This window comes from Acidiluteibacter sp. (assembly GCF_055129545.1).
In genome coordinates, this window is sequence record NZ_JBSRUB010000013.1 from 115,344 (window position 1) to 346,029 (window position 230,686).

Here is a 230,686-nt window from a genome sequence, read left to right on the forward strand (position 1 = left end):
AGTCCTAATCCCCAACCGCGTTTTTTGGTCGTAAAGCCTGGTTCAAAAATGGTCTTTTTCTTACTTTTTGCCATTCCTTTTCCATTATCCGTAATGTCTATGTAAACGTATTGAGTTTGATCAATCACCTGAATATCAATTTTTCCATCGCCTTCCATTGCATCTACTGCATTCTTGATGATGTTTTCCAACACCCATTCAAATAGCGGAATGTTTACACTTGCAATTACTTCATCGGCATCAGAAGTTTGATAGCTAAATTGCACCTTTTGAGAAATACGGGCTCTGAAATAATCCAATGAATGTTGGATCACTTTATTGATGTCTTCTTGTTGTAATGAAGGAACAGATCCAATTTTAGAAAAACGCTCAGTGATGGTTTCTAATCGCTGAACATCACTGCCCATTTCCTCAATTGTTTTTGCATCCACATTTTTCATTTTCAATACTTCCAGCCATGCTAGTAGTGATGAAAGTGGTGTTCCTAATTGGTGGGCAGTTTCTTTGGCCATACCCACCCAAACTTGATTTTGCTCTACATTTCTTGCCGTACTAAATAGGTAGTAGGCAATTAGTAAAAACAACGCGATGATTCCAAATTGAATAAAAGGATAGGTTTTTAATTGCTTCAACAAATGCGAATCGGCATAGTAGATGTAATTGATGTCACCATTTCCAATATCAATTACGATTGGACTATTCTGCAATTCCATTTCTAGAATTTGCTGGGCAATGTAGGCGGTGTCTTTTGATTTTGTGCTGTCGATGTTTCCAAAAGCGATGACCGCCGCATGCGAACTATCAGTGTAAATAACTGGTACTGAAGCTGAGTTAATTATAATGTCGTCGTTTAACGAATTGATTTGATTCTGCAATACTTTTCTCAGCTCAGAAAAGATAGTAGACTCTTTATAATAAAGATAGTTGAGTTCATTCTTGTAATACGCAATTTCGATGGGCGTATTTTGTTTTTGCAACTCACGCAGCTCAGCGTTCAGTAGGGCAGAATCCTTACTTATTGATTCTGGGAAATTTCGATGCGATACAATCTTGCCTGACTTGTCAGTAAGTATAATTGGAATGGTTGTATTGGAAAACAAGATTTGAGTGTAAAAACTCAAGTCGTCTTGAACGCCCGAGGTTACCACTCTTCTGTTTGCTTCTGCCCAAATCTCAACCCGCTTGCGTTCTTCTTCTGAAATAGTGTTGAAGAGAGTATTCGTGTAATTAACGAGTTCGGCTTTCTTTACGATGGCTTCCGCCCAAGCTTTCACCTTTAGTTTTTCTTCTGCTGCAATTTTGTTCACCAATACATTGGTGTACCAAAGTGACACTAATATAATTAGAGCTGCAACAATTGCTAGACCGAATTTCCACCGCTGCTTTTTTGAATATATGTTCAAACTTCCTCCGCTTTAAATCTATAATAATGACGAATGTTTCATCGCATTAGTTGCTGTTACTCTAAATCTGAACACTTATTCTTCAAATTCATTTTCGTTGGGTTGTGCAATTTTATCAATAAATTTTCCAATTCCCGTCTTTTTGGTTTTTTTCTTCTCCGTTTCTGTCTCTTTTACGTCTTTTTGTTGGGTTTGGTTTTCATCTTCGTCCCATTCCAACTCGAACGTTTGTTTTTTTGTTGAACGATCAGGAGTACTTTTCAAAGTAGTGTCTTTCTTAAATAAACCGAATTCTTCCTTTAACATAGATTTTACTACTTTCTTTTCGCTCTTAAGACCCTCTTTCCAATACGTTTTTAATGCATCTGTATCATAACTGATCTTTGGGTCGCTCAAGTTGCCCGTCATCTTAATAAACAGTCGCGTCTTGCCCAATCCATCGTCTTCGATTTGTCCAAACTCCGATTGTTTTTTTCGCGCTGCTTTGGCTTTGTTTCCCATTATGTCGTTGAGCAACAATTGAATTTTATAATTAATGTCGTTGTCGAATGAGTGACTTCCTTCTAATTTTAAATTCAATGCCGAGGAGTTAATGTCGAAAGAAGGGATAAAAATTCGTTCATCTTTGATGATGATTTGATTGCTTAAAGTAGAAAATTTGATGTGTTTCAATTCGCTTAAAGCGATGTAATCTGATAATGCTTCTAAAGATGCAAAATTGATCAGCTCTCCTTTTTCAATGTTCAAATCAGCTTGAACTTCTAGCGTTTTTTTGTCGAACACCAGTTGTGGGGTCCATTCTGAATAAAACTCAATGTCGCAATTGGCGATTCCTTTTAAGTTTTGTGCAGTAATGGTTTGCTGACCAAAGTTTCCAAAGTCATTAAAAAGATCGGTGATGGAAATGTGTTTCAGCTGCGCTTCTGAAGAAATAATGACTTTCCCTTTTGTGGTTGTATTCACTACCAAATATCCTGTGGCATCTCCCTGCATGGTCTTGAATGAAACCCCACTCGCTTTAAGGATTTTGTTTTGCAAACTCACAAATGCTTGAGCTGACGAAAAACTAAATTTGCTGAATGAGAGACTATCTATTTTGCAATCCAAATAGAAGCTAATTCGATCTGAAAAAGTAAGTTGATAAGCAGAATCTGATGGTGTGCTTTTATCGCTTAATAACAATTCATCTAGGAAAATTCGTTTTGATCGCAAGCTTGCATCCATCTTTAGTGGCTGATCTTCTGAAAATAAATAACCGATCAAGTTGTGCAGCGTACCATTGAAATTAAAATCACTGCGACTGATGTTTCCTTTTAAATTGTTGGCTTTTATGTCGTTATTTCGAATGATTAATCCGCCCGAAATGTTCTTGTATTCTTGTGGTTTGTCCTTTAATCTGAAATTAACAGCTTGTAAAGTTACCTCTCCTTTTGTTTGTGCTTGTTTCCAATCGGCTAGAGTGAATTCTTTTAGTTTTGCAATTCTTCCTTTGGTTTCAATATGAATGTCCAATTGTCCACTGACATCGGTGATGGAAGTAACATTCATAAAAGGAATCAGCTCCTCTAAGAAAAGGGTCAAATTCCCATTGAAAGCATAGCTTGGGTCATTGAAATCCGTTAAGGTAAGACCTCCGTTTATGCTTCCTTTTCCAAATTTTGCATTGATATTCTCTAGCGAAATTTTACTGGTTCGCAATGCGTTTTCGGTTCCGTTATCATAGCTCCCATTTAGTGAGATATTATTCAAAGCCACATCAGATTCTTGATGGATGAATGATCCTTTTTCAACCTGAAAATTGAAGTTAACAGATGGAGATTTAATACTTGTGATCTCTCCTTTTATCAACCCATCAAAAAGAACGTTCCCATCTATCTGGTAGGTTTCTAGTGTCGATTTTTGTGTTTCAGGAAGCAGTTGTATAATTGCCGGAATACTCACATTTTCACTAGCAATCGAGAGGTCGATGAACATTCCATCGTCTAAATTTTTTAAAAATCCATTGATGACAAATGGCAGTTTTGCAAAATTTAATGCTGCATTTTTAATCGTGTAAGTCGATGCTTCACTGTCGATTTTGAATACCGATTTTAACTCTACTGCTCTATTTTCAGCATAAATATTACCTCCTTGCTGGTAAGAATACAATTGAAAATTGGTCTCAAAATTTAAGTCGTACTTGGTGTTTGTAAATGCACCCTCTAACTCCAATTGATGAATGTAATTGGAAAATCGTATTTGTTTTGGTTCATTTTTATATGAAAACCCGACTTGTTCAAAATGAACCGATTCTAAGGATAAATTTAGATCTGTTTTATGGCTGTTTAGACTGTCTGATTCTTTCCAAAAAATATAGTTTTCTATCCCATATTGATCCACCGATAAATGAACAGCACCTTTCTCAAAACTTAACTTATTAACTGTATAATTTTTGTTGATGATGTTCCAGATATTAAATTCCATGAAAATGGAACCAAACTGAAATAGGGTATCTTTTTTAGTTGCATCGGATGTGCCAAAAGCCAACACATTTTTGAATTCCAAGGAGGCGGAGGGGAATTTTTTGATGAAACTAAATTCGATGCCTTCTACCTTAATCTCTGATTTAATGTAAGTATTGACTGTTTTTACAGCATATTGCTTCACATCTTCTTCAAAAAGATAAGCCATTCCGATAGCTAAGCCAATGAACAGAGCAATGGCCAAGAGAAGTCGGAGAACTACTTTTTTGAATTTTTGCATAGTTTCCTAACGGAAATCAGGTTTCGTTGTTGTTTTACTTTTCTGAGAAGGAAGTCGCATCAATAAACTCAATTCTTCTTGATCTAAGTGTTTCCAGTTTCCACGAGGCACATCCTTTTTGGTAAGTCCTGCAAAATAAACACAATCAATTTTGCTCACTTCATATCCCAAGCTCTCGAAAGCACGTTTAACGGCGCTGTTTTTACCAATATGAAGTTCTAAACCCACTTCTTTTTTGTCGGTGCCAACCAAGGTTACCTCCTTAAATTTAACTATTCCTTCCTCTAAATGAACGCCCGTTTCCATTAGTTTCAAGTGTTCCACTGTTACTTTTTTGTCTAGCCCAATGTGGAAAATTCGTTTTACAGAATGGTTTGGATGAGATAATTTTCGGGTCAAATCACTATCGTTGGTCAATAACAAAACACCTGTAGTCATTCGTTCCATTTTGCCTACTGGTGCCAATGGTTCTTTACACGCTTTCGCAATTAAATCCATCACCGTTTTTCTGCCTTTTGGATCAAAAGTAGCTGCTACAAAATCTTTTGGCTTGTTTAATAGAACGTAGCGTTTGGTGTCTTTTTTTAGTTTGGTTCCTTCAAAAGTTACTTCATCTCCTGGCATTACTTTCACACCCAATTGGGTCACTACTTTTCCATTAATGGTAACTGTTCCTGCCAAAATCAAATCATCTGCATCTCTTCTTGTGGCAACACCGGCATTCGATAAATACCGATTGATTCGGATTCCTTCAGCTTCTGTTCTTGGACGGTTAGGACTCGATTTTTTAAATCCGCCTTCTTTATTGTATTTGCCACTAGGAACAAACATTTTGTCGCTTTTCTTACCGTCAAATTTATCCGTTCTTTTATCGCCTTTTGGTGCAAAGGTTTTCTCTGGTTTTTTATTCTCAAATGCATCCTCAAATTCTGAATGTGCTGTTGGCTTTTTACCTTCAAACTTTCCTTTTGTGAATGGCTTTTTTTCTCCTCTTGGTGAAAATGGACGATCCGATTTTTTCGCATCTCCATATTTAGAACGAGTTGATTTTCCGCCACTTCGTTTGTTTTCAAATTTCCCTTTCCCTTCTTTTCTACCTTCGCCTCTATTTGACTTCTCTTTCATCTTAATTTCAAATTTGATACAAAGTTAATTATTAATTGATTGCTTTGTTTGATTTGATGAGTTTCGTCAATTCTTATTGGAATCAGCATGTTTGCTCTAAAAAATGCCTTATTTTTGACCCCACTATTAATTCTACTCTCCATTTGAAAAAGGTTTTCGGAACTTTCTTTCTTTTCCTATTTTTATACCAATGCGTTGGTTACATGCCTGTATATAAATTTTGGGAGTATCGAGTAAAGAAAGAAGTGAAACGTATGATCCGAGCTGGGATGGAAAATGAGGCGTTAGAATTAGTCAAGATGCCTAAAGCTTGGTTAGAAACTCCACCTGATCACATAGAGTGGGAGCACAGTAAAGAATTTATCTTGAATGGAACTTATTATGATGTTGTTCGATCAGAGGAAAAAGGAGACGACATTTATTTCTATTGTTACAAGGATACCAAAGAAACCGCTCTGTCGATTGGATTGGATAGGCATACGCGAGAATTTATTGCAGAGAATCCGACCAAAAAAGAAACCAAAGATAGTATTAGCTCCTTTTTTAGCAAGGAGTATTGGCATGCCATTGATCAAAAGTTATTATTACTGAATCAAACTGCCATTAATTGGGGTTTGATAAAGCTTAAGAAGCCATTATTTCACCTTTCCACCCTGACTCCACCTCCGGAGTTTTTATAGTTTTTCACGTAGAGTTGGATTTAATTCCAACCATTAATTAAGTTAAAACTATAAAAATAGATAATGAGAAAAGTTATTTTATGGAGTTGCATGATATTGACCTATCATGTCAGTTCTGCACAGGTATTGACACTAGTCGATGCTCAAAACAATGAACCATTAGAGGCAGCGGCTATTATTAGCGAAACTCCTAGTGCGTTTACAACGACCAATGTAAAAGGACAAGCTGAGATTGGAGCTTTTAAAGGTTCCAATGAAATTCAAATCAGAATGATAGGCTATGAAATTATTGTAAAATCTTACAATGAATTAAAGGAACTTTCATTTATTGTTCCGTTGAAAGTTTCAGCAATGAACTTGGATCAGGTAGTTATTTCGGCGAGTAGATCGAAACAAGTGACTGCCGCTGTGCCAGAGAAAATTACTGTGATTTCATCCAAAGAAGTGAGTTTGCAGAATCCACAAACTGCAGCTGATCTTTTGAATGTTTCTGGTGAAGTATACATTCAGAAAAGTCAGCAAGGGGGTGGAAGTCCTATGATTCGAGGATTTTCTACCAATCGATTGCTTTACACTGTTGATGGAGTTCGTATGAACAATGCCATCTTTAGAAGTGGGAACCTACAGAATGTCATTTCTCTAGACCCGTTTGCCATAGAGAAAACGGAGATTTTATTCGGGCCTGGTTCTAACATCTACGGAAGTGATGCCATTGGTGGGGTGATGAGTTTTCAGACTTTAACACCACAATTGTCATTGGATGATGAGCCACTAGTAAGCGGTGTTGCTGCCGGAAGATATTCTAGTGCCAACCAAGAAAATACTGGTCATTTTAATGTGAATGTTGGCTGGAAAAAGTGGTCGATCTTATCAAGTATCAGTGCTAATAAATATGGCGATTTAAAAATGGGAAGTAATGGCCCTGATGATTACCTCCGCCCATATTATGTGGAGCGCTTGTATGGAGTGGATTTGATTAAGGTCAATGAAGATCCGAAAGTTCAGAATCCATCTGGCTATAGCCAAATTAATATGATGCAAAAAATTCGTTTCAAACCGAATGAAAAATGGGATTTTCAGTATGGATTTCATTATTCTGAAACATCAGATTACAGCCGATATGATAGACATCAGAGAATTAAAGATGGATTGCCACAATATGGAGAATGGGCATATGGACCACAAAAGTGGATGATGAACAACTTGAACATTACACATCAAAATAAAACAGCTATATATGATGAGTTTACAATCCGATTGGCGCAACAATCATTTGAAGAAAGCAGAATTAGCAGAGGTTTTGGAAAACCAACTCGAGAAACAAGATTGGAGGAAGTAGAAGCCTACTCAATCAATATGGATTTTAATAAAAAGTTGGGCTCGAGAAACGATTTCTTTTACGGAATTGAGGGAGTTATTAATAAAGTCACTTCTACAGGGATTGATGAGGATATCTTAACAGGAGCTTCCGTTGAAGGAGCGCCGAGATATCCGAAGTCTGCTTGGGGAAGCTATGCCGCTTATGTAAACGATCAGTTTCAGTTGACAGAAAAAGTAATGTTGCAAGCAGGATTGCGATACAGCAATTATCAGATTCAAGCAGATTTTGATACGTCATTGTTTCCTTATCCAATTACATCTACATCTTTGAATAATGATGCTGTAACTGGTAGTTTTGGAGTTGTTGTGCGTCCTACAGATCATTTGGTGTTGACTGCAAATGCGGCAACTGGTTTTCGTTCTCCGAACATTGACGACATGGGAAAATTGTTTGACTCAGAGGCTGGTAGTGTTGTTGTTCCCAATCAAGATTTACAAGCAGAATATGCTTACAGTGTAGATGCTGGTTTTGCGGCAACTATTTTGGATTTTGTAAAGATTGATGCTACTGGATTTTATACCCTATTGGACAATGCGATGGTTCGTAGAGATTATACACTAAATGGAATGGATAGTGTTATCTATGAAGGTGAATTAAGTCAGGTTCAGGCGATACAGAATGCAGCGCAATCTACTGTTTATGGAGTGCAAGCAGGTATTCAATTTGATTTCGGAAGTGGGTTCGGGTTATCGTCTCGAATCAACTACCAAAAAGGCGAAGAGGAGTTAGACAATGGAGATAAAAGTCCATCAAGGCATGCGGCTCCACTTTTTGGAAATACCAAATTGACCTACCATTACAAAAACTTAGATCTTCAGTTTTATGCTGTATATAACGCAAATAGAAGTGCGAAAGATATGCCTGAAGAGGAGTTGGGCAAAACGGAGTTCTATGCATTGGATTGGAATGGAGATCCGTATTCACCTGCTTGGTATACTTTGAATTTTAAAACGATGTATCGAGTAAATGAGACTTTGCATTTAAGTGCAGGATTGGAGAACATAACCGATCAGCGTTACAGACCATATAGCTCAGGAATTTCTGCACCAGGCCGAAATTTCATTTTAGGAGTTAAGGCTAAATTCTAATTAATTCGATTTAAAATAGAAGCATTGAAAGCTCTGGTTCTCTTATTGAGAGTCAGAGTTTTCTTTTTCTAAAGCATTTGATTTTCGTTCGTTGAAGGACTCTTTCTTCTCCAAAGCATTGAATTCTTTCATCAATCCATGGATAGTATCTTCAGGAATTTGAAATACATCCAACAACATTAATCCATCCAATGCATCCGAAAATTTAGGGTCTACATTAAAGCAAAGTACTTTGGCATTTTGTTTTAGATACTTCTTGAAAAGCACCGGAATCTTCAAGTGTTGAGGTTCTATCTCTTCAATGAACTTGTCCAACTTTTGAAGGTCGTCAGCTGTAATTTCCATCACACTTTCTATCTCGGAAGGATCTATTTTAATCCGAAACTCATTGCGCGGTTTTACCCAACTAGCAAGCTCTTCATCGTAATAGTATTTCTTCAAAAATGAGATGATTAAGCTCTTTGAAAAGGTTGAAAATTCATTACTAATACTGACCGGACCAGTTAAATAGCGATACTCTTCATTCTGCAATAAGAAGAAGAAGATCCCTCTCCACAATAGAAACAAGGGCAAAGGTTTCTTTTGATATTCAGCAGTAATGAATGATCTTCCTAAATCAATCGATTGACGAAGAATGGGATTAAATTCATTGCTAAAACGAAATAACTCATTAAGATAAAATCCTTTTCGACCATAACGTGTCATGATGTCGGCACCTCTACCCAAGCGATATCCACCAACTATTTTCTTTGCTTCTCGATCCCAAATGATGAGGTGGTTGTAGTACAAATCAAACTCATCGGTATCTATTTCTTTGTTGGTTCCTTCACCGACTTCTCGATAAGTGATTTCTCGCAATCGTCCGATTTCTCTTAGCGCATTGGGGATGGAGTTTGCTGACGCACAATACACCGAAAAACCGCTTGAGTCAAATAAATGCTGGTTATCAGAAAGTCTGGATAGTTCCTTTTCGATCAATTCAGGTGCGACAGCTGGAATAATTTCCTCCTGTTTTTGATTGCGTTTTAAGCTGTAATTGAAAAATCGCTTCACCTGAATCGAGGAACCTAAACTATAGGTTTTTGTTCTTAAAAATCGTCCATATTGATTGATGTCCTCAAAGGTGGCTTGTTCTTTTACAGAAATCGGGTTGCCGATTCTAACTTCTATCGTTTTGTTCTTTTTGTTCAACAATTCAGAAGGGAGTTTTGCTGTTCTTATTTTTGGTGCTACTTTTCCTAAAAGGTGAAATAAATTAGAATTTGAGCCTTTAAAATAGACCGGAACTACTGGAATTTTCATGCCTTTAATAAGGCGAAGACTATTTGTTTCCCATGCTTTATCTTGAATTTTTCTGCTTTTGTAAGTCGACACTTCTCCTGCTGGAAAGATTCCAATGGGGTGGTTATTGTTTTTATGAGTAATCGCTTTTCGCACTCCGGATAAGTTGCTCATTTCGTCTTTTAAATCCTCGAATGGATTTACCTCAATGAAGCAATCTTTTAACGGATCAATTTTTTGCAATAAAAAATTGGCCAATAATTTATAGTCGTGGAATTTAGTCCTGAAAATTTTTAATAGAATAATACCATCAATTCCACCATAAGGGTGATTACTGATGGTAATAAAAGAAGAATCTAAAGGCAGTTTCTCCAACGCCTCTTCATTAAACTTTAAATCTATATTTAGAATTTCAAGGACTTTGTCAATGAACTCTATCGGTTGATCTGAGTATGCTTCTTGGTAAAGCTGGTTGAAAGAATCGTATTTTAAAATCCTCATTATCAATGAAGAAACGACGTCAGCAGTTAGGTTGGTTAAGTGAAGGAGCTTTGAAATACTTTCTTTTTCGATTAGGTCTTTTTTCATAAGAGCTTAGTTTGGGGAACAATGCGGCAGCCACTATTATTCCACTAAAATAACCAACTAAATTAAATTCTCCATCGCAATGTAGTGTTAAAAAAAGATGAAGCAATCGCTAAGTTTAATCAATCAAGTCTCTTTTGATGTCTAATTTTCTCAAAGGAGGCGATAAAATTGCTGTGGCTCCTACGATTCCTAAAGTCATCATTCCACCAAAAACGACTGCCGTAACTGTCCCCATTAATTTGGCCGTCACCCCACTTTCGAAAGCGCCCAATTCATTGGAAGATCCCACAAACATGGAGTTGACAGAAGCGACTCTACCCCGCATGGCATCAGGAGTTTTCAATTGTAGAATAGTTTGACGGATGACCACACTGACTCCATCAGTGACTCCACTAAAGAATAGTGCCACTAAAGAAATCCAAAATATATCAGAAAGTCCAAAAACGATGATGCAAATCCCAAAACCAAAAATTGCCCACAATAATTTTTTTCCTGCATTTTTATTGAGTGGAAAATAGGCCACCACCATCATGGTAAGGAAGGAACCCACAGCTGGAGCAGCTCTAAGAATTCCGAAACCAGTGGAGCCGACTTTTAAGATGTCTTGTGCAAATACAGGTAACAATGCAACAGCTCCGCCAAAAAGTACAGCAAACATATCAAGAGAAATAGTTCCAAGTATCAATTTATTAGTAAAGACAAAGTTCAACCCTTCTTTCAAACTTTTGACAATTGGTTCTCCTTTTTTGGTGTTGAGAATTGGTTTTCGTTCGATTTGAAAAAGTAAGATCAATGAAAAGAGTGCAAAGCCAGCAATAATGAGCATGCTCCAATGAACCCCAATCCAAACGATGAAAAGCCCACCTAATGCAGGTCCCATCATAGATCCCATTTGCCAAGCAGAACTGCTCCATGTGGCTGCATTTTCATAAAACTCGCGCGGAATTAATTGGGAGAATAAAGAGAAAATGGTCGGCCCAAAAAATGCTCGAGTAACTCCACCAAAAAAGACCAATGTATAGATAAGACCAATGTGCCATGAGTGGCTGAGGTTGTCTGTGATTACTGGCCAAGTCAATAAGAAAAGACCAAAACTGATGCATAAAAATGCGGTGATACAAACGGCGAATAAGTTTCTTTTTTCCAATTGATCCACATAATGGCCTGCAAAAAGTGACAATGAAACTGCTGGGATAACCTCCATCAATCCAATCAATCCAAGTGACAATGGATCTTTGGTTAAGCTATAAATTTCCCATTCAATGACAATGAACTGCATGGCCCAAGCAAACACTAGGGCAAAGCGCAGAATAACAAAGATTCGAAATTCTTTAAATTTTAAGGCAGCATAGGGGTTTACTTTTCCCATTTATTCGTTTTGTAAGGGTCAAAATTAGCGATTGTAACTTCTAAGTTGGATAAAAAAAGCAGAAACAAAATGGAGATTTGAATAATAATTCAATCATTTTTTTTGTAATATTGCACACCCAAAATTGAGTAATCAGTTTTGGCCCTCAATGTTCCAATGCGATTGGACATTACAACTATATAAAAGAGATTTATTCTCTTTACGGGCCCATAGCTCAGCTGGTTAGAGCACCTGACTCATAATCAGGTGGTCGATGGTTCGAGCCCATCTGGGCCCACAAAAAGACTCAATCGAAAGATTGGGTCTTTTTTTTGCCCTGATGGGCGAGAAGTTTATACTGAGCGAATAGCGCGATTTTCTTTCATAGTAGAATTTATTATAGCCGAAGTGAGCCCATCTGGGCCCACAGTTAAATCCTCTGCAAATATTTGCAGAGGATTTTTTTTGAAATACTTTAGGGCGAGAAGCGTTGCACTGATCGAGAAATGCGATTGTTTTTTGAAATAGAATGTATAATAGTCGAAGTGAGCCCATCTGGGCCCACTACTTTAACAGCTTACCTTACATCACATTAGGTTAGGCTGTTTTTTTGTGACTTTTTTAGAAATTGGCTCAAGTAGGGTTCTTAAGTCGGGTTTTTAAAAAGTAATTCACAAAAAAAGCTGTATCAAATATTTAATACAGTCTTTTTTTGATATAAATTAAACGAACATCTTCATATTTTCCCCCTTATTTAAAGTATATAAATAAATGAAAAAGATAATTTTATTAAGTTTTACAGTGTTATTTATAATGTTTAACAATACTCTTAATTGTCAAACATATATCAATTCAGATACGATAACATTGCATAAGATGATAGAGAAGGAAAATGCTGTTGGGTTTATTTCTTATTACAGAGGTGATACCTTAATTTCAAAAGAGTTTAATTATATTAAAAAAAGTTTTCCGTTTTTTAGGTTTAAGCTGTTAAAAGAAGGGATATATTACAGTTTTTATACAAATGGTAAAATAAAGGAAGTGGGCGCTTTTCATAAAGGAAAGCCAATGGGCTTTTGGAAATCCTATTTCGAGGATGGACGTATAGAAGAAGAATGTATGTACAACAGGAGAGGAAAACTAATAAAATGTAAAAATTATTTAGATTTGGAAAAATAATTAATAATTGGTCGACATCCAGCTCAATGTGTTTGCAACCATAAGTGTCCGAAAACTAAGAATCATTTAGATATTTCCCTACTAAAATAGGATTTCCACCTGAAAGTATAATTATTTCACTTAAAGGTGAATCATGAATTTCATTTGAGATTATAATTTTTACTATTTTGAAACCCTCCTGATTTTTCATTTTCTTATAAACTTGAATTAACATTGCCAAAATTAGAGTTATATAAACTGTCACCTTTATTCCATTTAAACTTCTATTCATTAGGTGTATAAAATTTAATCAGCTAGCACAGACTTGCAGTCCGTGAAAATAAGCCTAACAATACTGAGGACTGTAAGTCCGTAGAAAGAGTAATTTAAATATTCAATATCTTCGCTGCATGCAAAAAAAGTATCATTATTTCATTATTGGAGTTATATTAACTGTTAGCCAATCACTAATTGGTCAAGAGAATTTTAGCAATCAGAGCATATCAATTGAGCCTATTCAGTTTAGTTTAACGAGTCACAATAATATCTCCATTCAGGCAGTTTTTGGGAGCGAAGACACCATTAATTTGATGTTTCATTTAGCAGCCAATTCAGTATCACTTACTACAAAAGCCACAGAAAAAATGAAGAGTATTTATTGGGATACAGCAAGTGATGTTGGCAGTTGGGGCGGCAGGTCTACATCTCGATACAGTGAAAGTAATACGATCAAAATTGGCAACTTTCTTTGGGATAGTGTGTCTGTTTGGGAAGATGAAAATTCAGGTCCTACTACAGGAGGTAAATTTGGCCCTCATTTATTTGAGGGGTATGCCGTAGAAATTGATTTTGAAAAAAGTCTAATCAACTTACATGAATCATTGCCTAACGTAACTAATGAGTATTCAAAAATTCCTATGGTGAATGGAAGAAGTGGTTTCTTCATTCAAGGAACGAGCACAATAGATGATGTAGAATATCAAAATGAATTTTTAATTCATACTGGATATGGCGGAGGAATTTTGTTTGACGATAAATTCGCAGAAGAAAGTAAAATAGGAGAACGTATAGAAATTATAGATGTAAAAGAACTGAAGGATTCTTTTGGAAATGTGATAAAAGTTAATAAAGGATCTTTGCCAAAATTCTCGATTGGGAATTTAGAATTAACGGATGTTCCTGTTGGATTCTTTCAAGGAAAAATAGGCCAACAACAAATAAGCATAATAGGAGCTGACATATTGAAAAGGTTTAATATTATAATAGATTCTGATAGAGAATTCATCTACCTAAAACCTAATCAGCTTATAAATATGGCTTACACTCCATTTTAGAAAGTCAACTTTTTTAGAATACTTTTTTGGAGAATCATATCCTTATATCGAACTTTCACACTTAAGAAGAGAATTTATACAATACATGGAAAATATACTTTTTGATTTCATTTCAAAATACATTTCACTTTCAAAAGAAGAAGAGGCAACTTTAATTTCTCTTGATATTTTTCGCACAGTAAAAAAAGGAACGATTTTACTTGAACAAGGAAAGTACTCTGTGAATGGTTATTTTGTATTAAAAGGTTGTATTAGAAGTTATTATATAAAAGATGGTGAAGAGAAAACGACCAATTTCTATACAGAATTAGAAGGAGTTACGCCCTCATGTGTCATCAATAAGCAACCTTCTGAATATTCTATTTCGTGTACAGAAGATTCTATTCTCACCGTCTCGAACCCTGATATGGAAATGGAGATATTTGAAAAATTTCCAAAATTTGAAACACTTTGTAGAGTCCTTTCAGAAGAGTTATTATCTAAGCAACAAGTGAGTTTTGATGATTTTAAAACTTCGTCTCCGGAGCAACGGTACTTAAATTTAGTACAAAACAGACCTGACCTTATTCAAAGAGTGCCACAACACCAATTGGCAAGCTATATAGGCATGAAACCTCAATCTCTTAGTAGGCTGAAAGCAAGAATTCTTGAAAAAGAGAAAAGCTAGTTTGCACTTCTTAACTTAAGTGAACGTTTCTTGGCTACCTGCCTTTCTATTTTTGTATGCTAAACAACAAGTAGAAGGTATGCGAAGTAAAGTTTTAGCGATTGGATTAGTTTTATTACTAACTAGCAAATTACAATTGAATGCCCAATATATGAATCAGGATAGCACTTACAAAAAGTGTTTTTTAGGCAGTACATTCTTTGTATTAGGAAATTTATCAAAAACGAATAAGCCCGATTTTGTTCAATTTAATTTAGGCTATCGCATTACGAGTAAAGATGTGATATCTGTAGAATTGAAAACTTGGAAATATGCTTGGCCACTCGGCATTCCTTTTACTAGCAGCTCATTTGAAGCTTCTGAAACCGAATTTCCTGGATACATCAGAGAGGTTGGTTTTGCTCTTGCCTATCAACGATTTTGGTGGAAAGGGTTATACACAGGAGTTCATGTTATGAACGCTTGGCAAACATTTGTGGATGACAATGACAAGACAATAGGAAAGGGATTTCAACTGTTTAATACCTATCGTTTGGGATATCATGTAAAGCTATTTAAGGACCGATTTTTCATTGAGCCTTCGCTGGCTATTACGCATCGTCCATTACAAACTAAAATGCCTGCTTCTTTTAAAGAATTAGACGACAATTGGCCTAAATTCTTATATGGTGAACCCGGGCTTCACTTTGGATATAATTTTTGATATTTTTAGAAATGCTTTATAAATTTTAAATTGAACATATTTTCTATTCTATCAATAGGAATAAACTTCTTAGACTTTAACAATGCACAAAATAATTTTCACCTCTATATTATCTCTCTTATTTATAGCATGTCAAACTCCTTTAAAACAAGAAAAAGAGCAAACTATTGAACCGTTTGATCAACTTATCCAACTGATGGATCAATATGCAGTAAAAACGCTAGAAAATGGCAATGTGAAATCCTTGGCATTGGCGATTTACAAAGACGGAAAAGTGTACCACAACTACTATGGTGAAATTGAACCGGGAGCAAATAACAAACCTAACGATAGCACTGTTTATGAGTTGGCTTCCATCTCTAAAGTATTTACTGGTTCACTGATTTCACAAGCTGTATTAGAAGGGAAATTAACTTTATCGGATAAGATTCAGGATTATGTTGGCCAATCTTACACCAATTTAGCATTTGAAGGACAGTCTATTACCATAAAACATTTACTTACACATACGTTAGGATTTAAAGATAGAACGCCTAAAGGACTATCTGAAGTTCACAACAAAATCTCAGAAGGTTATTATGAGAATAATCCTTTTGAATATGATTTCTCTGATTTGTTGATAGAGCTAAAAACAATGAAATTAGATAAAAAGCCTGGGACATTTTTTGAGTATAATTCCATTGGGCCTGAACTATTGGCTTATGTATTAGAACTAGTTTACGAAAGACCCTATAAAGATTTATTGAAGGACTTCTTGAATGAGCGAGGAATGAATCATACCTCATTATTGGATTTTGAGAATCATAAAAATAATTTTGCATACGGTTATAACGAAACTGGAAAAAGGGTTCCTTTCCATAAAAACCCATTGATTGGCGGTGGTGGCGGCATGCTTTCTACTTTACCCGATTTAATCGAATTTATGAAGTTTCAGATCGAGAGCGACCATCCAATAATTAAGGAATCAACTAAGGAGTTATTTAGAAATGATGACGATGATGTGATGGGCTATTTGTGGCAAAACATGGGCGTTGGTGAAGAGGAAGGGTTTTACTATTCTAAAACCGGCACTTCCATGGGTACACAAAGTGGAATTTTAATTTGCCCTGATTCTAAATATGGATTAGTACTTATATCTAATACTACCTCTGATGATGCGATTGATGATTGGATGACTCTATTTTTTAGCAAGATGGAAGTAGATTTAATCAAATACCCAAGGCTAAATTTAGTGAGTATTCTAAAGCCCGACTTTATTGGAAATACAGCCAAAGGTATTCAACAATTCAATGAATTAAGAACAGATACAACAAGGTATTTCTATTCTGACAAAGAATTAAATAACCTCGGCTATGAATTGCTTTATGAAATGAAAGACGAAAAGAAAGCCATTCAAATATTCAAATTGGCAACAGAAATATATCCTGAAAATGCCAATTTATTTGATAGTCTGGGAGAAGCCTATTTTGAAGCTGATGATTACAAAAATGCGTTGATTAATTATAAAAAATCAATTGGTTTGGATTCCAATAATTCCAATGCAAGAAAATACATTTTAGAATTAGAACAATTTTTAATCAATGGTAATCTTTAATTTAAGACTTGCGGATTTATGGTGCAAGTCCGCTAGAACGAGTTGTGGTTTATTAGTTCAAACGAACGTTTCCAACAATTTGAAAAGTAAGGAGTGACAGAAGAAATAAATATGATTCTCCGTTAGCGCGGACTTGCAGTCCGTGAAATTATCGTGACAGTAGAGAGGACTTTAAGTCCGTTGAAACAGTTATTTTAATATTTATTATTTTGGCTGTATGTCAACCAAGTATAAAGTGTTTTTGTAATTTATGTCGCGAATTAAAGTTATATCACGGACTGCAAGTCCACGTGAACGAGTCTGGAAAATGAGAAAAGTTGAGGTGTTTATTGTGCTAATTGTCGCTTTATTAGGATTGGTATTTACTTTCAGTTTTGGTAACTTGATTGCAAGTGATCATACTGCCGGTGTTCTAGGAATCCCGTTTTTGATTTTTCTTTTAATATATTGCTCTATTCTTATTTTTTCAAATAATGGTTTAACAAGGTTATTAATGAGAGTTGTAATTTCACTTTATCTTATGACCTTAATCTCATACTCGCTTACTATTTTATATCTCAAATCAATAACTTCTGACACTTTTACATACCTCTATAGTTCCAAAGCCGGAGAGGCGAATTTAGCTGAAAGTTTATTGAATTCTTTCTGCGCAGCAGGTATAGTTATAACAGTATTCGTTGTGTTAATTGTTAAAAGAAAGGGAGCTAATCGCTAACTACCTCTTCCCATCAAAAAAATCGTTAACGCAGACATACAGTCCCTATTTAAGTCTTACAAATGACTCTTATCGAACTTAAAGCAACTTTATTTAAGAAACTGCCCGACTTTGGCAGTCTTTCTTCAACCATATTACGTAAATAAGTTCATGGCAAAATAGTACTTAATTTTTTGTCGATTCTTGGCAATAGTAGCTATTTACAATACTTTTACACCTCCTTTTTTAAACTACTAAAAGAATGTATCTTTAAATTTATGAAGCAGCTTCAGATTTGCCTTACACTTTTGTTTTTCGTTTGCAGATTTTCTGTAGGTTATGCTCAAGGCGATTCATTTATAGATATTACTCGAATCGAAATTTCTGAGCATTTGGCACCAAATGCACTAATTATTCCGGATGAGAAGCACGCCTATACCTTCGACCTTATCAAATCCAATGACAGCATTGTTAAAACTGGATATACTCCGATTAATAGCATCCCCTACCTAGACTTTACGCAGTCTAGTTTTTGGATGGTGTTAAATACAATGAACGGCTCTTCCAAAGAACAAAGCTATTACCTGGAACTTGCGCGTCCTCTGACCAACGTAGTTAATTTGTTTGTGCTTAATGAATCAGGTGAGGTTATAGAAACATTCGAGACAGGAGATGATTTTAAGTTTAGTTCGCGTCCATACAATGACCGACACTTTATTTTTCCCATCATATATCCCCCGAATAGTAAGAGAAAGCTTATTGTGCAGACTCAAAGTGATGGAGAAATATTGAAACTCCCGATGAAGTTTTGGCGCATAGATGCCTATACCCAGCATTCCATAAAAGAGAATTTTTTATTAGGGCTTTATTATGGGTTATTTATACTCGTACTTTTCCTATTTACTTTTTTCGGAATTGCTTTAAAAGAGAGCATCTACTTCTACTTTGTAAGTTATGTGTTTTTGCTGGGCCTTTTCCAGCTTTCATTAGACGGACTTGCATTCCAATACTTATGGCCAGAGTTGCCTTGGTTAGGTAATCATGCTATTTTGATGTTTGCCGCACTTTCATTATTGTCCATGTTATTATACGTAAAAAGGTATCTAGGAGAATTTAGTCATTATAAAAAATATGAGAAAGGTTATGCGGTATTCATTACTCTAACCTTTATTTCTTTTCTTTTAAGTTTGACTTCGGGAACGGTATATGCACTTCAATTTCCCATTTTAAATGGGCTTTCTTTTATTGTAGTAATCTACTTTCTATTTGGAATTTATTATAAATACAAAGAAGGCAACAAACTTGATTTGGCAGTTGTAATCGCATTCGTCTCTTTAAGCTTAGGAGCAATTGTGTTTATCACTACAAATGTTAATATAGTAGATAATGAGTTTTTAGCCACTAATGCCTTGAAAATTAGTTCTGCTATTGAGTTAACTTTTCTTTCTTTGGCCATGGCTGGACGGTACAAACAAACCCAAGAAGAAAAAGTGGCTGCTCAAAATGAAGCGTTTAAGGCGTTGGAGCAAGTGAATGAACTAAAGAATAAACAAACAGAAGAATTAGAGCAGCAAGTAAAAGAGCGAACACAAGAAATTCGCGAAAAGAATGATGTTCTTTCAACTCAGAATGAGGAGATTTTGCACAGTATAGTTTATGCTAAACGATTGCAAAATGCAACATTGCCATCTGAAAAGGTAATGATTCAGTTGTTTAAAGACAGTACAGTTTTGTATCGTCCAAAGGACATCGTGTCTGGCGATTTTTATTGGATGGAAGAAGTAGACGATTTGGTGTTTTTTGCTGTAGCTGATTGTACTGGGCATGGCGTTCCCGGTGCTATGTTGAGTGTGTTTGGGAACAATGCATTGAATCGATGCATCAACGAGTACAAATTAAAAGACCCCGGTAAAATATTGGATACGCTAACGGAGTTGGTAGAATTATCATTGACGAAAAACAATGCTGAGGTGAGTGATGGTATGGACATCTCATTATGTGTTTGGGATAAAGGGAAAAAGTTGAGTTATGCAGGTGCATACAATCCATTGTACATTATTCGAGATGGGGAATTGTTGGAAACCAAAGCGGATAAACAACCTATAGGCAAGTACGTTACAAGAAAGCTTTACACCACTCACGAATTTGAGTTATTAGATGGAGATTCGATTTATCTATTTTCAGATGGTTATGCTGATCAGTTTGGAGGACCAAAAGGCAAGAAGCTGAAATACAGTGTATTTAAAGAGTACCTGTTAGAATTAAATGAGCTGCCATCAGCGGAAATTGGAACAGAGTTGGGCCGACGGTTTGATATTTGGAAAGAAGGAGTGGAGCAGATCGATGATGTTTGTTTGATGAATGTTAAGTTTTAGCTCTAATTTTTTGGTTGAACTAATTTCCATTCAAAGAAGTCATTAACCATTCTTACTAATCTGCTTTTTTTATCGCTTTCTTTTTTTAAATTAGCACTTCCTTATCTATCAACTAATTCTAATACAATGAAAATCAAAAATTATTTTGCACTCTGCGCAGTGACATTAACATTGCTTTTCGCTACTTCTTGTGGCGATAATGCTGATAAAACCACAACAGAAAAGAAACAAGCCTACGAAACCATAGAAAATGATCCGACGAATACTCGTATCTATACATTGGAAAATGGACTAAAAGTTTATTTGTCTGTCAATGAGGAGGCTCCTCGAGTGCAAACTTCTATCGCTGTAAGAGCGGGAAGTAAAAACGATCCGGCAACTGCAACAGGTTTGGCGCATTATTTAGAACACATGTTGTTTAAAGGAACCGACATGTATGGAACTTCTAACTTCTCTCAAGAAGGACCATTATTGGATCAAATAGACAGTTTGTATGAAGTTTACAGAAACACCACTGATGAAGCTGCACGAACAGCTTTATATGCGCAAATTGACAGTGTATCTCAAGTAGCTTCTACGTTTGCTATCGCAAATGAGTACGATAAAATGGTTTCTGAAATGGGAGCTAAAGGAACAAATGCGTACACTTCTTTTGAACAAACTGTTTACATCAATGACATTCCTACGAATCAAATTGACAAATGGTTGACTTTAGAAGCAGAACGATTTAGAAGTCCACAGTTGCGATTATTTCACACTGAATTAGAAGCGGTTTACGAAGAGAAAAACAGAAGTTTAGACAGTGATTTTAGTAAAGCTTTTACGGCATTGTTTGACGGATTATATCCGAATCATCAGTATGGTCAACAAACCACCATTGGAACAATTGATCACTTGAAAAACCCATCTCTGACAGAAATTAAAAAGTATTTTAATACCTACTACGTGCCTAACAATATGGCGATTTGTATGTCTGGTGATTTTGATCCAGATGCTGTTTTTGAGCAAATCAAAGCGAAATTTGGCAGCATGGAATCTAAGGTAGTTCCAACGTTTGAGGTAATTAAGGAAGCTCCTATGACTTCCGTAGTAGTGAAAGAAGAAGTAGGGCCGGATGCAGAGTTTTTATACATGGGTTATAGATTTGATGGAGTTGGAAGTAAGGCTTCAGAATTGATTCAATTGTGTGATATGATTTTGGCCAACCGAACTGCTGGACTAATTGATCTAAACTTGAATCAGCAACAGAAAGTATTAAACGCTAGTTCTTTTACTTATATTTTGTCTGATTATTCTTCTCACATATTAAATGGTTCACCGAAACAAGGTCAATCGTTGGAAGAAGTAAAAGATTTGTTATTGTCACAAATGGATAGTTTAAAAGCAGGTGCATTTCCTGATTGGTTGCTAGAAGCTTGTGTGAATGATTTGAAGAAAAGTAGAATTCGTCAGTTGGATGAGAATAGAGGAAGAACGGGAATGATGGTGGATGCTTTTATTCAACAACGTGATTGGAAAGACCAAGTGAATGACATTGAAGTGTTGAAGAAGTATACCAAAGAAGATGTGGTGAATTTCGCTAAAGAAAACTACAACAACAATTATGTAGTGGTATACAAAAGAACTGGAAAAGATGAGTCAGCAAAAGAAGTGGTTAAACCAAAAATTACTCCTGTTCAGGTAAACAGAGATGATGCTTCTCCATTTTTGAAGGAAATTTCAGCGATGAAATTTGATGACATTCAACCAAGGTTTTTGGATTTTGATAAAGACATCAATCAAGCGAAGTTGGACAATGGAATTGAAGTGCGTTCAGTGAAGAATGCAAGTAATGATTTGTTTGACTTGTACTATGTGTTCGATATGGGCAAGAACAACAACATTAAGATTGATTTAGCATTGGATTATTTGCCATTCTTGGGAACGTCTAAGTATTCTCCATCAGAGATTCAGCAAGAGTTTTATAAAATTGGTTGCGACTTTCAAGCATTTGCTTCAGACGAGAAAGTGTATGTTTCATTGTCTGGTTTAACTGAGAATTTTGAAGCAGGTGTTCAATTGTTTGAGCATTTATTAGCTGATGCACAGCCTGAAGAAGCTCCTTTGAAAAATATGGTTGCTGACATTCTTAAAAATAGAGCTGATGATAAATTATCAAAAGGAACTATTTTATTTGGTGGACTATCTGCTTATGCGCAATACGGTTCAAATTCTCCATTTAAAAACATCTTATCTGAAAAGGAATTGAATGCATTAACCCCATCTGAATTGACTGATATTATTCACGGATTAAATAGCTTTCAGCATAGAGTATTGTATTACGGACCAATGACTCAAGACGAGTTAGTTGCTTCATTAAAGGCGAATCATAAAGCTCCAGCAACGTTAAAGCCGATTCCTGAAAGTAAAAACTTTGTGGAGCAAAACAATGAGAAAACAAATGTTTATGTGGTGGATTATGACATGAAGCAAGCGGAAATTATGATGCTTTCTAAGAAAGAATTATACAATCCGAAAACGGTTGCTGCAGCTGCCATTTACAATGAATATTTCGGTGGCGGAATGGGTTCTATTGTTTTTCAAGAAATGCGTGAATCTAAAGCATTGGCCTATTCTGTGTACTCTGTTTATCGCTCACCGAGTGACTCATCAAAAGCGCATTATGTGATGGCTTACATCGGAACACAAGCCGATAAATTGAAAGAAGCGATGGCAGGAATGACGGACTTATTGAACAATATGCCAGAGTCTGAAAAGAGTTTTGAATTGGCTAAAAAAGCTGCATTAGAAAAAATCAGAACAGAGCGAATTACTAAATTTTCTAAGTTGTGGAATTTCGAAACGGCACAGAAAAGAGGGTTGGATTATGACATTCGTAAGGATGTTTACGATGCCATTCCAAACATGACGATGGCTGATTTGAAGGCTTTCCATGAGCAATACATCAAGGATAGTAAATACAACATCATGGTGATTGGAAAGAAAAGCGGATTAAACATTAAGGAATTAGAAACGTATGGTCCAGTGACTTATTTGACGTTGGAGCAGGTTTTTGGATATTAATGAAATATGTAATGATCAATAGAAAAGCCGAGCATTTGCTCGGCTTTTTCTGTTTAATTACAAGGGCCATTAGTTCCATTAATTATGAGGTCGTATTCACTTTGAGTTAAATATTGTGGCGTATAAGTACCACCTTCTTTTACTAGTGCCTTCTCAAAGCTTCTCATGTGATTATTGGACCCACATTCTAAAAGTTGAAAAACATCAATTACGTTTTGGTTGATCGTTTGTGAAATACGTTCTCTTAAATCCACAATGTCTAAATCTTCAATTGTTGCTCCAATAGTCAGCGCGTTTATTTTGCTTTGAAAGCCATCCGATATGAATTGGTTATAAAACTGCTGAAGAGTGGTGTCCTGAAAAACCCCCATCTGCTCTATATGGTATGGAATGTCATAGCTCTTTAATAATCCTTCTACCGAGTTCATGTGATCTTGTTCGCTATATTTGATATTTGAAAATTGATTAATCGACCAAACGCTATCCAAATAGGAGTAGGTGTCTCTGGCTAGTTTTTCTTCTTCTAACATAAACAATAAAGCAGATTTGTCCTGATCATTTATCAATTCTCCCGTTATGGGATTATTCGGTGTAATTTCATTTGTATTTTCATCATCATCAGAACAACTAGTGATTGTTCCAACTCCTAGAATTAATACTGCGATCCATCCGAATTTTTTATAAGTTGACTTTTTCATTTTAATTGAGTTTTAAGTTATACTCTAAAATTAAGTGGTATACAAAGCGGCTACAGCTACTTTTGTTACAAACAGGCATAAGTGTGTTAAATACCTTATTGAATGGATCTAATAGGAGCTTCTAGCTGAGGCTCCTATTTTTATGAAAAAGTTTACCTTTATCAACTATGAGAATATTTTTAAGACTTTTCAGTTTAGTTTTATTGTTTATCAGTGTTGGCTGTAATGCTCAATCAAACCAAAAACTGATAATAAATCAGCAATCTGTAGACATAAAGCAATACCCCATTTATCATGATTTGGTGGCAAGTGATAGCCAATTTGAATACTTGAATGATTTGGAAATAAAAGAATTAACCTACTTAAGTGATGGATTGAAAGTGAAAGCCTTCGTAATTCAACCAAAGGATGGAGGAGCTTATCCTTGCATCATTTACAATCGTGGAGGAAATAGAGAGTTTGGAGCTTGGAATCCGAGTGGGGTTATTCGGTTTTTAGGTCCGATTGCCAATCAAGGGTTTGTAGTTATTGCTAGTCAGTATAGAGGCAATGGCGGTGGCGAAGGACAAGAAGAGTTTGGGGGGAAAGAGGTGAATGACGTCATTATTTTACCGAATGTTTTGGGTGAATTAGAAAAAGCAGACACCACACGCATAGGAATGTATGGTTGGAGTAGAGGTGGAATGATGACTTATTTGGCTTTAGCCAAAATGAACAATATAAAAGCCGCAGTTGTGGGTGGTGGGGTTACAGATCATTTTGATTTATTGAAGGATAGGCCATCAATGGAAGAAAGTGTTTACGCTGAATTAATTCCAAAATTCAACAAGCGAAAAGACGAAGAATTGACCAAGCGCTCAGTTGTTTTCTGGGCGGATCAATTGCCAAAAAATACTCCTTTATTATTGATGCATGGCGGATCAGATTGGAGAGTAAAGTCTTCCCAAAGTTTAAAACTAGCATTAAAACTAGATGAATTTAGAGTGCCTTATCGCCTTATTGTCTTCGAAGGGGATGATCACGGAATATCTAATCACCAAACGGAGGTCAACCAAGAAGCGATGAACTGGTTTAATCGATTTGTAATGAATGGAGAAATCCTACCTAAAACGGAATTTCACGGCAAATAATTTTAGCAATTTCCTTTAAATCGTTCAAAAGTGGCGAGGTCTAGCGCTTCTCTATGATCTGGATGCGAAATTGAAATCAACGCTTTTGCGCGTTGTTTTAAGTTCAAGCCAAATAAGTCAACCACACCATATTCGGTAGCGATATAATGAACGTGAGCACGTGTAGTGGTGACTCCTGCACCTTCTTTCAGGAATGGAACAATCTTACTCACTCCATTTTTTGTAATGGACGGTAACGCAATGATTGCTTTTCCGCCTTCAGAAAGAGAAGCACCACGAATAAAGTCCATTTGTCCACCAACTCCTGAGTATTGTTGTTGTCCAATGGTATCTGCGCAAATCTGACCAGTCAAATCAATTTCTATTGCCGAATTGATCGCTGTCACTTTTGGATTTAATCGGATTAAACCAGTGTTGTTGGTATAAGAAGCTTCTTTCATGTGAACTGAAGGATTGTCGTCCATAAAATCATACAATTCTTGCGTTCCCATGGCGAAACAACTGACAATTTTACCCGGTTTTATTTTTTTATACTTCCCATTGATTACTCCGGAATTTACCAACGGCAGAATTCCATCAGAAAACATTTCGGTGTGAATTCCTAAATCTTTGTGGTTGGTTAAGTTCGCTAATACTACATTTGGGATTCCACCGATTCCCATTTGTAAAGTAGCGCCATCTTCCACCAATGTAGCAACATGTTTTCCTATTTGTTCTTCTATTTCAGTTGGTATTTTGGGGATAGACTGATGTATAGGCGAATCGATTTCTACGGCATGGTTGATCTGACTGATGTGAATAATTCCGTCACCATGAGTCCGAGGTACGTTGTGGTTGATTTGTGCGATGACTGTTTTAGCAGATTCTATTGCAGCTAATGTAACGTCTATTGAGGTTCCTAGCGAGCAATATCCATGTTTGTCAGGCGGAGAAACTTGAATCAAAGCCACATCAATTGGCAACTTGTTTCTTTTAAACAATAAATGAACTTCACTCAAAAAAATCGGAATATAACCGCCATACCCTTCATTGATGCAGTTTCGAACATTTCCACCAACAAAAAAACTATTTGTAGTAAACGATTCTCTGTATGGACTTTGTGAGTAAAGAGCCTCGCCTTCAGTATGTAAATGCACGATTTCTACATTCGTTAACCGCTTGTAATCTTCACACATCGGTGCGATTAATGCATTTGGAGTCATCGCGGCCCCTTGAATAAAAACACGTTGGTTGGATTTTATATGTTGAATAGCTACTGTTGCTGAAATGATCATGTGCTGTATTTTTTTTTCAAAGGTAGGTATAGCAAACTCTAGTGCCAATGATATCTATCAGGTTCAATATTAAGCAGTAAATATTCTTGTAGAACTATAATATTTATTAACTTTATAGAAATGAGAAAATTATGTATTTTCTTGGTCTTTCTAAATTGTTTGGTTGCCAATGCACAGTTGGTATCAGGAAACATTATGTTCGTCGGCTATAATGCCGATGGAAGTGATGGATTTGCAATTGTCGCTTTAGTGGATATTCCTATCAACTCTACTATTTATTTTTCGGACAATGAATGGAATGGTTCTGATGTCGGTTCGGGGGGAGCATTTATTAATACCACTGAAGGAGAAATGACTTGGTCTTCTGGTGGTAGTATAATTACAGCTGGAACAGTGGTTATTTTTAATGAAACCGGAAGTGGTAGTAATCCCGGATATGGAAGTACGGTTGGATCCATTGCCGGAAATATAAATTTGAATGCTGATAATGAAGTGTTATATGCCTATTTGGGAAGTAATGATGTAACACCAACGATTTTTTTATCGGCCATTGCCAACTCTGGATTCAGTGCTGGAAACGGAACCCTTACAGGAACTGGTTTAATTAGTGGAACTTCTGCTATATCAATTACTGGTGATGCAGATGTGATGATTTACAATGGATCTACTGTATGTAATTCCACCCCTGCGGCTTGTGCTGCCCAAATTGCTAGTTCAATTGATTGGATTTTAGATGATGGCTCTGGTGATCAATCCAATGATGCCAATGCTCCTGATTTTCCGGCAGATTTGCCTCCAAGTTTTACCGGTGACGCCTTGCCAATTGAATTGTATTCATTCGAAGTGACAAAAACAATTGGTAAAAAAGTATTGATTAAATGGGTTACTTTATCAGAGATCAATAATGATTACTTTACAATAGAGCGATCTTCTGATATGTACACTTGGAAACCAATTGGAGAATTAAGCGGGGCAGGGAATTCATTGATTAAGAATAGTTATTACTATGAAGATGAGTTACCTATTTTTGGTGAATATTATTATCGATTAAAGCAAACAGATTTTGATGGGAATTTTTCATATTCAGCCACTAAGGTAATACAAGCTGATGATTCAGAAGCTAAGTTTGTTTATCCAAATCCAACCGAAGGATTGGTAAATATAACAAGCGAAGGAGAGGCAAGGTTCATGTCAATCTCAGGGGAAGATTTAACCAATAGGATTTCAATTTATAGGAATAGTACCGAAACAATACTTGATATCTCTTCTCTACCAAATGGGATATATTTTATTCGTGTTGGTAGTGATTTTCAGAAAATAGTAAAACATTGAATGAACTTACTCCATTTTCGATTCATTTAAATCCTCTACTAGCTTTTGTTTTTTATTGAATCTTGCTATTCGCTTCTTTTTATAAATCGGAATAAAAATCGCAATTGTGCCATAGATCATTCCCGAAATACCTGATTGCTCCCCACCGAAGATTGCAACCACGAGAATAGATACAACAGCTATAGTGATTACAAAAAGATAGCAACCCATGTATGTTTTCGTCTCATAAATCTCTAAACTATTCAATTGCAATTGCTCTTTCTTTTTGAGTGCATTTCGATAAAAAGCAAAAAATATAAGATAAATACAAGCGATTCCAATACCAAATCTAATCATCAAATCAGCCCATTGATCAGCATTCATATTTGACAGTGAGAGTTCATTCATTTTTAACATTAAAGCATCAGAACGATCTCCAATTGCCATCTTTAGTTTGAGGTAAACGATTGTTCCTAAAAATGAAAATAAATACTTTAATGGGTAAATGTAGAAAAGTAGTAAGAAGAGAAACAAGAAGTTTAGAGATTTCGTCAGCTTATCCGTTAAACCATATCTTAGGAAAAATTCATTGTGAGAATTCCACATTCCGAAGAGCATCATGGTACAGGCAATAAATCCAACAAACCCATACATGGACGCTTCTAGTTCTATATATGATTTGGGGACTTCGGAAGAGATCACTAATAGAGTAATGGAAAATGCAAAAACCGCATCAGTGAGGTTTTCGATTCTAGTATTTCCATCTCCACGGTATCGAAAGCCAGTTTCGGATTGTTCTTTTTGCGTGTTAAGAAGGTTTCGAAGCATAGATGATTGTGTTTGATTGCGGATGGAAGATAGTAAAAAATCCGTTTCAACAAGCGTTGAATTACCGTGTTCTTAAAAATTATACGGACAAGCTTTCCTTCTCAAATAAAGTAAAACCATATATTTAGAGCATGAAAAAAATAGGAATAATTCTATTGGTTTTTTTGGGTTCTATTTCGGCTTTTTGTCAAACGGGGAACAATAAAGAAGAGGAAGTCACACAAGTGTTCACTATTGTTGAAAAAATGCCGCTTTTTAATGGAGCCATTTCCCAAGAAGAAAGCTCTCAAAAAGTAAATGATTTTATTGCCGAATCTGTCAAATCTGCAAATCTAAATGTTTCAGGGACTGTTTACGTGAGTTATACCATTGATACTAGTGGGACTTTAACTAAAGTTCAAGTATTGAGAGGAATATCCAAAGAAGCCGATGAAGTAGCAATCTCAATTACAAACCGATTACAGAACTGGACGCCTGGCTCTCAGAGAGGTAGATTAGTGCCAGTTATATATACACAAGCAGTAAAATTTTAATCATGAAAAAAATAGGAATTGCTTTAATCATCTTAATCTCCTTTTTGCCAGTATTTAGTCAAAACAATCAGGTAGAGGGTCAGATTTATATGGTAGTGGAAAAGATGCCCCTGTATGACGGTGCAACTACAGATGAAGAAAGTAACAAGAAATTACAGCAGTTTATAGCAAAACGTGCTGCGGAATTAAACGTAGAAAGTAAGGGTCTTGTTTTTATTAGTTTTACTATTAATCCTGAAGGAAATTTAATAAATGCAAAAGTCCTAAGAGGAGTTTCTGAAAAGACCGATGAATCTGCTTTGGCTATAATTAATGATTTAAAACCATGGACAGCGGGGATCCAGAGAGGACGAAATGTTTTAGTCGAATACACAGTAAAGGTAGAATTCAAATAAATATAACACTATGAAAAAAATAATCATTCTCTTCTTTGCCATTACTAGCGGGTTTGCCGCTCTTGCGCAATGTTCGATTACCGCTAATAATATTTATGCCTTTACAGTTCAAGGGAAAAACTACGAAGTCATCAAACAGAAGCTCAACTGGACAGCCGCAGCCACTTGTGCAGTGACTCGAAATGGATCGTTAGCAGAACTGACCTCTCAAGTGGAGCAAGACAGTGTGTATTATTATGTGAATCAAGCAGGCATTACTGCTAGTCAAACAGTAGCGCCAGATGGTGGTGGAGCATCTTATTTGTGGTTGGGCGGAAATGATATGGCTTCAGAAGGCTCATGGATTTGGGACGGTGATAATGTTGGAAGTTCTATTCCCTTTTGGCAGGGTAAATCAAACGGAACTCCCGTAAATGGAGCATTCAATAATTGGGGAAATGAGCCTGATGACTTTAACAATAATCAAGATGGATTAGGATTGGCAATTACAAATTGGCCGCTTGGTGTTGCAGGGCAGTGGAATGATGTAAATACCGCCAATCAACTGTATTTTGTGATTGAATATCCAATTTCTACAGGGATAAATGAGGCAATAGATCAATCAATGATTGAATTGTATCCGAACCCAGTTAAAGATGACGTACGTATTTCTCAACCTGGCTCTAAAAGTTATGTAATTACTGATTTACAAGGAAAAATAATTCAATCAGGAACTGTGGAAAGCCAACAAATTTCAGTTGCTGCTTTAGCAAAAGGAGTGTATTTGATACAATTGTTTGCCGGGAGTCAGGAAATGATTCATCAACAAAAGCTGATTAAAGAATAGCTCAATTTTCATTAATTGCTTTTAGTGCTATTTAACTTACCTTTATTAACGACACTCGATAATTAAGTTTTTGGTCATTTTCTTTATTATGAAATCATCTTAATTAAGTTTTTTACAATTTTCTTAAATGAGAAGTCGTTATAATTAAGTTTTCATGTAAAATCTTAAATTAGAAATAGAGGAAGTAAAATATGAAATCGATAATAGGTGTATTAATTACGATAAGTCTTTTCTCTTGCAATTCTCACAAATCAGCTAAAGATGCTGATTTTGATATTTCTACCTTGATTACGGCAGAATTAAGGGAGAAATTTTAATTGAAATTTATGAGTATGAACAATTGGTGAAAGAAAATAAATCATACAGTGGTTTGCCGATTGTTAAAATAAATAGTAGAATGACGTTTAGATCGAAATTGGACTATATAATTTTTTCTTTTCGGTATAATAAATAAATTTAACTTGCATACATAAGAGATATAAGTGCAATTGCGCTTATACAATTGTTGTGCCTCATGCAAAAAACCACAAACATTTGACTGAACACATCAAAAGAGAATTAAAACGACTTGAAAGTGAAAAGGACATAAAAATCCTTTATGCCGTTGAGTCTGGAAGTCGGGCTTGGGGGTTTGCCTCTACTGACAGTGACTGGGATGTAAGATTTATTTACGTTCATAGACCTGAATGGTATTTGTCAATTGATGACAAGCGAGACAATATGGAAGTCATGCTGCCCAATGATTTAGACTTTGCAGGTTGGGAACTTCGGAAAACCTTAAAACTATTTCGAAAATCGAATCCACCACTACTTGAGTGGCTAAGGAGTCCATTGATTTACTTAGAGCAGTTTTCGACTGCTGACCAAATGAGAAAATTGACTGCAGAATACTTTAATCCAAGGTCTTGCACCCACCATTATTTACATATGGCGGAAGGGAGTTACCGTGACTATCTGCAAACTGACTTGGTGCGAGTAAAAAAATACTTTTATGTACTTCGACCAATTCTTGCATGTAAATGGATTGAATCAAATGGAACGATGGCACCTATGGAATTTCAAAAAATGGTTGACACTCAGATTAAAGACCAAGACTTAAGAAAAGAAATAAACAACCTACTAGACCGTAAAAAATCAGGTGAAGAACTCGACAAAGAACCTCGAATTCAAATGATTAATGATTTCGTTGAATCTCATATTGAACACTTCAATGAAGTTGTAAAAAACTACAGCCAGGATATTAAGCCCGAAACGGAAAAACTCGATAACGTATTCAGACAAACATTAACTGAAGTTTGGAAAACAGAAATAAAAAGCACGAAGGCACAATAAAACCTAAGAAAACATGGGGAGAAACGAACTGAAAGCTAGCATTGAACTTCGTAGTTTAGGTCGTCACGGGCGGACAGAAAAGTACTTCGAAATCTCCACGTTTCTTAGCTAAATCGTTGCAGTAAATTACCACACAAAAAAACGCCCTTCTGATCAAATCAAAAGGGCGTTTAATTATTTGAATGAGAGAATTACTTTCTCAACACATATTTCATATTTACTTTCTTATCTAAGAATGCTGCTAAATCTGCAATTGGCAATCGCTCTTGTTCCATCGTGTCTCTATCTCTTACCGTTACCGTATTGTCTTCCAATGTCTGGTGGTCAACAGTAATCGCAAAAGGAGTTCCGTTTGCATCGTGGATTCTATAACGCTTTCCGATCGCATTTTTCTCATCGTATTGGCAAGTCATGTCTAACTTCAACTCATCTAAGATTTCTCTTGCTTTTTCAGGCAATCCATCTTTTTTGGTCAATGGCAATACCGCCACTTTTGTTGGAGCCAAGAATGCTGGAATCTTCAATACAATTCGTGAATTTCCATCTTCTAATTGCTCTTCCTTATAAGAATCAGAAAGGATGCTTAAGAACAATCGATCCAAACCAATTGAAGTCTCAATTACATAAGGAACATAGCTTTCGTTCAATTCAGGATCAAAGTATTGCAATTTCTTTCCTGAGTGAATTTCATGCTGCTTCAAATCGAAATCAGTACGAGAGTGAATTCCTTCTAACTCTTTAAATCCAAATGGAAAGTTGTACTCAATATCAGTTGCTGCATTGGCATAATGCGCCATTTTTAAGTGGTCGTGAAAACGGTAGTTTTCTTGGGCGATACCAATGGCTTTGTGCCATTTAATACGCTCTTCTTTCCAGTAATCGAACCACTTCATTTCTTCCCCTGGACGAACGAAAAATTGCAATTCCATCTGTTCAAATTCACGCATTCTGAAAATAAACTGACGAGCAACGATTTCATTTCTAAAGGCCTTTCCAATTTGTGCAATCCCGAAAGGAATCTTCATCCTTCCTGTTTTTTGCACATTTAAGAAATTAACAAAGATCCCTTGAGCTGTTTCTGGACGCAAATAAATCTTGCTTGCACCATCTGCAGTTGAGCCCATTTCAGTCGAGAACATCAAGTTGAACTGACGTACATCCGTCCAATCTTTAGAACCACTTACCGGATCTGCAATTTCAAGGTCAATGATCAATTGCTTGACGTCTGCTAAATCCTCATTGTCCATGGCTGTTTTGAAGCGGTTTTCTACTTCGTCAATCTTAGCCTGATTGTCCAACACACGCTGATTGGTTGAGATAAACTCTTCTTTATTAAAGGCATCACCAAAACGTTTTTCAGCTTTAGTTACTTCTTTTTCAATTTTTTGACGGATTTTTTCTACCCAATCTTCAATTAAAACATCCGCGCGGTAACGCTTCTTTGAGGTTTTGTTATCAATCAATGGATCGTTGAACGCATCGGTATGACCAGACGCTTTCCAAGTGGTAGGGTGCATAAAAATGGCAGCATCAATGCCGACAATATTCTCATGCATCTGAACCATTGCTTTCCACCAATATTCGCGCAAATTCTTTTTTAACTCCACACCATTTTGACCGTAGTCGTATACTGCGCTAAGTCCATCGTATATTTCACTTGATTGAAACACATAGCCATACTCTTTCGCATGACCGATAATGTTTTTGAAAAGATCTTCATTCGTATTTGCCATGGCGCAAAAGTAATGGATTAATCAAAAATGCACTAATTTATAACTGGTTTTGCCATAATAAAAACCACTAAATTTGTCCCATGATAATGGTAGACGACATCCTGCTCTCCGAAGAGCTTTTTGAAAAGAAATTTGTGTGTGATTTAAACGCCTGTAAAGGTGCTTGCTGCGTAGAAGGCGATTCTGGAGCACCGGTAGAAACCGAAGAGGTAGATAAAATTTCGGAAGCTTATGAGCAGGTAAAACATTTGTTGCGTCCCGAAGGTATTGCTGCCATTGAAAAGGAAGGTCCATTTGTGGTGGACTATGATGGAGAATATGTAACTCCTTTGGTGGAAGGAAAAGAATGTGCATATACCATTTTTGATAAAGCCGGAACAGCAAAATGCGGTCTAGAAGAAGGATTTAATCAAGGATTAACGACCTGGAAAAAGCCAGAATCTTGTAGCTTATATCCGATTCGAGTAGGAAAGTTAAAGTATCATCAATCGTTGAATTACCACCAGTGGGACATTTGTAAGCCAGCTTGTGAGTGCGGTGGAAAGTTAGACGTTAAAGTATTTCGTTTCTTGAAAGGCCCGTTAACCACCAAATATGGTGCAGATTTTTACCAGCAATTAGAAGAGGTAGATAAATTATTGACCGACGAAAAAGACGGTAAGGTCGAATTCGAAAATGGAGATGAGATTTAATTCTAATAACCATAATTATTAATTGTTCACTTCGACTAACGCCTGTATTGAGGGCAATGAAATGCTCAGTGTAAAAATGGTTAATTAAAATTGCTCCTCAATTCCTATAATTGAAAATTGACTGATTGAATATTGTTCTATGTATCCAATTGACTTATTGAGAGATTCAATCATCGAAATATTAAGTAAAACGAAGTATTACGCCATTTTTCACATTGTTATATTGATTCATTTTTACATTGAATTATTGACTAATTGACTTTCTTCAAACTCCCTTGGAGTGATAATTTTCTAGAAAAAAAGAAAAGCAAACAATTAAAACCCCATCGGGGTGACATTTTGAATAATTTATGCTTCGATAGATAGTTAACCGCTAAGCCCACAAAGAATTTACAAAGTCCACAAAGGGAAGAGTGATTACCCAATTGACTTATTGATAAATTAACTTATTGTTAAATTGTTATATTGATTCATTGTTACTTTGACTTATTGATTTACCCAAGCACAATCAAATTACTTTGAAATAACCAACTTCTTAGTTAAGACTTTGGAGCCTGAAATAAACCTTAGTATGTACATACCATTTGCTAGGCTGTACATTGAAAATTCATTTATTCCAGGAGTGCAGTTTAGTGAAGAAACAAATTTACCCTTAGAGTCATAAAAATTTAATTCACCAAAATTTGTCACCTCTACTTTGAAGTTTCCATTACTAGGGTTCGGGTAAATTTTGAATAAATCAGATTCAAAATTTTGTAGCTCTCTTCTATAACAATCAGTGATGTCAATACAGTTATAGTACGTAAGTTGTAATGCAAAAACACCACTTCTGTTGTATGTAAAAAGCCGATTGGTCGCTCCTGTAATGGGAGCGTAATTATTATCACAATCTAACCATTGGTATGACGCAACAGTATCATTTGACAAGAGAGAATTAAAAAGTGTGGTATCAATACTAGGATCTGCTTTAGTTATCTGAGTGTTAATTATACTGTCACAACCCAAAATAGAGGATAAGGTGTCAGTGTAGGTTCCCGGATTGCTATAGAATTTACTTCCGATTATAATGCTATCTGCTAAGCATAAATGAACTGATTGACTCGTTTCAATTTTTGGGCTGATTGATATTTTTGTTAAAATAATACTATCGCAACCATTGGAAGCTTGCAGCGTATCTTGGTAAGCTCCACTGTTGGTGTAAACATTATCTCCTATAGCGATACCTTCACCAAAACACAGAACTATATTTTGGTTAACTATCTTTTGCTGATTCACTAAGAGAGTTGTATTGACTAAGCTGTCACAGCCTAAATGAGTGAGCAATGTGTCTGTATAATTTCCTGAAACTTTGTAAGTATTCAGACCAACAAGTATGCTATCTCCTTCACAAAATTCAATGGATTGGTTTGTTATTTTATTGGAATTGACGGTCAATTGTGTATATACGATGCTATCGCAACCGCTTTGAGTCTGCAACGTATCTTGGTAATTCCCAGTAGTTGTATAGAAATTTTGAGCCACTTGAATGCTATCACCTTGACAAATGGTAAAGGTATCCGAAGTAGTTTGAATAGGATCAACCTTAATTTCTATCACAAAAATACTATCACAACCATCAGTCAATGGAAATCTAAAATCGAAATAACCTTGTGTTTTGTAAGTCTGATTTTTTATTACAACACTATCTCCACCGCAAAATCGATGTTTTAATGTGTCAGTCTTTAAAGGCTTTACATGGAGTTGTGTGGTCACTAGACTGTCGCAACCGTCAAAAGCAACATAAGCATCAATGTAATTGCCCGTTTTTTTATAAACATTATTGCCAATGACTAAGCTGTCAGCTCCGCAAATAGTATCCTGTTTAACTGATTTTTTTATCGTGCAAGGGCTTAACTTGTGCAAGTAAGTGTTCGTTCCACCTATAGAAGCACGAATTTCTGTTCCATTTCCAGGATTGAAATCAACGGTATCGCTGAAAAACCCATTTGTATAGACATTACTAAATTTGTCAATAGCGAGTGAGTTAGATCTTCCACCGCCTTTTCCATTTATAAATTTCACCCAACTGCTATCTTGCTTAAGATCCAAACAGTATATAAATTTGCTGGTTTGATTGAATGTTGGTGTATTCATTGTAAGCGAAGAAATGCTATCAAAATTAAAGGTAGCTTTCCCAGTAAAGTCTCCAGTCGAATAGAGTTTATCACCTTTATTATTGATGGAAAACGAATTGAATCCTAAATCGTTAAGCTCTGTTATGAAGCTTGCTCGCTCCATAGTTCCATCAGGTTGTATTTTGCATAGTAAAGTGCCACTATTCTTATTACCTTCAACAGTTATTTTTGTAGAATTATAATATGGAATGCCGCTCATTCTACTTATAAAATAGAGGTTATCAAATTGGTCTAAATCAATTCCGATAAGCTGATCATAATCAGCGGAACCTATACTATTTACCCATAATAATTCTCCCGAGGTGTCTAATTTGCAAATAAAATTTGATATGTTATTAACTGAATAAATAGTTATTGCTCCTGTATCTGAATCGAAAGATAGTGAATCATAGAAAGTGCCAGCTAAATAAATATTACCCAAACTATCAACTTCCAAATGGTCCGTATCATAATTATTGACATAATGAAGCTGACCGAAATTCTTAACCCATTTGAGCATGCCATCATTTGTTAGTTTTACTAAATATGAGTTGTAGTACCCGGAATTAGCATTATGAATTGGAATAACTGAATTAACAAATAAAGTATTTGAGCTTGGATCAAAATCAACAGTATCTGTAAAAGTGCCTGTTATTATAACATCTTGATTGTTGTCAATTTCAATTGATAAGCCTCTATTTACCTCAAGCGAAGGAGGTGAAACGTTCTTTTGCTCAAAGGATTTCGCCCAAACAAAATCGCCATTCGCTGACAGTTTACAAACAAAGGTTTCTATAGTTGAAAGTACATTTATAGTGTCTCCTATAAAATACTGATTTATTGGGTCGGGATCAAAATCCACCTGACCACCAAAGTCTCCTGTTAAATAAATATTGTCAGATGAGTCTAAAGCCATTGAACGCACAATAGCGAAGTAATTACTATGTACTTCTTTTGCCCAAATTAAATTTTCTGATGAATCATGTTTTAAAATATATATCGAGCTTAGAGTTCTCTGTTGGGAACTATTTAAGAGAAGGGTTGTGTCTATTAAAAGGCTGTCCTTGAACTGTCCTGCTGAATACACATTTCCATATTTGTCAGTGAGAATCTGATTGCATTGGGTAGAAGCGTTGGGTAAAAATGTCTTGACCCAATCAAATTGTTGAGCTTTAGTTGAAAGTAAAATGAATAAAAGAACAAGCGTAAAAATAGATTTTTTCATAGACGAGCAGACAAACTGAATTAAGTAGGATGTCCGTCAAACGCAGAATAGATTGAATTAGTATTTTTTAACAATAGTTTTTAAGAAGTCGATAAATTACTCGCTGTCGAAAAGGAAGATAAGATTTAATTGTTATTAAAAATGTAATGTGCTTTTTGTAAGCTAATCACAAAGCTCACAAAGTCCACAAAGGGAAGAGTGATTACCCAATTGACAGATTAAATCATTGAAATATTAAATAATAGGAAGTATTACGCAATTGCTAAATTATAATATTCATTCATTGTCACATTGACTCATTGATAGATTGTTATATTGATTCATTGTTACATTAACAATTAGATTTCCACCCAATCTCCGTGCTGCTTAATTAAATCAATCAACGCATCTACAGCTTCTAATTCAGGTACATTTTTACGAACCACTTCTTTCTCTTTGTACAATGTAATTTTTCCTGGACCAGTTCCAACGTAACCATAATCAGCATCAGCCATTTCACCAGGACCATTTACGATACAACCCATAATTCCAATCTTGATTCCTTTTAAGTGATTGGTTTTCGTTCTTATTTTAGCAGTCGTTTCTTGTAAATCAAATAACGTTCTTCCGCATGAAGGGCAAGAAATGTATTCTGTTTTTGAGATTCGAGTTCTAGTTGCTTGTAAAATTCCGAAAGAAGTGGAATTGATGAACTGCTTAGACCCACAATTAATCGCGTCGATCCAAATTCCATCACCTAAGCCATCAATAAATAAAGCACCTATGTCTGTTGCAGAGTACAATTGAAATTTATCATCAGTTAGTGTGTTGTAACTTCTTTTAATGATTACCGGAGTGGAACATTCATTGTTCATCAATTCAATAAACATGCGGCGTTGCTCCGCCATTCCATGTTCATTCTCAGTTTCTATCACCAACACAGCCGTTGGATCATTCTCAATGGTTTCCATAAATAGCTCTGAAAGCTCTTCGATACGCGCTTTAATAAAGTTCAATTTTGGAGAATAAAAATCGGTATCCAAATATTCATCCACCTGAAATAGTGGATATAATCTAGGTTTCTCGGTTTGTTTTTGCCAGTTTTTAGCAGAAGTTACTAATCCCAATGTCCCGGGAATTTCAAAATCCACTGTGTTGTTTCCAATGAAGATATAGTCACAAGCTAAGTCAGAAATGTTGTATTTGTCTAATGAAACTGAATAATTGTATCCAAAAGGAAATAAACTTGCGGCGGTAATTTTTTCACGACCACTCAAATCGCCAAAAACGATAGGGTGGTGTTTTCCACCGATATTAATCACCTCGGTTGAATGTCTTCTATTGTATTCGTATGGATTGATTGGATTGTATGAAATTGCTGGAATTGCTTTATGATCGCCCCTTTTTTCATAGCGTTCAGCCAATGCTTTTGCTACAGGAATTTCAGCTTCTGGTTCTTCCGTTAAGGAAACACGAATGGTATCCCCAATTCCATCTTCTAATAATGTTCCGATTCCAACAGCCGATTTAATTCGACCATCCTCACCATCACCGGCCTCAGTCACTCCTAAATGCAATGGGTAATTCATCCCTTCTTCTGCCATTTTTATTAATAGCAATCGATAAGCCTGAACCATCACCAAGGTATTACTAGCCTTCATTGATAAAACAATGTTTTTAAAATCATGCTTTTCGCAAATTCTTAAAAACTCCAAAGCAGATTCCACCATGCCCATCGGAGTGTCGCCGTATCTACTTAAAATACGGTCAGATAGAGATCCATGGTTGGTTCCAATTCGCATCGCAATACCTTCTTCCCTGCAAATTTTTACCAAAGGAGTAAATCGTTCTTCGATACGCTCTAGTTCTTTTTGGTAGGTTTTATCGGTATATTCTATGTTTTCAAACTTCTTTTTGTCGGCATAGTTGCCAGGATTTACCCTTACTTTTTCGATTAATCGAGCTGCAATTTCTGCTGCATTTGGGGTAAAATGAATGTCAGCAATTAGCGGGGTATTGTATCCCTTCGCTTTTAACGCATCTTTAATTGCTTTTAGATTTTCTGCTTCTTTCTTGCTTGGTGCTGTAATTCTTACATATTCACAACCAGCTTCTATCATCCGGATTGATTGTTCCACTGTTTTTTCAGTATCCATCGTATCCGTTGTGGTCATCGATTGAATACGAATGGGATTATTTCCACCAAGTGGAATTTCTCCAATGGTAACTTCTCGGCTTTTAACACGATTAAACTGCGTTAAGCTCTTAACATAATGGTGATCAGATGGAAGAATATTACTCATATCAAACGAACTAAAAATAGCACTTCAAAAGTAACATTTTGGGTTGCTGATTTGTTGATTTTTCGAGTTAAATTATCAAAACTCGATTTTAGAAGGGAATTTATAGGTTATTCATCTACTAATTTATTTAATAGATATAGGTATATGTGTTATTGGTCGAATTTACGTGAGTAGAGACATCCTATAAACTAATAATTTACGTAGATTTAAGGTATTAAATAAAAATCCTAGTGCAAACAGACCAAGTGACCAACCAAAAACCAAACTCTTCAATCGCCTTCTATAAAGATGGATATTTGGAGTTGTATTATTTACCAAACTCTGAAGACGCTTTATTTGATATCTGTGATTTAAGCGGTTCGATTCTTAGATCTGGTTTTATTAAAACAACCTCCAAAATTGATGTTTCAGATATGCCAAAAGGCATTTACATCCTTTACATTATCGACGATGGTAAAGTAGTGAAAGAGAAAGTTCAATTTTAGGTTAAACTGCTGCAATACAGTCGATTAATTGTTTTTGGATGCTGCTTTTAACCTATGTTAATTTCGCTTTAGGTTTGTGGCTCACCAGATAAACTCCAACAAAAATCATCAGTGCACTTACCATTTTTAGCAAGTTTAATTCGTCTTGCCCAATAAATAATGCCACCATAGTAGCCACTACTGGCTGTGAATAAATGTAAATACTTACCACAGAAGCATTTACTGTTTTTAAAGCATATATATTGAATAGGTAAGCAAAGAAAGTCGTTGCAATTACCACAAAACCAAAGGCCAACCAAGTATTTGACGTAAAAGTATCCCACTCAATGGCATTGAATTGATTGAATCCAAAAGGAAAAACAAATAGAAAGCCAAAAAGAAATACCCACTTTATTACCGTGAGTGGTTCGTATTTTTTCATCAAAGGTTTCACCATCACTAAATAAATGGCATATGAGGTGGCATTAATAAAAATAAATAGATCTCCTATAGCAGTATCAGTGCTGATAGAAAGACTTTTATTGAGAAGAATTAGGCCAACTGCCCCAGATAATCCCAAGAAGATACCCCCTAGTTTAAGTCCGTTTATTCGTTCTTTTAGAATAATGGACGACATAATCAAAACCAGAACAGGGTTGCAGGTCATTATAATTGCTGCATTTATAGGGGTGGTGATATTTAATCCATAGAAAAAACTCAATTGATTTCCAGCCACGCCAAAAGCGCCACAAATGAATAAGCGCCAATAATCTTTTCGATCAATTTTTTCACTTTTTAGAAATGCAGAAAGTCCCCAGAAGAGCAATAACGCACCCAAAACTCTACAAAAAATAAAGCCAAATGGTTCTATAAATTGGGGCATTATTAGCTTTGCTATCGAATAGTTGACACCATAAATTAGGTTGGCACCTAGCAGCGCCAAGTGTGCTTTTACTGTTTTACTCGCCATTACCCATTGATGGCTGCATCAGCGGCTGCCACATTTTTAGCTGCATTTCCAATAAAAATTTGATTGTTAAAAAGGATAACCGGTCGTTTCAAGAACGTATATTCTTCTAAAATGTAATTTTTGTAATCTTCTTCAGTTAGGTTTTTGTCTTTTAAACCGAGGGCTTTATATTTTAAAGCTCGTCGACTAAATAAACTTTCATAGCTTCCACTCAAATTTTTCATTTCTACCAGCTGTTCGACAGTAATTTTGTTAGTTTTGATGTCGATCAATTCAAACGCATTGGAAAGCTTGAGCTGATTGATTATTTTAGTACATGTATTGCAAGACGGAAGATAGTAGACTTTTTTCATTTCGTAAAAGAGTTTTAGTTCCTTTGAGGATACAAAAGTAGAGTTCTAAATTGAAAAAAATCAAACCCAATGGCCGAAAGTCCAAAAGCACTTAAACTATTTTCTCCTGGCCGAATAGCAGTTGCCATTATTTTGGGCTTAAGTGTTGCGACTTATCAAGTGGTTAATAGTTTTGATATCAAGGCTTTTGAGGCTGTTCAATGGACCTGGTATTCCACTTTTTGGATTATTGTTGCGGTCATCATGATGGCCACTCGAGATTTGGCTTATATGTATCGCATTCGGGTATTGACCGATTACGAAATTAGCTGGCGAAATAGTTTTGATACGATTATGTTGTGGGAGTTTGCTTCTGCAATTACTCCTTCCGTTGTTGGTGGATCTGCAGTTGCGGTATACATTGTGAATAAAGAAGGAGTTAAAATTGGTCGATCTACCGCGGTGGTGATGACTTCGGCCATGCTCGATGAGTTGTTTTATATTCTGATGGTGCCCATAATTATTTTAGCGGTGGGTTATTCTAATTTGTTTCCAGTTGAAATGGAGAAAACTATATTCGGAGTGACTCTAGGGACAGCAGGGATTTTTATTGTCGGATACTTATTCATTGTGTTTTTAACTAGCGTAATTACGTACGCCATTTTTTTTCGACCGAGAGGGTTTAAGTGGATATTGTTGCAAATCTTTAAGTTGCCTTATTTACGAAAGTGGCGTTCCTCTGCTGCTGAGACTGGAGATGAAATAATAGTGACCTCAAAGGAATTGAAAGGGAAACCTCGAAGGTTTTGGATAAAATCATTTGGGGCAACATTGATTTCCTGGACCGCAAGATATTGGGTAGTAAACTTCATTATACTAGCATTTATTCCAGTCACTGATCATTTATTAATTTACGGACGACAATTGGTGATGTGGGTGATTATGCTAATTAGCCCAACTCCCGGTGGTGCCGGAATTGCAGAATTGGCCTTTTCTGGTTTCTTACGTGATTTTATTCCAATTGGGTTGATTGCAGCATTAGCCTTAGTCTGGCGGTTAATCAGTTATTATCCATACTTATTTATAGGGGCGATTATATTACCTAGATGGATTAAGAAAACACATTCTAAAGCCCCAATTATTAATGATAAAAAATCGATTTGAGGCTTTCAAATTTGATTAACTTCGAGGTTTTAATAATAGAAAAATCTAAAACAGACTTAATTTATGTCGAGTAGCGATATGAAGTTCGGTACAAAAGTGATCCATGCAGGATTGGAGCCTGATCCCACGACTGGAGCAGTGATGACGCCTATTTATCAAACCTCTACTTACCACCAAGCAGCTCCTGGAGAACATAAAGGGTATGAATATTCTCGAAGTGGAAATCCAACGCGTAGTGCCTTAGAGAAAAATTTAACAGCATTAGAAAATGGGAAACATGGGTTGTGTTTTGGAAGTGGAGTAGCCGCTATCGATGCAGTAATTAAATTGCTACGACCTGGCGATGAGGTCTTGTCTACCAGTGATTTGTATGGAGGTTCTTACCGAATTTTTACTAAAATATTCGCTCAATTCGGCATCAAATTTACTTTTGTGGGCATGAGTGATATGAGTGAGGTTGAAAAACTCGTAACTGATAAAACAAAGATACTTTGGGTGGAAACGCCTACCAATCCGATGATGAATATCATTGACATAAAAGCAGCAGCCAAAATTTCCAAGCAGTTTGATTTGATTCTTGTGGTAGACAATACATTTGCATCACCATATCTGCAAAATCCATTGGATATGGGAGCTGACATTGTCATGCATTCTGTAACTAAGTATATTGGTGGCCATTCTGACGTAGTAATGGGAGCGTTGGTGATGAATAATGATCAATTGTTTGATGACCTTTATTTTATTCAAAAAAGCTCAGGTGCCATTTGTGGTCCAATGGATAGTTTTTTGGTATTGAGAGGTATAAAAACGTTGCATTTGAGGATGCAACGGCATTGTGAGAATGGAGAAGCTGTTGCCAATTATTTAAAGAATCACGATAAGATAGATAAGGTATATTGGCCTGGATTTGAAGATCATCCTGGGCATGCGATAGCCAAAGCACAAATGCGTGGTTTTGGAGGAATGATTTCGTTCACTATAAAAGGAGATAAAAAAGAAGATGCCTTTTCGTTTTTGTCCAACTGTAAAGTCTTTACTTTGGCTGAATCATTAGGTGGAGTTGAATCATTGCTTTGTCATCCTGCCACCATGACGCATGCAGCTATTCCAAAAGTAGAGCGTGAAAAAACAGGAATTGTAGAATCATTAATTCGGATGAGTGTCGGTGTGGAAGATATCGATGACTTACTAAAAGACATAGAAAAATCGTTGAGTTTAATTTAATCAATACGGATGAAAAATAGTCGTTTTGCGGTTATTGGCTTGGGTCAATTTGGAAATGTAATTGCTAAAAAGCTCTCAGAAAGAGGAGCAGAAGTAATTGCGATAGATAATAGTGAAAGTAATATCGAAGATATTGCCGACGATGTGGCATTGGCCATTTGTATGGATGCTACCGATAAAAAGGCATTGATGGCTCAAAATATCCAAGATGTAGATGCAGTAATTATCTGTATTGGAGAGGATTTTGAAGCATTATTGTTATCTACGGTTTATTGCCAAGAGCTGAAAGTAAAGCGAATCATCTCTCGCGCAAACGATGCCCAACAGCGAAGAATTTTAGAAAAAATGGGAGTGGAAGAGATTCTCTCTCCTGAAGATGAAGTAGGGAAGGTTGTAGCCGAACGATTGATGAATCCATCAGTGGTTTCGGTATTGCAATTACCTGATGATTATGAAATTGCAGAGGTGAAGGCGCCGAAAGGGGTGTTGAACCGATCGCTTCAGGATATTGATTTAAGAGGAAAGTATAAATTGAATTTGGTGACGATTAAGCGTGAGTATGAAGTAAAATCGGAGGAAGGTGAGAATGTTTTTGATCAGCACATCATTGGAGTTCCTACCCCAGAGACCGTTATTTATGAAACAGATACCATTGTAGTATTTGGTACAACTAAAGATATAAGTCGATTTATAGACATTAATCAATAGAATGAAATACATATTTATAACTGGAAGCAGCAAGGGTTTGGGAAAGGCTCTTGCTGAACTTTTTTTAGCGCAATCCAATACCAAGGTGATTGGAATGGCACGAACCTGTTCCATTCAACACGAAAATTATACACATCATTTTTTAGACCTTTCCAATTCGCTAGAAGTGAATAATTTTTTATTCCAACAGTTGGATGATGTAGAGGAAATTATATTGATCAACAACGCTGGAATGCTGAATCCTATTAAAAAAGTGGGAACGTTTTCAGCAGTTGATGTGTCTACAAACATACAAGTGAACCTGAGTTCGCCGGTTATACTGTGCAATGAATTTATAAGGCAGTATCAACAATTGGAATGTAAACGAATGGTTTTAAACATTAGCAGTGGTGCTGGCAAAAGCCCAATTGATGGTTGGGCGGCCTATTGCACCACTAAAAGTGGTTTAGATATGTTTTCAGAAGTGATGCAAGCCGAACAAAATTTAATTTCGTACGTCTATAACAGAATAAAGGTTATAGCACTTTCACCTGGGATTGTGGACACAGAGATGCAAGCTGAAATAAGAAAAAGTAAGAAATCTGATTTTTCAAATATTGATCGATTTATTAACTACAAGAAAAGTGGTGAATTGCAATCTCCCCTGCAAACAGCAGAAAAAATAATTAGTAAATTGCACTCCTTTTTCATTGATGAAAAGGTTATTTGTTCATTAAGAGATTATTAATATGATAAAATATTTATTTACAGCCGCAATAGCAATTTTAGTAGTTAAAAGTACTAATGCTCAGGCTGTCTCTCCATGTTCTACGGACGAAATGAACGAAAAGTACATTTTAGAACATCCTGAAGAAGCGGCAGCAATTGAACAGGCCAAACAAGATTTGTTAAATCATGCAGCTAATTTTGAACAAAATGGAAAAGAAAAGGCTGGAACAGTTTATACCATTCCTATAGTTTTTCACGTATTGCATCAAGATGGGGCAGAAAATATCTCTGACGAACAGATATATGATTGCGTCCGCGGGATCAATGAGGATTTTAGAAAATTGAATAAAGATACTTCTTCTATTGTTCAAGCCTTTAAAGGAATAGCAGCCGATATGGAGATTCAAGTAGCTTTACCAACTTTAGATCCTAACGGCAACTGCACCAATGGAGTTGATAGAATTTTTACAAATGAAACAAATAGAGGAACAAATGCTTCAAAATTGAATCAATGGCCAAGAGATAAATATATGAACATATGGGTAGTGAGAGCAATTAGTAGTGGAGCAGCTGGATATGCTTATTATCCTGCGAGTACTGTTGGGAACCCCGGAATAGATGGTATTGTTGTTTTAAATAATTATGTCGGTAGTATAGGGACTAGTGTGCCAGGAAGGTCAAGAACGCTGACCCATGAAATAGGACATTATTTAAATTTACCTCACTTATGGGGGAGTACAAATGATCCTGCTTTACAAAGTAATTGCAGCTCTGATGATGGAATAGCAGACACTCCAAATACAATAGGGTGGCAAAGCTGTAGTTTAGGTGGAACTTCGTGTGGCTCATTAGACAATGTTCAAAATTACATGGAATATAGCTATTGCTCAAAAATGTTTACTGCAGGGCAAGGAACTCGCATGAGAGCTACAATGACAAGCTCTACTGCAGGTAGAAATAATCTATGGTCTGTTTCCAATTTAATAGCAACTGGGGTCGGTTTGCCGGAGCAGTTATGTGCTGCTGATTTTAATGTGAATCAGCAATTAATTTGTGAAGGGGATACTGTTATTTTTTCTGACCGTTCATACCATACGCCAACATCCTGGGACTGGAATTTTGCAGGTGGTCTTCCCGCAACTAGTACGGATAAAAATCCTCAAGTATCTTATGCGCAACCTGGAGAATATTCAGCTACGCTAACTTCCCAGAAAGGATCCATTTCTAAAACAGTTTCCAAAACCAATATCGTTCGAGTATTATCGACGAAAGCAGATACAATTTCAGAATCGTTTACTGAATCATTCGAGGACATTAACTTTTTGACCGATAAGTATATTTTTAATGATGGATTTAGTAATGGTAGATTTGAAGTTACTAGTAATTCGTCAATATCTGGTTCAAACAGTATGTATTTCAACAATAGAACTGACAACGTTCCAAATCAAGTAGTTTCATTTATTACACCCTCATTTGACTTGTCCGTTTTGAGTAGTCCGAAGATGATATTCTATTACGCTTATACCACATTAGATGGAAGTAGTAATGATGAATTTACCATTTACTCATCAACCGATTGTGGTAAAATATGGACTCCTCGAATCGGGTTAGCTGGAAATTTAATGTCGACAGCACCTGCCACTACCGGGAATTATGTACCTACTAATTCATCTGAATGGCTCAAATATTCAATTCCATTACCATCAATTAACTTTAGTGATAATGTTCGATTTAAGATTGAGTTCAAAGGTTCTGAAGGTAATAATTTCTACTTGGATGACTTTAACATTACTGGCACGAAGGTTGGGCTAAAATCCAATAGTGTGGCCGCTGAAAGCATTTCAATTTATCCTAATCCGACCTCATCTAGTCAAGTAACGATTAATTTAATCGCCAATCAAAACATAGATAAATTGGCGTTTGAAGTGTTTAGTATGGAAGGGGTTAAGGTCGCAGAATACCTAAATAGCAGTATTCCAACTGGACCTTTTCAAAGACAGCTTTCAACAGAAGGGTTGACTAGTGGAATGTATTTTATAAGAATCAAAATTGATAATAATTGGATCAATAGAAAGTTATTGATCAAATAATAAAAATGATAAAAATGAGAAGATTGATTAAAATAGTTGCGGTTGCTTTTCTTGCTTTTTCCTATCACTCGGTAAGTGCGCAAAAGTGTGGAACTGACCATTCGGTGTATGAGCAAATGATGCAAGATCCAAATGGAATGAAACAGTTACAAAAGATATATGAGCAAGCGCAGAGTTCCCCAAGTGGGAATAAGGCACCTAAAATAATTATTCCAGTAGTAGTGCATGTGATTCACAATAATGAAAAAGGGAATATTTCATTAGCGCAAATTCAAGATGGAATAGATAAAATTAATGTGGATTTTAACAAAATGAACGGCGATACGAGTTTAATTCGTCCAGTTTTCGCTTCATTGTCTGGAAGAGCTGATGTTGAGTTTAGATTGGCAAAAAAAGATCCGAGTGGGCAATGTACAGAAGGAGTAACAAGAGTAAATTCCATGTTGACTTATGACAAAAGAAACGAAGTGAAAGCGTTAGCTCAGTGGGATGAAAATAAGTATTTCAACGTATGGTTGGTAAACTCTATTCAATCAAGTGGAGGAACAGGTACAACACTTGGTTATGCACAATTTCCGTTCTCTACTTCAGGAGCATCTTTAAATACATATGGTATCGTTGTTAGACATGATGAATGGGGCGGTATAGGTACTGCACAAGGAGGGAATGGAAGAACTGTAACTCATGAAATGGGACACTGTTTTAATTTATTACACACCTTCCAAAGTGGATGCGGATCTATTTGTTCAACCTCTGGAGATCGAGTATGTGATACCCCACCAGCAGCAAATGAAACTTTTGGTTGTAACAAAACAAACAATACTTGTAGTAATGATGCATCAGGGTCATCAGCATTCTCTAGCAATGTGCCTGACCAATTGGAAAATTACATGAGTTATGACGATTGTCAATATATGTTTACAGTTGGGCAAGTAAATGTAATGCGCGCTACTTTATCTTCTTCAAGTTACCCATGGTTGCAAAACTTAGTTTCCGCTTCTAATTTGATAGCAACCGGAACGAATGATGGCTATGTAGTGCAGCCTTGTAAGCCAATTGCATATATGGAGAGTCCTAAGGTGTTGAAATACGCCTGTGTAGGAGATACCATTCAATTTACAGATAACTTTGTCTACAATGGCATTCCAACTACTTATAGTTGGTCATTTAATGGAGGTACTCCATCTACTTCTTCTGATGCACAACCTAAAATAGTATACAATACTGCTGGTACTTATGATATCACATTTGCAGTTTCTAATGCACAAGGTGCTTCATCACAGTTTGTGTCCGGGAAAGTATTTGTGTTAGATCCAAGTGCAACCAATTATGAGGGTTTAACTTATTCTGAAAATTTTGAATCTGTATTAAGGGTTTTACAAGATTATGCGATAGAAAATCCTACGGGAACTACTAGGTGGACTAGAGTAGGAAATGTGGGTTTTAACAGTTCGTCTTGTATGAAACTAGAGAATAATGCGAAGAATGGAACCACTTTTACTCAGGCTTATGGAGAAGTAGAAGCATTTACGACTCCAAGTATTGATATGTCAAATGTGAGAGCTCCTCAAATGGAATTTAAGATTGCTTACCAGAAACGTTCCACAGCCTCTGCAGATGATATTGAAATTCAAACGTCGTTTGATTGTGGACAAACTTGGCAAAACCGATGGACTTTCTTGACCAATGATATCTTAGGCTCAAATGGAGTTTCACAAGGAGATTTTACACCTAGCTCCAGTGCACAATGGACCACGGTAAATGTGTTCACTTTCCAAGGTGGATTGAACGGTCAGAGCGATGTTCGTTTTAGGATTCAATTTAATTCAAGAGATGGGAATAACGCTTACATCGATGATATTCGAATATATGGGCTTCCTGTTGGAATAGAAGAGCAAATGGCGAACCGTTTGCAATTAAATGTATTCCCAAATCCTGCAAAAGAGGCAACTACCTTGAAGTTTAATGTAGATCAAGCTTCTACCGCTACAATTTACTTGACAGATTTGACAGGAAAAAGAATGACGACTATAGCCAATAATACGAACTTAAACAGCGGTCAGCAACAATTTGAAATTAACACTTCAACTTTTAGCTCAGGAATCTATTTAATGACAATAGAAATCAACGGCGAACGTTTAGTAAAAAAGTTAATCGTACAATAAGGTTAACTAGTTAACTGTAGTAAAAAGGAAAAGGAGCTCAAAATTTGAGCTCCTTTTGTGTTGTATTAATTTTGACCTATAAACAAAATTGTGGCCTGCCGAAAAATAATAGGTAAGTAATTAAAAAGTAATTAGTATAAATAGTATACAATAGATTTACCAATACTGTTCTAGGTATTCTATTCTTAAATCTGTAGGGTTCACATCTAGTTAATACCATAGATTTATTCAGTTATTCGACCCTGAATGGATCGTACAGCTTTTGTTTGATATTTCTATATGTCGGCATTTACAACCGTCATTCTGAAAAGTTGATTGTTGCAATGCCTTTACTCCTGAAATCCACTCATCATCGTCACACAACCTAGGCCCATTAATTCATTTTGAGAAGCGTTTTTAGGAGCTTTTATTTGTACTGTTAATACTTGGCTTGTCTCTGCTTTAAAATCCCAAAAAGAAGTGTTTTCCTTTACTTTATCATTGAATAATTTATTTTTATTCTGATCGTAAATCACCATTTCTACCTCACCTAAAAAATCAGAAGAGCACAACAGCAATCGGTATTTTAATCCTTTAGAAAAGGAGATTTGTAATTCGGCCGATTCTCCAGGGGCAAGCTTAGCTGCGTTAATTTGTCCGTTTGAGATAAACGGATTTAATGAAGGCAAGCAATTCTTTTTTGTGAATGATTTGCATTGAGAAAATGCAAAAAGGGATGAAGAAAATAATAGTGCTAGAATAAATAACTTCTTCATAAACATACAGGTTAATGTTGAATAATGGTGTTTCGAATGGCTTTTATTTTTTCATTAATGTCAACAAAAGCTGCATCATCAATTTCTTCTTCTTGGCCTTCAGCTTGCCTCAATACCAACAACTCGCCTTCTTGCTCCATGGTTCCTGATTCAGGAGTGCTTGGTTGAATGGCTTTAAAGGCGGTTTCTAATTTTGCCAAGTGAATTGGAATTTGCAATTGATTGGTATAGGTTTGGCTATTGGCCAACTTTATCAAGCTCTTTAATGAGCCGTATTGGTCCCGTATAATTTCTTTTATTTCTTGATTGCTTTCAGAGCTGTTAATCATTGAAGTGCCCAAGTAAACACCTTCTATCCAGCCACCAATTACCACCAAAGAAGCATTTTCGCTTTGCTTGTTCTCTTTCAAATAATTGTCCATGTCTAAAAATGAAGCAGCAATAATTGAAATGATTGAATCTTTATTCTCGATGTTGGCCTCCAAGCGCATCACCATGTCTTCATTGAATCCAGTTCCTATCCCTAGATTTTCAGAAATATCTTTACAAACAGTCATGTAAACCATGGATTCTTGGGTGCGTTTGAAGATGCTGGAATAACTCAAATCGGCGCCATAAACTCCTAAAATAAGAGCCAGTTTTTCAGAATTAAGGTAATAGCCCTTTTCTTCGTGTGATAATAGGAATGAGCTTTCAAATTGAAGTCCTGCTTTTTTGAATAGAATACTTAACTCCATAGGGGAGGGAACAGCATAAAAAAGCTCCTTAATATTTACTTCTGCCTCTAATAAAATAGGATCATCTACCACCACTTTTTTTTCTTCATGCTTAGTTACACATGCCGCCAAGAGAAGTATAGATGCAAAAATTATCGAGAGCTTCTTCATTTTTTTAAGAATTAAAACAATTAAATATAGTAAATCTAACTGGAATTGCAATTTAATGTGCTTCTAACCAATTGACCGCATTGTTCATTTCTACGGTTAAAGGCACAATGAGTTTCACAGCGTTTTCCATTTCTTTTTTAACAATGGGTTTGATGGTTTCCAACTCTTCTTTTAAAACATCAAAAACCAATTCATCATGTACTTGTAATAACAGTTTCGATTTGAAGTTGTTTTTTGCAAATGCTTTGTGAATGTTGATCATTGCAATTTTAATGACATCTGCCGCCGAACCTTGAATGGGTGCATTAATGGCGTTTCTTTCAGCAAAACCTCTCACTACAGCGTTCTTCGCATTGATGTCGGGTAAGTACCTGCGGCGCTCCATGATCGTCTCTACATATCCTTTCTCTCGAGCAGTTTCTATGGCTTTGTCCATATAGGTTTTGATGCTCGGATATTTATTGAAATAACTTTCAATGATCTCAGCTGCTTCCGTTCTGGAGATATTTAGTCGTTGAGACAACCCAAAAGCCGAGATACCATAGATGATTCCAAAATTCACCATCTTGGCTTTACTTCTCATGTCGCGCGTTACGTCTTTAATGTCTACTTCAAATACTTTAGAGGCTGTTGCTGCGTGAATGTCATCCCCACTTTGGAAAGCGCTAATCATGCTTTCATCTTTACTCAATGCTGCAATGATTCGCAATTCTATCTGAGAGTAATCCGCTGCTAACAAAGTATAATCATCATTTCTTGGAATGAATGCTTTTCTAATTTCCCGTCCTTTTTCTGTTCGAATCGGAATGTTTTGCAAGTTGGGGTTAGTAGAACTCAATCGACCTGTTGCTGCCACGGTTTGCATGTAATTGGTATGCAATCGATGCGTGAGTGGATTTACCAATTCTGGTAATGCATCTACATAGGTCGATTTTAATTTTTTCAGTGATCGATATTCTAGAATAACGCCTACAATCTCGTGTTTGTCTGCTAATTTTGACAACGTTTCTTCCGAGGTAGAATACTGTCCTGTTTTGGTTTTCTTTGCCTTTTCAGTGATCGCCATTTTCTCGAATAATACTTCTCCCAATTGTTTCGGAGAATCTACGTTGAATTGTTCGCCGCTTAGGTCAAAAACCGATTGCTCTAATCTTGTTAAATCTTCAGCTAATTCAGCTGAGAAAATTTTTAGTGCTTCAATGTCTAGATTAATTCCTTCATTTTCCATATCTGCCAATACTTCCACCAATGGAATTTCGATGTCGTAGAACAGTTTTTTAAGGTTTAATTTATCGATTTGCGGTTCGAATAATTCCTTTAACTGCAAGGTAATGTCGGCATCTTCACAGGCATAATCAGAGATGGATGCTTGATTCATATCGCGCATACTTTTCTGGTTCTTTCCTTTTTTACCAATGATGGTTTCTATAGAAACCGGATCGTAATGCAAATACGTTTGCGCCAAGAAATCCATGCCGTGTTTCATGTCTGGTTGAATCAAATAATGCGCAATCATAGTATCAAAGAAAGCACCTTTGAATTCTACATCGTAGCGTTTTAAAATGGCCAAATCATATTTCAAGTTCTGAGCCACCAATAATTTTTTAGAATCTGAAAAGTAGGGTTTAAACACAGCCACTTCTTTTTTCGCAGTTTCATAATCGGCCGAGATTGGCACATAAAACCCTTCTCCTTTTTTGGTAGAAAAAGCAATTCCTACCAATTCTGCTTCTTGTGGATTTAGGCCAGTGGTTTCCGTATCGAAACAAATGGTGTTTGCAGCTAAAAGTACTTTATGCAAATCGTTTAGCCTTGTCTCATCATTCACAAAAGTGTACTCATGAGTGGTCGAATCAATGGTCGCGTATTCAGTTGGAGCATTTTGCTCAATTTCTTCTTGAGTAACACTGCCAAATAAATCCATTTGACCATCAATAGAGGTGCGTTGCACCACCACTTCTTCACCTAGTATTCGTTTGCCCAAAGTTCTAAACTCCAATTCAGCGAAAAGCTCTCCTAATTTTTCTTTGTTCATTGGGCCTCTGACCAACTTGCTTTCATCAAACTCAACAGGAGCATCAATGATGATGGTGGCCAATTTTTTTGAAAGTAACGCTTGCTCCACGCTGCCTTCTACTTTCTCTTTCATTTTGCCTTTTAGCTCATGAGTATGTGCGTGCAAATTCTCTATGCTTCCGTATTCTTTTAAAAACTTCTTTGCTGTTTTATCACCCACACCAGGAATTCCTGGGATATTGTCTACTGCATCACCACACATGCCTAAATAGTCGATGACTTGCATGGGATCAGTAATTTCAAACTTTTCACACACTTCCTTAATTCCCCAAACTTCTGCTTTGTTGCCCATTCTTGCAGGCTTATACATGAAAATATTATCAGAAACCAATTGACCAAAATCCTTATCAGGAGTCATCATATAAGTGGTGTATCCTTCTTTTTCGGCTTTTTTTGCCAAGGTTCCAATCACATCATCAGCTTCAAAACCGTCAGCAAATAAAATGGGGATATCAAAACCCTCGATCAGTTCTTTGATGTAAGGAATGGCCGAACGAATATCGTCAGGCATTGCTTCACGCTGCGCTTTATATTCTTTGTATTCAATGTGTCTCGAAGTTGGTTTGTCGGTATCGAAAACCACTGCAATGTGTGTTGGATTATTGTTTTGCAATACATCCCAAAGCGTATTGGTAAAACCCAAGATGGCTGAAGTGTTCTGACCTTTGGAATTGATGATTTGATTTTGGCTAAATGCAAAATATGCTCTGTAAATAAGTGCAAATGCATCAAGGAGATAGAGGGTCTTTTTTTCCGACATGTAAAGTGCTTTTTGAATTAACTTTTGAAAGGTTGAAGTTACATAAAAGCACTGCTTTTTAAAAACTAAAATGTGAGGAGAATTCAAAGATGATATTATTTGAATAACATCTTTTAATATTAGTTCTGAATAAAACCTAAAGATTACTTCTCCCCATAAACAGTAGCCAAAACAACTTGGCCAACTGCTTTCAAAGTGTTCTTATCGATCACATCCATATTGTCATCATGGGTGTGCCAATGTGGTGCAAAGGCGCGAGTATTCGCATCGTATTGGATAATGTCGATACTCGGAATTTTTGCCAACCGGTTCACATACAAATGGTCGTCTTCGCCTACATGTGTGGTTTGCATAAAAGGGAAATAGTTGCTGTAGCCCAATCGCGCGGCTACATTCCAAACCTTGTCTACGATTTGTGGGGCGTAATAGATGGAAATTGATTCTTGAGTAAAAACTGCATTCGGCGCACCCACCATGTCAAGTAAAATACCATATTTCGCAGTATAGCCTTTTACGTGAGGATTTCTAGCCCAATATTGACTCCCCAAGCACCAAGTAGCTTGTTTTGGATTCATGGTTCCTGAAGGCTGTCCATAATCTTCGGCATCAAAGAATACGATGTCAACACCAACTGCAGGATTTTTAATTTGAAATTGTCGAGCGATTTCTAATAAAATACCCACGCCGCTGCCGCCATCATTGGCGCCATCTATGGCTTTGTTTCTGTCTTTTTTGTCTTGGTCGGCAAATGGGCGCGTGTCCCAATGTGCCATTAATAGAACGCGGTTGGCTTTTTCAGGATGATAACTCCCAATGATGTTTTGAAAGTTCAGTTTAGTGCCGTCAAATGCTTCCACCACACCAGACTGAACAGTCAGAGTCGCGCCAAATTTGGTCAATTGAGTTTTTAAATACTCAGCAGTATTTCGATGTGCTTCTGTGTTTGGCACTCTAGGCCCAAAAGCCACTTGGTCGGCTACATATTGGTAAGCAGAGTCACCACTAAAATCTGGCAAGGCCAATTGTTCTATGGGAGCCTTCTTTTCAGGAGCTTTTTGTGCTGTTTTTTTGGTGTCGTTTTCACCGCAGGCAGTTAAAAAAGTAACTGCTGCAATTAGTGCTAGGTGCTTAGTTTTCATATTCCCAATGGGCTCCTTCTTTCCCGTCTTTTATCTGAATGTTCAATGCTTTTAAACGATCTCGTATTTGATCGGCCATTGCATAGTTTTTGTTTTCCTTGGCGCTTGCTCTGAATTCCAATACTAAATCCATCAATGCATTAGTCACAGCATTGTTTCCGCCATCGCCTTCAGCTGATGCTTCTTGTTTTAATCCTAAAATATCAAAAACGAACAAATGAACCACTTTTTTGAATTGCTCTAAATCCTCTTGGGTCAGTTGCTCTTTTCCTTCTTTTAATAAGTTGATCCATTTTGCAGCATCAAATAAATGCGCAATGGCAATCGGCGAATTAAAATCGTCGTCCATAGCGGCGTATAGTTTTTCTTCTAATTCTGCTACTTTTAAAGTAGAAGTGGTAGAAGAACTTAAGTCGTCCATTAGGGCAACCGCTTTCATCAAACGTCTCATTCCTTTTTCGGCAGCAGAAAGTGCTTCATTAGAAAAATCCAATGTGCTTCTGTAATGCGATTGCAAGATGAAAAATCGAATCGTCATCGGGCTGTATGCCTGAGTCAACTGAAAATTATTTCCAGTAAATAATTCATGGCAAAAGATTCCATTCCCTAAAGATTTTCCCATCTTTTGGCCATTGATGGTCACCATGTTGTTGTGCATCCAGTAGTTGGCAAACGGTTTGTCCTTATTTGCCTCTGCTTGTGCGATTTCACATTCGTGGTGAGGAAATGCATTTTCCAATCCACCACCGTGGATGTCAAAATTGTCTCCCAAATATTTTTGACTCATAACAGTACACTCAATGTGCCATCCCGGATAGCCCATTCCCCAAGGAGAATTCCACTGCATTAAATGCGTTTCATCGGCTTTTTTCCACAAGGCAAAGTCAAGTGGGGTGCGCTTTTCCGATTGTGCATTTAGCGTTCGGTTAGCAGCTCCATCCATCATTTCTTCTACTTTTCTGCCTGAAAGTTTTCCGTAGTCGTGGTCTTTATTATAGGTCGTTACATCAAAATAAACCGATCCATTCGCCTCATAGGCAAACCCTTTCTTGATCAATTCTTCAATGGCTTCGATTTGTTCTGGAATATGTCCGGATGGTCGTGGTGAAATGTTTGGACGCAATACATTCAGTGCATCCATGTCCCGAAAATAGTTGAACATGTATTTTTCAACTACTGCCATCGGGTCTACTTTTTCTAACCTCGATTGCTTGGCAATTTTATCGTCTCCTTCATCGGCATCATCAGTTAAATGACCCACATCGGTAATATTTTGCACGTATTTAACTTGCGGAAATTTATGTTTGAGGTAGCGATAAATTAAATCGAATGAAACGTACGATTTTGCATGTCCCAAGTGGGCATCACCATAAACGGTAGGGCCACAAACATACAAGCCTATGCTATTCGGGTTGATGGGTTTAAAAACCTCTTTTTCTCGACTTAAGGTGTTGTAAAGTTTGATTGGTGTAGACATGAGTGAAATCGATTGTTATTGTTTTATTCCCTACAAAAGTAGGAATGAAAAAACAATTATTTGCCTTCGATTACACCATCTCCGATATAGCGTCCACTTTTGAAGATCTTGATTTTTACAATCAAGCCATTTTGATCGTAATCGTACATCTTTCCATCCATAAAACGGTAGTCTTTGAATTCACCGTCTTTTGCTATCTGCATGTCTTTGTTGTACAATTTATAATAACCGTTTCCATTAAATCCACCTTGGTTGGGTTGTTCCTCTTTTGATGCTTTTACTGTAATATTTGGAGCGGCATCCAATTGTTTTTTCATCGGATCCACCATCGGTTTTTTAGGAGCAAATTCTTGATAATTTTCTCGATCGATTAAACCACCAGCAAAAACTTTAATTGATTTCAAATCTCCATTGTCATAATATTCTTTCAATTCCCCACTTTCTTGGCCGGCTGCCCAAGTTCCTTCTATTTGCAATTGGCCATTTTCATGAAAGTACTTTTGAGTGCCTTCTCTTTTACCACTAGCAGTAAAGTTGAAGTCTTGTGAAATATTACCGTTAGTATGGTATCGTTTGAAAGTACCGGTATTTTTGGTGCTCGCCCAAGTTCCTTCTTCCTCTAATTTTCCGTTTTCGTAGTATAATTTATAGGGGCCTTTCGGTCGACTTCCTACATAGGTGATTTCAGATTTTAATTTTCCATTATCGAAATAAGCTTTCCATAAACCCACTTTTCTACCATCGGCAAACTTTCCTTCCTCATCAATTTTACCAGATTTGTCTTTTACAATCCAGTAGCCTTGCTTTTTATTTGTCGCGTCAGTTTTGTTTATAGTATCACCATTTAGTAATTCAAATGTTTGTGAATTAGCAGAGTAATAAAAAAAACTTAAAGCAATTATCAGGAAGAATTTCTTCATAATGTAGACGGTAGTTGAACGTTGTATCTAAATGAGTTTTTAAATGTATAAAAAAACCATTTAAAGAAAAAATTAACTAGGTATAGAAAGTTGTTTTATCATGTCTTCTGACATTTTTTTCAGGTCATATTCCATTTTCCAGTCCCAATCTTTTTGTGCAAAAGAATCGTCAATACTTGATGGCCAACTTTCGGCTATTTTCTGACGGAAGTCTGGTTGGTAAGTAATCTCAAACTCAGGAATGATCTTTTTAATCTCAGCAGCAATTTCAGCAGGATTAAAACTAATTCCACCCAAATTATAGCTGCTTCTAATGGTCAATCGATCTCCGTCTGCTTCCATTAATTCAATGGTCGCTCGGATAGCATCTTCCATGTACATCATTGGCAAAGAGGCATCTTCTTGCAGGAAGCATTCGTATTTCCCAGACTTTAATGCTTGGTGATAAATGTCAACTGCATAATCAGTTGTTCCGCCACCAGGTAATGTTTTGTAGCCGATTAATCCTGGGTAACGAATACTTCTTACGTCTACTCCAAATTTTGCATGGTAATATTCACACCATCTTTCCCCAGCTAGTTTGCTGATTCCATATACTGTTGAAGGGTCTGTTGTGGTATGCTGAGGCGTGTTGTCTCTTGGTGTGTTTGGTCCGAAAACGGCAATAGAGCTTGGCCAAAAAATACGCTGGATATGACCGTCTTTTGCTAAATTCAACACATGAAACAAGCTATTCATGTTTAAATCCCAAGCAAATTCGATTTGTTTTTCAGCAGTAGCGGAAAGTAAAGCTGCTAAGTGATACACATCAGTAATTTTATACTGCTTCACAATTTCAAACATTCTATTCTTGTCTAATCCATTTAGTATTTCGAAAGGACCTTCTTTGTCTCCAAAATCTCTGATATCAGAAGAAACCACATTTTCGGCTCCGTGCTTTTGTCTTAAATTAAAAACCAGTTCTTGTCCTACTTGTCCACCTGCTCCAATGACTAATATTTTCTTACCTTCCATGCTGTGCTAATTTGGGGTCAAAAGTATTAAATTATCTAGTGTTTTTTAGGCGATTTGTATAATTCAGATAATTGACTGAGTGCAGCGTGCTTTTAAAAGCAGAATCTGCCATCGCGATTCAAATCGGATAACTGATTCAATTGATTTGCGGCTTTGTATATAGTTAAATAAGTTAACATCATTTAGTAGTAGTGGAGGAAGCAATCCCTTATCACTTGTTTGTTGAATTTAGTACCTTTGTGCGGTAAATTTTAGAGGATGCAGTTGTTTAATATCTATGACAAGAAGCTTTTAAAAGAAAAGCTAATGAACGAACCGTTTAACAGGATTACGATTTCGTTTTACCGCTATGTAATTATTGACCAACCGAATGAGTTGCGAGATGAGTTGTATGCAGAATGGGCGGCACTGGATGTGTTTGGACGAACGTATTTGGCCAATGAAGGAATTAATGCTCAGATGAGTGTTCCAGAACACCATTGGGAGGAATTTATGCTTCGTTTACAGGCTCGGAAATATTTTGAGAATATGCCGATAAAGCGTGCAGTGGAAGATGATGGAAAATCATTTTACAAACTAAAAGTCAAGGTTCGTACCAAGATTGTTGCCGACGGACTGGATGATGGAACATTCGATGTGACCAATGTAGGTCGTCATTTGACAGCAAAAGAATTCAATGAAGCACTGGCTGATCCGGATACTATCATAGTTGATATGCGAAACCATTACGAAAGTGAAATTGGTCATTTTGAGAATGCCATTTGCCCTGATGTAGATACTTTTAAAGAAGAATTGCCTGCGGTGGAAGGCATGCTGAAAGGAAAAGAAAATAAAAAGTTATTGCTGTATTGCACGGGAGGAATTCGTTGTGAAAAAGCTTCTGCTTATTTTAAGCACAAGGGGTTTACTGATGTGAATCAATTGCACGGAGGAATCATTGATTATGCAAGACAAATAGAAGCTGAAGGGTTAGAGAATAAATTCAAAGGAAAGAATTTTGTGTTTGACGAACGATTGGGAGAAACTATTTCAGGAGAAGTAATTTCTGAGTGTCACCAATGTGGCGCTCCTTGCGATTCACACACGAACTGTGCAAATGACGATTGTCATTTGTTGTTTATTCAGTGTGAAGCCTGCGCCGCTAAGATGGATGGCTGCTGTACCGATGAGTGTAAAACCATAGCTAACTTGCCAGTTGAAGAGCAGCGAGCTTTGCGAAAAGGGAAGCTAAAGACAGATGCACATTCGGTGTATAAAAGTCGTCTAAGGCCAAATTTAAAAAATATTAGAAATCTCAAAGTGTAGCATTTTTTTGCCTACATTTTAGCCATAAATAAAAATATATAATATGCCCTTTTATAGAAAACTAGGAAATATTCCACATAAAAGACATACTACTTTCAAGAAGGAAGATGGTAGTTTACATTATGAACAGCTATTTGGAACAGTAGGTTTCGATGGAATGTCAACGTTGATGTATCACAAGCATCGGCCGACAATGGTGAAAGAGTACCTAGGCTCAAAAGATGTATCGCCAAAGGTTGCTGTTGAGAAAAACTTTAAGTCAAGGCGATTTATTGGATTTAACGTGACGCCAATTGACGACTATTTAGAAAGCAGAGAGCCGATGATGGTCAACTCTGATTTAATTGTTGCTTTGGCTGCTCCAAAAAAGTCGATGAAGGAGTATTTTTACAAGAATACCGATGCGGATGAAGTTATTTTTATTCACAAAGGAAGTGGTAAGCTCCGTACCTTTTTAGGAAACATAGATTTTAAATACGGCGACTACTTGGTGATTCCAAGAGGGATGATTTACCAAATGGAATTCGACGATGAAAACAATCGCCATTTCGTAGTAGAGTCCTTTAGTCCAATATATACACCAAAGCGGTATAGAAACTGGTTTGGTCAATTACTAGAGCACTCTCCTTATTGCGAGCGTGATTTTAGAACACCACAAGATTTAGAAACCCACGATGAAATGGGTGACTTCACAATCAAAATAAAGAAAGAAGGGGTTATCCACGATTACTTATACGCTTCACATCCTTTCGATGTAGAAGGTTGGGATGGATTTAACTATCCTTATGCGTTCTCCATTCACGACTTTGAACCAATCACTGGTCGTATTCATCAGCCACCACCCGTGCATCAAACATTTGAGGCAGCTGGTTTTGTAATCTGCTCTTTCGTACCGAGAAAATATGACTATCACCCAGAAAGTATTCCCGCTCCATATAACCACAGTAATATTGATTCTGATGAAGTGTTGTATTACGTGGATGGAGACTTTATGAGTAGAAATGATATCGATCAAGGACAAATCACATTGCACCAAGCAGGAATCCCTCATGGACCGCACCCTGGTGCTTATGAGCGAAGTGTTGGTAAAACGGAGACGGAAGAATTGGCTGTAATGGTGGATACTTTTAAGCCACTGAAATTAACAGAAAACGCGATGAAGTTGGATGATGGGAAATATTATAAATCTTGGATTCATTAATTTTCAATAGTTGAATGAGTCAATTGGTGAATAAATCAATGGTTAAAGAGTGCGTTAATTCGTTCTTTATTAATAATTGAATAAATTGGAAAGCATGACTTTAAGTAAAGAAAATATACTTCAAACCAAAAGTTATGCTTTTGCGGTCAAAATTGTTAAGCTTACTCTAAAACTTCAGCATGAAGAGAAGGAGTTTATTTTAACAAAACAATTATTAAGATCAGGAACTTCGATTGGAGCAAATGTTGAGGAATCCATTGGAGGGAGGTCAGAAAAGGATTTGAATCATCGTTTGGTGATTTCGTATAAAGAGGCAAGAGAATCTCATTATTGGGTTAGGTTACTAAATGAAGCTAATTTGATTGATAGTGAAACAAAAGAAGAACTCATTGGTGATCTAGAAGAATTATTAAGAATTTTAGGAGCAAGTAAAAGAACATTAAAAAATAAATTAGATAAATAGAGTGGTGATAAATTGACTTATTGATTTATTCGCTTATTAATTGATTGAAGTATGAAAAAAGAAGTAAAATCAGTAGAATACGGCTTAGAAAAAATATTTGAAGGCGCTCAAGACTTCTTGCCATTAATGGGTACAGATTACGTTGAGTTTTATGTAGGAAATGCAAAACAAGCGGCACACTTTTACAAGACCGCATTTGGTTTTCAATCGTATGCATATAAAGGTTTAGAGACAGGAAGTAAAGACTCTGTTTCTTATGTGTTGAAGCAAGATAAAATTCGATTGGTGTTAACCTCTCCATTGAATTCGAAGAGTCCGATTAACGATCATATCGTGAAGCATGGTGATGGAGTAAAGGTGGTTGCCCTTTGGGTTGAAGATGCACGTAAATCATATGAAGAAACGACAAAGCGTGGTGCAAAATCTTTCCAAGAGCCGAAAGTTGCGAAAGATGAGCACGGAGAAATAGTAACTGCAGGGATTTATACCTATGGAGAAACTGTTCATATGTTTGTTGAGCGTAAAAATTATTCAGGAACTTTTATGCCTGGCTTTGAAAAGTGGGAATCAGATTACAATCCTGCACCAACAGGTTTAAAATACATTGACCACATGGTAGGAAATGTAGGTTGGAATGAGATGAACACTTGGGTAAAGTGGTATGAAGACGTAATGGGATTCGTTAACTTCTTATCTTTTGATGACAAGCAGATTCACACAGAATATTCTGCTTTGATGAGTAAGGTAATGAGTAACGGAAACGGTCGAATTAAGTTTCCAATTAACGAGCCTGCTGAAGGCAAAAAGCGTTCTCAAATCGAAGAATATTTAGACTTTTATGAAGGCCCAGGAGTGCAGCATGTAGCGATAGCAACTGATGATATTTTAACGACTGTAGCTGATTTAAGATCTAGAGGAATTGAATTCTTATCAACTCCACCAGATGAATATTACAAGTCTGTACCAGGAAGGTTACAAGAGTTTAGCCACGAATTGAAAGAAGATATCGAAAAGTTGAAAAGCTTAGGTATTATGATAGATGCCGATGAAGAAGGGTATTTATTGCAAATCTTTACGAAGCCAATTGAAGATCGACCAACTTTATTTTTTGAAATTATTCAGAGAATGGGAGCAAGAGGTTTTGGAGCAGGTAACTTTAAAGCATTGTTCGAATCTATCGAAAGAGAGCAAATGAAGAGAGGCACGTTGTAATAACGGTCAATAATTATATCAAAAGCCTTCTTAACGAAATGTTAGGAAGGCTTTTTTGTTTAATTTACTCTCAAAGTTTCAAATTTATCAAAATAATGTTGATGGTTAAATTGTGTTATTGATTGGCGGGCATTGGTAGAGAAAGTGTTGTAAGCTGAATTGTCCATCTCTTTAAATTCGATCATTCTGGTCTTAAATTCTTCAGGACTATTACATAGATAGCCATTAACCCCGTCAATAATTACGTTCTTATTCTCAGGTAGTTTGTTACATAAAACTGGCACTCCATTGTTGAGGTATTGTTTAGCTTTTATCCCTGATTTGGCAATTTGCACCGGCGTGTTTAATAAGGTAGCAATGCCAATGTCAAATGTTTTTATTTTATGTTGAAGCGCTTCTTCATCGTTCCAATCGATCTGTAAATTAACTTCAACATCGACGTGCTTGGAATTTTTAAAGTAAGCTCTGATTTCTTTTTCATCCTCTTTATTGGTCACTCCCATCAATATGAAATGACAGTTAAAGGGTAGGCTTTTGATGGCAGGGAAAACCAATTCATACAAGCTTTCTTTGTGTCCCCATCCAAATCCTCCGATCCAACCAATGGTAAAGGTCTTATTCCGTTGTTGTTTTATAATTTCAAGGTCTACAATGGGCGATGTTATGTGAAACGCGTTGGAATTAATGGATCGAAAATAATTTGTGATCTCATTGCTTCCCGCAGAAACAGAGTTGCAGTTTTTAGCAAAATAATGAATCGTTTCGGAGGGATATTCTAAATAGTCTGCGTCATCTAAATCATAAATAGTCAGGTTTCGTCTACAATTTACAAGAAGTTTTAGCAAGTTGGAATATATAAAGTTGGAATGTACTCTTTGTATGACAATTATGCTACCCTTTTTAGGAAATAATAAAGCAGAAAAATAGGCCGATAAAAACCGAATTAATCGAGAAGGCGAATAACCTGGAATAATAAAATGACTCTCAATTTTGAGGTGTTTTCTTGCATAATCGAGCGGATATTTCGCCCTGTATCTAACACTCGGTGAATCTAAGTTATAGTAGGCAAACCAATAGATGTGTTTTAGTTTTTCTTGGGTCATTTTAGTTTTTTGGAAAGTGGTTCAATTTTGATCGTGTTGTAATAATTTAAAAATTGAAATAGCAGTTTAGTTAATCGTTTTGTCAGCAACAAGATAATAGAAAATAAGTGACATTTAGTTGTTGTATTTAATTTTATTTCTAATTCCCTGTCCAAAGAAACTAGCATCAATTTATCGTTTACTTCCACTAAAATCGGAAGTTTGTCGTTAAGCTTTCGAAACAGTTAAAATTCTCCAATCAAAAGTTCCATTGAAAAAAACAATTGTCCTCTTTGTATTTTTATTTACCCTGTTTTTTCAGGTGGATGCTCAATTCAAAGAAACCTATTTCGACAAAGGAAAACGGGCGATGATGGGTGAGAATTTCACCGCAGCTATTGAGTTTTTCAATTACTCATTGAGCGACAGAAAGTATTTTCAAGCCTACTTTTTTCGTGGATATTCTAAATTTAAATTGGGTGATTTAGCAGGAGCCGAAGTTGACTTTACTTCTTGCCTTTCTGAAATTCCAAACCACAAAGACGCCTTGTTTTATCGAGCGGTGGTGCGCGATCAGATGTCCAATTTTGAAGGGGCTTTTAAAGATTACGAGCTTGCATTAAAATACGACTCCACCAATGCTAAAATATATTTAAACCGAGCCATCACTTTATTGTCATTGGAGCAGTTTGAAGCCACAATTGACGATTGTAACCAAGCTATCCGATTGAATAAATCGAATGTAAATAGTTATGTGATTCGTGCCATTGCTAAATCAGAGTTGAAGGATTACCAATCGGCTTTGGCTGATTTCAATTATGCCATTGGGAAGAAAATGGATAATAGTTTTGCGATGGTGTATCGTGCAGAATGCTATCGAAAGATGGGTAAAATTGATCTAGCTAGAGCTGATTTAGCAACCGTTCTAGAGCGTGATTCTACCAATGTGGACGGGATGTATCAGTTGGCGTTGCTAGAATTGGATCAATCCAACTTTAAGGTTGCATTACAACTACTGGATCAGGTTATTGCTGTTTCTCCATACAATTCATTAGCACTTTTCAATAGAGCCATTACCAAAACGAATTTAAAAGATTTTAAGGGCGCTTTGGCCGATTATGACGCCGTGATTACTGCCAACCCAATGCATGTGGGAAGTTATTTTAATCGAGGGTTAATCAAACAGCAGGTGGGAGATTTAAAAGGAGCATTGGCCGATTTTGATCGATTGATTGAAATTATGCCACGTTATACGGATGCTTATGGAGCTCGGGCGCAATTAAAACAACAACTTGGCGACAATAGAGGGGCTGAGAAGGATAAGCAAATGTTAGCGCAAGTGCGTATGAATAATGAAGCTGCAATTCGAGATGGATTGAGCAGCGAGGAAATGCAAGCTGCTATGGAGAGCAAAAACTTATCTTCTTATGGTTCAAATTTGGCCAACGATAGCGGTAAAGTGCAATATCAACATACCGAAATTCGATTGCGACCCTATTATTATTTAACTCCCGAACTATTTTCTGAAGTAGCCGAAGATTATTACCAATCCAAAGAACCTTCTATAAATAGTCACCTAATCGGGTTAATGTCGGCGGAAGGAAGTTGGGATGCGAAAAAATTGAATCATCAGATTGATTCATTGGACAAAATACAAGGAATAAAAGATGCGGCATTTTACTTGAAGCGCGCCATTTTGTTTACTCAAACTGAGCAGTACAACCAAGCGTTTCAAGATTTTGATTCATCAATTGCATTGCAATCCAAGAACGTTTTGGCCTATTTTGGAAGAGCCAATACTGCTCTAAAGTTGAGGGAGTTGCTCAATACCTTTCCGGATGCTCAGCAGTTTAAAAAGGTGGGTGATAAAATAACTACAGAACCAATCACGGAAGAGTATGATGGTTTTAGTTATGCTTCAATTATACAAGATTATCAGAAAGCTATTCAGTTCGACAATCAATTTACATATGCCTACTATAATTTAGCCTATGTGCAGAATAAGAGCGGTCAGTTTGAGGAATCATTAAGCGCATTGAATCGAGCTATTGAATTGAAGCCCGATTTTGCACAAGCCTACTTTAATCGAGGATTAACGCATTTATTCTTAAAGAAGACTGATCTAGGATGTCGTGATTTAGGGAAGTCTGGTGAATTGGGAATTAAAGAGGCCTATAATATTATGTTGAGGTATTGCAAAAAGTAGTTTTTTCGTTGAAAATATTTAAATTGCATCAAATCTTAAGCATATGAAACGCATTACGCCCATTATTCTAGTTGTTCTAATTTCTACCCTGTTATCTTCTTGTATTTGGACGAGTAACTGCATAGATGCAGAAGGCACGGCAATTGAAAAAACGATTGATTTACCAAATTTTAAAAAGATCAAATTGTCGAGTTCGGTAGAGGTATTTATATCTCAGGCGGCCACACAATCGGTGATGATAAAAGCGCCACAAGAAATAATAGATTTGCTAAATACAGAAATTGATGGCGAAGAATGGGAAATTAAATTTGACGAATGTTTCAACTCTAAAGTCATCATAAACATTGCGCTTCCACATTTAGAAGAACTGAAAGTGAATGGTTCTGGAAGCATTATCGGTCAGAATTCTTTTGTGGTAGAAGATTTAGAATTAGGCATTAATGGTTCAGGAGACATTAAGTTGGAAGTCAATGTAGAAGAATTAGAAATTGCCATCAAAGGCTCTGGCGATATTTCATTAGCAGGAATTGCGAAAGAAACAGACATTAGCATTATGGGTTCTGGCGATGTACAAGCATTGAAATTGGAAACCGAGGAATCAAACATTTCCATCAAAGGCTCTGGAGATGTAAAAGTGAATGTAACCCAACGCATCGACATTGGTATTTATGGTAGTGGAGATGTGCAATACAAAGGCAATCCTAAAAAGACAGAAATCAACATTAAGGGTAGCGGAGAAGTGAAGAAGTTGGATTAGTAAAATCATACAGAATAAATAGGCCTGAACCAAGCAATTGATTCAGGCTTTTTTTTGTTTTTTTGGATGTTTGTTTTATAAGAGGACTTTGTTTTTCTTCTAGTGCTACTTTTCTTCTTTAAAAATTGAGGTACCCCGTCTCCTCGCTTGTCATTAACAACAAAAATCGGTTGCTCGCAACAAAATTTTAGTGCGGCACTGCGAATCCACTACATTTGGATCGATTAATTCAGTTTAAAGCAGCATGAATAGCTGTCTGCTTTAGACCAACGGAATTAAAGAATTAACACTCAACCGAATAATTGTTTAATATGAAGCATATTCAAAAACTATTAAGTGGAATATTTTTCCTCGGAGCAACAAGTTTGTTTGCCCAATCACCATCATGGAGTGTAACTGCAAACTCCTTTCAATATGATATGACTGTTACTGCTGCACTAGATGTGAATTGTGTGGAACTGACAAATCCTTCGAATAAATTGGGGGCTTTTGTGGGCGGTGTATTAAGAGGAACAGCCACTACTTCAAATGTTATCAATGGAAAGTACCTGACTACGATGTCGGTTTATAGCAATACGGCGAGTGGAGAAAAAGTAAATTTCCGTTTTTACGATGTCGCTACTGATTCCATCTATAATAGTATTGACAGTGTAGTTTTTCAAGACAATGCCATTTATGGAACACTGAGTGCTCCTTTTACGGTTAAAACCAATAATGCGCCAACTGCCATTGCGTTAAGTAATGACAGTATGCAGGAGAACTTGCCAAGTGGACAAGTAATCGGAAGTTTTTCAACCACTGATTTGAATGCCGGCCAAACACATACTTACAGCCTAGTAAGTGGAACTGGAGCAACGAATAATGCTAGTTTTTCAATCTCAGGAAATCAACTGATTGCTAATTTTGTGGCTGATTTTGAAAATAAAACAAGTTATTCAACTCGTGTAAGAACAACAGATTCACAAGGATGTAATTTTGAGCGAGTAGTTTTAGTTTACGTGAAGAACACGAATGATGCACCTACCGCAATTGGTTTGAGCAATGCAATGATTAACGAAGGGAATGCAGTGAATGCAACAATCGGTAACCTAACAGCAGTTGATCAAGATGCCAATGAAGTCTTCACTTTTACTTTGGTAAATGGTGCTGGAGGAGACGATAATAGTAAGTTTAATACTTTTGGCAATACACTTAGAGCAAGTCAATCGTTCAATTTTGAAGTACAATCGTCTTTTAAAATTCGAATAAGAGTAACCGATAAAGCATTCAATACTTTTGAAGATAGCTTATCGATCACTGTAAATGATTTGAACGACGTTCCAACCGATTTACTAATCTCTAAGGACAGTATACTAGAAAATAGACCACAGAATTTCTTAGTAGGAACTTTTTCTACTATTGACGAGGATGCAGCCCAAACGCATTCCTATTCCTTTAATAATATCCCAGGAAACGATAACAGTAATTTTATTATTGTCGGCAATCAATTGAGAACAAATACAGTTTTCGATTATGAAGGCAGAAAAGAGTATTTTATTTATGTGCAAACCAATGATCTTAATGGCGGATTATTTTCTAAGTTATTTATTATAAGAGTGTTGGATGCAAATGATGCTCCTTCAGATATTTTAATTTCTAACGCAAGTGCCAATGAAAATTTTCCGATAGGTCTTTTTGTTGGGAAGTTTAGCTCATTAGATCAAGATACTTTTCAAATCCATACTTACAGCGCTGTAAGTGGAGTTGGTGATGCAGACAATGCGAATTTTATGGTGAGAAATGATTCGCTTTTTACTGCTATTGTTTTGGATAAGAACTTAAAGCCACAGCACAATATTCGAATAGCAACCAATGATCAAAATGGAGGAGTGTTTAGTAAAGCATTTACCATTTTCGTAAAGGATGTAAATAATATTCCAACAAGTCTTGCACTATCCAATACTATTATCCCCGAAAATACGCCAATCGGAGGACAAGTAGGAGCATTTAATACTGTGGATGCAGATCTAGGTGATGTGCATGCTTATAAGTTAGTTGCCGGATTAGGAAGTCAGGACAACAGTAGTTTTCAGATTGCTGGAGATAAATTACAAACGAAAGTAAAATTTAACTTTAATGTAAAAAATGTGTACCGAGTTCGAGTAGAAACCAATGATGGTTTTGGTGGAACTTATCAAGACACATTTAACATTAGCATTACCAATTCAAATGATGCTCCAACAGATATTCAATTGTCTCCTGCAAGCTTTAGAGAAATGGTGGCTCAAAATACTACTGTTGGAACCTTAACTTCCGTTGATCCCGATCAAGGAGATACGCACAGCTATAGTTTTGTTCAAGGAACCAATGACAATAGTTCATTTGTAATTTCTGGCGATCAAGTAAAAACGCAAGGTCAGTTTGACTTCGAAACAAAGAGTTTGTATATCATTGAGGTAAAAAGTACTGATTTACTTGGATTGAATTACAGCCGACAAATAACAATAAATATTTTGGACAGCAATGATGCTCCAACTGCTATTGTATTATCAGGCGATAGTGTTTCAGAATTACAGCCAAAAGGAACATTTGTTGCCGATATGACCACTGTTGATCCTGATGCCAATGATACATTTTCTTATACTTTAGTAGCAGGTCAAGGAGCTACTGATAACAGTTCATTTAGAGTGAATGGACAACTATTGGAAACGGATACCGTTTTCAATTTCAATGACCAACGCACTAGAAGTATTCGATTAAGAAGTACAGATGCCTTAGGTAAATCAACGGAGAAAAGCTTCACCATCAGAATAACAAATAAGAATGATAGCCCAACCAATATTCTTATTTCCGACACTACAATTCTTGAAAACAGTACAGTAGGAACTCGAATAGCAAGTTTGACTTCTGTGGATGAGGACAATGGGGAATCATTTACTTATAAGTTAGTGAATGGATTAGGAGATGTGGATAACAATAAGTTTAGCATTCTATCTGATGAATTATTTAGTGCGTCAACATTCGATTTTGAGACAAAGAATGAATTTCAAATACGAGTTAGAACAACAGATAGCCAGGGAGCCACTTTTGATAGAGCATTTAAAATCGCGGTTTTGAATCAAAATGAAGCACCTACTAGTTCTTCTCAAGAGTTTAGTATCCTAGAGAATTCTCCAATTGGAAGTTCAATTGGTACTGTTATCGTAGATGACATCGACGAGAACGATGTGTTGACTTACCAATTGATCAAAGGAGGCACATCTGTTTCGATTGATCCAATGACTGCAGAGTTAAAATCCCTAATTGGATTTGATTACGAAAGTAATCGCACTTTTAATGTGACTGTTGTTGCAACAGATGCAGGAGGACTAAAAGATACGACAGATGTATTGATTTATGTGAATGATGAAATAGAAGGAAGTCTTCCGGCAGCGGCCTATTTTTCACCTAACAATGATGGATACAACGATACGTGGCAGATCCAGAATGTGAACCTGTATTCAAACTATAAATTAGTGATTTTCTCCACTGCAGGAGGAATTGTGTTTGAACAAAGTGCAAATTACAACAATGATTGGGACGGTAACTTAGGTGGAAGTCAATTGCCAGAAGGAGTGTATTATTATTTCTTACAAGATAATAATGACAGTAAAGGCAGCTATAAAGGAACCATAACATTAAAAAGATAAGCAAATGAAGAAAGTAATATTAATCGCAGCATTAGCAATTTCAAGTATCAGTTATGGTCAAGAGCTTTCTTATGGCTATTACAATTATGTGTTGAATCGATTCAATTTAAATCCTGCCTTTGCGGGCAATAATGGAAACATTTCGGCCATGTTGAACACAAAAACACACATGGCTGGCTTCAATAATGCACCACGGAATACCATGTTTGGATTACATGCACCCATCAATCTTAATCAAGGGGTTGGCGCTCGGGTGGTATCGGATAGACGAGGTGCATTTCAAGTTGATAAATATGATGCAGTATATAGTTATCAGGTACAATTGGATGATCGATCTGATTTGAGATTTGGAGTGTCTGCTGGTGCAGTGAATCGAAAATTGAATCCATCTCGAATTGATAATTCAGAGTTTTTGAATCAGAATGACCCAACTTTAGTTGGCGATTATTACAATGAAACAAACTTTATTGCAGGAGTAGGGTTGGTGTATGATTTCGAGAATTTACAAGTGGGGTTAAGTGCTCCAAATTTGATAGATGGTAGCGATGAAATCAGTGATTATATCGTGGGTTCTATTTCTTATGATTACAAATTTAACAATGAAGATTTCGTTCTTCAACCAACCGTGATTTATCAAAATTTACCAGTAGTAGACAATCAATTTGACATTCTTTTGAAGGGAGAATACCAAGAGAAAGTGTGGGCGATGGCAGGCTATCGATCCAATAACAATTTGACATTTGGATTGGGCTTTGATTTGGGTCCTTTTGGAGTGGGTTATGCCTATGAAATGGCAAACTCTGAACTCTCAACTATCGCTGGAGGATCGCATGAAATAATGATACAAGTGGCCTTTAAATCGGCTAAGTTGAAGCAAAAAGATGCCTTGGTGAAAACATTAGATGAGTATGTTGCACGTTTTGATGCGATGATCAATGACAACTCCAATCAATACAATAGAGCTCAAGTAATTTCTGAAATCCAACAAATTAGAGTCGAGTTAAATAAGTTGGAGGCTAGTAATGACAAAAGCACTGCGAAAGTAGTTGATAAGCGATTGGAAAAAATTGAAAGTCAAATTGATCAATTGGAAAAGAAATACAGTAAATAATGACAGTGATCAAAAGGTTCTACAATATGAAAAAAGGAGTTGCTTTATTACTATTTCTCACGACATTTCAGTTTTTGTCTGCCCAGTCGGATACATCAAAAGTGTTAGAAAATAAGTCGAGAATTAATAACTTAAATCAGCGGTTAGATAATTTGGTAAAAGATGCTTCTGTCCTTTCCAGTAGCGATAGCATAGAAATAAAATTGGACCTTCTAATGAAACAAATGGCAGAAGTGAAACAAGAAGTTGCCACAATGAAATCAGCAATAAATACAATGGCTGAAGAGAATAAGGAAGCACGTGAAGAATATCAAAAAGGAAATGCTGATTACTTGGAAGAAGGGAAATATTACGTGGTTATTGGTTCCCGAAGAAATCAAGCATTAGCTGAAGCTTTGCTTAAAGAGTTGAGCGTATCTAATCAAGTAAAATTGATGAAAAACCAAAGAGATACTTGGTATCATATTATCTTATCAAATTCATTTAAACTTGAAGAAGCTGAGCAAAAGGTAAAAGATTTGAAGCAAGGAGCATTTACAGATTCGTGGTATACCACAAGTAAAAGGCTACAATAATTTAGTTTAACAATTGATTAATTGCTTAAAATGCCTGAGTCTATAAAATGGATTCGGGCATTTTTATTTCATCTACTTTTTACATTACATCCTTGAGGGTATCTTTATAACTTCTTGAAATGGGTAATTCTGTATTGTTGACATAGACTGAAGTAGAATTAAATTGCTCAATCTTGTTTTTATTAATAATAAAACTTCGATGTATTCTTATGAATTGATCACCAAGCTCTTGTTCAAAAAGTGATAAGCTGGCTCTTTCTATATAGGTAGAATTAGCGGTTACAATTTTTACATAAGATCCGCTTGCTTCAAGATAAAGTATACTTGACTGGTCGATTAGCTTTTTCCCGTAGCTTGTTTTAATTTGAATTGATTTCTGGTTGTTTGTTTTGAATATTTCTAATAATGCTACGATGTCGCTCTCTTTATAGGGCTTGGTGATGTATGCCAATGGCTTCGTTAGCGCAGCTTGTTTAACTGTAGGGATTTCATTATTAGCGGTTAAATAAATAAAGGGTTGTTTAATCTCGTTGAGGTGGATGCCGAGATCAATACCAGTTTTTTCGCCAGCCAACCGAATGTCTACGAAGTATAGATCAGGATTAAGCTGCGTGTTTTGGATGACTTCATCTACATTATCTAAAATTCCGATCACATTTACTTGGTGTTTTTCAAGGATTAGCCGCAGATGATCTGCAACAATAAAGTCATCTTCTACAATTATTACATTCATTTATTGAATTTTATGTTTAAGCTATAACCAATGGTGTTGTTTAGCGTTATGGAAGCTTTTAACTGCTTCAGTAGTAAGTTTACTAATGAGGGAGATTGGCCTTCCTTAAGCCCTGTCCCATTGTCTTGATAATTGAAATGGATCACGCTGTCAGTCGCTTTCCAAGTGGAGATTTTAATGATTTTACCTTTCTTGGTTTTAAATGCATGCTTCAATGAATTGATGATTAATTCTGTTACTAACAATCCAAGGTAAACTGATTTATCGACAGCCATCTCAAAATCATCTATTTCAAGTATCAACGTCACTTCTTCTTGAATCAAACCTGACTTAAAGTTACTTTCAATACTCTTTAAATAATCTTTAACAGAAATACTTTTTTTGCTTTCGTTTATGTATAGCTGTTGGTGCAAGGCTGCAATCGAATTTATTTTCTCTGAAATACCTTGTAGTTCTTGTTTAACAGCATCCGATTTGTATATTTCTCTTCCAATTAAGGAGATAATTAATTGTAGGTTGTTCTTTATTCGGTGATTAGATTCTCCCACCAAAAACTCATTTTCTTTGATCAGCTTAGCCAACTGCCTATTCTTCCTGGTAGTTTTGTAGGAAGAAATTACAATCAGAAGAATAATCACTAATAATAAAACCCCGATAAAGGTGTAGAACTTTTTTTCATTTTTCGCCCTCAATAAAGCTTCTTGATTTTGAGCCAATAGCTTATCTTTTGCTTCGACTTTATATAGCGTTGTCAACTCTTCTAATTTGTTTTTTGATTGAACTTCTCTGAGTTTTACATCAGTTTGGGCTTCTAAAAGCATGTATTTAAGTCCGTTCAGCGTGTCATTTAATCCAAAGTGCGAATTAGTAAGCAACCAATAAGCTTCCATCATTTGTCTGTAATATTTCAAACTATCCATATAGGAAAGGACCTTGTTGGCGTAATAAATAGATGAATCATATTCCTTATTATTAAGAAACATGTGAGATTTTATTTTCAGGAGAGAATAATAATCAAGGTCTTTTTTATAGGATAAAGTTCTCAAAGCACTATCCAAATAGATTTGAGCCTGAGCAGGTGAATTATAATTCGAAGTTGAATTGTATAACCCGCTTATTTCCATATAGGAGGTATACTGATGGTCCAAGAAATGATATTTCCTAGAAATTTGAAGTGATTTTTTTGAATAGACTAACGAAGTATCCAATTGTTTTGGGAATTTGCCATTTTTGGCATCATAAAGTTCATTGTATACTGCTGCTGTGCGATGATAAAAACGACACAAAAGCTCAGGATCTTTAGGGACATTGGTGTTCATTGCTCGAATAAGCGATTGTGCTGAGTAATAGTCTCTTATTTTACGGTAGAATTCAATTAATTGTATTTTCGTTTTATCGATCAAATACTTGACTTGAGTACTTTCAGCAAGATCTGCAGCCTCCTTCAATAGTTGGTATCCTTCTCCTGATTCATCCGCATTTGTTGTGCTCTTTCCCAATTCTATAAGGTACTCTATCCTTAATGAATCAGCAGCTGTCTTATATTGATCCTGAAATTCTAGTAAATAGGTTTTAGCAGCTTTGAAATTTCCACTTGAGTTTAACTTATTTAAACTGTCCGTATTGTAATAGTGGTTATTTCCTTCACCTTTTGAATTTACAGTGAAGAGAAGCAGAAGAGCTAAACAAGAGTATAGACGTAGTAGATTTTTGATTGGTGTTCTTTTAAGTTTATGATAACAAAGTAAGTAATACTTTTTTAGGTAATTCAGTTCTCAATTGGTTATTCACAACAAAAAACTGTTGCTCGCCCATCACCGCCTCTTTTCAATTCATTTTTTTTGTGCCATTTAAAACAAAAACTGGTTGCTCAGAACATTTATTGTGGAGTTGAAATTTCCTTCTCTACTTTTATTTAGAAATTGGGTTTTTTCTCTTTAATGATGGTGATTTGATTGATGGAAATGGATGAGTTGAGAGTTAAATTATTTCATCCACAACAAAAAAAGGTTACTCACATCAAAAGCGAAACTACAGAGTGAAAGTACCGTAATTCAATTTTTAGAAAACAGATAGAAGTATAATATTATAACCAGCCATTATGAGATTTAATTTTTACAAAGCTATTAAAGCCTTATTTACCCGAATTGCATACTCTAAAATTGCAGTGCTAGCCCTTTTAATTTTTTCAGCTGGAACTATTACAGCCTCTGTTTCAGGATATGGGAGTGGGGAAGTAAATGCAAGTGTTGATTATTCAACAGGTTATTTGAATGTGAACTGGAGGGATTTTAGAGGGGGGCAAACATGTGATGATTATATGAACACTGCAAGAGTTTACTACCGCTTAGGTCAATCAGGAACTTGGATTCAGATTTATGACCAAAATAGCGCAATTGGGACCGTTGCTCATACTTCGACCGCAGCTAATGAAAGAAGGACAACTATTTTTCGAACAATGCCTGCTAATTTCTTTGAACAAACAGTTCAGGTTAGATTCACAGGTAATTGGAAGGAAGAAGATGGGTTTTTCTGTGATGGTAATACCGATGGAAAAGACTTTACCTTTACGCTAAATAATACGATTAATGCACCGAGGAATGTTACTGCCTCTAGTAGTTCATACTGCGACAAGGTAAGGTTGACTTGGGATGACGGAACAAATGTAAATGGTTTGAGTTCTACTAGAGTGAGAATTTTAAGAAGCGGTGTCGCAACTTCTAACTATGTATACTCTAGCACTAATTTAGCTGATTATACAGAAGGGCCAACAGCTGTAGACTTGAACCTTAGTGTTCAAACTTATTTAGAATGGACGAATGACGGACAAACGAGACAAGCTTATGGTGGTACAGTAAATGTAACCGGTAAAAAATATGGCCCACCTGGAAAAGCTGAAGGACTGTATTTAGAGCAAGCTAACTGTAATGGACAAATCCAAGTCAATTGGAATTGGAGTAGTGCAACCAATCCAAGTAATTTTTTAATAGAACGATCAGCGGATTCAAATTTTACAAGCATTACTACTTTAACAGTATCCGGTTCTGATCGAAGTGTAAGAGATGCCAATACTTCAATAGGTCAAAAATATTACTACAGAGTTTATGCACAAGATAATTGTCCGAATAGTTCTACACTGAAAGCAAAATCAGAAGTTTCTACAAAGGAAACTGAGGTAGGTTTAGGGATTCCGCCAACAACTACGGTAAAAAATATTTCTGTAAACTCTGTCAATAAGTCTGTTACCTTGACTTGGAGGGATAATACTAATTTAGAAGATGGGTTTAAGGTAGTTCGACAGTCTGGAAGTGGACAAGTAGAATTTGATGTAGCCGCAAATGATACAAGCTTTACAGATAATACTGCTGATAATTGCACCAATTACACCTATCTGGTAAAAACCTACAATAGTTGTAAAAACACTGGAGTAATATCAAGTAATTCACTTTCTGCCTATATTCCTTCAGATATTTCTCAAACATTTAGCAATAATGGAAAATTAGAAGCCACCGACGGTGAATTCGGAGAACGAATAGACATAAAATGGTCTACACCAAATAAGCAAAATGATGACTGGAGTATACTTAGAATAAATCCAATTACGAACGACACTGTTCCTATTGCAAATTTGGATGGTAGAGTGAAATCATTTAACGACAATACGGCTGATGCAAATACCTTGTATAAGTATCTAATTTCAGGTGAATCAAATTGCGCCGGAAACGTAGTTTTCTCAGATACCACTAGTGATTTTGGATTTAGATTGGCTTTTGGGACAATCAATGGACAAATAACCTACTCAGGAGGATCAGCGGTGAAAGGAGTTAAAGTTACTGCTTTAGCAGCATCTGGAGCAAGCGGAAAATCTGGTGGTTTTAATGGGTCAAGTTCTTATGCTACCATTTCAAATTCAGCTAAATTATCTGATAGTTTATTGTCTGTATTAGCATTTATTCGTCCAAATACTACTTCTGGAATCCAAACCGTAATTAGCAAAGTTAGCTCAACAAAAGGGTATCAATTATATATTGAAAGCAACCAACTTAAATTAAAATTAGGAACTACAATTAAACAAGTTGCCATACCAAATTTTAGTGCAGGGAATTGGATTTCTGTTGGAGCCATTGTTTCAAGTGATACTGTTAAATTACTGTACAACGGAAAAATTTTAGGGGTATATCCTCATACCGAAAGGGCCAACATTAAAAACTCATCTTCAATTGAAATTGGAAGAAATGGAACCACAAACTACTTTAATGGCGAAATAGATGAAGTTAGATTGTATAACAAAGCATTAACTAATCAAGACTACCAAAGAAGCTACGATGTTTACATTAATCCATCTATGAATGGATTGGTGGGATATTGGAGATTTGATGAAGGTTTTGGAACTACCGCATATGACTATTCAAAAACGTTATTAACGACCAATAAAAATCATGCAACATTAACAAATGTAGCTTGGAGTAATTCTAAGCCAACCACTTCTCAGTTGACAGCCGGAGCCTATACCGATTCTCTAGGGAGTTATTTTATTCCATTTGTACCTTATTTGGGCACCGGTGACAATTATACTATTCAACCTGAATTTGGAACACATACTTTTACTCCTGCTACGACTACACTTTTAATAGGTAGTGGATCAGCAAACTATACTGGTCAAAATTTTACTGATAAATCTTCTTTTACTGTTTCAGGATCTGTGAAGTTCAAAAACACAAGTTGTTATGTAGAAGGTGCAAGGATAAAAATTGATGGAGAGGTAGTTATCCGAAATGGAGAAGTAGCTATGACCAACGATACAGGTAAATTTACGATTCAAGTTCCAATTGGCCCTCATGTGATTACAGTTGAACAAACAAGTCATGTATACTCAGCAGGACGTTTTCCGCCTATAGGGACAAGAGATTTTCAACAGAACGTTACAGGTATTGAATTTATAGACAGTACCTTAGTTAAGGTTGTAGGTAGGGTAGCAGGTGGAAGTATCCAAAAAGCATTGCCTCCCAATCTTGGTAAAGGGAAAAATAATATTGGTGTTGCTACAATTCCTTTTAAGTCAACGAAAGGTAATGGTTGCTTAACAACACAAGCTATCACTAACGATACTACAGGTGAGTACTCGATTAACTTACCACCAATGCGTTATGAGATTCCGAATTTTTCAATTACTAGTAATGCTTCAATACAGTTTAATGACAATACCTTGCTTGACATTACCAATGTGCCGCCTGTTGTGTATTCAACTGATTCTGTTTTTAGAGACTCTTTAGGAATTCGTCAATTAGTGAAAATCGATTCTGCAGCCTATCAAAGACAACGTGACTTTATACAAACAGTAAGTCCTTCTGTAGATGTAAGGTCAGCAGATAGACCTGTGAATAAGTTTGGATCCGATACAATTACCTACAGCAATGCTGGGGTAAAAATTCTGATACCTGCTGATTCTTTGGGGTTGAATTATCCAATTTTTGAGGAGAATAAAGAATATAATTGGAATATTTCCGCTTTTCAGGTTTATACCAATAAGGACAATGGGATGTCTGTATTAGATTCTGTCCCAATGTCTGAAGGTAATATCATTATCGTGAATAATTTGGCTAGTGAACCTCGCCAAGAATTTAGATTTAGAATCACTGATACAACTAAATTTACAGGAATTCAAAAATATACTTTTACAGGTGGTCAATCCAATACTGCAGCAAATCAAACAAATCCGCAATATTCATTCTCTAAAGTTTGTGAAATTACATTAGCTCCTCAGGAGGGTCTTGCAGTTTCCTGGAAGCCAAATGCAACAGACCCGAACAGTCAATTTTTTAGAGGAATTGTATTCGGAGGAAAAGCGCTTGGTAATTCGTTTGCTACGGCAGGACCTCAGGTGGTTACAATGGTATTAAGGGATCCTCCGGGTACTGGAAGTAGCGCAACTTGGGAAAAAGCTACGACTGTTACTAATTCTTATTCATTTGGAATACAGGCGGGTATGGCAAGCAAATTGAGTAGTGAGATAAAGCTAGGAACAGCATTTGATGTTGGATTAGGTTATACTACGCCAACAAAAATAGAGGCATCTGCAAAAAATAGTGTTTCTGTTGAAGCGAGTATTGGAGCAAATGGTGAATTAATCGAATCATCTACTAATTCGCTTGGAATTACTACCGGAACTACTGATGAGTTTGTTGGAAGAAATGCCGACTTGTTCTTCGGTAGATCAATGAACATGGATTTTGGATTGTCACAAGTGTTATCGCTTATAAATGCGAATCAATGCAATGGAAACTGTGCATCTACTATATATAGGTATAATGGAGTAGATTACAAAATAGGAACTTATGTAAGTATGTACGCTATTCCAAAGGGATATCAAACTGAGTTTGTTTTCACTCAATACGGAATTGAGAACTCTGTTATACCTAAGTTGGAAGCTTTGAGAAATCAATTTTTATTAAATAGTTCTAAATATACCTCAGTCGCAGCTACACATCCTAATTTTGGAAAGAGTAATGACGATATTACGTTACCAAATCCTACACCAGACCCTGATGCAAATTCATTGGAGGACTCGACTGGTGCTAGTTATACGTTCAAAGGTTATGTTAGAATTGATACTACTTATTTGAGTCCATTTACGGGTATTTCTAGAACAATGACTATGTATGAGGGAGTTGATAGTGTATGGTGGTACAATAAGCAAATTAAACTTTGGCAGGATGCATTAGCAGAGAATGAAAAAGCAAAAGTAACTGCCAATCAAAGTAATTTAGACCGAAATATCTCCTATCAAGGAGGAAGTTCAATCACTTATTCCAATACAACTACAAAATCACTAGGAGGGTCAATATCATTGGGATTCAACCTATCACAAGAAATGACATTAGCCGTTGGGGCCGAAATTGGTGGAACAGGTGCCAAGGTAGAACAAAGCACTAGTTTATCTATGAATACAAATGCAACTATCGGCACCAATGAAGAAACATCTACTACCTTTTCATATACCTTGGACGATCCTGATCCATTGGATGAGTTTAGTGTTGATGTTTTTAAGGCCAAAGATGGGTATGGGCCAATCTTTAAAACTCGTGGTGGACAAACTTCTTGTCCTTATCAAGGAGAAGTAAAAACGAAGTATTACCAGAAGGGAACAATTATAGACCAGGCAACCATACAATTTGAAAACCCTGGAATTGCTGCAAGTCCTACCATCCTTTATAATATTCCTGCAAATGGACAAGGAAATATTAACCTCTCATTGATAAACAATGGATTGGAAAATGTTATTTATTCATTAAAAGTCCTTGAAAATACAAACCCAAATGGGGCCATATTAAAAATTGATGGAATTGATCCAAATAGAGATTTTGCTGTACCTGCATCCACTTCTATTTCTAAAACTCTTGTGGTTGAAAAAGGACCTAATCACATTTCATATGAAAATATTGGATTGGTATTTCATTCTAGGTGTCAATATTCTTTTGGAACAGCCGCATATGACGATATAGCTGATACAGTATATTTTTCTGTCAATTTCTTACCATCTTGTACAGAATTAAATGTACAAAGTCCACAAAACCAGTTTGTAGCAAATAATTCATACACGAATGTTTTACCTGTAATTATCTCTGGTTATGATATTAACTATGGTGGATTGGAGAAAATTCAATTGCAATATAAAGCATCTAATCAGGCATCATGGGTACCTTTAGGTAGGGAATGGTTTAAGGATACCAATGATATTGATACGCGATATCCAAATCATGTTGATCCACAATTGATTCCTAGGGATCAATCTTACATTGACTATTCATTTGAGATGAAACAGTTAATAGATAGAAATTATGATTTACGAGCAATTTCTACCTGTAAAATTCCTCAAAATCCTGATTTTGATCAGCGATCAAGTGTAATTTCTGGTGTTTTTGATCGAGTAAATCCACATCCTTTTGGAAGTCCTACACCTGCTGATGGAGTGTTAGATCCGAATGATGATATCTCCATTCGATTTAACGAAGTAATTGAAGCCGGTTCTTTAACTCCAGATAATTTCCAAATTACAGGAGTTTTAAATGGTCAAGAATTACGTCACGATAAAGCAGTAGCTTTTGATGGAGCAACGGGCTTTATGCAAATAGCAAATGGATTCGATTTTGCTTCTGGAAGTTTTACCGTTGAATTTTGGGCAAGAAGAGATGTAGTTGGAGCCGATCAAACGATTATTTCACAAGGTGCTAGTAATAATAATATTTTTTCTATTGGCTTTAATGCCGCTAACCAAATAGAAGTGAAGTTAGGCAATCAGACCTCTACTTCCTCTTTCGCCATTTCTGATACGGCTTATTGGCATCATTATACAGTTACTTATGATAAGACTAATTTAGTTTTGGAAATTACTGAAAGAGATGCACAAACTTCTCAACTGAGCACCGATAATAATTTCTTTACCAATTATACTAGTGGTGGAAAAACCTTTGTAGGTAAGAGCTCAAGTACAAGCCCGAATTTCTTCAGTGGCTCTATACACCAACTAAGAATTTGGAATAAAGCATTGACATCTGGAGAAGTAAGTAGTAGAATAAGTCAAAACTTACACGGAAGAGAAGCCGGTTTAATCGGTTATTGGCCAATGGATGAAGGGAAAGGGGTGTTAGCTGAGGATAAAGCACGATTCCGCCATGCGGAGATGAAAGCCAATTGGGAAATTAATCCAAAAGGCACTTCTGCTCAATTTGATGGGAGCTCAAAATATGTAGTAGTTGATTCAGCTGGTACCTTGGCCATCACTCAAGAAATGGACCTTAGTATAGAGTTTTGGTTTAAAACATCTGGTGGTCGTTTACAAACCTTCCTTTCAAATGGAAGCGGACGATTTTTCTTAACGGATTCCAATAGAAATGGTTGGAATATTGAAATGAATGCTCAGAACGAAATTTGGGTGAAAAATGATTCATTTGCTTTTAAAGCAGTTCAAACTAATTTTGCTGACAATAAATGGCATCACTTTGCTTTGGTTGTAAATCGATTGGCGAATACTACCTCATATATTGATGGAACCCAGCAAAAAACAATTTCTAGTGCCGATTTTTGGGGATTTGGAGCAGCGAAACTTGCTTTAGGAGCGCGCTACAGTATCAATAGTAATCAAGAGACTTTTGATCAGCATTTCTTAGGTCATATGGATGAAGTTCGGATTTGGAATACAGCCTTGTTGAGGGAAAATATTGAGTTAAATCGCTACAACAGAATGAAAGGAGATGAGTTTGGATTGATGGCATACTATCCTTTTGAAAGTTATCGATTAGAGTCAGGCGTACCTAAATTAGACGTTTCTATGGCAAATCATTCGAGTATTTTATCGAACCCAAGTCGAATCAACTCAAGAGCTGTAAATGGTCCTGTTTATTCTATTGAAACTCCTGCAGTGGCGCTACAACGTCCAGTTGAAAAGATTAAATTTTCATGGAGTGTAAATGGAGATCAGGTTGTCATTACTCCAAACGAGCAAGCAGCAAACATTGAAAACGTAACACTCAATATTTCGGTAAAAGAAGTGAAGGATTTACATGGAAACGTGATGCAATCGCCGAAAACATGGATTGCTTTTGTCAATAAAAATCAAGTGCTGTGGCAAGATGCTGAGAAGAACTTGAGTAAGGAGTTGAACGATACGTTGACGTTTACTGCTAAGGTAGTGAACAGTGGAGGAGAAGTAAAGAACTTTACCATTTCAAACATACCTGCTTGGTTGACTGCAACCCCATCAAATGGAACAATTAATCCGTTAAGTACTAAAACAATCAAGTTTACCGTAAATCAAAGTGTGAATATTGGTGATTATACTGAGGATGTATTGTTGACGACTGATTTTGGATTTAATGAGAAATTGCTAGTGAAATTGAAAGTGTCTAAAACAGCTCCAAACTTTGCAGTAGACCCTTCATTATATCAACAAAGCATGTCTGTTATTGGTCAGATTAGAATCAACGGACAAGTTTCTACCAATCCTGATGATAAGTTGGTAGCGTTTATAAATGGTGAAGTTAGAGGTGTTGCTAATTTACAATATGTGCCGACCTATGATAAATATGTGGTGTTCTTAGATGTATATAGCAATGCTTCAGATAGCATTTATTTCCAAGTATGGAATGCCTCACAAGGACAAATTCATACGGATATAAATCCAGTATTGTATTTCAGCAATAATGATTTAGTGGGCTCTCCTGCTAGTCCGCAATACTTTGATGCCATTAATAATATTTCAAAACCAATCATTTTGAAAAGCGGTTGGAACTGGGTGTCTTTCCCATTAACTGATCATAAAATGAACAGTTTCCACAATTTCTTTGAGGAATTGAATTTGCAAAATGGCGACATGGTAAAAACCATTGGAAATAACGCCAATGCGCAATATGGTGGTTCTTCAATTGGATGGAGTGGGAATTTAGTCAACCAAGGTATTAAAAATGAGGTATCTTATTTAATTAAGATGTCGGTGAGAGATACTTTAAATTATAGAGGGTTAGCTATCGATCCAGACACCGTTCAAATTAATGTGGTGACAGGTTGGAATAGAATTGGATTTATTTCATTGAGAAATATGCAAATATCTACCGCCTTGGCTAATTTCAACGCTCAGGATGGCGACATCATTAAGAGTCAAGAACGGTTCTCTTATTTCGATTCAAACTTAGGTTGGATTGGTAGTTTACAAACGTTAGAACCAACCAAAGGATACTTATTGAAAAGTGCATCTAATACTAGCTTTGTATATCCACGTCAAGGATTATTGAGACTAAGAGATGAGTTGCCAGCACAAATGGAGTTGGAAACCATGTTAACAGATAACTACACCTTGAATTCCAATAACTACGAAGCAGGAGTGTCTGCAATAGTTAAAGTGGAGGTTTGTGAAGAGGTCGTTCAAAACGAGAATGTTATTTTAGCGGCATTCAATGGGGAAGAATTAAGAGGTTGGTCTGAGTCCGCTACGAAAGTCAACGAAGAGTTAGGATACCAATACTTCTTAACTGCCTACGGTGAAGGGAATGATCAATTTGAGTATACTTTGATTGATACCATTACGAATGAGAAAATTGCATTGTCTGGTTCGTTAGCGTTTGAGAAAAATGGATTAAAAGGAACCCCAATTAAACCTTTGGTTGTTCATCCAATCACTAAAGTGGATTGTGATGACTTTAAAGTGGAGGTCAACTCAATTGATGCAATGACTATGGTTTATCCTAACCCTTTCCGAAATAGCTTGAATATTACTGTTCCAATTGACTTAGGTGAAGCAGTAGAAGTGAGTCTAATTGATAGTTATGGTAGAGTGTTGCACCAAGAAATCGCAGCCCTAGGAAGCTTATTGAACTGGAGTAGAATTGCCGGAAGCAAGGAAGTTGCTCAAGGAGTATACTACATCCGATTTAGTTCGGATGAAGGCCAAAAAGTAGAGAAAGTAGTGAAGTATTAGAGTAGTTTTTAGTGTAATTGAAAACGCCCGAATCAAGGAATTGATTTGGGCGTTTTTGTTATTTTATATTCTATGTTTTATCCTTTAGCAACTGGCTTTACTGTATTCAAAAACAGCTCATCCAATTGCGCACCAGCAATCGTTGCAGGAGCATCAATCATCACGTCTCTACCACTATTGTTCTTTGGGAAGGCGATGTAATCACGAATGGATTCCGTGCCGCCAAATAGCGCGCAAAGACGATCAAAACCTAAAGCAATACCACCGTGAGGAGGCGCACCGTATTCAAAGGCATTCATCAAGAAACCAAATTGTGCTTTTGCTTCTTCTTCTGTGAAACCTAATAAGTCAAACATTTTCTTTTGTAAATCCCGGTCGTGGATTCTGATTGATCCTCCACCAATCTCAACACCATTAATCACCATGTCGTAAGCATTGGCTCTGATGTCTCCTGGTGCAGTGTTCATTTTGTCTAAGTCTGCTAATTTTGGAGAGGTAAACGGGTGGTGCATCGCATGGAAACGCTCGCTGTCTTCATCCCATTCCAACAATGGAAAGTCGATTACCCAAAGCGGAGCAAATGTATTGTTGTCTCTCAAGCCCAATTGTTTTCCCATTTCCAAACGCAATTCGCTTAGTGCTTTTCTAGATTTATTTACGTTTCCTGAGATCACCAATAATAAGTCGCCCGGCTTCGCATTCATTTTGTCTGCCCAAGCTTTCAATTTCTCTGCATCAAAGAATTTATCCACTGACGATTTAAATGATCCATCACCGTTTACCTTAACATATACCAATCCTGTAGCACCAACTTGCGGCTTCTTTACAAAGTCAGTTAATGCGTCCAATTGTTTTCTTGTATATTCTGCGCAACCATCAGCACAAATTCCTACTACTAATTCTGCATCATCAAAAACTTTGAACCCTTGGTTTTGTGCCACCTCATTTAGTTCAACGAAAGGCATCCCAAAGCGAATGTCTGGCTTGTCGTTTCCGTATAAACGCATCGCATCATCAAAAGTCATCCGAGGAAAGTCAGCCAACTCAACACCTTTTACCGTTTTAAATAGATGCTTCATCATTTCCTCAAAGGTGTTCAAGATATCTTCTTGCTCAATGAAAGTCATTTCGCAGTCAATCTGAGTAAACTCCGGCTGACGATCGGCTCTTAAATCCTCATCTCTAAAACACTTTACTATCTGGTAGTATCGGTCGTAACCAGCCACCATCAACAATTGCTTAAAGGTTTGCGGCGATTGTGGTAAAGCATAAAACTCATTCGGGTTCATTCTTGAAGGAACCACAAAGTCACGAGCACCTTCAGGAGTCGATTTAATCAAGTAAGGCGTTTCTACTTCTATAAAATCTTCATTGTTTAAGAAGTTTCTCACCTCTTTATTAATTTGATGTCTTAGCATCAATTTTGAAGCTACTGGTTTTCTTCTCAAATCCAAGTAGCGGTATTTCATTCTCAAATCTTCACCACCATCTGTTTCATCCTCAATAGTAAATGGAGGTGTTTTGGAAGCATTCAAAATAGTCATTGAAGTCACTTCAATTTCCACCTCACCGGTCTTCATGTTCTTGTTCTTGCTGCTTCTTTCAATTACTTTACCCGTAACAGAAATCACAAACTCACGACCTAATTTTCGTGCTTTTTCGCACAGTTCGGCATGCGTTTCCATGTTGTAAACCAATTGTGTAATTCCATATCGATCACGAAGATCAATAAAGGTCATACCACCTAAATCTCTTGATTTTTGAACCCATCCGCAAAGGGTTACTTCTTTATTTAAGTCTGAAATGGTTAATTCTCCACAGGTGTTTGATCGCAACATATTCTTCAATATAATTTAAGCGGCAAAATTAGTGAATCGGTATCTTTTAAGCTACATAAGATTGACTTTAATTAGTTTTGTCAAAAAGTAAGGAATCATGGAGTTGACGGTATTTTCAGATGAACGATTTATGAAGGAAGCTTTGAAAGAAGCGAAAAAAGCATTCGATGCAGATGAAGTGCCTGTAGGCGCTGTGGTGGTTCACCAAAATACAATTATCGCTAGAGCGCACAATTACACCGAACGATTGAACGATGTAACTGCCCATGCCGAAATGCAAGCATTTACAGCTGCAGCTGATTATTTAGGCGGAAAATATTTAGATGAGTGCACTTTGTATGTGACTTTGGAGCCTTGTGTCATGTGCGCTGGTGCCGCTTTTTGGACGCAAATTGGTAAAGTTGTTTTTGCCGCAGCGGACGAGCGGAGAGGGTATAGAGCTGCAGCAGAAAAATCCATTTTACATCCAAAAACAGAAGTCGTTTCAGGAATATTGGCAGAAGAGTGTGGGTCTTTGATTCGAAATTTCTTTAAAAGTAAAAGGTAATTTTCATTCAAGTATCTTAGTGGTCCTTTATCTATATTTCGACAAAGCCTGTGCTGAGAGTATCGAAGTGCTCAATATGACAAAGGATATAAAATACTAAAGTCAAAGTTTACTTATGGGATGCTATTCAAGCCCCATAGGGGTGAAATCTTATTAGAAGTTCAACAATCCAGTTACGAAACCCACGTAGTGGTGACATTTTAATTTCTAACAGCGAAGCGCGCGCCTTGCCTCTGGCAGGGTCTAAAATCTACTCCTTATATAAGGTAAAGAACAACTGTCTAAAAAAGCTGTTATAAAATCCTTTATTGGTAATTTTGTCCTTCCAATTAATACAATATAAACTCAAAAATATAGAACCATGTATCCAGAAGAAATGGTAGCCCCAATGAAAGCTGAATTAACTTCAGTTGGGTTCAAAGAATTATTAAATCCAGAAGATGTAGACAATGCAATCAATGCATCAGGTACTACATTGGTAATGATCAACTCTGTTTGTGGTTGTGCAGCAGCGAATGCGCGTCCAGCTGTGAGAATGGCAGCAGAGAATGCAAAAAAACCAGATCATTTAACAACAGTTTTTGCAGGAGTAGATGCAGCAGCAGTAGCGCAAGCAAGAAAGCACATGTTGCCTTACCCTCCATCTTCTCCATCTATCGCCTTATTTAAAGACGGAAAGTTGGTTCATTTTATCGAACGTCACCACATTGAAGGACGTCCTGCCGAAATGATTGCGGAGAATTTAAACATGGCATTCAACGAATATTGTTAGAAAGTATAACGTTTCTTTCGCAACACCAACAAGCATGGCAAGTTGGTGAATATTGGCAAAGTGTAATAATTCACAATTTATTTGTTAATAAAGTTTGTTGAAGAAAAAAAATAGTTCTAACTTCGCAGCCCCTTTTGGGATAAGTGCGCTTAATAAACAGTTAAAAGATAAATTAAGGTGAATACGTTAAGTTATAAAACAGTTTCAGCAAACAGTGCAACAGTAAACAAAGAATGGTTACTTGTTGACGCAGAGAATGAAACATTGGGAAGATTGGCATCAAAGGTTGCTAAATTAATAAGAGGAAAACACAAAGTAAATTTTACTCCACACGTTGATTGTGGTGATAACGTAATTGTTATCAACGCAGAGAAAATCAAGTTGACTGGAAATAAAATGGACGAAAAAGTGTACATCACTTATAGTTTGCACCCAGGTGGACAAAAAGTAAGATCTGTTAGAGATATGTTGGAGAAAAAGCCAATTGCAGTTGTTGAAAACGCTGTAAGAGGAATGCTTCCAAAAAACAGATTGGGTAAGGCATTGTTTGGTAACTTAACTGTTGTTGCAGGTACTGAGCATAATCATGCTGCTCAAAAGCCAAAAGAAATTAAATTGAACACAATTAAATAGTCCTATGGAAGTAGTAAATACACTAGGTAGAAGAAAAAAATCAATCGCTAGAGTTTATCTTTCGGCTGGTAAAGGTGAGATCATTGTAAACGGAAAAGATATGAAAACATACTTTCCTACAATTGGTCTACAGTACCGTTTGGCGCAAGCTTTTGCATTGACCGAAACAACTGGTCAGTACGATGTAAAAGTAAACGTACAAGGTGGTGGAATCACTGGACAAGCTGAAGCTATTCGTTTAGGAATCTCTAGAGCATTGGTTGAAATCAACGCCGAAAACAAGCCTGCATTAAAAGCAGAAGGTTTGATGACAAGAGACCCAAGAATGGTGGAAAGAAAGAAGCCAGGTCAGAAAAAAGCAAGAAAGAAATTCCAGTTCTCGAAACGTTAATATTCCGTTTCTTGTTGGAGTTTTCAACATATTCAATTCACCTTTAAGGAGGTGTTTAGTATCTAAATTGCAGAGACTGTTCCCAAAGGGCGCTACTCTGCAATTGCTTTAAATGAATGTAAACACTATAAAAAATTTAACAAATGTCTAAGACAGATTACAAAGAATTATTAGAGGCAGGTGTACATTTTGGTCACCTAAAAAGAAAGTGGCATCCAAAAATGGCTCCTTACATCTTCATGGAGAAGAATGGAATCCACATTATCGATTTGAACAAAACTGTTGTAAAGTTGGATGAAGCAACTGCAGCAATGAAGCAAATCGCTAAATCAGGAAAGAAAATCCTTTTCGTAGCAACAAAAAAACAAGCGAAAGATACCGTAGCAGAAGCAGTAAAAACAACTGGTATGCCTTACGTTACTGAAAGATGGCCTGGAGGTATGTTGACTAACTTTGCGACTATCCGTAAAGCGGTTCGTAAAATGTCAACTATTGACAACATGATGAAAGATGGTACTTTTGACGTTTTGTCAAAAAGAGAGCGTCTTCAAATTAGCCGTCAAAGAGCTAAATTGGAAAGAGATTTAGGTTCTATTTCTGATTTGAATAGATTGCCTTCTGCTTTGTTTATCGTAGATATCAAAAAAGAACACATCGCTGTAGCTGAAGCTAGAAAATTAAACATTCCAACTTTTGCTATCGTTGATACCAACTCTAACCCAGGTTTAGTTGATTTCCCAATTCCTGCAAACGATGATGCTTCTAAGTCAATTGGAAAAATCATGGAGTATGTAACAAAAGCTGTAAACGAAGGTTTAGCTGAGCGTACTGCAGACAAGGAAAAAACAAAGCCTAAGAAAGAGAAAGAAGCTGACAAAAAAGAAGCAACTTCTGAAGAAGCATAATTTACAACAATAATAACTTAAAAATACAATATAACCATGGCTACAATAACTGCTGCTGAGGTAAATCAATTAAGAAAGCAAACCGGAGCTGGAATGATGGACTGTAAAAAGGCATTAGTAGAAGCAAACGGAGATTTCGAGCAAGCAATCGACTTATTGAGAAAGAAAGGTCAAAAAATTGCTGCAAACAGAGGTGATAGAGATGCTAAAGAAGGTTTAGTATTGGCTAAAGCTACTGCTGACAACAAAAAAGGTGTAATGGTTGTAGTAAACTGTGAAACTGATTTCGTTGCTAAAAATGATGCATTTGTAGCATTTGCAAATAACATTTTAGATGCAGTAATCGAAAATGGTGTGACCACTATTGATGAGGCAAAGGCATTGACTTATCCTGGAACTACTTTAACTATCGCTGATAGAATCATCGAAGAAGTGGGTAAAATTGGTGAGAAAATTGAACTTTCTGCTGTTGAAATTTTGGAAAGCGAATTAGTAGTTGCTTACAATCACCCAGGAAATAGTTTAGCATCTATCGTTGCTGTTTCTAAATCAGGTGATGCTGAGGCTGAGGCTGCTAAAAACGTAGCAATGCAAGTAGCTGCAATGAACCCTATCGCTTTAAATGACGAAGGTGTAACTGCAGACATGATCGAAAGAGAACTAGAAATTGGTAGAGATCAAGCTCGTCAAGAAGGGAAACCTGAAGAGATGGTTGAGAAAATTGCTCAAGGTAAATTGGGTAAATTCTACAAAGAGAATACATTGATTAAACAACAATACATTAAAGACAATGCTTTAACTGTTGAGGCTTATTTGAAGACCGTTAACAAAGAGTTAGTAGCGACAGGATTTAAGCGTATTGCATTGGGTTAATCAATACTTCATTCAAAAAGAGAGAAATTTATTTCTCTCTTTTTTTTGCGCAAAACTCTGGCTTTACCTCAAAAGGGAGACTTTTAGTTAGATATTGCATCAAATTAAAAGGATTAAGAACCTTTCAAAGGTAGAGACAGTATTGTTAAATTTGTAAAAAAGTTTAAGATGGTTTATAAGAGAATTCTTCTAAAATTAAGTGGTGAATCCCTAATGGGTGAGAAACAATTTGGTATCGATCACGTCAAATTGGCCCAATACGCTAAAGAAATAAAAGAAATTGTCCGATCAGGTGTAGAAGTTGCAATTGTAATCGGTGGTGGAAATATTTTTAGAGGAATTCAGGCTGCAGAAGGCGGAATGGATCGTGTTCAAGGAGATTATATGGGAATGTTGGCCACTGTAATCAACAGTATGGCATTGCAATCGGCACTTGAAGAAGCAGATGTATATACTCGATTATTGACCGCAATAAAAATGGAGCAAATTGCTGAGCCATTTATCCGAAGAAGAGCAGTGCGTCACTTGGAAAAAGGACGAGTAGTTATTTTCGGAGCAGGAACTGGAAATCCATATTTTACAACTGATACGGCGGCAAGTTTAAGAGCCATCGAAATAGAAGCAGACGTTATTTTGAAAGGAACTCGAGTGGATGGAATTTATGATTCTGATCCTGAGAAAAATCCTGATGCAGTAAAATACGACAAAGTTTCGTTTAGCGAAGTCTATGAAAAAGGCTTGAACATCATGGATATGACTGCCTTTACATTGTGTAACGAAAACAAGTTGCCAATTATCGTGTTCGATATGGATACGCCCGGAAATTTGAAAAAGGTATTAGAAGGTCAAGAAAAAGTAGGTACTTTAGTAGAGTTTTAGAATCAATTAATCATGGAAGAAGAAATTGAATTAATATTAGAGAATGCAAAAGAGTTGATGCAAAAGTCATTGGCTCATTTAGAAGTTTCATTGCTGAAGATTAGAGCTGGTAAGGCCACTCCTTCAATGTTGGGCAGTGTAATGGTGGATTATTACGGATCAATGACACCGTTGACACAAGTGGCCAACGTGAGTACCTTGGATGCTCGTACTTTGAATATACAGCCTTGGGAAAAAGGAATGATTGAGCCGATAGAGCGCGCAATCATCAATTCTAACTTAGGCTTGAACCCTCAGAACAATGGAACCAACATTATGATCAATGTACCGGTTTTAACGGAGGAAAGAAGACGTGATTTAGTAAAACAAGCAAAAGCGGAAACGGAAGATGCTAAAGTGGGTGTTAGAAATGCTCGTCGTGAAGCAAATGACGAATTCAAACGTTTGGAGAAAGAAGGTTTAGCCGAAGATGCGGTAAAAGGATTGATTGATGAAGTTCAACAATTGACTGATGCCACTAGCAAACGAATTGATGATTTCTTAATTGCAAAAGAGAAAGACATTATGACTGTGTAAAAACTGTTATTTCGAATATTTGAGAGCCCTATTGCTGATGCAGTAGGGCTTTTTTTGTGGTAATAGGTAATTCTGTAATTCCAGATATTATATTGATTCAATATAGTAATTTTGAATAGTCGCATAATGTTCAAACTTTCCATTAAAGTAAATATTTCCTAATACAAATATGGATGGTTAAAGAAAAGACAATATTAAAATTAGAAAAAAGGCTTTTACTTGTCAAACAAAAGCTAGAATACTTGCAAACAAGAGAGATATCTCCAAGCTATCTGAACACTTTAAGGATCAGGGCTTTTGAGTTAAATAATGAAATCAACAGACTTTGTGCTATAAATCTTGAATTAACAAATAATAAATTTAAGGAGATTGCCCAAGATAGTTATGAATCTCTTAATGTTATTGATTTAAAGTTTAAGACCTATCAAGAGGGAATGTCATATTTTGGAAGCTATACGCAAGTACTACAAGGGAAACTAAATAAAAACGGTCATGTTTATTGTAGTTCAAAAACGACAAATAATTGGTTGCTTTACCCATTCGCTCAATATTCTTATCCTTCAGAATTTAAAGGAAAAATAGATTGTCTAGGAAATGTAAGGCTTAATGCTACAAAATTGGATTCGGCATGGGTAAATCGATTGCCATCGGAATTTGATGGAAGTATTTCAGATAATGGAGAAATTAAGTTAATTACTACTAAGACGGAAGGTGATTTTCTAACAAGGGGTAAATTATTAATCTCAAAAATTATTGGCCAATATACTTTCAACACACCTGAAAAGGCAGCTCGATTTTACAATAATAGATTGATTCTTGTTTCGAGTATTGAAGCATATAGAATGCAGATTGGTACAATAAAACCATCTTTATTGGAATCTATTATTAACAAGTATTTTTGAAGTGAATTTCACTTGAATTTTGAATAGCATCATTTGCCTTTGATTTATATATTATTAATACGGACTAATTTAATATATTTGTACGTATAAAATGATTCTAATGGATTCAAAATTGACATTAAAGTTAGATAAGCGTGTAATTGATAGAGCGAAAGAGTACGCTGCATCTCAGAAAAAAAGTCTTTCTCGTATGATAGAAGCCTACTTAAAGTCGCTAGTTGATAGGGATAATACAAATACAGAGAATGACATAGAAATTTCTCCATTTATAAAAAGTCTAAAAACTGGAGTTCAAATACCTGCGGATTTAGACTACAAAAAAGTATACAGAGACCATTTAATTGAAAAGCATAAATGATGGATAAGCTTTTTCTAGATACGAATGTTGTAATTGATTTATTAGGTGAACGAGAACTCTTCTACAATGCCGCCGCAAAAATCGCAACCCTTGCTGATAAAGGTGAGGTGCAAGTAATTATTTCTGCCTTAACATATATCACTGCTTTTTATATTCTTTCAAGGTATGAAAGCAATGAAGTAGTTTTAGAGAAATTGAGAAAATTTAAAGTGATTGCCGAAACTTCAGATCTCACTGATCAAATAATTGATAAAGGACTTATTTCTAAATTTACGGACTTTGAGGATGCTTTGCAGTATTTCTCCGCTCTAAAATCAGAATGCAATCTAATAATAACCAGAAATGGAAAGGATTTTAAGAATTCTGATTTGCCTATACTAACACCAAATGAGTATTTAACTAGTATAACTTTTAAAAGTTAGAAATTGCTATTAGTCTATTAAATTGTATGCGCTACCAAATTCAAATTGATAAAGTTGAAATTTATTTAATTTCAGATGAAAGAGAAAAGGACTAATAATATATCTGCATCAGGAGTAGGTTTTTTATGGGCTATACCCGGGTTGATAGCTTTCTTTATTCCTGATATATCAATTATAGCGATGCTTGCTTTTCTGCCTATAGCTTTTCCTACTGAACTTTTATTGACATCAGCAATATCAAATTATGGAGTTGTTTCATTCTTTGCAGGATTAACTCTATTTCTTTTAGCTTGTATTGCCTCTTTTCTCTATTACCGCCGGACTAAAAAGTCAATTCAAATGAAAGGAAGAGGAAGTTTAGCCGAAACTTGGATCTACTTTTTTTCCCTAACTATTACTATTCATCCATTGGTTTTTTATATTTGGTCCGACAGTAAACAAGCTGGAGATGGACAATTTATTTTTGGAGTTTTTGAAACTTTCCCAATTAGTAGTTTTTTAATCTTATTAATAGGGGTCGGAATGGATTTTATTTTCAGCTCAATAAAATTAGACCCAAAGTTTTTAAAATAGGTAACCTATATTAAATCCTCTTTTTAATTCCTCCTCCAAAAATTACTCTTAGAATTTAGGAAATTCAATTGAAGAGTAACGTACTCATTTTGTACCAAATATCGCATTCTCTATCTAAAATGATTCATTCAAATGGGTTAGAAAAGCACCTAAAATCATTCTGCTTTTTGTGATATTTTAATGGAGTGAATTGCATTTCTACTCGTGTTGAATTGATATTATGACTATACTTACAGTAGGATTACAATCAATCTACTATGAAAAAATTACAATTTATTAGTGCTGTCCTTTTTTTAGTTTTGTTGAGTCAATTTGGTGTGGCTCAGAATACAAAACTGCAAGATAACGACGAATTAAAAACAATGTATGAGCATGATCAGGCCGATCGAAGAACGGATGACATTGACTGGAACATTGTGGCAGAAAAAGACAGAGATCGAGAAACTAAAGTAGAACAAATGGTTACTAATGGGCAATTAAAAACGTCAATGGATTATTACCATGCAGCTATGATTTATCAGCACGGCAACGATACGATTGCTTCTGGGAAAGCGGTAAAGATGATGCGAAAAGCAATGGAGTTGGATAGCACCAGAAGTAAATGGTTGTTAGCAGCGGCAATTGATAGAGATTTGATGCGCAAGAAACAACCACAGATTTATGGTACGCAATACACCAAAAATGGCAAGGATGCTCCATGGACCATGTATAAAATGGATACCACAAAAGTTACCGATAAAGAACGAGTAGAATACAATGTGGAAACATTGGCTCAGCAAAGAGAGAAAGTAAAGCAAATGAATAAGAAAAAGCTGACTGAGTTACTAGAAGAAGAGAAAAGCATGGATGAGATTTTGGAATTCTTAAACAATGAAGAGTTATCAGAATCAGAATATGATTTATCAGAAAGTGGCATTAATAAGTTCGGTTATCACCTTTTAAATAAAGGAAGAGCTGAAGATGCCATTTTGATTTTTAAAACCAATGTGAAGTTATATCCAACAGGTTATAATGCTTACGACAGTCTTGGAGAAGCCTTTATGAAAATGGAAAAACACGAAGAAGGGTTGGATGCATATCGGAAGTCTCTTGAGCTAAATCCTGAAAATAAAAATGCAGAAATTATTTTAATGAAATTCGGTCAAAAAAAATAGTAGCATTAGCTGAATAGCGTTTAAATGAAATCCCCATTCATCCTCCTTTTCCTTCCTCCAACAGAAATCACCAACCGGGTTCTAAAAATTCAATCGGAGATCAATGTAGTCTACCCAGCGGTAAAAACAGCTTCATTGCCTCCGCACATTACGATTCTGCCAAGTTTCAAAACCGATGAAAAAGGAATTCAAACATTTACCGCAGAACTAGAAAGCTATTTGAAAGAGCGAAAGTCAGCCTCCATCGAAATCAAGACCAATGATTTAATTGCATTGCCCAATACCAACCTGAGTATCGACATTGCAAAAAACGAAGCTTTGGAGGAATTAAGAAGAGGTTTGAAATTGTGGTTGATTGGCTTAAAAATAACGCCTCAGAAGCGAGAAAAGTACTTTTATGCGCCTCACATTACCATTCGCAATAAATTCACGAGAAAGGCCCATTTTAAAGCATTGTCTGCTCAATATGCAAAAGAGAAATTTCAAGCGAAAATACCATTGGAGGAATTGGTTTTATTTGAACGAACAGAATCCGGTTGGGAAGAACGAAGTCGGTTCAGCCTGATCTAAATCCAGATTTCTACTTAATTTGAATGCTTTTTTAAGATCTATAAACTAGTCTAGTTTCTAAATTCTAACAGCGCAGCGGTCTAGTCTCGTCTTTAAGCCCACACTTTAGTACCTTCTGAACAATTTTTACAGATGTCAATGTTCTTTCGGCCATTTAACAGTTGCGCCCTGAAATTTTGATAGGCGTCCCCTTGCCAAATGTTATTAAAGCTCATGTCTTTCAATTCTCCTAAACGGTGAGTGGCATCTTTGTCAAAACAGCACGGCACTACTTTTCCATCCCAAGTGATCACGCAAGAGCTCCACATTTTCCAACATTGATCCTCCAAACTGTTTTTAATGCTATATTTTCCGTCTGCTTCTTTTTGGTAGCGGGAATATTTCTGCTGCTCTGGGATTAAGTCATTTCCGTTTTCGTATTCGTAGACTTGAGCGGTTTTCAGTTTTACCGAATCTACGCCCAATTCTTTACCAAGTTTTTTAACTTCTTCGATTTGATGCTCGTTTGGCTTCACCACCAAAAACTGAAATAGCACATTTGGAGTGGATGATTTTAATTTCTTTTTCCACTTGATGATGTTTTTTGTTCCTTCGATTACCTTGCTCAAATCTCCATTTTTACGGTAACTTTCATACACTTCTTGTGTCGTACCATCAATGGAAATAATCATTCGATCTAAACCAGATTCTACTGTTTTACGAGCATTCTCGTCAGTCAAGAAATGGGCATTGGTAGAAGTCGCTGTGTATATTTTTCGGTCGGAGGCATACTTTACCATTTCCAAAAAAGAAGGATTGATGTAGGGTTCGCCTTGAAAATAGAAGGTCAAATAAACCAAGTCTTTTTCCAATTGATCGATAATACTTTCGTAAAATTTCGGTTTTAAATTTCCTGTTGGTCGAGTAAAAAATTTCAAACCACTCGGGCATTCTGGGCAACCTAAATTACAAGCTGTCGTCGGTTCTATGGAAATACTAATGGGTAGTCCTCTTTGTAGTGGTTGGCTCTTCCATTTACTCCAAAAAAAGCTCCCCCAAACCTTGGTGATGTTCACTACTTTTCTAGCACTGAGCTTAGATAAAAGGTTGAGGGCGTCTTTGGTATCAATTAACATGCAGCGAAGTTACACATTCAAAATATCACTATCTTTCATTTATGAACACTAGACACCTTTCTTTTCTACTACTGTTTTTATTATCAGTAATCTACTCTTACAGTCAAGCCATTCGAATCTCTGGGCAAGTGTTGGATGAACAGTCCAAACGACCTTTGGCATTCGTAACTGTTGGCATTGAGGGCACCAATAATGGATTCATAACCGATATTGAAGGTCGATTTAACTCAACGATTGATGAACGTTATTCCACTTTAACTTTTAGCTATATAGGTTATAAACGAAGAGCAGTGGAGGTGAAGGAAATCAAAGCAAACCCAATAGTATTGCTGCAGCAACAAGCCATTGAAGTGTCTGAAGTTCGAATCATCCCTGGGATAAATCCTGCTGATGTGATCATGAATCGAGTGATTGAAAACCGAAAAATAAACAATCCTGAAGAAGCAACAGAGTTCTCATATGATTCATACAATAAGTTAGTTTTTACGGTAAACCCGGACAGTGTTTCTAAAAAAATCGAGCTTCAAAAAGATTCTGTCAATAAAGATTCTTCCTTATTGGATGTTGCCGACTATATTTCTAAACAGCACATTCTTATGATGGAGTCGGTGAGCCACCGTGATTATATTTCTCCAACAAAAGACAAAGAGGTGATTTTGGCTAGTCGAGTGAGTGGGTTGAAATCGCCAGAATTTTCATTGATAGGAACGCAGTTGCAGTCGTTTTCTTTTTACAAAGATTATGTAGAGTTAATGGATTATCGATTATTGAGTCCAATTTCTAAAGGTGCTACAAGTCAGTACTTATTTATTTTAGAAGACAGTATTGTTGACAATGGTGAAAAGTATTACACCATTAGTTTTCAACCGAAAAAGGGAAAGAATTTTGAAGCTTTAAAAGGGCAGTTGTCTATTCATAAAGGCGACTATGCCATCAAAAGTGTTTCAGCTAGTCCTGCAGTTGAAGGTGGAGGAATTGAAATGAAGATTCAACAACTGTATGAAAAGGTCGATGGTCAGTGGTTTCCAATCCAGTTGAACAGTAATTTAACCTTCAATACGTTGATTGTCGATCAATTTCCGCTATATGGCATTGGACGATCGTATTTAAAAAACATAAAATTGACTTCTTTACGACCTAAAAATAAGTTCGATAATGTGGTGTTAGAGATGGATCGAAAGATTAAAAGCAATACCGATAGTTTATTGAATGCATTTCGTATTGACACTCTGGATGCTCGAGATGCGAGGACGTATCAGCAAATGGATTCGATTGGTGAAGCAGAAAAATTTGATGAGAAACTACGTATCCTAAAGATTGTAACGACTGGGAATATTCCCGTTGGACCGATAAATTTTGACCTGAACAGGTTGGGAGCTTACAATAACTATGAAGGTTTGCGCCTAGGATTGGGGGTTCATACCAATGACAAGATTTCCAACAAGCTATCACTCGGTGGATATTTCGCTTATGGTTTTAAAGACAAAAACTGGAAGTATGGCGGGGACTTAAGTTATAAGCCATTTCAGGAAGAAGACATTCGATTGAAACTAAGTTATTCAAACGATGTGTTGGAAAGAGGAGGTACCCAATTTACCTTATTAAAAAAACCGACAACAACTTCAGAAAGTTACAGATACTTATACATCTACCAAATGGATCTAGTAGAAAAGGTTCGATTTGAGAGTAGTTTTAGTGTGTTGAAAAGTTGGCAGTTCAATGTATTTGGTCAGCACAATTGGATTCAATCTGGTGACGATTACCGCTATTTAAGATCCGTTTCGGATGAAGTAAGTCTCCGGTACAATCAGTTTCAACAATCAGAAGTTGGTCTGGAAGCTCGTTTTGCCTATGGTGAAAAATTTGTGGAGTTGTTTGGAATGAAAATTTCTTCAGGAACTAAGTATCCTATCGTTCACTTTAAATACACAAAAGGCCTTGAAGTTGATCAGTCTCAATTTGATTACAACAAATACGAAGGTAGAATTGAGAAACTATTTGTCATTAGAAATGGGGGAGAATTAAACGTTCGACTATTGGGCGGTTACATCGATGCCAGTGCGCCTTTGATGTTCAACTTTACACCAACTGGGGTGAATCAAGGGGCTAGAATTTCGGTTGCCAATACTTTTGAAACGGTTCGTCCAAATGAATTTTTTCACAATCGATTTGCCAGCATATTCATTCGTCACAATTTCAAAAAACTATTGTATAACGGCGAGAAGTTTCATCCAGAATTTGTGTTGCACACTGCTTTTGGAATAGGAGATATGAATCGAACTGCTACTCACCAAAATATCGCTTTTAATACCATGGATAAAGGATATTTCGAATCTGGTTTAATTGCAAATGATTTATTGAGAATGGAGTTTCTAACCTTTGGGGCAGGAGCCTTTTATCGTTACGGATATTACGCTGAGCCAGATGAATTGAACAATTTCTTGTTTAAACTCGCTATGCGTATCGCTTTTTAAGCTTGGAATACCTGAGTCATTGGATTTGGTTTCAATAATGGTCAGTCATTTTGAATTACACCCATAAAAAAAGTCCTCATCTTTGGTCATTCGACTTGGATGAGGACTTTTTAGTTTAGTTAATTCCTGCTTATCTATCTTGAGGTCTTAAACCTGCATTAAAATAAGGAGCAATTTTATTTTCAATCTCTTTCTGGTACTCAGGACTCTGAGGGTATTGCTGACTAATCATTTGATTTAATCGTTGCAATATTCCTAATGCCTGCTGATTATCGCTGCTAAATGAACGTTGAAGCTCTGGGCTTAATGATCTATAATAAGCTGCATCCTTAGAGAATATCTCCACTAATCTGTCTGTGATTGCATTTGCTTTCTCAAACTCGCCTAATTTATAGTAGTTCTCTACCAAGAACATCACAAAGATGTCATAAGGAACTGTTTTGTCAGGCATAACTTCAAATGCTTTATCCATTGCTTTCAAAGCATCTGCATTATTTCCTTCTTCGATCAATTTACTTGATAACCTATTGAATAGAATACGCAAACTCATTGTCATTCTTCTATTGGTTTCATCCATATAGATGTCGCTGGTTCCCATTCCACCCCATTGGAATTTATTCATTACGTTGTCATACAAAATGTCTGTTTCAACAAATCCAGGGTTTCCATCTGTATTTTCTGCTTTAATTGGAACCAATCGGTAAGCCATTCCTTCCTGACGGAAATAATTTTCTAAACCAATATAGCTATCAGGTCCGGTTGTGCTCGCAAAATAAATAGGACGATCCCATTCAAAAGTGGCCAATAAATCAAGAACAGCTAAATCGTTTTTCAACACATAGTTTCCTTTGATGTTCCACTCAATGTAATCAACTATTTTACCTGCATCTTCTTTTTTCACAGTTCCATTGTCAATCATTTTTTGCTTGTCTACTTTTATTCTCAAACGCTTTGTTGGAATAAAATTGATGCTTTGTCCACTTCCTACAGGTACTTTTGTCTGCGGGCTGTCTGAATCAACAAATTCAATAATTTTCTCAACATCTGTGTAACCAGTCAACTCTTTCCGATCAACTACAGGTAAGTAGTCATTCGTTCCTTGGCGGTACTTTTTTTGTGAAATGCTCAGAGGAATGGCATCACTGTCGTATGCTTTTCTCCTGACTTGTTCTATGTACCAGTCAGTGTTCAATAAACTCAAGTTGACTACACGTACATCCGTTCTATATTCCTCCACCTCTTGTACATACCATAAGGGGAACGTGTCATTATCACCATTGGTAAATAGGATAGCGTTTGGAGCACAGGAATCTAAATAGTTCTTTGCAAAATCACGTCCTGTGTATCTTTCAGCTCTTGTGTGATCATTCCAGTTTTCTTTGGCCATGATTGCAGGAACCAATGCGAAACACAATACTGTAGCGATGATTGGCGCATACTTAGCCGGTAGTTTCTTAGCAAATAAGTCTGAAATTGCCATAACACCTAAACCAATCCAAATAGCAAAGGCATAAAAAGAAGCTGCATATGCATAGTCACGCTCTCTAGGCTGCAACGGGTATTGATTCAAGTACAATACAATTGCTAATCCAGTAAAGAAGAAGAGCAACAATACAATTACCCCGTTGTTACGATTGGTTTTGAATTGATAGAACAATCCAATTAATCCCAAAATAAATGGGAGCATATAGTACTTGTTGTTGGCTCTATTGTCAGTAACAGATTCAGGGAGGAATTCTTGATTTCCCAACCTAATCTCATCGATGAATTTGATACCCGTAATCCAGTTACCGTCTCTTACATTTCCATGACCTTGTGTGTCATTTTGTCGACCAGAGAAGTTCCACATAAAGTATCTAAAATACATCCAGTCCATCTGGTAGCTGAATAAATACCTTAAATTTTCACCCAAGGTAGGTGTGTTAATAATGGTCTGTTTACCTGAATTATCAACGGTTTGGATAGGTTTTCCTTCAAATCGAGACCAGCTTTTGTATTGTTTCACTCTCGGTGCCTCTGTATTCCACATACGAGGCAACAACGTTTTGAATCTAGAATCATAGTTAGGAACAGAGTTTTTCTTATCATCAGAAATAACATATTGTCCTTTTTCTTCATCTTTCACATAAGCAGGACTGCCATCAGTATAGGGTTGCTGTCTATCTAATGGACTATTAAATGAAGGGCCATTGAACAATGGACGATCACCATATTGCTCACGATTAAGGTAAGACAATAATGTAAATGCATTTTCAGGATTGTTTTCATCCATCGGTGGGTTTGCATTTGATCGAATAACGATGGCAGCAAACGAAGAATATCCTAAAACAATCACGGTGAAACACAAAATTGCGGTGTTCCAGACCGGTTTGTTATTCTTTTGAGTGAAGTATAAACCAAATACAATTAAGGCAACTAAAAGAATCAAGTAAATAAAGAATCCAGTGTTAAAAGGCATTCCCATTCCGTTGGTGAAAATTCTTTCGAAGATGGTTGCTCCTGTAATTAAACCTGGGATAATTCCATATTGAACAAAACCCAAAATGAGCACTGATATGATCGATGCTTTTACAATTCCTGGTTTAGTTACTTGATAATTTTTAAAGTAGTACACAAAAACAATGGCAGGAATAGCCAATAAGTTCAATAAATGGACTCCAATTGAAAGACCCATTAAGTAGGCAATTAGCACAATCCAACGAAGGTTGTGTTTTTCATGCGCAACGCTTTCCCATTTAAGAATAACCCAAAATACCATTGCTGTAAACAAAGAAGACATGGCATATACCTCACCTTCCACAGCTGAAAACCAAAATGAATCACTAAAAGTATAAGCCAATGCACCAACAACTCCACTTCCTATTATTGCATTTATTTTTCCGGATGTTAAATCACCAGATTTCATTGCAATTTTCTTTGCGAAATAGGTAATGGTCCAGAAAAGGAACAAAATAGTGAATGAACTAGACAGTGCTGATTGAATATTTACCATCATTGCAGCATTGTCAGGCGTAGAAAAAATCATAAAGAAACGCGCAATCATAGAAAATAATGGTGCGCCTGGAGGGTGACCAACTTGTAACTTATAGGCGGTTGCGATAAACTCCCCGCAATCCCAGAAGCTGGTTGTTGGTTCAATGGTAGATAGGTAAACGATTGTGGCAACCAACCATGTTCCCCATCCAAATGTTAGATTTAATTTTTTAAAAGTATCCATGCTTATGAAATGATAAAATTTGATTCAAACAACTGCGAATTTAAAGATATTTAGGGAATAGAACAGAATAGAAACAAAATCTTGCCATTTTTATTTTGAGAAATAGAAAATATTCCTAATTTTGTCAACTCTTAAGAAAGATTGCCCGATGGTGTAACTGGCAACACGTCTGTTTTTGGTACAGAAGAGTCTAGGTTCGAGCCCTAGTCGGGCAACATTTTTTTTAACCTCTGTGGAATAATTCACAGAGGTTTTTTTTATGCAGTAAATTTGAAAGGGCGAGAAGTTTATGCTGAGCATTTGTCGAAGCGAGCCCTAGTCGGGCAACATTTTTTTAACCTCTGTAGAGACATAGCATGCTGCGTCTTTACAGAGGTTTTTTTATGCAATAAATTTGAATGGGCAAGAAGCGCTACACAGGCTAATTGTCGAAGGGTTTATGCTGAGCCTTTGTCATCCAGAGCTTTTTGTCGAAGGAGACAAAGGAAATACAAAGTTTTATTTGTCCAACATTTCGACTAAATGCTCAATGTGACAAATAAATAATTAACTTTTGATTTGAAGGTCAATTTTAGGCTTTAAACTCAATAAAAAAGGATTGTTCTCTAACAAAACAACCCATTTTTTGGACTACAAATAATTGGAATTTAATTTCTTAGTTCGCTATACGCATAGTTCGTTCTTTTTCATGCAATTGAAAAATAGCGTCTTCTATAAGGTTGGTTATTTTTGTAATAGAATCCAATCCTTTTTCTATGTATAGGTGCTTATCATCCGGTGAGATTTGATCCAATTGTTTTTTAGAATTTAACAATAGGATAACAGAGGATTTTAGGTCATTTTTTAAAAGATTCAGTGTTTCATTGGAATTAATTTCATTCGATAATCCTGGATTTAATAAAATAAGGTCTGCTTCACACGAATCAACTGAGTATGGTGCTGATTCTAATGGCATAAAGATGCAATCTTCTCTTTTATCAAATACTTTATTTTTCAGCAAGAAGTGCAACACTTTATCATCATCCACTTGTTTTATTACCCATTTCTTTTTCATAATCTTTTGCATTTCAAGTGCAAAGGTATATCAGACTTAGAGCCTTGTACATGCAAATTCGATGAAGTAAAGAATTATACCGTTAAATGAAACCTGTAAAGGATTGTTAGGAATAAATGGGGGACAAGAAAACATTTTTTTTCAAACTAATTAAAAATGAAATTGCATCTTTGTTAAAGGAAAATGTATATGGATAAATTATTTAGGTTTAGTTTTTTAATTTTTCTGCTATGTGGTCAATTATATGGGCAGGAAATTTCTATTGATAAATTATCAGAAAACGAATCTGATCTCAATTTTATATATGATTTAAAGGTAGATCAAAATGGAAGGTTACACATTGCTTCCGATCGCGGATTGTTTTTGTATGATGGGTTTGGGTTCAATCAATTAGAATTAACTCATTCACAAAAGTCTCCATTTATATCAGCCATTGAAAAAGGAGATTCTACCCAAATATATGGCCACTTTCAAGGAGAGTTAAGTGGTACGATTGGAGCGTTGGATTTAAAGCCAATGGGTAAGGTTATTGCCATAGTTGGAGGACTGCGTCACAAATATATTTTCAACCAAAAAGGTCAGTTTTTTGAATTGGATCAGAACTATCAATTAATAAATGAGGTGACTATCAAAGATGATTTGTTAGTAAACCAAGTTCAATATAAAAATGGCTTGATTTATATTGCCACTTCGAAAGGGTTATTTGTTTATTCTGCTAAAAGGCAATCGTTAGAACTTAAAAAACATTTATTTCAAGGGGAAAACATAAAAGTAGTTTATGCTGAAAATCGAATTTTTGTAGCGACAGATAAAAAGGTGAAGCACATCAGTTTAATTGTTGGTGAGCTGGTGGAGATTGATTTTTCATCACTTCTTAAAGGTGATATTAAATCTATCTTGGCCGACGATAATAGACTGATATTAGGTACGTCTAGAGGACTCTATGACCTTTATATTAGCGGGCCCAATTATTTTGTTTCTGCTAAAAAGGAATTTGATGGAGAAAAAGAATTTTCTATATCTAGGCTAATATTTGGTCCAGACAAATCAATATATGTAGGAACGAATGGAAATGGATTGTGGGGTATTCCTTCTACTCCTTATTGCTTTATTCCCAACCAATTGATAGACAATAACTCCATCAATTGCATAGAACGGTTTTCAAAAGATATCTTCATGTTTGGTGGAAAGGAGGGAGTTAGTTTTTACCGCAATGGGAAATTAATAAATGATCAATTTGAAGAAGCAAGGCAGTTAGAAAATGTGAACATAACAAGTTTCGAAAAATCAAAAATGGGGATTTATATTGGGACTGAAGAAAGTGGTGTTTGGCTTCTTAAACCTGACAAATCTTTAAAGCTATTAATTTCTGAAATAACTTCCATTCGAGATATTGAAGCTGATAGCATGGGAAACTTATGGATCAGCGCTGCATATGAGGGCTTGTTTGTTTATTCTAATAATGAATTAGTGCATTTCTCAGAACATAATTTATTTAATAGAAGTGATTTAGGTAAAATTTTGTGGAGAGGAGATAAGTTGTGGTTTATCAATGGAGACGAAGGCCTAGCATACATTAATATTAGAGATAGTTCTTATAATTTACCTAAGAACTTTCCACCTGTTAAGTTAATTGATTTTGATATCAATTTGAAGGGAGAAATTTTCGGAGCCACAGAAAGTGAAGGTATTATGTATGTCATGAATGATAAAATATCGTTTATTGACATCAAAAAGGGGACAAATAACAGTCAGTGTTTTTCGATTTTTGCAAATGACAATGGCAGTGTCTGGTTCACCAATCAGAATGCACTTTTCATGTGGAGTCCTGAAAATGGAGTGAGGGCATCCCTGATGACTGAATATTTTCCAAGTACTTTTCGTCAATTATCGAAGTATGGCATAAAACCAACGAATTGGTTTTATTATGGAACTGAGAAGGGAATACTTTATTTTCATTCAAATCAAGAACAGGATTTAAACTCGAGTAAATTTTTCTTCACCATAAACAATGTTGATTATAAGGAAGTAGATGAGGTAAATTTAAATTATTCAGCACATCTAAGACTGCAGTTCAGATTCGGAGATATGGTGAGCAACAGTCGATTGAAGTTTTACTTTCAAATCAATGAAGTGGACACTATTTGGCGGAAAGTTGATGGTAATGTAATTGAATATAGTAATTTAGGTTATGGAAAATTTACCGTAAAAATTAATGCCTTTAGTGAAGATGGAGTATTGTTTAGAACCCAAGTAATTCGACTTTCCATAAAAAAACCATTCTGGGTTCAACTTTGGTTTTATGTGATAGTATTTTTAATTCTAAGTATTGGTTTATATCTGATTGTGCAATACAGGATAAAGCAGTTAAAAATTAGAAATTTACAACTTACTGAAATAGTGAATCTCAGAACTCGTGAAATCACCCTGAAAAACAAACGACTGGAGCAATTTGCCTATGCGGTTTCTCACGATTTAAAGAATCCTGTAATTAATATTATTGGGTTAATAGATATTTTAAATCAGAAGAATGCGATTAAAGATCGGGAGTCAAAACGGATTTTTGATATGCTAACTCATTCATCAAGCCAACTAGACCGATTGGTAAAAGGGCTTGTCGAGTTGCTCAAGATTCGAAATGATTCTGTGGAAAGCAGTAATGTTCAAATTTCTAAAGTACTTGAAGAAGTGAAAAGTGCCATTTCTCTGCAAATACTAGAAAGTAAGGCAACCTTTAATGAAGATATTCAAGTGGATACGATTCTATACAATCATACTTATTTATACAGCATTGTCTATAATTTGATTTCAAACGCAGTAAAGTATAGAGATGCTTATCGTGATCTTGTCATTAATTTCAGTACAAAAAGAGAAGGTGATTATGTGGTTTTAGTTGTTGAAGATACAGGCTTAGGAATGGACTTAGAAGAAAATAAGGATCGTTTATTTAAGATGTTTCAGCGTTTTCATGACCATGTAGAAGGAACCGGTGTCGGTCTTCATTTGATTAAAGAAATGATAGAAAATTCTGGTGGCTATATTGAGGTAGAAAGTCAGTTGAGATTAGGCACTAAGTTTATCATCTATATAAAGGAGAGCTAGGTAATAAGATTGTTTTTTTGGATGTGTTCCTTTACTTCATTGAAGGCATTGAAAAGTGCTTTTTCTAGATTTTTCCCACTCAAGTTAATTTTCTTCTCTGCTTTTTCTTCAATTTCTTCAGCAATAGCAGATACTTTTAATGCACCAACTGTCTTGGATGCTCCAACAATTTTATGCGATAACCGTCTTATTTGTTCATGATTATCGCCATCCATTTGGTCCGTTAATTGGGAAATATCTTTAGCTACATCAGTGATATAAATGGATAAAATTTGACTAATTAAATTACTGTCAAATTCTTTCAAGTTGTATAGGTTTAAAATGGACACTTTAAAATGGGATTAAGAGTAATATTTTAATAACAATTGATTTATCTTTTCTCTTGTAAGTGGTTTATTTAAATGTTCTTGCACACCTAGTTTATCTGCAATTTCTTTTTCTTTCTCTAAATTGCTAGAAGTTAACATAGCCACAATTACTTTGGAATTGGATTTTACTTCAAGTTGATGATAGGCCTCCATAAATTGAAATCCATCCATAACAGGCATATTTAGGTCTAAAAAAACGATATCTATTGGCAATTGATCAGGGGTTCGATTTCTAAAAAATTCAATAGCTTCTTTTCCATTTTTCAAACAGATAATCTCTTCTGCAATGGCCATTTCATTAATTAGATTTTCATTGATGAAATTGGTAACAAAATCATCATCAATCAATAAAATTCGTTTTTTTCGGATCATCTAGAGTAAATTAATTCTTTCGTAGAGTTCTTTTTTATTGGATCGGCTTATCGGAAAAGTTTTGTTTTTAATCATTACTATATTTTCCTCTATTTTGTCAATTTGATTCAAATTCACAATGAATGAACGGTGAATTCTACAGAAATTCTGTGATGTTAATTTTTCTTCTACTTTTTTCATCGTAATGTTCACCACATATCTTTTTTCATTGGTATGAATTGTTACATAATCACCAAGAGACTCTATCCAGTTGATAGTCTCTAATTCTAATTTTATAAATGCAGAATCTGCTTTTACAAAAATACTTTTAGTTGCGTGATTGTTATTTTTTTGAATCTTCTTGGACTTAGCCGCACTTACTTTGTTAATCGCTTTTACCAAGCGATCTAAAGAGAAAGGCTTTAATAAATAGTCGGTTGCAGCGGTTTCATAGGCTTTTAAGGCATAATCCTGTCGTGAACTCACGAATATAATATAAGGATCATCATTAATCGCTTCTAAAAATTCAAAACCTGTCATCTCAGGCATTTCAATGTCCAAAAAAAGGATGTCAATTTCATTGTTACTTAATACTTTTAAAGCCTCAGTAACATGTTCACAAGAGGCAACAAGGTCTAAGGTTCCGGTTTTTTCTATTAGCGTTTCGAGTGCAAGCCTCGAAACGTGGTCGTCGTCTAGAATTAGGCAATTCATATTTTAGGTTTTAACTACAAACACAATTTTTACGTAAATTGCGGAAAGAAATGTTTATTTCTTGATACGAGCAAATTTAAACCAATATTTCTCATGAAAAAATTTTCAAGATACCTTTTGCTTTTTGTTTTATTGCTTTCAATGGCACCTAGTTCATTCTCTATTAATCATACTAGTTTTAGCAAAATTTTAACAAAGTATGTTGCCGTAAGTGGAAATGTGGATTATAAATCATTGTCCACTAACAGAGCTGCACTCAATGACTATTTGAAGTTGCTGCAGTCCAATCCTCCAAAAGAAGGTTGGTCTAAAAATGAAAAAATGGCGTATTGGATAAATGCTTACAATGCATTTACGATGGATCTAATCCTACAGAATTATCCTTTGAAAAGTATAATGGAAATAAATAATGGCAAACCTTGGGATTTGAATTTTATTTCAATTGGCAATGAAAAGTATTCGCTAAATAAGATTGAACACGAAATTTTGAGAAAAGAATTCAAAGATGCAAGAATACATTTTGCTGTAAATTGTGCTTCTGTTTCATGCCCTAAATTATTAAATGTGGCCTATGAGGCAAATACATTAGATAGTCAATTGAATAGTTCCGCAAAAGGATTTGTTAATAATAAGGAAAAGAATAGAATAACCACCGGAGCGGTTGAGATCTCAAAAATATTTGATTGGTTTGTCGATGATTTCAAAACTTATGGGGGAGTAATTCCGTTTATAAATAAATTTTCTACTGTAAAAGTAGGAACAGATGCATTAGTTAAATACAAAGAATATAACTGGAATCTCAACGAATAGAATGAATCACGCATTAATCATTTTTATTAAAAATCCTGAATTAGGAAAAGTAAAAACAAGACTGGCCAAATCCATAGGAAATCAAAAAGCACTAGAAGTGTATCAGATTCTCCAAGAAAAAACAAGAAAAGTATCGTTGGTTGTAAATGCCCAGCGATTTTTGTTTTATTCAGAAGAAGTCAATCAAAAAGATGACTGGTTGAATACAAACTTTGTTAAACGGCTTCAAGAAAATGGAGGGTTAGGAGAGCGAATGGAAGCTGCATTTCAAACTGTTTTTGAAAATGGAGCACAAAAGGCAATAATTATTGGCAGCGATTGTTACGACATTACGCCTGAGTTAATTGAATTGGCTTATCAAAAATTGAATGATTCGGATACCGTAATTGGCCCTGCAAATGATGGTGGATACTATTTAATAGGGATGAAAAAAAATCAACCTGATTTATTTCAAGATATGACCTGGAGCACTGAAACGGTCTTTCAGAATACTATAGATAAAATCACCAAACTGAACAGGACGTACGAGGTGCTTCCCACCTTAATAGATATCGATACCGAAGAGGATTTATTGGCTTCTTCATTTAATATGAAAGCTCTTTCATTGACTTAAGCTATTAAATTGTATTAACTTTGCGTCCTATTTTGCATTAAAAAGTAAGGAAAAATGACATTGGATCAAATAAAAGAAGCAGCTGATTATATAAGCAGTAAGGGAATAAATCAACCACAATTTGGAATAGTTTTAGGAACTGGATTAGGGAATTTAGTAACTAAAATTGAGAAGATATGCGAAATTGATTATTCAGATATTCCTCACTTTCCAGTTTCTACTGTAGAGTCTCACCATGGAAAGTTGATTTACGGAACGATTGAAGGTAAGAAAGTCTTGGCCATGCAAGGTCGTTTTCATTTTTATGAAGGCTATAGCATGCAGCAAATTACTTTTCCTATTAGAGTGATGAAATTGCTGAAAGTAGAGCGTTTATTGATTTCAAATGCAGCTGGCACGGTAAATCCGAATTTCAAAAAAGGCTCATTAATGTTGATAGATGATCACATCAATATGTTGCCTGCAAATCCATTAACTGGAAAAAATTTAGATGATTTGGGGCCAAGATTTCCTGATATGAGCCAGCCCTATGACGCAGAAATAAACAAGCAATTAGAAAATATTGCGAAGGACTTAGGTGTTACATTGCATAAAGGAGTTTATACACCGGTTGCTGGACCTAACCTTGAAACTAGAGCAGAATATAGATATTTGAGAACAATAGGGAGTGATGCAGTTGGTATGTCTACAGTTCCAGAGGTAATTGTTGCCAATCATATGGGATTGCCGTGTGTGGCCATTTCAGTATTAACTGATGAGTGTGATCCAGATAATTTGCACCCAGTTTCCATTGCAGAAATTTTAGAAATTGCAGGAAGAGCAGAAAAAGATTTGACAAAACTATATGTCGAACTTATAAAAAGAGTTTAAGTACTATTTGCTATAGTATTTTTTGATAACAGACAAAGCCGGTTTGTTTTGAGGAGTGAAACCACTGTTCTCAGAACCTCCGGCTTTATCATTTTCATGAAACCACTTCCATAAAAAACCTCCTGCTATATAGTCTTTTGACCAAAACTTTTCATAAAATGTGTTTAAAATAGTGGCTTGTACCTGAAGGTTTACACCATGATCAGTATAAGATTCCCATGGGCTTCTCGCTGAATAATTCATACTCCTAAATCCATATTCAGTAAAAATTATTTTTTTGTTTTTTGATTCTGAATAGGCACCCAGAGTAGTGTTTAGATCAGTTAAACTTTGGTTTAAATCAGTTGCAGAAGGACTTTCCTTTTCAGACAATGGAAAATAGGCGTCGATTCCAATATAATCTAATTGATCCCAAAAAGGAGTTCGGCTGTACTCATCCCAATTAGCGGCATAGGTTATTTTTCCGGAATAAACTTTTTTTACTTCCGTAATTAGTTGATTCCAAAATAGATGGCGATTTTCTATAAATTTTTCTAATTCAGTTCCTATACAAAATAGCGCCACCTTTTCTGAAGCTGCGATTGTTGCAAAAGTCAAAATGAAGTCCTGATATTCAGATTCAAATTTTTGCCAGTCTGCATCACTTTTATATACTAAACTGCCAGTATAAGTGCCATGCAAAAGCCATAATTGGGGTTTTAAAAGTACTTTCTGACCTGCTTTGTGAGCCATTTTTATTGTCGCTTTTACACCTTCAGCTTTTTCTCCCCACCATTGTCTTTCCTGATTATAGTATACTTTTGGGTTGGTGTCTCCATAACAAAAAGCAAAGGGCATTATAGCTAAAAAATTAGAACCCGTTTCTTCAACTACGGTTTGAATTGGCAAGCTGTCAATTTCGTTTGGAGAAGCAACAAAACTGATTCCGTTTATCTTTTGTTGTGTTGGCTTATGTCCGCTTGCACATGCTGATAAAAAAACAATTGTGATTGAAATAATAGTGTTTTTAAACATATTTAAAAGTAATAAAATGGAATCGAAGTAGAACATTTTTAATGCTTGGCACAATTTTTATAATATTGCAAGTAAATTCACAAACTGAATGAAAAAACGAATTCTATATATCGCCTTTATTTTTGTCCTCTTGTTTTTGCAAGCTTGCAGTGGTTCGAAGAAGTATGCCAAGCAAGCTGAGGCCTTTCAAGAGGCTGGGCTGTATAAAGATGCAGCGACTAGTTATTTAGAGTCATTGAGAAGAGATCCTACTAATTTAGATGCAAGAGTTGGTTTGCGCCTTAATGGAACAAAAGTATTCGGAGATTATCTTGATGATTTTTTTAAGGCCAAGGCGGTTGGAGATAACAGAAAAGCGGTATATACTTATATAGATGCGAAACGATATGCCGAAACATTAGGGATGTATAATATTTCAGTAGATGAACCTAGTTATATAAAAAGTGATTTTGAAGCTTTAAAGACAGAATACCTTTCTACTTTATATAACGATGGCAAAATGCTTTTGGGGAAAGGTGATTATGCCGCTGCTAAGAGTAGGCTAAGTGAAATTGTTACTATAGATAGTGGATTTAAGGATGCAAAGGAGTTAGAAAAAATAGCGTTGATAGAACCGTTATATATTCAAGCAGAGCAGGCTTTTCGGCAAGAGAAGTATGTGAAAGCTTATGATTTAATGAATCAGGTGAATGCCCACGATATTGATTACAAAGAAAGTGTGAGTATCAAACAACAATGTTTAGAACTTGGGACCTATACCGTGGCATTAATATCGATTACCAATACTACAAATGATAAGGCAATTAGTCATAAAATTCAGGCAAATTTAATGTCTGCATTGGCGAACAACAATAACCCTTTTATTAAAATTATCGATCGGGAAAATATGGAAGCGTTGTTGGCTCAGCAAAAGTTGAATTTGTCTGGCTCTATTGATGAAAAAACGGCAGCTAGTGCAGGCGATTTATTAGGTGCAAAAGCTGTATTGACAGGGAAGGTAATTGAATATTATTCCAATATGGGTAAAATGCAAGTGTTTGACCGAAGTGGTTTTGAAGCCTATGGTGTTAAACAATTCAATAAAGCTACTCAGAAAGAAGAAGTAGTAACAAAGTATAAAAAAGCGGCCTACACTGAATATTATCAGAAAAATGAAGTGAAGTTGGCTTATCAAATTCAGTTGACTTCATTGCAAACAGGAGAAATTTTATTTTCTAAGTTTTTTGATCAAACCAATGCAGATGCAATGCATTTTGCCATTTACGAAGGAGATGCTCGTTATCTATATCCTGAAGCTAACGGCGCAGTTAGTTTTAATAATAATGAGCGAAAGCAATTGAATCAATTATTAAATGCAAAACGAGAAGTGGATAACGCATCAGAATTAACAAATAGTTTACTAAATAGCTCTACATCAAATTTCTCACAAGAGATAATTAATCAATTACAGAACTACATAAGCAAATGAAAAAGTATTTATTAGTACTCGCATCAATCGTTTTAATTACAGCCTGTAATAATAAGAAAAAAGTTGTTCAAGAGCCTGAAATTGCGAAACCAACATGGATTAATGATCGACCAATTACAGACGTATATTATGTAGGTATAGGCTCTGCCTCCAAAGTTGATGGGACAAATTTTATAGAATCAGCCAAGAATAATGCATTGAACGATTTGGCATCTGAAATTAAAGTGAATTTAGAATCGAGTACGGTTTATTATCAAAATGAAACGAATAAAACTTTTAATGAGGATTTTAGATCCACAATAAAAACTTCTATTGCAGCCGATTTGGAAGGTTATACTATGATAGATTCATGGCAAGATCAGAATAAATATTGGGTGTATTATCGATTGTCAAAATCAGAATACTTTGCACAAATAGAACGAAAGAAAATGGCAGCTAAAAAGGAGGGTGAGGAGTTTTATAATTTAGGAAATAATGCTGCTAAAAATGGGGATGTATTGCTAGCCATTACAAATTATTTCGATGCAATGTCTGCTATCAAAGAATTTTCTCCTGGGTCAATTGAGGTAGTTAGTGAGGGCAAAATGGTCTTTATGGATCAATTAATTATGGCTTCGCTTCAAAACTTAATTTCTTCTATTGAGCTAGATAATAATGATATTCCAGAACCTTTGAGTTATTTTAATGGCTTCAAAACTTATTATCCATTGAAAATTAAAAGGGGCAGTAAGGATTTGGCGGGAATTCCCTTAGAGTCTGTCTTTTTTAATCAATATGGTGAAGTTTCTGAACAATATGTTTCAAATGAAAATGGAACTGTAAATATCAGTATGGTTGCCAACGATTTAAAGTTTGAGCACATTACCAATCTAGTTCGATTGAACTTAAACGAGATTTCTAAAAATAGAGTGGATGCAGAGTTTCTAAAGTTTAAGATTGCTAATCTTGTGCTGCCAAGAGTGGAGTTGAAGTTAGCAGTAATTAAGCCTACTCTATTTGTGAGTTCTTCCGAAAAGGAGTTTGGTAAAAAGCGAACTGCTGAACAATTGTCTGGAATGTTAATTTCAGGATTAGTAAAAGAAGGTATTCAAATTATTGATAAAAAAGAAAAAGCAGACTTAATTTTAGAGTTAGATGCTGATACAAAATTTCAAAGTAAGGATGATAATTTTACAGTAGTTGTTTTAAATTATAACATCAATTTGACTGAATTAAAAACCAGAAAGTCAGTATATTCTATCGCTGAGGGTCCAATAAAGGGAGTAAATTTAGATCAATCAAGAGCATCGGTGAAAGCTTATGAAAAGGCTGAAAGTGAAATGAATAGAAAAGTTATTCCAAAATTAAAAGAAGTGATATTGTAGGTTTTAGAATTTAAAACCAACTTTGGCACAGTTTCTGAAAAGACAAAAATCAATTATAAATCTGTTAACCATGAAAATGAAAATCAAAAAAGTAGGAGTGATGGCGATTACGACATTGGCTCTAATGGCAAGTTTAAGTGCTTGTAAGAATAAGGAAAAAGTAGCTGAGCGAGAACGTCCAGCAGACGAAGTGTTGGTAAACGTTTATTGTTCTGGAGATGAATACTTCAGCAATACTAAATTTTTTAGAGCGAATGCGGTTGGAGAGAGCATGGATCAGTCTACATCTAAGAAAAAAGCAATGAGTAATGCAAAAGCTGATTTAGCTTCTGCTATTCAAACGACCATTAAAGGAACAATTGATAATTATGTAAATTCTACTGAAGTAAATAATGTAGAGCAATTAGAAGAACGTTTTGAAGGATTAACAAGAGAAGTGATCAATCAAGAATTGGTAGGTACCAAAACAATTTGTGAGAAGGTAACTAAGACTTCAACAGGAAATTACAAAACATACATCGCTATTGAATTATCAGGTGATGAGATGGTTTCCAAAATGAATGAGCGTATTTCTAAAGATGAGATTTTGAAAGTAGATTACGATTATGAAAAGTTTAAAAAGACTTTTGAAGAAGAAATGAAGAAGTTGGAAAATAAATAGGTTTTTCTAGTTTCAATTTATAGTGGAAAAGGAGATGCGGGAAAGCATCTCCTTTTTTGTTTTCTATCTTATTTAATCGCAATGAAGTCACGTTTTTGTTATATTTAACGATATTTGTCTAACTTTTTTTGAAAGGAATTTTTAAAAAGGAGTTTTAACGTTTAAGTTGTATTTTATGTGGACCAAATTTGCAGGTCATATTCTTAGGAAAAGGTATTACATTATTGCTGTTTTAATAGCTATAACTATAGTAATGGGTTATTTTGCTTCCAAGGTAAAGATGTCTTATGAAATGGCGCAAATGCTGCCAGAAACTGATTCAACTTATCAAGAGTTTGAATCGTTTAAGGCACAATTTGGTCAAGAAGGAAGCGTCTTGGTTATAGGAATGAAGGATGAACGGCTTTTTGAGTTGAACAACTTTAATAAATGGTATGACCTTAGTAATAATTTACGTGAAGTTGTGGGGATTGATGAGGTTTTGTCTGTTCCTGCAATCATCAACCTTACCAAAGATTCTGAAGCTAAGAAGTTTGTGCCTGAACGTATTTTTAAAGAGCGACCTACTTCTCAATCACAACTTGATAGTTTATTGAATGAAGTTCGAAATCTCCCATTTTACAAAGGATATTTATACAACGATGACGAGAATTTCACTTTAATGGCGCTCACGTTGGATCGAAAATACTTGGATTCAAAAGACAGGAAAGTCCTGATTGACGAAGCGTACAGTTTGATTTTTAAATTTGAAGATGAAACAGGTTTAACCGTAAGGTCCTCAGGATTGCCTTATATTCGATCCAATAATACCAGCAAGATCAGTGAAGAAATAAAAATGTTCATTGTTTTGGCTATTTTGGTAACAGCCACTATTTTGTTATTGTTTTTTAGGTCGTTCAAAGCCATGTTTTTTTCTATGCTAATTGTAATGGTTGGGGTAGTTTGGTCGGTTGGATTTCTTGGAGTTTTTGGATTTCAAATTAGTATTTTAACAGCCCTAATCCCTCCATTAATTATTGTAATTGGAATCCCCAATTGTATTTTTATTATCAACAAATACCATCAAGAATACAGCTACCATGGCAATCAGATAAAAGCACTAAATCGTGTAATCTACAAGATAGGAAATGCTATATTTTTAACCAATACAACAACAGGATTGGGTTTTGCTACCTTTATTTTTACGCAAAGCGCCATCTTAGTCGAGTTTGGGATAATCGCATCCTTAGGAATTCTATCCGTTTTTATCTTGTCCATCACTTTGATGCCAATTTTACTAAGCTTTTTAATGCCGCCAAGTAAAAGACACATTAAGCACTTGGAACGTAAATGGGTTTTTGTGATTGTAAGTCAATTGATGAATATTGTGTTGAAGTACAGGAAGGTGGTTTATATTGTTACTGCTATTATAATTGTAGTTTCTATTTATGGTGTGACTAAAATAAAAGTGACTGGAAATATAGCCGATGATTTACCTCGAAAGGATCCTGTTTACCTCGATCTTAAATTCTTTGAAGGTGAAGTGAAAGGAGTTTTACCACTAGAAGTAACTATTGATACCAAAAAGAAAGGAGGAGTATTTAAATTATCAAACCTCAAAAAAATCGATAAACTTCAAGACTTATTGCATGAATACCCAGAATTTTCTAAACCACTCTCTCTGGTAGAAGGGTTGAAATTCGCTAAGCAATCGTTTTATGGTGGAGACCCTTCCAAATATTCTCTATTCAATAGTCAGGAGCAAGCTTTTATTGGACCCTATTTTCAGGGTGCTGACGAAACCAGTAGAGATTTATTGAAATCTTACGTAGATAGTAATAAGCAGATTACTAGAATTACAGCCCAGGTAGCAGATGTAGGAACCAATAGAATGGAAGCCATTATGACGGATTTGAAACCTCGAGTGGATTCAATATTCTCTCCTGAGAAATACAAAGTGTCCCTAACAGGAACGAGTATTGTTTGGTTAAAAGGAACAGAATATTTAGTTAAAAATCTATTTATAAGTTTAGGTATTGCTATTTTATTGATTGCAATTATCATGTCTATTTTGTTCTCTTCTGTGAGAATGGTTTTTATGAGTTTAATACCTAATTTGCTTCCTTTATTGACTACTGCAGCCATCATGGGATATTTTGGAATTTCGATAAAACCTTCCACTATTCTTATTTTTAGTATTGCATTTGGAATCTCTGTGGATGATACAATTCACTTTTTAGCAAAATACCGACAAGAATTAAAAGCACACTCTTGGAATATTAAAGAGGCGGCGCTGCTTGCCTTGAAAGAAACAGGAGTCAGTATGATTTATACTTCCATCGTTTTGTTCTTTGGATTTGGCGTTTTTGCAGCTTCGGAGTTTGGTGGAACAGTGGCATTGGGTATGTTGGTGTCACTTACTTTATTGGTAGCAATGTGTTCTAACTTATTGCTGTTGCCATCTTTAATTCTTAGTTTAGACAAATGGGTGACCACAAAAGCATTTGAAAAGGAATCATTAATTGAATTAGTAGACGAAGAGGAAGACATAGACTTAGAAGGTTTAGAGATAGGGTCTCAATCTGATAAAAAATAAAAACATTATGAAAGGAATTATCTTAGCAGGTGGGTCAGGAACAAGATTGCACCCTTTAACATTAGCCGTAAGTAAGCAGTTGATGCCAGTATATGATAAACCAATGATTTATTATCCGCTTTCTACTTTAATGAGCGCAGGAATAAATGAAATACTTATTATTACTACTCCCCATGACAGTGCCAGCTTTAAAAAATTGCTTGGAGATGGAAGTCAATTTGGATGTAAGTTTGAATTCGCTGTGCAGGATATTCCAAATGGTTTAGCTCAAGCTTTCGTCATTGGTGAATCGTTTATTGGTGCTGATAGTGTAGCCTTGGTTTTAGGGGATAATATCTTTTACGGTACTGGATTAGAAGAGAATTTACAACAGCATTTAGAACCAAAAGGTGGAGTTGTGTTTGCTTACCATGTTTCTGATCCTGAAAGATACGGAGTGGTTGAGTTTGATAAAAATAAAAATGCACTTTCAATTGAAGAAAAGCCCGAGACCCCTAAATCTAATTATGCCGTTCCAGGATTGTATTTTTATGATAATTCAGTAATCTCAATAGCCAAGGAGCTAGAGCCTAGTTCTAGGGGAGAGTATGAAATTACTGATGTGAATAAAGAGTACTTAAAACGGAAGGAGTTGAAAGTGGCCATTCTCGATAGAGGGACAGCTTGGTTAGATACTGGCACATTTGATTCGTTGATGCAAGCGGCTCAATTTGTAGAAGTAATTGAGCAGCGTCAAGGATTGAAAGTTGGTTGCTTAGAAGAAATTGCCTTTAGAATGGGGTATATCGATCAAAAGCAATTGCATAAGTTAGCTGAACCACTTATTAAAAGCGGATATGGAAAGTATTTAATGAATTTGACCAAAGATTAAAATGACCCTAAAAAACATACTAATTACCGGTGGAGCAGGTTTTGTTGCTAGTGCTATGGCTGAAAAGTTAGCAGAGGACAAATCCAATAATATTGTTATTGTAGATAATTTATTGACAGGGAATATTAACCGTATTCCAAAAAAAGAGAATGTAAAATTTATCAAAGCTGATGTCAATCGATTTGAAGATATAGCAGGAGTTTTTTATACCTTTTCTTTCGATTATGTATTTCATTATGCGGCTGTAGTTGGAGTAAAGAGAACAACTGACAATCCTGTAATGGTTTTGGATGATATTGCAGGAGTAAAGAATGTATTGAGTTTATGCAAGAATACTGGTGTAAAACGAGTGTTTTTCTCTTCGTCTTCAGAAGTTTATGGCGAGCCAGTTGAGATGCCACAGAATGAACACACTACTCCGTTGAATTCAAGATTACCCTATGCAATTGTAAAGAATGTTGGTGAAGCTTTCTTAAAGTCCTATAAAAAGGAGTTTGACTTGGATTATACGATATTTAGGTTCTTCAACACCTATGGTCCAAAACAAAGTAAAGATTTTGTAATTAGTAAGTTTATTGCAAAAGCTTTGAAAGGTGAGGATATCACCATTTTTGGGGATGGAATGCAAACCCGAACTTTTTGTTACATTGAAGATAACATTCAAGCATGCTACAATGCATTCAAGAATAATGAGGTAATGAATGATGTCATTAATATCGGGAATGATAACGAGATGACTGTTTTAGATTTAGCTAGCACGATTATCAAATTGTCAGGTTCATCATCAAAAATAGTACACCTGCCTCCATTGGAAGAAGGGGATATGAGTCGAAGAAATCCTGATATTTCAAAGATGAAAAAATTACTCGGGAGAGACTTGACGGATCTTGAAACTGGACTATCAAACGTAATTAATAACCCTTCATTTATTCTCTAAATGCTTTCTTTCAAAAAGGCTTATCTAGAAGTTGAAAAATTTATCGCGGAAGCTGATTTTAGTGGAAATCCTCCTGAACTGTATGATCCTATTTCATATAGTATGAATCTAGGTGGCAAGCGGATTAGACCGGCTACTTTATTGATGGTTGCCGAAATTTTTAGTGCTGACAAGCAAGATGCACTTAATGCAGCAATGGGTATCGAAGTGTTTCATAACTTCACTTTAGTGCATGACGATATTATGGATGAAGCTCCGCTTCGTCGCGGAAAGCAAACTGTTTATAAGAAATGGAATAGAGACATTGCCATACTTTCGGGCGATGTAATGTTTGTTAAAGCCGTTGATTACTTTTTGAAATTACAGCCAGCTCAGCAATTAGCAGATGTACTTCGAGTATTTAATAAAACTGCTGCAGAGGTTTGTGATGGACAACAGATGGATATGAATTTTGAAACAGCAGATCAGGTTTCAATTGATGATTATCTTCAAATGATTGAATTAAAAACTGCTGTCTTGTTGGCTGCAGGAATGAAAATTGGAGCGATGATTGGCAATGCTTCAGCTGAGGATGCTAATTACATTTACGAATTTGGACGAAATGTTGGAATTGCATTTCAATTGCAAGACGATTATTTAGATGCTTACGCAGACCCTAAAGCATTTGGGAAAAGAGTGGGCGGAGATATCATATCCAATAAGAAAACCTATTTATTGTTGGAAGCATTGAACTTGGCGAATGATGCACAGAAATTAGAATTGAATTTTTGTTTAAACGGGAGCTTAAGCGATGATGAAAAAATAGATCGAGTAAAGACGATTTATAATCAGCTTCACATTCCTGAGTTGAGTCAAAAATTAATGAAGGAGTATTATAATCGAGGAATGGAATCACTTACTAAAGTAAATGTATCCCAAAAATTGAAACAACCGTTAATTGACATTGCAGAGGAATTGATGTTTAGAGATATTTAATGGGTATATAAATCCTTCAATGCATCCTTAAGCAGACTATATCTATACTGAAATCCTGTAGCCTTTATTTTTTTATTTGATACCGCACTTCCTTTTAATACCATCATTGCTCGCTCTCCTAATATTATCTTCATTACAAAAGATGGTACATTTGGTAAGATTAATGGCTTTTTCAAGACTTGAGCTACTGCTTTTGTAAATTCAGCATTTGTACAGTGTTCGTCTGCACACCCATTAAAACTTCCTGTCAATTTATTCTCCATCTGAAAAATGAATTGATTGCTAATGTCATGAATGTGAACCCAAGGAATGTATTGTTTTCCTGAGCCTAAAGGTGCTCCGGCGTAATATTGAATGGGTCGAGCCAATTCTTTTAACGCTCCACCCTCTGTAGACAGCACAATGCCAATTCGAACCGCAGAAGTGGGTATTGCTAATGCATTGAATTGAAACACGGCTTTTTCCCACTTTAAGCAAGTGTTGGCTAGAAAGTCCGTTCCCGGCTGGTCAGATTCTTCATAAACGTGATTTGAAGTTTCAAATCCATAGTAACCCACTGCGGAGGCTGAAACGATTGACTTGAAAGCAATGTTGTTATTTTTAGTGATTTCGAAAAGAAAATTTAATGCATCTACACGGCTATTTATTATTTCTGTTTTTCGTTCATCAGTCCATTTTTTATCGGCTATTCCAGCTCCTACTAAGTTTATTAAATAGTCGTATTTCTTTACTTTTTCTATATCTATCGTCTTTTTTGTCAAGTCCCAAACAATTGTTTCAACACGCGAATCGCCTTTTGAGCTTCTACTAATGTGTCCTACTTTATATCCTTTTTCAATTAAAAGAGTGGTCAATACATCCCCCACTAAACCACTTCCACCACTTATTAATACTGATTCTTTCATAACCTTGATGTTTTGTTTTAAAACACGCATCTTTGTTCTATGTTCAAATTTACTGATTAGAACTTCGGGATATGATACCTACTCTACAACAAATTGAAATTTATAAGAATGAACAAGGCTTTTTGAATGAAACTTTTATTCAATTAAAAAAAGACATTGATCGGGTAGGCATAGTATGGGAAGTGAATGAGGTAAAAGATTGGAGTTTTGATTTGCTCATGAAAATCCTTTTTCCAATTGTGGAACGACAATTGGAATGCCATTCTGAGCAAATTTTTGCGCTATTTTATATGATAGATATTCCAGAAAAAGCGATTAAGGAGGCTTTAGATGGCCAATCTGACAAAGGGGTGTCGCATGCTATAACAAAACTCATCATCGAACGTGAACTATTAAAAGTGCTCACACGAGCATATTTTAGTAATAAGCTGTAAGTGCTGTAATTTTCATATCTCAGAAAGTGAATATAGCGTCTTTAGTAGGTAATATTTCTTTAATTTTGAAGTGTTCAACCATGTAAAGACTATAATGGATAAATTTTCTTATCTGAGCAATGCAGACGTTACTGCAATCGACACAGTTTATCAACAATACCTTAAAGATCCTAAATCTGTAGATGATGGATGGAGTAAATTTTTTGACGGATTTGAGTTCGCAAGAAAGAACTACGAAGAAGTTAGTGGGCCAACTGGATCTTTAAATTTTGATAAAGAATTCAAAGTAATTAATCTTATAAATGCTTATCGCTCGAGGGGGCACTTGTTTACCAAGACAAACCCGGTTAGAGAGCGAAGAAAGTACACGCCTACTTTAGATGTAGAGAATTTTGGGTTGTCCCAAGATGATTTATCTAAGGTGTTTCAAGCTGGTGGAGAGATCGGATTGCAAAATGCGACCTTACAACAAGTGATAGACTTCTTGAAAGAGACTTATTGTCACTCGATTGGAGTAGAGTACATGTATATTCGAAAGCCAAATAAGGTAGATTGGTTGAAGAATAAAATGGAAAGTTCTAAGAATACTGGAACATTCACAAACGAGGAGAAGAAACACATTCTTCATAAGCTAAATCAAGCGGTTGTTTTTGAGCAATTCTTGCATAAGAAGTTCGTAGGGCAAAAACGATTCTCATTAGAAGGTGGTGAATCCTTAATTCCTGCATTAGATGCAGTGATAGAATTGGGTTCTGAAATGGGTGTTCAAGAATTTGTAGTTGGAATGGCGCATAGAGGGCGTTTGAACGTCTTGGCAAACATTTTTAACAAAACCTACAAAGACATCTTTAGTGAATTTGAAGGAAAAGAATACGAAGATAATTTATTTGACGGTGATGTAAAATATCACTTGGGCTACTCATGTGATATAAAAACAGATGCTGGTAAGGATGTCAAGTTGACTTTGTCTCCAAATCCATCTCACTTGGAAGCAGTAGGTCCTGTAGTTGCAGGTATTGCTCGCTCAAAAGTGGATCAGTACTTACACGATGACCAAAAAATTGTTCCAATTATCATTCATGGAGATGCATCTATTGCAGGGCAAGGTGTTGTTTATGAATTGATTCAAATGGCATCTTTAGATGCCTACAAGACTGGTGGAGCAATTCATATTGTAATAAATAACCAAATTGGTTTTACAACGAACTATTTGGATGCTAGATCAAGTACTTATTGTACAGATGTGGGTAAAGTGACTTTGTCACCAATCTTTCACGTAAATGGAGATGATCCTGAGGCTGTTGTTTACACGATTAAGTTAGCATTAGAATTTAGACAGAAATACAAGAAAGATGTTTTTGTTGATTTATTGTGCTATAGAAAATATGGTCACAATGAGGGGGATGAGCCAAGATTTACTCAACCTATGTTGTACAAAGCAATCGCAAAACATAAGAATCCAAGAGAGATTTATTTAGAACATCTAATCTCATTAGAAGTTTTAAATAAAGAAGCTGCAAAGCAGATGGAGAAGAAGTTTAACGATATGCTTCAAGATCGTTTGACAGAAGCAAAACAAATTGAAAAGGCTGTTATTACTCCATTTTTGGCTGAAACTTGGAAAGATTTAAGAGACTCTACTTTAGATGATATGCAGGTTTCTGCAAATACTACTTTTGACAAGAAAAAATTAATCGAAGTAGGTAAGAGCATTAGTACACTTCCGTCAGAGTTGAATTTCTTTAAGAAATCAGAGAAATTGTTCAATGATCGTATGAATTTAATTGAAACTGAAACGATCGATTGGGGAATGGCTGAATTGTTGGCTTATTCTACCTTATTGACAGAGGGATTCCCTGTAAGAATGACTGGTCAAGATGTGGAGAGAGGAACTTTTTCTCATAGACATGCCGTTTTAAAAGTAGAGGATTCTGAAGAAGAATATGTTCCTTTAAATCATTTGCCTGATACCACCGAGAAGTTTGAAATTTATAACTCCCTGCTTTCGGAGTATGCTGTTTTAGGTTTTGAATATGGTTATGCAATGGCTACTCCAAATGGATTAACGATTTGGGAAGCACAGTTTGGGGATTTCAATAATGGGGCTCAAATCATTATCGACCAGTTCTTAAGTAGTGCTGAAGATAAGTGGAAAAGTCAGAATGGATTAGTAATGTTATTGCCTCATGGCTATGAAGGTCAGGGTGCTGAACACTCCAGTGCACGATTGGAAAGATTCTTAACATTGTGCGGAGATTACAATATGCAAGTAGCAAATTGTACGACTCCTGCTAACTTCTTCCACATCCTTAGAAGACAAATGAAACGCGACTTCAGAAAGCCTCTAGTAGTGATGACTCCAAAGAGTTTGTTGCGTCATGCTAAATGTATTTCAACTTTAGATGAATTAGCGAATGGGAAATTTCAAGAAGTAATTGACGATGCAGAAGTGAAAGCGAAAGAAGTGACAACAGTAGCTTTTTGTTCTGGTAAAATCTACTATGAACTAATTGAAAAAAGAGAAGAAATAGAAGCAAACGATGTTGCTATAGTGAGGTTAGAGCAATTTTACCCGTTTCCTCAGAAACAAATAGATGAAGTCATAGAGAAATACGGAAAAGCAGAAAATGTACTCTGGGTTCAAGAAGAACCTGAGAATATGGGTGGCTGGTCATTTATTTTAAGAAATTTCAAATCAGCAGCAATCAAATTAATTTCAAGAAGAGAAAGTGCAAGTCCTGCGGCAGGATCTTCAAAAGTATTTGCGAAAAGACAAGCAGCTGTGATTAACGGGGTATTTGATCACAGTAAAGTAAAAAAATAAAAATTTATCATAGTCAATATATATTATGGCATACGAAGTAAAAGTTCCTTCACCAGGAGAATCCATTTCAGAAGTAGAAATAGCAACATGGATGGTTGCTGAAGGTGATTATGTAGAAAAAGATGATGTAATAGCTGAGGTAGACTCAGATAAAGCAACTTTAGAATTAACTGCTCCGGAAGCAGGAACAATATCATTTAAAGCAGAAGAAGGCGACACGGTGGCGGTGGGTGATGTAGTGGCAGTAATTGACACTGATGCAAAAGCTCCTGAAAAATCAAAAGAAGAAGCTGCTCCAAAAGAAGAAAAGAAAGAAGCACCAAAGTCAGAAGCTGCTCCTAAAAAAGAGGAACCAGCGAGTAATCATGCTACAGGCCATCCTTCTCCTGCGGCAAGAAAAGCAATGAATGACAATGGAATTGCTCCAAATAAAGTATCAGGGTCTGGAAGAGACGGTAGAATTACTAAGCAAGATGTAGTGAGTGCTATGGCTGCTGGGATATCTGCTGATGCTGCTCAAGGTTGGGGCGGAACACGTGATACTCGTAATGAGAAGATGAGTTCACTTCGTCGTAAGATAGCAGAACGACTAGTTACTGTGAAGAATGAAACGGCTATGTTGACTACTTTCAATGAAGTAGACATGAAGCCAATTATGGATCTAAGAGCTCGTTATAAAGAACAGTTTAAAGAGAAATTGGGAGTGAATTTAGGGTTTATGTCTTTTTTCACTAAAGCTGTTACAGAAGCATTAAACCATTTCCCATCTGTTAATGCAATGATTGATGGACAAGAAGTAGTTTTTCACGATTACGCTGATATTGGCATTGCAGTGAGTTCTCCGAAAGGGTTAATGGTTCCTGTAGTTAGAAATGCAGAACAAATGAGCTTAGCAGAAATCGAAGCAGAAATCAAAAGATTAGCGATAAAAGCAAGAGACGGAAAGATCTCGATTGACGAAATGACTGGTGGAACATTCACGATCACAAATGGAGGAGTATTTGGCTCAATGATGAGTACACCTATTATTAATCCTCCTCAAAGTGCTATTTTAGGAATGCACAACATCGTTGATCGACCAGTTGCCATTGATGGCAAAGTTGAGATTCGTCCAATGATGTATTTAGCACTTTCATACGACCACAGAATTATTGATGGTAAGGAATCCGTTAGTTTCTTAGTTAAAGTGAAGGAAATGATTGAAAATCCAGCTAAAATGATCTTCGGTGGAAAAAACCCTGAGGAAGTTTTATTGGGATTATAGAATTGAATTTTATATCAATATAAAAGGCCGGAAGTTTTTAAACTTTCGGCCTTTCTTTGTATTACTCTACTTTATTCGTTGAGAACTTTAATACTAGATATCCTCCTATCCCTGCTATTAGTGAAGCCACTAATATGGCCATTTTTGCTTGCTCCTTCATCAATTCATCTGTAAATGCCAGTTCTGAAATAAATATGGACATGGTAAACCCAATACCTGCCATTAAGCCGATTCCAACCATTTGAGTCCAAGTAGTATTTGGGGGAAGGATTGAGATTTTTAATTTTACCAATATTAATGAGAGTAGGACTATTCCTAACGTTTTTCCAAGAATTAGACCCAATGCAATTCCTAATGAAACATTGCTGAATAGAGAACCTAGTATTTCTTGATTAATGATTAGGCCTGCATTAGATAAAGCGAAAAGCGGTAAAATTAAATAGGCGACTATTGGATTGAGCGCATATTCCATCTTTTGTAATGGAGTTTCAGCCATTGCTCTGGTTTCTTTCATTTGCTCTATTATATCTTGTTGCTCTTCGGTTACAAAAGTGCTGTTAGTGCGTTCCGCATTTTTGAATTTATCTATTAGGAACTGTAACTTTTTTATAAACAATGCTTCATTAATCTTAACTCTCGCAGGAATCGCAGCTGCAATAAGAACACCAGCTAAAGTGGCATGCACACCTGAAAGTAAAAATGCAATCCATAATCCACAAGCTCCAATTATTACATAAAAGCTACTTTTCCGAATTCCAATTAAATTCCCAATTACAAGAATTGCAAAAAATAATCCACCCCATTCTAGAAAGTTAATGTAAAGGTTCTCTGTGTAAAAGAAAGCGATTACCAATACTGCACCCAAGTCATCTACAATGGCCAAGGCAGTTAAAAATACTTTTAATGCTAATGGAACACGTTTACCCAAAAGACTCAGAACACCTAAAGAAAATGCAATATCTGTAGCCATTGGTACACCCCACCCAGACTCTCCTGGAGTACCATTATTGAAAAATAAATAGATTAGAGCTGGGAACACCATTCCACCAACAGCTGCAGCTATTGGTAATGCTGCCTTTTTAGGTGAGGATAAATCCCCGTCCATTATTTCTCTCTTAATTTCTAATCCGACAGTAAAGAAAAAGATAGTCATTAACCCATCGTTAATCCAATAGTGCAATGATTTTTCAATTGAGAAACTACCGACACTAAAACCGATGACATTTTCCCACAAATGGTGATAACTTTCTGCATCAAAGAAGTTAACCCAAACAAGGGCAACAACAACAGCTAGGAATAATAGTATTCCTGATGATGCTTTGTTTCTCAGTAGATTATCTACCGGTTTTAATAAAATATCTATTGGTGATCGTCGGTTTGGCTTAAGGAAATTCACAGGCGTATCATTTTTCGGAGAATAATCGCAAAGATCATTCCTTTAAAACTTTAGTCCTTTAATCAAATGTTAAACAAGCTTAGTATTTCACTTTTTTTAACCTATTTTTTAATCACTTTCTGAACAGCAACTCCATCAGGAGAAACAACTTTTATAATGATAGACCCATTGGAGATTTCGGAAGGAATTTCTTGACGAATTGTACTCTTTCCTTTTGGATATGTTCCTTTGTTTACAAAATAGATTCGTTTCCCCAAGACGTTTAATATTTCAATAGAAACTGGTCCGTTTGATTTCAAATCAAAGGAAAGTGTTACTATATTATCTATAATAGGGTTAGGGAATACTCTTAGATTGCTAGAAAGTAAACTATTTTCTTCAATACTGGATTTTAATGAGGCATAAATATGATCAACATAAGTTGAATCTGCGGTGCCAAAACTATTAGTAACAGAATACTCAATCGTATAAAACCCAACTGCATTGAAAACGACTTCCGGACGTGGAGAATATCCATTAGAATTATTTACAAAGTTAAATGTAGTGGGTGTAATGGAGTAATTGTAGCTTGTGCGTTCTAAATCAATATCCTGACTTATTAACTGGACAGTGTCCTTATATATCGCAGGATATATTGAAGATGCTATAAATCGGGCTTTTGGTTTTAAATCTTTCGAAATTGGACGGTAACTATCTTTATAAATCATTGTGGTAGGAATGAAATCACCATTTATCACTGTTCCGTTTACTTGCATGACAGGAATTTTACTTCCTTTAGCTAACCATTTGTATTCTATTGAATAGTTTTCTAAAAAAGAAGGTTGCCCATTGATGTTGACTGAATCTATTGAATACAATTCTGTCTTTACTCGAATGCAATTAAAGGTTCCAAAAGGCGTAGTAATATTGCCATAAGAATCAACCGTATTTTTTCGGTATCCTCTACTAACGTAGGACCCAACGAATATTATATTTTCTAAAAAATAAAAATTAGAGCTATCAATGTCACCATAGTTTAATGGGAACTGATAGATTTCATCAGGATTAGAAAATGTATTCGCAATAGTCAGAAAGCTATACTTCGCCGCTAATCCTACTCTTGTGAACCCTTGATTTGTATTTTGATAAAATTCATAAACATTAGTAACAGTGTTCCCTTGAATATTCAAAGCATCTGTAGCTTTTCGACCAAAAAAGGTATTGTTGTTGAATTCTGAATTATAAGGTGTCTGATTTTTTGGTAAATAACTAAATAATCCTTGAGCTTCGGGTTGTATGTTGGAAAAATCCCAAGTGACATTCGCTCCAGAAATATTAAAAGTCACCTCAGATGCAGAGTCCAATATAGTTGCACTATATCGAAGTGTATCTCCAATTACTGGAAGGTCTGTATTACTAATTGTTATCTGGCCAATACAAATTTGGGTAATAAGAATAAGTGAAAGTAACGTTAATCGTGATTTCATGTTTGTAGATTTTTACCTAAGTTAGTGAATTGTTCGTTATTTTACTAACCGTTAATTGCTTCCACGCTTTTTACTTCAGGTAACATATCCATTAATAGGTTCTGGATTCCTGTTTTTAGAGTCATCGTAGATGACGGACAACCGCTGCAGGCTCCTTTTAAAACAACACTAACAACGCCATCTTTAAATTCATGAAAATGAATTGCACCTCCATCACTTTCTACTGCAGGGCGCACGTATTCATCTAATATTTCTGAAATTTTAATTTCTATTGGAGTTAAATCATCTCGACTTGGCGCTTGAATAGTGCTCGCAGCTGCTTCTTTTGAAGATGAATTATCTTTAGCAGTTAAAGATGCTGTTAGTTTTTCTTTGTCGATTATTTTTGCACCTTCTGCATTCAGAAAATCACCAATAAATGCTTTTAACTCTAGTAAGATGTCATCCCATTCTACTAAGGTTGATTTAGAAATACTAATGAAATTACTAGCTATAAATACTCCTGTTATAAATGGGAAAGTAAAGAGTTCCGTTGCCAAATCAGATACTTCAGCTTCTTGTTTATTATTAAATTCATAAACTTCACCATCAACAATTAGGTATCTATTAGAGACGAACTTCATCGTTGAAGGGTTCGGAGTGCTTTCTGCGTATATATTGTGTGGGGCTAATTTAACTTCCATAATTTTTTATTTTATGCAAAGGTATTAAGAATTGTGCGGCTTTCTTCCGAAATTTGAGCTTACATTAACGATAGATTATGGCTTTAATAAGAGAAGTTCAGGGTAAGAAACCAAAATTTGGTGCTGATTGTTTTATCGCAGAAAATTCAACGATAGTTGGCGAAGTAACAATGGGAGATGAATGTAGTATTTGGTTTAGTGCAGTAGTAAGAGGTGACGTCAACTATATTCGCATGGGTAATCGAGTAAACATTCAAGATGGAGCAGTGATTCATTGTACCTATCAAAAGGCTGGCACTACGATTGGTAATAATGTGTCAATTGGGCACAATGCATTAGTTCATGGTTGTACTATTCACGATAATGTTTTAATTGGAATGGGATCCATTGTAATGGACAATTGTATTGTAGAGAGTAATTCTATTATTGCCGCAGGCGCCGTGTTACTAGAAGGCACTCATGTAAAAGAGGGTAGTGTTTATGCTGGTGTGCCAGCAAAACTAGTGAAGAAAGCTGATCAATCATTGATTCAAGGAGAGATCAATCGTATTGCACAGAACTATGTCAAGTATTCTTCTTGGTTTAAATAGTTGTGCATGAAAAACAACAATAGATATTAGCCTTTTATGGACAAAAAAAAGGCAGTTCAAAATGAACTGCCCATTTGGTTTAAATTAAACCTAGCTTTTTCTTTACTTTACTTATAATATCTTCAGATTCTTTTGAATACAATAAAAATCCTGCACTAGAATCAAATACATAAGTATATTGACCCTCTTTGGCTACCTCTTCAATTGCTGTTTTAACTTTTGTAATAATTGGCTCCAACAATTCAGATTCTTTTTTTGCTAAATCTTCTTCAGCACCTGCTCTAAATTCTTGAATTCTACCTTCCATGTCACGAATTTCATTTTCTTTCGCCTTTTTTATTGGTTCTGACATATTCGGTTGGTTGGCTTGGTAATCTGCATACTTAGCCTGTAACTCTTTTGACATTTTCTGTAACTGCTCTTCCAATTGTTGTGTATAAGCTTGAAAGTCTTTTTCAGCCTGCACTTTTTCCGGCATTATTGAAAGTAATTCGTTGGAATTTACGTGTCCAAATTTTTGAGCAAAACTAACTGATGTAGTTGCCAATAATGCGATTAATGTAAAAAATTTAATGAATTTCATTGAATTATGGTTTGAAGTGTTAGTATTGATTTTAATAGTTGTTTATTTAGATTGACCCGGACTGTATCCTAAACGTTTGATCACATCGTCGCTTTTGTCGTATTTAGGATTGGTGTAAATCAAAGTAAGTGCACTGGATTTATCAAATACGATCGCATATTGACCAATTGAAGATATTTCTTTTACAGCTTTGTAAATCTCATCTTGGATAGGCTTAATCAGCTCTTGTCGTTTTTTAAATAATTCACCATCTACGCCAAATTTTGATTTTTGGAAGTCTTTTGCAGCCTGCTCAGCTTTAATGATATCTTCTCTTCGTTTGTTTTTCATTTCATCAGTTAGCAAAATTTCTTCTGCCTGATAATCTTTATACATTTTGTCGATTTCAGAATACTTCCGTTCTACTTGCTCTTGCCATTGTTTAGAAAAATTATCTAAATCTGTTTGGGCCGTTTTGTATTCGGGAATACTACTAAGAATATATTCCGTATCGATATACGCAAACTTTTGTGCGAATGTTGAAGTAACCCCAACAGCAATAAAAGCGATTAATAATGCAATTTTTTTCATTTTGTTTTCAATTTTAGTTCTACTTAAATTAAAAGGTGTGCGAATTTAACTTTTTTCTACCACCCATTTAAGCTACCCCCAATTGTAAAGTGGATTTCGGTTTTTTTATTCTGATTTGATCCTGGAACATCATCAAAACGATATCCCCAGTCAAGACCAAGAAGACCAAACATTGGCATAAAAATCCGAACTCCAACTCCCGCCGCTCTTTTTACTTCAAAAGGTTTGTAATCATTGAAGGAAGCCCATGAATTTCCTGCTTCTGCAAAAGCTAGGCCATAAATAGTAGCAGATGGATTTAAGGAAACTGGATACCTTAACTCCATAGTATATTTACTTACTATGGAGGCACCTGTATTGGGTGACAAATCTCCGTTTCCATAACCCCTTAATGCAATAATTTCTCTTCCATCTAATGCAAAACCACTCAATCCATCGCCACCAAGATAAAAACGTTCGAATGGCGATTGACCTAAATTTTGATTGTATTGTCCCAAGAAACCAAATCCCATTTTCGTATTCAAAACTAAATCTCCTGCAATGCTAGTAAACCATGAGGTATTGAATTTCCATTTGTGGTATTCTACAAATCTGTATTTCTCTTGATCTGAAATGGCATCATAATCTTTATCTGCTCCAAAAAGAGAATAGGGAGGGGTAAATTGAACACTCAATGAGGTTTGTGATCCAGAACGGGGATATATAGGTGCATCAATGGAATTTCTTGATAAAACAGTTTTAAAGCTCAGGCTGTTCGCAAATCCATCAGAAAATACAAATTGAGCCGAGTAATTATTTAAAGTATAATATTGGTAGGAGACTTCATTATATAAAGTGAAAAAATCATCTGGCACTTCTAATCTTCTCCCAAGTCCTACTGATGCACCAGTAATATATATTGCAGAACGATTTGGATTGTCAATTTTAACTCCCTCAGAGTTTGTAATTTTCTTTTCATTACCGTTTGATTGCACCGAGTGGAATAAGCTAACACTTAGGGAGTTTGGTTTTCTTCCTCCTAGCCATGGTTCTGTAAAAGAAGCATTATACGATTGAAAAAAACGTCCATTTGATTGTGCTCGTAGACTTAATTTTTGCCCATCACCTGCAGGTAATGGCTGCCAAGCTCCTTTTTTGAAGAAATTTCGAGCTGAAAAGTTGTTGAAAGAAACACCTAAACTTCCAACAACCCTGCCGGCACCCCAGCCACCGGAAAGCTCGATTTGATCTGATGGACGTTCTTCGACTACATATTCAATGTCAACTGTTCCATTTTCTTGATTAGGAATCGGGTTGACACCCAAAGTCTCTTGATTGAAATAGCCCAATTGAGCTAATTCTCGTTGAGTCCTAATAATATCTGCCCGACTAAATAGCTCGCCTGGTCGAGTTCTGATTTCTCTAAGAATAACATGGTCGTTAGTTTTCGTATTTCCTTTTATGGTTACATTATTTATTGTGGCCTGCTTTCCTTCTCTTAATCTAATTTCAAAGTCAATGGAATCGTTACGGATCCCAATTTCAACTACTTCCGGCTGGAAGAATAAATAGCCTTGATCTAAATACAAAGAACTGATGTCTCTTCCATTTGGATCCATATATATTCGTTGATCCATTAATTCTTGATTGTATATTTCTCCCTCATCAATATTTAGAATATTATCCAGTTCTTCGTTGCTATATTTTGTATTACCTACCCATTTTATTTTTCCAAAATAATACTGCTTTCCTTCAGATATTTTTAAAGTCAACAAGATATTTTTATTGTCAATTTTGGTTGCAGTATCCGACACTATTTTTGCATCTCTATACCCCTTAGAATTGTATTTATCTATAATAGCCTGTTTGTCTTTTTTGAAGGCAGGTTTTACCAATTTTGAAGTTTTGAAGATGTTATAAAATCGTTTTTGCTTCGTATCTTTCATTGTACGACGAATCTTCTTGTCAGAAAGGGCTTCATTTCCTTCAATTACAATGTCTTTTATCTTTACTCTTACACCTTTATCAACTTTGATAGTAAGTATGATGCTATTGTTAATCAATGTGTCAACCTCTTGAATTAAGGTAACTTTAGTATTTAAGTACCCTTTATCAGTATAGTATTTTTTAACCTTGTATTCAGTACTTTCGATTAAGCTCTGTGTAATTAGTTTACCTCTAACTAGTTTAATTTCTTCTCTTAGTGTCTCTTGTTTTCCTTTTTTAACACCAATAAATTTAAATTTTGAAAGTCGAGGTCGTTCTTGAATATAAATGTCTAGAAATATTTTATCACCAATAATTTCCGTAGCAGAAATCTGAATATCCGTAAATAGGTCTTGTTTCCAAAGATTTGAGATTGCTCGGGTAATTTCTTCCCCTGGTACTTTTATTTCTTTCCCAATTTCTAGACCTGAAATTGCTCTTAAAGCATTGTTGTCAAAACTTCGGACACCAGAAACAGTAACACCTCCAATTGTAAAAGTTCTTGGAGTTGAATAATCAATTAGCTCCAGACCTGGATTAGTTGAAATTTGACCATAACTGGTCAGTCCTATTGATAGCAGAGCTACAAGGATTAAAAAATTCTTCATGCGTTGGTTGGGGTTTCTAATTGTTCACTCGTTTTTCCAAATCTTCGTTCTCTCTGCTGGTAGCTGAGAATGGCTTCTTCTAAGTCTGCTTTTCTAAAATCGGGCCATAGAGTTGGAGTGAAGTAAAGCTCTGAATAAGCAATCTGCCACAAAAGGAAATTACTTATTCTGTGCTCGCCACTGGTTCGTATCAATAATTCTGGATCAGGAAATTGTGCCGTACTTAAGTGAGATTGAACTGTCTCCTCTGAAATGTTTTCAGGTGAGATTGTTCCCTCTTTCACTTTTTGAGCAATTACAGTCATCGCTTGAGTGATTTCCCATTTTGAACTGTATGACAATGCCAATATTAAATTCAATCCTGTATTATTGGCAGTCTTTTCTATAGAGTTTAATAACTCCTTCTTGGCACTTTTTGGCAAGTTTTCTAAATTTCCGATGGCATGTAAACGGATATTATTCTTGTTTAGTGTCTTTGTTTCTTTACTTATTGTAGCAACCAGCAAAGTCATTAATGCCGTAACTTCTGCTTTCGGGCGGTTCCAATTTTCTGTAGAAAATGCATACAACGTAAGGTATTGAATGCCAAGCTCAGCAGCTCCTTCAGTAACTTGTCTTACAGATTCAACTCCATTTTTGTGGCCAAAAACTCTCGCTTTTCCTTTGTTTTTAGCCCAACGTCCATTGCCATCCATGATGATCGCAATATGACTTGGGAGCTTACTTTTATCGATAATACTCATTAATATAATTCTGCTAAAAAATGCTTACAAATATCCAATTAATAGTTGGCAATTAAAAATTGGATGGACAGACGTTTTTCTTTGTCAATCTATAGTTCAAAGACACTCCTAATACCGAATACCAATCGTTATCATAATCTTTCCCGTTTTCAAATTCGGGATACTCAGGATTATTGTTTATTAACCCATCAATGTTGTCTCTACCTGTTTTTCTGAACCCCCATTCTGCTGATAAGCCAAATCTTGAAAATAAATTAACCTTGAAACCAACACCAAAAGGCATTGCAAGCCCCCATTGTTTAATGTCTGAAGTACGTACGTTAAGTCCATTTTGGGTTGTCTTTGGATTGTATTGAAATGCAGAGACTCCGACAAAAATAAATGGGGAAAAAGGTTGACTCCAATCTCCAATTTGATATTTCATAAAATTGAATTCGATTTGAGAAGAAAATTCCAACAAGTTAGACTGAAACTCAACAACTCGTTGTTGCCCAAATTCTAAATCTGCTATATTGTCATTGCCACGAATTTTGGTATATATCGCTGTAGCTTTTAATGCATACCTTGGATTTAGATTATACCTAAAGATTCCACCAAAAGCAAGCCCACCACCATCTGTGCTGAATTGTTTGGTTGGGTTCAGTTCTCCATTATAATTGCCTTTTCCCAATAAAATTCCCATTTCTGAAATTTTCTGAGCTCTACAAAATAAACTTAAAAAAATGAATAAAACACTAATGAAATATTTCATGCGCTAAAGTTCGTAAAAGCAATTAACGTAGTAAAGAAATAATTAGTGTATTTAGAATTTAGGGCGACTTCTTCTTCTCGCCAAAATCTTTTTGGTAACTGTAATGGTGCCTGTCATGAAAGCATCGTTTTGTTTTGGATCTCCTCTGACCTGGCCTTCAAAGCCATTACCACCATCACCACTGGATATTAGTTTTGCAATGTCTCTGTTCCCGCCATTTGCTTCAATGATAGCCTCGGTATCATAAAAATTGCCACTTACATCATCAATATAGTCTGAGAATGTCACTCTATACATGAATTCAAAACCAATGGTCCAATATCGATCGATCGATTTTGCTACCCCAATTCCTAATGGAATCGTTAATGTCGTTCTTTTGTATTTCGCTTTTTGACCGGGTAGTCCTTGTCCTTCTGTACCTATAGGCTGCAATGCAACATATTTTCCGTTTAGCTCAGCTTTAGGATTGAAATACATGAAGCCAATTCCACCTAAAAGATATACATCCATTTTTAGACCTTTGTTCCCCCTAACTCCTCTCAATCGATAAGCTCCATTTCTGGAGTTTTGAAGGAAATAAAACTCTCCCATTAAGCTCACTTCCCAAAAATGAGATCTAAAACTTAAATCTCTTCTCAATCTATCTTCTTGTTTGGTGTTTTTATCGTCTCCTTTTAAGAGTCCCCAAGTTAAACTACCTCTTGCACTTATAAATTGATTCAATTGATATTTAACACCAGCATTTACAGTCATTCTTGTGGCAGCAATGTCTAGGTCTGTGAAGTCATTTGCTCCGATATCGTTACCTCCGCCAAGATCACCTAAAAAATTAGTCACACCAACACCACCATATACCTGCTTGCGGTACCTTTTCCAAAGTTGTGCACTAAGAAGTGTTGGGATAAAAATGAATAATAAAACGATGGTATACTTTCTCATAACTCTAAGTCTGCGCAAATATAAAAAATCAATGTGAATTTTAACCCATTTTTCGATTAATGGTGTTATTAAGTAGTTAACTTATTTATTTCTTTGGTCTAAACCCCAGTTTAGTTTGTTCCTTAAGCTTGAAATAAACGACTGATTTGGTAGCTGCATTAAAGCAATTGTGAAGTTCGCTTTTTGAACGGTTATCGTTTCGTTAGAGGTAATAATTTTTGACCTAAAATCAAGAGCAAGTAAATTTTGTTTTGACCTACTTTTAACTGTGAATTTAAGAATGGAGGAATCTGCAATTACAATCGGTCGGACATTTAAATTGTGCGGTGCTATTGGTGTAATAGTGAAGTTGCCTGTTCCGGGCATTATAATCGGTCCACCGCAACTTAAAGAATAAGCAGTAGACCCCGTAGCAGTTGAAATTATCAACCCATCTGCCCAATAAGAGTTTAAATAATCTCCGTCAATATAAGTTTGGATAGTAATCATGCTAGAAGAGTCTCTTTTTAAGATACTTAGCTCGTTTAATGCGAAATTAATGTCTCCAAAAAGATTGCTTGCTGTATTAACTTCTAACAGCGTTCGCTTATCTATTTTATATTCGCCATCACTTATACAATCTACTGCATATTGGATTTCGTCTGTTCTAGTGTTTGATAAAAATCCTAATCGACCAGTATTAATACCTAATATAGGAATATTTAAGTCTCGCACTAAGGTTACAGCTTCTAGAATAGTGCCGTCACCACCCAATGAAATAAATACATCAAAATTGGCATCTAAATCTTCATAGCTGGTGAAAGATTTAGCGGTATCCATTGCAGTAATGCAATGATCTAGTTCTAATTGGAATTTAGAATGAACATAGATATCTGCATCTTTATTTTTCAGACTTTGAAATAGCTTTTCAACACTCTCTTTGCTTTCGTCTGTTAATTTACGACCGTATATTGCAACTTTCATTTTGGTTAAATTGGTGCTACAAAGTGAATAAAAAATCCGGACTCTCCCATTTTATTAAAGGAAAACTCTGTTCTAAAAACTAAATCATAATACGTCACAAAGTCAAGAGAAACTCCTGTTCCGTAAATCCATGTGTTTGCTAAATTATTTAAAGGGTAGCCAATTTGATCATCAACATACCCTATGTCTGCAAAGATACTTGAATAAATGGCAAAGTGCATTTTGCTAAATTTTTCACTTGGTAGAAAACCCATTCGATAAACTTTTGGCTGCAATAAACTAAACCTGAATTGAGCTTTAGCAATACCTATATTTTGGCCATCAATTACATAGTATTCATAGCCTCTAACTCCTCCTCCATACCCAAGTCCATTTTCCAAAAAGTAAGGAGTTGTTTTATTGAAAGAAAAAGTGGTAGAAGCGGAACCAGCTAAGGAAAATCGATCAGAAAGTTTACTAAACTTTTTAGCTTGAAACGTTGTGTTTACGAAATTCATAGAGTTATCAAAAAGCTCCAAGCCAAACTTTTGAACTGTAGCTGATACATAATACCCCTTTAATGGATAGTTTTTCGAGTCTCTTTTATCTCTGGTGAAATTATACGTGATTGTAATAAACTCATTTCTTGTTTTGCCTTTAGATAGGTATTCTGGATTCAAGTCAATAACTGAGTCAGAGACCAGTACGTTGTTATAACTGATTGATAGGTTGTGTTTATTGAATATTTTCTTTCTATAATTTAAACTGAAACCAATTGTTTGATTTTTGTATAAGTATTCATCTTCTTGCCTTACTTGAAGGCGCTTATTATCGTTGGTGATGTAGGCAATTTCATGTCGCCTCAAAAAGCTAGTAGAAATACCGAGTCCCAAGGTTCTTTTTTTGTTGATGTAAGGGATATTGTAGGATAGTTTTAATCGCTCTCTAAAACCCAATTGAAGGGTAAGTTTTAACGTTTCATCTCTTCCTCTTATGTTGCGTTGCGTAAGAAAAAACCCATAATTTATTCTGTTCCAGTCCATGCTTTCCAGCCAAGTATTAAAATTGGTGTCGTCCACTTCAAAAATTGGAAAAGGAAAAAAATACCACCTTTCATTTACCATTACGTAAATTGAAATTTGATTGCCCTCTTCTACCAAATTAACCGTAGCGAAGTGAAAAAGTCCTGTATTCAGAATATTTTTTCTAGCTTGTTCTAATTCTTTTGTTAGGTCATTTCCATTTATGGTGTCACCGATATTTACTGAAATCTCTCGAAGGATAATAAAGTCCTTGGTTTTTTTATTTCCTATCAGTTGAATAGATTGTATGGAATAAGTTTTACTAGTGTCTATAGTTATGCTGTCAGGTTTTAGTTCATAAAGCTCTGTAGCTTGTCCTGAAACATCAGAAAAATGAATTAAAAAAAGTACAAATAATAGAAGAAACTGCTTCATCTAGATGTTTAAGAAATGCATAAATGCATCGTAGCGTTGTCTTAATTCATCATCCGCGTTGCTTTTATGAAAAGACGCCACCACCGTATACTCGTATCGATTAAAAGTTTGAAGAATTCCACTTAAATCCTCTTGATTGGTTTTAATAGTTACTTCTAATTTTGTAGAATCGGGTACTTGCGTGATATAACTACTTAAGATTTTAGCATCGTTACTTTCAATGATATTCGCAATTTCTACCATGGAATAATCATTGCTATTTAGTTCTAATTCTATTATTCCTCCCGGCTCATCTATGGCTGCGATTTGAGAAATTCGGTCAATTAGTTTTTGTAAAGTTATTGTTCCTAGGTAGTTGTTTTGTGCGTCGAGTACTGGAATTAGGCTCAGTTTTAGTTCGCTAATTTTCCCAATGACTGCATAAATATGCTCATGTGCATAAACCATAGGTTTTTCCAATGAAAGTTCATGGTTTCCAAGAGCCTCTTTTGGGGTATTTGCGTCTAAGATGTCATGCTCTGTCACCAATCCTAGAAACTCATTGTGGTTAACAATGGGCATTTCGGTTACTTTAAATTCTTCCATCCACAACAATGCCTTTTCTCCAGTATCTGAAGTTTTTAAAGGTGGAATCTCATCTGTGATTAATTCTATTGCTAGCATAATTTAATTCAATTGCAAACAAGCCCAAATGCTAAGTTTATAACCCTTAATTTTGTTTTAATAATAATACAATATTACTATTAATCCATGACCCGTTTAAGTGTAAATATTAATAAAATAGCCACCCTTAGAAATGCTAGAGGTGGAAATGTACCTGATTTAATACAAGTTGCCAAAGACTGTGAGCGGTTTGGTGCACAAGGCATCACCGTTCATCCAAGACCCGACCAACGTCACATACGATATAATGACGTGATAGAGTTGAAAAAAGTAGTGACAACAGAATTCAATATAGAAGGATATCCAACGGCATCTTTTATGGATTTAGTCTTAAAAACAAAGCCTGATCAAGTGACTTTGGTTCCCGACCCTCCTGATGCATTGACCTCAAGCGAAGGATGGGATACATTAAAAGAAGGCGATTTTTTAAGGGAGATCATAACTGAGTTAAAGTCCAACGGTATCCGCACAAGCATCTTTGTAGATACGAAGTTGGAAAACATTGAACATGCCGCAAATACCTTTACTGAGCGAATTGAATTTTATACTGGGCCCTATGCTGAGCAGTTTCCTCATCATCCAAATAATGCGATTGCACCTTATCTCACAGCTGCTAATTTAGCCAATGAATTAGGACTTGGTATAAATGCTGGTCATGATTTAGATACGAATAATTTGCATTTCTTTAGAGCAAATATTAAAGGGCTATTGGAAGTTTCAATTGGTCATGCTTTAATTTCTGATGCCTTGTATTTTGGGTTAGAAAAAACAATCCAAGCTTATTTAACTGAATTAAATTTTTCACATCAAGATATCTAAAAATGGAATTGAATTATAAAAAATTAGGTGAATCCGGACAACATCTAATTATACTTCATGGATTGTTTGGCTCATTAGACAATTGGTTGACTATTGGGAAATATCTTTCAGAGGATTATCAAGTTTGGTTAATAGATCAACGAAATCATGGACAATCTCCACACAGTGATGAATTTGATTATCAAATTCTAGCAGACGACCTTGCTGAATTTGTTAGCATACACAATATAAATCAACCTATTGTTTTAGGCCATAGCATGGGAGGGAAAGCTGTGATGCATTTTGCTTCGCAACATGCGGATTTATTAGAAAGATTAATTGTTGTAGATATAGCTCCAGTGAATTACCCCGTTCATCACGAAAGTATTTTGGAGGCGATGAATAGCGTAGATTTTAGTAAAGTAGAAAAAAGAGGCGAGATAGACGAAATTTTGGCCAAAAAAATTGAGGAACCTTCTGTTAGACAGTTTTTATTGAAGAATATATATTGGAAAACTAAAACAGAATTAGCGTGGCGCTTTAATTTACCTGTTCTGGACAAAACTATTGTAGAAATTAGTGCAGGAGTTAATATTAAGCAGCCCTATGAAGGAAAAACACTGTTTATCGCTGGTGGAAAATCCAATTACATTACCGAGCAATATCATTCAAAAATATTTGAATATTTTCCGAATGCAACCGTTAAAACCATTGCGAATGCGGGACATTGGGTGCATGCAGAAGCGCCTGAGGATTTCATAACAATAGTTAAAGATTTTATAGAGAAATAGTAGTAAATTAGTACAAAACCAATTTATTGTTATTTTTGGTTATTCAACCCGTTAAGCGCTTAAATATGTCGGATAGTTTAGTTGTAATCCCAACCTACAACGAAAAGGAAAATATTGAAAAAATCATCAGGAAGGTATTTTCCCTTTCCAAAAACTTCCATATACTAATTGTTGACGATGGTTCTCCTGATGGAACAGCATCCATAGTTAAACGATTACAAACTGAATTTACAGATCAACTTTTTATTGAAGAGCGATCTGGAAAGTTAGGATTAGGTACTGCTTATATTCATGCATTTCATTGGGGTTTAGCAAGAGATTATGAGTTTGTTTTTGAGATGGATGCTGACTTTTCACACAACCCAGAAGATTTAGTGAATTTATATAATCATGCGATTGAAACCTCTGCTGATTTAGTTATCGGAAGTCGTTATGTAAAAGGTGTAAATGTGGTCAATTGGCCAATAGGACGTGTGTTGATGTCTTATTATGCATCGGTTTATGTTCGTTTGATAACTTCTATGCCTATTCATGATGCTACTGCAGGCTTTGTTTGTTTTCGTCGAAAAGTTTTGGAAACGATTGGTATAGATCAAATTTCATTTAAAGGGTATGCCTTCCAAATAGAGATGAAGTTTAAAACGTGGAAACATGGATTCAAGATTCAGGAGTTCCCAATAATTTTTACAGATCGTAGAGAAGGAAACTCAAAAATGAGTGGAGGAATTTTTAAAGAAGCATTGTTTGGAGTAATTCAAATGAAAATAAAAAGCTGGTTTACAAACTATAAAAAAGCGGCCTAATGGCAAATACTATCCTAATAAAGAATGCGACAATTGTTAATGAAGGCGTTCAATTTGTTGGAAACGTTCTCATTGAAGGAGATAAAATTAAAACAGTATCAAAAACTGAAATTGAAGTTCAAGCTAACCGAATGATTGATGCTACCGGAAAATTATTGATTCCCGGAATGATCGATGATCAAGTTCATTTTAGAGAACCAGGCTTAACACATAAAGCAGAAATAAAAACAGAGGCTCGTGCTGCTGTAGCAGGTGGGATCACCACTTTTATGGAAATGCCAAACACTGTTCCAAATACCTTAACTCAAGAATTACTTCAAGATAAATATGATATAGCTGCAGCTAATTCTGTTGCGAACTATTCCTTTTTTATGGGAGCCTCTAATGACAATTTGAAAGAAGTATTAAAAACTGACCCTAGACATGTCTGTGGGATTAAGGTATTTATGGGTTCTTCTACTGGAAATATGTTAGTTGACAGCGAGGAAGTGTTAAATAATTTATTTAAAGAATGCAATATGCTCATTGCAACTCATTGTGAAGACGAGGCGACAATTAGAGCCAATACTGCACATTATAGAGAGTTATATGGAGAAGATTTGCCGATGAAGATGCACCCTATGATTCGAAGTGTGGAGGCGTGCTATAAATCTTCTTCAATGGCAGTAGAGTTGGCTGAAAAGTACAATACTCGATTGCATATTTTGCACATTTCTACTGCAAAAGAAACAGCGCTATTTAGAAACGATATCCCGCTGAATGAGAAAAGAATTACCGCTGAAGCTTGTGTGCATCATTTGTGGTTTTCGGATGAAGATTATGAAAAATATGGTGCGAGTATTAAATGGAATCCAGCCGTAAAGTCAACTACAGATCGAGCTGCAATTTGGAAAGCAGTAAATGACAATCGCATTGATATTATTGCAACAGATCATGCTCCCCACACCATAAAGGAAAAAAACAATTCCTACTTCAATGCACCCTCAGGTGGTCCATTAGTTCAACATGCATTGATTGCATTATTAGAGCAATACAAAAAGGGATTAATTACTTTAGAGCATTTGGTAAATAAAATTAGTCATTCTCCTGCCGAATGTTTTCAGATTGAAAAACGCGGTTACATTCGAGAAGGGTATTTCGCCGATTTAGTATTGGTGAATTTAAACAGTCCATGGCAAGTGAATACTTCCAATATCTTAAGTAAATGCAGGTGGTCACCTTTTGAGGGAACTACTTTTAGCTCAAGTATTGATGCTACATTCGTAAGTGGTGCTATTGCCTATGAGAATGGAACAGTGAATGATGAAATTAGGGGCCAACGATTAACTTTTGAGCGATAGATGAAATACTTATTTATTCTTTTGTGGTCATTATTAGTTGTCGGGTGTAATTCTACAGAAAAAAGACCTGAATTGGTTATTTCTAAAGAAGAAATGATCAATGTAATGACTGATGTTCAAATTGCTGAATCGTATATCAAACTCAAGTTTACGTTGAGAAATGACAGTATCCAATTGACGGATAGTATCTATAATGCAATATTTAAGAAATATAATTTGACAAAAGAGTCATACGATAGTAGCTTTTCATATTATGTGAGCAAACCAGATGTATTGCAAGAAATTTATGAGGCTGCAATTATAAATTTAAGCACGCTAGATGCAAAGAATGAGGGTGAAAAAAGAAATGCCGAACAAGATACGCTACCTACTGATCCCGAGATCCCTTAAGAAAATAGAAGCGGTTTCTTGAATGGCCCTTTCAACACTGGTGTAGTTAAAGTCTAGTTGTTGAATAGATTTTGAATTGTCAAAACACTTATTACCAAAGGCGGCAGATAAACTCTCTTTAGTCAATACCGGATTGCTTCCATTTAGATTTGTTTTAAGAGAATCGAAAACTTGCACTATTTTTCCTTGCCATCTTTTTGCCTTTTTAGCAGGCGGATTTTTACCAATTCCTTTTGCAATTTGGGTAAACAGTTCTTGAAAACTAAGGTTAGCTGCACTAGCAATAAAGCGTTGATTGATTGTAGGGTGGTCAATCAGCTTAACAAGTAAATGGGCAACATCTTCTATGGCTACAAATCCATTAGAACCCGAACTATAATAGTTCAACCCTTCGTTGATTCTTCTAAACAATGCTGGACTTCCTGTTGACCAATCACCTGGCCCAATAATGGTAGCCGGATTTAAGACTAGTACTTCCAGTCCTTCTGCAGATCCTCTCCAGGCTTCATTTTCAGCATAATGTTTACTGATTGAGTAGTTTGACGTCGTTTCTGATTTTTCCCAATTACTGGTTTCGTTGATGCATTCGCCTTTTTTATTGTCCCCGAGGGCTGCAATAGAACTTACATGGATTAATCGTTTGACGCCAGCATCAATTGCTGCATTTACCACATTTGCAGTTCCTTCAATATTTATTTTCTTGAGTTTAGCGGCATCTTTTGGATTAAAAGACACGTAACCTGCAGAGTGGATGATTGTTGATACTCCTCTGAATGAATCGTCTAATGAAAAGATGTCTAAGATGTCTGCTTGTCGCCATTCAATGCGATTGAAGATGGCTTCTTTCCCATACATGGAAAAAATATGTTTGGTTTTTCTTAAGCTTTCTTCATTTCTAAAGATTGCGGCTATTGGTCCTTTGGACTGTTTAATAAGTTCTAATAATGTATGTGCGCCTACTAAGCCGCTTCCTCCAGTGACCAAAATCATAACTCCAAAATTACAGATAATAATGGCTAGATGGTTGCATAAATTAGGTGGAAGTCTGCTTGTCATTTTTGCCTGCTAAAGGTTACATTTGTAAAAATTTTTTAGAGTTATGAATTTCGTTAAGGAGCTAGAGTGGAGAGAAATGTTGCATACTTCAATGCCAGGGGTAGAAGAACACTTGAAGGAGGGAATGCGTACGGCATATGTGGGTATTGATCCTACTGCAGACTCTTTGCACATAGGTCACCTGGTTAGTGTTATGATGTTGAAGCACTTTCAAGCTGCAGGGCATCGTCCGATTGCATTGATTGGTGGAGCTACTGGTATGATTGGTGATCCATCTGGAAAATCTAAAGAGAGAAACTTGTTGGACGAGGCTACTCTTAGACACAATCAAGAAAGCATTAAAAAGCAATTATCACGGTTTTTAGATTTTGATTCAGATGCTAAAAATTCTGCCAAAGTCGTGAATAATTATGATTGGATGAAGGAGTTTTCTTTCCTTGATTTTATTCGAGATGTAGGGAAACACATCACCGTAAATTATATGATGGCAAAAGATTCTGTTAAAAAGCGACTGACTGCCGAAGATGCAGAAGGCATGTCATTTACAGAATTTACCTATCAATTGGTGCAGGGGTATGACTTCTTACATTTATACAAAAATGAGGACTGTTCGCTGCAAATGGGTGGCTCTGACCAGTGGGGAAACATAACCACGGGAACAGAAATGATACGTCGGATTGGAAATGGGAAAGCTTTTGCGATTACTTGTCCGCTAATTACTAAATCCGATGGAGGAAAATTTGGAAAAACAGAAAGTGGAAACATTTGGTTGGATGCTGAGCGAACTTCACCTTACGCTTTTTACCAGTTTTGGATGAATGTTTCTGATGAGGATGCAGCTAAATATATGCGAATTTTTACATTGTTTACACAAATTGAGATTGACGAGTTAATAAAGGTACATACTGAAGCGCCACATTTAAGAGCTTTGCAATCAGCGTTAGCAAAAGATGTTACTATTCGTGTGCACTCAGAAGAAGATTATAACAATGCTATAGCAGCTTCTAATATTTTGTTTGGTAAGTCAACTACGGAAGATTTAAAGAAGTTATCAGAACGAGATTTTTTATCCATTTTCGAGGGTGTTCCTCAAACGGAGTTAGGAATTGATATAATAAATGAAGGCATAGGTATTGTGGAATTAACCGCTGATAAATCGGATTTGTTTTCATCAAATGGTGAAGCCCGAAGAATGTTAAAAAGCAATGCAGTTAGCCTAAATAAAGAGAAAGTAGATGAATCAAAGGTGGTAAATACAGATGATTTACTGTTTGGGAAATACTTGATTTTACAGAAAGGAAAAAAGAATTACTACCTAATTAGTGTCTCATAGATGAAAAAAATCATTGTCCTTCTTTTACTATTTGTCCATTTTGGTTCTTTCAGTCAAACTGGTAAGAAAAAGGTTTTGGTTGTTTTATACGATCAAGTTGACTTCATTACCAATATAAGTATTGAAGCCATAGCAACCAAAAATTCGATGGAATCATCTAGGGTGTATGATTCACTGATTTCCATGCTTAATGAAGCGTTGTCTAATTACAAAGGAGATGAGATCATATTTGAACAAATGCCTTTAGGGGAAAAAAAGTTTCTTAATGCAGTCACATCAAAAAGTTATGTAAAAAAACCTACTCATTTTGGAGTTTCGCTTAATAACCTTTCAAATAAGGAGTTTAACTATATTTTATCAAAGAATGATGCTGATTTTGTGCTGTTTGTTAATTATTATCAATTTCTGAAACAAGCTGTTTCCAAATATGATAAGGAAATGCTAGAGATTCGTTTGGCAAATTTGAATCTTCCCTTAGAGGCAATTTCTTACCAAAGGTTATATTATTCAAAACAACTGATAGATTTTGAGGTGTTTGGTAAGGATAAGGAATTGTTAATGGCAAAAAGAAAGTATCGTATTCCTTTACCTCCAATTAACCACTTGAATTATATGCACGAGGGAAAGGATTTTGAAACGATAATGAATGGATATTTACGATTCTCAATATGGTTAAGTAGTCATATATCTATGCTGTGATTCTAATTTAACTCGAATGCGGGATTGACTAAATTAATAAATTACAGCCTCTAATATCACTTAAGTCAAATCGTCCTAAAATTTCAAATTGGTTATTCTCATAAGATTTTCCTAAATCTTGGGTTTCTATAAATGAACAAGAGTGTATATTGGCTAAGTCAATTATGTTCACGCCACCGGTTTTTTCAATCTTCTCATATTCAAATGGGTCATTGAGACTTCTCATAAGCGCTCTCATCCAAGCAGGGCAACTAAATTTTTCATTTTCCAATGAGTAGGCTTGAGAGAGTAACTCGGTCATCCCATATTCAGAGTGAATGTGCTGACAATTCAATTGCTTTGTTAGAATTTGATGTAATTCGGATCGAATCATTTCCTTTTTCCGCCCTTTCATGCCGCCAGTTTCTATTATGGTGATGGTTGAGAAATCAAAATTAAACTGCTCTGCTAAATCTAAAAGGGCAAATGAAACTCCGAAGAGAATCACTTTCTCTCCATTTAAGATGGATTGTTTCAGGTTTGTAATTAATTCATTTTGATTGTTGAGATAGAATCCACTAGAAGGATTCCCATTTTGAATCAGGTAATTTACCATATAGATCAATGACGAACCTTCCCGCTCCAGATAGGAGGGTAGTAATGCAAAGTAGGTGTATTGATTGATGGGGCCATAAAAAGTTTCAAAAGTGGTGACGAAGCTTTTTTCGTAAATTTTTAAATCGGAGATAAAGTGTTTAGAGGTTTGGTTTCCAGTGGTTCCGCTGCTAGTAAAAACAGTGTCAAAAGTGGAAGAGTCTTTAACTTCGTGTGTTTTAAAAAATGAAATGGGTAGAAAAGGAATAGAAGCAACTGAACTGACATTTGATGTGTTCTTGCCCAATAAATCACAGTAAGAGCGATAAATTTCAATGTTTTGGTATTGATGGGCAAATACTTTTAATGCTACTTTTTCAAATGATGAAGGAGTTACATTAAATATTTCGTCGATGAGTTCTTTCAAGTTACATTTGTTTTCGAAACTGAAAATTACCAATGATTCCCATCTTAAATCGGTAATTTTAGATTAATTTGGTATTGAAAATTTTAAACAATGAAGAAAATTATAATAGCCGCTTCTCTTTTCGCTGTGTTTTTTGGTTGCAATGACGATCCTGAGTTTCCAAATGTACCTCAAATAGAAACAGTATCATTTGAAATTGTTGGTAATGAAGCATTATGGAAGTTTTCATTTAAAGATGGCGATGGCGATTTAGGTTCAAACGCTGAGGGGGATACCAATTTTTTTCATTCCATGGTGAACCTTAGTTTGGACACAACGATTCAATTCAAGGGAGAAAAAATACCCGCCATAGAAATTGTTGGGAGATCAAAAGGTATCGAGGGAGAGATTACTAGGACTTTTGAATTGAGTCAATATGAAATATATATATCTGATACCGATACCGTATATTTCAAAGCATTTATAGCTGACAATGCAGGGAATGAAAGTAACACCATCAGAACTCCTGCCTTTAGAATAAACCCTACCGTAATTTTCTTAAAAGAGTAAATTATACTTCTCCTGCAATAGCTTCACTTACATTAATGATGTGATCACCTAACCGCTCGACGGATGAGAATAAATCATTGTAAATAATACCACTTGCAAAGTTGTATTCGCCGGTCTCTATATTTACTAAATGCTCTTTTCTAATTTTATTTCGTAGCTTATTAATCTCTTTTTCTAGTTCATTTGCTTTTTGCAATTGAACCAAATCGTAGTCTTCTTCCAAATGCTTTACCATCAATTCTGATGCTTGATCTACTTTGTCAAACATCTCTTTTAGGTTTTGACGTTGTTCGGGAGTAAACCAAACTTTCTTTTCAGATTTTCGCTCTATAGCTTTCGACATTTGGTAACAAACATCACCTACACGTTCTAAATCATTAATAATAGAAAGCATACTTCTAATACGTTCAGAAGCTGAAGAGTTTAACTCTCCTTCAGAAACTTTAGCCAAATAATTTGAGACTTCAGATTCTATTCGGTCAGTGATTTCCTCGTACTTTTTAATTCTAGCAAGTAGGTGCTTGAATTGCTTTTTATCTGTTTCAACTAAAAGTTTAGGAATGAAACGGATCATTTTTCTGGTTAGTTTTCCAAATTTTGCAACTTCCTTTTTAGCCTCTAATATTGCAGCCTCAGTAGTTAACATCATTCCTGTTCCAATATATTCCAAATGGAACTCTTCATCCACATCACCTTTTGATGGAACCATTTTAGTTACCACACGTGAAATTAATGGAACAAATCCAACCATTAATAGTGTGTTTATGATGTTAAACACTGTATGAAACAATGACAGTTGAAGTTCCTCTTGACTACTACTAATATCAGGAATGGCTGAAGTTAATGCATTTTGAAAAGGCACCCACATCCATTTAATTAAGTCTATGAAGAAAGGGAACAATAAGATCATCCAAATTACTCCAACTACGTTGAATATTAGGTGAGCTCTTGCCGCTCGTTTGGCATGCACATTGGCTACTATCGCTGCAAGATTAGCTGTAATGGTGGTTCCGATATTCTCTCCTAAAACCATTGCTGCAGCCACTTCAAATGTTATTACATCGGTGTAAAGAAGTGTCAGTGTTAATGCCATCGCAGCTGAAGATGACTGAATTATAATTGTGATGATGGTTCCAACCAAAACAAATAGAATAGTTGACAAGATGCCGTAATCTGTAAAAGTTGCTAAAAAGTTTAGCACTTCAGGATTTTGATTTAAATCAGGTACAGCGTTCTTAAGTGCATCTAAACCAAGGAATAGTAGTGCAAAGCCAATCAATACTTCTGCAACAGACTTTAGACTACTCTTTTTAGCAAACATCAAAGGAAACCCGACAGCAATAATTGGCAAGGCAAACGAAGAAATCTTGATTTTAAATCCGAAAAAAGCAATTAACCAAGCTGTAACAGTTGTCCCTATATTGGCACCCATGATCACCCCAATGGATTCCATTAAGTTTAGCAAACCTGCATTTGCAAAACTTACTACCATTACTGTAGTTGCTGAAGACGACTGAATTAGTAACGTTATTAGAAAGCCAGTAAAAACGCCAAGAAAACGGTTTCTGGTCATGCTGCTTAAAATCTGTCGCAACTTATTTCCTGCAGCCTTCTGAATTCCTTCACTCATTATTTTCATTCCGAAAATGAAAAACCCAAGTGCTCCTAGCAGATTTAACGATTCTAATAGTCCAAAATTCATAATTTAGTTAGTTTATTTAGCTGTAAATTAATAATTTAAGCTTGTTGAACGAGTCCAAAATTCAAAACCCAAAGAGACCATGTTTTTATTCGAGCTGTGTTAACTTAATGTTAAGAAATATAGATTTGGACTTAATTTTATATCCATTGATTTTGAACGACAAGATGCAATTTTCTTTTATAACTACAAAAAGTAAAAGGTGCTTTCCTGCTTTGGAATGTTAGTGCGATTACGAACAATAAGTTGGTATTTTCAACAATTAAACTTCTGGGTCTATCGGTCTAAAAGTAATTTCTTCCACAAAAGCATTTGGACTAACTTTTAAGCTATTTTGAATAAACGAAGCAATGTCTTCTGGTTGAATCATTTTTGATCGATCAATAGGAATTCCATCCCAGGAAGGTGTGCTGACTGATCCTGGATAAATGCCACAAACCTTTACTCCAAATGGACGAAGCTCTTCTTTCATGAGGTCATTCAATGCTTTTAGAGCATGTTTGCTAATAGAGTAGGATGCAGCAGCAGGCCTCACGTCTTTTGCTAAAACAGAAAGGATGTTGAAAATAAATCCTGATTTTTTTGTTTTAAATGCTTTCATCAAAGGTTGGCTGATTTCAAATGCACTTAAGAAATTGGTGTTAAAAAGCGATTGGATAGAAGCTGAGGTTTCTTCTTCAATACTACCTACAGCGTACCTCCCAAAATTGTTTACCAGAATATCTATATTGTCGTGAAATGGCGATAAGTTAATGATTAACTTCTTTCTCGATTCGTAGTTAGTTAAATCACAAGTAAATATATGGCAGTTGTTACCAAATTTCCCTTCAACCTCATTCTTTAGAAATAATAGATTATCCGTGGATGAGGAGATGGCTATGATGTCATGTCCTTCATTTGAAAGTGCTTCCACAATTGCTCTTCCTATTCCTTTCGTTGCTCCAGTAATCAATGCTATCATGATGTAAAGGTAAATTCTAATTCTTAAATTTGAAACTCGGACATGAAGGTAGATTCTCTTAAGAAACGTATTTTAGTTTGCCCCTTAGATTGGGGCTTGGGGCATGCATCCAGATGTATTCCCATTATCCATGAATTAAACCGTTTTGGATTTGAGGTGGTTATTGCTGCAGATCGAGCACCTTTACATTTATTAAAAAATCAATTTCCCGACTTGGAGTTTATCACTTATCCAGGACCAGAAATAGAATATCCTAAACACATAGGAATGTCTCTCTTTATGTTATTGAAAGCGCCGAATTTGATAAAATGGTTGAAAGACGAACAGCTACTTTTAGAGAGTTTTATAGACAGTTATCAGATTGATGCAGTTATCTCTGACAATCGATATGGGTGTTATTCTTCAAGAATTCCATCCATTTTAATGACGCACCAATTATTCATTCAAGCACCCATGGGAAAGCGTGCCTTGAAGGCTTTTACGGCAGGTAGAGTTAAAAATTTTGATGAGACTTGGGTACCAGATTTTGATAAAGTAGAAAACTTGTCTGGCGATTTGTCTCATGGAGAAACCGATTTAGAGGAAGTGCATTATATCGGTCCTGTTTCTAGGTTTACTGGTTTTGCAACAGCAAATCAAAACCATACAAGAGATTTAACGATTGTACTTTCAGGTCCTGAACCTACTCGTACTCAATTTGAGGAAATTATCCTCAAGCAAATTAATAGCTTTGAAGGCAGTGTTTTGTTGGTTCGTGGGCTTCCTGAAACCATTAATCCATTAAAATTAAAAAGTAACATTGAGGTAAAATCCTTTTTGGCAGCCAAAGAGTTGGAGGTAGAAATGGCCAATTCAAAGCACATTATCTGTCGCAGTGGTTATAGTTCTATTATGGATTTAGCAGCTCTCGGAAAAAATGCCATATTGGTTCCTACACCTGGTCAAACCGAACAAGAGTATTTGGCTAATAAATTAAAAAAGGAAGGAAAATATTACTTTGAGAATCAAAAAGACTTCAATCTAGATCGAGCGATTCTCGCTTCAAAAGACTATACTGGAGTGAAATATAAAATGAGTAATACTGCTTTGAGAACTAGAATACAGTTATTGAGCGATCGTTTAAATTATTCTAAATAAAATATTCGTTTTAATCGACTTCCAATATCGGTTAAGACTTCATATGGAATAGTTTGCCTCGCCTTTGCTAATTCGTAAATGGTATTGTTTTCACCGAATATAATTACTTCATCGCCTTCTTCAGCCTCAATACCAGTAATGTTTATCATCAACATATCCATGCAGATAGACCCAATAGTGGGAGCCATCTTTCCATTTACTTCTAGTTGCCACTTTCCATTCCCTAATAATCTACTAATTCCATCGCCATAGCCAATCGGAATAGTTGCTATTTTACCATCTGTGGGCATAGTGCCGCGGCGTCCATAACCTACTGTTTCTCCTTTTTTTAACTGTTTGATTTGAGAAATGTGTGCGATTAATCGATTAACAGGTTTCAAGATAGCTTTGTGTTCTGCAGTGCTACTTATTCCATATATCCCAATTCCCAAGCGAACCATGTCGTGCTGTTGATTCGGAAATCGTAAAATTCCACTTGAATTAAGGATGTGTTTTAAAAAAGGATAACCTAATGAAGCTTCTAGTTTTGCGGTCATCTCATCAAAACGATCGAACTGCAATTGTGTAAAACCATCGTGTTCAATTTCATCACTTGCTGACAAATGAGAAAACACAGAGGCTACTTTTATTCTCGGATTCTTGGATAATAATTCAATTAAATCATCAAGTTGATCGGCTTCAAAACCAAGCCGACGCATTCCAGTATCCATTTTTAAATGAATGATCACTGCCTCGTTTGGATCTTGGAAATAGTTGTTTCGATTTAAGTTTTCAATAAACAACCTCATATTTCTTAAGCTGTAAATTTCTGGTTCTAAATGATAGCGCACCAAACTATCGAAGCTTTGAGGTTCCGGATTGAGCACCATAATAGGAAGGACTATTCCTTGCTTACGCAATGAAATTCCTTCATCAGTATAGGCTACTGCCAAGTAATCGGCTCTATAATATTCTAATATATTGGCTATTTCGTGAGTGCCATTTCCGTAAGAAAATGCTTTCACCATCACCATTACTTTGGTTTCTTTTTTTAAGATCGATTTAAAGTAATTGTAGTTGTCTATTAGGTGATTTAGGTTTATTTCCAAGATGGAATTATGTCCCTTTTCCTGCAGTCTTTCTGTGATTTTTTCAAACTCAAACCTTCTAGCACCTTTTATCAAGATGGCTTCGTTTTGAAATGTAATTTGATCAAGAGCGTTTAAAAAACTAGCCGTATCAGGATAGGATTCTACAGGTATGTGAAATAAATCTTGATGCGCTGCAATGTCTTGTCCAATGCCAATGAATCGATCTATTTTATTCCGTTGAAGTAAATCAGAAATGTGGGTGTATAACTCTTCCGAAGATTCTGAGTGTTGTAGAATGTCAGATAAAATTAAGGTATGTTTCGGATGTTGTTGCTGCTGTTTTAAATAGGTAATGGCAATCTTTAACGAAGTACTGTCTGAATTGTAACTGTCGTTAATTAAGGTGCAATTATGGATTCCTTTTTTTAATTCCAATCGCATAGCAATGGAAGTCAAAGAATTGATTCCCTCCAAAATAATTTGTTCATCAACAGAAAGTGTGAGGCAAAGCAACCATACATGAATGGCGTCTTCTATAGATGCGCTGTCTTTAAACGGTAGCGCTATTTCTCTTTCTATTCCTTTATAAATTCCTTTAATAATGGAATTTTTTGAGGTCGAAGTGATTGAAGTTATTTTTAAAGTTGCTTCATCGTTTTTAGACCAACTGATTAATTCTATTTCTTTGCTAAAAGTTGTTCTGTTGATTTCTTCCGCAATGGCTTGATGATCTTTGCAAAATATTAGGCTGTTGCAGTTGATAAATAACTTTAACTTTTCAGTGATTTGCTCCTTTTGGGATTTGAAATTTTGTGCATGAGCATTTCCAATATTTGTAAAGATGCCAATGTTAGGTTGAATCATTTTTTCTAGCATTCCCATTTCATTAGGCTGTGAAATTCCGGCCTCAAACAATGCTAATTCATGATTTTCATTTAATTGCCAAACGGATAATGGTACACCAACTTGTGAATTATAACTTTTAGGACTTCTACAGACTTGGAATACTTCTTTTAGAATTTGAAATGTCCATTCTTTTACAATTGTTTTTCCATTGCTACCTGTGATGCCAATAACTGGAATCGAAAATTTTGATCGATGAAAACTAGCAATTTCATGCAGTGCTTTCATCGTGTCTCTAACAAGAATAAAACTCGCTTCAGCGAATTGATTTGAAATTGCCTCTAAATCAGAAATTAAAAAAGTGCGAACTCCTTTTTTATAAGCTTCTTCAATATAATGATGTCCATCTTGTCGTTTGCCGACTAAGGCGACAAATAGAGAATCTGAATATTCTTGCTGTGCACGGCTATCTATAAGTATGTGTTGCACTTTTGAAACAACACCTTCATGTTTGCCGTTGCAAATTTTACTCAACTCTAAACTAGTATAGCCTTCAATATTCATAGGTTAATGTTCTATTCCTTTTTACTCTTTAAATTATTCTCAATCGTAAAACAGTCTCTGCACAGTGGTTGATAACTGTCCGTTTCGCCAAGCATGACTAACTTATCGTTGTCTGTGATTCGGTGTGAGTGATTTGCCAAATTACCACAGTTGACACAAATCGCATGTACTTTAGTCACATATTCTGCGGTGGCCAATAAGGCTGGAATTGGGCCAAATGGCTTACCGGTGTAATCCATGTCTAATCCGGCTACAATTACTCGGATTCCATTGTTTGCTAATTGATTGCAAACAGCCACTAATCCCATGTCGAAAAATTGAGCCTCATCAATTCCTACTACGTCTTCATCGTTAATTAAAAGCGGAATGTTTGCTGAAGCTGGAACCGGCGTAGAGTGAATTTGATTGGAATCGTGAGAAACAACCGCCATATCATCGTAACGAGTATCAATTTCTGGTTTGAAAATTTCCACTTTTTGCTTTGCAATTTTTGCCCGTTTCAATCGTCGGATTAATTCTTCAGTCTTTCCTGAAAACATAGAGCCACATATGACTTCTATCCAGCCCTTTTTTCTCTTCGGATTTATTGTGTTTTCAAGAAACATGCAGTCAAATTATATGGGATAATAGCTATTGATTACTTTTGCAAAAGTATCATTAAACTTTTATTTTCTTCAAGATTAAAAACAACTATGGATATTCAAGGTAAACGAAAAGAATTAACCGAATTAGTAGACAATATAAAAGAGCATTCAGATCGATTGACTGTTAGTCATACTTTGCCTTCGTTAGAGCTAAGTGTGCTACTTTCTAAAATATCGAAGTTGTATGAAGAGATGATTGTGTTAAAACATGAATTGTCAAAAGTTGAATTTTCGAATATCGAGAATTTAATGGTGGCAGAAAAGGAAGAAAATCCTGATGAAGTGGTAGAATTAGCAAAGCAAGCCGAAGCCAAGCGAACAGAAAATATAGCCCAACAAGAAGAGGTTATCGCTCCAGAAAAGGAAGCACCAGAAAAAAAAGATGCAGAAGAAGATACTAAATTTTCTGAGTTTGTAGACGACCAAATTGAAGAAGAGATCGAAGAGCCAATAGAAATTCCTGTAGAAGAAAAGTTGCCAAAAGAGGCTGTAGAAGCAATCAAAACACCTACACCCTACGAAATAGATTTTCAAGATTTAAACACCAAGCTTTCTGGTAAAGAAGACAATAGCGTGGTGGATCAATTGCAAAAGCAACCAATTTCTGATTTGACTACTGCTATTGGTTTGAATGAGCGTTATTTATACTCTAATGAATTGTTTGGTGGAAATATGGAAGTATTTCGGTCAGCATTAAAAGAGTTGAATAGCAAAGCAAATCTTTCCGAAGCATTGGCTTATTTCAACGAGGACTTATTGGTGAAAAACAATTGGAATATAGAAAATGAATTGGTTCATTCATTGAAATTATTAGTGGCAAGACGATTTAAGTAAAATGCGTTTAAATGGTCTCAATACCATTTAATTTGTCGATTTGCCGATTGTAAAAGTATTCTTTGTGTAGCATTTTTTTGCACTACTTTTATATTCGGAAATAAAAAATCTTGTTGAATGAAACATCTAAAATACATACGTTTTGTTGCCTCATTATTGGTTGCTATCTGTGCAACATCGGCAGTGAATGCTCAAAAAAAATGGACACTTGAAGAGTGTATTAATCATGCTGTAGAGCAGAACATCTCTGTAAAAAGAACTGAGATGAATTTAGAAAGCACTTCCATAAATCTAACACAATCAAAGTACAGTCGCTTACCGTCTGTAAATGCAAACGCTAGTAATACCTATAATTTTGGTCAAACCATTGACCCGTTTACAAACCAGTTTGCAACGAATACTGTGCGATCTAATAGTTTCTTTTTAAATGCTCAAGTAACTGTTTTTAATGGATTTCAAACATTAAACACCATTAAAGCAAATCAAACGGAGCTGCAAGCAGCAGAATCTGATTTGCAAAAAATGAAGAATGATATTTCTTTAAACGTGGCGAATATTTACCTTCAAATACTGTTTAATAAAGAATTGTTAAGGAATGCGGAGAGTCAATTAGAGGTCACAAGAATCCAGTCGCAGCGGATTGAAAAACTAGTAGCAGCAGGAAGTCAGCCTCAAGGGGCACAATTTGATATTGATGCACAAATGGCACAAGAAGAATTGAATCGGATAAATGCGAAAAATCAATTGGACTTATCATTGCTAAATTTAAGGCAATTGCTTTTAATTGATGCTGCCGAAGATTTTGAAGTAATAGAACCAACGATAGAAAATATAGATCAAGGAAAAGTGCTAAGTACGCCCGGCGCCATTTATGAGAATTCTTTGGCCATCATGCCAGAGATTAAGAGTTCTGAATATCGTTTGGTTGCAGCTGAACAAAGCTTAAGAGCTTCACGAGGGGCATATTCTCCTAGAATTAGCTTGAATGGTTCCTATGGAACTGGTTATTCAGGAGTAAGTCAAGAAATAGTAGGTTATAGAGAGTTGGGTTTACAGCCAACAGGAGCTATTGTAGAAGGAACCAATCAACAAATTTTATCTGACACACGAATCCCTTCTTTTCAAGACAAGTCGTTTAATGATCAGCTGAGAGATAATGTCAATAGTTCAATTGGGATCAGTTTATCAGTCCCTATTTTTAATGGATTAAATACTAGGAGCAACGTTTCTCGATCCAAAGTTCAGTTTAGTCAAGCGGAGTTAGCATTAACAGAATCAAAATTGCAATTGAGACAGCAAATTGAATCGGCTTATTTAGACGCCACGTCAGCTTCTAAAAAGTACGAATCAGCGAGTGCTTCTGTAAAAGCGTTAACAGAATCATTTAAGTATACACAAGAACGATTTAATGTGGGACTATTAAATTCATTTGACTTTAGCAATGAGAAAAATAGATTGATTCAATCACAATCAAATTTATTGCAAGCCAAGTATGAGTATATTTTTAAAACACAAGTACTCGAATTTTATCAAGGAAAAACAATCAGTTTAAAGAATTTATAAAGAGATGAAATCGAAGAAAACAATTTGGATCTTAGGTGCAGCTGTATTAGTATTACTGATAGTCGTTGTGGTGATGAAAAAAGGGAAGGGAGAAGAGTACAAGGTTACGGCTGAGCATCCAACGTTTCGAACCATTATTGAAACCGTTTCTGCAAGTGGAAGAATTCAGCCCGAAGTGGAAGTGATTATCAGTTCGGATGTTTCTGGAGAAATTATAGAGATGGCGGTCAAGGAAGGTGACTTTGTAAAACAAGGTGATTTGCTGCTGAAAATTAACCCTGACCTAGTAGAATCGGCTTTGGGAAGAGCAGAAGCTGCAGTGAATACAGCTAAAGCAAATCATTCCAGCTCTCAAGCAAGATTGGCACAGTCAAAGGCACAATTTGCGAATGCTAAAGCTGGTTTTGAACGTAACTCAAAACTATTTAAGGATAAAGTGATATCTCAAGCGGAATTCGATAACTCAACCTCTTCATTTGAAGTAGCAGAAGCAGAAGTGGAAGCAGCCAAACAAAGTGTTCAAGCGGCATTGTTTAATATTAAAAGTGCAGAAGCGAGTTTAAAAGAAGCAAAAGAGAACTTGGGTCGAACTTCCATTTATGCGCCTATGGATGGAACCATTATAAACCTGAGTAAAGAGCAAGGAGAACGGGTAGTGGGGACAGCACAAATGGCCGGAACTGAAATTCTTACGGTCGCTAATTTATCCACCATGGAAGTAGATGTCGATGTGAATGAGAATGATATTGTAAGAGTGAGTAAAGGCGATACCGTTTTGATTGAAGTGGATGCCTACTTAGATAGAAAATTTAAAGGTATAGTGACTGAGATTGCGAATTCAGCGAACACAGTTGGCTCTAGCATAGATCAAGTCACTAATTTTGATGTAAAAATTAGAATATTAAGAACGAGTTATGAAGATTTAATCGAATCGGCAGATACAACTTCCTCCCCATTTAGACCAGGTATGTCTGCCAATGTTGACATCCAAACGAAGCGAGCAAGTAATGTACTTTCCCTACCGATCCAGTCTGTAACTACAAGGGAAGATTCTACGAAAGAAGATAAAAATGGGGACAAAGAGTTGGTGGAATGTGTCTTTTTATTGAAAGGTGGAGAGTCCATTCAATTGAATGTCACTACAGGTATTCAAGATACCAAGTACATTGAAATTGTTACAGAGATGGAGCAAGATGTGGAGGTAATTACTGGCCCATATACAGCAATTTCTAAATTATTGGAAGATAAGAGTAAAGTGAGAAAAGTATCGAAAGAACAGCTTTTTGAGCGCAAGGAAGATTAGGTATGGCATTAATATTATCATTAGAAACGGCCACTAAAGTCTGTTCTGTCGCATTAAATAATAATGGAGAATTATTAGGAATTAGAGAGCAGTCTGGCGACTATTCTCATTCAGAATTGTTGAATAAGTTCATAGCTGAATTATTGGATGAAACGGCGATCACTTTTGAACAGCTAGATGCAATAGCTGTAAGTAAAGGGCCTGGTTCATACACTGGTCTAAGAATAGGGGTTTCTACAGCAAAAGGGTTTTGTTATGCTTTAAATATTCCGTTAATTGCTGTTGACACGTTAAAGGCGATGAGCTTAAGGGCTTTTCATTATATCAATAAAGAAGCGGCAATCTACCTTCCTTTAATTGATGCAAGAAGAATGGAAGTTTATTCAGGTGCATTTGATGGGAATCAAAGATCAATCTCACCAATAGTTGCAAAAATTATTGATGAAGAAAGTTTTTCTGAATATGAAGGTCAAGAAGTGTATTACTTTGGTGATGGGGCAGTGAAATGTAAGGAGTTATTTTCGAAGTTAAATTTTACTTTACTTGATACTATATTTCCATCAGCGGCTGAAGTTGGAGTTTTAGCAGTAGATGCTTTTAAAAAATCTAATTTTGAGGATGTTGCATATTTTGAACCTTATTATTTGAAAGATTTTTTAGCTACCACCCCTAAAAAACTACTTTAGTTAGATTTAGTATCAATAGTTAAAGTCAATAGACAATTCATTATATTTGATAGCTAAAGCTAAGCCTGAAATGAAAATTCTAACATTGTTTTCTTTTTTAATAATCTCTTTTGCAGCATTTGCGCAAGAAGAAGATGACAAACACGATCACATTTATTGGAATAAAACGTTTACCTTACAATGGGATGATTTCAAAGGAGTTCCACCTGAGTCAAAAACGTCAGCTGCACTTTCTAATATTGCTATTCCTTATGGATTTGAGACCTATAGTGATGGTAGAGTCACAATTAATATCAATGCTTGTTTTATAAAGTCTAAATCTTGGGTGATTCCACAATTTAAGAATAATCTACTGTTGCAACACGAACAACTTCATTTTGATATTGCTGAATTGATGAGACGTAAAATTGTAAAAGCATTGATTGATGCAGATATAAACGTTGATAATGCGGAGGCGGTAATGAAATCAATCATGAAGCATTATTGGGCCGGAGAGTATAAAAAAATGCAGGAGCAATATGATGCAGAGAGTAATTTTTCGAGATTCATTGGCAAGCAAATAGAATGGAATAAGAAAATTGCTGAAGAATTACAAAAATTAGAAGATTACAAATACACGGAATTGACTTTGGGTATTAAAAATGACTAATAATAGTTGTACTCCAACTGAATAATCTCGATTTTCCCCTCTTGTTCATATCGAATGACTAAAGCCTCCAAATGAGTTGCTTTTTTTGGGGCATATACAAAAGCTATTTTTTTTGAAAGTTGAGAATTGATATGTTGATAAGCATATTCTAAATAATTTTTATTGGTATATTCGAAGCTGTATGTTCCTTTTTCATAAGTATTTATAGAATTAAAGTATTCTATTTTTTCCAATAAACCGGAGTTATAAATCCACTCTTTAGTTGCTGATTTGGAAGTAATAATTAAATCTTTTTCTTGTCGAACTAGTTTTTTGTTTTCATAATAATTTCGCTCTTCTAAGTAGGGTCTTTCTTCGCTATTGAGAAATATCCGTTTTACAAAGTTATCGTCGCTGTATGGTTCCCGATATTGCTCGAATGCAGAGGTATCTGAAACCATTCCTATTTTTTTTATTGTTGCAATGGATTGAATTCTATCCTTTGAATTGTACTTAAATGACCTTTTTATAATTTCATTTTGGTAAGATATTAACTCTTCTTCCAAAAAATTAGAATTGGAATTGAATGAAAAATATATGGTGCTACTGTCGATGTGTATTCCTCTCGACTCTATATAAACTTCCTTGCTAGGCATGCCATTTTTATCGAAATGAAACCTTTTGATTGCCGGTTTTGAAACTATGATTGCCCCATCTAATTTTTCTGAATAGGTGAGTTTGATTGACTTTATTTTTTCCTGTTTAATAAATTCAGTGTTAAATGATTCATAGGATTCAAAGAAGACTTCAACTGGTTTTGCCAATTGGGAAAATCCTAAATGTGAAAGAAATAGTAGGAGTAAGACGAAGTTTGTTTTCAGTGTGCTTTATTTTTTAAGTTGTTCAATTGCTGCACTAACCGACTCTGTTGGCTGATTGCAGGTTTTGTTAGTGCAAACGTAGATGTAGGTTTTATTTTCTACAAATCTATTTTTTAATAATTCCAACTGGGAGGGCTCATTGGTAGAGATCACAATCTTATTCGGAATATAATTGCTCAAAAGCGAATTTTGTGCCGTTTTATTGTCTTTTCCAATTATTGCTACTTCATAAAAATTAACCAAATGATGGATTAGTAGAATGCCCCAATTTGAGAATGCACTTCCAAATTGATAAATTTGTTGGTGTACATTTTCTAGCATTTGTTTAGCTGTACTAAGGTGTTTTTCTTCTGCCTTTATGTGTCCTAATTTAAAAAGTACTGAGGCTAAAACAGAATTGGATGATGGGATTACATTGTCCATGAATTCCACTTTTCGAGTGATTAAAGGATCGTCTTGCTGGTCTGTAAAAAAGAACATTCCATTGGTTTTATCATAGAAGTTGGTGTAACAATACTCAACCAATGTATTGGTGTGAGTCAACCATTTCTCATCACCGGTCGCTTCAAATAATTGAAGAAACGCTTGCGCACAAAAAGCATAATCTTCCAAAAAACCCAAGATACTTGATTTCCCATTTTTAAAGTTGTGCCATAATCCGCCGTCTTTTTTTACTTGGTGCTCTAGTATAAAATTCGCACAATAAATCGCCTTAGTTAAATAGTCTTCATTCTGAAAACTATTAGCTGCATCTATCAATCCGGTTATCATTAGCGCATTCCAAGAAGTAAGCGTTTTGTCGTCTAATCCTGGAGGAATTCTTTTCTCGCGTATTTTAAGTAATCGCGAGTTGATCACGGCTAGCTTTTCTTCAATGAATTGTTGGGGTAAATTGAGCGTTGCCGCAATTTGTTCTACAGATTGATTTTGCATCAAAATGTAATTGTCGTCTTCCCAATATCCATGTGAATTAATATGATAATAGTGTTCAATTATTTCAAAATCTTCTTCGGCTATTTCTTTTAATTCGGCTTTCGTCCACACATAATATTTGCCTTCTATTCCTTCGCTATCTGCATCTAAGGCCGAATAGAAATATCCATCTGGATGCATCAATGTTGTTGTTATAAAATCAATTGCTTGTTCAACAACCTTTTTGTAGAGTGGGTTTGGTTTTAGCTGAAAAGCTTTTGAATACACACTAATTAGTTGTGCGTTATCATAAAGCATTTTTTCGAAATGTGGAATTTTCCAAATAGGATCTACCGAATATCTTGCAAAGCCTCCTCCAATCTGATCGTAAATTCCACCTTTTGCCATTTTTTCTAATGTCAAGTCGATGTGTGAATCAAGCTTTGCATTTGGTGCGTAGTAATTGGCATACAATAAAAATTCAAGATTGTTAGGCATTGGGAATTTGGGCGCTCTATTTGGTCCTCCATTTTCTAGATCAAAAGATTTAGACCATTCTTCTATAGTCGCAAGGATATCTTCTTTTTTAAATACAGGTGCTTCTACTACTTTTTCAACCAATTCAGATTGATTCATTCCTTTAGTTAGTTTATCCGCATATTCCAACACTTTAGAATGGTTGTTTTTGTATAGGTCTGCTAACTGTTTCAAAATATTGAACCATTGATCTTTTTTAAAATAAGTGCCACCATAAAATGGTCGCCCATCAGGCAAAGCCACACAATTCAATGGCCAACCACCTTGACCAGTCATCAGCTGCACGGCACTCATGTATACCTGATCGATATCTGGCCGTTCTTCACGATCCACTTTGATGCAAATAAAATGCTCATTCATGATTTTAGCTACCGTTTCGTCTTCAAATGATTCATGTTCCATCACATGACACCAGTGACAAGCAGAATATCCAACGCTAATAATCATGGGCTTGTTTTCATTTTTAGCCAGTGTTAAAGTTTCTGCATTCCAAGGTCTCCATTCCACTGGGTTGTGTGCATGCTGCAGCAAGTAAGGACTTGTTTCATTTATCAATAGATTGGTGTGCTTTTTTGTTGGTTCCATGGCCGTTTGTTTTCTTGAATATGCCAAAGTTACGTATCCCTTTCACCTTATGAATTTTGAATCAGGTTAATTATTTAACTTTACCCCTTCAATTGAATTTATTTGAATGAGAAAACTCTTTTTTCTGTTTACTTTATTTATGTTATTGGCTCCATTTATGAAATTAAATGCAGGCCATATTATTGGAGGAGAAATAGTATACAATTGTTTGGGTCCAGCAGGATTTAACTCTAGTGAATACGAAATTATTGTGAAGGTATATCGGGATTGTGAGTTTCCGGTGGGTCAAAATCGTGCTGACTTCGATGATCCATTACTTTTGGCTATTTACGATAACGCTTCATTAATATTGCAGCAACAGACGTTATCATTATCCTCCAGAGATACAATTCCATTAGCTATCTTTGACCCATGCTTGGTTTCTCTCCCATCAGTTTGTGTGGAAGTTGGGGTTTATACCATTAGATTAGTGCTTAGAAATAATAGCCAAGGATATACCATTAGTTATGCTAGGTGCTGTCGTTCCCCTATTTTAGATAATCTATTTTTACCTGGGGAACAAGGGATTACATTGACTACTCAAATTCCACCCACTGCTGCTAGCTGTAATTCATCTGCTTCGTTTAAGGATTTTCCTCCTATTGGAATTTGCGCCAACCGCCCTTTTGTTTTCGATCATGGAGCAATCGACATAGATGGAGATTCTTTGGTCTATGAATTCTGTGCACCGTTTAGTGGATTAAGCAATACCAATACCAGTGATTTTTCAGATCCACCTCCTTACTTTCCAGTAGGATATACAGGAGTATTCAATGCTCAAAACCCCCTGCCTGCAAACCCAAGTTTTAAAATTGATTCATCTACAGGGATTATTACGGGAACGCCAACACAAATAGGGAATTATGTAGTTGGAGTTTGTGTTTCTGAATATAGAAATGGCATATTAATTAATACGGTGAAGCGTGACTTTACGATTAATACAGCGCCCTGTGACCCGCTAATAGTTTCTGCCGTTCAGTCACAAACTGCTGCATGTGACGGATTGACCATTACATTCAATAACTTGAGTACAGGTTCAACCCGTTTTCGTTGGGATTTTGGTGTTCCTGGAGTATTGAATGATACATCGATTTTGACCTCTCCAACTTTTACTTATCCTGATACTGGAACGTATAACATTACTTTAATAGCTGGTCCGGGTGCATTGTGTGACGATACTTCCATAGTAACCTATAAAATTTATGGCCCATTGGATGTTGATTTTGATTTGGATGCTTTTCAATGTACAGATACCAATAATATCGATGTTACTGTGAAAGGTGTCTTTGAAAGCTATGCCACTTTTGATTGGGATTTTGGAACTTCTGCTTCCATACAATCCTCTACGAATCAGGCTGTCAATAACATCAATTATGCCTCGTCTGGGTTAAAAACAATCACGCTTAAAACCAAACAAGGAGCCTGTGTGGATAGTGTGCGAAAAACAATTGATTTGGGCGGAAATGCGATTGCTAATTTTGGAGTCAACGTTTTAGATAACTGTTCTCCTGTGAATGTTCAAATTACTGATAGCTCTATAACTGATGCTGTTAATGTAGGTTATCTATGGAATTTTGGTGATGGAACCACATCAACTCAAAGAAACCCAACAAAACAATATGCAATTCCAGGTAGTTACACCATTTCGTTGCGAATCGACCAAAAAGATAGATGTATTGATACATCCTTTAAAGTTGCTAGTCAACCGATAAATGTAGCACCAAAGCCAGAAGCCTTTTTTATTGTTGGAGATCCGCAATGTTTTAATGGAAATGTTTTTAATTATTCGGCAACTGGAAATTTCAATAGCCAGTCTACTTTTAGTTGGAAATTTGATGGTCGGTCTTCAATCAGTCAAAGCAATTTGCAGAATAACACAGTAACTTATGATACCACTGGAAGGTTTCCGGTTCAGTTAATTGTAGAGGAGAATGGTTGCTCTGATAGTCTGGAGCTATTTGCGGAGGTCTATGCTAATCCAACGATTGATTTCTCAGTTTCTGATGATACGATTTGTTTCCCAGAGCAAGTGCAATTTTTTGATGGATCAACAGCTGCATCTGAAATATCCTATTTGTGGTTCTTTGGCAATGGAGATACTTCAAATTTAAAAAATCCAATAGTCCAGTACGATACGACTGGAATTTTTAATGTCTTTTTACAAATAAGAACCACCGATAAATGTATTGATACGCTCTACAAATCGTTGGATTCTGCTGTCACTATTTTTCCAAGACCAAATTCTGGATTTATTGCCTCAGATACTTCTCGCTCTATAAAAAGTGCTCAATTTGAGTTTATTGATACTTCATCTGCTTGGACTGAACGTGCACTTTATCTGGGGGATGGTTTTGTTGGTTACGACAGTATAGTGCGACATACTTTTACAAATGTTGGATTTTATCCGGTGACACAAGTGGTACAAAATCAGTTTTTTTGCTCTGATACAACGATAAAGTTGATCGAAGTATATGACGTGTTTGAGTTTGTTTTTCCAAATGTGTTCACGCCTAATGGCGATGGGATTAATGATATTCTTCGACCAACCGCTTGTGGAGTTATTGATTATAAAATATCTATTTTAAACCGATGGGGACTCACCATATTTACATCAAATGCATTAGAGCTTGGTTGGGATGGTAGAGTAGATGGTCAAAAATCTGACTCAGGAACCTATTATTATGTCGCAGAATTAAAGGATTTTACTGGCAAGTCACATATTTTCAAAGGAACTGTGAATTTATACCGTTAAAATTTTAACGGAACTCTTTCTTCTTCTGAAACTGGAAAATTTTTCGTGATCAAAAATGCACGTCCTTTTATGGTTCCATCTACTTTTACTTTAACATCAGAACGCCCTGAATTGGCCATGCTGAGAAGTTTTGGAATGACTGTAAACGGCAATTTGGATAAATTCAAACTAAATTGAATCTCATGCACTTCTTTGCTGTTTTTTTCTATTTTGAATGAATCCCCAAGAGAAGTTGAACCCAAGTCAATGCCTTCTACCTGAATGTTTAAATCTGCTCCAACAACAGATACACTAAATGAATTTGGGTTGTAAATTTCAGCGTTGACTACAAAGTCAACTTTACTGCCATTCATAGCCTCCATTTTTACTGATTGTATCGATGATAGTTCTATCTCTTCAAAACCTGAACAAGAGGTTAAGAAAGTAGCCATGATGATAAAAATCATCAGGACTACTTTAGTTGGTTTATTTTTCAATAGTTAATCTTTTAATTGTGAGAAGTTTTCAAAGAAATATGGAATCGTTTCAATTCCCTTCAAGAAATTAAAGACTCCATAATGCTCATTAGGCGAGTGAATCGCGTCTGAGTTTAATCCAAATCCCAAAAGAATGGATTTCAATCCCAACTCTTTCTCAAACAATGCAACAATTGGAATACTTCCACCTGCTCTTACAGGAATAGAAGGTTTGCCGAAGGTCGTTTCGATCGCTTGCGCTGCTGCTTGATAAGCAGGAATATCTATTGGAGTAACATAAGGCTCACCACCATGATGAGGCTTTACAACTACTTTCACGCTATCCGGTGCAATGGATTCAAAGTGCTTCTTAAACAATTCTGTAATCTCTTCACTAGATTGATTCGGTACCAATCGCATCGAAATTTTTGCATGCGCTTTAGATGGCAATACTGTTTTTGCACCTTCTCCAATGTATCCTCCCCAGATTCCATTTACATCCAACGTCGGACGAATTGAAGTTCGTTCAATCGTACTATACCCTTTCTCACCATGTACCTCCTTAATTTTTAAGTGATCTTTGTAATCATCCAAATCAAAAGGTGTTTTAGCCATCTCTGCTCTTTCTTCAGCACTTACTTCTGCTACATTATCATAAAAACCAGGAATTGTAATTCGATTGTTTTCATCAGTCAATGAAGCAATCATTTTACTCAAAATGTTAATTGGATTAGCTACTGCTCCGCCATATACACCAGAGTGTAAATCTCTGTTTGGGCCTGTTACTTCAACTTCTAAATACGACAATCCTTTCAGGCCAGTAGTGATTGAAGGATGTTCCATAGATAACATGGAAGTATCAGAAATAAGTATGATGTCTGCTTTTAAACGTTCTTTATTTTCTTTAATAAAAGCGCCTAAATTCACAGATCCTACTTCTTCTTCACCTTCTATAATGAACTTTACGTTACACGGCAATTGATTGGTTTTTACCATCAATTCCAAAGCTTTTACATGCATGTACATCTGACCTTTGTCATCTGCTGCTCCACGTGCATATATTTTTCCATCTTTAATTACTGGCTCAAAAGGTGGAGAATCCCACAATTCAATCGGATCTGCTGGCTGAACATCGTAATGTCCATAAACTAAAATCGTAGGAAGAGATGGATCGATCATTTTCTCACCGTAAACTACTGGATACCCTTTTGTAGGGCATAATTCTGTGTTGTCAGCTCCTGCTAATTCTAACGTTTTTTTAACAGCCTCTGCAGCTGCCATCGTATCTTTTTTGTAGGCCGAGTCTGCACTAATGGAAGGAATTTTAAGTAATTCCACTAGTTCATTTATAAATCGGTCTTTGTGTTCTTCAATGTATTCTTTAACGTTTTTCATCTTTTTGAAAATCAATTTAGTTGATTAATATTTTACCAGTCATTTCAGGAGGACATTCAATTCCCATCATGGTTAGGATGGTAGGAGCTATGTCTGCCAAAACGCCATTGTTTATTTCGGTGTGGTTCTTATCGATTAAAAACACAGGAACTGGGTTGGTGGTGTGTGCTGTGTTTGGCGATCCATCTGCATTAATTGCAAAGTCTGCATTTCCATGATCTGCAATAATTATAAAGCTGTAATCGTGTTTGATTCCCTCTTCTACAATTTGCTGCGTCAATCCATCTACCGTTTCTACCGCTTTAACAATCGCTTCAAAAACACCTGTGTGTCCTACCATATCTGGGTTTGCAAAGTTTAAACAGATAAAGTCGGCCGATTCTTTTTGGATTTCTTTGATGATGTTTTCCGCAATTCCTCCTGCGCTCATCTCAGGCTGTTGGTCGTATGTGCCCACTTTTGGTGATGGTATCATAATTCTACTTTCTCCTTCAAATGGCTCTTCTTGCCCACCTGAAAAGAAGAAAGTAACATGCGGATATTTCTCCGTTTCAGCAATTCGAATTTGTTTCTTTTGAGCATGTGAAATAACCTCACCTAGCGTGTTTTTTAGATTGTCTTTGTCAAATAAAATATTGATTTGATTGAAGCTACTGTCATAATTGGTCATGGTCACATAATGCAATGGCAAACTTATCATTCCATGTTCTGGAAGATCATTTTGAGTCAAAGCATAGGTGATTTCTCTGCATCTATCAGTACGATAATTGAAACAGATCACCACATCATCTCGCTCAATTCGAGCAATTGGTTCGTCTTCGGAATCCGTAAAAACAACTGGCTTTAGAAACTCATCAGTAATTCCTGCATCATACGATTCTTGGATGGCTTTCAGTGGGTCTTTAGATTTTACTCCAATTCCTGAGGTCAATAAATCGTAAGCAACTTTAATACGTTCCCATCGATTGTCGCGATCCATGGAGTAATATCTGCCTACCATGCTCGCTAATTGGGTATTAGAGCTTTTTAGTTTTTCTGCTAGTCGGCTAATGTGATCTTTTCCACTGGTTGGTTTACAATCTCTTCCATCTGTAAATGCATGAATAAAAACATCTTTTATCCCATGCGCGTCTGTGATATCAATTAGCTTGTTTAAATGCTTCGTGTGAGAATGAATCCCACCATCAGAAACAAGGCCCATTAAATGCACTTTCTTATTCTCAACTTTAGCATAATTAAGTGCTTCTTTTAGCACGATATTATCACTGATGCTATTGTCATCAATTGCTTTGTTGATTTTTACTAGGTCTTGAAAAATTACCCGACCAGCTCCGATATTCAAGTGACCAACTTCAGAATTCCCCATTTGGCCATCTGGTAATCCTACATGCAATCCATCCGTTCTCAATTGAGCATTCGGATATTTAGTATACAGACTATCAATAAAAGGAGTGTTCGCATGATGTATCGCGTCCGAGGCCGATTTGTCGCCAATCCCCCAACCATCTAATATGAGTAAGGCTACTTTTTGATTTGACATAATTGGTGTTTTTTGTAAAATTACTCCTAATGATCCACCCTAAAAAAGAGATTCGGTATAAATTGAGTTAAAAATTAATCCATTCTACTTTTCAACATAGTATTCAACTTCTCTCCACCCTTAATCCCAAAATCCAATGTTCGAATTGGGAATGGAATCATTATGTCATTTGCATCAAGCGCCTTTTTCAATCTAACAATAGCTTCGCTTTTAGCAGTATTGTAGGTTCCTTGAGTGGTATCTTTCAACCAGAATCGCAGATCGAAGTTGATCGAACTATCTCCAAATCCTGTGTAAATAAAATCTACTGAATCCTCTGAAGCAAGAAAGTCTGCTCCTTCTAGAGATTTTATAGCCACTTCTTTTACCTTTTCTAGATCGTCGCCATATGAGATTCCACATGTCAAGTCTACTCTTCTTCTATTGGTTTCTGAGTAGTTTTCAATTGCACTTTGGAAAACCATTTTATTGGGTAAGATAATTTCTTGTCCTTGAAAAGTGTGAATAATTGTAGCTCGTAAATTTATATGCTCCACTACACCCATATAGTCATTCGATTTAATGATGTCTCCCACTTTGAAGGTTTTCTGAACAGCTAAAAATATACCCGACATAAAATTGGCTGCTGTATCTTGAAAAGCAAATCCTAGTGCTAATCCAATTACGCCCACACCTGCCAGTAGGGAGGTAACAGTTTTGTCTAAGTTGAGAACCCCTAAAGCAAAGAAGAATCCAATAACAACAATTATCAATGAGATCGTATTTCCTAAAAGTTTAACTAGTGAAACATTGCTGGAAACGGTACCAAAAACTTTCCCTGTAATTCTTCGAGCAAGTTTAGATAGTAAATAAAATAGAACTAGAATAACTACTGCAACTAAAATGTTAGGCAGCATGTCAATAAAGTTAGTTGCCCATCCTATAAGTTTATTGCTAATGATATCGTATGCGTCTGTTATACTTAAGTCTTTCATTATGTTTATTTAATTCGGTTTAATGATTATTGTAAACTTAGTTCCTACACCTTTTTCGCTTTCAACATTAATTTGTGCTTCATGTGCATTAATGATGTTTTGAGTAGTAGTTAGTCCTAACCCCATTCCTGTACGTTTTCCGGTGTAAAATGCATCAAATAAATTATTCAATTTTTCTTTCTCTATTCCTTCTCCATTGTCTGAAATGGAAACAGATATTTTGTTGTTTTCCATACAAGTAGAAATTGTTAGTTCCCCTTGAGCGTCTGGTTTCATCGCTTCAATTGCATTGATGATAATATTCAATAAAGCAATTTTCATCTGTTCTTCATCAATGTTCGCTGTCGTTTTATTACAGTTAAATTCAGTTTTTAAAGAAATATTTTGCAGTTTAATTCGATCAGCAGCCAATTCAATTACTTTAGGAAGCATTTCATCGATATTTACTGAATCCATTTTAAGACTCGTAGGTTTTGCAGAGTTTAAAAGTTCTGTAATTAAATTATTAATTCGATCTGAATTACGTTTTATTATACCACTATACATCACAGCATCTTCATCGTCCTTTAAATCTTCCATCATTTGCTCTAAAGAAAGGTTGATGTTTGTTAAAGGGTTTCTAACTTCATGGGCGATACTTCTTGCTAACCGTCCCGTCATACCTAGCTTTTCTGCTCTTAGTATTTGTTGTTCATTCTCTTTTTGCTTCGTATTGTCTCTGATAATTCCTTGATAACCTTCCACTTCATTATGGATATCAAATAAAACGATAGTAGTAATGGAACAATTGAGCTGTTTGCCATCAGCTCGAAGTAGGGTTACTTCAAAATCTTTTATAAGTCCTTTGTGTAGCAGTGAAGTTTTAAATTTCTCATAGGTATTTTCCTTTTCAAACAGGAAACTGAGGTCATAGGTTGTTATTTCATCTTTTTCATAACCAAAAAGTGTAGTTAAAGCTTGATTTACCTCCATGAATTTTAGTGACTTATCCACAATGTAAATCGGGTCAATTGATCGTTGAAATAAGCTTTTGTATTTAACTTCACTATGATTCAGCTTTTCCAATACTCCGAATCGTTCTAACGCGTATCGGATAGAACGTTCTAATGTTTCTATATTCAAATCAGATTTGACAATGTAATCATCTGCACCATTTTTCATGGCCTGCATGTCTATTTCTCGATCCCCTTGACCAGTTAAAATAATAATCGGCTTTTTACATCCATTATTTCGAGCATGGATCAAAAGATCAAGTCCTGAGAGTTTTCCTAACCTGTAGTCAATTAGATATATATCAGATTCTGCATTTGTCAATAAATTTTCTGCCAAGTCAAAATCATTTACCCAATTTACCTCAAATTGAAATCCAACTATATCAGATAATAAATCTTCAGTAAGGATGAAATCATCTTCATCATCATCGATGATGGTTAATTTTACGTGGTTTATCATTTTGTCTGCATCAACTTTTTGGGTTAATATTCTTTAAGCAATACTATTTAATTTTTTAAATCAATATCATAACTCTCCATTTTATTATAGAGTGTTTTACGATCAATCTGAAGTACATTCGCAGCTTTAGTTTTATTATACCCAACCTGCTCCAACACTTTAATAATTGCTTTCCTTTCTGCGGCTTCAGCCACAGATTTTAGATCAGAATAAGTTTCGTTCTCATCATTACTTTCAGGAGCGAAATCATAAGTAGGAGAAATGATCTCCGCAGGTAAAGAGGTCTCTTCAATAAATTCCCCTGAACTCAATAAGACCGCTCTTTTAATAACGTTCTTGAGTTCACGGAGATTTCCATGCCAGTAATAATTTTTAATTTTTTGCAAAGCTGTTTTTTCAAATCCCTTGATGGATTTTTCTAGCTCCTCATTTGCAATGTTTAAAAAATGTTTAGCATATACCTCAATGTCTTCTTTACGCTCTCTTAAGGGCGATAAGTCGACCATAAACTCATTAAGTCTATAAAATAAATCTTCTCTGAATTTGCCATCTTTTGCTGCTGCAGTTAGGTCTTCATTACTTGCCGCAATTATTCGCACATCAATATCGAAGTCCTTGTTATCTCCTATCTTTCTAACTTTTCGTTCTTGCAGTACCCTCAAAAGCTTAACTTGATTATCATAGGATAAGTTGCCAATTTCATCAAGAAATATAGTTCCCCCATTGGCAAATTCAAAATGACCAATCTTATTGTTAATAGCACCTGTAAAAGATCCTTTGATGTGTCCAAATAATTCGCTTGCCGCCAATTCTTTAGGAAGAGCTCCACAATCAATTGCGACAAATGGAAAATCTGATCGTTTACTTTTTTGATGGATAGATTTGGCGATAAATTCTTTCCCTGTTCCACTTTCACCTTGTATAACAACACTCATGTCTGTTGGTGCAAGTAGGTTAGTTAATTGTTCTATTCTCTTGGATTGAGCACTCGTTCCAGTTACAAACTCTCTATTAATATTTAACGAAGACTTTTTCTTTAAAGGTTTGCTTTTTTTGGAAATTGGAGTAGATTCTTCAGTGAACTCTTGTTTGGTTATTAATGCTTTTTTTATTGCATGCAGTATTTCTTCATGAAAAATAGGTTTAGTGACATACTCTACCGCACCCATTTTTATGCATTGCACTGCAGTTTTTACATCTGAATAGCCAGTAATAATAATCACTTTGGTTTCAGGACGAATGGACTTAATAGACTTTAGCGCTTCGGTGCCGTCCATATCTGGTAATCGAAAATCGCACAATGCCAAATCTACTTGGTTCTTTTCAATGTAACTTAAAGCAGTTTTACCATTGTAAGCTAACTCTACCTCATATCCATTTTTTGAGAGGTACTTTTTCAATAAGAGACAGATATCTGTATCGTCATCTATTACTAATATTTTTTCTTTCATTTTTAGTGATAATTAAGTGGAGTATTTAGATTTAATAATTTATACTATCTATCGTTTTTAAAACCTCATTCCGATTTAAAGGTTTGTTTAAAAAGTACTGTATCCCATGATCGTTGGCTTCCATTCGTTCTTTTATCCCATCATATGCACTAACGATTATTATTTTTATTGCTGCATTTATCTTTTTTAATTTAGGGATGATTGAGAATCCAACACCATCTGGTAAATTTAAATCTAAAAAAACTATTTGTGGATTAAATTCTACAAATTTATGTTCGCCATCTACTAGTGTATGTGCAGATAAAGTTTCATGTCCTTCTTTTTTTAAAATGCTGCTAACTAGTAAACAAATGTCAATTTCATCATCTATAATTAGTATTTTTTTTCGATCCATAATTGTGTGTAATAATTCTACATTATTTGTTATTAAGTTTGAATTCAATTCATTTTTGTAATCTTAAATGATTGAATTTTAGAAGCCAAATAATAATTGGACTTAGTTTCCTAATTAATATTTATTTTTACAAAAAATAGACCCTTTTTAATATGAAGAATATTTCAGTTGCACTTTTGTTGAGTTTACTTACTTTGATGAATATAGAATTAAATGCTCAATCCAGTATCGCTGGTGTTGTGACTATTTATGGTAAGGTAATCTCAAATGAAAAAATGGTGGATGAATACACTATTACTGTTGTTAAAAACAATAAGGTGTTAAGTATGAGTGATGTTGATAATAAAATGGGTTACCGATTAGACCTTACTTTAGATGGAGTTTATTCCATTACATTTGAAAAGAGTGGATTTTTAACCAAGTCTGTTATTCTGAATGGTATGGTTGATAGCACATTAAATATTAATCGAACCACATTTCAAATGGATATTGATTTAGTAAGTGTTCAAGATTTCCTAACCGATGAGTTTTGCTTGTTGCCAGTAGCGAAAGTATATTTTGATCCAAAGGCTAACGCTTTCACATTTGATAAATCGTATACAAAGGAAATGTTGAAATTGTATGACCGAATTAAGAGTAAATCAAAGGCGAGTAAATAGTGGGCTTTAGAATTACAAAATAAATTTGATTAATTAGTCAGCTGCATTCTGTCCTGCATCTGCGATTCAATCAGTAAGTCTTTATATACTTTTTTCATTTTTTTAGTGTAAGATTTGTTGTGCTCAAATTTCTCCTTCCTATTATTATACTTCACAATTCCAACAGGTAAATCTAAAGCCGAAGTATTCACTCCATCCAATTCCTTTTCTGCAAAGACATCCATATCAAAACTGAATTCTGGTATGTTATTAGAATAATCTGCAGGGATAGATGTGTCGAAAATAAATCGCTTTGTATAATATCCATCTGCGTTTATTTCAATTGTGCAATATGAATTGATGGGTACATTAGTTTCAAAGTTATATCGAGCACTGCTTTCTACAGTTTTAAAAAGTCGATTACGGATATAAATATTGATCGTATACTTTCGTAATTTATTTCTATTGTTATAAATCAACCCCACCACTTTTATACTATCCTGCTTTATTAATGCAGGAATAATTATAGGTTTTGTTTCTTCAGGAATCTTTGAAATGGCAAGCATTGATATCATAATCAACAAAGCTGCAAGTATCTTTGGTAGGGCATTCATATTTCTTGTTTGGTGTTGATTTTTCTTAGGAGTTAACAAATGTATTAAAAAGGTTCAAATTATCGTTATAAATGCTATTTAACAGAGTAATTTGGTGGTTTAACCCCAGTAGTTAAACTATCGTCTAAAACTCCTTAGATGGCACAAATGGAAGTTTAATGATTACAAGTCTCAGATTTTTAGTTTAGATGATATTATTTCCATTACTCTATTTGAACTGTATAAATATGCTGTTTTTCCAAATCGTTTAATTTCGCAATCACGTTTGGAAATTCAAATGATCTCTTAGGAAGTCTCTTGTGTGTGTTCGCTTGCCATGTTTTTAGATTTACAATAGATTTAAAAACCATGATAAAGATGAACCCAAGAAAACTGATAACAGCGCTTTTATTAACAATGGTAACAGGAATTACTTTTGCTCAGAATGCCTCTTATTCCGAAATGTATTTATTCGAATTTGTTGGTAAAGTTACCACACAAGGAGAAAGCTCTAAAAATGTTCTAATTAAGGCAATGGATGGTGATACCTGCTTTTCCAACTATATGACTCGTTCTAATGGGAAATTTGCTTTTGCCGGAGAGGCAGAAAAGCACTTCGTATTGCAATTTGAAAAGCCTGGATTTAAAACCAAGCAGTTGATTTTAATTACAGATAATATCAATCACCTGAAGGATCAGTTAAATACTTTCAAATTCGAAGTAAACCTGACAAAAACAAAAAAAGGAGAATCTGATGAACAAGATATATCCTTGGTAGATGTTATTGAAATTAGTAATAGTGGAAATAAGTTTATCTATAAAAGCAATCGGAATAGGAGTGATTACGCTTATAAAAGTGAACAAATGGCCAATCGGTGATAGTTCGTCATTTGTGCTGATTTTTTTGTGACAGATCTTCTGGTAGAATTCTTTCACTTTACTCTTAGCAAATCCATTCAATAGTAGACTAATTGAAGGTAATGTTCTATTGAGATCATAAAAAAACCATGATATAGCCATATAACAAGTTTCTATTGTTGTAAAAAAGTAAACCACAAATAAAATAGTTCATTTAAACAGGAGCCAACCGTTGGGAAGCGAAAAGTGGACTATAGGAAGTTTGTCGTTTCTTCAAAATTTCTTTCGAAGTAAATTTATTTTATAATTTAAAAATAATAAACATGAAAAATCAATCGCTAAACTTTAAATTTTTATTGATCACGTTTTCTCTGCTAATTCTTACTTCAAAATATGCCTCTGCTCAATTATTAAATAGTCATGAATTTTTAGGAACTGTATTTATAGAAGATGAAAAAGCTAAGGATGTTACAGTGAAAGTATTCGAAGGAAATAAGTGTTTCTCAGACTATCAAACAAGATCGAATGGGAAGTTTATTTTTACTGGGGAAAATGAAAAACACTATACCCTCCAATTTGAAAAAGAAGGGTATATAACAAAAAGAGTCATAATAAAGACTTTTTACACTCAAGGCTTAACAGATGTAATTAACACCTATAAATTTGATATAAGTTTAGACAGAAAAATGCCAGATGTAGACGACAGTCTTTACGATTTTCCGGTAACTATTATCGAATTTGATTACGTTAATAATGAATTTACTTTCAATGAAAAGTACACCAAGAGTAGGTTAAAAACTATTTTCTCAGCAAAAAATAATCAAGTCGTTATATATTAATATCAATTCTTTTTTTAGGATTTTAAAAGCTTAGAAAGTCTTATGATTAATTTATAATCGAACACTTCTAAATCCCATCCACATGGATGGGATTCCTTATTTTTAGCCTTCTTGCTGATAATCATATCAGCAAGAAGGTTTTTTGATCTGAACCAATATTCTCTATTCAGATTTAATTTACCATTACCTCATATTTTTGAAGTTTGGAATAGCTAAACTATAAATTGATGATGGTTTGGAGCCTAGGAAAGCCCTTCTCTAATTCGTTTTATTTAACAGGATGATTTGGTAGTCTTGATTCTATATGAAGTATGTAGTTTTCAGAAGATAGCTTTGGGCTCATAGCTATTACTAAGATATAGCAACTAACCATTGGGTATTTCTAATGGTATAGGAATATCTTCTGTGCTATCGTTCTAATATACTTTTGATTGAATTAAACAAAACCCCCTAAGCTTTAAAAATAGGCTTAGGGGGTGGATTTTAATTATTTTATGGTGGTTAAATCTATTGAATAGATGTTAATGCTAATAGACAATAAACTTCTTCGCTATGCTTGTTCCAGGAGATGCAACCTGAAGAATATAATTACCTTTTGGAAGCTTTCTGCCATCCAAAAGCTCGATTTTATAATAATTGTTATTCTCAGGTATTGAAATTTGCTTAGCAATCATTCTTATTCCCAAAGTATTGAATATGTTTAAATTATGCTTCCCTGGTTGTGGGTTTTTTAATTCAACAAAAATAACTTCTCCATCATTAGGGTTTGGGAATAGCACTATGGATTCTGTATTCTCTTTCTTATAATTTCTATTTTGAATGGCTATTGGATCAAACTCTTCAAAATTACCATCGTAGTCCGTTTGTCTTAACTTTAAATAGAAGGTTTTACCATTTACAGACAGATCGTCAATTACCGTATTGTAAACTAAATTCACACTGCTATTTCCTGCACCTAAAATGGTTTCTATTTCCAGATAGTTTATACCATCGATGGAGTAGAAAAGCGTAAAGTAATCGTTGTTGATTTCAGAAAGAGTTTCCCATCGAACCGAAATTCTATTAGAAAATAGAGCGCTGGCCTCAAAATTAACCAAAACTATCGGCAATGCATTTCCATTACCTATCGAACAGGGACCGGGATCACATCCCGCATTACTTCCAAACATGATGGAATTATCTTTGGCTTTTATTTCTTTATCAGATTGAATATTCCCAGAACCCGAAACAATCACATTGTCTTTGGCCTCCACTTTTTTATTCACCACTATATTTCCATCTACTAATGCGTAAAGATTGTCTCCCAATTTCATCTCGCCACCTACTATTATCACAGCGCAATTTTCTAGTTTAAGCTTAGAATTATCTTTTAATTCTAACTTGCCACCTATTCTTAGGGTGTCGCAAGCTTCAACTGTTAGAATGCCATTGTCTTCTACTTTTAGCTCACCTTCTATGGTTACATTTCCAGATATTTTAAGTTGACCAGAGTCTTTTATTTTAATCTTATGTTTACTACCCCCTGAAGGATCTATAACTGACCCCTGAATAGTGTAATACCCATTTCCATTAATTTCAATGTCAGTGTTAAGTATGATATTGTTAGTAATAGTAAGCACATCCCCTTTCTGAGGAATACCATTCGCCCAGTTCGCATGCGAATCCCACAAGCCATCTGATGTGGAATTGTTTTGTGAATAAACGTTGCAGGGCAGAAATTGCATAAATACTAGAAGAATGATGGTTAAACCTATTCTACTATTCACTGTTTTGTAATTGATCAATTTCATGTTTCTGGATTTATTAAATTAAAATTTTGGACAAGAGGTTGTTCTGTATTTTTTAGGTCTGTTCTTTGGTTTATTAAACGTTTGGACATAAGAGACTTCATGTGAATTTAAATTGATTCCCATCATTGAAGAAGGATATAGATCATAAGAATAACCGATTTGAAAGTGTTTGCCTTTGACTCCGAATATCATTACCATTGATTCGGAATTCGCATACCAAAGACCAAAAACAAACGCATTTGCTTCTATATATGCACCAAAGTTATACTTTGTGAAAGTGCCTTGTTTACTGATGATTATGTTTGGAGAAATGCTATAATCACTGCTTCCATTTAATTGATATTTTGCTCCTCCATGTAAGGTATAGCCTCTTTTTAGTTTTGAGGTTCCATTCTTATTAATAAGACCTGCTTCTGCCTGATTCAAATGATTAGCTGAAAACCCACCGTAGTATTTTTTAGAATAAATAAATACACCGCTAGAGGCGTCAAAGTATGAGGTTTCTTCTCCAACTTTTTGTTGACTATTGTATACTATCCCTTCACGAGAATCAATCATATCCTCAAAAACTAATTTGTCCCAGGCTACATTCTTTTGAACAAATCCAGCTTTCATTCCGACTCTTAAATAGAGGGTTTTACTCAATTTAATTTCATGGGCATATACTCCGCTGAAAGCAGTAGAGGTGAGCATTCCATCTCCCGCTTTATCACGGTAAACATTCAAGCCGAGTCCATTATTTTGGGACGATAAGTTTGTCTCAAAAGTTACATTTTGAGTGATAAAGGAATTTTGGATTTGAGGCCACTGATTCCTATAGTTTAAAGTCAATTTTGATTCTTCTTGAATTCCTGCTAAGGCAGGGTTTAGGTATACTGATGTAGTATAAAATTGTGAAAAATGAGTTTCTTGTGATTCAACAGCAGTTGAAAGAAAAGTCATTACTAAAACAAATAGATAGATGTGTTTCATAAGTTATAGATTTAAAGCAATAAAGTCACCGTTCCAGTTTTCGAAATTCGTTTGCCCGTAACTAGTTCTTTGGCAAAGAGCGTGTATACATAAACTCCGTCGGGAACTGGTTGTCCTTTGTGAGTGCCATCCCATTTATTGGCGATGTCGCTAGATTCAAAAATCAATTCACCCCAACGGTTAAATATTTTCAATTGGTATTCTTCAACATTAATCCCAACTGCTCCAAATTGATCATTTGATCCGTCATGATCTGGCGTAAATGCATTGGGCAGATAAATAGTTGTTGGTCTTTCGAATTCAATTGTATTAGATATACTTTCAATTCTCTTAGAGTCATCTTTGATTGCGACTACACGGAATACTTCTTTTTCATTAGAGTAGCTTGGCTTGTTTTGGGCACTCCCCACCTTTGCAATAGTAAATAATGCCAGAAGGATTAATTTAGATAGAATGAAAGAGTGGCATCTTGCTGTGCTCATTTAGCATTGTTTATTAGTTAACAATGTAATTTTACGACTAGAATGCTACTCAAAGAAGAAGGAGTTTCCCAACGCAAGGGATTTACCAGCAACCGTAATGCTTTATTTTTTAGACTGATTTTTAAGGGGAAAAATGGTGGAATTTTATACTTTATAACCTTGAATCAATACTTGGAAACCTTAATTCAATTTACTAGAAATTAATGATCTGATCTCGATCGTTCTCTGGTACGATCTTAATGGTTTCCCACTTATTGAATTTATTTAAACGCTGTATTTCGTAGTGTTTAACTCCACTGTCCCATTTTTCATATCCAGTCCACTTAATGTTACCAGTATGATCATCTATTTGAGTAGATTCAAGAAGAATTGAGCTTCCAGTATTCGTTAGTTCATTTTTATTAATACAAGTATTGATGACTTCAATCTGGTAGAAGTATTGTTCTATATCTACTGAAGTGCTCCTATCATTGTAAGTCGTATCAGTTTTTGAAACAAAAGTCAGTGGAGTAAAATTTAAGTTATCCAATGATCGATAAAGCACATAGCCCGTTGCAAATTCAGGAGCTACTTTTACTGCAGTCCATTCTACCAAGACAGAACTGTTGTCCTCTACAGTAGCTCGAATTATTTCTGATGTCTGCAGTTGAGAGATCCCATCCATTTTTATTAAGGAGGTATCGCTGTATGAACCTTGGCTTAGATCATTTGGACCAATTGCTTTTATTCTATAACTGTAACTATCCTTGCAGTATGCAGCAGTGTCTGTAAATTCTAATTGGGTGGAATATACAGTAGCGATTACTTTGGACGTGTTGGTGGCCACATCAAATCTTGAAACTTCATAAAAATCGATTTTGGCTCCTTCATACTTGGTCCATTCAATATTAATGGTGCTGTAATCTATCTTTTTTGCGCTCACATTGATGGTGCAATGAAAAGGGACATCATTAAACTTTAATTCTTGTCCACATTTATCTTGTGACACTATCTTGTAACAATAAATTAGGTCAAGTGTATTTAATGATTTGTCAATAAAGCTGATTTGATTCGGATCACTAAAGGTCTGAATTGCTTTGAATGAGCTGTCTAAAGAAGATTTGCGGTATAGAATGTTTTGACTAAAAGCAATGTCTGTATTCTTTTGCCATTCTATTATAACTTCATGATCATTCAAAACAGAAACTCTATTCATAGATGTTTCAGAAGGAATAGAATCAAATACTTTAATGAGCGCAGGCTTCTTGATGATATCACTGCATCCATTCTCTACTTTTACTGATAGACTTATATCATAAATGCCTGCCGAGAAGGTTTTGCTTACTGTAGAGGTTTTCCCAAATGTTACTCCATTTTGTTCCCAATTGTAAATTGGTTTTGAATTAGCAGTAGATTCTCCTAAAAAGGCACTTTCGAATTTGACATCTAGCTGTTTACACCCTTCATCATTGTTGATTGAGAAATCTACCTCTGGTGCTTTTTTTATTTTAATGTAGATAGTATCTCTTGTAGGACAAGCACCTTCAAAACTATAGAAAACGGTATCGATGGCACCTTTAGCTTTATTTGGGTCAAATATACCTGTGAAAGGGTTACTAATTCCTGTGCCATACCACATTCCTCCAGCTTCCTGAGAATTAAGTTTTATTGGTTTTTCATTACTACACATCGGAGAAACAGGTGTAAGCTTAGAATTTGGTGTGTGAAGCACGATTAAGCTGTCAAATCTTGTGCTGTCTATACAGCCTGCTTTGTTCTCAGTAGTTAAAGAGATCGCGTATGCCCCCGGTTGGGTGAATGTATAAATAGCGGAGCTGTCTTGCATCGTTGTTCCATTTCCTAAATCCCACTTCCACTCATTGGCGTTGCTGCTATCAGCTGTAAATTCTACTTTAAATGGGGCACAACCAATGGAGTCTTTTATTTTGAAATTCGCTACTGGTTTGTCATTAATTATTACTTGGGTTGGCATTGTATATAAGCCACTGCATCCGGATGAATCAATTGCTTTTAGCGTTACGGAATAGTTGCCATGGTTGCTATAGATATAGGATGGGTTTTGCTGAGTGGAAGTATTTCCATCTCCAAAAAACCAGTTCCATTGAACGGCATTGATTGAAGAGTCAGAGAATTGGATGGGGCTTACTCCGCAAACCACAGAGTCTGAAACTGAAAAGTTAGCAATAGGTCCTGGAACAAAAACTTCCTTTTTAACCTCTAAGGTATCAATGCAGCCATTATTGTTTGATACAATAAGTGATACATCATATTTTCCTGGTTGGTTATATATTTTAAGTGGATTCTTAGCGGTAGAAGCAGTGCCATCTCCAAAGCTCCATTTCCAAGAAGTAGCACTATTCGAACTGTCTGTAAAATTGACCATCATTGGAGCACAGGTGCTATTGTATGAAGTTTTATAGTTGGCAGCGATTGAGGAAACTTTGATCGCATTAGGATAGACTGTTGTATCGTAGCACCCATCAATACTTTTTGTAATTAATTGCACCGTGAAAATTCCATCATTTTTATAACTATGAGTTGGATTTGTTGCAGTAGAGGTGTCTCCATCACCAAAGCTCCAAAAGGATTGAATAGAGTGTGATGACTTGTTAATGAAGTTAACAGCAAGTGGCGCGCAGCCAGATGTGTCTAATATTTCAAAATCTGAATGAAGAATTGAAGGCGTATAATTAGTAGTGATAGAATCTGTGCAACCGTTTTGCGCAGTAACTTTTAGTGAAATGTTGATTGAGCTATCTTGTGTGAAAAAAGAGTAGTGGTTTAAGTGGTTTGTTGGCACATTGTCAATTTTCCATTCCCACTGACTATTGTTTGAATTTGTATCAGTTACAGAAATTTGAACCGGATAACAGTTGGTTAATTGTTCAATTTTGAAGTTTGCTTTCACATCTTTTACCTGAACCGAAGTTGGATGAGTGAAATTGTTTTGACAACCCTGCTTTGAAACACTCAAGCTAATTTGGTGGATTCCCGCTTGGTTTAATTTTATTGATGGAAATACACTGTGACTTTTAACCCCATTTCCAAAATTCCATTCGTAGGCATCGGCGTTAATTTCTTCAGGGATAAAAAGGAATGATTCATTTTTGCAATTTGCTGTGTCTACAATAGTAAATTGAGCAGAAGCGCCTTTAATTCGAATAGAGTCTAGTTGATGAATGATTTCGCAACCAATTGAATTTTTGCTGATGACTTGAATTGCGTATGTGCCAGCTTTAGAATAGGTATGCATGGCCATCTGGGAACTATCCGAACTTCCATCACCAAAAAACCAACGATAGGTTGCAGAAGAATCACTTGCACTGAAGAATAATGAATCTCCAACACATGCTGAATCTGGGAGACTAAAATAAATTTCATTTTTGGGGAAATTTAAAATCCGTATTCTGGAGGACGAACACCCCATACTATCATTTACAAAAAGGCGGATTGGGTGATTTCGAATTGAATATGGAAATTTATGATTTATTGCAAGGGAGGAGGTGTCGATACTAGTTCCAAAATTCCATATCCACTTGGTTGCATTCAAAGAAGTGTTATTAAACATGATAGAAGCACTGTCGCAACCATAGGAAATGCTTGTGGTAAAGTTAGCTACAGGACCATTTACTGTTATGTAGTTATTCCAAAGAATGGTGTCTTTTCCCTGTGGGTTATCAGTAATTAAGAGTACGGAGTATAACCCTGGTGTTCTATAAACATGCATGGGATGTTCTTGTAGTGAAGTGCTTCCATCTCCAAAATCCCAACTCCAAGCGATTGCATTGGTGTCTGGGTTGCTGAATTGAACCATTTGTGGCGCACATTTCTGAGTAATAAAATTCCGTGAATGGATGGTATCTGGACTATTTATGGTGCCCGATCCTTTGCCTGATTTTGGGGACTCTCCTGCTACTAAGCAGCTTTTAAAGTCGATGTAATTAGGAAAGTAAACACTCTGCATACACCCTTTTGAGGTGAATAATGTCAAGGAAATATCATAGATGATAGTATCAGGAAATTGATGAGTTGGACTTTGTAACGTCGAATAAGTTCCATCTCCAAAGTTCCACAACCAGCTAGTAGCATTTTCTGTGGAATCGGTCAACTGTATGATTCCCTGCTGACAGTCAAATCGCAATGTGGTTATTTTAGGAACGATACTATCTATTTGAACAGTAGCATAGTTTTCTATGAAAATTGGACATCCGTTGGAGCTAAAGGTTTTAAGAGTTACGGTATAGGTACCAGGCTTATTGTAGGTATACGTGGGATTTCTTATCATTGATGTATCTCCATTCCCAAAATCCCAGGTCCATGCATTGGAGCCCAATTGATTGTCTGAAAAGTCAAGAGGTAGTGGCAAACAACCCATAATAGTGTCACTCAAACTACCTGATAGTGTATCATCAAAAGCAGTAATAAAGTTAGTGTATGTAATGGAATCAATGCATCCTGAAGTAGTTTCAATTATTAATGAAACATCAAACTTGCCGCTTTTGTGGAAGGTATGAGAAGGATTCTTTTGTTGTGAGGTGTCCCCATCACCAAAGTTCCAATGCCATTTATTTGCTTTTGAGCTAAGGTTTTGGAAATTAATAGTAAGTGGAAGGCATCCCCAAGTCTTTTTAGCTGATAACTGGGCTTTAATCGTATTTATGTCAATGGATTTAGTGGAGGCGCTGGAGCACAAGCTAGTATCCGTTGCAATTAAAGAAACGGTGTAGTGGCCTGATTGATTGTATGAATGCGATGGATTTAATAAATTAGATGTGGTATTGTCACCAAAATTCCATGTGAATGAATTTGCACTTAAATTGGTTGTTGTATTCATAAATTGAATAGCTCCATTCTTGCACAATGCAGCAGTGTCATAGCTAAATGAAGCTTGACTACCGCCCTTCACTTTAATAAAACCTGCCTTAGTTAAAGAGTCCACACAACCATTACTGTTGCTGGTTATCAAGGTTATTGAGTAACTCCCTGAGCTATCAAAGTTGGTTGTTATGCTATCTCCACTGAATACCCGAGTGTCACCCATATTCCACTGGTAATTAAAGCCTTGGTTAGGTAATTTTTTATAGAGGCTCACCGTTAATGGCGCACAACCCGAGTTGATTGATGAGGTAAAATCTAAATTTGGTTTATTGTGAATCTTGATGTGGTTGATCTTTTCTAAAGTGTCTGAACAGCCAAATTGGTTAATGGCGATTAACCGTATTGAATAATTTCCTGCACTGCTATATTTATGGGTTGGGTTTTGCACTCTAGAGGAGTCTCCATCACCAAAAAACCAACGCCAGCTAGTAATTGAATTACCATGGCCACTGAATGAAAATAGCTGCGAAGTATCGCATCCTACACTGTCATTAACTATAAAGGAAAATTGAGGCGAATTTTGAATTGTAATGGCTTGATTGGCTTGTTTGAAATTACTGCATCCCAAACTATCAGATACCATCAACTTTACCATATAATTTCCAGAGGCAGCATATGAATGAGTGGGGTTTCGAAGGGTTGAAGTATTTCCATCTCCGAAATCCCAAGTGTAGTTGATTCCGACAGTAGATAGATTGTTAAAACTAATTTGATTTTGATTCAAACAAGCACTATTCACGGTGTAGTTAAAATCAGCAGTTGGGATGTCATTTACTGTTATTGCATTTTTTAGAACCAAGGTATCTGAATGACCTAAGGTGTTTTTGGCAATTAAAGTAATGTCATATATTCCTTTTAAAGTATAGATGATGGATGGCTGAGCTGCTAATGAAGTACTCCCATTTCCAAAGTCCCATTCAAATTGGGTGGCATTTAAAGAAGTGTTGGTAATTGAAACTGAAAGTGGTGCACAACCACCATTGGTAGAAAGTTGAAAACTAGCCAACGGAGATGAACCCTGACCAAAAGCTGCAGAAGTAATCACACTAAAAAAAAGGATAATATTTAATTTGTATTGGTGCAAGCAGTTCATATGACTCAGAATTTTATATAAGTCAATATTAAGAGAAGAGTAACGTAGAGTTGTCAAGACAATTTCCAAACGTGATTATTTGGCTAACTAACGATGGCTTACTTTTTTTTGAAGACTCTAGTTGGACGAGTAAGGTTGCTATTTCATGTTGGTAATGAGTTATTCCCAGTCAAAAGTTTAAGTTGTTGGAATTCATTATTTATTTGAGAGGATGTTTGTAACTGTCATCGAATGAAAACATAAACTAATCGTTTTAAAACAGACTATAGTCTAATTCTACTCATGGGATTAAAAATTAATTCTCAACTTCGAACAACCAAAAACCTCTTCTTACGTAAAAGATTAGTCAGCAATCCCTCCAGTTAGTTTATGATATTAATAGATGAAGTCTTCAAGAATAAAGTGCTTAACTTCTCTTTAAGTGGTGTTTATGTGTTTGATATTGAGAAAGGACATAATGTTTATATCAACGAACAATACACCAAATTAACCGGATATACGCTAGAAGACATCAATAGTCTTAGTCCTGATAAATTCTTGGACTTATTTCATCCAGACGATCAACTTGCGTTAGGAAATCACATGTCAAAAGTCATCGCCTCTAATGATGGAGAAGCTTTAGAAATCGAGTATCGCTTTAAAAAATCAGATGGAACTTGGATGTGGTGTTTATCCCGTGATTCCATTTTTGAAGTAAATAAAGATGGAAAGAACACTCAGTTTATTGGCTCTTTCATAGATATTACCAAAGAGAAGGAGCGAGAACTTTCAGCTCAATCTTTAAAGGAGAGAATGAAAATGGCCATTGAAACTGCTTCAATTGCTGTTTTCGAATCTAATCTAGTCGAAGATAAGGTGACTTGGGAGGGAGATGTGTTTAGTGTTTACGGATGTGGGCCTGATGAAATCGTGTCTTTTTCAGATTGGTCAAAGCTGGTTCATCCTGAAGATGTGGATCGAGTGGCTAAAGTGCTCGAAGAAGGGGCTAAAAGCCAGCAAGTTCAAAAAGTTGTATTTAGGATTATAGACAGTAACGGTGAAGTACGTTTTATACGGTCAACCGTTAAAGTGATTATCAATGAAAAAGGGGAGGTTATCAAGCACATAGGGACGAACACTAATGTCACTGAAGAAAAAATAAAAGAAGACACGGCATACTATGCGAACCAACGATTAAAATTGGCCTTAGATGCAGCTTCTCTTTTAGTTTTTGAAACAAACTTTGCTGAAGATTTTATCAGTTGGGAAGGAGATGTTTCAAAAATATACGGCTGTGGAGAAGAAGAAATATCAAAATTTTCAGATTGGTCTTCCTTCCTATATCCCGAAGATTTAAAAACAGTTTCAGAATTAATTAAATTAGCTGCAGAAACCAAAATCAGTCAGCACACTATTTTTAGAATTAAGGATAAGAAGGGATATTTAAAATATGTAAAAGCTTCAATATCTGCAATAACTAATGAAAGTGGTGAAATTGTAAAGTTGATTGGTATCAATAGGGATGTCACTCAATTCAAAGAAAATGACAAACTTCTAACTGTCACAAGAAATGAATTGTTACAACTCAACGAAACTCTTGAAAAAGAGCGTGCACAAATGCAATACTATTTTGATGCTATTCCCTCAGTTATCATACTGTTAGATATTCAAGGTAAAGTAGTCATGGTAAATGATGCTGCATCTGAATTGTATGGTTACAGTAAAAAAGAGATGATTGGCTTGGACTTTCTGCACACTTTTATTCCAAAACGATTAATTGAAAAAACAATCCAACAATTTCAAGATTTATTAGCTATAGATGAGGTTAAAGATAACTACTATATAGAAAACTGGGCACTTTGTAAAGATGGAACTGAACGGTTTCTTGCTTGGAGGAATTCGCAAATTTACGATGATCTGGGTAACGTAACTGGCACTATCAGCACAGGGGATGACATCACCTTGCAAACGAGGAAAAAGGAAGAGGTGGTCTTTTTAAAAGAGTTTTCTGAATTGGCTATTGAGTCTTTCGATTTAAAAACAATCCTTTATAAAGCACTTGAAAGTATTTGTGCTTTTACAAATTGGCCAATTGGCCATATTTTTCTTCCGGATCACAATAAGGAAGCGCTAACTTCATCTGATATTTGGTACACAGATGGCAAGGAAGATTATAATGGTTTTGTTAAGGCCACTTATAATACAGTTTTTTCTAAAGGCGAAGGAGTTTTAGGAACTGTTTGGGATTTGCAAAAAGCCATGTGGGTAGACGACCTAAATAAAGCAAAAGGAATAAAAAGAGAAAAAGAAGTAAAAAAATACGGTTTAAGAGGAGCATATAGTATTCCTGTTCCAATAAGGGGAGAAGTTGTTGCCGTATTAGAATTCTTTTACAAGAAAACCAAAAATGAAAGAATTGATTTATTAGAAGAATTTGTCAACCAGCTGCAAGAGCAGTTGGTTATTATCATTGACCGATACAATGCTCAGGAACAGCTGAAAGAAGCAATGCTTCAAGCAGAACAAGCCAATAAGGCGAAGAGTGTGTTTCTAGCTAACATGTCGCATGAAATTAGAACTCCAATGAATGCTATTTTGGGACATGCGCAGGTTTTAAATCGGGAAAAAGACATTACAGGAAATCAACAAATGAGTATTACAGCAATACATAAAAGTGGTAACCACCTACTGGCTTTGATTAATGACATTTTGAACTTGTCAAAAATTGAAACTGGGAAAATGGAGCTGAGATACAATACGTTTGAACCACTCAGACTGATTAAGGAGTTAAGTGATATTTTCCATTTTGAATTGGCTCAAAAAGGGTTAGATTTAATCATTGAAGGAAAAAAGAACCTACCAGCCTATATTCAAACGGATGAAAATAAGGTAAGGCAAGTGTTGATTAATCTGATAGCCAATGCTGTAAAATTTACGAATCAGGGGAGTATATTAATCAATATTTCTATAAAGGATGGGGATATCTCTGTTGCTGTAACCGATACTGGTATTGGAATTCCAAATGATGAATTGGAAACTATCTTTAAATCCTTCACTCAAGCCAGACAAGGAATGCTAAAAGGTGGCACCGGTCTTGGCCTTTCAATTAGCAAGAAACTCGCTCGATTAATGAAAGGAGACTTAACGGTGAAAAGTATCCACGGCAAGGGTTCTACATTTACCTTCACATTCCCATATTTGATAGGGGAAGAGTTGTTTATTGTTAAGAATGAAACGTTTAAAGAAGTCGTTCAAATTAAAAAAGGTCAACCTACAATTAAGGTTTTGGTAGTCGATGACATCACTGAAAATAGAGAAGTGTTAGATTTATTACTCGGATCCATTGGATTTGAAGTAAAATCTGCAATCAATGGAAAAGAAGGGGTTGAGCTTTTTAAAGAGTGGTTGCCCAATGTGGTGCTGATGGATATGGTAATGCCAATAATGGATGGCATTGAGGCAACGAAAGAAATTAGGAAACACCCCAAAGGAAAGTCCACAGTGATTATAGGAGTTAGCGCCAGTGCATTTGATGAGGAAAGAGACCTATTTATTAGTTGTGGGGCAAACGATTTTGTGCGAAAACCATTTCAACTTTCGGAACTACTTCAGAAAATCAAAAATGAAACCGGTGTAAATTATGAATACAAACAAATAGTAGAACCTGGTCAAGCACTCCCAATTGGGAAGGCTAGTCCAGAGATGATAATGAACCTGCCAAAAGAATTGAGCAACAGTATCAAGAAGGCAGTTATCGAAGGAGATTTAGATGCGCTGCAAACTATTTCTGAGAAAATAGCGACTACACATGCTGAGGTTTCTGAGCTGATTAAAAATCGTCTTTCTTCTTATGATTTAGAAGGAATGGAGGAATTATTTAATACCGTTAAATGATAAATATAACCGATAAAGAAGACATCTTGTTAGTTGATGATAATCCTGAGAATTTAAAAGTACTTGCTAGTATTTTAAAACCCGCAGGCTATGTTATTCGTTTAGCTATGAATGGGGTCAAGGCGCTAGAAAGTATAAATGCAAAGATGCCCAAGTTGATATTGTTGGATGCTCAAATGCCCAAAATGGATGGCTATGAGACGTGTAGAGAGTTAAAAAAAGACGAGAAGTTAGCTAAAATTCCTGTTATTTTCATCAGTGCTTCATCTGAGGTTCTAGACAAAGTAAAAGCCTTTGAGGTTGGTGCAGTGGACTACATTGAAAAACCATTTCACATGGATGAGGTCATTGCTAGGGTTGGAACACATTTAACAGTGCGGAAACAGAGTGAGCAATTGCAACAAGCCCTGACCCAAGTGAATGAAACTCAGAAACGACTAATCCAGTCTGAGAAGATGGCTGCTCTTGGGATGCTATCAGCTGGGATTGCTCATGAAATCAATAATCCCATCAATTTTGTAAATGCCGGGGCTGCAGGAATTGAGCTAGATCTTATTGATCTCTTGAGTTTGTTAGATCTTTACGATGATATCGATCTTGAAAAACATTTTCCAAGTGGATTGAAAAAAATAGAGAACTTTAAAGAGGAGATAGATTATCATTATATTAGAGATAATATTATGACTACAGTCAATGATATTAAGACTGGTGCTGCCAGAACTGAAGAAATTATCAAAGGATTAAAACGATTTTCAAGAGGAGATAGCGAAACCAAATACAAAGTAAATATCAATGAAGAAATATCGAGTAATATTAAAATTATTCAAAGAGTCTCTAAAAAGAGAATTTTATTCATTTTAGATTTACAAGAAGACATAGCAATTTTCGACGGGTTCCCTGGTCAATTGAATCAGCTATTTATGAATTTAATTATGAACGCCGAACAATCCATTAAAGATAATGGAGTGATCAAGATAGCTACATTTAATAAAGATGGTGGAGTTGCTATTATGATTTCTGACAATGGTTGCGGGATACCTGAGGAACTGGGTAATCGAATTTTTGACCCCTTTTTAACAACCAAAAAAGTAGGAGAAGGGACAGGATTAGGTTTGTCCATCAGTTTTGGTATCGTAGAAAATCACAATGGAACCATCACCTACTCAAGTGAAGTGGATGTGGGGACTGTTTTTAGCGTTTATCTGCCATGTAAATGATGTACTGAGATTGTTTTAGTGGAATGGAATGATTGTATTAAAGTGCTAGAGTAAAATAATTACAATAAAACATCAGGAGTTTGATAGTTGATTTGTTACCAGGTAATTTAAAGAAATAAGAGAAAGCATTGATTAAGGGGAGTATGGATAAATTGACAAAGTACAATATATTGTATGTAGATGACGAAGAGAGTAATCTTCGAGTTTTTAATGGTTTGTATAGGAGAAAGTACAATATAGTTACTTCTACTTCAGCTGAAGAAGCTTTGGTTTTATTTGATCAAAGTGATTTTGATTTAGTTATTTCGGATCAGCAAATGCCTAAGGTTTCAGGACTGGAATTTTTAGGGATTATTAAAGAGAAGAATTCCCAAATTCCTACTATATTATTGACTGGCTATACTGATCATGATGTACTCAAAGAAGCATTCAATAAAACAGGGGTTCATAAATACATCAATAAACCTTTTGACCCAGATAGTCTTTCTACTATTATGGATTTAGCCATTGAAGGCTATTTGTTGTCGAAGGAAAAACAAAAAATACAAGAAGACCTGCTTAAAAGTGAAGACCGATTTAGAGGGATTTTTAATTCCATGGCTGATGTTTTCGCTAGGGTAAATTTTTCAGGGGAGATAGAAGTGATGAGTCCATCATCGTTAGATCTTTTTGGCTATACAGCAGATGAATTGATTGGTCAAGATGTAGATATGTTGTATGCCAATCCAGAAGAAAGAAAAGCCCTAATTTCTAAACTTAAAAAGTTAAAAATAATACGTGGTGCTGATACAATTATTATTACTAAAAGTGGGGAGCTGAAGCCCATCTCAATTACAGCCAAATTTTATTATGACAAAGAGAATAACCCTATTGGAGTAGAAAGTATTTCAAGAGATATTTCTGAAATAAGGGAGATGCAGCAATTGCTGAAAGAACGAAATGATCTGCTTAATGAAACTCAACGATTGGCAAAGATCGGAAGCTGGCATTATGACATCGCCACTAAAAAGGTATCGTGGTCAGATACATTATCCATAATATATGGGATTAATGACTTTAACTCAATTGATACTTCCGTAGAGGGCTATATCGCTTTTTTTCATCAATCCGATCAGCAGCGAGTAAAAGAAATAATAGCTAGAGCGTTAAAAAATCTTGAAAATTTTTCGTTTGATGCCACTATCGTAAGGCAAGATGGAAAAGAGCGGGTTTTGTCCAATTTTGTCAAATTAGTGACCAATAAAAAAAATCAATTAATAAAAGTAATAGTTGCATCTTTAGATATCACAGAAAGTAAAATAAGGCAGAAGGAGTTAATAAAAAGTGAGGAAAAGTTTAGGGTATTGGCAGAGGAATTGCCGATTCAAATACTTAAAATAGACCGAAAATTAAATGTGACTTATGCTAATAATCTGGCAAAAAGCAATTTGTCTTCTTTTAGACATGATAAGTTAACCATCCATTCATTCTTTCACAAGGAAACACTTCAGGTTTTATTAGGGGCTATTCAGGGTGTAATGAATAGTGAGAGGGAGTCTTACATAGAGTTTGAAAGTAAAAATAAATGGTTTGCTCTAAATATTTCAATAATTAAAGAGCCAAATGGAATAGATAATATGCTATTGCTTATCCATGACATTACCGAGAAGAAGGAAAGTGAGCGGGTTCTAAGAAATATGAATGAAGAGTTAGAACGCAAAGTAACTGATCGAACCAAAGACCTAGAAGCTGCAAAGGATACCATAGAACTTGCCTATAAAAAGGAAAAGGAGTTAAGCCAATTGAAATCACAATTTGTTTCCACAGCTTCTCACCAATTTAGAACACCACTTACAGTGATACAATCAAATATTGGCTTGTTAGGTATGCAAATACATGAAGCAGGACCTGAGTTTAAAGTAAAGTTTGATCGAGTGTATCCAAGAATTATTTCTGAGGTTAAAAGAATGACCGATTTAATGGATAATGTTTTAATCCTTGGAAAGAAAGAATCTGGGATGATAAAACCCAACCTTCAAATGGTTGATATACAGTCATTGGTTCAATCAATCCTACAAAAATACAATGAAATTCAGATAGATGGTAGAAAAATTGAGTTGACCAATAGTGGATCAGGTACGATGTATCATATAGACCCTGAGCTTTTTGAAAATGCATTTTCAAATTTAATTTCAAATGCCTTTAAGTATTCTCAATCCAAGCCCGCTCCATTGGTTCACTTGAAACATAAAGTGGGGAATCTGACCATTACGGTGCAAGATTTTGGGATAGGAATACCTAAAGAAGATATCGGTCAGGTGTTTGAACCATTTTATAGAGCTGGGAATGTCAGTGATATAAGTGGTACAGGATTAGGAACCTCAATTGTAAAGACTTATTTAGAATTGATGGGTGGAAGTATTGATATAGAGAGTGAATTAGGCAAGGGAACAACATTTACTATTAACATAGAAAAATAGACGTATGAATCGAATAGTAATAGTAGAGGATGAGTTACACATTAGAGAAACATTGCAGGAAATCTTAGAATTTTCAGGATACGAGGTGTTTGCGGCTAGTAATGGAAAATTAGGATATGAATTGATTTTGGAAGAAGAACCAGATTTAGTATTATGTGATATAAATATGCCCGAAATGGATGGTTTTGCTTTGTTGGAGGCCATTAATCAGAAATTCATTGATAAGGTCATGCCCGCTTTCTTATTTCTTACTGCTAAAGTAGAAGTTAAAGAAATTAGATATGGAATGAATTTAGGTGCCGACGATTATATTCTCAAACCTTTTGATACGGTAGAGATTCTTAAAATCATACGATTAAGGTTAATTAAACGAGATAAAATGTTGGGGCAGAGCAACAAATCTTCTATTCCGCCTAAGTTGCTATTTAACAAATTGCCTATTCCTTCAGAAGAGGGTCTTGAATTGGTGCCTTTTAATAAAATCATACAATGTACCGCAGATAGGGCTTATTGTTATTTTTACTTGGAAGGAGGTAGAAAGTTGTTGGTTTCTAAGCCTATGAAAGAATTCGAGGCCACTTTAATTTCAAATGGATTCTTTAAAGTTCATAAATCCAATATTGTAAACCTCGAATTTGCTGTTAAATACGTTCGGGGGAAAGGAGGGTATTTAGTACTTTCAGATGGCTCCAATGTCATTGTCTCTTCAAGAAAGAAAGATGAGCTGTTACAGTTGTTAGGCAATAAATAAGCTAAATTATCTAAAAACTTACTTTGGGTAAGCTAAAGTAGCCATTCGGAAACCTGCTCACTGTCAATATTGAAATGCATCTTATTATTGCATCGAATATTAAACTACTCGATATGAAAAAGATTCTAATTGTAGAAGACGAATCGGCAATAAGAGAAACCATCTCAGAAATACTTCAATTTTCCAATTATGAGGTCATTAAAGCCCAGGACGGAAAAGTGGGTTACGAAAAGGCAATTGAGACCTATCCTGATCTGGTGATTTGTGATATGATGATGCCTAGGATGAATGGGATAGATACCATTAAAGCTTTTCGAAATCATTCTTCATTAAAGCACATTCCTTTTATCTTTTTGAGTGCAATGAGCGAACTCTCTGATATACGCAGGGGAATGAATCTAGGGGCGGAGGATTACCTGACCAAGCCATTTCAACCAAAGGAACTTCTAGCCACAATTGAGCTCCAGTTTAAAAAAATAACGAAGAATAAGGAACTGTATAAATCTACTAGCAGTTTTCAAGCTGAAAAAGAGCTGGCAGACCTTAAGCATACTTCAGCCGTAAATGAGCAAAAATGGGTAGACTACCTAAAGTCAGCAGCAAACATACAAAGTGTTATTTTGCCCAAATTTGAAGAATTAAATGAGTCTTTTCCGGAGAATTTCATTTACTTCAAACCCAAGTACAGTGTGTCCGGTGATTTTTACTGGGTTCAAGATTTTGGAGATTCTAAACTGATAGCTGTTGCAGATTGCACTGGTCATGGTATATCAGCCTCACTTTTAACAATTTGTTGTTACAATGGATTGAATCTGGCGGTAAGGCACTATGGCCTGAGAAAACCAAAAGAAATACTTGAAAAAGTAAATGAATTAGTGTTAACCTTTATGCAAGAGCATGGTAGGACCCACAATGAGGTAGGAATGGATGTTCTAATTTGTTCCATCAATAAGAAAGACAAAACAATAATTTATGCTGGAGCGAAAAGACCATTGTATATTGTAACCAATAACCTGGATTCAGTGCCAAATAAAAAAGTGATAAAGTATACTCAAAAACAGGGGAAACCATTATTCAGAATAAAAGGAAGTCTTTTTACGATAGGTAGTACAAATAAAAAAGTTAAGTTATCGGAGGAGACCATGAATTATGAATCTGGGGATATGATTTACCTGAGTTCTGATGGATATGCAGATCAATTTGGAGGCACAGCTGATAAATGTTTTAAGTCGATAAACCTGATCCAGTTATTGATGTCAATTCAAGAAGAAAGTATGAAAGAACAGAAACACATTCTTGCTCAGAATCTCAATCAGTGGAAGGGTGAGACGGAACAAACAGACGATATAACTGTAATGGGAATAAGGCTATAGCTGTTAATAATTAGTTGTGTACTTTTTAATTACACAATTACAGATTACGTTTTCTAAATAGGTTAATAAAAAATTTGAACTGTTTATTTTAGCTAGTTCGACTAGTTTGATCAATAATCTTTTTTAGAATATTTTCAACCTCAATACTTGAAATTTTTAATTGGGTTAGCCAAAATGAGACTTTATCCAAGTTATCAGGCTGCTCTTCCATTAAACTTACAATTTCTAAAATTCGGGTGACAGGAGCATTCAACACATTGGATTGTGTCCAAGCAATATTACTTAAAGTCGCATTTTGAGTTTCAATTGTCTTAAGTTGTCTTACAGTTTGAGATATATCATTTGACTGCACAATCAGCTTACTATTTGCCTCACTACTAATCTTTCTAAAATAGAGGTCTACTTTGATTTCATTACCATTACTTAAAAAGTGAGTAAAGTACTTGCCATTCAATTCCTCTTGTTTAGAAGTGAATTTTTTAGCGATAAGTACCTCTTCTTCCTCAGGATGTAATTGATAAAATGTCATTTTTAGAAAATCATCCAATAAAAAGCCATATTTTTTTTGTGCTGCGATATTTGCATGGAGGATTTGTAGCGTGTTAGAGTCCAAAAGCCATGTTGGTTGTGGATTAAAGTTGAAAAGGTTTTCATAATTTTTCTTTTCTTCTTCAAGCTGACGAACGAAATCACTTCTATTTAATGCAAAAACAATCGTTTTATGAAGAATGACTGGATTTATTTCATCTTTTATTAAATAGTCATAAACCCCCAATTGAAGACTCTTATTCACAAGGCCTAAATCTGAATTTCCAGTAAGAATAATGGTGGGGATATGAAAATGAAAGGATAAAAGCTTGTTGATTAAATCAAGTCCATTTATGTCAGGGAGGTGTAAATCCAACAATATTAAAGAAACCTCAACATTACTATTTTGCAAGCATTCTATTGCATTTGTAAAGGTTGTCACATGTATAATTTCTATGGGCTTAAATTTGTCATGTAAATATTCCTCAATCAATACGAAGTCACCTAAATTATCTTCGATAATAAGAACGGTCAATTTTTCTGAAAAGTCATTTAGTTGTTTCATAGTTCTATTCTGAAAGTGTGTTTAATTGCAACCAAAATTGCTCAATTTTCAATACTGCATCCAGAAAGTCACCTACATTTAGTGGTTTTTGTACATAGCTGTTGCAATGGTTACCATAGGCTTTCTCTATGTATTTTTGATTAGAGGAAGTAGTAAGTATAATGATAGGAATTTTTTTGAGGTTAGAATCTTTTTTTATTTCTTGCAAAACTTCATGCCCATTAAAAATGGGCAAATTTATGTCTAGTAAAATAATATCCGGTCTTTTTGCTTCTGCATATTTTCCTTTTTTATACAGAAAGTCAAGTGCTTCTTGCCCGTTCTTGGCAACACTAATCTCAGTTTTTATTTTACATTCTTTAAAGGCCTCAATGGTCAGTAGAATATCTCCTTGATTGTCTTCAACCAAAAGAATATGTGCTGGTTTTATCTTTTCATTTTTCATGCTTTTTTGTTTTTGGAATAGTGAAATAAAATGTTGAACCTTTCTGAAGAGCCGACTTAAGCCATATTTTTCCGCCCACTAGCTCAACGTGTCTTTTTGCTATTGAAAGGCCTATGCCTGTGCCTGCAAATTCCTCCTTATTATGAAGTCGTTGAAAGATGATAAATATCTTTTCGTGAAATTGAGGGTCTATGCCAATCCCATTGTCTTTAATCGAAAAGGTCCATTCATTGGTATTTTCTGTGGCATTTATCTCAACGATTGGAGCTGTGTCGGTAGAGGAGTATTTTAATGCATTGTCTATTAGGCAATGGAAGACTTGAACTATGGCTGCTTTATAGGTATTCAGTGAAGGTAGATCTGTGTATTTGATCGTAGCAGAACGTTCTGAAATGAGTGAGCTTCTTAGGTTTATATATTCAGATATCAATTCGTTAAGGTCTACATCTTCTTTTCCTTCAGAGGGTCTACTGGCTCTAGAGTATTCCAATAAATCAAGAATAATTTGCTTCATTCTTTTGGCACCATCTGCTGCAAAATAGATGTATTGGTTTCCTTTTTCGTCCAGTTGGTCTCCAAATTTTCGTTGCAATAAATCCATGAAACTAGTTACCATTCGAAGTGGCTCCTGAAGGTCATGAGAAGCTACAAAAGCAAACTGCTCCAACTCTTCATTGGAGCGTTCAAGTTCGAGTGTATATTGTTTTAGTAGTTCCTCATTTTTTACTTCCTGTGTGATGTCTGAAGAAATACCAATAATTCCTGATAGTTGATTGTTTTCATCATAAATTGGGGAATTGGAAATTCTTGCTGGAAAATCTGTTCCATTTTTTCTTTTTACATTAAATTCTCCTGTCCAAGTTTGCCCTTTTTTGAGCATTTCAAATATTTGATTAGCTTCTTCTTGATTGGTATCTAATGGAGTTAAATTAATAATGTTTTTTCCTATTGCTTCTTCCGCTTTCCAGCCATAAATATTTTCGGCGGTTTTGTTCCAATAATTCACAACTCCCTCTAAGTTGGTCGCAATTGCCGCTTGTCCGATCATGCTTAACAAATTAGCTTTGAACTTGTTTTCATCCTCCGCTTTTTTTCGTTCTGTGATATCAAGTATTACTGCTAGAAATCTTCTTTTATCGCTTTCTATTACTAACTGTAAATGGACTTCAACTGGGTATAAGCTTCCGTCTTTTCGTTTGTGGTTGGTAAAAAATACTATTTTGCTTTTCTCTTCAGATACTAATGGAGTAATTAGTTTATTAAAAGATTCTTCTGTATAGTCAGGCTTTATATCAATTGGGGTTAACCTTTTTATTTCCTTTTCTGAATAACCCAAATTAAGGAGTGCACCCTTATTGACGAAGCTAAAGTGAAATGTTTGCGAATCGAAAATGTAGATTTCGTTCAAACTGTTTTCTATAGTAGTCTGTAGGTTATTTTTTTCTTGTTCTGCTTTTTTTCGTTCAGTAATGTCGAAACGAATGGCGAGGTATTGTAATGGTTTATTTTTTGCGTCTAAAAAAGGAACAATAGTAGTATCTACCCAATAATAAGAGTTGTCTTTTGCTCTATTTTTTATTTCTCCCCGCCATACCTTTCCCGATCCTATTGTGTTCCACAATTCGTTAAAAAATTCTTTGGAGTGGTGCTTCGAATTAATTAATCGATGTGTTTTTCCGATAATTTCTTCATTTGTATATTTTGAAATTTTGCAAAAGTTGTCATTGACAGATGTAATTATTCCTTTACTATCTGTAAAGGCAATGATTGCCGATTGGTCTAAAGAATATTTATAATCCTTCAATGATTTTAAGCTATTCTCTAATTCAAGTCTAGCTGTCTTTTGCTCATGAATGTCTTGATAACTGCCATAAATCTTGGTGACCTTGTTCTTTGTCATTTCTTTTTTCCCAATGGCTCGGCTCCATCGTTGATTTCCCTTAACCGTCTGCAGCAGGATCTCTTCGTCAAACTCAATACCCTCGTTAATTAAACGATTCAAAGCATTTTTTATTCGTTCTTTACTTTCTCCGATATGTAATTCGATGCCACCATTTAAGGTGGGATTGTAATCACTTTCCACTTCCACTATTTCTCGTAGCATTGGGGACCAATATATGCTGTCTCCTTCTTGGTTGATTAGATCCATTTCCCAACTGCCTATTCGGGCAATTTGTGTCGTTTGATTTAGCAACTCTTCGTTATGAGCTTCCTGAGTAATGTCAAGTATGATCGAGTTAAATACGACTGTTCCATCAGTTAAAAAGGTGGGTGTTCCATTGCCTAAATGTGTTCGAAGTTCACCAGAAGGCATTACATACTTAAACCGACAGGTCCATTTTGTTTTGAACTCAATGGAATCAGATATACTTTTTTGGACTCTTTCAAAATCTCCTCCTGATTTAATAGAGTCCCAAACCAATTGATTATTTTGAATGACTACTTCTTTAGAAAATCCCCAAACTGGCTGAGATCCTTCCGTCACATATTTTAAGCTATCAGTTCCGTCTGGTTTAATAATGTACTGAAATATGACACCCGGTAAGTTACTAGCCAACGATTGAAGCCTAATTTCAGATTGCTTAGTGTCGTCTATATCTTGAATGCTTCCATAAATTCGCGTACAAACACCATTAATAAATTCTGCACTTCCAGTTGATCGCACCCATTTCTCATTATTTTTAGCCGTTACCAATACCGCTTCAACATAATAGGATTTTCCATTAGTGACGCAATTCTCAACGTTTGATCGAATAATTTTTTGAAAATCAGACCGGTAAAAATTTATAGCCCCCTCAAAACTTGGAACAAATGTGTTTGGATCAGTTTCGTGCAGTCGATGAACCCCCTCTGACCAAAAAACGGATTGATTAACTAAATCTACTTCCCAGCTCCCTATTTTAGCCAATTTACCAACTTGACGATTTAGTTCTCTTAAGTTCTTTTCTTCTGTAATGTCCTTGGCAACTGCATATACAATTCCTTGTTCTGGAGAGGAAGTTGATGTCCAGCTCAACCAGACCACATTGCCTTCTTTTGTGATATAACGGTTTTCTAAATTTTGTAAATTTTCACCACGATAGAGCTTTAGTTGACTGTCACGCGTTAACAATCGATCATTTTCATGGATAAATGAGTTGATGGGTCTCGATTTGATTTCCTCTAAGGAATAACCTAGCAATGCTAAGCCTGATGGATTGATTCGTTTTATATATCCATCAAAGCCTGCCATACAAATCAAATCTGGAGTAAAGTCAAAAATTTGGGCAAGCTCGATCTCAACTTTCTTTCTGCTCAGTTCACTACCGATTATTAATTTTATTCTTTTAAATAAGTCGAGGTGTTGAGTAAGAGTCGATTTTATTTTTGTGGTACCTAATAGGAGTACGCCAATTACTTCATCTTTATGATTTAATGGGATTCCCATCATGGTTTCAATACCGGCCTTCTCAGCAGCTAATTTTCTTTGCAAAAGCCATTTTCCTTCAGAAGCGCCCCAAACCTTTATTGTTTTGTTTTTCCAAATATCACCAGGCAGTCCTTCTCCTAGTGTGCAAGAGGTGAGTTGTTTGGTAGCCTTGAAAAAGACACTTCCAGCATTGTCATTTGAGTAATTGGCTATACGATTAATACTTTTATCGTCAATAGAGGGTAACCATACTTCAGCAAGTTCAAAATTTCCAAACTCAGACATGTGTTCGCAAAGGCTCGTCAAGCATTTTTTTAAATCATTGTCAATGCTCTGGTGGAAAATGTTACTTATCCTGTTGACAAGATCGTTTTCTCTTTCTTTGTTTTTTTGCTCAGTCACATCCCGTTCTATTGCAATCCAATGCGTAAACCAACCTTTTTCGTTGGCTACTGGGGTTACTGTAAAGTTGATCCAGAATTCCTCTCCACTTTTTTTATAGTTAATGGTGGTTATTTCATGGGATTCCCAATTCCTAAGCGCTTTTCCTAGTTTTGCCAGTTCTTCTTTATTAGAATTAGGTCCTTGAAGTATTCGCGGTGTCTTGCCGATTACTTCCTTTGCTTCATAACCCGTCATTTTTGTAAAAGCTTCATTAACAAAGAGGATCTTAGGTCCTGGCTCGTCAAATGGTTCTGCTTCGGTAATTAAAACTGCATCGTTTGTATTTGTGATTACACTTTCAAGTAGTTTTAGTTGTTGTTCTTCTTCAACTCGATCTGTAATATCTCTGAAATTATCCACGATACCCCTTATTGAAGGGTCTTCAAGTAAGTTGGTGATGACAGGCTCAATCCATCGCCAAGTTCCATTTTTATGCCTTACTCGTGAAATGTGACCCTTCATAGGAATTCCTGGGTTATTGATGCTGAGTAATAACGCCTTTTCTGCATCGGGTAAATCCTCAGGGTGAACCAATGTTCTAAAGTCCATATTCATTACTTCAGCTGGAGAATAACCAAGAATTTTTTTAACTGATCCGGATACAAAAGTGGTGCTGCCATCTGGTGAGATAATGATGATACAGTCCATGCTATTTTCAACTAAGGACTCGAACCTTTTCTGACTAAGTCGAATTTTTTCTTCCTGTTCAATACTTTCTTTGGCATCTCGAGCCACACAGTAAGTTAGGTTTGTTGCACTATCCCATCTTGCTGACCAATGGTTGTAGGCAATACTTCCATCTTTTTTTCTGTAGCGATTGTTGAATAATTTTGTGTGCTCACCACTTTTAATTGAAGCAGTTTTGTCTGCGGTTTTTTGAAGATCCTCTTCTAAGACTAAATTGAGGTATGGTGTCCCAATTAATTCATCAGGAGAATACCCCCATAAGCTTGAAGAAGAGCCACTCACAAATACAAAAAGCCCCTGATCATTGATGGTGCAAAAAACATCTAATGATGCATCAATCATCTGATTGGCTTCAGATTTTTGCTTTACTATTCGTGTGATATTTCTTGAGAGGCAAGCAACAGCATAAAAATTTTGATTCTCATCTATTAAGGGTTCAAAAGCAACTTGGTTGTATTCAATTTCATTCTTTTTCTCATTAAAGAAGTGTTCTTCTATTTCAAAGTTTTCCCCACTAAGAGCTCTAGTATAAAAGGTTTTCCATTTTTCAATATCTTTATCACCAAAGCTTTCAATAAATGCAGATTCTTCAAGCCTCCTTTCTTTTCCTGTCACCTCTTTCATAAATTTTAAATATGCCTTGTTGGCATAAACCAATTTATATTCAAGGTCAACCACCCAAAAGAGGTCTTTGCTTTGATCTAGAAATTGGCCTGGTAACTGATATTTCTTCATAGATATTTGTTAAGAAAAGGGGGGTTGGAGAGTTATTATGTAGATTTAATTAATTTCATAGAGAATGATTTAACATATAATTGTTAGAATGATTCCCGTTAGTCAACCAATTTAAGAAAATTATCAATGAAAAGGTTAGCGTATTTATTAATATTTTTTGAACTTAAAAAGAGTTCCCTTAAGCAGTCGATCTTTTTATAGAAATTTGATTTTCTTTTAGTTGTGTAATGAAGAGTGGTGAAAAGAATAAATAATTAAAATCAATACTTTAAATTGAAAGCTTTAGGCAAAAAAACAGAAATGCAAAATATTTAAGTATTAGTTGGAAGGAGTGGGTAAGTGAAATAACAGAAAATGGATTTTAAGTCTATGTATTTGAGTTGATTCCATTGTTGCCTATCTAATAATTTATGCATATTGTTTCTGATATAGTTTCACAAAGATGTGAATGACTCATTGTTATATGCCAAATAAAAAAACCCCTAGCTAATTCAATTAGTTAGGGGTTTTCTGGGTGGTGCCAGCTGGAATCGAACCAGCGACACAAGGATTTTCAGTCCTTTGCTCTACCGACTGAGCTATGGCACCTTTTCGCGATAGCGGTCGCAAATGTATAAATAAAATTCTAATTGGTGAAAGATTAATTTCAACTATTTTTGCTTCTACTAAATTTACCAAATGAACCTAATAATTGATGTAGGAAATACGAAAACCAAAATAGCTGTTTTTGAAGGAAGAGTGATGGTTCATCTAAAAACATTGTTTTCTTTTCAAGTGAATGATATAGAAGAAATATTTCGAGACTTTTCTATCCAATCTTATTTCTTATCGTCCGTAAAAAATGAAGATGAGTTAATTCTCAAATACTTGAATAGTAATTGTAAATCAGGTGAAGTTTTTAATAGTTTCACACCGCTTCCCTTTAAAATGGATTACGAAACTCCAAATACTTTAGGCTTAGATAGAATTGCAGTTGCAGCAGCGGCTTTTTATAAGTATCCATCTGTAAATTCCTTAATAATATCATGTGGTACATGTATTACTTATAATTTGATTAGTGGAGAAGGAGTATTTAATGGAGGTGGAATTTCTCCTGGAGTACATATGCGCTTAAAAGCGATGCAGCATTTTACTGATAAACTTCCACTAGCGGAGTGGAATGGGCGATCAGTACCCCAACTAATCGCAAAAAATACGAGCGAAGCTCTGCTTTCAGGGGCGGTAAATGGAGCTTTATGTGAATTAACCGAAGTAATAAATCGGTATAGACAAACGTTTACACGTGAACTTAACATTATTTTAAGTGGTGGAGATGCTAAATTCTTTGAAAAAGAACTAAAAAATAGCATCTTTGCGGACTCAAATTTTGTGCTTTACGGACTCAATGAAATACTCCAATATAATTCTTAAAAATTTCCTAGTTGTAATTCTAATCTGTCTTTTTGGACGAATTGATGCGCAAACAACCACTAATTCCGTTTATTCAAGGTATGGAATAGGTGAAATGAGGAGATCTCAATTCAATACTAACTTTGGTATGGCAGGTGCAGGAATTGCATTGCGCTCTAATAAATTGGCTAATGCTGCTAATCCAGCTTCATTAACAAGTTTAAATTTGATAGCTTTTGAAGTAGCTATAAAAAATGATAATTTTCAATCAACCAGTGGTGCACAAAGCCTAAAAGGAAATAATACTTATTTGAACCACCTTTCTTTATCAATGCCAATAAAAGAATGGTGGGGGTTGTCATTTGGAATTACTCCATTTAGCAGTGTGGGCTATGAGTACTCATATAACAGTATTGAATCCTCAGTTGGAAATGTTGAATACAGCTATTTAGGATCTGGTGGCTTAAATAAAGTATTTCTTTCGAATGGATTTGATGTAGCAAAAGGACTTTCTGTGGGATTTACGGCATCATTTATATTTGGTGGAATTGAGAAAGAGAATAAAATTATTTATGCAGATAGAATAAATGCATTCAACAGTTCCGATAAGAATAGAACCTCAATTAGTGATGTTAGATTTGATTTTGGGATGCAATACGTCAAAGAGCTTTCCGATAAATACACTGCAATTGCAGGTATCACTTACGCATTAGGTACAGAATTGTCTGGAAGTAAAACACAATTAATTAGAACCGCTCGGGGTGATGGTTTGACAGTAAGATATCTAGACACAGTTAAATTTGTAGATGCAGAAAAAACTGTAATCGAACTACCTTCAACTGTTGGGCTCGGAATTAGCTTAGAAAAAAAGGAAGCTTGGAGTGCTGAATTGAATTATTTGAATACATCTTGGTCATCTATTAAACCTCTAGGTCAGGAAGATTATGTCAATGGACAATCGATCATTTTGGGGTTTAGGATTTTACCAAATGATAATTCTTATTCAGATTATTTAAAACGAATTACTTATAGTTTTGGTGGTCGCTTTTCTAACTCCTATGTTAAATTAAATAATGAGGAGATTAATGAATATGGCATCAATTTTGGTTTAACCTTACCGTTCAAGAAAAGTATTTCTTCATTGACGTTTGGAGTTGAAGCCATGAGAAGAGGAAAAGACGACAGTATGTTAATTCAAGAAGACTTTTTAAATTTTAACTTAGGAATAACAATTAACGACCGATGGTTTATAAAACGCAAATACGATTAAATCTCAATACAAATAAAATGAAAAAAATAATTACATTTCTTTTTGTGGCAGTTCTTGGCTTAAATATGGCCAACGCTCAAGACTATGGTTCTACACCTGATAAGTGTAAAGAAAATTTATCATTGTACAGAAGTTACTATACTCAAAAATCATATAATGATGCAGTAAAGTATTGGAAAGTAGTTTATAAAATTTGCCCTGCGGCAAGTGAGAGAAGTTATGTAGACGGCTCGAATCTGATTGAATTTCTGATAAAAAATGAAAAAGACGCAACTCAGAAAGAATTATTAATTGATTCGTTGTTCTTGTTGTACGATAATAGAATTGTACATTTTGGAAAGGAAGGTTATGTTTTAGGTAGAAAAGCTACAGATATGCTAAAATACAGACCAGATGATGTTGCCGCGATATTGGCAACTGCTCAAAAGTCATATGACTTACAAGGAGACAAAACGGAGGCAGGAACTTTAGTTACTTATATGCAAGCTGCAGTTTTATCTGAGAAAAAAGGAGACAAAACTGAAGCGGATATTGTTGCAACGTATACCAATGTAAGCAATGTAATTTCAGCCAATGCGAGCAACCCTAAGACAGGTAAGTACTACGCTCAAGCTGAAGAAAGTATTGCTGGATTGGCTGGACCATACCTTAGTTGTGATGTTTTATTTGACATGGCTAATAAAAATTATGAAGCCAATAAGGACAATGCTACATGGTTAGAGAATACTGCGAATTTATTGGATAGAAAAGGTTGCTCAGATAATGAAATCTTCTTTAAGATTGCAAAGACAATGCATTCGATTAATCCAAATGCTGTTTCAGCTGAGAAAATGGGTATAATGTCGTTAAAAAGTAAGCAGTACAATGACGCTGTAAAATTCTTTAACCAAGCATTGGAGTTATCTACAGACCAAAATAAGAAAGCAGATTACTACATTGAATTAGCTCAAACCTATTCTAGTATGGCTCAATATGCACAAGCTCGCACCATGGCTTTGAAAGCAGCTGGAGCAAGAAGTGGATTTGGTTTACCGTACATTATCATTGGGGATATGTATGCCTCAAGTACATCTTGTGGTGAAGGTGATGCGTGTAAGCAGAAAGCAATTTATTGGTTAGCGATTGAAACATATGCAAAAGCGAAAGCAATCGACGGAAGTTTAGCACAAACTGCTAACAATAAAATTGCTACTTATAGTAAGTACATTCCTACCAAAGAAGAATGTTTCTTTATAGGAGTGAAAGAGGGTGATTCTGTAGAAATTGGGTGTTGGATAAACGCTTCTACAACAGCAAAATTTTAAGTGAAAAAAGCACAATATATTCTGCAAATTATAATCCCGATGGCATTCGCCATCGGGATGTTTGCTGGTTGTAAAAATAAGATAGAAGACGTTGAGTCTTTTACCGGAATAGACGACTTGCCCATAGAGACTCGGAAAGAAGTAAAGATGTATTATAGTCAGAATGGGGAAGTCGCTGCCTTGTTAACGGCTCCTTTGATGGAGAGGTTTATCAATGAAGAAGAATACACGATAATGAATCAAGGCATCTATGTAGAAACATACGACTCCGTGATGAATGTTACTTCAAGTATTAAGGCTGATAATGGTAAATATTTACCAAAAGTTGGATTAATGGAAGCGAGAGGCAATGTAAGGGTGGTGAATGAAAAAGGAGAGATCTTAAATACGGAAGAGTTGTTTTGGGATAGTGAGGAAAAATCGATATACACTGAAAAGTATGTTAAGATTACCACTAAAGATGAGATTATTGAAGGGGATGGGCTGATCTCTAATCAAGATTTTTCTGAATATAGAATCAAGAAAATTAGGGGAATAATAAGTTTAGAAAATGAATAAGGTAATTATTTTTTTGGAAAAAATGTGGCTGATGCTTGCAATAGTAACATTGGTACTGGCAGTATATAAAACATTTAATAGCACGATAGAAGATGCCGCTTACTTTTATGTGTTTTGTGTTGTGTCAATTATCTTTTATTTTTTAAGAAAAAGACAGCGTGTCCATTTCAATGAACAGCAGAATGACAAATCTAACTCCGAACAATAATTGCTATATTTGAATAGCATCAATTACCAATATGGATAGTTACGTCTGGGGGATTATTTTTCTAACTTTAGTTTTGTCTGCTTTCTTTTCAGGAATGGAGATTGCATTTGTAACCGCCAATAAATTTAAAATAGAGCTTGACTCCAAGCAAGGAGATGTGCTTTCTGCTATTTTATCAAAATTTCTAAAGCATCCTTCTCGATTTATCGGCGCAATGTTGGTTGGAAATAATATAGCGTTGGTTGTTTACGGTATATTTATGGCTCAAATTCTAGAGCCTTTAATCGGAATATATGTCCAAAGTGAAAGTTTTATTTTACTCATTCAAACGGTAGTTTCTACTTTAATCATCCTAATAACAGCTGAATTTTTACCGAAAGCAGTCTTTCGAATTAATCCAAATTCCATCTTGCGATTTTTTGCCATCCCAACTGGATTGCTTTATTACATTTTATTGATTCCAATGTTCTTAATAATTGGTTTGTCTGAACTGATTTTAAAGTATGTCTTTAGAATGGAGAATGTTACTGAAGATTTAAATTTTGGTCGAATTGATTTAGAACATTATCTGCGTGACGCAACAGATCGAAATGATCAAGAACAAGAAGAACTTGATCATGAGATTCAAATTTTTCAAAATGCACTTGATTTTTCAAAAGTAAAAGCAAGGGAATGTATGATTCCTCGAACTGAAATTATAGCCCTGGAGGTAAATGAGAGTATGGAAGTGCTAAGAAATACTTTTATTGATTCTGGGTTTTCTAAAATTTTGATTTATCGAGATAATATCGACAACATCATTGGGTATGTGCACTCATTCGAATTGTTCAAACGTCCGGAATCCATTAAGTCTATTTTGTTGCCTGTTCTGATTATTCCTCAATCAATGTCGGCTAGTCAAATTCTCGAACTATTCATAAAACAACGAAAAAGTGTTGCAATAGTGGTGGATGAATTTGGCGGAACTGCAGGAATTTTGACCATTGAAGATGTGATAGAAGAAATCTTTGGCGAGATCGAGGACGAACATGATAAAGAAGAATTAATTGAAGAGGTTCTTTCAGATTCTGAATATTTATTTTCTGCTCGTCTGGAAATTGATTATTTAAATGATACCTACAAATTAAATTTGCCTGAAGGGGATAATTACGAAACTTTAGCAGGTTTAATTATATCCTATTATGAAAGTATCCCAAAAGCAGACACAAAATTTAGGATAGATAAATATGAGTTAACTGTTCTGAAAGTCAGTGACAATAAGATAGAATTAATTCGAATAGAAACCGCTAAAAGTGAGGATTAATTTCTTTTTATAAATTCCATAATCAATCGTATATTCGCATCCCATAATTTTTTAACGTTAAGTAATGGCAGTAATTGGAAAAATTAGAGAGCAATCTACTCTCGTTTTAATACTAATCGGTGGAGCAATTGTAGCTTTCGTATTAGGTGATTTGTTTGGATCAGGAGGATCAGTATTCGATCAAACTAGAAATGTAGCCGTTGTAGACGGTGTTAATGTATCCGCACAGGAATTTCAAAATCAAGTGCAAGTGGCTACTGATAACTATCAGAAAAACCAGCCAGAGGAACAAATTGATGAAAACACTAGAGATGCGATCAGACAGCAAGTGTATGATCAAATGGTGAATCAAATCATATTGACGAAAGAATTCGATCAATTGGGTTTAGAAGTAACCACCAAAGAATTGTTTGACATGGTTCAGGGAAATAACCCTCACCCACAGGTTCGTCAATCATTTACTAATCCTGAAACTGGACAGTTTAACTCTAATGATGTAGTTCGGTTCATTCAAACGCTGGATCAAAATCCTGAAGTGAAAGGACAGTGGATTCAGTTTGAACAAGCATTGAAGAAAGATAGAGAGTTAGAAAAGTACAATACTTTAGTGACTAAGGGTCTTTATGTAACTGCTGATGCTGCAAAAGCTAAGAATGTGGCTGCCAATAAAAACTTCTCGATTAAATACGTTGTAAAACGTTATAACGAGATCAGCGACACTTCGATTACTCTTTCTGAAAGTGAATTAAAAGATTACTACAACGATCACAAAGAAGACTACGCGCAAGAAGCTTCAAAGAAAATTGAATATGTAACATTTAATATTCTTCCTTCAGAACAAGATGAAGCATTGGTTAGAAAGTGGTCAAACGACATGTATCAAGAATTTAAGAACACCAAGAATGATTCTTTATTCTTAATGAATAATTCTGATAATGGTTACGATCCAAGATATTATTCAATGAAAACATTGCCAGTAGATATTGATACTGCGTTATTCAATCAGGAGGCAGGATTTGTAACTCCTCCTTTTGAAAAAGATGATGCGACTAGAATTCAAAAACTATTGGACGTTAAGATTGGTCCAGACTCAGTAAAGGCAAGACACATTTTAGTTGGATTGCAAGATCGCAAAATTGAGGAAGCTCGAGTAATTGCGGATAGCTTGCTAGCTGTTTTAAATGCAGGAACGTCATTCGATACTTTGGCGATTAATAGTTCTGATGACGTTGGTTCAGGCGCTAAAGGTGGAGATTTGGGTTGGTTTACTGAAGGTATGATGGTAAAACCATTTGACGATGCAGCATTTAATTCTCCAATTGGAAAAATTCAAAAAGTAGAAACTCAGTTTGGAGTTCATTTAATTGAAGTGACTGAGAAGACAGAAGATGTAAAGAAAATTAAAGTTGGTGCATTAAGTCGCTCAGCTGAGCCAGGAAAAGAAACATATGCAACTGTTTTTCAAACAGCTAATGGATTTTCAATCAATACTGCATCTGATCAGTGGGATAATGTAATTAATGCTGACAATATGCTAAGAAGAGCAGGAATTGTTGGTGTTAATGATAGAGAAATTAGAGGAATTGAAGGTTCTAGAAGCGTTGTAACTTGGGCAAATGAAGCAGAAGAAGGTTCAATCTCTGAACCATTTGATGTGAAAGATGCTTACGTTGTTGCTAAATTAGTTGAGATAAACGAAAAAGGAACAGCACCATTTGAGAAAGTGAGAGCTAGAGTTGAGTACGAGGCAAAAAGAGATAAAAAGGCTGAAAAATTCATTGAAGAAATGAAAGGCTCACAAAACTTAGCTGAAGCTGCTAGTAAGGTTGGTGCTCAGGTTCAAGAAGCAAGTAACATTACTTTTGAGAATGCAAGTATTGCTGGTGCAGGAAACGAACCAACTGTTGTTGCTAAGATTACAACACTACAGCAGGGACAAATGACGGCTACTCCAATTAAAGGAAAGAATGGTGTTTTTATGGTTCAAGTGACTGCAGTTAATGAGCCTGGTGATACAGATATTCCAACTATGAGAGGTGCTGTTGAAAGAGGGTATGCTACGCGAGTTACAAATAGACAAGGCATTGAAGCGTTAAAAGCAAAAGCAAAGATTAAAGACAATAGAGCGAAATTTTTCTAGTAGAAATTTTAACTAAATATATAAGCGGTCATTTCATTTTGAATTGACCGCTTTTTTTTGCCGTAACATTAAGGTTACTTTAATGCGGTTTTTCTACTATTGTTAATACTGAATTAACGATAACATCTATCTAGTTTTTGATTTAAAGTGCTAAAAAATAGATTTTTATGTTTTTATAATTAATTGTCTAGCTTAAAAATTTCTTAAACATCCTATAAGATTATAATACAATAAATGGAGCGCTAACTGCATAGTTTTGGGTTTAAATAAATAACTATAAAACCAAACTAAAATGAAATTAATTAAAGGAATCGCTCTATCTGCATTAGTGCTGTCTTTTTACGCATCATGTAAAGAAGATGATAAAGAAGAGCCAGTAGTATCTGGAAACCCTGTTGAGTTAAAGAGTCACTCTGTTACACCTTCATTAATGAAGTTATCGCCAGAGTTTTCATCTGTTAAAGTTTATCCACTTATTTCATCTGAAGATAAGTTGGTAAATACACCAAACTTTATTTATGGTTCCATGGCTGATGGTGCTGGATTAATCAAAAATACTGATGGGACATTTACACTGATAAACAACATCGAAGCTGATTATTCTATTGCAAGGATTACGCTTGACAATACATTTAAACCAGTTGGAGGAGAATACATATTAAATGCAGTTGCAACAGCAAGTACTGCTCAGTGCTCTGGTTCGTTAATTACTCCTGCAGAACATGGCTTCGGACCGCTTTACCTTTCAGGTGGTGAATGGGGTGGTTCATCTAATGGTGTGTTTGTTACTGATCCTTTTAAAAGTGCAGGTTCTGCATCTTCTCCTGAAATGTTAACGGCAATGGGAGAGTGGTCTACTGAAAATGCAGTAGTTATTGGAAAGGATGCTTACCCAGGAAAAACGGTTGTCTTTATTGGTGATGATCACTCAGATAACACAGTTCCTTCAGGTCAATTGGGAATGTATGTTGGAAATCGAGGTGATTTATATGGAGGAAAGTTATATGGTCTAAAAGTGACTTCAGCCAATATAAATTATGAAATGGACATGGCAGAAGGTACTTCTTACGACATGGAATTTGTTGAATTGCTAGAAAAGGATTTAGATAAGTTAGATGCAGAAGCAAAACAAAAAGGCGTAATGGGTTTCTCTAGATTAGAAGATATAGATTGGAGAAGAGGAGATGCGAATGCACAAAGAGAAATATACTTTGCCGTAACAGGAAGAAAAAAAGCTGACCTAATAGGTAAAGGAACTGTTTATGGTAGAATTTACAAAGTAGAATTGAATGACAATGATCCAACTAAAGGAGGTAAAATTACTTGTGTATTAGATGGGGATAAATTAGGTGGAAAAGCGAAGATGTTCCATTCTCCTGATAATATTGTTGTGACTGAGAATTATGCATACATCCAAGAAGATCCGAACGGATATCCGGATAATGCAGACAAGAATCACTTTGCAAGCTTATATCAGTATAACTTGAATACAGGAGTAATTAAAAAAGTGATGGAATGCGACCAAAATAAAGCAGAGTCTTTAGGTTATGGTGTTGCTTCAACAGCATGGGAAATTACAGGAATGATTGATATTTCAAACACGGTAGGAAAAGATAAGACATTCTTAATGATTACTCAAAACCATGGTTGGGAAAAGACAGGTGGAGAAACTTTTACTGATCCATTGGCTAACTCTGATGTAGCAGGAAGTTCAAAGGAAGGAAGTATCATGTATATCGTAAAAGGATTAGCTAGATAAATATAAATTATGATGTATAGTTATATAAAAACTATAACAAGAAAGGCTTATTTAATAATAAGCCTTTCTTTGTTGTTATTAGCCTGTGCTCAAAAGAAAGAAGTGCAATTAACTGCCCCAAATACATTAATAGAAGAGTATTTGATTTCTCAATTAGACAGTGCAATTTTCTATTTGGAAAAGGTGAATAATTCGGTTTCACTTTCTACCGCACAGATGAATTTTATCAATGCGCGAATTTCTATTAAGAAGGCAGAACCAATACTTTCATTTACTGACCAGGAGCATTACAAGACGCTTTTTCAACCCAATATATTGAAGGTAGTGGAAGAAGATGCTACAGATATAAAGAAGTTTGCACCGAAGGGTTTTCAAGTGTTGGAAGAAATATTATTTACAGATTCCATTGATTGGAGCGGTGTAGAATATCAAGTTGACTTTTTGAGCAATAGATTAAAACTGATTCAAGCAAACACCTCTTTAGACTATTTTAAATTACATCATTTTTTATGGTTGTTGAGAGATGAGTTTGTTCGAATAGCAACTACAGGAATTACAGGGTTTGATTCACCAGTTCTCGGTCAGTCTTTAGAGGAGTCGGAAATTATTTATAATGAGATGAAAAGGCTAATTGTATTTTATGAATCTGCTTTCAAAAGTGAAGAATTATTCAATGAATGGTTAATTGAACTGGAGGCGAGTAGTAAAGACTTAAATGCAAATTTTGATCTGTTTGACCGATATAAATTTATTCAAACGCATACCAATCGACAGTTTGAGATGTGGAATAGAACAGTAAAAGATTGGGGAGTAGTGTTTCCTTTTGAGTTAGCAATTTCCAATAGTGCGCCTTCCCTTTTTGATTCAACGACATTCAATGTTGGTTATTTTTCGGATAGAGTTTGGGCGGAGATCACGAAGGAGAAAATTAATTTAGGCCGAAAACTTTTTAACGATAATCAACTTTCTATCGATGGAAGATTAAGCTGTAGTTCCTGTCATCAAAAAGAAATTGGATTTACGGATGGGTTGACAGTTTCAGAAAATCAAACACGAAATAGTCCAACGATGACGTATGCAGGTTTCCAAAAGGCATTTTTTTATGATGCGAGAACTGGTAATCTAGAAGGTCAAATAGTCGATGTAGTGAATAATCAAACTGAATTCCACTCTTCTATAGAGAACTTAATTGAAACAGTTAAAAGCGACTCCAATTATATCAATCAATTTGGTGAAGTTTATGCAGCAGAACCTTCAGATTTATCTATTAGAAATGCGATAGCGGCATATATTAGAAGCTTAGCACCTTTTAATTCTCGATTTGATCAATCAATTTCAGGTAAAAAGGAGACGTTAACTGTTGAAGAAGTAAATGGATTCAATTTATTCATGGGGAAAGCACAATGTGCAACGTGCCATTTTCCTCCTTTGTTTAATGGAACAGTTCCACCAAATTTTTCAGAATCTGAAATGGAATTATTGGGAGTGCCTGAAAAGTACGTGACTTCAAACGCTAAAATTGACGACGATCTGGGTCGATATAACTTGTTTAAAACGGAAGAACGCAAGTACTTTTTTAAAACCCCAACTATTAGAAATGTTGCATTGACTGCTCCATATATGCACAATGGGGTTTTTGAAACATTGGATAATGTAATGGAGTTTTATGATTTGGGTGGTGGAGCTGGTATCGGTATTAACTTGGAGCACCAAACATTACCTGCAGAGCCTCTAAATTTGACTGAAGAAGAAGAAGCCAATATTATCGCTTTTATGAAAACACTTACTGATCAATAAAAAAAGGAGTGAGCATTAATGCTCACTCCTTTTTTTGTCACGAATATTGTCGTATTCTATTTAACCACACCCAATTCTTTTCCCACTTTAGTAAAAGCAGCGATCGCTTTATCTAAATGAGCTTTATCATGAGCGGCTGAAAGCTGTACTCGAATTCTAGCTTGGTCTTTAGGAACTACTGGATAAAAGAACCCAATCACATAAATGCCATTTTCTAATAATTTATCTGCAAATACTTGAGATAGTTTTGCATCGTAAAGCATAATGGGAACAATTGCAGATTCCCCATCCTTAAAATCAAACCCTGCTGCTTTAACTCCAGCTTTGAAATAAGCCACATTGTCCATCAATTTATCTCTAAATGAAGTTGTTTCTTCTAAGATATCAAAAACAGCGATAGATGCGCCAACAATAGAAGGTGCTAATGAATTAGAGAATAAATAAGGTCGAGAACGCTGACGAAGCATCTCGATAATTTCTTTTTTACCTGTGGTGAAACCTCCCATAGCGCCACCTAGCGCTTTTCCTAATGTTCCAGTAATAATGTCGATTCTTCCCAGTACATTTCTGAACTCAGCAGTTCCTCTTCCAGTTTTACCAATGAAACCGTGAGAGTGGCAATCATCTACCATAACCATCGCATCGTATTTATCGGCTAAGTCACAAATTTTATCCAATTGCGCAACGTATCCATCCATAGAGAATACGCCATCAGTTACGATTACTCGGAAACGCTGGTCTTGCGCTTTTATCAATTGATCTTCCAAATCAGTCATATTGTTATTTTCATAACGATATCTAGCAGCTTTGCACAAACGTACTCCATCAATGATAGAAGCATGGTTCAATGAGTCTGAAATTATTGCATCTTCAGGGCCTAATAATGGTTCAAAAACTCCTCCATTGGCATCAAATGCAGCAGCATATAAAATGGTGTCTTCAGTGCCACAGAATTTTGCAATTCGTGCCTCTAATTCTTTGTGAATGTCTTGAGTTCCACAAATGAAACGCACAGAGGACATCCCAAATCCATGCGTATCTAAAGTGTTTTTTGCTGCTTCAATCACTTTTGGATGAGAGGATAATCCTAAATAATTATTCGAACAAAAATTAAGGACTTCATCGCCATTTGTCAATTTGATAACTGCATCCTGCGGAGAAGCGATCACTCTTTCTTTCTTGAAAAGTCCTGCTTCTTTAATATTTTCTATTTCTGATTCTAAGTGTTGTTGTATTTTTCCGTACATGTTTTTTATTTTGTGTCCGTTTCAAAATTATGCAATAAAAATCGCCAACTCAAATTCTTGAATTGGCGATTTCTTTAATCTCAATATGTGTTTGTTTTTATACTGCTCCTTGAGCAATCATTGCATCGGCAACTTTTACGAAGCCTGCAATATTAGCACCTTTCACGTAATCAACAAATCCTTTGTCATCACATCCGTATTTCACACATTGTTGGTGAATGTCTTTCATGATGTTATGTAATTTTTCGTCTACTTCTTCCGAAGTCCAGTTATAACGCATTGAGTTTTGACTCATTTCTAAACCAGAAGTTGCAACACCACCGGCGTTAGATGCTTTCCCTGGAGCAAAGAAAATTTTTGCTTTATGGAATTTTTCAACTGCTTCTGGTGTGGATGGCATGTTCGCACCTTCAGCTACTGCGATACAACCATTTTTAACCAATTCTGCAGCTTCTTTGTCGTTTAATTCATTCTGCGTAGCACAAGGCAATGCAACATCGCATTTGGTTCCCCACGGACGTTTTCCTGCTATGAAATCTGCTCCAAACTTGTCAGCATACTCTTGAATACGACCTCTTCTTACATTTTTCAATTCCATGATGAACGCTAATTTCTCTGCGTTGATTCCATTTTTGTCGTAAATGTATCCTGATGAATCAGACATAGTCACCACTTTAGCACCTAATTGCGTTGCTTTTTCACACGCATACTGAGCTACGTTTCCTGAACCAGAGATAGTGACTACTTTGCCTTCTAAGTCTTCTCCTCTTGAACTTAACATTTCTTGTAAGAAGTATACGCACCCGTAACCAGTAGCTTCTGGACGAATCAATGAACCACCATAGGAAAGTCCCTTACCTGTTAATACACCTGTAAATTCATTTCTGATTCTTTTGTATTGGCCAAACATGTAACCAATTTCACGACCACCAACACCAATGTCACCTGCTGGCACATCCGTGTTTGGCCCGATATGACGACACAATTCAGTCATAAAACTTTGACAGAACTTCATCACTTCATTGTCTGATTTTCCTTTTGGATCAAAATCAGAACCACCTTTACCACCACCCATAGGAAGGGTTGTTAAACTGTTTTTGAAAACTTGCTCAAAAGCTAAGAATTCCAATACACTAAGGTTTACCGAAGGGTGAAAACGCAATCCACCTTTATAAGGTCCAATCGCACTATTCATTTCAATTCTAAATCCTCTATTGACTTGAATTTCTCCTTTGTCATCCAACCAAGGCACTCTAAACATTAATACGCGTTCGGCTTCCACCATTCGCTCCAATAGGTTTCCTTGTTTGTATTTCGGATTGCTTTCAATAAATGGAATAACAGTTTCCGCTACTTCATGAACCGCTTGCATGAACTCTGGTTCATGAGGATTCTTAGCCGATACATTTTTTACAAATGCATCTATTGCTTTTTTGTGAGATTGGCTTGTGCTCATTAAATTAAATTATTGCGTTTAAACGGGTTTTAAAAATCAAATGTAGAAAATTTCAATTGGATGTACTAATTACATTATGATTGGAATATAAATCTACACTATTTGCTAAATATTTGGTTTAAATTAATTGGTAAATCTTTCCTGGTAATGATTTTATGACTCCCTTGAATTCAAGATTTAATAGTGTTGCAGTTGTTTTACTCATCTGAAATTCAGCTTTTATACTGATTAAATCTACACTCTCAGGACCTTCTTTTAAAATATTTACTATAACAGTTTCTTGATCATTAAGTTCTTGAAAAAGACTCGTCTGTTGGATTATCTTATTTCCATCAGTTTGCCAATTCATAATGTATTCAATGTCTTTCACAGATTCAATTAGGGCGGCCTTATTCGCCTTAATTAATTTATTACAACCCACAGAATGTTCGTCTCCAACTCTTCCAGGGACTGCAAATACGTCTCTATTATATCCGCTTGCTAATTCTGCTGTAATTAAAGAGCCACCTTTTTCTGCAGACTCTACCACAACAGTTAAATCTGAGAGACCAGCTACTATCCGATTGCGTTCTGCAAATTGTTTGTTAAAGATCTGTCCACCATGTCTATAATCACTTGCTACGCCACCATTCTGCATCATCTTTTGGGCGGTGTTATTGTGTGCTGCCGGATAAATACTGTCTAATCCATGTGCTAAAATACCTATGGTTTGTAAATTATTTTTTAAGGCAGCTTTGTGGGCCGTAATGTCTATTCCATAAGCGAGTCCACTGACAATAAGCGGCCGATGTGGCACTAATTCTTCAATGAGTTTTTCAGTAAATGCTTTTCCACTAATGGTTGCTTTTCTAGTGCCAATAATGCTGATTACTTTCTCACGATTAAAATCTACATTGCCTTTTGTATATAAAATGACTGGATTGTCTTCACAATGAATTAGTCGTCTGGGGTAATCTTTATCTAAATAGAACAATGCTTTTACATCATTTTGTTCCATAAAGCGAATTTCCTCTTCAGCAAGTTTTAAAACATCCGATTGCAGTATGGATTTCACCATTTTTTCACCTAAACCAGGAATTTGTAGTAATGCTTTTTTGTTTTCCTTAAATACGGCTTCAGCGCCTCCACAATAGGCAATCAGCTTTTTTGCTTGAATAGGTCCTACACCTGATAAAAAGGTAACTGCTATTTTATATTTTAAGTGATCGTCTAGCATTCTTTTCGGTTATTTTTTTTAATTTGCTTACTGAAAATTGTTTTGTTCTTTTGCTGATGAAAGCTACCAAAAAATTGAGAATGAAACTATTCTATAATTCATTAAATTAAACTCATGATAAAAACAGCAATCGGTATTATTCCTGCACGCTATGGATCTACTCGGTTTCCCGGAAAGCCATTAATAGATATTCAAGGAAAATCAATGATTCAGCGAGTTTATGAACAAGCAAAAAAAGTAAATAGTCTATCGAAAGTTATTGTAGCAACAGATGATCAGCGAATTTTCGATACAGTGATTGCTTTTGGTGGAGAAGTGGTGATGACTTCTGAAAATCATCAAAGTGGAACTGATCGATGTAAGGAAGCACTGAATAATAGCGGCGAAAATTTCGATGTTGTGGTCAATATTCAAGGAGATGAGCCATTTATAGATCCTGAGCAAATTGCTCAAGTTGTTCAGGCTTTTAGTGATGAGAATACAGAAATTGCAACTTTAGTTAAATTAATAGATGATTCGGCAGAATTATTTAATCCAAATAAACCAAAAGTGCTCATCGATGAAAATGATTTTGCGATTTATTTCAGTCGGGCAGTTCTTCCTTTTCAACGAGGGGTAGACCAAAAAGATTGGATTGATAATTTTAATTATTATAAGCACATTGGGCTTTATGCTTATCGTTCAGAGGTCTTGGACGAAATAACACAAATCAGTCCTTCTCGATTAGAGCTCGCCGAAGGATTGGAACAACTGAGGTGGATTGAGAATGGATATAAAATTAAAGTCGCCATTACAGAAACGGAGTCGATTTCAATTGATGCCCCCGAAGATTTAAAGCTAATTTTGTAGTAGAAATTTACTTATTTTTTTTACTTTCGTAGTCATGAATAGAGGCCATATAGAACAAAGTATTTCTGAATTGTTGTATCAATTTGATTGTGTGATTATACCTGATTTTGGTGGGTTTGTTACCAATTATTCTGGTGCGAAAATTCAATCTGTTCAAAATACTTTTTCGCCTCCGTCAAAGCGAATTTCATTCAATCGAAATTTAACCATCAACGATGGTTTATTGGCAAATTATCTTGCCAACCAAAATGCCATTACCTTTATTGAGGCACGAAAAAATATAGATGAGTTTGTTAATGCCATTGTAACCGCCTTAGGAAATGGCGAAAAGGTTAAAATTGACAAAATTGGTTTGCTCTATTTAGATGTTGAGAAAACGCTTCAATTTTTACCTGATTACAGCACAAACTATTTACTGGACTCTTTCGGAATGTCTAATTTCAAAGCAATTCCAGTCGTTCGACCATTGATGGAAGAGCGGATTCAAAAAGAAATTAAAGAACGATTGGTGGTTGTAAAAGCACCTGCAGAAGAAGAAAATAAAAGACGTTTTGGTTTTTATTGGGCTGCTGCTGCTTCTGTTCTCGTTTTTATGGGAATTGGGTTTACCGCCCATAAGTACCAAATAAATAATGATTCTCCTGTGTCTTATGCCTCTATAGGGTTGAATCATACTACTCCAGTTTATAAATTTCATAAAGTGGAACAGTTATCTGACCCTGAATTTAACGACACCTTTAATTGGAATTCTAGAGCGGAAAAAGAGAGTGTAAATCAGGATGTAGAAGTTGCTGCAAGCGTTTTAAATTCTGCGGATATTGCTAATCTTCGATTTCATGTAGTTGGAGGTTGTTTTTCAAGCGAAAATAATGCAGAAAAATTGTATAAGCGATTAAAAAAGAAAGGTTTTGAAGCAAGGATGGTCGGAACTTTCAAAGACTTACACACAGTAAGCTATGCTAGTTTTGCAACAAGAGAAGAAGCAGTAGCATTATTAGATGAAGTAAAAAATACAGAGAATACTGCTGCTTGGTTGCTTGAAAAATAGCCAATGACTTTTTCCACTTTTCAGCTCGCAATGACTACCTTTGCCTCCTCAAAATAGGAAGCATGAAAGGTCGATTTTCAAAAGATACATTCGCACAAACGTCTAAAATTGTACTACCAAACGATACCAATACATTGGGGAATTTAATGGGTGGTCAGTTGTTAAATTGGATGGATATTACTGCTGGAATCTCTGCACAACGTCATTGCAATAGAGTAGTGGTAACGGCTTCTGTAAATTCAGTTTCATTCAACCAGCCAATAAAATTAGGTGAAATAGTGACTATTGAAGCTAAAGTCAGTAGAGCGTTTACTTCTTCTATGGAAGTTTTCTTGGACGTTTGGGTAGAAAGTGGGTTAAGTAGAAAAAAATCGAAGAGCAACGAGGCTATTTATACTTTTGTGGCAGTTGATCAGAATGGAAGCCCGATTGAAGTTCCTGAATTGATTCCTGAAACAGAATTAGAGAAAAAGCGATATGATGCTGCTTTAAGAAGAAAACAATTGAGCTTGATTTTAGCCGGAAAGATGAATCCTGAAAAGGCAACTGAGTTAAAAGCGCTATTTGTCCCAGCTACTGTAGAACATTCTGAGAAATAAATTAGTCTAGCTTTAGCAAGTCATAAACTTGTTCCACCACAGAATCTTCATCAATTAATTTCATGCACTTAAAGTGACCTTTAGGACATTTATCAAATCCTATTTTAGAGCAAGGTCTACAAGACAACTCTTCTATTTGAATGATTTTATTGTAGTGCTTTAAATGTGCTGGCAGATATGGATACATACCAAACTCAGGGATGGTGTTTCCCCAAATCGATATAATTTTCTTTTTGAATGCTGCTGCAATGTGCATTAAGCCAGTGTCGTGAGTTATAACTAAAGAAGATTGCTCGACCAATGAAGCAGATTGGTGCAGACTATAAATGCCACAACCGTTCAGTATTTTTTGATCCAACTTATCTTCAACAAATTTGGCGACACGTTGATCATTTTTTCCTCCTAACAATACAATTGGCAATTCTACCTTACGGCAAATGTCTAAGATTTTATCTACGGGCAAGCATTTAGTGGCATGTTGGCCACCAATTGCAAATGCAATGTATCCTTCTTGGAAGCTTTTTGGTAAATCTTTCAGATTAATTTGATCTTCTGAAGGGATAAAATAATCCAATCCTTTCTGATCATTTTTTATTCCAAGATTCTTTGCTGTATCAATATATCGATCAACGATGTGAACGTCAGGTAAAAGATTTTTCTTGAAATTAACCATCATCCATTTCTCATAATTCAATTTCTCAAACGAATAAGATTTACCTGAAATGCTTGATTTTACTCGAGAAGATCGGATGTTTTTATGCAAATCAATTATGAAATCATATTTTTCCTTTCTTAGCTCTCCAGCTACTTCTGAAATCTTTTTCTTAATCGAATATACCTTGGTGAGATAAGGATTGGCTTCTAATATAGGTGCGTAGGTCTGCTTAGTAATAAAATGTATTTCTACCTCACCTTCTAGCTGTTCTTTCAAACAACGGATCACAGGAGTTGTGAGCACGATGTCACCGATGGAACTAAATCGAATGATTAAAATTTTTGTTTTTTGAGCCATAATTGAAAGTGCCAAATTAAATTATTTATTCTGTTTTGGGTCACTCAATCTTTATCAAAACGCTAAATTTGTTCACATGATTTTAACGGATACACACACGCATCTTTATTCAGAAAAATTTAATGAAGATCAACAAGAAATGATTGAACGTGCCATTTCTATTGGGGTAGATCGATTTTTTATGCCAAATATTGATCAGTCTTCTATTCAAGGAATGATGCAACTTGTTGAAAAGTATCCTAAAAAGTGTTTTCCTATGATGGGATTACATCCTTGTTCGGTAGGAAAAAATGTTCAAGAAGAGCTAGAAATCGTCGAGCAACAATTAAAAGCACATCATTTTTATGCGATTGGTGAAATTGGGATTGACTTGTATTGGGATAAAACTTTTTTGCCGCAACAAGAGTTTGCCTTTCGAAAACAAATAGAATGGGCAAAAGAAATGAAGTTGCCGATAGTAATTCATTGTAGAGATGCTTTTGATGAAATATTAACCATACTTGATGAATTAAATTCGCCTGATTTAAAAGGGATCTTTCATTGCTTTACAGGAACTATAGAGCAAGCCAATCACATTATTAATTACGGTGATTTTTACTTAGGAATAGGTGGAGTGGTTACTTTTAAAAAAGCAGGTTTAGATAAAGTGGTAGAAAAACTAAATATTGCGCATCTTGTTTTAGAAACGGATTCGCCCTATTTAGCTCCCTCTCCTCATCGGGGCAAAAGAAATGAGAGTGCCTTTTTGTTGAATGTTGCAGAGAAGGTAGCAGATTTGTTGGATTTGCCATTGAATCAAGTGGCTAAGCAAACAACGGAGAATTCAATAAAAATATTTGGGATATGAGCGATCAACGATCAGTTTTACTAATCTATACCGGCGGCACTATTGGAATGATCAATGATCCCAATACTGGGGTTTTGAAACCATTCAATTTTAAGCAATTGTTTGCCGAAGTGCCTGAATTAAAAAAGTTTGATATTCGAATTGAGTCTTATTCCTTTGAAACGCCTATTGATTCATCCAATATGAATCCAGCGATTTGGTTAAAGTTGGCAAGAATCATTGAGAAAAATTACGAATTGTTCGATGGATTTGTAATTCTTCACGGATCAGATACTATGGCTTATTCAGCGTCAGCTTTGAGCTTTATGTTGGAAGGATTAAATAAGCCTGTCATTTTTACAGGTTCCCAGTTGCCCATTGGAACGATAAGAACAGACGGAAAAGAAAATTTGATTACGGCTATCGAAGTCGCTACTTCATATACCGGTGAAGTTCCTATAGTGCCTGAGGTGGCTATTTATTTTGAGTATACATTATACAGAGGAAATCGAACCAAAAAGATCAGCGCAGAAAATTTTGAAGCTTTTGATTCACCCAATTATCCAAATTTGGCAGAGGCCGGCGTCCACCTAAAATTTAATTTGCAGGCAATCACACCTTTTAATGAAGATTCGAATTTACAGATAAGAGATACCTTTTGTCAAGAAGTGGGTTTTTTGAAACTATTTCCCGGAATTACTGAAGCATTTGTTCGTAATGTGTTGCAGCAAGAGGGGCTAAGGGCTATAATTATAGAAACCTTTGGTGCTGGAAATGCACCTACAGAAAAATGGTTGACCGATTTATTAAAAGAAGCCATTGACAATAGAATAATCATTTTGAACGTTACCCAATGTATCAGTGGGAAAGTAGACCAAGAGAAATACGAAACTGGATCACATTTAAAGGAAGTAGGTGTGATAAGTGGAAAAGACATTACCTTCGAGGCAGCGATTACCAAATTAATGGTTCTATTGGGAGATAAATCATTGTCAAATTCAGAAATAAAAACACTCATGGGTGAAAATTTAAGAGGTGAGATTAGTGTTTAAGCTGATTTGTTAACTTAATGATAATCTCAAATTATTTTTAGGACAAGAGGATTTTTTTGTAATTTGGCGAGCTGAATAAAGCGTTCTTATTTAAAACGTAGATTGGAGAGGTGGCCGAGTGGCTGAAGGCGCACGCCTGGAAAGCGTGTAAACGGGTGACTGTTTCGGGGGTTCGAATCCCCCTCTCTCCGCTGAAGTTTTATTTTAATATGTAATTAATCAATACAATAGATAATAATTAGTCAATTTAAACTAGATTTTAACAATTCAAATCATGAAAAAACTATTTGCTTTAGTAGCCGTAACGGGTCTTTTATCGTTTGGAGCATTTAACAAGACATTTGCTCAAGAAGAGACTGCAGCTGAAACAACAGAAATGACAACCGATTCTGCAATGGCTGAAGAAGCTCCAGTAGAAGAAGTAAAAGAACCAGTAAAAGAAGTAGCTCAAGAGCCAGAAGTGGCAAAAGTAGAGCAATCTTTCCATCAAGTATTGAAAACTAAATTTATTCAAGGTGGTCCTGAATTTATGGGTATCGTATTGCTTTGTTTAATCTTAGGTTTAGCGATCGTTATCGAGCGTATCATTTACTTGAATATGGCAACTACAAATACTGATAAATTATTATCGAATGTAGAAAATGCTTTGAATTCAGGTGGTGTTGATGCTGCGAAAGAAGTATGTAGAAATACTGCAGGTCCTGTAGCTTCTATCTTCTACCAAGGTTTAGACAGAAGTCACGAAGGTGTAGAAATGGTAGAAAAAACTGTTGTTTCTTACGGAAGTGTACAAATGGGATTATTAGAGAAAGGTGTTTCTTGGATTTCATTGTTTATTGCTTTGGCTCCGATGTTAGGATTTATGGGTACAGTAATCGGTATGATTGGTGCATTTGATGCTATTGAAGCAGCAGGTGATATCTCTCCTTCATTGGTTGCTGGTGGTATTAAAGTAGCACTTTTAACAACTGTATTTGGTTTGATCGTTGCAATGATTTTGCAAGTATTCTACAACTATATTGTTGCAAAAGTAGATAGTATCGTTAACGATATGGAAGATGCATCGATCTCTTTAGTAGATCTTTTAGTGAAGCACGAACTTAAAAAATAAGAAATTATGTCAGCAGGACTAAATAAAATATTACAAATAGTACAGTACGGATTATTAGGAATCAGTGCTATCCTAGGGTTTGTATTCCTTATGGGTGGAGTTTCTGAAGATGTAATAATCTACTGGTGCTATGCACTTTTAGTAATTGCTGCCTTAGCTGCGATTGGTTTTTCAGTTGCAAATATGGTAGGTAATCCCAAAAGAGCAAAGAGCTCCGTTATAGGATTTGGTGCTATTATAGTCGTTTTTGTTATTGCTTATGCAATGGGAAGCGATGAGATTTTACCTGAATATACAGAGTTTATTACTGATCCTACTACATCAAAACAAGTTAGTATGGGCTTAATTGCTTTTTACATTTTGGGAGCAGGAGCAATTGCAACTGCAGTATTTGCAGAAGTATCAAGAGCTTTTAAATAGGCAACAATATTCATTCAAGAAAATAGTTAAATAATTATGGCTAGAAGAAACGCACCAGAAATTAACGCAGGATCGATGGCAGACATCGCTTTCTTGCTGCTTATTTTCTTCTTGGTGACAACAACCATGGATGTGGATACTGGTTTAACTAGAAAGTTGCCACCTATTCCAGAGGATATTGAGAATCCACCAGAAGTTAAAATGAGAAATGTATTTCAAGTTTTAGTGAATGCCAATGATGATTTGTTGGTAGAAGGTGAACCTATGTTGGTAAGTGAGTTGAGAAAGAAGGCGAAAGAGTTCATAGTTGGTGATAAAAATGATCCAAATATGCCAGAGGTTAAGCCAACTCAGATACCAATGTTAGGTATGTACGATGTTTCAAAGCAAATCATTTCATTGCAGAATGATAGAGGAACATCATATGAAATGTACATTAAGGTTCAGAACGAACTGGTAGGTGCATACAATGAAGTTAGGAATGAATTTGCAATGCAGAAATTTGGTAAGAGTTATTTGGATTTGGAGAAATTATCTGAAACCTCTGAAACTGCAGCGATGCAAGCAGATGCTGTTAAGGATGTTTATCCACAACGAATTTCAGAAGCTGAACCAAAGAATATAGGAGACCAATAAAATGTCAAAGTTTAAGAAGAAAAAATCAGACGGACAACCTGCTATATCTACGGCTTCATTGCCAGATATCGTATTTATGTTATTGTTTTTCTTTATGGTTACCACCGTAATGAGAGAAGTAACGTTAAAGGTTGAAATACAAACTCCAAAAGCAACCGAAGTTGATAAATTGGAGCGAAAATCATTGGTAAGCTATATTTATATTGGTGAACCAATTAAATCGCTTCAAAGTACTTTTGGAACAGAACCTCGAATTCAATTGAATGATGCTTTTGCAACAAAAAGAGACATTGTTCAATTTGTTGAAATCGAAAGAGAAAACACCTCAGAAGCTGAACGTCCCTTTATGACATTTTCTATGAAAGTAGATAATGATGTAAAAATGGGAATTGTAACTGATGTGAAACAAGAATTGAGAAAAGCAAATGCTTTAAAAATCAACTATTCAACTGGTAAAACAGATAAGATAGTAGATTAGAATAATCTAGTTAAAAATGAGAGCCGTTTGACTGTTAAAGTCAAACGGCTTTTTTTGTTTTTAACCATTCCTGCTATATATTGGAGACCCAAATTTAAAGTCGAAATAGCCAATGCTTTTCTACTTTTGGTATATTTATAAAATGAATAAAATACTTATCATACTTGCCACTATTCTATTCTTTGGTTGTAACCAAGCTGCTCCCAAAACTGAAAAAATAAAGTTAGAAGTTGATGCTGAAAATATTGTTTTTCAGAATGCGGACATGAAAATAATCCAATTAAATAGCCCCACCAGTGAAAGTTTAAGGGGCATTTCTGTGGTTGATGATACTGTAGCTTGGTTTAGTGGTGCAAATGGCACCATTCTAAAAACGATTGATGGAGGTAAAAAGATAAATTTTTTAGTGCCACCTTACAAGGGAGATACTGCCGATTTTAGGGATATATACGCATTTAACAACGACTCTGCTGTTCTGATAAATTCTGGATTCCCAGGTGTAATTTATCGAACTAAGAATAAAGGTCAGAAATGGACTAAAGCATTTAATTTTCCTGCAGATCAGATTTTTTATGATGCGGTTGAATTTGCAGATGAGCGTTTTGGAATTGTTTATAGTGATCCTGTAAATGGCAAACATTTTATTTTAGTCAGTAGCAATTTTGGTATTAATTGGATGACACCACCTTATCAAAATCTGATTCCTTCACTAGAGGGAGAAGCTGCTTTTGCCGCCAGTGGGTCTAGTATCGCTTTTACCCCTGACAAACGTGCCTTTATTGGATTAGGCGGGCCAAAAGGTAGAATACTCACTTCTAAGTTACCATATCAGGATTGGGAAGTCATCGAAACCCCAATCTTTCAAGGAGCGCCAACACGAGGTATTTATTCCATCACTTTTAAAAGTATGCAAGAAGGTGTTGCGGTAGGTGGGGATTATACCCTGCCTGACACTGTGATGGTTGAGAATTCAGTTTATACCAATGATCGTGGAGTGACTTGGCATAACCCAGTAACTCCATTGAGTGGATACCGGTCTTGTGTTACCTATTGCAAGCCCGTTGATAAATTTATAGCAATTGGAACCAATGGAATGGATTACAGCAAGGACAATGGAGTCAATTGGATTCGGGTACCTGACTTTAATATTGGGTTGAATGCAATTCAGTTTGTAAAAGGAAAAAATGTGGGGTATATGATAGGAGGGAAGGGTCAAATTTATAAGATTACACTTTATTAGAACTAAAAAAGGAGCTTCAACAATGTTGAAACTCCTTTTGGTCTGTATAATTTTAATTGAGGTTTAAACGTATTTTTCTCCTTTTTCGATTCTTATATCAGTTACAAATTCTTTAATTTTTTGCTCATCTTCTTTTTTGCATACTAAAAGAGTGTTGTTAGATTCTACTACGATGTAGCCATCTAGTCCTTGTAGTACTACCAATTTATCTTTTGGCATGCTTACAATGCAATTTTGACTGTCATAAAGCATTACATTTTTACCTATTGATGCATTGAGGTTTTCATCTAGTTTTAAATGAGTGTAAATAGAGCCCCATGTGCCTAAGTCAGACCAACCAATATCTGCAGAAATAACAAATACATTTGGTGCTTTTTCCATGATTCCATAATCAATGGATACGCTTTTACAAACCGCATAAGTATCTTTTATAAAATCGTCTTCTTCGGCCGTATTTAATTTACCGTAACCTTCCGCAAATAAAGAATTCACTTCACTTAGGTGATTTTCAAAAGCAGTAAGAATACTCTTATTACTCCATATAAACATTCCTGAATTCCAACTAAACTCACCGCTTTCAACAAACTGCCTGGCTAACTCTACATTTGGTTTCTCAGTAAATGTTTTTACCTTTTTGACTCTACTTTTTTTGTCAGTGCTATCGAATTGAATGTAACCGTAACCTGTATCAGGTCGAGATGGCTCGATACCTAGAGTTAACAAAGCATCGTTTTTAGATACATATTCCAAAGCCAAATTTACATTCTCAATAAATTTGTCTTCTTTTAGGATTAAGTGATCTGCTGGAGCTACCAATACATTTGCATTGGGATTCAATGCTTTTATCTTATAACTTGCATAAGCAATACAAGGTGCTGTATTTCTTCTTGTAGGCTCACATAATACCTGTGAGGCATTCATCCCTTCGCATTGTTCTAAAACCAGGTCGCGATAATCTTCGTTGGTAACAACTAGAATATTTTCTTTTGGTGCAATACGTTGCAATCGGTCATACGTTTGTTGAATTAGCGTTCTGCCAGTTCCTAGAATATCGATAAATTGCTTAGGGTATGATGATCTGCTCATGGGCCAAAAACGGCTTCCAATTCCGCCCGCCATTATGACGCAATAGTTATTCTTGTTCATCTCTTTCTGTTCATTTAAGCAGCTAAATTACCAATATTTAAAAGGACAAATCGTTATAAAAAGTAAAAACGGAAAATTGTAATGGTGGTCGGTTAGTCGATGCGTTTTACCTCTGCCATAGGGCTTACCAAGTACATTTTATTGCTTGAAATCTCCAAACATAAAAAGCGTTTTCGTTTCTGTTCTTTTTTAATGAATCTTCTGCCTGTACTCAATTCAAAAACGGCTTCTTTAGGTAGTTCTTCCAATACTGTTATTGGATCGTCATCGTGGGAACGTAGGGCTTTTAGAAGTTCAATGTCGCTGCAACTAGAAGCTTTGGGATTATTAATGTGCGCGATAATGTTTTGTTCAAGTTCTTTTGGAAATGTATCGTTGCCGATGAAGTGAGAAAGCATTGTGGTATAGATGTTTTTCCATTCTTTTCCATGTGGTTGCACTTTTTGTTGGTGTTTAATCCAACATACACCATGTGCAATTTCATGAACCAATGTGATCAGAAAAGCATATTTATTCAAGTCTCCGTTTACACTAATTCGTGCAGGCTTCCCGTCAAAAGCCGGTCGGAAATCGCCTAGTTTTGTGGTTCTTGTTTTCTTAATGGTTAAATGCAAACGATATTCATTGATCCATTTAATGCATGGAGGTACAGTATTTTCAGGAATGTATTTTAAGAGAACTTCTGATGCGGTTCGCTTAGCCATTAGCTAAAAATATTATAGGTAATTAAACTTGCAAAATAAGCCAATGCACCCATGTAGATAATCTGAATCAAAGGCCATTTCCAAGATGCAGTTTCTCTAGCAACAATTGCTACTGTAGCCATGCACTGTAAAGCAAAAGCATAGAAAATAAGTAAGGAATAGCCTGTGGCCTTTGAATATACTTTTTCCCCAGTTACTGGATCCTTTGCTTGATTCATTTTCTCCTTTAAAGAAGTCGTATTGTCAGCATCTCCAACAGAATATATTGTAGCCATTGTTCCCACAAACACTTCTCTTGCTGCAAAAGAGGTAATAATCGAAATTCCAATTTTCCAGTCAAAGCCTAAAGGACGAATAGCTGGTTCTATACATTTGCCCAACTGTCCAGCATAACTTGCTTGTAGCTTTGCGCTAGCACGCTGCTCTTCCATTGTTTCATTGTTGATGTTGGGTTCTAATAAACCACTCTCATATTTCTGATCGATTTTCTCAAATGAATCTCCGGGTCCATATGATGATAAAATCCAAAGAATAATGGAAATGGCAATGATTATTTTTCCAGCTTCAAACAGGAATACTTTTACTTTATTGACAATGGTGTATCCTACATTTTTCCAACGAGGTGCTCTGTAAATCGGCATTTCCATAATGAAATGACTTGACTCGTTCGTTTTGACAAAAAACTTCATGAAAAAGGAAGTGCCGATAGCTGCTATAAACCCCAATAAATAGAGTGCCATCATCACGATTCCTTGAAGATTGAAAATCCAAATAGAAGCATCGGAAGGTATAATTAACGCAATGATTAATGTATAAACAGGTATTCGGGCAGAACAACTGATTAGTGGAGTGATAAAAATAGTCAGTAACCGTTCTTTTTTATTGCTAATGGTTCGGGCACTCATAATAGCAGGAACCGCGCAAGCTGCTCCACTGAGCAGTGGAATAATTGAACGTCCATTTAGCCCAAATTTCTTCAATAGGCCATCCATCATGAAACTGATTCGTGAAAGATAACCGGTATCTTCTAGAATGGAGATAAATGCAAAAAGTGCAGCAATTTGTGGAATGAATATAATAATTCCTCCTAACCCGGCAATGATACCATCAACTAGTAAATCGTTTAGAACTCCTTGAGGTAGACTTTCTGCTACCCAATTGCCGAAAAATAAGAAGCCATCTTCTATCATTTGCATCGGAAATTCTGACCACGAGAATACGGCTTGAAAGATCAAGAATAATATAAATAGGAATATTACATAACCCCAAATTTTATGGGTCAATATTGCGTCTAAACGGCGGGTTAGGTTATTGACCTTCAAGTCGCCTTCGGCAGTTACAGCTTTGGCTACTATTTCACGAATTCGCTGATTCCTTCTCTGCGCGTTATCTATTGGTTTCTCTCCTTCTATAATGCTGATAAATGGAGGCCTTTCTTCTAGAACGAATTGAGAGATGCTGTCTTTCAATTCTTGAACTCCTTTCCCTATTCTTGCATTCATAGGGACAACAGGAATGCTCAAAGTTTTAGAAAGGTAATCGACATCGATGGTTTGCTTGTTTTTTTGAACAATGTCCATCATATTAAGAGCTAGAACCACCGGCAAGTTTAGGTCGATTAGCTGGGAGCAAAGCAGCAAGTTTCTTCTTAGATTACTTGCATCAGCAATCACAACAATGATTTCTTCTTTATCGTCAGCTCTTTTCTCATTAAGGAAATCATAGGTCACTCGTTCATCTTCTGAACGAGGGCTCAAGCTATAAGTTCCAGGTAAATCAATTACTTCTGCAGTGAGGTTGTCGCTTATTTTAGCTTTACCACTTTTCTTTTCTACCGTAACTCCAGGAAAGTTTCCAACTTGTTGGTTAAGGCCAGTTAATTCGTTGAATAACGAGCTTTTTCCCGCATTAGGATTTCCTACAAGTAATAACCTAATTTTCTTCTTCTTTGATCCCACGTTTTCTAAGCCCACTTTTTCTACTTCAGTTGTGAAACAATTACCTCTTTGGCATCTGATTTTCTTAAACTCAATAAGGAACCATCGATACTAATCATCATTGGGTCGCCTAATGGTGCGATTTGTTCAATGTGAGCAATTTCTCCCACCATACAACCCATGCAGAGTAGTTGTACTGAAAGTTTTTCATTATCAATAGATTCTATTTTAACGAAATCGCCTTTTCTTGCTTCTGAAAGATGGATTAAATTGCTCATTTATTTAGATTGATT

General features: G+C 35.6%; 180 protein-coding genes and 4 tRNA genes (1 of these 184 running past the window's edge). 108 read left to right on the forward strand and 76 right to left on the reverse strand.

Translation table 11 applies throughout. The features are described from left to right. The 3 genes from ACTB0X_RS06660 to ACTB0X_RS06670 form a co-directional block, all read right to left on the reverse strand. A protein-coding gene (locus ACTB0X_RS06660; RefSeq protein WP_463024217.1) for a sensor histidine kinase crosses the window boundary here: on the reverse strand, positions 1-1,403 show its 5' portion. The gene continues 151 nt to the left of window position 1, outside the view; only the first 1,403 of its 1,554 coding nucleotides appear in the window; its start codon is at positions 1,401-1,403; its stop codon lies off the left edge, out of view. 75 nt (positions 1,404-1,478) lie between these two features. After that, entirely contained in the window at positions 1,479-4,145 is a 2,667-nt protein-coding gene (locus tag ACTB0X_RS06665; RefSeq protein WP_463024218.1) for a hypothetical protein, read from the reverse strand. Between the two features lie 6 nt (positions 4,146-4,151). Next, entirely contained in the window at positions 4,152-5,270 is a 1,119-nt protein-coding gene (locus tag ACTB0X_RS06670) for a pseudouridine synthase (RefSeq protein ID WP_463024219.1), read from the reverse strand. A gap of 203 nt (positions 5,271-5,473) precedes the next feature. Here ACTB0X_RS06670 and ACTB0X_RS06675 point away from each other — a divergent pair, with 203 nt between their 5' ends. Further along, positions 5,474-5,950 (forward strand): hypothetical protein, encoded by a 477-nt coding sequence (locus ACTB0X_RS06675; protein ID WP_463024220.1) that lies wholly within the window; start codon positions 5,474-5,476, stop codon positions 5,948-5,950. A gap of 63 nt (positions 5,951-6,013) precedes the next feature. Beyond that, on the forward strand, positions 6,014-8,419 hold the full coding sequence (locus tag ACTB0X_RS06680) for a TonB-dependent receptor (RefSeq protein WP_463024221.1): 2,406 nt from the start codon (positions 6,014-6,016) through the stop codon (positions 8,417-8,419). A 42-nt stretch (positions 8,420-8,461) separates the two neighbouring features. On the opposite strand, the gene ACTB0X_RS06685 is transcribed toward ACTB0X_RS06680, so the two are convergent. Together ACTB0X_RS06685 and ACTB0X_RS06690 are read right to left on the reverse strand one after the other, a co-directional pair. Continuing rightward, positions 8,462-10,288: a GNAT family N-acyltransferase gene (locus ACTB0X_RS06685; RefSeq protein WP_463024222.1), complete on the reverse strand. Its 1,827-nt coding sequence runs from the start codon at positions 10,286-10,288 to the stop codon at positions 8,462-8,464. Between the two features lie 115 nt (positions 10,289-10,403). Further along, positions 10,404-11,657 carry an MFS transporter gene (locus ACTB0X_RS06690; protein ID WP_463024223.1) on the reverse strand — a complete coding sequence of 418 codons (1,254 nt, stop codon included), beginning with the start codon at positions 11,655-11,657 and terminating at the stop codon, positions 10,404-10,406. Positions 11,658-11,860: 203 nt separating this feature from the next. On the opposite strand from ACTB0X_RS06690, the gene ACTB0X_RS06695 reads away from it, so the two are divergent. The 8 genes from ACTB0X_RS06695 (at position 11,861) to ACTB0X_RS06730 (ending at position 23,224) form a co-directional block, all read left to right on the forward strand. After that, positions 11,861-11,934, forward strand: a tRNA-Ile gene (locus ACTB0X_RS06695). Between the two features lie 473 nt (positions 11,935-12,407). Beyond that, the gene (locus ACTB0X_RS06700; protein ID WP_463024224.1) at positions 12,408-12,815 is read left to right on the forward strand and encodes a toxin-antitoxin system YwqK family antitoxin; all 408 of its coding nucleotides are present in this window, start codon (positions 12,408-12,410) and stop codon (positions 12,813-12,815) included. Between the two features lie 389 nt (positions 12,816-13,204). Continuing rightward, the gene (locus ACTB0X_RS06705; RefSeq protein WP_463024225.1) at positions 13,205-14,128 is read left to right on the forward strand and encodes a hypothetical protein; all 924 of its coding nucleotides are present in this window, start codon (positions 13,205-13,207) and stop codon (positions 14,126-14,128) included. A gap of 85 nt (positions 14,129-14,213) precedes the next feature. After that, positions 14,214-14,795 carry a Crp/Fnr family transcriptional regulator gene (locus ACTB0X_RS06710; protein ID WP_463024226.1) on the forward strand — a complete coding sequence of 194 codons (582 nt, stop codon included), beginning with the start codon at positions 14,214-14,216 and terminating at the stop codon, positions 14,793-14,795. Between the two features lie 79 nt (positions 14,796-14,874). Continuing rightward, a complete protein-coding gene (locus tag ACTB0X_RS06715; protein ID WP_463024227.1) occupies positions 14,875-15,498 on the forward strand; it encodes a hypothetical protein in 624 nt (207 codons plus the stop codon). An 82-nt stretch (positions 15,499-15,580) separates the two neighbouring features. Next, complete coding sequence (locus tag ACTB0X_RS06720; protein ID WP_463024228.1) at positions 15,581-17,092, forward strand: serine hydrolase; 1,512 nt, start codon at positions 15,581-15,583, stop codon at positions 17,090-17,092. Positions 17,093-18,064: 972 nt separating this feature from the next. After that, complete coding sequence (locus ACTB0X_RS06725; RefSeq protein ID WP_463024229.1) at positions 18,065-20,161, forward strand: 7TM diverse intracellular signaling domain-containing protein; 2,097 nt, start codon at positions 18,065-18,067, stop codon at positions 20,159-20,161. Positions 20,162-20,287: 126 nt separating this feature from the next. Beyond that, entirely contained in the window at positions 20,288-23,224 is a 2,937-nt protein-coding gene (locus tag ACTB0X_RS06730) for a M16 family metallopeptidase (protein ID WP_463024230.1), read from the forward strand. A 53-nt stretch (positions 23,225-23,277) separates the two neighbouring features. Here the strand turns inward: ACTB0X_RS06730 and ACTB0X_RS06735 are convergent, their stop codons facing one another. Then, the gene (locus ACTB0X_RS06735) at positions 23,278-23,922 is read right to left on the reverse strand and encodes a DUF2202 domain-containing protein (protein ID WP_463024231.1); all 645 of its coding nucleotides are present in this window, start codon (positions 23,920-23,922) and stop codon (positions 23,278-23,280) included. 167 nt (positions 23,923-24,089) lie between these two features. On the opposite strand from ACTB0X_RS06735, the gene ACTB0X_RS06740 reads away from it, so the two are divergent. Then, a complete protein-coding gene (locus ACTB0X_RS06740) occupies positions 24,090-25,052 on the forward strand; it encodes an alpha/beta hydrolase family protein (RefSeq protein ID WP_463024232.1) in 963 nt (320 codons plus the stop codon). 2 nt (positions 25,053-25,054) lie between these two features. Here ACTB0X_RS06740 and ACTB0X_RS06745 read toward each other — a convergent pair whose 3' ends face one another. Further along, a complete protein-coding gene (locus ACTB0X_RS06745) occupies positions 25,055-26,326 on the reverse strand; it encodes an acetyl-CoA hydrolase/transferase family protein (RefSeq protein WP_463024233.1) in 1,272 nt (423 codons plus the stop codon). A 120-nt stretch (positions 26,327-26,446) separates the two neighbouring features. On the opposite strand from ACTB0X_RS06745, the gene ACTB0X_RS06750 reads away from it, so the two are divergent. Beyond that, positions 26,447-27,658, forward strand: a complete 1,212-nt coding sequence (locus ACTB0X_RS06750) for a T9SS type A sorting domain-containing protein (protein ID WP_463024234.1) — start codon at positions 26,447-26,449, stop codon at positions 27,656-27,658. A gap of 6 nt (positions 27,659-27,664) precedes the next feature. Here ACTB0X_RS06750 and ACTB0X_RS06755 read toward each other — a convergent pair whose 3' ends face one another. Continuing rightward, entirely contained in the window at positions 27,665-28,465 is an 801-nt protein-coding gene (locus ACTB0X_RS06755; RefSeq protein ID WP_463024235.1) for a TMEM175 family protein, read from the reverse strand. Positions 28,466-28,596: 131 nt separating this feature from the next. Between ACTB0X_RS06755 and ACTB0X_RS06760 the strand changes: the two genes are divergently transcribed. The 5 genes from ACTB0X_RS06760 to ACTB0X_RS06780 all read left to right on the forward strand — a co-directional run bounded on the left by ACTB0X_RS06760 (position 28,597) and on the right by ACTB0X_RS06780 (position 31,551). After that, positions 28,597-28,998: an energy transducer TonB gene (locus ACTB0X_RS06760; protein WP_463024236.1), complete on the forward strand. Its 402-nt coding sequence runs from the start codon at positions 28,597-28,599 to the stop codon at positions 28,996-28,998. A gap of 2 nt (positions 28,999-29,000) precedes the next feature. After that, positions 29,001-29,393, forward strand: a complete 393-nt coding sequence (locus tag ACTB0X_RS06765; RefSeq protein ID WP_463024237.1) for an energy transducer TonB — start codon at positions 29,001-29,003, stop codon at positions 29,391-29,393. Between the two features lie 10 nt (positions 29,394-29,403). Then, positions 29,404-30,219, forward strand: a complete 816-nt coding sequence (locus ACTB0X_RS06770) for a T9SS type A sorting domain-containing protein (protein WP_463024238.1) — start codon at positions 29,404-29,406, stop codon at positions 30,217-30,219. 191 nt (positions 30,220-30,410) lie between these two features. After that, positions 30,411-30,536: a hypothetical protein gene (locus tag ACTB0X_RS06775; protein WP_463024239.1), complete on the forward strand. Its 126-nt coding sequence runs from the start codon at positions 30,411-30,413 to the stop codon at positions 30,534-30,536. Positions 30,537-30,753: 217 nt separating this feature from the next. Further along, entirely contained in the window at positions 30,754-31,551 is a 798-nt protein-coding gene (locus ACTB0X_RS06780; RefSeq protein ID WP_463024240.1) for a nucleotidyltransferase domain-containing protein, read from the forward strand. Positions 31,552-31,742: 191 nt separating this feature from the next. Here the strand turns inward: ACTB0X_RS06780 and ACTB0X_RS06785 are convergent, their stop codons facing one another. Continuing rightward, positions 31,743-33,284: a glycine--tRNA ligase gene (locus ACTB0X_RS06785; protein ID WP_463024241.1), complete on the reverse strand. Its 1,542-nt coding sequence runs from the start codon at positions 33,282-33,284 to the stop codon at positions 31,743-31,745. An 86-nt stretch (positions 33,285-33,370) separates the two neighbouring features. On the opposite strand from ACTB0X_RS06785, the gene ACTB0X_RS06790 reads away from it, so the two are divergent. Then, positions 33,371-33,976, forward strand: a complete 606-nt coding sequence (locus ACTB0X_RS06790; protein WP_463024242.1) for a DUF3109 family protein — start codon at positions 33,371-33,373, stop codon at positions 33,974-33,976. Positions 33,977-34,489: 513 nt separating this feature from the next. Here the strand turns inward: ACTB0X_RS06790 and ACTB0X_RS06795 are convergent. Together ACTB0X_RS06795 and ispG are read right to left on the reverse strand one after the other, a co-directional pair. Next, positions 34,490-37,354, reverse strand: coding sequence for a T9SS type A sorting domain-containing protein (locus tag ACTB0X_RS06795; RefSeq protein ID WP_463024243.1), 2,865 nt, complete (start codon positions 37,352-37,354; stop codon positions 34,490-34,492). Between the two features lie 338 nt (positions 37,355-37,692). Next, positions 37,693-39,636 (reverse strand): (E)-4-hydroxy-3-methylbut-2-enyl-diphosphate synthase, encoded by a 1,944-nt coding sequence (gene ispG / locus ACTB0X_RS06800; RefSeq protein ID WP_463024244.1) that lies wholly within the window; start codon positions 39,634-39,636, stop codon positions 37,693-37,695. Between the two features lie 230 nt (positions 39,637-39,866). Between ispG and ACTB0X_RS06805 the strand changes: the two genes are divergently transcribed. Further along, entirely contained in the window at positions 39,867-40,121 is a 255-nt protein-coding gene (locus ACTB0X_RS06805) for a T9SS type A sorting domain-containing protein (protein WP_463024245.1), read from the forward strand. A gap of 52 nt (positions 40,122-40,173) precedes the next feature. On the opposite strand, the gene ACTB0X_RS06810 is transcribed toward ACTB0X_RS06805, so the two are convergent. Together ACTB0X_RS06810 and ACTB0X_RS06815 are read right to left on the reverse strand one after the other, a co-directional pair. Then, positions 40,174-41,070 carry a DMT family transporter gene (locus ACTB0X_RS06810; RefSeq protein ID WP_463024246.1) on the reverse strand — a complete coding sequence of 299 codons (897 nt, stop codon included), beginning with the start codon at positions 41,068-41,070 and terminating at the stop codon, positions 40,174-40,176. Then, entirely contained in the window at positions 41,070-41,423 is a 354-nt protein-coding gene (locus ACTB0X_RS06815; RefSeq protein WP_463024247.1) for an arsenate reductase family protein, read from the reverse strand. The genes ACTB0X_RS06810 and ACTB0X_RS06815 overlap by 1 nt, the downstream gene beginning before the upstream one ends. Positions 41,424-41,492: 69 nt before the next feature. Here ACTB0X_RS06815 and ACTB0X_RS06820 point away from each other — a divergent pair, with 69 nt between their 5' ends. The 6 genes from ACTB0X_RS06820 (at position 41,493) to ACTB0X_RS06845 (ending at position 49,461) form a co-directional block, all read left to right on the forward strand. Continuing rightward, entirely contained in the window at positions 41,493-42,566 is a 1,074-nt protein-coding gene (locus tag ACTB0X_RS06820) for a lysylphosphatidylglycerol synthase transmembrane domain-containing protein (RefSeq protein WP_463024248.1), read from the forward strand. A 78-nt stretch (positions 42,567-42,644) separates the two neighbouring features. Then, the gene (locus ACTB0X_RS06825; protein ID WP_463024644.1) at positions 42,645-43,790 is read left to right on the forward strand and encodes a cystathionine gamma-synthase; all 1,146 of its coding nucleotides are present in this window, start codon (positions 42,645-42,647) and stop codon (positions 43,788-43,790) included. Positions 43,791-43,799: 9 nt separating this feature from the next. Then, entirely contained in the window at positions 43,800-44,498 is a 699-nt protein-coding gene (locus tag ACTB0X_RS06830) for a potassium channel family protein (protein ID WP_463024249.1), read from the forward strand. 1 nt (position 44,499) lies between these two features. Beyond that, on the forward strand, positions 44,500-45,225 hold the full coding sequence (locus tag ACTB0X_RS06835; RefSeq protein WP_463024250.1) for an SDR family NAD(P)-dependent oxidoreductase: 726 nt from the start codon (positions 44,500-44,502) through the stop codon (positions 45,223-45,225). Position 45,226: 1 nt separating this feature from the next. Further along, positions 45,227-47,296 carry a zinc-dependent metalloprotease gene (locus ACTB0X_RS06840; RefSeq protein WP_463024251.1) on the forward strand — a complete coding sequence of 690 codons (2,070 nt, stop codon included), beginning with the start codon at positions 45,227-45,229 and terminating at the stop codon, positions 47,294-47,296. Positions 47,297-47,310: 14 nt separating this feature from the next. Continuing rightward, complete coding sequence (locus tag ACTB0X_RS06845; protein ID WP_463024252.1) at positions 47,311-49,461, forward strand: M43 family zinc metalloprotease; 2,151 nt, start codon at positions 47,311-47,313, stop codon at positions 49,459-49,461. 329 nt (positions 49,462-49,790) lie between these two features. Here the strand turns inward: ACTB0X_RS06845 and ACTB0X_RS06850 are convergent, their stop codons facing one another. The 7 genes from ACTB0X_RS06850 to ACTB0X_RS06880 all read right to left on the reverse strand — a co-directional run bounded on the left by ACTB0X_RS06850 (position 49,791) and on the right by ACTB0X_RS06880 (position 58,489). Then, on the reverse strand, positions 49,791-50,216 hold the full coding sequence (locus ACTB0X_RS06850; protein ID WP_463024253.1) for a hypothetical protein: 426 nt from the start codon (positions 50,214-50,216) through the stop codon (positions 49,791-49,793). 11 nt (positions 50,217-50,227) lie between these two features. Next, positions 50,228-51,103 (reverse strand): hypothetical protein, encoded by an 876-nt coding sequence (locus ACTB0X_RS06855; RefSeq protein ID WP_463024254.1) that lies wholly within the window; start codon positions 51,101-51,103, stop codon positions 50,228-50,230. Positions 51,104-51,155: 52 nt separating this feature from the next. Then, the gene (gene polA / locus ACTB0X_RS06860; RefSeq protein ID WP_463024255.1) at positions 51,156-53,939 is read right to left on the reverse strand and encodes a DNA polymerase I; all 2,784 of its coding nucleotides are present in this window, start codon (positions 53,937-53,939) and stop codon (positions 51,156-51,158) included. Positions 53,940-54,082: 143 nt separating this feature from the next. Further along, positions 54,083-55,078 carry a M28 family peptidase gene (locus ACTB0X_RS06865; protein ID WP_463024256.1) on the reverse strand — a complete coding sequence of 332 codons (996 nt, stop codon included), beginning with the start codon at positions 55,076-55,078 and terminating at the stop codon, positions 54,083-54,085. After that, the gene (gene cysS, locus ACTB0X_RS06870; RefSeq protein WP_463024257.1) at positions 55,068-56,555 is read right to left on the reverse strand and encodes a cysteine--tRNA ligase; all 1,488 of its coding nucleotides are present in this window, start codon (positions 56,553-56,555) and stop codon (positions 55,068-55,070) included. Before cysS ends, ACTB0X_RS06865 begins: the two co-directional genes overlap by 11 nt. A 56-nt stretch (positions 56,556-56,611) precedes the next feature. Beyond that, positions 56,612-57,475, reverse strand: a complete 864-nt coding sequence (locus tag ACTB0X_RS06875; protein WP_463024258.1) for a toxin-antitoxin system YwqK family antitoxin — start codon at positions 57,473-57,475, stop codon at positions 56,612-56,614. 72 nt (positions 57,476-57,547) lie between these two features. Then, positions 57,548-58,489: an NAD-dependent epimerase/dehydratase family protein gene (locus ACTB0X_RS06880; RefSeq protein ID WP_463024259.1), complete on the reverse strand. Its 942-nt coding sequence runs from the start codon at positions 58,487-58,489 to the stop codon at positions 57,548-57,550. A 258-nt stretch (positions 58,490-58,747) separates the two neighbouring features. Here ACTB0X_RS06880 and trhO point away from each other — a divergent pair, with 258 nt between their 5' ends. The 4 genes from trhO to hppD all read left to right on the forward strand — a co-directional run bounded on the left by trhO (position 58,748) and on the right by hppD (position 62,670). After that, the gene (gene trhO, locus ACTB0X_RS06885) at positions 58,748-59,794 is read left to right on the forward strand and encodes an oxygen-dependent tRNA uridine(34) hydroxylase TrhO (RefSeq protein ID WP_463024260.1); all 1,047 of its coding nucleotides are present in this window, start codon (positions 58,748-58,750) and stop codon (positions 59,792-59,794) included. 43 nt (positions 59,795-59,837) lie between these two features. After that, positions 59,838-60,995: a homogentisate 1,2-dioxygenase gene (locus ACTB0X_RS06890; RefSeq protein ID WP_463024261.1), complete on the forward strand. Its 1,158-nt coding sequence runs from the start codon at positions 59,838-59,840 to the stop codon at positions 60,993-60,995. A gap of 94 nt (positions 60,996-61,089) precedes the next feature. Beyond that, positions 61,090-61,458 (forward strand): four helix bundle protein, encoded by a 369-nt coding sequence (locus ACTB0X_RS06895; protein ID WP_463024262.1) that lies wholly within the window; start codon positions 61,090-61,092, stop codon positions 61,456-61,458. 51 nt (positions 61,459-61,509) lie between these two features. Next, positions 61,510-62,670 (forward strand): 4-hydroxyphenylpyruvate dioxygenase, encoded by a 1,161-nt coding sequence (hppD, locus tag ACTB0X_RS06900; RefSeq protein WP_463024263.1) that lies wholly within the window; start codon positions 61,510-61,512, stop codon positions 62,668-62,670. A gap of 59 nt (positions 62,671-62,729) precedes the next feature. Here hppD and ACTB0X_RS06905 read toward each other — a convergent pair whose 3' ends face one another. Further along, entirely contained in the window at positions 62,730-63,773 is a 1,044-nt protein-coding gene (locus ACTB0X_RS06905) for a glycosyltransferase (RefSeq protein WP_463024264.1), read from the reverse strand. 250 nt (positions 63,774-64,023) lie between these two features. Between ACTB0X_RS06905 and ACTB0X_RS06910 the strand changes: the two genes are divergently transcribed. The 5 genes from ACTB0X_RS06910 to ACTB0X_RS06930 all read left to right on the forward strand — a co-directional run bounded on the left by ACTB0X_RS06910 (position 64,024) and on the right by ACTB0X_RS06930 (position 72,069). Beyond that, positions 64,024-65,958 (forward strand): tetratricopeptide repeat protein, encoded by a 1,935-nt coding sequence (locus tag ACTB0X_RS06910; RefSeq protein WP_463024265.1) that lies wholly within the window; start codon positions 64,024-64,026, stop codon positions 65,956-65,958. A 43-nt stretch (positions 65,959-66,001) separates the two neighbouring features. Next, positions 66,002-66,715, forward strand: a complete 714-nt coding sequence (locus tag ACTB0X_RS06915; protein ID WP_463024266.1) for a head GIN domain-containing protein — start codon at positions 66,002-66,004, stop codon at positions 66,713-66,715. A 311-nt stretch (positions 66,716-67,026) separates the two neighbouring features. Beyond that, positions 67,027-70,383, forward strand: coding sequence for a cadherin domain-containing protein (locus tag ACTB0X_RS06920; protein WP_463024267.1), 3,357 nt, complete (start codon positions 67,027-67,029; stop codon positions 70,381-70,383). A gap of 4 nt (positions 70,384-70,387) precedes the next feature. Then, positions 70,388-71,494: a PorP/SprF family type IX secretion system membrane protein gene (locus ACTB0X_RS06925; protein WP_463024268.1), complete on the forward strand. Its 1,107-nt coding sequence runs from the start codon at positions 70,388-70,390 to the stop codon at positions 71,492-71,494. Positions 71,495-71,520: 26 nt separating this feature from the next. Then, positions 71,521-72,069, forward strand: coding sequence for an SPOR domain-containing protein (locus ACTB0X_RS06930; RefSeq protein WP_463024269.1), 549 nt, complete (start codon positions 71,521-71,523; stop codon positions 72,067-72,069). Positions 72,070-72,148: 79 nt separating this feature from the next. Here the strand turns inward: ACTB0X_RS06930 and ACTB0X_RS06935 are convergent, their stop codons facing one another. After that, positions 72,149-72,802, reverse strand: a complete 654-nt coding sequence (locus tag ACTB0X_RS06935; protein WP_463024270.1) for a LytR/AlgR family response regulator transcription factor — start codon at positions 72,800-72,802, stop codon at positions 72,149-72,151. Then, on the reverse strand, positions 72,799-74,301 hold the full coding sequence (locus ACTB0X_RS06940; RefSeq protein ID WP_463024271.1) for a sensor histidine kinase: 1,503 nt from the start codon (positions 74,299-74,301) through the stop codon (positions 72,799-72,801). The genes ACTB0X_RS06935 and ACTB0X_RS06940 overlap by 4 nt, the downstream gene beginning before the upstream one ends. A 602-nt stretch (positions 74,302-74,903) precedes the next feature. Between ACTB0X_RS06940 and ACTB0X_RS06945 the strand changes: the two genes are divergently transcribed. Beyond that, positions 74,904-84,272, forward strand: coding sequence for a LamG-like jellyroll fold domain-containing protein (locus tag ACTB0X_RS06945; RefSeq protein WP_463024272.1), 9,369 nt, complete (start codon positions 74,904-74,906; stop codon positions 84,270-84,272). A 77-nt stretch (positions 84,273-84,349) separates the two neighbouring features. Here ACTB0X_RS06945 and aspS read toward each other — a convergent pair whose 3' ends face one another. Continuing rightward, positions 84,350-86,110, reverse strand: coding sequence for an aspartate--tRNA ligase (gene aspS / locus ACTB0X_RS06950; RefSeq protein WP_463024273.1), 1,761 nt, complete (start codon positions 86,108-86,110; stop codon positions 84,350-84,352). A gap of 97 nt (positions 86,111-86,207) precedes the next feature. Here aspS and ACTB0X_RS06955 point away from each other — a divergent pair, with 97 nt between their 5' ends. The 14 genes from ACTB0X_RS06955 to ACTB0X_RS07020 all read left to right on the forward strand — a co-directional run bounded on the left by ACTB0X_RS06955 (position 86,208) and on the right by ACTB0X_RS07020 (position 95,665). Further along, on the forward strand, positions 86,208-86,657 hold the full coding sequence (locus ACTB0X_RS06955; protein ID WP_463024274.1) for a nucleoside deaminase: 450 nt from the start codon (positions 86,208-86,210) through the stop codon (positions 86,655-86,657). A gap of 361 nt (positions 86,658-87,018) precedes the next feature. Beyond that, positions 87,019-87,429 (forward strand): BrxA/BrxB family bacilliredoxin, encoded by a 411-nt coding sequence (locus ACTB0X_RS06960; protein WP_463024275.1) that lies wholly within the window; start codon positions 87,019-87,021, stop codon positions 87,427-87,429. Between the two features lie 177 nt (positions 87,430-87,606). Continuing rightward, positions 87,607-88,062, forward strand: a complete 456-nt coding sequence (rplM, locus tag ACTB0X_RS06965; protein ID WP_463024276.1) for a 50S ribosomal protein L13 — start codon at positions 87,607-87,609, stop codon at positions 88,060-88,062. Positions 88,063-88,066: 4 nt separating this feature from the next. Continuing rightward, a complete protein-coding gene (gene rpsI, locus ACTB0X_RS06970; protein WP_463024277.1) occupies positions 88,067-88,453 on the forward strand; it encodes a 30S ribosomal protein S9 in 387 nt (128 codons plus the stop codon). Positions 88,454-88,596: 143 nt separating this feature from the next. Beyond that, entirely contained in the window at positions 88,597-89,358 is a 762-nt protein-coding gene (rpsB, locus tag ACTB0X_RS06975; protein ID WP_463024278.1) for a 30S ribosomal protein S2, read from the forward strand. A 36-nt stretch (positions 89,359-89,394) separates the two neighbouring features. Continuing rightward, positions 89,395-90,231 (forward strand): translation elongation factor Ts, encoded by an 837-nt coding sequence (gene tsf, locus ACTB0X_RS06980; RefSeq protein WP_463024279.1) that lies wholly within the window; start codon positions 89,395-89,397, stop codon positions 90,229-90,231. 168 nt (positions 90,232-90,399) lie between these two features. Continuing rightward, on the forward strand, positions 90,400-91,110 hold the full coding sequence (gene pyrH, locus ACTB0X_RS06985; RefSeq protein ID WP_463024280.1) for a UMP kinase: 711 nt from the start codon (positions 90,400-90,402) through the stop codon (positions 91,108-91,110). 12 nt (positions 91,111-91,122) lie between these two features. Continuing rightward, entirely contained in the window at positions 91,123-91,686 is a 564-nt protein-coding gene (frr, locus tag ACTB0X_RS06990; protein ID WP_463024281.1) for a ribosome recycling factor, read from the forward strand. A 173-nt stretch (positions 91,687-91,859) separates the two neighbouring features. After that, positions 91,860-92,588, forward strand: a complete 729-nt coding sequence (locus tag ACTB0X_RS06995; protein WP_463024282.1) for a hypothetical protein — start codon at positions 91,860-91,862, stop codon at positions 92,586-92,588. A gap of 100 nt (positions 92,589-92,688) precedes the next feature. After that, positions 92,689-92,946 (forward strand): DUF6364 family protein, encoded by a 258-nt coding sequence (locus tag ACTB0X_RS07000; protein ID WP_463024283.1) that lies wholly within the window; start codon positions 92,689-92,691, stop codon positions 92,944-92,946. After that, on the forward strand, positions 92,946-93,368 hold the full coding sequence (locus ACTB0X_RS07005; RefSeq protein WP_463024284.1) for a type II toxin-antitoxin system VapC family toxin: 423 nt from the start codon (positions 92,946-92,948) through the stop codon (positions 93,366-93,368). Before ACTB0X_RS07000 ends, ACTB0X_RS07005 begins: the two co-directional genes overlap by 1 nt. 75 nt (positions 93,369-93,443) lie before the next feature. Further along, a complete protein-coding gene (locus tag ACTB0X_RS07010) occupies positions 93,444-93,941 on the forward strand; it encodes a hypothetical protein (RefSeq protein WP_463024285.1) in 498 nt (165 codons plus the stop codon). Positions 93,942-94,198: 257 nt separating this feature from the next. Next, positions 94,199-95,095 carry a tetratricopeptide repeat protein gene (locus ACTB0X_RS07015; protein WP_463024286.1) on the forward strand — a complete coding sequence of 299 codons (897 nt, stop codon included), beginning with the start codon at positions 94,199-94,201 and terminating at the stop codon, positions 95,093-95,095. Between the two features lie 24 nt (positions 95,096-95,119). Continuing rightward, positions 95,120-95,665 carry a 2'-5' RNA ligase family protein gene (locus ACTB0X_RS07020; RefSeq protein ID WP_463024287.1) on the forward strand — a complete coding sequence of 182 codons (546 nt, stop codon included), beginning with the start codon at positions 95,120-95,122 and terminating at the stop codon, positions 95,663-95,665. Between the two features lie 92 nt (positions 95,666-95,757). Here the strand turns inward: ACTB0X_RS07020 and ACTB0X_RS07025 are convergent, their stop codons facing one another. Continuing rightward, positions 95,758-96,780: a radical SAM/SPASM domain-containing protein gene (locus ACTB0X_RS07025; RefSeq protein WP_463024288.1), complete on the reverse strand. Its 1,023-nt coding sequence runs from the start codon at positions 96,778-96,780 to the stop codon at positions 95,758-95,760. A gap of 41 nt (positions 96,781-96,821) precedes the next feature. Between ACTB0X_RS07025 and ACTB0X_RS07030 the strand changes: the two genes are divergently transcribed. Beyond that, entirely contained in the window at positions 96,822-99,254 is a 2,433-nt protein-coding gene (locus ACTB0X_RS07030; protein WP_463024289.1) for a DUF5686 and carboxypeptidase-like regulatory domain-containing protein, read from the forward strand. A gap of 130 nt (positions 99,255-99,384) precedes the next feature. On the opposite strand, the gene ACTB0X_RS07035 is transcribed toward ACTB0X_RS07030, so the two are convergent. Continuing rightward, the gene (locus ACTB0X_RS07035) at positions 99,385-102,471 is read right to left on the reverse strand and encodes a DUF2723 domain-containing protein (protein WP_463024290.1); all 3,087 of its coding nucleotides are present in this window, start codon (positions 102,469-102,471) and stop codon (positions 99,385-99,387) included. A 142-nt stretch (positions 102,472-102,613) separates the two neighbouring features. Here ACTB0X_RS07035 and ACTB0X_RS07040 point away from each other — a divergent pair. Further along, positions 102,614-102,686 (forward strand) — tRNA-Gln (locus ACTB0X_RS07040). A gap of 440 nt (positions 102,687-103,126) precedes the next feature. Here the strand turns inward: ACTB0X_RS07040 and ACTB0X_RS07045 are convergent. After that, positions 103,127-103,525, reverse strand: coding sequence for a hypothetical protein (locus tag ACTB0X_RS07045; RefSeq protein WP_463024291.1), 399 nt, complete (start codon positions 103,523-103,525; stop codon positions 103,127-103,129). Positions 103,526-103,714: 189 nt separating this feature from the next. Here ACTB0X_RS07045 and ACTB0X_RS07050 point away from each other — a divergent pair, with 189 nt between their 5' ends. Then, positions 103,715-106,627 carry an ATP-binding protein gene (locus ACTB0X_RS07050; protein WP_463024292.1) on the forward strand — a complete coding sequence of 971 codons (2,913 nt, stop codon included), beginning with the start codon at positions 103,715-103,717 and terminating at the stop codon, positions 106,625-106,627. Here ACTB0X_RS07050 and ACTB0X_RS07055 read toward each other — a convergent pair. The 3 genes from ACTB0X_RS07055 to ACTB0X_RS07065 are packed head-to-tail and all read right to left on the reverse strand — an operon-like array spanning position 106,624 to position 108,060. Beyond that, positions 106,624-106,932 (reverse strand): Hpt domain-containing protein, encoded by a 309-nt coding sequence (locus ACTB0X_RS07055; RefSeq protein ID WP_463024293.1) that lies wholly within the window; start codon positions 106,930-106,932, stop codon positions 106,624-106,626. The genes ACTB0X_RS07050 and ACTB0X_RS07055 overlap by 4 nt on opposite strands. A gap of 36 nt (positions 106,933-106,968) precedes the next feature. Further along, positions 106,969-107,367, reverse strand: coding sequence for a response regulator (locus ACTB0X_RS07060; RefSeq protein WP_463024294.1), 399 nt, complete (start codon positions 107,365-107,367; stop codon positions 106,969-106,971). Beyond that, on the reverse strand, positions 107,368-108,060 hold the full coding sequence (locus ACTB0X_RS07065; RefSeq protein WP_463024295.1) for a LytR/AlgR family response regulator transcription factor: 693 nt from the start codon (positions 108,058-108,060) through the stop codon (positions 107,368-107,370). It abuts the gene before it with no gap. Positions 108,061-108,153: 93 nt separating this feature from the next. On the opposite strand from ACTB0X_RS07065, the gene ACTB0X_RS07070 reads away from it, so the two are divergent. Genes ACTB0X_RS07070 through ACTB0X_RS07080 form a run of 3 tightly spaced genes read left to right on the forward strand, consistent with a single transcriptional unit; the run spans position 108,154 to position 110,353 of the window. Next, the gene (locus ACTB0X_RS07070) at positions 108,154-108,870 is read left to right on the forward strand and encodes a DUF547 domain-containing protein (RefSeq protein ID WP_463024296.1); all 717 of its coding nucleotides are present in this window, start codon (positions 108,154-108,156) and stop codon (positions 108,868-108,870) included. Position 108,871: 1 nt separating this feature from the next. Continuing rightward, positions 108,872-109,483: a TIGR04282 family arsenosugar biosynthesis glycosyltransferase gene (locus ACTB0X_RS07075; RefSeq protein WP_463024297.1), complete on the forward strand. Its 612-nt coding sequence runs from the start codon at positions 108,872-108,874 to the stop codon at positions 109,481-109,483. A gap of 54 nt (positions 109,484-109,537) precedes the next feature. Next, positions 109,538-110,353 carry a purine-nucleoside phosphorylase gene (locus ACTB0X_RS07080; RefSeq protein WP_463024298.1) on the forward strand — a complete coding sequence of 272 codons (816 nt, stop codon included), beginning with the start codon at positions 109,538-109,540 and terminating at the stop codon, positions 110,351-110,353. Between the two features lie 3 nt (positions 110,354-110,356). Here ACTB0X_RS07080 and ACTB0X_RS07085 read toward each other — a convergent pair whose 3' ends face one another. After that, complete coding sequence (locus ACTB0X_RS07085) at positions 110,357-111,367, reverse strand: glycoside hydrolase family 113 (RefSeq protein WP_463024299.1); 1,011 nt, start codon at positions 111,365-111,367, stop codon at positions 110,357-110,359. A gap of 88 nt (positions 111,368-111,455) precedes the next feature. Between ACTB0X_RS07085 and ACTB0X_RS07090 the strand changes: the two genes are divergently transcribed. The 7 genes from ACTB0X_RS07090 (at position 111,456) to ACTB0X_RS07120 (ending at position 120,218) form a co-directional block, all read left to right on the forward strand. Next, on the forward strand, positions 111,456-112,835 hold the full coding sequence (locus tag ACTB0X_RS07090; RefSeq protein ID WP_463024300.1) for a CsgG/HfaB family protein: 1,380 nt from the start codon (positions 111,456-111,458) through the stop codon (positions 112,833-112,835). Further along, positions 112,832-114,199, forward strand: coding sequence for an LPP20 family lipoprotein (locus ACTB0X_RS07095; RefSeq protein ID WP_463024301.1), 1,368 nt, complete (start codon positions 112,832-112,834; stop codon positions 114,197-114,199). The genes ACTB0X_RS07090 and ACTB0X_RS07095 overlap by 4 nt, the downstream gene beginning before the upstream one ends. 70 nt (positions 114,200-114,269) lie before the next feature. Next, positions 114,270-114,860 carry a hypothetical protein gene (locus ACTB0X_RS07100; RefSeq protein WP_463024302.1) on the forward strand — a complete coding sequence of 197 codons (591 nt, stop codon included), beginning with the start codon at positions 114,270-114,272 and terminating at the stop codon, positions 114,858-114,860. Between the two features lie 175 nt (positions 114,861-115,035). Continuing rightward, the gene (locus tag ACTB0X_RS07105) at positions 115,036-117,435 is read left to right on the forward strand and encodes an efflux RND transporter permease subunit (protein WP_463024303.1); all 2,400 of its coding nucleotides are present in this window, start codon (positions 115,036-115,038) and stop codon (positions 117,433-117,435) included. A gap of 7 nt (positions 117,436-117,442) precedes the next feature. Beyond that, the gene (rfbA, locus tag ACTB0X_RS07110) at positions 117,443-118,306 is read left to right on the forward strand and encodes a glucose-1-phosphate thymidylyltransferase RfbA (protein ID WP_463024304.1); all 864 of its coding nucleotides are present in this window, start codon (positions 117,443-117,445) and stop codon (positions 118,304-118,306) included. Position 118,307: 1 nt separating this feature from the next. After that, entirely contained in the window at positions 118,308-119,243 is a 936-nt protein-coding gene (locus tag ACTB0X_RS07115; protein WP_463024305.1) for an NAD-dependent epimerase/dehydratase family protein, read from the forward strand. Next, complete coding sequence (locus ACTB0X_RS07120; protein ID WP_463024306.1) at positions 119,244-120,218, forward strand: polyprenyl synthetase family protein; 975 nt, start codon at positions 119,244-119,246, stop codon at positions 120,216-120,218. On the opposite strand, the gene ACTB0X_RS07125 is transcribed toward ACTB0X_RS07120, so the two are convergent. Further along, entirely contained in the window at positions 120,215-121,123 is a 909-nt protein-coding gene (locus ACTB0X_RS07125) for a TIGR01777 family oxidoreductase (RefSeq protein WP_463024307.1), read from the reverse strand. The genes ACTB0X_RS07120 and ACTB0X_RS07125 overlap by 4 nt on opposite strands. A 71-nt stretch (positions 121,124-121,194) precedes the next feature. On the opposite strand from ACTB0X_RS07125, the gene ACTB0X_RS07130 reads away from it, so the two are divergent. From ACTB0X_RS07130 to odhB, 3 genes are all read left to right on the forward strand, one after another. Beyond that, the gene (locus ACTB0X_RS07130) at positions 121,195-121,557 is read left to right on the forward strand and encodes a hypothetical protein (RefSeq protein ID WP_463024308.1); all 363 of its coding nucleotides are present in this window, start codon (positions 121,195-121,197) and stop codon (positions 121,555-121,557) included. A 94-nt stretch (positions 121,558-121,651) separates the two neighbouring features. After that, complete coding sequence (locus ACTB0X_RS07135) at positions 121,652-124,381, forward strand: 2-oxoglutarate dehydrogenase E1 component (protein WP_463024309.1); 2,730 nt, start codon at positions 121,652-121,654, stop codon at positions 124,379-124,381. Positions 124,382-124,406: 25 nt separating this feature from the next. Next, positions 124,407-125,645: a 2-oxoglutarate dehydrogenase complex dihydrolipoyllysine-residue succinyltransferase gene (odhB, locus tag ACTB0X_RS07140; protein ID WP_463024310.1), complete on the forward strand. Its 1,239-nt coding sequence runs from the start codon at positions 124,407-124,409 to the stop codon at positions 125,643-125,645. Between the two features lie 61 nt (positions 125,646-125,706). Here odhB and nhaA read toward each other — a convergent pair whose 3' ends face one another. The 3 genes from nhaA to ACTB0X_RS07155 form a co-directional block, all read right to left on the reverse strand. Further along, positions 125,707-127,041 (reverse strand): Na+/H+ antiporter NhaA, encoded by a 1,335-nt coding sequence (nhaA, locus tag ACTB0X_RS07145; RefSeq protein ID WP_463024311.1) that lies wholly within the window; start codon positions 127,039-127,041, stop codon positions 125,707-125,709. Between the two features lie 101 nt (positions 127,042-127,142). Then, a complete protein-coding gene (locus tag ACTB0X_RS07150) occupies positions 127,143-128,507 on the reverse strand; it encodes a T9SS type A sorting domain-containing protein (protein WP_463024312.1) in 1,365 nt (454 codons plus the stop codon). A 44-nt stretch (positions 128,508-128,551) separates the two neighbouring features. Beyond that, positions 128,552-129,190: a NifU family protein gene (locus tag ACTB0X_RS07155; RefSeq protein WP_463024313.1), complete on the reverse strand. Its 639-nt coding sequence runs from the start codon at positions 129,188-129,190 to the stop codon at positions 128,552-128,554. 77 nt (positions 129,191-129,267) lie between these two features. Between ACTB0X_RS07155 and ACTB0X_RS07160 the strand changes: the two genes are divergently transcribed. Further along, on the forward strand, positions 129,268-129,780 hold the full coding sequence (locus tag ACTB0X_RS07160) for a gamma carbonic anhydrase family protein (RefSeq protein ID WP_463024314.1): 513 nt from the start codon (positions 129,268-129,270) through the stop codon (positions 129,778-129,780). A gap of 79 nt (positions 129,781-129,859) precedes the next feature. Here the strand turns inward: ACTB0X_RS07160 and ACTB0X_RS07165 are convergent, their stop codons facing one another. From ACTB0X_RS07165 to ACTB0X_RS07205, 9 genes are all read right to left on the reverse strand, one after another. Then, positions 129,860-130,363 (reverse strand): OmpH/Skp family outer membrane protein, encoded by a 504-nt coding sequence (locus tag ACTB0X_RS07165; protein WP_463024315.1) that lies wholly within the window; start codon positions 130,361-130,363, stop codon positions 129,860-129,862. Positions 130,364-130,405: 42 nt separating this feature from the next. Continuing rightward, positions 130,406-130,933, reverse strand: a complete 528-nt coding sequence (locus ACTB0X_RS07170) for an OmpH/Skp family outer membrane protein (RefSeq protein WP_463024316.1) — start codon at positions 130,931-130,933, stop codon at positions 130,406-130,408. A 56-nt stretch (positions 130,934-130,989) separates the two neighbouring features. Then, positions 130,990-133,506: an outer membrane protein assembly factor BamA gene (gene bamA, locus ACTB0X_RS07175; RefSeq protein WP_463024317.1), complete on the reverse strand. Its 2,517-nt coding sequence runs from the start codon at positions 133,504-133,506 to the stop codon at positions 130,990-130,992. Beyond that, on the reverse strand, positions 133,503-134,258 hold the full coding sequence (locus tag ACTB0X_RS07180) for an isoprenyl transferase (RefSeq protein ID WP_463024645.1): 756 nt from the start codon (positions 134,256-134,258) through the stop codon (positions 133,503-133,505). Before ACTB0X_RS07180 ends, bamA begins: the two co-directional genes overlap by 4 nt. A 43-nt stretch (positions 134,259-134,301) precedes the next feature. Continuing rightward, the gene (gene porG / locus ACTB0X_RS07185; protein ID WP_463024318.1) at positions 134,302-135,000 is read right to left on the reverse strand and encodes a type IX secretion system protein PorG; all 699 of its coding nucleotides are present in this window, start codon (positions 134,998-135,000) and stop codon (positions 134,302-134,304) included. A gap of 51 nt (positions 135,001-135,051) precedes the next feature. Continuing rightward, on the reverse strand, positions 135,052-135,939 hold the full coding sequence (locus tag ACTB0X_RS07190; RefSeq protein WP_463024319.1) for a DUF6089 family protein: 888 nt from the start codon (positions 135,937-135,939) through the stop codon (positions 135,052-135,054). An 81-nt stretch (positions 135,940-136,020) separates the two neighbouring features. Continuing rightward, positions 136,021-136,902 carry an NAD kinase gene (locus ACTB0X_RS07195; protein ID WP_463024320.1) on the reverse strand — a complete coding sequence of 294 codons (882 nt, stop codon included), beginning with the start codon at positions 136,900-136,902 and terminating at the stop codon, positions 136,021-136,023. A gap of 5 nt (positions 136,903-136,907) precedes the next feature. After that, a complete protein-coding gene (locus tag ACTB0X_RS07200) occupies positions 136,908-138,338 on the reverse strand; it encodes a POTRA domain-containing protein (protein WP_463024321.1) in 1,431 nt (476 codons plus the stop codon). Next, complete coding sequence (locus ACTB0X_RS07205; protein ID WP_463024322.1) at positions 138,339-139,001, reverse strand: CBS domain-containing protein; 663 nt, start codon at positions 138,999-139,001, stop codon at positions 138,339-138,341. A gap of 87 nt (positions 139,002-139,088) precedes the next feature. Here ACTB0X_RS07205 and ACTB0X_RS07210 point away from each other — a divergent pair, with 87 nt between their 5' ends. The 5 genes from ACTB0X_RS07210 to ACTB0X_RS07230 all read left to right on the forward strand — a co-directional run bounded on the left by ACTB0X_RS07210 (position 139,089) and on the right by ACTB0X_RS07230 (position 143,123). Further along, entirely contained in the window at positions 139,089-139,820 is a 732-nt protein-coding gene (locus ACTB0X_RS07210; protein WP_463024323.1) for a pyridoxine 5'-phosphate synthase, read from the forward strand. Between the two features lie 2 nt (positions 139,821-139,822). Continuing rightward, the gene (locus ACTB0X_RS07215; RefSeq protein ID WP_463024324.1) at positions 139,823-140,590 is read left to right on the forward strand and encodes an alpha/beta fold hydrolase; all 768 of its coding nucleotides are present in this window, start codon (positions 139,823-139,825) and stop codon (positions 140,588-140,590) included. Between the two features lie 65 nt (positions 140,591-140,655). Then, the gene (locus ACTB0X_RS07220) at positions 140,656-141,393 is read left to right on the forward strand and encodes a polyprenol monophosphomannose synthase (protein WP_463024325.1); all 738 of its coding nucleotides are present in this window, start codon (positions 140,656-140,658) and stop codon (positions 141,391-141,393) included. Further along, positions 141,393-142,733, forward strand: coding sequence for a dihydroorotase (locus tag ACTB0X_RS07225; protein ID WP_463024326.1), 1,341 nt, complete (start codon positions 141,393-141,395; stop codon positions 142,731-142,733). Before ACTB0X_RS07220 ends, ACTB0X_RS07225 begins: the two co-directional genes overlap by 1 nt. Further along, a complete protein-coding gene (locus ACTB0X_RS07230; RefSeq protein ID WP_463024327.1) occupies positions 142,734-143,123 on the forward strand; it encodes a DUF4296 domain-containing protein in 390 nt (129 codons plus the stop codon). Here the strand turns inward: ACTB0X_RS07230 and ACTB0X_RS07235 are convergent. Next, the gene (locus ACTB0X_RS07235; RefSeq protein WP_463024328.1) at positions 143,097-144,179 is read right to left on the reverse strand and encodes an NAD-dependent epimerase/dehydratase family protein; all 1,083 of its coding nucleotides are present in this window, start codon (positions 144,177-144,179) and stop codon (positions 143,097-143,099) included. The genes ACTB0X_RS07230 and ACTB0X_RS07235 overlap by 27 nt on opposite strands. A gap of 43 nt (positions 144,180-144,222) precedes the next feature. Between ACTB0X_RS07235 and tyrS the strand changes: the two genes are divergently transcribed. Both tyrS and ACTB0X_RS07245 read left to right on the forward strand, forming a co-directional pair. Continuing rightward, on the forward strand, positions 144,223-145,512 hold the full coding sequence (tyrS, locus tag ACTB0X_RS07240; protein WP_463024329.1) for a tyrosine--tRNA ligase: 1,290 nt from the start codon (positions 144,223-144,225) through the stop codon (positions 145,510-145,512). Beyond that, entirely contained in the window at positions 145,513-146,211 is a 699-nt protein-coding gene (locus ACTB0X_RS07245) for a hypothetical protein (protein ID WP_463024330.1), read from the forward strand. Between the two features lie 28 nt (positions 146,212-146,239). Here the strand turns inward: ACTB0X_RS07245 and ACTB0X_RS07250 are convergent, their stop codons facing one another. Further along, positions 146,240-147,211 carry a LuxE/PaaK family acyltransferase gene (locus ACTB0X_RS07250; protein WP_463024331.1) on the reverse strand — a complete coding sequence of 324 codons (972 nt, stop codon included), beginning with the start codon at positions 147,209-147,211 and terminating at the stop codon, positions 146,240-146,242. 90 nt (positions 147,212-147,301) lie between these two features. On the opposite strand from ACTB0X_RS07250, the gene ACTB0X_RS07255 reads away from it, so the two are divergent. After that, positions 147,302-147,760, forward strand: coding sequence for a hypothetical protein (locus tag ACTB0X_RS07255; protein ID WP_463024332.1), 459 nt, complete (start codon positions 147,302-147,304; stop codon positions 147,758-147,760). 1 nt (position 147,761) lies between these two features. On the opposite strand, the gene ACTB0X_RS07260 is transcribed toward ACTB0X_RS07255, so the two are convergent. Together ACTB0X_RS07260 and ACTB0X_RS07265 are read right to left on the reverse strand one after the other, a co-directional pair. Next, a complete protein-coding gene (locus tag ACTB0X_RS07260; RefSeq protein WP_463024333.1) occupies positions 147,762-149,462 on the reverse strand; it encodes a Na/Pi cotransporter family protein in 1,701 nt (566 codons plus the stop codon). Between the two features lie 259 nt (positions 149,463-149,721). Next, a complete protein-coding gene (locus ACTB0X_RS07265; RefSeq protein WP_463024334.1) occupies positions 149,722-150,420 on the reverse strand; it encodes an SDR family oxidoreductase in 699 nt (232 codons plus the stop codon). A gap of 42 nt (positions 150,421-150,462) precedes the next feature. On the opposite strand from ACTB0X_RS07265, the gene ACTB0X_RS07270 reads away from it, so the two are divergent. Further along, positions 150,463-151,557 carry a glycosyltransferase gene (locus ACTB0X_RS07270; RefSeq protein WP_463024335.1) on the forward strand — a complete coding sequence of 365 codons (1,095 nt, stop codon included), beginning with the start codon at positions 150,463-150,465 and terminating at the stop codon, positions 151,555-151,557. Here the strand turns inward: ACTB0X_RS07270 and ACTB0X_RS07275 are convergent. Together ACTB0X_RS07275 and ACTB0X_RS07280 are read right to left on the reverse strand one after the other, a co-directional pair. Continuing rightward, positions 151,545-154,034, reverse strand: coding sequence for a bifunctional UDP-N-acetylmuramoyl-tripeptide:D-alanyl-D-alanine ligase/alanine racemase (locus ACTB0X_RS07275; RefSeq protein WP_463024336.1), 2,490 nt, complete (start codon positions 154,032-154,034; stop codon positions 151,545-151,547). The two genes, ACTB0X_RS07270 and ACTB0X_RS07275, sit on opposite strands and share 13 nt — an antisense overlap. Positions 154,035-154,045: 11 nt before the next feature. Continuing rightward, complete coding sequence (locus ACTB0X_RS07280; RefSeq protein ID WP_463024337.1) at positions 154,046-154,639, reverse strand: thymidine kinase; 594 nt, start codon at positions 154,637-154,639, stop codon at positions 154,046-154,048. Positions 154,640-154,726: 87 nt separating this feature from the next. On the opposite strand from ACTB0X_RS07280, the gene ACTB0X_RS07285 reads away from it, so the two are divergent. From ACTB0X_RS07285 to ACTB0X_RS07305, 5 genes are all read left to right on the forward strand, one after another. Then, entirely contained in the window at positions 154,727-155,512 is a 786-nt protein-coding gene (locus ACTB0X_RS07285; RefSeq protein WP_463024338.1) for a hypothetical protein, read from the forward strand. Positions 155,513-155,629: 117 nt separating this feature from the next. Continuing rightward, complete coding sequence (locus tag ACTB0X_RS07290; RefSeq protein WP_463024339.1) at positions 155,630-157,075, forward strand: TolC family protein; 1,446 nt, start codon at positions 155,630-155,632, stop codon at positions 157,073-157,075. 4 nt (positions 157,076-157,079) lie between these two features. Further along, on the forward strand, positions 157,080-158,378 hold the full coding sequence (locus ACTB0X_RS07295) for an efflux RND transporter periplasmic adaptor subunit (RefSeq protein ID WP_463024340.1): 1,299 nt from the start codon (positions 157,080-157,082) through the stop codon (positions 158,376-158,378). A 2-nt stretch (positions 158,379-158,380) separates the two neighbouring features. Next, positions 158,381-159,064, forward strand: coding sequence for a tRNA (adenosine(37)-N6)-threonylcarbamoyltransferase complex dimerization subunit type 1 TsaB (tsaB, locus tag ACTB0X_RS07300; RefSeq protein ID WP_463024341.1), 684 nt, complete (start codon positions 158,381-158,383; stop codon positions 159,062-159,064). A gap of 70 nt (positions 159,065-159,134) precedes the next feature. After that, positions 159,135-159,713 carry a DUF922 domain-containing protein gene (locus tag ACTB0X_RS07305; protein WP_463024342.1) on the forward strand — a complete coding sequence of 193 codons (579 nt, stop codon included), beginning with the start codon at positions 159,135-159,137 and terminating at the stop codon, positions 159,711-159,713. On the opposite strand, the gene ACTB0X_RS07310 is transcribed toward ACTB0X_RS07305, so the two are convergent. Together ACTB0X_RS07310 and ACTB0X_RS07315 are read right to left on the reverse strand one after the other, a co-directional pair. After that, positions 159,710-160,516: a hypothetical protein gene (locus ACTB0X_RS07310; protein ID WP_463024343.1), complete on the reverse strand. Its 807-nt coding sequence runs from the start codon at positions 160,514-160,516 to the stop codon at positions 159,710-159,712. The two genes, ACTB0X_RS07305 and ACTB0X_RS07310, sit on opposite strands and share 4 nt — an antisense overlap. 63 nt (positions 160,517-160,579) lie before the next feature. Then, a complete protein-coding gene (locus ACTB0X_RS07315) occupies positions 160,580-162,607 on the reverse strand; it encodes a thioredoxin domain-containing protein (RefSeq protein ID WP_463024344.1) in 2,028 nt (675 codons plus the stop codon). Positions 162,608-162,713: 106 nt separating this feature from the next. Here ACTB0X_RS07315 and ACTB0X_RS07320 point away from each other — a divergent pair, with 106 nt between their 5' ends. After that, positions 162,714-165,398, forward strand: a complete 2,685-nt coding sequence (locus ACTB0X_RS07320) for a gliding motility-associated C-terminal domain-containing protein (protein ID WP_463024345.1) — start codon at positions 162,714-162,716, stop codon at positions 165,396-165,398. Here ACTB0X_RS07320 and ACTB0X_RS07325 read toward each other — a convergent pair. From ACTB0X_RS07325 to ACTB0X_RS07355, 7 genes are all read right to left on the reverse strand, one after another. Beyond that, on the reverse strand, positions 165,395-165,874 hold the full coding sequence (locus tag ACTB0X_RS07325; RefSeq protein WP_463024346.1) for an LEA/WHy family protein: 480 nt from the start codon (positions 165,872-165,874) through the stop codon (positions 165,395-165,397). The genes ACTB0X_RS07320 and ACTB0X_RS07325 overlap by 4 nt on opposite strands. Positions 165,875-165,877: 3 nt before the next feature. Beyond that, entirely contained in the window at positions 165,878-167,248 is a 1,371-nt protein-coding gene (locus ACTB0X_RS07330) for a dipeptidase (RefSeq protein ID WP_463024347.1), read from the reverse strand. 16 nt (positions 167,249-167,264) lie between these two features. Next, positions 167,265-168,788: a 2,3-bisphosphoglycerate-independent phosphoglycerate mutase gene (gene gpmI / locus ACTB0X_RS07335; RefSeq protein WP_463024348.1), complete on the reverse strand. Its 1,524-nt coding sequence runs from the start codon at positions 168,786-168,788 to the stop codon at positions 167,265-167,267. Positions 168,789-168,862: 74 nt separating this feature from the next. Continuing rightward, positions 168,863-169,762: a mechanosensitive ion channel family protein gene (locus ACTB0X_RS07340; RefSeq protein ID WP_463024349.1), complete on the reverse strand. Its 900-nt coding sequence runs from the start codon at positions 169,760-169,762 to the stop codon at positions 168,863-168,865. A gap of 9 nt (positions 169,763-169,771) precedes the next feature. Next, positions 169,772-171,214 (reverse strand): two-component system sensor histidine kinase NtrB, encoded by a 1,443-nt coding sequence (locus tag ACTB0X_RS07345; RefSeq protein ID WP_463024350.1) that lies wholly within the window; start codon positions 171,212-171,214, stop codon positions 169,772-169,774. A gap of 47 nt (positions 171,215-171,261) precedes the next feature. Then, the gene (locus ACTB0X_RS07350; protein WP_463024351.1) at positions 171,262-172,665 is read right to left on the reverse strand and encodes a sigma-54-dependent transcriptional regulator; all 1,404 of its coding nucleotides are present in this window, start codon (positions 172,663-172,665) and stop codon (positions 171,262-171,264) included. A 31-nt stretch (positions 172,666-172,696) separates the two neighbouring features. Next, the gene (locus tag ACTB0X_RS07355; RefSeq protein ID WP_463024352.1) at positions 172,697-173,059 is read right to left on the reverse strand and encodes a response regulator; all 363 of its coding nucleotides are present in this window, start codon (positions 173,057-173,059) and stop codon (positions 172,697-172,699) included. 152 nt (positions 173,060-173,211) lie between these two features. On the opposite strand from ACTB0X_RS07355, the gene ACTB0X_RS07360 reads away from it, so the two are divergent. Next, complete coding sequence (locus ACTB0X_RS07360) at positions 173,212-173,718, forward strand: hypothetical protein (RefSeq protein ID WP_463024353.1); 507 nt, start codon at positions 173,212-173,214, stop codon at positions 173,716-173,718. Between the two features lie 29 nt (positions 173,719-173,747). Here the strand turns inward: ACTB0X_RS07360 and ACTB0X_RS07365 are convergent, their stop codons facing one another. Further along, positions 173,748-174,311 (reverse strand): hypothetical protein, encoded by a 564-nt coding sequence (locus ACTB0X_RS07365; protein WP_463024354.1) that lies wholly within the window; start codon positions 174,309-174,311, stop codon positions 173,748-173,750. Positions 174,312-174,659: 348 nt separating this feature from the next. Here ACTB0X_RS07365 and ACTB0X_RS07370 point away from each other — a divergent pair, with 348 nt between their 5' ends. Together ACTB0X_RS07370 and ACTB0X_RS07375 are read left to right on the forward strand one after the other, a co-directional pair. Further along, a complete protein-coding gene (locus tag ACTB0X_RS07370; RefSeq protein ID WP_463024355.1) occupies positions 174,660-175,169 on the forward strand; it encodes a hypothetical protein in 510 nt (169 codons plus the stop codon). A gap of 302 nt (positions 175,170-175,471) precedes the next feature. Continuing rightward, a complete protein-coding gene (locus tag ACTB0X_RS07375) occupies positions 175,472-175,987 on the forward strand; it encodes a hypothetical protein (RefSeq protein ID WP_463024356.1) in 516 nt (171 codons plus the stop codon). A 527-nt stretch (positions 175,988-176,514) separates the two neighbouring features. Here ACTB0X_RS07375 and ACTB0X_RS07380 read toward each other — a convergent pair. The 4 genes from ACTB0X_RS07380 to ACTB0X_RS07395 form a co-directional block, all read right to left on the reverse strand. Beyond that, positions 176,515-177,777, reverse strand: coding sequence for a T9SS type A sorting domain-containing protein (locus ACTB0X_RS07380; protein WP_463024357.1), 1,263 nt, complete (start codon positions 177,775-177,777; stop codon positions 176,515-176,517). 18 nt (positions 177,778-177,795) lie between these two features. Further along, complete coding sequence (locus ACTB0X_RS07385) at positions 177,796-178,749, reverse strand: PorP/SprF family type IX secretion system membrane protein (RefSeq protein ID WP_463024358.1); 954 nt, start codon at positions 178,747-178,749, stop codon at positions 177,796-177,798. Between the two features lie 11 nt (positions 178,750-178,760). Next, a complete protein-coding gene (locus ACTB0X_RS07390) occupies positions 178,761-179,231 on the reverse strand; it encodes a gliding motility-associated C-terminal domain-containing protein (protein ID WP_463024359.1) in 471 nt (156 codons plus the stop codon). 193 nt (positions 179,232-179,424) lie between these two features. Then, entirely contained in the window at positions 179,425-185,202 is a 5,778-nt protein-coding gene (locus ACTB0X_RS07395; RefSeq protein WP_463024360.1) for a PKD domain-containing protein, read from the reverse strand. A gap of 369 nt (positions 185,203-185,571) precedes the next feature. Between ACTB0X_RS07395 and ACTB0X_RS07400 the strand changes: the two genes are divergently transcribed. From ACTB0X_RS07400 to ACTB0X_RS07420, 5 genes are all read left to right on the forward strand, one after another. Continuing rightward, positions 185,572-189,075 carry a PAS domain-containing protein gene (locus tag ACTB0X_RS07400; protein WP_463024361.1) on the forward strand — a complete coding sequence of 1,168 codons (3,504 nt, stop codon included), beginning with the start codon at positions 185,572-185,574 and terminating at the stop codon, positions 189,073-189,075. After that, positions 189,072-190,292, forward strand: a complete 1,221-nt coding sequence (locus ACTB0X_RS07405) for a hybrid sensor histidine kinase/response regulator (protein ID WP_463024362.1) — start codon at positions 189,072-189,074, stop codon at positions 190,290-190,292. Before ACTB0X_RS07400 ends, ACTB0X_RS07405 begins: the two co-directional genes overlap by 4 nt. A 143-nt stretch (positions 190,293-190,435) precedes the next feature. Continuing rightward, positions 190,436-192,751 (forward strand): PAS domain S-box protein, encoded by a 2,316-nt coding sequence (locus ACTB0X_RS07410; RefSeq protein WP_463024363.1) that lies wholly within the window; start codon positions 190,436-190,438, stop codon positions 192,749-192,751. A 4-nt stretch (positions 192,752-192,755) separates the two neighbouring features. Next, positions 192,756-193,502, forward strand: a complete 747-nt coding sequence (locus tag ACTB0X_RS07415; protein WP_463024364.1) for a LytR/AlgR family response regulator transcription factor — start codon at positions 192,756-192,758, stop codon at positions 193,500-193,502. Between the two features lie 113 nt (positions 193,503-193,615). Then, positions 193,616-194,875, forward strand: a complete 1,260-nt coding sequence (locus tag ACTB0X_RS07420) for a response regulator (protein WP_463024365.1) — start codon at positions 193,616-193,618, stop codon at positions 194,873-194,875. Between the two features lie 88 nt (positions 194,876-194,963). On the opposite strand, the gene ACTB0X_RS07425 is transcribed toward ACTB0X_RS07420, so the two are convergent. From ACTB0X_RS07425 to ACTB0X_RS07440, 4 genes are all read right to left on the reverse strand, one after another. After that, positions 194,964-195,968, reverse strand: coding sequence for a response regulator (locus ACTB0X_RS07425; protein WP_463024366.1), 1,005 nt, complete (start codon positions 195,966-195,968; stop codon positions 194,964-194,966). A gap of 4 nt (positions 195,969-195,972) precedes the next feature. After that, complete coding sequence (locus ACTB0X_RS07430; protein ID WP_463024367.1) at positions 195,973-196,413, reverse strand: response regulator; 441 nt, start codon at positions 196,411-196,413, stop codon at positions 195,973-195,975. Next, positions 196,403-201,688 (reverse strand): PAS domain S-box protein, encoded by a 5,286-nt coding sequence (locus tag ACTB0X_RS07435; protein ID WP_463024368.1) that lies wholly within the window; start codon positions 201,686-201,688, stop codon positions 196,403-196,405. Before ACTB0X_RS07435 ends, ACTB0X_RS07430 begins: the two co-directional genes overlap by 11 nt. Positions 201,689-202,203: 515 nt before the next feature. Further along, positions 202,204-202,276, reverse strand: a tRNA-Phe gene (locus tag ACTB0X_RS07440). A 90-nt stretch (positions 202,277-202,366) separates the two neighbouring features. On the opposite strand from ACTB0X_RS07440, the gene ACTB0X_RS07445 reads away from it, so the two are divergent. The 8 genes from ACTB0X_RS07445 to ACTB0X_RS07480 all read left to right on the forward strand — a co-directional run bounded on the left by ACTB0X_RS07445 (position 202,367) and on the right by ACTB0X_RS07480 (position 213,416). After that, entirely contained in the window at positions 202,367-203,098 is a 732-nt protein-coding gene (locus tag ACTB0X_RS07445; RefSeq protein ID WP_463024369.1) for a type III pantothenate kinase, read from the forward strand. A gap of 94 nt (positions 203,099-203,192) precedes the next feature. After that, on the forward strand, positions 203,193-204,347 hold the full coding sequence (locus ACTB0X_RS07450) for a hypothetical protein (RefSeq protein WP_463024370.1): 1,155 nt from the start codon (positions 203,193-203,195) through the stop codon (positions 204,345-204,347). 17 nt (positions 204,348-204,364) lie between these two features. Continuing rightward, positions 204,365-205,651, forward strand: coding sequence for a tetratricopeptide repeat protein (locus ACTB0X_RS07455; protein ID WP_463024371.1), 1,287 nt, complete (start codon positions 204,365-204,367; stop codon positions 205,649-205,651). Positions 205,652-205,690: 39 nt separating this feature from the next. Next, the gene (lptC, locus tag ACTB0X_RS07460) at positions 205,691-206,209 is read left to right on the forward strand and encodes an LPS export ABC transporter periplasmic protein LptC (RefSeq protein WP_463024372.1); all 519 of its coding nucleotides are present in this window, start codon (positions 205,691-205,693) and stop codon (positions 206,207-206,209) included. Between the two features lie 239 nt (positions 206,210-206,448). Next, on the forward strand, positions 206,449-207,720 hold the full coding sequence (locus tag ACTB0X_RS07465) for a hemolysin family protein (protein ID WP_463024373.1): 1,272 nt from the start codon (positions 206,449-206,451) through the stop codon (positions 207,718-207,720). Positions 207,721-207,784: 64 nt separating this feature from the next. Continuing rightward, positions 207,785-209,860, forward strand: a complete 2,076-nt coding sequence (locus ACTB0X_RS07470; protein ID WP_463024374.1) for a peptidylprolyl isomerase — start codon at positions 207,785-207,787, stop codon at positions 209,858-209,860. 292 nt (positions 209,861-210,152) lie between these two features. Further along, a complete protein-coding gene (locus tag ACTB0X_RS07475; protein WP_463024375.1) occupies positions 210,153-211,619 on the forward strand; it encodes an alkaline phosphatase PhoX in 1,467 nt (488 codons plus the stop codon). Between the two features lie 69 nt (positions 211,620-211,688). Beyond that, positions 211,689-213,416, forward strand: a complete 1,728-nt coding sequence (locus ACTB0X_RS07480) for a cytochrome-c peroxidase (RefSeq protein ID WP_463024376.1) — start codon at positions 211,689-211,691, stop codon at positions 213,414-213,416. A gap of 56 nt (positions 213,417-213,472) precedes the next feature. Here ACTB0X_RS07480 and kbl read toward each other — a convergent pair whose 3' ends face one another. From kbl to dprA, 3 genes are all read right to left on the reverse strand, one after another. Then, positions 213,473-214,663, reverse strand: a complete 1,191-nt coding sequence (gene kbl / locus ACTB0X_RS07485; RefSeq protein ID WP_463024377.1) for a glycine C-acetyltransferase — start codon at positions 214,661-214,663, stop codon at positions 213,473-213,475. Positions 214,664-214,760: 97 nt separating this feature from the next. Beyond that, positions 214,761-216,119 carry an NADP-specific glutamate dehydrogenase gene (gene gdhA, locus ACTB0X_RS07490; protein ID WP_463024378.1) on the reverse strand — a complete coding sequence of 453 codons (1,359 nt, stop codon included), beginning with the start codon at positions 216,117-216,119 and terminating at the stop codon, positions 214,761-214,763. 118 nt (positions 216,120-216,237) lie between these two features. Then, positions 216,238-217,335: a DNA-processing protein DprA gene (dprA, locus tag ACTB0X_RS07495; RefSeq protein ID WP_463024379.1), complete on the reverse strand. Its 1,098-nt coding sequence runs from the start codon at positions 217,333-217,335 to the stop codon at positions 216,238-216,240. Positions 217,336-217,449: 114 nt separating this feature from the next. On the opposite strand from dprA, the gene kdsB reads away from it, so the two are divergent. From kdsB to ACTB0X_RS07510, 3 genes are all read left to right on the forward strand, one after another. Next, positions 217,450-218,184: a 3-deoxy-manno-octulosonate cytidylyltransferase gene (gene kdsB, locus ACTB0X_RS07500; protein WP_463024380.1), complete on the forward strand. Its 735-nt coding sequence runs from the start codon at positions 217,450-217,452 to the stop codon at positions 218,182-218,184. 34 nt (positions 218,185-218,218) lie between these two features. After that, positions 218,219-219,232 carry an HU domain-containing protein gene (locus tag ACTB0X_RS07505; RefSeq protein WP_463024381.1) on the forward strand — a complete coding sequence of 338 codons (1,014 nt, stop codon included), beginning with the start codon at positions 218,219-218,221 and terminating at the stop codon, positions 219,230-219,232. A gap of 62 nt (positions 219,233-219,294) precedes the next feature. Then, entirely contained in the window at positions 219,295-219,831 is a 537-nt protein-coding gene (locus ACTB0X_RS07510) for an acyl-CoA thioesterase (RefSeq protein WP_463024382.1), read from the forward strand. A gap of 1 nt (position 219,832) precedes the next feature. On the opposite strand, the gene ACTB0X_RS07515 is transcribed toward ACTB0X_RS07510, so the two are convergent. Beyond that, positions 219,833-220,843: a glycosyltransferase family 9 protein gene (locus ACTB0X_RS07515; RefSeq protein ID WP_463024383.1), complete on the reverse strand. Its 1,011-nt coding sequence runs from the start codon at positions 220,841-220,843 to the stop codon at positions 219,833-219,835. Positions 220,844-220,919: 76 nt separating this feature from the next. Here ACTB0X_RS07515 and ACTB0X_RS07520 point away from each other — a divergent pair, with 76 nt between their 5' ends. From ACTB0X_RS07520 to ACTB0X_RS07555, 8 genes are all read left to right on the forward strand, one after another. Beyond that, positions 220,920-221,690, forward strand: coding sequence for a TatD family hydrolase (locus ACTB0X_RS07520; protein ID WP_463024384.1), 771 nt, complete (start codon positions 220,920-220,922; stop codon positions 221,688-221,690). Next, positions 221,687-222,721 (forward strand): asparaginase, encoded by a 1,035-nt coding sequence (locus ACTB0X_RS07525; RefSeq protein ID WP_463024385.1) that lies wholly within the window; start codon positions 221,687-221,689, stop codon positions 222,719-222,721. Before ACTB0X_RS07520 ends, ACTB0X_RS07525 begins: the two co-directional genes overlap by 4 nt. Before the next feature lie 104 nt (positions 222,722-222,825). After that, positions 222,826-222,912 (forward strand) — tRNA-Ser (locus tag ACTB0X_RS07530). A gap of 83 nt (positions 222,913-222,995) precedes the next feature. Then, positions 222,996-223,832, forward strand: a complete 837-nt coding sequence (locus tag ACTB0X_RS07535) for a MotA/TolQ/ExbB proton channel family protein (RefSeq protein WP_463024386.1) — start codon at positions 222,996-222,998, stop codon at positions 223,830-223,832. A gap of 6 nt (positions 223,833-223,838) precedes the next feature. After that, positions 223,839-224,252 carry a hypothetical protein gene (locus tag ACTB0X_RS07540; protein WP_463024387.1) on the forward strand — a complete coding sequence of 138 codons (414 nt, stop codon included), beginning with the start codon at positions 223,839-223,841 and terminating at the stop codon, positions 224,250-224,252. A gap of 36 nt (positions 224,253-224,288) precedes the next feature. Next, positions 224,289-224,888, forward strand: coding sequence for an ExbD/TolR family protein (locus ACTB0X_RS07545; protein WP_463024388.1), 600 nt, complete (start codon positions 224,289-224,291; stop codon positions 224,886-224,888). A gap of 1 nt (position 224,889) precedes the next feature. Further along, entirely contained in the window at positions 224,890-225,366 is a 477-nt protein-coding gene (locus ACTB0X_RS07550; RefSeq protein WP_463024389.1) for an ExbD/TolR family protein, read from the forward strand. Between the two features lie 142 nt (positions 225,367-225,508). Continuing rightward, complete coding sequence (locus ACTB0X_RS07555) at positions 225,509-226,606, forward strand: hypothetical protein (RefSeq protein ID WP_463024390.1); 1,098 nt, start codon at positions 225,509-225,511, stop codon at positions 226,604-226,606. A gap of 63 nt (positions 226,607-226,669) precedes the next feature. On the opposite strand, the gene ACTB0X_RS07560 is transcribed toward ACTB0X_RS07555, so the two are convergent. The 4 genes from ACTB0X_RS07560 to ACTB0X_RS07575 form a co-directional block, all read right to left on the reverse strand. After that, complete coding sequence (locus ACTB0X_RS07560) at positions 226,670-227,752, reverse strand: mannose-1-phosphate guanylyltransferase (protein ID WP_463024391.1); 1,083 nt, start codon at positions 227,750-227,752, stop codon at positions 226,670-226,672. 92 nt (positions 227,753-227,844) lie between these two features. Beyond that, a complete protein-coding gene (locus ACTB0X_RS07565) occupies positions 227,845-228,456 on the reverse strand; it encodes a SprT-like domain-containing protein (protein ID WP_463024392.1) in 612 nt (203 codons plus the stop codon). Beyond that, positions 228,456-230,429: a ferrous iron transport protein B gene (feoB, locus tag ACTB0X_RS07570; protein WP_463024393.1), complete on the reverse strand. Its 1,974-nt coding sequence runs from the start codon at positions 230,427-230,429 to the stop codon at positions 228,456-228,458. The genes ACTB0X_RS07565 and feoB overlap by 1 nt, the downstream gene beginning before the upstream one ends. 5 nt (positions 230,430-230,434) lie before the next feature. After that, entirely contained in the window at positions 230,435-230,671 is a 237-nt protein-coding gene (locus tag ACTB0X_RS07575; protein WP_463024394.1) for a FeoA family protein, read from the reverse strand. Positions 230,672-230,686 lie beyond the last annotated feature (15 nt).

Excerpts from the sequence above, each read along its gene's own strand:
- ACTB0X_RS06665 (WP_463024218.1), bottom strand. The coding sequence starts at position 4,145 with ATGCAAAAATTCAAAAAAGTAGTTCTCCGACTTCTCTTGGCCATTGCT.
- ACTB0X_RS06670 (WP_463024219.1), bottom strand. The coding sequence starts at position 5,270 with ATGAAAGAGAAGTCAAATAGAGGCGAAGGTAGAAAAGAAGGGAAAGGG.
- ACTB0X_RS06675 (WP_463024220.1), top strand. The coding sequence starts at position 5,474 with ATGCCTGTATATAAATTTTGGGAGTATCGAGTAAAGAAAGAAGTGAAA.
- ACTB0X_RS06680 (WP_463024221.1), top strand. The coding sequence starts at position 6,014 with ATGAGAAAAGTTATTTTATGGAGTTGCATGATATTGACCTATCATGTC.
- ACTB0X_RS06685 (WP_463024222.1), bottom strand. The coding sequence starts at position 10,288 with ATGAAAAAAGACCTAATCGAAAAAGAAAGTATTTCAAAGCTCCTTCAC.
- ACTB0X_RS06690 (WP_463024223.1), bottom strand. The coding sequence starts at position 11,657 with ATGGGAAAAGTAAACCCCTATGCTGCCTTAAAATTTAAAGAATTTCGA.
- ACTB0X_RS06700 (WP_463024224.1), top strand. The coding sequence starts at position 12,408 with ATGAAAAAGATAATTTTATTAAGTTTTACAGTGTTATTTATAATGTTT.
- ACTB0X_RS06705 (WP_463024225.1), top strand. The coding sequence starts at position 13,205 with ATGCAAAAAAAGTATCATTATTTCATTATTGGAGTTATATTAACTGTT.
- ACTB0X_RS06710 (WP_463024226.1), top strand. The coding sequence starts at position 14,214 with ATGGAAAATATACTTTTTGATTTCATTTCAAAATACATTTCACTTTCA.
- ACTB0X_RS06715 (WP_463024227.1), top strand. The coding sequence starts at position 14,875 with ATGCGAAGTAAAGTTTTAGCGATTGGATTAGTTTTATTACTAACTAGC.
- ACTB0X_RS06720 (WP_463024228.1), top strand. The coding sequence starts at position 15,581 with ATGCACAAAATAATTTTCACCTCTATATTATCTCTCTTATTTATAGCA.
- ACTB0X_RS06725 (WP_463024229.1), top strand. The coding sequence starts at position 18,065 with ATGAAGCAGCTTCAGATTTGCCTTACACTTTTGTTTTTCGTTTGCAGA.
- ACTB0X_RS06730 (WP_463024230.1), top strand. The coding sequence starts at position 20,288 with ATGAAAATCAAAAATTATTTTGCACTCTGCGCAGTGACATTAACATTG.
- ACTB0X_RS06735 (WP_463024231.1), bottom strand. The coding sequence starts at position 23,922 with ATGAAAAAGTCAACTTATAAAAAATTCGGATGGATCGCAGTATTAATT.
- ACTB0X_RS06740 (WP_463024232.1), top strand. The coding sequence starts at position 24,090 with ATGAGAATATTTTTAAGACTTTTCAGTTTAGTTTTATTGTTTATCAGT.
- ACTB0X_RS06745 (WP_463024233.1), bottom strand. The coding sequence starts at position 26,326 with ATGATCATTTCAGCAACAGTAGCTATTCAACATATAAAATCCAACCAA.
- ACTB0X_RS06750 (WP_463024234.1), top strand. The coding sequence starts at position 26,447 with ATGAGAAAATTATGTATTTTCTTGGTCTTTCTAAATTGTTTGGTTGCC.
- ACTB0X_RS06755 (WP_463024235.1), bottom strand. The coding sequence starts at position 28,465 with ATGCTTCGAAACCTTCTTAACACGCAAAAAGAACAATCCGAAACTGGC.
- ACTB0X_RS06760 (WP_463024236.1), top strand. The coding sequence starts at position 28,597 with ATGAAAAAAATAGGAATAATTCTATTGGTTTTTTTGGGTTCTATTTCG.
- ACTB0X_RS06765 (WP_463024237.1), top strand. The coding sequence starts at position 29,001 with ATGAAAAAAATAGGAATTGCTTTAATCATCTTAATCTCCTTTTTGCCA.
- ACTB0X_RS06770 (WP_463024238.1), top strand. The coding sequence starts at position 29,404 with ATGAAAAAAATAATCATTCTCTTCTTTGCCATTACTAGCGGGTTTGCC.
- ACTB0X_RS06775 (WP_463024239.1), top strand. The coding sequence starts at position 30,411 with ATGAAATCGATAATAGGTGTATTAATTACGATAAGTCTTTTCTCTTGC.
- ACTB0X_RS06785 (WP_463024241.1), bottom strand. The coding sequence starts at position 33,284 with ATGGCAAATACGAATGAAGATCTTTTCAAAAACATTATCGGTCATGCG.
- ACTB0X_RS06790 (WP_463024242.1), top strand. The coding sequence starts at position 33,371 with ATGGTAGACGACATCCTGCTCTCCGAAGAGCTTTTTGAAAAGAAATTT.
- ACTB0X_RS06795 (WP_463024243.1), bottom strand. The coding sequence starts at position 37,354 with ATGAAAAAATCTATTTTTACGCTTGTTCTTTTATTCATTTTACTTTCA.
- ispG (WP_463024244.1), bottom strand. The coding sequence starts at position 39,636 with ATGAGTAATATTCTTCCATCTGATCACCATTATGTTAAGAGCTTAACG.
- ACTB0X_RS06810 (WP_463024246.1), bottom strand. The coding sequence starts at position 41,070 with ATGGCGAGTAAAACAGTAAAAGCACACTTGGCGCTGCTAGGTGCCAAC.
- ACTB0X_RS06815 (WP_463024247.1), bottom strand. The coding sequence starts at position 41,423 with ATGAAAAAAGTCTACTATCTTCCGTCTTGCAATACATGTACTAAAATA.
- ACTB0X_RS06820 (WP_463024248.1), top strand. The coding sequence starts at position 41,493 with ATGGCCGAAAGTCCAAAAGCACTTAAACTATTTTCTCCTGGCCGAATA.
- ACTB0X_RS06825 (WP_463024644.1), top strand. The coding sequence starts at position 42,645 with ATGAAGTTCGGTACAAAAGTGATCCATGCAGGATTGGAGCCTGATCCC.
- ACTB0X_RS06830 (WP_463024249.1), top strand. The coding sequence starts at position 43,800 with ATGAAAAATAGTCGTTTTGCGGTTATTGGCTTGGGTCAATTTGGAAAT.
- ACTB0X_RS06835 (WP_463024250.1), top strand. The coding sequence starts at position 44,500 with ATGAAATACATATTTATAACTGGAAGCAGCAAGGGTTTGGGAAAGGCT.
- ACTB0X_RS06840 (WP_463024251.1), top strand. The coding sequence starts at position 45,227 with ATGATAAAATATTTATTTACAGCCGCAATAGCAATTTTAGTAGTTAAA.
- ACTB0X_RS06845 (WP_463024252.1), top strand. The coding sequence starts at position 47,311 with ATGAGAAGATTGATTAAAATAGTTGCGGTTGCTTTTCTTGCTTTTTCC.
- ACTB0X_RS06850 (WP_463024253.1), bottom strand. The coding sequence starts at position 50,216 with ATGAAGAAGTTATTTATTCTAGCACTATTATTTTCTTCATCCCTTTTT.
- ACTB0X_RS06855 (WP_463024254.1), bottom strand. The coding sequence starts at position 51,103 with ATGAAGAAGCTCTCGATAATTTTTGCATCTATACTTCTCTTGGCGGCA.
- polA (WP_463024255.1), bottom strand. The coding sequence starts at position 53,939 with ATGTCGGAAAAAAAGACCCTCTATCTCCTTGATGCATTTGCACTTATT.
- ACTB0X_RS06865 (WP_463024256.1), bottom strand. The coding sequence starts at position 55,078 with ATGAAAACTAAGCACCTAGCACTAATTGCAGCAGTTACTTTTTTAACT.
- cysS (WP_463024257.1), bottom strand. The coding sequence starts at position 56,555 with ATGTCTACACCAATCAAACTTTACAACACCTTAAGTCGAGAAAAAGAG.
- ACTB0X_RS06875 (WP_463024258.1), bottom strand. The coding sequence starts at position 57,475 with ATGAAGAAATTCTTCCTGATAATTGCTTTAAGTTTTTTTTATTACTCT.
- ACTB0X_RS06880 (WP_463024259.1), bottom strand. The coding sequence starts at position 58,489 with ATGGAAGGTAAGAAAATATTAGTCATTGGAGCAGGTGGACAAGTAGGA.
- trhO (WP_463024260.1), top strand. The coding sequence starts at position 58,748 with ATGCAGTTGTTTAATATCTATGACAAGAAGCTTTTAAAAGAAAAGCTA.
- ACTB0X_RS06890 (WP_463024261.1), top strand. The coding sequence starts at position 59,838 with ATGCCCTTTTATAGAAAACTAGGAAATATTCCACATAAAAGACATACT.
- ACTB0X_RS06895 (WP_463024262.1), top strand. The coding sequence starts at position 61,090 with ATGACTTTAAGTAAAGAAAATATACTTCAAACCAAAAGTTATGCTTTT.
- hppD (WP_463024263.1), top strand. The coding sequence starts at position 61,510 with ATGAAAAAAGAAGTAAAATCAGTAGAATACGGCTTAGAAAAAATATTT.
- ACTB0X_RS06905 (WP_463024264.1), bottom strand. The coding sequence starts at position 63,773 with ATGACCCAAGAAAAACTAAAACACATCTATTGGTTTGCCTACTATAAC.
- ACTB0X_RS06915 (WP_463024266.1), top strand. The coding sequence starts at position 66,002 with ATGAAACGCATTACGCCCATTATTCTAGTTGTTCTAATTTCTACCCTG.
- ACTB0X_RS06920 (WP_463024267.1), top strand. The coding sequence starts at position 67,027 with ATGAAGCATATTCAAAAACTATTAAGTGGAATATTTTTCCTCGGAGCA.
- ACTB0X_RS06925 (WP_463024268.1), top strand. The coding sequence starts at position 70,388 with ATGAAGAAAGTAATATTAATCGCAGCATTAGCAATTTCAAGTATCAGT.
- ACTB0X_RS06930 (WP_463024269.1), top strand. The coding sequence starts at position 71,521 with ATGAAAAAAGGAGTTGCTTTATTACTATTTCTCACGACATTTCAGTTT.
- ACTB0X_RS06935 (WP_463024270.1), bottom strand. The coding sequence starts at position 72,802 with ATGAATGTAATAATTGTAGAAGATGACTTTATTGTTGCAGATCATCTG.
- ACTB0X_RS06945 (WP_463024272.1), top strand. The coding sequence starts at position 74,904 with ATGAGATTTAATTTTTACAAAGCTATTAAAGCCTTATTTACCCGAATT.
- aspS (WP_463024273.1), bottom strand. The coding sequence starts at position 86,110 with ATGTTGCGATCAAACACCTGTGGAGAATTAACCATTTCAGACTTAAAT.
- ACTB0X_RS06955 (WP_463024274.1), top strand. The coding sequence starts at position 86,208 with ATGGAGTTGACGGTATTTTCAGATGAACGATTTATGAAGGAAGCTTTG.
- ACTB0X_RS06960 (WP_463024275.1), top strand. The coding sequence starts at position 87,019 with ATGTATCCAGAAGAAATGGTAGCCCCAATGAAAGCTGAATTAACTTCA.
- rpsI (WP_463024277.1), top strand. The coding sequence starts at position 88,067 with ATGGAAGTAGTAAATACACTAGGTAGAAGAAAAAAATCAATCGCTAGA.
- rpsB (WP_463024278.1), top strand. The coding sequence starts at position 88,597 with ATGTCTAAGACAGATTACAAAGAATTATTAGAGGCAGGTGTACATTTT.
- tsf (WP_463024279.1), top strand. The coding sequence starts at position 89,395 with ATGGCTACAATAACTGCTGCTGAGGTAAATCAATTAAGAAAGCAAACC.
- pyrH (WP_463024280.1), top strand. The coding sequence starts at position 90,400 with ATGGTTTATAAGAGAATTCTTCTAAAATTAAGTGGTGAATCCCTAATG.
- frr (WP_463024281.1), top strand. The coding sequence starts at position 91,123 with ATGGAAGAAGAAATTGAATTAATATTAGAGAATGCAAAAGAGTTGATG.
- ACTB0X_RS06995 (WP_463024282.1), top strand. The coding sequence starts at position 91,860 with ATGGTTAAAGAAAAGACAATATTAAAATTAGAAAAAAGGCTTTTACTT.
- ACTB0X_RS07000 (WP_463024283.1), top strand. The coding sequence starts at position 92,689 with ATGGATTCAAAATTGACATTAAAGTTAGATAAGCGTGTAATTGATAGA.
- ACTB0X_RS07005 (WP_463024284.1), top strand. The coding sequence starts at position 92,946 with ATGGATAAGCTTTTTCTAGATACGAATGTTGTAATTGATTTATTAGGT.
- ACTB0X_RS07010 (WP_463024285.1), top strand. The coding sequence starts at position 93,444 with ATGAAAGAGAAAAGGACTAATAATATATCTGCATCAGGAGTAGGTTTT.
- ACTB0X_RS07015 (WP_463024286.1), top strand. The coding sequence starts at position 94,199 with ATGAAAAAATTACAATTTATTAGTGCTGTCCTTTTTTTAGTTTTGTTG.
- ACTB0X_RS07020 (WP_463024287.1), top strand. The coding sequence starts at position 95,120 with ATGAAATCCCCATTCATCCTCCTTTTCCTTCCTCCAACAGAAATCACC.
- ACTB0X_RS07025 (WP_463024288.1), bottom strand. The coding sequence starts at position 96,780 with ATGTTAATTGATACCAAAGACGCCCTCAACCTTTTATCTAAGCTCAGT.
- ACTB0X_RS07030 (WP_463024289.1), top strand. The coding sequence starts at position 96,822 with ATGAACACTAGACACCTTTCTTTTCTACTACTGTTTTTATTATCAGTA.
- ACTB0X_RS07035 (WP_463024290.1), bottom strand. The coding sequence starts at position 102,471 with ATGGATACTTTTAAAAAATTAAATCTAACATTTGGATGGGGAACATGG.
- ACTB0X_RS07045 (WP_463024291.1), bottom strand. The coding sequence starts at position 103,525 with ATGAAAAAGAAATGGGTAATAAAACAAGTGGATGATGATAAAGTGTTG.
- ACTB0X_RS07050 (WP_463024292.1), top strand. The coding sequence starts at position 103,715 with ATGGATAAATTATTTAGGTTTAGTTTTTTAATTTTTCTGCTATGTGGT.
- ACTB0X_RS07060 (WP_463024294.1), bottom strand. The coding sequence starts at position 107,367 with ATGATCCGAAAAAAACGAATTTTATTGATTGATGATGATTTTGTTACC.
- ACTB0X_RS07065 (WP_463024295.1), bottom strand. The coding sequence starts at position 108,060 with ATGAATTGCCTAATTCTAGACGACGACCACGTTTCGAGGCTTGCACTC.
- ACTB0X_RS07070 (WP_463024296.1), top strand. The coding sequence starts at position 108,154 with ATGAAAAAATTTTCAAGATACCTTTTGCTTTTTGTTTTATTGCTTTCA.
- ACTB0X_RS07075 (WP_463024297.1), top strand. The coding sequence starts at position 108,872 with ATGAATCACGCATTAATCATTTTTATTAAAAATCCTGAATTAGGAAAA.
- ACTB0X_RS07080 (WP_463024298.1), top strand. The coding sequence starts at position 109,538 with ATGACATTGGATCAAATAAAAGAAGCAGCTGATTATATAAGCAGTAAG.
- ACTB0X_RS07085 (WP_463024299.1), bottom strand. The coding sequence starts at position 111,367 with ATGTTTAAAAACACTATTATTTCAATCACAATTGTTTTTTTATCAGCA.
- ACTB0X_RS07090 (WP_463024300.1), top strand. The coding sequence starts at position 111,456 with ATGAAAAAACGAATTCTATATATCGCCTTTATTTTTGTCCTCTTGTTT.
- ACTB0X_RS07095 (WP_463024301.1), top strand. The coding sequence starts at position 112,832 with ATGAAAAAGTATTTATTAGTACTCGCATCAATCGTTTTAATTACAGCC.
- ACTB0X_RS07100 (WP_463024302.1), top strand. The coding sequence starts at position 114,270 with ATGAAAATGAAAATCAAAAAAGTAGGAGTGATGGCGATTACGACATTG.
- ACTB0X_RS07105 (WP_463024303.1), top strand. The coding sequence starts at position 115,036 with ATGTGGACCAAATTTGCAGGTCATATTCTTAGGAAAAGGTATTACATT.
- rfbA (WP_463024304.1), top strand. The coding sequence starts at position 117,443 with ATGAAAGGAATTATCTTAGCAGGTGGGTCAGGAACAAGATTGCACCCT.
- ACTB0X_RS07115 (WP_463024305.1), top strand. The coding sequence starts at position 118,308 with ATGACCCTAAAAAACATACTAATTACCGGTGGAGCAGGTTTTGTTGCT.
- ACTB0X_RS07120 (WP_463024306.1), top strand. The coding sequence starts at position 119,244 with ATGCTTTCTTTCAAAAAGGCTTATCTAGAAGTTGAAAAATTTATCGCG.
- ACTB0X_RS07125 (WP_463024307.1), bottom strand. The coding sequence starts at position 121,123 with ATGAAAGAATCAGTATTAATAAGTGGTGGAAGTGGTTTAGTGGGGGAT.
- ACTB0X_RS07130 (WP_463024308.1), top strand. The coding sequence starts at position 121,195 with ATGATACCTACTCTACAACAAATTGAAATTTATAAGAATGAACAAGGC.
- ACTB0X_RS07135 (WP_463024309.1), top strand. The coding sequence starts at position 121,652 with ATGGATAAATTTTCTTATCTGAGCAATGCAGACGTTACTGCAATCGAC.
- odhB (WP_463024310.1), top strand. The coding sequence starts at position 124,407 with ATGGCATACGAAGTAAAAGTTCCTTCACCAGGAGAATCCATTTCAGAA.
- ACTB0X_RS07150 (WP_463024312.1), bottom strand. The coding sequence starts at position 128,507 with ATGAAATCACGATTAACGTTACTTTCACTTATTCTTATTACCCAAATT.
- ACTB0X_RS07155 (WP_463024313.1), bottom strand. The coding sequence starts at position 129,190 with ATGGAAGTTAAATTAGCCCCACACAATATATACGCAGAAAGCACTCCG.
- ACTB0X_RS07160 (WP_463024314.1), top strand. The coding sequence starts at position 129,268 with ATGGCTTTAATAAGAGAAGTTCAGGGTAAGAAACCAAAATTTGGTGCT.
- ACTB0X_RS07165 (WP_463024315.1), bottom strand. The coding sequence starts at position 130,363 with ATGAAATTCATTAAATTTTTTACATTAATCGCATTATTGGCAACTACA.
- ACTB0X_RS07170 (WP_463024316.1), bottom strand. The coding sequence starts at position 130,933 with ATGAAAAAAATTGCATTATTAATCGCTTTTATTGCTGTTGGGGTTACT.
- bamA (WP_463024317.1), bottom strand. The coding sequence starts at position 133,506 with ATGAAGAATTTTTTAATCCTTGTAGCTCTGCTATCAATAGGACTGACC.
- porG (WP_463024318.1), bottom strand. The coding sequence starts at position 135,000 with ATGAAATATTTCATTAGTGTTTTATTCATTTTTTTAAGTTTATTTTGT.
- ACTB0X_RS07190 (WP_463024319.1), bottom strand. The coding sequence starts at position 135,939 with ATGAGAAAGTATACCATCGTTTTATTATTCATTTTTATCCCAACACTT.
- ACTB0X_RS07195 (WP_463024320.1), bottom strand. The coding sequence starts at position 136,902 with ATGAAAGTTGCAATATACGGTCGTAAATTAACAGACGAAAGCAAAGAG.
- ACTB0X_RS07200 (WP_463024321.1), bottom strand. The coding sequence starts at position 138,338 with ATGAAGCAGTTTCTTCTATTATTTGTACTTTTTTTAATTCATTTTTCT.
- ACTB0X_RS07205 (WP_463024322.1), bottom strand. The coding sequence starts at position 139,001 with ATGCTAGCAATAGAATTAATCACAGATGAGATTCCACCTTTAAAAACT.
- ACTB0X_RS07210 (WP_463024323.1), top strand. The coding sequence starts at position 139,089 with ATGACCCGTTTAAGTGTAAATATTAATAAAATAGCCACCCTTAGAAAT.
- ACTB0X_RS07215 (WP_463024324.1), top strand. The coding sequence starts at position 139,823 with ATGGAATTGAATTATAAAAAATTAGGTGAATCCGGACAACATCTAATT.
- ACTB0X_RS07220 (WP_463024325.1), top strand. The coding sequence starts at position 140,656 with ATGTCGGATAGTTTAGTTGTAATCCCAACCTACAACGAAAAGGAAAAT.
- ACTB0X_RS07225 (WP_463024326.1), top strand. The coding sequence starts at position 141,393 with ATGGCAAATACTATCCTAATAAAGAATGCGACAATTGTTAATGAAGGC.
- ACTB0X_RS07230 (WP_463024327.1), top strand. The coding sequence starts at position 142,734 with ATGAAATACTTATTTATTCTTTTGTGGTCATTATTAGTTGTCGGGTGT.
- ACTB0X_RS07235 (WP_463024328.1), bottom strand. The coding sequence starts at position 144,179 with ATGACAAGCAGACTTCCACCTAATTTATGCAACCATCTAGCCATTATT.
- tyrS (WP_463024329.1), top strand. The coding sequence starts at position 144,223 with ATGAATTTCGTTAAGGAGCTAGAGTGGAGAGAAATGTTGCATACTTCA.
- ACTB0X_RS07245 (WP_463024330.1), top strand. The coding sequence starts at position 145,513 with ATGAAAAAAATCATTGTCCTTCTTTTACTATTTGTCCATTTTGGTTCT.
- ACTB0X_RS07255 (WP_463024332.1), top strand. The coding sequence starts at position 147,302 with ATGAAGAAAATTATAATAGCCGCTTCTCTTTTCGCTGTGTTTTTTGGT.
- ACTB0X_RS07260 (WP_463024333.1), bottom strand. The coding sequence starts at position 149,462 with ATGAATTTTGGACTATTAGAATCGTTAAATCTGCTAGGAGCACTTGGG.
- ACTB0X_RS07265 (WP_463024334.1), bottom strand. The coding sequence starts at position 150,420 with ATGATAGCATTGATTACTGGAGCAACGAAAGGAATAGGAAGAGCAATT.
- ACTB0X_RS07270 (WP_463024335.1), top strand. The coding sequence starts at position 150,463 with ATGAAGGTAGATTCTCTTAAGAAACGTATTTTAGTTTGCCCCTTAGAT.
- ACTB0X_RS07275 (WP_463024336.1), bottom strand. The coding sequence starts at position 154,034 with ATGAATATTGAAGGCTATACTAGTTTAGAGTTGAGTAAAATTTGCAAC.
- ACTB0X_RS07280 (WP_463024337.1), bottom strand. The coding sequence starts at position 154,639 with ATGTTTCTTGAAAACACAATAAATCCGAAGAGAAAAAAGGGCTGGATA.
- ACTB0X_RS07285 (WP_463024338.1), top strand. The coding sequence starts at position 154,727 with ATGGATATTCAAGGTAAACGAAAAGAATTAACCGAATTAGTAGACAAT.
- ACTB0X_RS07290 (WP_463024339.1), top strand. The coding sequence starts at position 155,630 with ATGAAACATCTAAAATACATACGTTTTGTTGCCTCATTATTGGTTGCT.
- ACTB0X_RS07295 (WP_463024340.1), top strand. The coding sequence starts at position 157,080 with ATGAAATCGAAGAAAACAATTTGGATCTTAGGTGCAGCTGTATTAGTA.
- tsaB (WP_463024341.1), top strand. The coding sequence starts at position 158,381 with ATGGCATTAATATTATCATTAGAAACGGCCACTAAAGTCTGTTCTGTC.
- ACTB0X_RS07305 (WP_463024342.1), top strand. The coding sequence starts at position 159,135 with ATGAAAATTCTAACATTGTTTTCTTTTTTAATAATCTCTTTTGCAGCA.
- ACTB0X_RS07315 (WP_463024344.1), bottom strand. The coding sequence starts at position 162,607 with ATGGAACCAACAAAAAAGCACACCAATCTATTGATAAATGAAACAAGT.
- ACTB0X_RS07320 (WP_463024345.1), top strand. The coding sequence starts at position 162,714 with ATGAGAAAACTCTTTTTTCTGTTTACTTTATTTATGTTATTGGCTCCA.
- ACTB0X_RS07330 (WP_463024347.1), bottom strand. The coding sequence starts at position 167,248 with ATGAAAAACGTTAAAGAATACATTGAAGAACACAAAGACCGATTTATA.
- gpmI (WP_463024348.1), bottom strand. The coding sequence starts at position 168,788 with ATGTCAAATCAAAAAGTAGCCTTACTCATATTAGATGGTTGGGGGATT.
- ACTB0X_RS07340 (WP_463024349.1), bottom strand. The coding sequence starts at position 169,762 with ATGAAAGACTTAAGTATAACAGACGCATACGATATCATTAGCAATAAA.
- ACTB0X_RS07345 (WP_463024350.1), bottom strand. The coding sequence starts at position 171,214 with ATGATAAACCACGTAAAATTAACCATCATCGATGATGATGAAGATGAT.
- ACTB0X_RS07350 (WP_463024351.1), bottom strand. The coding sequence starts at position 172,665 with ATGAAAGAAAAAATATTAGTAATAGATGACGATACAGATATCTGTCTC.
- ACTB0X_RS07355 (WP_463024352.1), bottom strand. The coding sequence starts at position 173,059 with ATGGATCGAAAAAAAATACTAATTATAGATGATGAAATTGACATTTGT.
- ACTB0X_RS07360 (WP_463024353.1), top strand. The coding sequence starts at position 173,212 with ATGAAGAATATTTCAGTTGCACTTTTGTTGAGTTTACTTACTTTGATG.
- ACTB0X_RS07365 (WP_463024354.1), bottom strand. The coding sequence starts at position 174,311 with ATGAATGCCCTACCAAAGATACTTGCAGCTTTGTTGATTATGATATCA.
- ACTB0X_RS07370 (WP_463024355.1), top strand. The coding sequence starts at position 174,660 with ATGATAAAGATGAACCCAAGAAAACTGATAACAGCGCTTTTATTAACA.
- ACTB0X_RS07375 (WP_463024356.1), top strand. The coding sequence starts at position 175,472 with ATGAAAAATCAATCGCTAAACTTTAAATTTTTATTGATCACGTTTTCT.
- ACTB0X_RS07380 (WP_463024357.1), bottom strand. The coding sequence starts at position 177,777 with ATGAAATTGATCAATTACAAAACAGTGAATAGTAGAATAGGTTTAACC.
- ACTB0X_RS07385 (WP_463024358.1), bottom strand. The coding sequence starts at position 178,749 with ATGAAACACATCTATCTATTTGTTTTAGTAATGACTTTTCTTTCAACT.
- ACTB0X_RS07390 (WP_463024359.1), bottom strand. The coding sequence starts at position 179,231 with ATGAGCACAGCAAGATGCCACTCTTTCATTCTATCTAAATTAATCCTT.
- ACTB0X_RS07395 (WP_463024360.1), bottom strand. The coding sequence starts at position 185,202 with ATGAACTGCTTGCACCAATACAAATTAAATATTATCCTTTTTTTTAGT.
- ACTB0X_RS07400 (WP_463024361.1), top strand. The coding sequence starts at position 185,572 with ATGATATTAATAGATGAAGTCTTCAAGAATAAAGTGCTTAACTTCTCT.
- ACTB0X_RS07405 (WP_463024362.1), top strand. The coding sequence starts at position 189,072 with ATGATAAATATAACCGATAAAGAAGACATCTTGTTAGTTGATGATAAT.
- ACTB0X_RS07410 (WP_463024363.1), top strand. The coding sequence starts at position 190,436 with ATGGATAAATTGACAAAGTACAATATATTGTATGTAGATGACGAAGAG.
- ACTB0X_RS07415 (WP_463024364.1), top strand. The coding sequence starts at position 192,756 with ATGAATCGAATAGTAATAGTAGAGGATGAGTTACACATTAGAGAAACA.
- ACTB0X_RS07420 (WP_463024365.1), top strand. The coding sequence starts at position 193,616 with ATGAAAAAGATTCTAATTGTAGAAGACGAATCGGCAATAAGAGAAACC.
- ACTB0X_RS07425 (WP_463024366.1), bottom strand. The coding sequence starts at position 195,968 with ATGAAACAACTAAATGACTTTTCAGAAAAATTGACCGTTCTTATTATC.
- ACTB0X_RS07430 (WP_463024367.1), bottom strand. The coding sequence starts at position 196,413 with ATGAAAAATGAAAAGATAAAACCAGCACATATTCTTTTGGTTGAAGAC.
- ACTB0X_RS07435 (WP_463024368.1), bottom strand. The coding sequence starts at position 201,688 with ATGAAGAAATATCAGTTACCAGGCCAATTTCTAGATCAAAGCAAAGAC.
- ACTB0X_RS07445 (WP_463024369.1), top strand. The coding sequence starts at position 202,367 with ATGAACCTAATAATTGATGTAGGAAATACGAAAACCAAAATAGCTGTT.
- ACTB0X_RS07450 (WP_463024370.1), top strand. The coding sequence starts at position 203,193 with ATGAGGAGATCTCAATTCAATACTAACTTTGGTATGGCAGGTGCAGGA.
- ACTB0X_RS07455 (WP_463024371.1), top strand. The coding sequence starts at position 204,365 with ATGAAAAAAATAATTACATTTCTTTTTGTGGCAGTTCTTGGCTTAAAT.
- lptC (WP_463024372.1), top strand. The coding sequence starts at position 205,691 with ATGGCATTCGCCATCGGGATGTTTGCTGGTTGTAAAAATAAGATAGAA.
- ACTB0X_RS07465 (WP_463024373.1), top strand. The coding sequence starts at position 206,449 with ATGGATAGTTACGTCTGGGGGATTATTTTTCTAACTTTAGTTTTGTCT.
- ACTB0X_RS07470 (WP_463024374.1), top strand. The coding sequence starts at position 207,785 with ATGGCAGTAATTGGAAAAATTAGAGAGCAATCTACTCTCGTTTTAATA.
- ACTB0X_RS07475 (WP_463024375.1), top strand. The coding sequence starts at position 210,153 with ATGAAATTAATTAAAGGAATCGCTCTATCTGCATTAGTGCTGTCTTTT.
- kbl (WP_463024377.1), bottom strand. The coding sequence starts at position 214,663 with ATGTACGGAAAAATACAACAACACTTAGAATCAGAAATAGAAAATATT.
- gdhA (WP_463024378.1), bottom strand. The coding sequence starts at position 216,119 with ATGAGCACAAGCCAATCTCACAAAAAAGCAATAGATGCATTTGTAAAA.
- dprA (WP_463024379.1), bottom strand. The coding sequence starts at position 217,335 with ATGCTAGACGATCACTTAAAATATAAAATAGCAGTTACCTTTTTATCA.
- kdsB (WP_463024380.1), top strand. The coding sequence starts at position 217,450 with ATGATAAAAACAGCAATCGGTATTATTCCTGCACGCTATGGATCTACT.
- ACTB0X_RS07505 (WP_463024381.1), top strand. The coding sequence starts at position 218,219 with ATGAATAGAGGCCATATAGAACAAAGTATTTCTGAATTGTTGTATCAA.
- ACTB0X_RS07510 (WP_463024382.1), top strand. The coding sequence starts at position 219,295 with ATGAAAGGTCGATTTTCAAAAGATACATTCGCACAAACGTCTAAAATT.
- ACTB0X_RS07515 (WP_463024383.1), bottom strand. The coding sequence starts at position 220,843 with ATGGCTCAAAAAACAAAAATTTTAATCATTCGATTTAGTTCCATCGGT.
- ACTB0X_RS07520 (WP_463024384.1), top strand. The coding sequence starts at position 220,920 with ATGATTTTAACGGATACACACACGCATCTTTATTCAGAAAAATTTAAT.
- ACTB0X_RS07525 (WP_463024385.1), top strand. The coding sequence starts at position 221,687 with ATGAGCGATCAACGATCAGTTTTACTAATCTATACCGGCGGCACTATT.
- ACTB0X_RS07535 (WP_463024386.1), top strand. The coding sequence starts at position 222,996 with ATGAAAAAACTATTTGCTTTAGTAGCCGTAACGGGTCTTTTATCGTTT.
- ACTB0X_RS07540 (WP_463024387.1), top strand. The coding sequence starts at position 223,839 with ATGTCAGCAGGACTAAATAAAATATTACAAATAGTACAGTACGGATTA.
- ACTB0X_RS07545 (WP_463024388.1), top strand. The coding sequence starts at position 224,289 with ATGGCTAGAAGAAACGCACCAGAAATTAACGCAGGATCGATGGCAGAC.
- ACTB0X_RS07550 (WP_463024389.1), top strand. The coding sequence starts at position 224,890 with ATGTCAAAGTTTAAGAAGAAAAAATCAGACGGACAACCTGCTATATCT.
- ACTB0X_RS07555 (WP_463024390.1), top strand. The coding sequence starts at position 225,509 with ATGAATAAAATACTTATCATACTTGCCACTATTCTATTCTTTGGTTGT.
- ACTB0X_RS07560 (WP_463024391.1), bottom strand. The coding sequence starts at position 227,752 with ATGAACAAGAATAACTATTGCGTCATAATGGCGGGCGGAATTGGAAGC.
- ACTB0X_RS07565 (WP_463024392.1), bottom strand. The coding sequence starts at position 228,456 with ATGGCTAAGCGAACCGCATCAGAAGTTCTCTTAAAATACATTCCTGAA.
- ACTB0X_RS07575 (WP_463024394.1), bottom strand. The coding sequence starts at position 230,671 with ATGAGCAATTTAATCCATCTTTCAGAAGCAAGAAAAGGCGATTTCGTT.